The organism is Nocardioides candidus (assembly GCF_041321175.1).
Taxonomy (GTDB): domain Bacteria; phylum Actinomycetota; class Actinomycetes; order Propionibacteriales; family Nocardioidaceae; genus Nocardioides.
Genome location: NZ_JBGGWC010000003.1, coordinates 169966 through 400651, shown reverse-complemented (window position 1 = coordinate 400651; position 230686 = coordinate 169966). Strand labels below are relative to the sequence as shown.

Annotated in this window: 207 protein-coding genes and 1 pseudogene (2 of these 208 running past the window's edge); 121 read left to right on the top strand and 87 right to left on the bottom strand. The window is 68.9% G+C overall.

From position 1 onward, the window contains the following. Both ACAX67_RS16190 and ACAX67_RS16185 read left to right on the top strand, forming a co-directional pair. A protein-coding gene (locus ACAX67_RS16190) for an AAA family ATPase (protein WP_370705093.1) crosses the window boundary here: on the top strand, positions 1-908 show its 3' portion. It extends 1357 nt beyond the left edge of the window; the window shows 908 of its 2265 coding nt (coding positions 1358-2265); its start codon lies off the left edge, out of view; it ends in the stop codon at positions 906-908. Between the two features lie 100 nt (positions 909-1008). Continuing rightward, positions 1009-1368 carry a hypothetical protein gene (locus tag ACAX67_RS16185; protein WP_370704899.1) on the top strand — a complete coding sequence of 120 codons (360 nt, stop codon included), beginning with the start codon at positions 1009-1011 and terminating at the stop codon, positions 1366-1368. Here the strand turns inward: ACAX67_RS16185 and dpdD are convergent. The 12 genes from dpdD to ACAX67_RS16125 form a co-directional block, all read right to left on the bottom strand. Beyond that, positions 1354-3519 carry a protein DpdD gene (dpdD, locus tag ACAX67_RS16180; protein WP_370704898.1) on the bottom strand — a complete coding sequence of 722 codons (2166 nt, stop codon included), beginning with the start codon at positions 3517-3519 and terminating at the stop codon, positions 1354-1356. The genes ACAX67_RS16185 and dpdD overlap by 15 nt on opposite strands. Next, positions 3509-4033: a phospholipase D-like domain-containing protein DpdK gene (dpdK, locus tag ACAX67_RS16175; RefSeq protein ID WP_370704897.1), complete on the bottom strand. Its 525-nt coding sequence runs from the start codon at positions 4031-4033 to the stop codon at positions 3509-3511. Before dpdK ends, dpdD begins: the two co-directional genes overlap by 11 nt. After that, positions 4030-8526 (bottom strand): protein DpdJ, encoded by a 4497-nt coding sequence (gene dpdJ / locus ACAX67_RS16170; RefSeq protein WP_370704896.1) that lies wholly within the window; start codon positions 8524-8526, stop codon positions 4030-4032. The genes dpdK and dpdJ overlap by 4 nt, the downstream gene beginning before the upstream one ends. Beyond that, the gene (locus ACAX67_RS16165) at positions 8523-9233 is read right to left on the bottom strand and encodes a hypothetical protein (RefSeq protein ID WP_370704895.1); all 711 of its coding nucleotides are present in this window, start codon (positions 9231-9233) and stop codon (positions 8523-8525) included. The genes dpdJ and ACAX67_RS16165 overlap by 4 nt, the downstream gene beginning before the upstream one ends. After that, entirely contained in the window at positions 9230-12286 is a 3057-nt protein-coding gene (gene dpdH / locus ACAX67_RS16160; RefSeq protein ID WP_370704894.1) for a protein DpdH, read from the bottom strand. Before dpdH ends, ACAX67_RS16165 begins: the two co-directional genes overlap by 4 nt. After that, positions 12283-13203, bottom strand: coding sequence for a protein DpdG (gene dpdG, locus ACAX67_RS16155; RefSeq protein WP_370704893.1), 921 nt, complete (start codon positions 13201-13203; stop codon positions 12283-12285). The genes dpdH and dpdG overlap by 4 nt, the downstream gene beginning before the upstream one ends. Then, positions 13203-15800 (bottom strand): protein DpdF, encoded by a 2598-nt coding sequence (gene dpdF, locus ACAX67_RS16150; RefSeq protein WP_370704892.1) that lies wholly within the window; start codon positions 15798-15800, stop codon positions 13203-13205. Before dpdF ends, dpdG begins: the two co-directional genes overlap by 1 nt. A 1-nt stretch (position 15801) precedes the next feature. Then, on the bottom strand, positions 15802-19197 hold the full coding sequence (gene dpdE / locus ACAX67_RS16145; RefSeq protein ID WP_370704891.1) for a protein DpdE: 3396 nt from the start codon (positions 19195-19197) through the stop codon (positions 15802-15804). A gap of 129 nt (positions 19198-19326) precedes the next feature. Further along, on the bottom strand, positions 19327-20430 hold the full coding sequence (dbpB, locus tag ACAX67_RS16140; protein ID WP_370704890.1) for a DGQHR domain-containing protein DpdB: 1104 nt from the start codon (positions 20428-20430) through the stop codon (positions 19327-19329). 10 nt (positions 20431-20440) lie between these two features. Continuing rightward, entirely contained in the window at positions 20441-21691 is a 1251-nt protein-coding gene (gene dpdA, locus ACAX67_RS16135; protein ID WP_370704889.1) for a tRNA-guanine transglycosylase DpdA, read from the bottom strand. Continuing rightward, positions 21688-22824: a DGQHR domain-containing protein DpdB gene (dbpB, locus tag ACAX67_RS16130; RefSeq protein ID WP_370704888.1), complete on the bottom strand. Its 1137-nt coding sequence runs from the start codon at positions 22822-22824 to the stop codon at positions 21688-21690. The genes dpdA and dbpB (ACAX67_RS16130) overlap by 4 nt, the downstream gene beginning before the upstream one ends. Then, the gene (locus ACAX67_RS16125; RefSeq protein ID WP_370704887.1) at positions 22821-23690 is read right to left on the bottom strand and encodes a hypothetical protein; all 870 of its coding nucleotides are present in this window, start codon (positions 23688-23690) and stop codon (positions 22821-22823) included. Before ACAX67_RS16125 ends, dbpB (ACAX67_RS16130) begins: the two co-directional genes overlap by 4 nt. A gap of 106 nt (positions 23691-23796) precedes the next feature. Between ACAX67_RS16125 and queC the strand changes: the two genes are divergently transcribed. Genes queC through ACAX67_RS16100 form a run of 5 tightly spaced genes read left to right on the top strand, consistent with a single transcriptional unit; the run spans position 23797 to position 28350 of the window. Further along, positions 23797-24495: a 7-cyano-7-deazaguanine synthase QueC gene (gene queC / locus ACAX67_RS16120; RefSeq protein WP_370704886.1), complete on the top strand. Its 699-nt coding sequence runs from the start codon at positions 23797-23799 to the stop codon at positions 24493-24495. After that, positions 24492-25127, top strand: a complete 636-nt coding sequence (queE, locus tag ACAX67_RS16115) for a 7-carboxy-7-deazaguanine synthase (RefSeq protein ID WP_370704885.1) — start codon at positions 24492-24494, stop codon at positions 25125-25127. Before queC ends, queE begins: the two co-directional genes overlap by 4 nt. Further along, positions 25124-25492 (top strand): 6-carboxytetrahydropterin synthase QueD, encoded by a 369-nt coding sequence (gene queD, locus ACAX67_RS16110; RefSeq protein WP_370704884.1) that lies wholly within the window; start codon positions 25124-25126, stop codon positions 25490-25492. Before queE ends, queD begins: the two co-directional genes overlap by 4 nt. Positions 25493-25496: 4 nt before the next feature. Next, a complete protein-coding gene (locus ACAX67_RS16105) occupies positions 25497-26291 on the top strand; it encodes a GTP cyclohydrolase I FolE2 (RefSeq protein WP_370704883.1) in 795 nt (264 codons plus the stop codon). A 58-nt stretch (positions 26292-26349) separates the two neighbouring features. After that, positions 26350-28350, top strand: a complete 2001-nt coding sequence (locus ACAX67_RS16100; RefSeq protein WP_370704882.1) for an ATP-binding protein — start codon at positions 26350-26352, stop codon at positions 28348-28350. Between the two features lie 840 nt (positions 28351-29190). Here the strand turns inward: ACAX67_RS16100 and ACAX67_RS16095 are convergent. The 3 genes from ACAX67_RS16095 to ACAX67_RS16085 are packed head-to-tail and all read right to left on the bottom strand — an operon-like array spanning position 29191 to position 33976. Beyond that, on the bottom strand, positions 29191-29718 hold the full coding sequence (locus ACAX67_RS16095; RefSeq protein WP_370704881.1) for a hypothetical protein: 528 nt from the start codon (positions 29716-29718) through the stop codon (positions 29191-29193). 35 nt (positions 29719-29753) lie between these two features. Next, on the bottom strand, positions 29754-30929 hold the full coding sequence (locus tag ACAX67_RS16090; protein WP_370704880.1) for a cytochrome P450: 1176 nt from the start codon (positions 30927-30929) through the stop codon (positions 29754-29756). Between the two features lie 32 nt (positions 30930-30961). Further along, the gene (locus ACAX67_RS16085; protein WP_370704879.1) at positions 30962-33976 is read right to left on the bottom strand and encodes an MMPL family transporter; all 3015 of its coding nucleotides are present in this window, start codon (positions 33974-33976) and stop codon (positions 30962-30964) included. A gap of 84 nt (positions 33977-34060) precedes the next feature. Between ACAX67_RS16085 and ACAX67_RS16080 the strand changes: the two genes are divergently transcribed. Both ACAX67_RS16080 and ACAX67_RS16075 read left to right on the top strand, forming a co-directional pair. Beyond that, positions 34061-34666 (top strand): TetR/AcrR family transcriptional regulator, encoded by a 606-nt coding sequence (locus ACAX67_RS16080; RefSeq protein ID WP_370704878.1) that lies wholly within the window; start codon positions 34061-34063, stop codon positions 34664-34666. Then, positions 34663-35163: a PaaI family thioesterase gene (locus ACAX67_RS16075; protein ID WP_370704877.1), complete on the top strand. Its 501-nt coding sequence runs from the start codon at positions 34663-34665 to the stop codon at positions 35161-35163. Before ACAX67_RS16080 ends, ACAX67_RS16075 begins: the two co-directional genes overlap by 4 nt. A 283-nt stretch (positions 35164-35446) precedes the next feature. Here ACAX67_RS16075 and ACAX67_RS16070 read toward each other — a convergent pair whose 3' ends face one another. Then, a complete protein-coding gene (locus ACAX67_RS16070; protein ID WP_370704876.1) occupies positions 35447-35833 on the bottom strand; it encodes a hypothetical protein in 387 nt (128 codons plus the stop codon). Between the two features lie 218 nt (positions 35834-36051). Between ACAX67_RS16070 and ACAX67_RS16065 the strand changes: the two genes are divergently transcribed. Continuing rightward, positions 36052-36312, top strand: coding sequence for a hypothetical protein (locus tag ACAX67_RS16065; protein ID WP_370704875.1), 261 nt, complete (start codon positions 36052-36054; stop codon positions 36310-36312). Positions 36313-37209: 897 nt separating this feature from the next. Here the strand turns inward: ACAX67_RS16065 and ACAX67_RS16060 are convergent. Next, positions 37210-38229, bottom strand: a complete 1020-nt coding sequence (locus ACAX67_RS16060) for a helix-turn-helix domain-containing protein (protein ID WP_370704874.1) — start codon at positions 38227-38229, stop codon at positions 37210-37212. A 107-nt stretch (positions 38230-38336) separates the two neighbouring features. Between ACAX67_RS16060 and ACAX67_RS16055 the strand changes: the two genes are divergently transcribed. The 22 genes and pseudogenes from ACAX67_RS16055 to ACAX67_RS15950 all read left to right on the top strand — a co-directional run bounded on the left by ACAX67_RS16055 (position 38337) and on the right by ACAX67_RS15950 (position 61349). Further along, positions 38337-38657, top strand: a complete 321-nt coding sequence (locus tag ACAX67_RS16055; RefSeq protein WP_370704873.1) for a 2Fe-2S iron-sulfur cluster-binding protein — start codon at positions 38337-38339, stop codon at positions 38655-38657. 20 nt (positions 38658-38677) lie between these two features. After that, positions 38678-40060: pseudogene (locus tag ACAX67_RS16050) on the top strand (cytochrome P450); the annotation flags it as partial. A gap of 14 nt (positions 40061-40074) precedes the next feature. Further along, positions 40075-41277 (top strand): NAD(P)/FAD-dependent oxidoreductase, encoded by a 1203-nt coding sequence (locus ACAX67_RS16045; protein WP_370704871.1) that lies wholly within the window; start codon positions 40075-40077, stop codon positions 41275-41277. Between the two features lie 151 nt (positions 41278-41428). Next, complete coding sequence (locus ACAX67_RS16040) at positions 41429-42088, top strand: TetR/AcrR family transcriptional regulator (RefSeq protein WP_370704870.1); 660 nt, start codon at positions 41429-41431, stop codon at positions 42086-42088. Between the two features lie 565 nt (positions 42089-42653). Continuing rightward, a complete protein-coding gene (locus ACAX67_RS16035; protein ID WP_370704869.1) occupies positions 42654-43439 on the top strand; it encodes an MlaE family ABC transporter permease in 786 nt (261 codons plus the stop codon). 1 nt (position 43440) lies between these two features. Next, positions 43441-44265: an MlaE family ABC transporter permease gene (locus ACAX67_RS16030; protein ID WP_370704868.1), complete on the top strand. Its 825-nt coding sequence runs from the start codon at positions 43441-43443 to the stop codon at positions 44263-44265. Positions 44266-44272: 7 nt separating this feature from the next. Then, complete coding sequence (locus ACAX67_RS16025; RefSeq protein WP_370704867.1) at positions 44273-45466, top strand: MCE family protein; 1194 nt, start codon at positions 44273-44275, stop codon at positions 45464-45466. Further along, complete coding sequence (locus tag ACAX67_RS16020; RefSeq protein ID WP_370704866.1) at positions 45463-46506, top strand: MCE family protein; 1044 nt, start codon at positions 45463-45465, stop codon at positions 46504-46506. The genes ACAX67_RS16025 and ACAX67_RS16020 overlap by 4 nt, the downstream gene beginning before the upstream one ends. Continuing rightward, on the top strand, positions 46503-47495 hold the full coding sequence (locus tag ACAX67_RS16015; RefSeq protein ID WP_370704865.1) for an MCE family protein: 993 nt from the start codon (positions 46503-46505) through the stop codon (positions 47493-47495). The genes ACAX67_RS16020 and ACAX67_RS16015 overlap by 4 nt, the downstream gene beginning before the upstream one ends. Beyond that, positions 47492-48565 (top strand): MCE family protein, encoded by a 1074-nt coding sequence (locus ACAX67_RS16010; protein WP_370704864.1) that lies wholly within the window; start codon positions 47492-47494, stop codon positions 48563-48565. The genes ACAX67_RS16015 and ACAX67_RS16010 overlap by 4 nt, the downstream gene beginning before the upstream one ends. Beyond that, the gene (locus ACAX67_RS16005) at positions 48562-49821 is read left to right on the top strand and encodes an MlaD family protein (protein WP_370704863.1); all 1260 of its coding nucleotides are present in this window, start codon (positions 48562-48564) and stop codon (positions 49819-49821) included. The genes ACAX67_RS16010 and ACAX67_RS16005 overlap by 4 nt, the downstream gene beginning before the upstream one ends. Positions 49822-49829: 8 nt before the next feature. Beyond that, a complete protein-coding gene (locus ACAX67_RS16000; RefSeq protein ID WP_370704862.1) occupies positions 49830-51176 on the top strand; it encodes an MCE family protein in 1347 nt (448 codons plus the stop codon). A gap of 1 nt (position 51177) precedes the next feature. Then, positions 51178-51708 carry an Rv1363c family protein gene (locus tag ACAX67_RS15995; protein ID WP_370704861.1) on the top strand — a complete coding sequence of 177 codons (531 nt, stop codon included), beginning with the start codon at positions 51178-51180 and terminating at the stop codon, positions 51706-51708. Next, positions 51705-52262 (top strand): Rv1363c family protein, encoded by a 558-nt coding sequence (locus tag ACAX67_RS15990; protein ID WP_370704860.1) that lies wholly within the window; start codon positions 51705-51707, stop codon positions 52260-52262. The genes ACAX67_RS15995 and ACAX67_RS15990 overlap by 4 nt, the downstream gene beginning before the upstream one ends. 263 nt (positions 52263-52525) lie before the next feature. Further along, positions 52526-53986, top strand: coding sequence for a cytochrome P450 (locus ACAX67_RS15985; protein WP_370704859.1), 1461 nt, complete (start codon positions 52526-52528; stop codon positions 53984-53986). Continuing rightward, complete coding sequence (locus ACAX67_RS15980) at positions 53983-54708, top strand: transglutaminase-like domain-containing protein (protein ID WP_370704858.1); 726 nt, start codon at positions 53983-53985, stop codon at positions 54706-54708. The genes ACAX67_RS15985 and ACAX67_RS15980 overlap by 4 nt, the downstream gene beginning before the upstream one ends. Further along, positions 54705-56234: an aldehyde dehydrogenase family protein gene (locus ACAX67_RS15975; protein WP_370704857.1), complete on the top strand. Its 1530-nt coding sequence runs from the start codon at positions 54705-54707 to the stop codon at positions 56232-56234. Before ACAX67_RS15980 ends, ACAX67_RS15975 begins: the two co-directional genes overlap by 4 nt. Before the next feature lie 29 nt (positions 56235-56263). Beyond that, positions 56264-57064: an SDR family oxidoreductase gene (locus ACAX67_RS15970; RefSeq protein ID WP_370704856.1), complete on the top strand. Its 801-nt coding sequence runs from the start codon at positions 56264-56266 to the stop codon at positions 57062-57064. A gap of 44 nt (positions 57065-57108) precedes the next feature. Beyond that, positions 57109-58173, top strand: coding sequence for a BtrH N-terminal domain-containing protein (locus ACAX67_RS15965; RefSeq protein ID WP_370704855.1), 1065 nt, complete (start codon positions 57109-57111; stop codon positions 58171-58173). An 80-nt stretch (positions 58174-58253) separates the two neighbouring features. Then, on the top strand, positions 58254-59918 hold the full coding sequence (locus tag ACAX67_RS15960) for a fatty acid--CoA ligase (RefSeq protein WP_370704854.1): 1665 nt from the start codon (positions 58254-58256) through the stop codon (positions 59916-59918). A 14-nt stretch (positions 59919-59932) separates the two neighbouring features. Continuing rightward, on the top strand, positions 59933-60532 hold the full coding sequence (locus tag ACAX67_RS15955; protein WP_370704853.1) for a PaaI family thioesterase: 600 nt from the start codon (positions 59933-59935) through the stop codon (positions 60530-60532). 145 nt (positions 60533-60677) lie between these two features. Further along, positions 60678-61349 (top strand): lysophospholipid acyltransferase family protein, encoded by a 672-nt coding sequence (locus tag ACAX67_RS15950; RefSeq protein WP_370704852.1) that lies wholly within the window; start codon positions 60678-60680, stop codon positions 61347-61349. 311 nt (positions 61350-61660) lie between these two features. Here the strand turns inward: ACAX67_RS15950 and ACAX67_RS15945 are convergent, their stop codons facing one another. After that, entirely contained in the window at positions 61661-62794 is a 1134-nt protein-coding gene (locus ACAX67_RS15945; RefSeq protein WP_370704851.1) for an acyl-CoA dehydrogenase family protein, read from the bottom strand. Between the two features lie 121 nt (positions 62795-62915). Here ACAX67_RS15945 and ACAX67_RS15940 point away from each other — a divergent pair, with 121 nt between their 5' ends. Next, complete coding sequence (locus tag ACAX67_RS15940; protein WP_370704850.1) at positions 62916-63611, top strand: TetR/AcrR family transcriptional regulator; 696 nt, start codon at positions 62916-62918, stop codon at positions 63609-63611. A 245-nt stretch (positions 63612-63856) separates the two neighbouring features. Here the strand turns inward: ACAX67_RS15940 and ACAX67_RS15935 are convergent, their stop codons facing one another. Genes ACAX67_RS15935 through ACAX67_RS15925 form a run of 3 tightly spaced genes read right to left on the bottom strand, consistent with a single transcriptional unit; the run spans position 63857 to position 66656 of the window. Beyond that, positions 63857-64483, bottom strand: coding sequence for an argonaute/piwi family protein (locus ACAX67_RS15935; protein ID WP_370704849.1), 627 nt, complete (start codon positions 64481-64483; stop codon positions 63857-63859). Then, positions 64447-65331, bottom strand: a complete 885-nt coding sequence (locus tag ACAX67_RS15930) for an argonaute/piwi family protein (protein ID WP_370704848.1) — start codon at positions 65329-65331, stop codon at positions 64447-64449. Before ACAX67_RS15930 ends, ACAX67_RS15935 begins: the two co-directional genes overlap by 37 nt. Further along, complete coding sequence (locus ACAX67_RS15925; RefSeq protein WP_370704847.1) at positions 65328-66656, bottom strand: DUF4365 domain-containing protein; 1329 nt, start codon at positions 66654-66656, stop codon at positions 65328-65330. The genes ACAX67_RS15930 and ACAX67_RS15925 overlap by 4 nt, the downstream gene beginning before the upstream one ends. Positions 66657-66945: 289 nt before the next feature. Between ACAX67_RS15925 and ACAX67_RS15920 the strand changes: the two genes are divergently transcribed. From ACAX67_RS15920 to ACAX67_RS15855, 14 genes are all read left to right on the top strand, one after another. Continuing rightward, a complete protein-coding gene (locus ACAX67_RS15920) occupies positions 66946-67386 on the top strand; it encodes a helix-turn-helix domain-containing protein (RefSeq protein WP_370704846.1) in 441 nt (146 codons plus the stop codon). Between the two features lie 327 nt (positions 67387-67713). After that, on the top strand, positions 67714-68394 hold the full coding sequence (locus ACAX67_RS15915; RefSeq protein ID WP_370704845.1) for an SAF domain-containing protein: 681 nt from the start codon (positions 67714-67716) through the stop codon (positions 68392-68394). A gap of 3 nt (positions 68395-68397) precedes the next feature. Then, complete coding sequence (locus tag ACAX67_RS15910; protein WP_370704844.1) at positions 68398-69237, top strand: CpaE/TadZ family protein; 840 nt, start codon at positions 68398-68400, stop codon at positions 69235-69237. Further along, on the top strand, positions 69234-70913 hold the full coding sequence (locus ACAX67_RS15905) for a TadA family conjugal transfer-associated ATPase (RefSeq protein ID WP_370704843.1): 1680 nt from the start codon (positions 69234-69236) through the stop codon (positions 70911-70913). The genes ACAX67_RS15910 and ACAX67_RS15905 overlap by 4 nt, the downstream gene beginning before the upstream one ends. Further along, positions 70910-71842, top strand: coding sequence for a type II secretion system F family protein (locus ACAX67_RS15900; RefSeq protein ID WP_370704842.1), 933 nt, complete (start codon positions 70910-70912; stop codon positions 71840-71842). Before ACAX67_RS15905 ends, ACAX67_RS15900 begins: the two co-directional genes overlap by 4 nt. Beyond that, entirely contained in the window at positions 71839-72750 is a 912-nt protein-coding gene (locus tag ACAX67_RS15895; RefSeq protein WP_370704841.1) for a type II secretion system F family protein, read from the top strand. The genes ACAX67_RS15900 and ACAX67_RS15895 overlap by 4 nt, the downstream gene beginning before the upstream one ends. Positions 72751-72824: 74 nt before the next feature. Then, on the top strand, positions 72825-73028 hold the full coding sequence (locus tag ACAX67_RS15890) for a hypothetical protein (protein ID WP_011755675.1): 204 nt from the start codon (positions 72825-72827) through the stop codon (positions 73026-73028). 6 nt (positions 73029-73034) lie between these two features. After that, positions 73035-73430, top strand: coding sequence for a TadE/TadG family type IV pilus assembly protein (locus ACAX67_RS15885; RefSeq protein ID WP_056680593.1), 396 nt, complete (start codon positions 73035-73037; stop codon positions 73428-73430). Beyond that, a complete protein-coding gene (locus ACAX67_RS15880) occupies positions 73427-73882 on the top strand; it encodes a TadE/TadG family type IV pilus assembly protein (protein WP_370704840.1) in 456 nt (151 codons plus the stop codon). The genes ACAX67_RS15885 and ACAX67_RS15880 overlap by 4 nt, the downstream gene beginning before the upstream one ends. Then, positions 73882-74331 (top strand): TadE/TadG family type IV pilus assembly protein, encoded by a 450-nt coding sequence (locus ACAX67_RS15875; protein ID WP_041547542.1) that lies wholly within the window; start codon positions 73882-73884, stop codon positions 74329-74331. The genes ACAX67_RS15880 and ACAX67_RS15875 overlap by 1 nt, the downstream gene beginning before the upstream one ends. Further along, a complete protein-coding gene (locus ACAX67_RS15870; protein WP_370704839.1) occupies positions 74328-77588 on the top strand; it encodes a LysM peptidoglycan-binding domain-containing protein in 3261 nt (1086 codons plus the stop codon). Before ACAX67_RS15875 ends, ACAX67_RS15870 begins: the two co-directional genes overlap by 4 nt. Before the next feature lie 22 nt (positions 77589-77610). Then, a complete protein-coding gene (locus tag ACAX67_RS15865; RefSeq protein ID WP_370704838.1) occupies positions 77611-77847 on the top strand; it encodes a hypothetical protein in 237 nt (78 codons plus the stop codon). Positions 77848-77882: 35 nt separating this feature from the next. After that, positions 77883-78449, top strand: a complete 567-nt coding sequence (locus ACAX67_RS15860; protein ID WP_370704837.1) for a hypothetical protein — start codon at positions 77883-77885, stop codon at positions 78447-78449. Further along, positions 78443-79339 (top strand): hypothetical protein, encoded by an 897-nt coding sequence (locus tag ACAX67_RS15855; RefSeq protein ID WP_370704836.1) that lies wholly within the window; start codon positions 78443-78445, stop codon positions 79337-79339. The genes ACAX67_RS15860 and ACAX67_RS15855 overlap by 7 nt, the downstream gene beginning before the upstream one ends. Before the next feature lie 370 nt (positions 79340-79709). Here ACAX67_RS15855 and ACAX67_RS15850 read toward each other — a convergent pair whose 3' ends face one another. The 8 genes from ACAX67_RS15850 to ACAX67_RS15815 all read right to left on the bottom strand — a co-directional run bounded on the left by ACAX67_RS15850 (position 79710) and on the right by ACAX67_RS15815 (position 87629). Further along, positions 79710-82541 (bottom strand): NACHT domain-containing protein, encoded by a 2832-nt coding sequence (locus tag ACAX67_RS15850; RefSeq protein WP_370704835.1) that lies wholly within the window; start codon positions 82539-82541, stop codon positions 79710-79712. A gap of 391 nt (positions 82542-82932) precedes the next feature. After that, entirely contained in the window at positions 82933-84414 is a 1482-nt protein-coding gene (locus ACAX67_RS15845) for a HesA/MoeB/ThiF family protein (protein ID WP_370704834.1), read from the bottom strand. Then, positions 84411-84761: a hypothetical protein gene (locus ACAX67_RS15840; RefSeq protein WP_188782358.1), complete on the bottom strand. Its 351-nt coding sequence runs from the start codon at positions 84759-84761 to the stop codon at positions 84411-84413. Before ACAX67_RS15840 ends, ACAX67_RS15845 begins: the two co-directional genes overlap by 4 nt. A gap of 10 nt (positions 84762-84771) precedes the next feature. Next, positions 84772-85011, bottom strand: coding sequence for a hypothetical protein (locus ACAX67_RS15835; RefSeq protein ID WP_300955242.1), 240 nt, complete (start codon positions 85009-85011; stop codon positions 84772-84774). Positions 85012-85100: 89 nt separating this feature from the next. Next, positions 85101-85256, bottom strand: coding sequence for a hypothetical protein (locus tag ACAX67_RS15830; protein WP_300955243.1), 156 nt, complete (start codon positions 85254-85256; stop codon positions 85101-85103). A gap of 83 nt (positions 85257-85339) precedes the next feature. Further along, positions 85340-86284, bottom strand: coding sequence for an ImmA/IrrE family metallo-endopeptidase (locus tag ACAX67_RS15825; RefSeq protein ID WP_370704833.1), 945 nt, complete (start codon positions 86282-86284; stop codon positions 85340-85342). An 83-nt stretch (positions 86285-86367) separates the two neighbouring features. Further along, positions 86368-87036: a hypothetical protein gene (locus ACAX67_RS15820; protein WP_370704832.1), complete on the bottom strand. Its 669-nt coding sequence runs from the start codon at positions 87034-87036 to the stop codon at positions 86368-86370. Next, positions 87033-87629, bottom strand: coding sequence for a sigma-70 family RNA polymerase sigma factor (locus ACAX67_RS15815; protein WP_370704831.1), 597 nt, complete (start codon positions 87627-87629; stop codon positions 87033-87035). The genes ACAX67_RS15820 and ACAX67_RS15815 overlap by 4 nt, the downstream gene beginning before the upstream one ends. Positions 87630-88076: 447 nt before the next feature. On the opposite strand from ACAX67_RS15815, the gene ACAX67_RS15810 reads away from it, so the two are divergent. The 11 genes from ACAX67_RS15810 (at position 88077) to ACAX67_RS15760 (ending at position 101070) form a co-directional block, all read left to right on the top strand. Beyond that, the gene (locus ACAX67_RS15810) at positions 88077-89030 is read left to right on the top strand and encodes a hypothetical protein (protein ID WP_370704830.1); all 954 of its coding nucleotides are present in this window, start codon (positions 88077-88079) and stop codon (positions 89028-89030) included. A 49-nt stretch (positions 89031-89079) separates the two neighbouring features. Next, positions 89080-89313, top strand: coding sequence for a hypothetical protein (locus tag ACAX67_RS15805; RefSeq protein ID WP_370704829.1), 234 nt, complete (start codon positions 89080-89082; stop codon positions 89311-89313). Further along, positions 89310-90164, top strand: coding sequence for a hypothetical protein (locus ACAX67_RS15800; RefSeq protein WP_370704828.1), 855 nt, complete (start codon positions 89310-89312; stop codon positions 90162-90164). The genes ACAX67_RS15805 and ACAX67_RS15800 overlap by 4 nt, the downstream gene beginning before the upstream one ends. Before the next feature lie 39 nt (positions 90165-90203). Continuing rightward, positions 90204-90497, top strand: a complete 294-nt coding sequence (locus tag ACAX67_RS15795; protein WP_011755687.1) for a hypothetical protein — start codon at positions 90204-90206, stop codon at positions 90495-90497. Further along, positions 90497-91363 carry a hypothetical protein gene (locus ACAX67_RS15790; protein WP_370704827.1) on the top strand — a complete coding sequence of 289 codons (867 nt, stop codon included), beginning with the start codon at positions 90497-90499 and terminating at the stop codon, positions 91361-91363. Before ACAX67_RS15795 ends, ACAX67_RS15790 begins: the two co-directional genes overlap by 1 nt. Continuing rightward, positions 91363-92139 carry a hypothetical protein gene (locus tag ACAX67_RS15785; protein WP_370704826.1) on the top strand — a complete coding sequence of 259 codons (777 nt, stop codon included), beginning with the start codon at positions 91363-91365 and terminating at the stop codon, positions 92137-92139. Before ACAX67_RS15790 ends, ACAX67_RS15785 begins: the two co-directional genes overlap by 1 nt. Further along, the gene (locus ACAX67_RS15780; RefSeq protein ID WP_370704825.1) at positions 92136-94106 is read left to right on the top strand and encodes a type IV secretion system protein; all 1971 of its coding nucleotides are present in this window, start codon (positions 92136-92138) and stop codon (positions 94104-94106) included. Before ACAX67_RS15785 ends, ACAX67_RS15780 begins: the two co-directional genes overlap by 4 nt. 74 nt (positions 94107-94180) lie before the next feature. Next, positions 94181-95686, top strand: coding sequence for an SCO6880 family protein (locus tag ACAX67_RS15775; protein ID WP_370704824.1), 1506 nt, complete (start codon positions 94181-94183; stop codon positions 95684-95686). Next, complete coding sequence (locus tag ACAX67_RS15770; RefSeq protein ID WP_370704823.1) at positions 95686-97221, top strand: putative type IV secretion/conjugal transfer ATPase; 1536 nt, start codon at positions 95686-95688, stop codon at positions 97219-97221. Before ACAX67_RS15775 ends, ACAX67_RS15770 begins: the two co-directional genes overlap by 1 nt. 28 nt (positions 97222-97249) lie before the next feature. Next, positions 97250-100390 carry a VldE C-terminal domain-containing protein gene (locus tag ACAX67_RS15765; RefSeq protein ID WP_370704822.1) on the top strand — a complete coding sequence of 1047 codons (3141 nt, stop codon included), beginning with the start codon at positions 97250-97252 and terminating at the stop codon, positions 100388-100390. Between the two features lie 140 nt (positions 100391-100530). Continuing rightward, complete coding sequence (locus tag ACAX67_RS15760; RefSeq protein ID WP_344059192.1) at positions 100531-101070, top strand: hypothetical protein; 540 nt, start codon at positions 100531-100533, stop codon at positions 101068-101070. Positions 101071-101099: 29 nt separating this feature from the next. Here ACAX67_RS15760 and ACAX67_RS15755 read toward each other — a convergent pair whose 3' ends face one another. Then, positions 101100-101282: a hypothetical protein gene (locus ACAX67_RS15755; RefSeq protein WP_370704821.1), complete on the bottom strand. Its 183-nt coding sequence runs from the start codon at positions 101280-101282 to the stop codon at positions 101100-101102. A 65-nt stretch (positions 101283-101347) separates the two neighbouring features. On the opposite strand from ACAX67_RS15755, the gene ACAX67_RS15750 reads away from it, so the two are divergent. The 4 genes from ACAX67_RS15750 to ACAX67_RS15735 all read left to right on the top strand — a co-directional run bounded on the left by ACAX67_RS15750 (position 101348) and on the right by ACAX67_RS15735 (position 104824). Next, positions 101348-102826, top strand: coding sequence for a type IV secretory system conjugative DNA transfer family protein (locus ACAX67_RS15750; RefSeq protein WP_370704820.1), 1479 nt, complete (start codon positions 101348-101350; stop codon positions 102824-102826). After that, positions 102823-103524, top strand: coding sequence for a hypothetical protein (locus ACAX67_RS15745; protein WP_370704819.1), 702 nt, complete (start codon positions 102823-102825; stop codon positions 103522-103524). The genes ACAX67_RS15750 and ACAX67_RS15745 overlap by 4 nt, the downstream gene beginning before the upstream one ends. Positions 103525-103529: 5 nt before the next feature. Continuing rightward, positions 103530-103877 (top strand): hypothetical protein, encoded by a 348-nt coding sequence (locus ACAX67_RS15740; protein ID WP_370704818.1) that lies wholly within the window; start codon positions 103530-103532, stop codon positions 103875-103877. Positions 103878-104170: 293 nt separating this feature from the next. After that, a complete protein-coding gene (locus ACAX67_RS15735; protein WP_370704817.1) occupies positions 104171-104824 on the top strand; it encodes a M48 family metalloprotease in 654 nt (217 codons plus the stop codon). A 466-nt stretch (positions 104825-105290) separates the two neighbouring features. Here ACAX67_RS15735 and mobF read toward each other — a convergent pair whose 3' ends face one another. Then, complete coding sequence (gene mobF, locus ACAX67_RS15730; protein ID WP_370704816.1) at positions 105291-111218, bottom strand: MobF family relaxase; 5928 nt, start codon at positions 111216-111218, stop codon at positions 105291-105293. Between the two features lie 314 nt (positions 111219-111532). Between mobF and ACAX67_RS15725 the strand changes: the two genes are divergently transcribed. Beyond that, positions 111533-111919, top strand: a complete 387-nt coding sequence (locus ACAX67_RS15725) for a hypothetical protein (RefSeq protein ID WP_370704815.1) — start codon at positions 111533-111535, stop codon at positions 111917-111919. Next, entirely contained in the window at positions 111900-112427 is a 528-nt protein-coding gene (locus ACAX67_RS15720) for a hypothetical protein (RefSeq protein WP_370704814.1), read from the top strand. The genes ACAX67_RS15725 and ACAX67_RS15720 overlap by 20 nt, the downstream gene beginning before the upstream one ends. A gap of 61 nt (positions 112428-112488) precedes the next feature. Here the strand turns inward: ACAX67_RS15720 and ACAX67_RS15715 are convergent, their stop codons facing one another. The 6 genes from ACAX67_RS15715 to ACAX67_RS15690 all read right to left on the bottom strand — a co-directional run bounded on the left by ACAX67_RS15715 (position 112489) and on the right by ACAX67_RS15690 (position 116611). Next, positions 112489-112839 (bottom strand): hypothetical protein, encoded by a 351-nt coding sequence (locus tag ACAX67_RS15715; RefSeq protein ID WP_370704813.1) that lies wholly within the window; start codon positions 112837-112839, stop codon positions 112489-112491. Next, positions 112836-113087 carry a hypothetical protein gene (locus ACAX67_RS15710; RefSeq protein ID WP_370704812.1) on the bottom strand — a complete coding sequence of 84 codons (252 nt, stop codon included), beginning with the start codon at positions 113085-113087 and terminating at the stop codon, positions 112836-112838. The genes ACAX67_RS15715 and ACAX67_RS15710 overlap by 4 nt, the downstream gene beginning before the upstream one ends. Further along, on the bottom strand, positions 113084-113380 hold the full coding sequence (locus tag ACAX67_RS15705; RefSeq protein WP_370704811.1) for a hypothetical protein: 297 nt from the start codon (positions 113378-113380) through the stop codon (positions 113084-113086). Before ACAX67_RS15705 ends, ACAX67_RS15710 begins: the two co-directional genes overlap by 4 nt. Continuing rightward, positions 113377-113841, bottom strand: a complete 465-nt coding sequence (locus tag ACAX67_RS15700) for a hypothetical protein (RefSeq protein ID WP_370704810.1) — start codon at positions 113839-113841, stop codon at positions 113377-113379. Before ACAX67_RS15700 ends, ACAX67_RS15705 begins: the two co-directional genes overlap by 4 nt. Before the next feature lie 78 nt (positions 113842-113919). Next, positions 113920-114924, bottom strand: coding sequence for a DUF932 domain-containing protein (locus ACAX67_RS15695; protein WP_370704809.1), 1005 nt, complete (start codon positions 114922-114924; stop codon positions 113920-113922). A 112-nt stretch (positions 114925-115036) separates the two neighbouring features. Further along, complete coding sequence (locus ACAX67_RS15690; RefSeq protein WP_370704808.1) at positions 115037-116611, bottom strand: ParB/RepB/Spo0J family partition protein; 1575 nt, start codon at positions 116609-116611, stop codon at positions 115037-115039. 311 nt (positions 116612-116922) lie between these two features. Between ACAX67_RS15690 and ACAX67_RS15685 the strand changes: the two genes are divergently transcribed. From ACAX67_RS15685 to ACAX67_RS15650, 8 genes are all read left to right on the top strand, one after another. Further along, positions 116923-117378 (top strand): hypothetical protein, encoded by a 456-nt coding sequence (locus ACAX67_RS15685; protein WP_370704807.1) that lies wholly within the window; start codon positions 116923-116925, stop codon positions 117376-117378. Positions 117379-117564: 186 nt separating this feature from the next. Beyond that, complete coding sequence (locus tag ACAX67_RS15680) at positions 117565-117981, top strand: hypothetical protein (protein ID WP_370704806.1); 417 nt, start codon at positions 117565-117567, stop codon at positions 117979-117981. A 125-nt stretch (positions 117982-118106) separates the two neighbouring features. Further along, entirely contained in the window at positions 118107-118496 is a 390-nt protein-coding gene (locus ACAX67_RS15675; RefSeq protein WP_370704805.1) for a single-stranded DNA-binding protein, read from the top strand. Between the two features lie 16 nt (positions 118497-118512). After that, the gene (locus ACAX67_RS15670; RefSeq protein WP_370704804.1) at positions 118513-119541 is read left to right on the top strand and encodes a DUF4192 domain-containing protein; all 1029 of its coding nucleotides are present in this window, start codon (positions 118513-118515) and stop codon (positions 119539-119541) included. 11 nt (positions 119542-119552) lie between these two features. Then, the gene (locus tag ACAX67_RS15665; protein ID WP_370704803.1) at positions 119553-119711 is read left to right on the top strand and encodes a hypothetical protein; all 159 of its coding nucleotides are present in this window, start codon (positions 119553-119555) and stop codon (positions 119709-119711) included. A gap of 328 nt (positions 119712-120039) precedes the next feature. Then, positions 120040-120645, top strand: coding sequence for a DNA methyltransferase family protein (locus tag ACAX67_RS15660; RefSeq protein ID WP_370704802.1), 606 nt, complete (start codon positions 120040-120042; stop codon positions 120643-120645). Beyond that, a complete protein-coding gene (locus ACAX67_RS15655) occupies positions 120642-122225 on the top strand; it encodes an Eco57I restriction-modification methylase domain-containing protein (RefSeq protein ID WP_370704801.1) in 1584 nt (527 codons plus the stop codon). The genes ACAX67_RS15660 and ACAX67_RS15655 overlap by 4 nt, the downstream gene beginning before the upstream one ends. A 3-nt stretch (positions 122226-122228) precedes the next feature. Next, a complete protein-coding gene (locus tag ACAX67_RS15650; RefSeq protein WP_370704800.1) occupies positions 122229-124862 on the top strand; it encodes a hypothetical protein in 2634 nt (877 codons plus the stop codon). 642 nt (positions 124863-125504) lie between these two features. On the opposite strand, the gene ACAX67_RS15645 is transcribed toward ACAX67_RS15650, so the two are convergent. Both ACAX67_RS15645 and ACAX67_RS15640 read right to left on the bottom strand, forming a co-directional pair. Then, positions 125505-127028: a hypothetical protein gene (locus ACAX67_RS15645; protein ID WP_370704799.1), complete on the bottom strand. Its 1524-nt coding sequence runs from the start codon at positions 127026-127028 to the stop codon at positions 125505-125507. Next, positions 127018-127383, bottom strand: coding sequence for a hypothetical protein (locus tag ACAX67_RS15640; RefSeq protein ID WP_370704798.1), 366 nt, complete (start codon positions 127381-127383; stop codon positions 127018-127020). Before ACAX67_RS15640 ends, ACAX67_RS15645 begins: the two co-directional genes overlap by 11 nt. A gap of 231 nt (positions 127384-127614) precedes the next feature. Between ACAX67_RS15640 and ACAX67_RS15635 the strand changes: the two genes are divergently transcribed. After that, on the top strand, positions 127615-128469 hold the full coding sequence (locus ACAX67_RS15635; RefSeq protein ID WP_370704797.1) for a hypothetical protein: 855 nt from the start codon (positions 127615-127617) through the stop codon (positions 128467-128469). A gap of 33 nt (positions 128470-128502) precedes the next feature. Here ACAX67_RS15635 and ACAX67_RS15630 read toward each other — a convergent pair whose 3' ends face one another. The 10 genes from ACAX67_RS15630 to ACAX67_RS15585 form a co-directional block, all read right to left on the bottom strand. Next, on the bottom strand, positions 128503-128679 hold the full coding sequence (locus tag ACAX67_RS15630; RefSeq protein ID WP_370704796.1) for a hypothetical protein: 177 nt from the start codon (positions 128677-128679) through the stop codon (positions 128503-128505). 10 nt (positions 128680-128689) lie between these two features. Further along, positions 128690-128920: a hypothetical protein gene (locus ACAX67_RS15625; RefSeq protein WP_370704795.1), complete on the bottom strand. Its 231-nt coding sequence runs from the start codon at positions 128918-128920 to the stop codon at positions 128690-128692. 117 nt (positions 128921-129037) lie between these two features. Next, positions 129038-129247 (bottom strand): hypothetical protein, encoded by a 210-nt coding sequence (locus tag ACAX67_RS15620; protein ID WP_370704794.1) that lies wholly within the window; start codon positions 129245-129247, stop codon positions 129038-129040. Positions 129248-129503: 256 nt separating this feature from the next. Next, positions 129504-130028, bottom strand: a complete 525-nt coding sequence (locus ACAX67_RS15615) for a thermonuclease family protein (protein WP_370704793.1) — start codon at positions 130026-130028, stop codon at positions 129504-129506. Then, complete coding sequence (locus tag ACAX67_RS15610; protein WP_370704792.1) at positions 130025-130537, bottom strand: helix-turn-helix domain-containing protein; 513 nt, start codon at positions 130535-130537, stop codon at positions 130025-130027. Before ACAX67_RS15610 ends, ACAX67_RS15615 begins: the two co-directional genes overlap by 4 nt. Further along, the gene (locus tag ACAX67_RS15605; protein ID WP_370704791.1) at positions 130534-130965 is read right to left on the bottom strand and encodes a helix-turn-helix domain-containing protein; all 432 of its coding nucleotides are present in this window, start codon (positions 130963-130965) and stop codon (positions 130534-130536) included. The genes ACAX67_RS15610 and ACAX67_RS15605 overlap by 4 nt, the downstream gene beginning before the upstream one ends. A gap of 8 nt (positions 130966-130973) precedes the next feature. Further along, a complete protein-coding gene (locus ACAX67_RS15600) occupies positions 130974-131687 on the bottom strand; it encodes a hypothetical protein (protein ID WP_370704790.1) in 714 nt (237 codons plus the stop codon). Between the two features lie 271 nt (positions 131688-131958). After that, positions 131959-132366 (bottom strand): hypothetical protein, encoded by a 408-nt coding sequence (locus tag ACAX67_RS15595; RefSeq protein ID WP_370704789.1) that lies wholly within the window; start codon positions 132364-132366, stop codon positions 131959-131961. A 464-nt stretch (positions 132367-132830) separates the two neighbouring features. Further along, positions 132831-134120, bottom strand: coding sequence for an ATP-binding protein (locus ACAX67_RS15590; protein WP_370704788.1), 1290 nt, complete (start codon positions 134118-134120; stop codon positions 132831-132833). Between the two features lie 65 nt (positions 134121-134185). Further along, entirely contained in the window at positions 134186-134536 is a 351-nt protein-coding gene (locus tag ACAX67_RS15585) for a hypothetical protein (protein ID WP_370704787.1), read from the bottom strand. A gap of 290 nt (positions 134537-134826) precedes the next feature. On the opposite strand from ACAX67_RS15585, the gene ACAX67_RS15580 reads away from it, so the two are divergent. Together ACAX67_RS15580 and ACAX67_RS15575 are read left to right on the top strand one after the other, a co-directional pair. Next, complete coding sequence (locus ACAX67_RS15580; RefSeq protein WP_370704786.1) at positions 134827-136449, top strand: ATP-dependent nuclease; 1623 nt, start codon at positions 134827-134829, stop codon at positions 136447-136449. Continuing rightward, entirely contained in the window at positions 136449-138104 is a 1656-nt protein-coding gene (locus tag ACAX67_RS15575) for a UvrD-helicase domain-containing protein (RefSeq protein ID WP_370704785.1), read from the top strand. Before ACAX67_RS15580 ends, ACAX67_RS15575 begins: the two co-directional genes overlap by 1 nt. Before the next feature lie 153 nt (positions 138105-138257). Here the strand turns inward: ACAX67_RS15575 and ACAX67_RS15570 are convergent, their stop codons facing one another. The 4 genes from ACAX67_RS15570 to glnA all read right to left on the bottom strand — a co-directional run bounded on the left by ACAX67_RS15570 (position 138258) and on the right by glnA (position 142731). Beyond that, on the bottom strand, positions 138258-139250 hold the full coding sequence (locus tag ACAX67_RS15570; protein WP_370704784.1) for an IS481 family transposase: 993 nt from the start codon (positions 139248-139250) through the stop codon (positions 138258-138260). A 110-nt stretch (positions 139251-139360) separates the two neighbouring features. Next, positions 139361-140494, bottom strand: a complete 1134-nt coding sequence (locus tag ACAX67_RS15565; protein WP_370704783.1) for a site-specific integrase — start codon at positions 140492-140494, stop codon at positions 139361-139363. Positions 140495-140653: 159 nt separating this feature from the next. Further along, complete coding sequence (locus ACAX67_RS15560) at positions 140654-140929, bottom strand: helix-turn-helix transcriptional regulator (RefSeq protein ID WP_229856847.1); 276 nt, start codon at positions 140927-140929, stop codon at positions 140654-140656. 380 nt (positions 140930-141309) lie between these two features. After that, entirely contained in the window at positions 141310-142731 is a 1422-nt protein-coding gene (glnA, locus tag ACAX67_RS15555) for a type I glutamate--ammonia ligase (RefSeq protein WP_370704782.1), read from the bottom strand. A gap of 225 nt (positions 142732-142956) precedes the next feature. On the opposite strand from glnA, the gene ACAX67_RS15550 reads away from it, so the two are divergent. Further along, positions 142957-143418, top strand: a complete 462-nt coding sequence (locus tag ACAX67_RS15550) for an RDD family protein (protein ID WP_370704781.1) — start codon at positions 142957-142959, stop codon at positions 143416-143418. On the opposite strand, the gene ACAX67_RS15545 is transcribed toward ACAX67_RS15550, so the two are convergent. Genes ACAX67_RS15545 through ACAX67_RS15530 form a run of 4 tightly spaced genes read right to left on the bottom strand, consistent with a single transcriptional unit; the run spans position 143419 to position 147071 of the window. Continuing rightward, complete coding sequence (locus ACAX67_RS15545; protein ID WP_370704780.1) at positions 143419-144132, bottom strand: DUF4191 domain-containing protein; 714 nt, start codon at positions 144130-144132, stop codon at positions 143419-143421. Then, complete coding sequence (lipA, locus tag ACAX67_RS15540; RefSeq protein ID WP_370704779.1) at positions 144129-145085, bottom strand: lipoyl synthase; 957 nt, start codon at positions 145083-145085, stop codon at positions 144129-144131. The genes ACAX67_RS15545 and lipA overlap by 4 nt, the downstream gene beginning before the upstream one ends. A 55-nt stretch (positions 145086-145140) precedes the next feature. Beyond that, positions 145141-146130 carry a hypothetical protein gene (locus ACAX67_RS15535; protein ID WP_370704778.1) on the bottom strand — a complete coding sequence of 330 codons (990 nt, stop codon included), beginning with the start codon at positions 146128-146130 and terminating at the stop codon, positions 145141-145143. Further along, positions 146127-147071 (bottom strand): ABC transporter ATP-binding protein, encoded by a 945-nt coding sequence (locus ACAX67_RS15530; protein ID WP_370704777.1) that lies wholly within the window; start codon positions 147069-147071, stop codon positions 146127-146129. The genes ACAX67_RS15535 and ACAX67_RS15530 overlap by 4 nt, the downstream gene beginning before the upstream one ends. A 124-nt stretch (positions 147072-147195) precedes the next feature. Here ACAX67_RS15530 and ACAX67_RS15525 point away from each other — a divergent pair, with 124 nt between their 5' ends. After that, the gene (locus tag ACAX67_RS15525; protein ID WP_370704776.1) at positions 147196-147765 is read left to right on the top strand and encodes a DinB family protein; all 570 of its coding nucleotides are present in this window, start codon (positions 147196-147198) and stop codon (positions 147763-147765) included. Positions 147766-147775: 10 nt separating this feature from the next. On the opposite strand, the gene lipB is transcribed toward ACAX67_RS15525, so the two are convergent. Further along, positions 147776-148510, bottom strand: coding sequence for a lipoyl(octanoyl) transferase LipB (gene lipB / locus ACAX67_RS15520; protein ID WP_370704775.1), 735 nt, complete (start codon positions 148508-148510; stop codon positions 147776-147778). Between the two features lie 70 nt (positions 148511-148580). On the opposite strand from lipB, the gene ACAX67_RS15515 reads away from it, so the two are divergent. After that, entirely contained in the window at positions 148581-149192 is a 612-nt protein-coding gene (locus ACAX67_RS15515) for a hypothetical protein (protein ID WP_370704774.1), read from the top strand. Here ACAX67_RS15515 and ACAX67_RS15510 read toward each other — a convergent pair. Further along, positions 149138-150034 carry a TIGR01777 family oxidoreductase gene (locus ACAX67_RS15510; protein ID WP_370704773.1) on the bottom strand — a complete coding sequence of 299 codons (897 nt, stop codon included), beginning with the start codon at positions 150032-150034 and terminating at the stop codon, positions 149138-149140. The genes ACAX67_RS15515 and ACAX67_RS15510 overlap by 55 nt on opposite strands. Positions 150035-150117: 83 nt before the next feature. On the opposite strand from ACAX67_RS15510, the gene ACAX67_RS15505 reads away from it, so the two are divergent. Together ACAX67_RS15505 and ACAX67_RS15500 are read left to right on the top strand one after the other, a co-directional pair. Further along, positions 150118-151107, top strand: coding sequence for a DUF6263 family protein (locus tag ACAX67_RS15505; RefSeq protein ID WP_370704772.1), 990 nt, complete (start codon positions 150118-150120; stop codon positions 151105-151107). Positions 151108-151120: 13 nt separating this feature from the next. Continuing rightward, positions 151121-152017: a hypothetical protein gene (locus ACAX67_RS15500; RefSeq protein ID WP_370704771.1), complete on the top strand. Its 897-nt coding sequence runs from the start codon at positions 151121-151123 to the stop codon at positions 152015-152017. A 60-nt stretch (positions 152018-152077) separates the two neighbouring features. On the opposite strand, the gene sucB is transcribed toward ACAX67_RS15500, so the two are convergent. Both sucB and lpdA read right to left on the bottom strand, forming a co-directional pair. Next, on the bottom strand, positions 152078-153901 hold the full coding sequence (gene sucB, locus ACAX67_RS15495; RefSeq protein ID WP_370704770.1) for a 2-oxoglutarate dehydrogenase, E2 component, dihydrolipoamide succinyltransferase: 1824 nt from the start codon (positions 153899-153901) through the stop codon (positions 152078-152080). Positions 153902-153938: 37 nt separating this feature from the next. Next, positions 153939-155339, bottom strand: coding sequence for a dihydrolipoyl dehydrogenase (gene lpdA, locus ACAX67_RS15490; protein WP_370704769.1), 1401 nt, complete (start codon positions 155337-155339; stop codon positions 153939-153941). Positions 155340-155550: 211 nt separating this feature from the next. Here lpdA and ACAX67_RS15485 point away from each other — a divergent pair, with 211 nt between their 5' ends. Further along, positions 155551-155907, top strand: a complete 357-nt coding sequence (locus ACAX67_RS15485; protein WP_370704768.1) for a hypothetical protein — start codon at positions 155551-155553, stop codon at positions 155905-155907. 7 nt (positions 155908-155914) lie between these two features. On the opposite strand, the gene ACAX67_RS15480 is transcribed toward ACAX67_RS15485, so the two are convergent. After that, positions 155915-157396, bottom strand: coding sequence for a leucyl aminopeptidase (locus ACAX67_RS15480; RefSeq protein WP_370704767.1), 1482 nt, complete (start codon positions 157394-157396; stop codon positions 155915-155917). Positions 157397-157449: 53 nt separating this feature from the next. Between ACAX67_RS15480 and gcvT the strand changes: the two genes are divergently transcribed. The 6 genes from gcvT (at position 157450) to ACAX67_RS15450 (ending at position 161208) form a co-directional block, all read left to right on the top strand. Then, positions 157450-158553 carry a glycine cleavage system aminomethyltransferase GcvT gene (gene gcvT, locus ACAX67_RS15475; protein ID WP_370704766.1) on the top strand — a complete coding sequence of 368 codons (1104 nt, stop codon included), beginning with the start codon at positions 157450-157452 and terminating at the stop codon, positions 158551-158553. Continuing rightward, the gene (locus ACAX67_RS15470) at positions 158553-158819 is read left to right on the top strand and encodes a hypothetical protein (RefSeq protein WP_370704765.1); all 267 of its coding nucleotides are present in this window, start codon (positions 158553-158555) and stop codon (positions 158817-158819) included. The genes gcvT and ACAX67_RS15470 overlap by 1 nt, the downstream gene beginning before the upstream one ends. A 16-nt stretch (positions 158820-158835) precedes the next feature. Then, on the top strand, positions 158836-159630 hold the full coding sequence (locus tag ACAX67_RS15465) for a thymidylate synthase (RefSeq protein WP_370704764.1): 795 nt from the start codon (positions 158836-158838) through the stop codon (positions 159628-159630). A 112-nt stretch (positions 159631-159742) separates the two neighbouring features. Next, positions 159743-160237, top strand: coding sequence for a dihydrofolate reductase (locus ACAX67_RS15460; RefSeq protein ID WP_370704763.1), 495 nt, complete (start codon positions 159743-159745; stop codon positions 160235-160237). A gap of 91 nt (positions 160238-160328) precedes the next feature. Further along, complete coding sequence (locus ACAX67_RS15455) at positions 160329-160475, top strand: hypothetical protein (protein ID WP_370704762.1); 147 nt, start codon at positions 160329-160331, stop codon at positions 160473-160475. A gap of 133 nt (positions 160476-160608) precedes the next feature. Continuing rightward, positions 160609-161208, top strand: coding sequence for a hypothetical protein (locus tag ACAX67_RS15450; RefSeq protein ID WP_370704761.1), 600 nt, complete (start codon positions 160609-160611; stop codon positions 161206-161208). 25 nt (positions 161209-161233) lie between these two features. Here the strand turns inward: ACAX67_RS15450 and ACAX67_RS15445 are convergent, their stop codons facing one another. Together ACAX67_RS15445 and ACAX67_RS15440 are read right to left on the bottom strand one after the other, a co-directional pair. Next, entirely contained in the window at positions 161234-161587 is a 354-nt protein-coding gene (locus ACAX67_RS15445) for a hypothetical protein (protein WP_370704760.1), read from the bottom strand. 46 nt (positions 161588-161633) lie between these two features. Further along, positions 161634-162974, bottom strand: a complete 1341-nt coding sequence (locus tag ACAX67_RS15440; RefSeq protein ID WP_370704759.1) for a pyridoxal phosphate-dependent decarboxylase family protein — start codon at positions 162972-162974, stop codon at positions 161634-161636. Between the two features lie 55 nt (positions 162975-163029). Between ACAX67_RS15440 and ACAX67_RS15435 the strand changes: the two genes are divergently transcribed. From ACAX67_RS15435 to ACAX67_RS15425, 3 genes are all read left to right on the top strand, one after another. Beyond that, positions 163030-163977, top strand: a complete 948-nt coding sequence (locus ACAX67_RS15435; RefSeq protein ID WP_370704758.1) for an LLM class F420-dependent oxidoreductase — start codon at positions 163030-163032, stop codon at positions 163975-163977. Between the two features lie 188 nt (positions 163978-164165). After that, positions 164166-165056, top strand: a complete 891-nt coding sequence (gene dapA / locus ACAX67_RS15430; protein ID WP_370704757.1) for a 4-hydroxy-tetrahydrodipicolinate synthase — start codon at positions 164166-164168, stop codon at positions 165054-165056. Then, positions 165053-166738: a ribonuclease J gene (locus ACAX67_RS15425; RefSeq protein WP_370704756.1), complete on the top strand. Its 1686-nt coding sequence runs from the start codon at positions 165053-165055 to the stop codon at positions 166736-166738. The genes dapA and ACAX67_RS15425 overlap by 4 nt, the downstream gene beginning before the upstream one ends. Positions 166739-166829: 91 nt before the next feature. Here the strand turns inward: ACAX67_RS15425 and ACAX67_RS15420 are convergent, their stop codons facing one another. Both ACAX67_RS15420 and ACAX67_RS15415 read right to left on the bottom strand, forming a co-directional pair. Then, positions 166830-170033: a M4 family metallopeptidase gene (locus ACAX67_RS15420; protein ID WP_370704755.1), complete on the bottom strand. Its 3204-nt coding sequence runs from the start codon at positions 170031-170033 to the stop codon at positions 166830-166832. A 124-nt stretch (positions 170034-170157) separates the two neighbouring features. Continuing rightward, positions 170158-170568, bottom strand: a complete 411-nt coding sequence (locus ACAX67_RS15415) for a hypothetical protein (RefSeq protein ID WP_370704754.1) — start codon at positions 170566-170568, stop codon at positions 170158-170160. Here ACAX67_RS15415 and ACAX67_RS15410 point away from each other — a divergent pair. From ACAX67_RS15410 to ACAX67_RS15375, 8 genes are all read left to right on the top strand, one after another. Then, positions 170552-172897, top strand: coding sequence for a DNA translocase FtsK (locus ACAX67_RS15410; RefSeq protein ID WP_370704753.1), 2346 nt, complete (start codon positions 170552-170554; stop codon positions 172895-172897). The two genes, ACAX67_RS15415 and ACAX67_RS15410, sit on opposite strands and share 17 nt — an antisense overlap. A 1-nt stretch (position 172898) precedes the next feature. Continuing rightward, positions 172899-174659, top strand: a complete 1761-nt coding sequence (locus ACAX67_RS15405; protein ID WP_370704752.1) for a helix-turn-helix domain-containing protein — start codon at positions 172899-172901, stop codon at positions 174657-174659. A gap of 96 nt (positions 174660-174755) precedes the next feature. Next, the gene (rimO, locus tag ACAX67_RS15400; protein WP_370705092.1) at positions 174756-176135 is read left to right on the top strand and encodes a 30S ribosomal protein S12 methylthiotransferase RimO; all 1380 of its coding nucleotides are present in this window, start codon (positions 174756-174758) and stop codon (positions 176133-176135) included. Then, positions 176132-176788, top strand: a complete 657-nt coding sequence (pgsA, locus tag ACAX67_RS15395; protein ID WP_370704751.1) for a CDP-diacylglycerol--glycerol-3-phosphate 3-phosphatidyltransferase — start codon at positions 176132-176134, stop codon at positions 176786-176788. The genes rimO and pgsA overlap by 4 nt, the downstream gene beginning before the upstream one ends. Positions 176789-177030: 242 nt before the next feature. After that, entirely contained in the window at positions 177031-184734 is a 7704-nt protein-coding gene (locus tag ACAX67_RS15390) for an ExeM/NucH family extracellular endonuclease (protein WP_370704750.1), read from the top strand. Positions 184735-184878: 144 nt separating this feature from the next. Further along, positions 184879-188520, top strand: a complete 3642-nt coding sequence (locus ACAX67_RS15385; protein ID WP_370704749.1) for an ExeM/NucH family extracellular endonuclease — start codon at positions 184879-184881, stop codon at positions 188518-188520. Between the two features lie 78 nt (positions 188521-188598). Next, positions 188599-189078, top strand: a complete 480-nt coding sequence (locus ACAX67_RS15380; protein ID WP_370704748.1) for a CinA family protein — start codon at positions 188599-188601, stop codon at positions 189076-189078. 80 nt (positions 189079-189158) lie between these two features. Beyond that, a complete protein-coding gene (locus ACAX67_RS15375; RefSeq protein ID WP_527891032.1) occupies positions 189159-189461 on the top strand; it encodes a helix-turn-helix domain-containing protein in 303 nt (100 codons plus the stop codon). Between the two features lie 11 nt (positions 189462-189472). On the opposite strand, the gene htpX is transcribed toward ACAX67_RS15375, so the two are convergent. After that, positions 189473-190357 carry a zinc metalloprotease HtpX gene (gene htpX, locus ACAX67_RS15370; protein WP_370704746.1) on the bottom strand — a complete coding sequence of 295 codons (885 nt, stop codon included), beginning with the start codon at positions 190355-190357 and terminating at the stop codon, positions 189473-189475. 117 nt (positions 190358-190474) lie between these two features. Here htpX and ACAX67_RS15365 point away from each other — a divergent pair, with 117 nt between their 5' ends. Then, positions 190475-190888 carry a hypothetical protein gene (locus tag ACAX67_RS15365; protein ID WP_370704745.1) on the top strand — a complete coding sequence of 138 codons (414 nt, stop codon included), beginning with the start codon at positions 190475-190477 and terminating at the stop codon, positions 190886-190888. Positions 190889-190891: 3 nt separating this feature from the next. On the opposite strand, the gene ACAX67_RS15360 is transcribed toward ACAX67_RS15365, so the two are convergent. Both ACAX67_RS15360 and ACAX67_RS15355 read right to left on the bottom strand, forming a co-directional pair. Then, positions 190892-191677, bottom strand: a complete 786-nt coding sequence (locus ACAX67_RS15360; RefSeq protein WP_370704744.1) for an Fpg/Nei family DNA glycosylase — start codon at positions 191675-191677, stop codon at positions 190892-190894. A gap of 9 nt (positions 191678-191686) precedes the next feature. After that, complete coding sequence (locus ACAX67_RS15355; protein ID WP_370704743.1) at positions 191687-196234, bottom strand: ATP-dependent helicase; 4548 nt, start codon at positions 196232-196234, stop codon at positions 191687-191689. 45 nt (positions 196235-196279) lie between these two features. Here ACAX67_RS15355 and ACAX67_RS15350 point away from each other — a divergent pair, with 45 nt between their 5' ends. Continuing rightward, a complete protein-coding gene (locus ACAX67_RS15350) occupies positions 196280-196690 on the top strand; it encodes a VOC family protein (protein ID WP_370704742.1) in 411 nt (136 codons plus the stop codon). Between the two features lie 26 nt (positions 196691-196716). On the opposite strand, the gene ACAX67_RS15345 is transcribed toward ACAX67_RS15350, so the two are convergent. Beyond that, positions 196717-197049 carry a TfoX/Sxy family protein gene (locus ACAX67_RS15345; protein WP_370704741.1) on the bottom strand — a complete coding sequence of 111 codons (333 nt, stop codon included), beginning with the start codon at positions 197047-197049 and terminating at the stop codon, positions 196717-196719. 47 nt (positions 197050-197096) lie between these two features. Between ACAX67_RS15345 and ACAX67_RS15340 the strand changes: the two genes are divergently transcribed. The 5 genes from ACAX67_RS15340 (at position 197097) to ACAX67_RS15320 (ending at position 200868) form a co-directional block, all read left to right on the top strand. Continuing rightward, positions 197097-197741, top strand: coding sequence for a class F sortase (locus ACAX67_RS15340; protein ID WP_370704740.1), 645 nt, complete (start codon positions 197097-197099; stop codon positions 197739-197741). Positions 197742-197956: 215 nt separating this feature from the next. Then, positions 197957-198682, top strand: a complete 726-nt coding sequence (locus tag ACAX67_RS15335) for a hypothetical protein (RefSeq protein WP_370704739.1) — start codon at positions 197957-197959, stop codon at positions 198680-198682. Between the two features lie 5 nt (positions 198683-198687). Next, positions 198688-199431 (top strand): hypothetical protein, encoded by a 744-nt coding sequence (locus tag ACAX67_RS15330; RefSeq protein ID WP_370704738.1) that lies wholly within the window; start codon positions 198688-198690, stop codon positions 199429-199431. A gap of 56 nt (positions 199432-199487) precedes the next feature. Further along, a complete protein-coding gene (locus ACAX67_RS15325) occupies positions 199488-200201 on the top strand; it encodes a hypothetical protein (protein WP_370704737.1) in 714 nt (237 codons plus the stop codon). Positions 200202-200232: 31 nt separating this feature from the next. Beyond that, positions 200233-200868 (top strand): hypothetical protein, encoded by a 636-nt coding sequence (locus ACAX67_RS15320; protein ID WP_370704736.1) that lies wholly within the window; start codon positions 200233-200235, stop codon positions 200866-200868. Here ACAX67_RS15320 and ACAX67_RS15315 read toward each other — a convergent pair. From ACAX67_RS15315 to pdxR, 4 genes are read right to left on the bottom strand one after another with little or no spacing between them, the layout of a single operon-like run. Then, on the bottom strand, positions 200865-201443 hold the full coding sequence (locus ACAX67_RS15315) for a TIGR03086 family metal-binding protein (protein ID WP_370704735.1): 579 nt from the start codon (positions 201441-201443) through the stop codon (positions 200865-200867). The genes ACAX67_RS15320 and ACAX67_RS15315 overlap by 4 nt on opposite strands. Beyond that, positions 201440-201973 carry an SRPBCC family protein gene (locus ACAX67_RS15310; protein WP_370704734.1) on the bottom strand — a complete coding sequence of 178 codons (534 nt, stop codon included), beginning with the start codon at positions 201971-201973 and terminating at the stop codon, positions 201440-201442. Before ACAX67_RS15310 ends, ACAX67_RS15315 begins: the two co-directional genes overlap by 4 nt. Beyond that, positions 201970-202344: an ArsR/SmtB family transcription factor gene (locus ACAX67_RS15305; protein ID WP_370704733.1), complete on the bottom strand. Its 375-nt coding sequence runs from the start codon at positions 202342-202344 to the stop codon at positions 201970-201972. The genes ACAX67_RS15310 and ACAX67_RS15305 overlap by 4 nt, the downstream gene beginning before the upstream one ends. 55 nt (positions 202345-202399) lie before the next feature. After that, positions 202400-203731: a MocR-like pyridoxine biosynthesis transcription factor PdxR gene (pdxR, locus tag ACAX67_RS15300; RefSeq protein ID WP_370704732.1), complete on the bottom strand. Its 1332-nt coding sequence runs from the start codon at positions 203729-203731 to the stop codon at positions 202400-202402. 69 nt (positions 203732-203800) lie between these two features. On the opposite strand from pdxR, the gene ACAX67_RS15295 reads away from it, so the two are divergent. Continuing rightward, on the top strand, positions 203801-204481 hold the full coding sequence (locus tag ACAX67_RS15295; protein WP_370704731.1) for a pyridoxamine 5'-phosphate oxidase family protein: 681 nt from the start codon (positions 203801-203803) through the stop codon (positions 204479-204481). After that, entirely contained in the window at positions 204478-205797 is a 1320-nt protein-coding gene (locus ACAX67_RS15290) for an APC family permease (protein WP_370704730.1), read from the top strand. The genes ACAX67_RS15295 and ACAX67_RS15290 overlap by 4 nt, the downstream gene beginning before the upstream one ends. Here ACAX67_RS15290 and ACAX67_RS15285 read toward each other — a convergent pair. The 3 genes from ACAX67_RS15285 to ACAX67_RS15275 are packed head-to-tail and all read right to left on the bottom strand — an operon-like array spanning position 205746 to position 208338. Beyond that, on the bottom strand, positions 205746-206447 hold the full coding sequence (locus ACAX67_RS15285; RefSeq protein WP_370704729.1) for an NUDIX hydrolase: 702 nt from the start codon (positions 206445-206447) through the stop codon (positions 205746-205748). The genes ACAX67_RS15290 and ACAX67_RS15285 overlap by 52 nt on opposite strands. Beyond that, on the bottom strand, positions 206444-207037 hold the full coding sequence (locus ACAX67_RS15280; RefSeq protein WP_370704728.1) for an isochorismatase family protein: 594 nt from the start codon (positions 207035-207037) through the stop codon (positions 206444-206446). The genes ACAX67_RS15285 and ACAX67_RS15280 overlap by 4 nt, the downstream gene beginning before the upstream one ends. Continuing rightward, on the bottom strand, positions 207034-208338 hold the full coding sequence (locus tag ACAX67_RS15275) for a nicotinate phosphoribosyltransferase (RefSeq protein ID WP_370704727.1): 1305 nt from the start codon (positions 208336-208338) through the stop codon (positions 207034-207036). Before ACAX67_RS15275 ends, ACAX67_RS15280 begins: the two co-directional genes overlap by 4 nt. A gap of 73 nt (positions 208339-208411) precedes the next feature. Here ACAX67_RS15275 and ACAX67_RS15270 point away from each other — a divergent pair, with 73 nt between their 5' ends. Further along, on the top strand, positions 208412-209830 hold the full coding sequence (locus ACAX67_RS15270; RefSeq protein WP_370704726.1) for an HsdM family class I SAM-dependent methyltransferase: 1419 nt from the start codon (positions 208412-208414) through the stop codon (positions 209828-209830). Continuing rightward, the gene (locus ACAX67_RS15265) at positions 209827-210459 is read left to right on the top strand and encodes an SAM-dependent methyltransferase (protein ID WP_370704725.1); all 633 of its coding nucleotides are present in this window, start codon (positions 209827-209829) and stop codon (positions 210457-210459) included. The genes ACAX67_RS15270 and ACAX67_RS15265 overlap by 4 nt, the downstream gene beginning before the upstream one ends. On the opposite strand, the gene ACAX67_RS15260 is transcribed toward ACAX67_RS15265, so the two are convergent. Beyond that, positions 210443-210970, bottom strand: coding sequence for a hypothetical protein (locus tag ACAX67_RS15260; protein ID WP_370704724.1), 528 nt, complete (start codon positions 210968-210970; stop codon positions 210443-210445). The genes ACAX67_RS15265 and ACAX67_RS15260 overlap by 17 nt on opposite strands. A 54-nt stretch (positions 210971-211024) precedes the next feature. On the opposite strand from ACAX67_RS15260, the gene ACAX67_RS15255 reads away from it, so the two are divergent. From ACAX67_RS15255 to ACAX67_RS15240, 4 genes are read left to right on the top strand one after another with little or no spacing between them, the layout of a single operon-like run. Further along, positions 211025-212014: an ATP-binding cassette domain-containing protein gene (locus ACAX67_RS15255; protein ID WP_527891030.1), complete on the top strand. Its 990-nt coding sequence runs from the start codon at positions 211025-211027 to the stop codon at positions 212012-212014. Then, entirely contained in the window at positions 212014-212823 is an 810-nt protein-coding gene (locus ACAX67_RS15250) for an ABC transporter permease (RefSeq protein WP_370704723.1), read from the top strand. Before ACAX67_RS15255 ends, ACAX67_RS15250 begins: the two co-directional genes overlap by 1 nt. Next, positions 212820-213644 (top strand): ABC transporter permease, encoded by an 825-nt coding sequence (locus ACAX67_RS15245; protein WP_370704722.1) that lies wholly within the window; start codon positions 212820-212822, stop codon positions 213642-213644. The genes ACAX67_RS15250 and ACAX67_RS15245 overlap by 4 nt, the downstream gene beginning before the upstream one ends. Before the next feature lie 10 nt (positions 213645-213654). Then, positions 213655-214236: a DM13 domain-containing protein gene (locus tag ACAX67_RS15240; RefSeq protein ID WP_370704721.1), complete on the top strand. Its 582-nt coding sequence runs from the start codon at positions 213655-213657 to the stop codon at positions 214234-214236. Between the two features lie 10 nt (positions 214237-214246). Here ACAX67_RS15240 and ACAX67_RS15235 read toward each other — a convergent pair whose 3' ends face one another. Together ACAX67_RS15235 and ACAX67_RS15230 are read right to left on the bottom strand one after the other, a co-directional pair. After that, on the bottom strand, positions 214247-215779 hold the full coding sequence (locus ACAX67_RS15235; protein WP_370704720.1) for a hypothetical protein: 1533 nt from the start codon (positions 215777-215779) through the stop codon (positions 214247-214249). Between the two features lie 67 nt (positions 215780-215846). Beyond that, on the bottom strand, positions 215847-217325 hold the full coding sequence (locus tag ACAX67_RS15230) for an FAD-binding oxidoreductase (RefSeq protein WP_370704719.1): 1479 nt from the start codon (positions 217323-217325) through the stop codon (positions 215847-215849). A gap of 151 nt (positions 217326-217476) precedes the next feature. Between ACAX67_RS15230 and ACAX67_RS15225 the strand changes: the two genes are divergently transcribed. Then, on the top strand, positions 217477-217671 hold the full coding sequence (locus ACAX67_RS15225) for a hypothetical protein (protein WP_370704718.1): 195 nt from the start codon (positions 217477-217479) through the stop codon (positions 217669-217671). A 130-nt stretch (positions 217672-217801) separates the two neighbouring features. Here the strand turns inward: ACAX67_RS15225 and ACAX67_RS15220 are convergent, their stop codons facing one another. Both ACAX67_RS15220 and ACAX67_RS15215 read right to left on the bottom strand, forming a co-directional pair. Continuing rightward, a complete protein-coding gene (locus ACAX67_RS15220) occupies positions 217802-218461 on the bottom strand; it encodes a PAS and ANTAR domain-containing protein (RefSeq protein WP_370704717.1) in 660 nt (219 codons plus the stop codon). Between the two features lie 64 nt (positions 218462-218525). Beyond that, entirely contained in the window at positions 218526-219557 is a 1032-nt protein-coding gene (locus ACAX67_RS15215) for a response regulator transcription factor (RefSeq protein WP_370704716.1), read from the bottom strand. A gap of 150 nt (positions 219558-219707) precedes the next feature. On the opposite strand from ACAX67_RS15215, the gene ACAX67_RS15210 reads away from it, so the two are divergent. Next, positions 219708-220286, top strand: a complete 579-nt coding sequence (locus ACAX67_RS15210) for a hypothetical protein (RefSeq protein WP_370704715.1) — start codon at positions 219708-219710, stop codon at positions 220284-220286. A 4-nt stretch (positions 220287-220290) separates the two neighbouring features. Here the strand turns inward: ACAX67_RS15210 and ACAX67_RS15205 are convergent, their stop codons facing one another. Genes ACAX67_RS15205 through ACAX67_RS15190 form a run of 4 tightly spaced genes read right to left on the bottom strand, consistent with a single transcriptional unit; the run spans position 220291 to position 222820 of the window. Then, positions 220291-221070, bottom strand: a complete 780-nt coding sequence (locus ACAX67_RS15205) for an HAD family hydrolase (protein WP_370704714.1) — start codon at positions 221068-221070, stop codon at positions 220291-220293. Further along, positions 221064-221228, bottom strand: coding sequence for a hypothetical protein (locus tag ACAX67_RS15200; protein ID WP_370704713.1), 165 nt, complete (start codon positions 221226-221228; stop codon positions 221064-221066). Before ACAX67_RS15200 ends, ACAX67_RS15205 begins: the two co-directional genes overlap by 7 nt. 25 nt (positions 221229-221253) lie before the next feature. Then, positions 221254-222003: an IclR family transcriptional regulator gene (locus tag ACAX67_RS15195; protein WP_370704712.1), complete on the bottom strand. Its 750-nt coding sequence runs from the start codon at positions 222001-222003 to the stop codon at positions 221254-221256. A gap of 4 nt (positions 222004-222007) precedes the next feature. Further along, a complete protein-coding gene (locus tag ACAX67_RS15190) occupies positions 222008-222820 on the bottom strand; it encodes a VOC family protein (RefSeq protein WP_370704711.1) in 813 nt (270 codons plus the stop codon). A 160-nt stretch (positions 222821-222980) separates the two neighbouring features. Between ACAX67_RS15190 and hutH the strand changes: the two genes are divergently transcribed. From hutH to hutI, 5 genes are all read left to right on the top strand, one after another. Beyond that, positions 222981-224531, top strand: coding sequence for a histidine ammonia-lyase (gene hutH, locus ACAX67_RS15185; protein WP_370704710.1), 1551 nt, complete (start codon positions 222981-222983; stop codon positions 224529-224531). Further along, positions 224528-226198 (top strand): urocanate hydratase, encoded by a 1671-nt coding sequence (hutU, locus tag ACAX67_RS15180; protein ID WP_370704709.1) that lies wholly within the window; start codon positions 224528-224530, stop codon positions 226196-226198. Before hutH ends, hutU begins: the two co-directional genes overlap by 4 nt. Beyond that, positions 226198-227367, top strand: coding sequence for an allantoate amidohydrolase (locus tag ACAX67_RS15175; RefSeq protein ID WP_370704708.1), 1170 nt, complete (start codon positions 226198-226200; stop codon positions 227365-227367). The genes hutU and ACAX67_RS15175 overlap by 1 nt, the downstream gene beginning before the upstream one ends. Next, positions 227364-228497 (top strand): formimidoylglutamate deiminase, encoded by a 1134-nt coding sequence (locus ACAX67_RS15170; RefSeq protein WP_370704707.1) that lies wholly within the window; start codon positions 227364-227366, stop codon positions 228495-228497. The genes ACAX67_RS15175 and ACAX67_RS15170 overlap by 4 nt, the downstream gene beginning before the upstream one ends. Positions 228498-228612: 115 nt before the next feature. Continuing rightward, positions 228613-229791, top strand: a complete 1179-nt coding sequence (gene hutI / locus ACAX67_RS15165) for an imidazolonepropionase (RefSeq protein WP_370704706.1) — start codon at positions 228613-228615, stop codon at positions 229789-229791. On the opposite strand, the gene ACAX67_RS15160 is transcribed toward hutI, so the two are convergent. Continuing rightward, positions 229769-230305: a GNAT family N-acetyltransferase gene (locus ACAX67_RS15160; protein WP_370704705.1), complete on the bottom strand. Its 537-nt coding sequence runs from the start codon at positions 230303-230305 to the stop codon at positions 229769-229771. The two genes, hutI and ACAX67_RS15160, sit on opposite strands and share 23 nt — an antisense overlap. Before the next feature lie 84 nt (positions 230306-230389). On the opposite strand from ACAX67_RS15160, the gene ACAX67_RS15155 reads away from it, so the two are divergent. Continuing rightward, positions 230390-230686: the 5' portion of a GNAT family N-acetyltransferase gene (locus ACAX67_RS15155; RefSeq protein ID WP_370704704.1), read on the top strand. 177 nt of this gene lie beyond the right edge of the window; only the first 297 of its 474 coding nucleotides appear in the window; it begins with the start codon at positions 230390-230392; its stop codon lies off the right edge, out of view.

Genomic DNA, 230686 nt, shown 5'->3' with positions numbered 1-230686 from the left:
AGAACCTCTACGTCTCGATGAGCCGCGGTCGAGAGTCCAACAGCGCGTACGTCGCCCTGGATCAGCCCGACGACAGCCACACCACGCCCGAGCCCGACGACGTCACGGCTCGAACGGTCCTGTTTGGAGTCCTCCAGCACAGTGGCGCGAGCCTCGGCGCGCTCCAGACGATGGAAGCCGAATACGCGTTGTACGGCGGCATCGACCGCCTCGCCGCCGAGTTGGAGACGATCGCGGCCGACGCCCAGCACGACCGCTTCGTCGAGTTGTTGGGCCGGTCAGGTCTCTCCGCCGAACAGCACACCGCGGTGGTCACCTCTCCGGCCTTCGGGCCGCTGACTGCGGCGCTTCGACGGGCCGAGGCGTATCAGCACGACCTAGAAGGGCTCGTCCCTCGTGTGGTGAGCCAGCACGGCCTCGGCGACGCCGACGACATCGCCGCCGTACTGCGCTACCGGGTCGACAAGACTGCTGCTGGAGTGCCTCGCGGCTGCCCGCTTCGCCCCCGACTGATCGCCGGCCTCATTCCGGAGCCGCTGGGGGAGATGGCCGCTGACGACCGCCAAGCGATCGATCAGCGGAAGGCTGTGATCGAGGCCCGCGCACGCGCGCTCGTCGAGATCGCTGTCGGTGAAGACGCTCCGTGGATTCGACGCCTGGGAGAGCGTCCGGTGGATCCGGCTCAGCGCGAGCGCTGGTTGCTTGCGGCCGCATCCGTTGCTGCATACCGCGATCGCTACAAGATCGTCAGCGGTCTGCCCCTCGTTGGCAGCACCGCCAACAACGCCCAGCATGCCGACCGTCAACGAGCGCAGGTCGCTCTGCGGGAAGCAGTCGCGCTGTCGACTGTCAGCGGCAGTGAAGCCCGCGCCGTTGGGGTCGACGTCCGGGCCATCTCGGGTCCATAGCCCGACGAGCGCACTCGTTCTCCACAGGAGGCGACCTCAGGGGCCGGCCAGCGTCGATCCCGGCGTACTACGGAATCTGATCCGTCAGAAAGGGCGTCCCATGATCGTGCTTCTTGCCCTCCCCGTCATTGCCGCGGTGGCCCTCGCGCACCGCTGTCTCTTGCTTTACGCGCCGTCGAACGTCCTCATTCGCCGAGCACGAGCGTCGCAGCGGCGGCCCGGGACGGTCGCTGCGGTCCTTGTCGTGGCAGCGGGGGCGCTCGTCGCGATGAAGGTGGTGGCGGACGCGGTGGTGGCTGGCGCGCCCGACTGGTTGAACCTTGTCGTCCTCGTGCTCGCCTGGGACGCGATCAAGATGGGATGGCTCGCAGTGCTGGAAATCGGCACACTGCTGGCGTGCGGCGCTCGCCGGTGTTCCCCTTCCAAGACCCTGCGTAGTCCGGCCTCACCCCTCGGCTAGTTCACGCAGGATTGCGGACGATCCGCGCGAGTTCACTTGAAGGATCGGTCGTCCTCCACGGTGGTCCTTGATGAAGTTGGTGGCCGCATGCTTCGCTGACGCAGCGACCATGACGAACACATCGGCGTTCGAACTGAGCGCTGCGAGTTGCTGACTGCCGTCATGTTCAGAGGTCGTCCGTACGTCGATGCCTGGAATAAGCCGCCTAAGCACTTGGGCTGCGCGGGTAGTCGCGGACGCCGTCAGTGAGTAGAGCACAACGACGGAACCCTCAAGGTGGCGGTAGGGCGCAGCGGGGTCTGCATCGGCAGCGTCGAATTCGAAGTCGTCGGGCAGGGTGGTTGCCAGTTCGTCGGCGACCAATCGAAGTCCCTCAATGTCGGCGAGACTGAGACCAGAGCGCACGGGCCGCAGTACGTCCAATGCGGCGTAGAACAGTCGGGTCTTCGCGTCGAGCGCGACTGCTTGCGGGCTGGCGGTTGCGGCCTGGAGTACATCGACGGTCCAACTGGCAGTGACGGCTGAGGTGCCTACTCGAACGATGTCTTCTGTCCACAGCAGGGAGGCGGCCAGGGTCTCTGGCCCGGGACCGGCAGCGGCCATGTACTCCAGGAGTGCGACCGTCTGCAGGCGGATGCCCGCAGTGTTCTTCTCGCTGACGGCGAAGCCCGCAAGAACCCGCTCACAAAGTTCGCCGCCATCTGGGCCCGCGAACAGCGACGAATGCGATGCCATGAACGCGCCGCCGTGGTCTCCGAGACGAGCCAGGGCCTCTTCGTCGAGCGAGGCGAGGCAGTTGGCGACAGTCGCCCGGTCGAGCGGGGCCCAATCGGCGCAGACGCTGAAATCGACATCCAATCCCACCGCGTCGTTCGCTTGGAGTGCATCGAACCACCCAAGCCATCCAAGGAGTCGGTGCGGGGTCAGGAAGTCCGCGAGCCATTCAAGATCGGCTCGCACAACGATGTCGTGATCGCTGGACTCTGCCTCGAGTCCCGAAGCCTCGACGAAGGCCGCGACTTCACCGGCGAGATGCACGTCCTCGAGTTCCCTAACGCACCCGACCAATAGCGCAGCCGTCGTCGTCGATGGCGGCTCGGCCAGACCCGCGACGATCGCGGCAGCGAACTCTCCTTCCTCGATTAGTCGGTGGAATTCGTTGGGCGGTGTGACGTCTGGCTTCGGCGAAGGGGCTTCAGGAAGCGGCTGAGTTGATTCAGCGCTAGGCGTGATCAGTCGGCGGAGCGTGTCCGCCAATGCCGGCGAGATGGACTGAGCCTCATCAGCCAACCGCTCAAGAGCGCCAGTTGTGGCGCCGTTAAGTCTGGCTAGGACGAACTCGACAACGAGCGCCCGCCGGCTCCCTGCGATGCCTCCTGTCATGAGAGTGCGGAGGCGAGCGGGGATTCGCTCGGCAGCTTCGATCAGTGATGTTTCGTCGCCGGATGCATCGGCTTCTTCTAGGTAGCGCTCGTAGACAGCGAACTGCAGCAGTCGAGTGATCCCGAGTGGGCGCCGCAATTGGAGGACGTGCTCCAAGTCCCGGTCGGCGAAGATCGCGGCGATATCGCCGAGCCCGGCGTGTACGCGCAAGCGCAGGAACGCGAGGTTCGAGTGGTCGAGATCGGCGAAGGCTTCGAGTTCACGCAGGCATGCAAGGGCGATTCGCCGATCCTGAGCACCGATGGCGTGGCCTAGGTCGTCGAGCACCTCCACCGTGGTTCGAGGCGCGTCGAACTCAGAACGGGGACGCTTCCACACCAATTTCGACAGAACGAGGAGTGCATGGCGGACCTCATCGCGAGCCTTCCCGCTGCCGCGCGGCAGCACCTCAAAGCGAAGCGGAGGCACGGCGTCGGCGGCGAGCGCCGTGTCAAACGGATCCAGCGGGTACAGTCGCCCGCGGCTCCTAGGCAAGTCACTGAACGTTGGACCCACCCAGGCATCTAGGAGCGTGAGCAGCTCCTTCTGCTCTCGCTTCGTAGGAGCGAACCCGTACCAGTACAGGTTGCCCTTGGTCGATCTCGGAAGGAACGCGATCTGCCCGCGTCGAATGGCATCTCGCCAGTTCTCGATCGATGCCTCATGTTCTGGCTGCAGGCGGGCCGGCTTGATGTCGTTGCCCGGACCAAAGAATTCGTCATCCTGCATGACCGGCACCTTCGTAGAGAGCGTTGTAAGCGATCCGCGTCTCCGCGATGACGTGGGGGTCGTGCGTCAACGTCACGCCCTCGGCGTTGACAGACTGCCCGAAGTAGGTGAAGTTCATCGAGCCTTGGAGATGGAACCGGTCACCCAGGATGCCCTTGTCGTGCAGCTTGGGATGGATTCGCACCGCCGGCTTGGCGCCGAGGCCACCGACGTTTTCGAGTCGCTGCCGCGCAACGATGTTGCTCTCGACGTCGCGAGTCAGAACGCGGACGTCGCTCCCACGACGGGCCAGCTCGATCAAGACCTCGGTCAGGCGAATCCATCGTGATGGGAGACCCGGCAGCACCGTCTTGAACTGGCCTGCGGTGTTGTCGATTACGTCGATATCGGAGATCCAAGGCGACAGAACCCAGAGTTGCCCGGAAGGCACCAGGAGTTCTGTGACCAGCAGGGTCTGCATGAGGTCATTGAGAATCCGCGTCTGCCCGCGGCCTCCAGTCGTAATCCGTCTCATGCCGACACCTCGGCCAGTTCGAGGGCGACGACGACGTCGCCGTTCGCCCGGTGGTCGACCTCCACGACTCGCGGATAGACATTGAGGTACTCGGTGACTACGGGCTCGACGCTGACGTCCACGAGCAGATCCGCAAGCTCTCCGGCCTGATCGGGAGTGGCTAGGACCTGCGCCGACCCCGTGCGTGCCAGGGCCTGCCGGACTCGTACACGGCAGTCGCTGGTGAGGGGGAGCGGGGGATCGCCCGCTGCAGCGAGGGACCGCAGCACGTCGGGTGCCGCGGGCAGGTTCTCTGCGAATGGATTCCACGCGTTCAGTTGTTCCGCACGGAGCTGCCATCCGCGTGGCCACAGCATGCTCTGGACCGCATCCATTCGCTGGCGCTCCCCGCCTCCACCCGCGAGGACGAGACCAGCATCCAAGTCGGCGCGATCACGCATCAGATACGCCCAGGTGCGAGGCGGGATCTCGACGCCGAGTCTTTGCTCTTCTGCCTTCCACTCGGTCGTCACTGTCGACAACGCCAGGTCCGTTGCTGGGGTCGATCCTGGCCGCAGGACGCGACTCGCAAGCGACGACACCACCGACTGTTCGGCGCCGTAGATGCCCGATTGGCGAAGGCCGTCCCGGATCCGCCCGAGCGCCTCGACGCGCGTTGCCTGATCAGGTGCAGATCGAAAGTCGTTGACGAGGCCGGACCATGTTGCGTCCGTTGTCACAAGGTCGATCACCCGCTGAAGGTGGCTGTCAACGAGTTCGTACGTGCTTGGCTGAGTAGCCCGGAGAAGGAGCCGAAGGAGTCGCCTGGGATCGGGGCGGACGCGTGCTGCGAGAGCTTCGATGAATCCACCACCGCCGATCGAGGATTCGGACAACCAAATCTCGCCGGCCCGCGGCTTGCCGCTCGCGTCGTAGCCCGGCTCGATGTCAACGATGACGCTGTCAGGATCGTGTTCCGGGCAAATCTGTCTGGCCGCAGCGAGCGTCGCGTGGCCAAGCGTCGAAAGCGTCCGCTCGCGGAGCCACCGATTGAATGCGGTGGGCTCTGGAGACCAGTACTGGGGCGCCAGGGCGTCCAGGCGGGACGCGATGGCCGGGTTCTTGAGTGCCTCCTTGAGCCGGGCGCCCATGCGTGACAGCACCGCGGACTCTGACTCGGTCACGCTCGACGCCCTGAACATGGCGTCGAGCGTTTCGTCGAGTTTGACGTCGAACGAGTCGTGGATTGATGCGAACGCCTCCGCGAGGGTGCTCTGGTCACGTACCGCTGTGGTCAGCAGCATGGCCTCGAGGCATTGGTGCAGCCAATCGATTCGGAAGCTGTTCAGGAAGCTAAGCAACTCGTCGTCATTGAGTAGGACGTGCTTGAACCAGGCACTGCGCAGAGCCGGAAGGAGGTCGGCAGGGACGTCGATATCCGCGGGCAGGTCCACTCGGATGCGCAATCCGTCTACGTCGAAGGTGGACCCCATCGCTGCCGGTTGGCCATGAATTGCGAAGCGCGATCGTACACGTTGCTCAGTGCCGTCCTCCAGGTTCAGCGTCGCATCAGCGCTCACCGCAGCACGGTGGACGTTGACGTGAGCGTTCTGAGCATGCAGGAAGAAGCGAGCGTCGGTGATCAGGCGCCCGACAGGGTCACCCGATGGCACGCGGATCACCAGGCCAGGCCCCGTCTCGATGAATTGCGATCGCCATTGCATCGTTGCGTTGGACGAGTCCTTCACTGCTTTCGGGGGGAGTTCGACCAACACCTGATCTGGACGTACCACTGTTGTGGTCGTCGGTGTGCCGTCGATGTCAATGGTGCACGGTTCCTCGACCCCAAACACGGGCAGGAGCGCCGTGAGTTCAAGCACGGGTTCAGCAACGCCGATCGGAACGGGGATCCAGTGGCGGTGCTCGAGATTCCTTGTTGCGAAGCGGCGTGAGACGCGACCCGGTGCGTACTCGCGGAGCATCTGGCCGAGGCCCATCGCCTGGAGTTCCCGGTTGGTCTCTCGATCCAACTGGGGCGGAATGCTCACGAAGGTCTCGGGCAACGCGAGTTCGCTGAAGAGGTTCATCGGGAAGAAGTCGGGCAGGGGATTGCCACCCATGAGGTCGCGAAACTCATGCACTCCGGTGGCATCAGCCACTCCCCAGTTGTGGAGGAGGCGGCGGCGCAATGTCGGGATCGCCTGGAGCAACAGTGGCCTCGGGGGATGCCACAGGACCTCGTTGGCCTCTGCGTCGGACAGGCCCAGTGCGTTCTGCACCCACGTGCGCAGGCTTCGCTGACGATCCGGGTCTCGGAGGGCATCGTTCAAGATCCCAACGGCCTTGAGTTGAGTCTCGCGGCCCGGCTTGGCGAAACTGTCGGCCGGCTTCAGGCCAAGGGCGGTCCAGCCGATGGTCGTTTTTGGGATGCCCTGTTGCCGAAGCTGACTCGTTAGCCAATCGATCATCGCGATAGTGGCTTGCATGCGCAGTACAGCTCGGTTGCGGATCGGCAGGACGAGATCAGGCAGGACGGGATCAAAGAGGGTGTCCCACGACTCGTAGGTCGCGCGGTCGCGGCCGTAGTCGGAGAGCACGACCGCTGTGTACGGCCGCATGGTCCGCTTGCGTCCCGTTCGACCCTTCCGCTGAAGGAAGGCGGCCACTCCGCGAGGTGCCTTGTGCTGAATGACAACACCGACGTCTGGGTCGTCGAAGCCGACTTCGAGTGAGGCTGTCGCAACAATCAACTGGCTGTCGGCGGTAACGCCTGAGTCCTGGGACGTGGTTCGACTAACCCGCAGGCCTTCGCCGACAGTCGCGAACTTGTGGCCGATGACCATGGGCAGATCCCAGAGTTGACCGGCGCGACGCTGTTGCGTGACATCGCCGCCGTTCGATCTGGCGCGCACTGAGGCGAGAGGAGCCTTGAAGGACTTGGGCTTTCCGAATGCGTATCGCTGCCCCTCGGCGTCGAGGAGGTACGAGAAGAGGCGGTTTGTGACATCGAGGTCGTCCGTGAAGACGAAGGCTTTTGTTCCGTAGATCCCGGATGAGATCCGACTCGCCGGTTCATCCTGCGCTCGCGGGAGCAGCATCGATGTCTGGATGGTCGTGGACAGCACGGACGCGCCGCTTGTGGGATCGCTGCGGAGCGCGAGCAGGTACTCCGCGCCCTCGTACTCCAACTCGTCGGCATCGGGCGCAATGCTGGTGACGAGTTCGTCGTCGACCCCGGTCAGGTCAGCCATATGGCGGATCGGGTTCGACAAGGTCGCAGAAAGACCGACGAACGCAATAGGGGCTTGAACGCTGTGATGCCACCGGCGGAGAACCATTGCGGCCTGCGCACCGGTGGTCCCGTCGTAGGTGTGAATCTCATCGAGGAGCATCATCCGAGGCTTCTTGTCGACCGGTACGTCGATGCCCAAAGGCCGTGTGAGATTCAGGTCGGAGAGTCCGCGATTGAGCATCTCGGTCGTCACGAAGAGTAGGTCGGGGGGCGAGTTCTGCATGGACTGACGGGTGAGGACGACCTGGTCCTGTCCAAATGCGCGCCTGCAGGTCGCGCAAACCAGGCGCTCGACCCCCGCATCGATGTCTTCGTTCGGCCAAACGAGCTCGCCCCCGCATTGGCCCACGCCATCACCGGGACAGCGCATCTGAGGCGAAGCCATGCCATGGGGGCGCTTTCCCCAACCCCGGTAGGGGAGCCGTACGTTCTTCGCGTTGGTGGGCGTGCTGCCGTAGAGGGCGCCGATCGTCATCGATCGTCCAGTGGACCGCTTCCACAGATCGTCGAGTCGGCAGGCGTGGGCAAACGCCGTGTCCAGTTGATCCTTCAGCAGTTCGGTTCGGGGATATACGGCTAGCGCGCGCGTCCATGCGGACTGGTCCGTGATACCAGCCAGATAGCTGAACGCAGGAAGGTAGAACGCGTTTGTTTTACCGCTTCCGGTTCCAGCAGCTACGACGGTGGCCGTTGTGGTCTGACTCTGCAACGAGGTCAAGATGTGCCTCGTAGCGCGGGCTTGAAACCCCCCGAGGAGGTCATGCTTGCCCTCGCGTTGAGTCATGACCTCGAGGACGTCGCGATAGGCATCGACGGGGCCGACGACCCCGTCGATGGCAGTGGTCCAAGGCTGATCTCGCTTGGGATAGAAGCGGGGGCGGCGTGCGTACCGGAAGTCGGAGATCAGGTTCGTGCCGGATTGCCAGGTCTGGCCTAGGAACGTCTGCCGGAGCCGCGCCACCAAGCGGATAGTCTCGCCGTTGCGCGTACGCCAACGGGCAGGTGACGAACTCGAGTCGTGGACCAGCAGTGCCTGCGTAGTCATCGCCTCGATGATGTCGTCGGGCCCCAGGTCCCACTCATGACTCGCGGCGAGCTCATCGCTGATCACCTTGCGGAGTTCATCTGTGCTGAAACCACCGTCGACGACGCCCCAACACAACAGTGGATCCTCGAGCGACTCAAGGCAGTCAAGGATTCTGGTCAGCAGGGTCGGATTCATTGCAGCCTCACCTGGAACCGATCGACGATGCCGAGGGCCCTTAGTTTCTCGAGACGCTCTGGCGTAAACCATGTGAGCGGGACCCCAGGTGGTTCCTGAGATCCAACGATGCCCTCAGCGATATCTGGATCTACGACGTCGCCGATCTGTTCGCCGCAGCGGTGGATGGATTCGATGGTGTCACGGTACTTCTGGACCGCGCCGCGGTCCGGAATCTGCCTGCTGGTCACGGCGAGCAGGCGGGCGCGCGCGGTCTCAAGTGCGTCGCGCAACTCTTCCACGTCGACGCCGCCGTGCGCCAGTGCATCAATGAGATCGCTATTGATCGCGGGCGGGGGTTGACTGACATACGTCTGCCACGCGCCGGAGACGACCGCGCGTAGTTCTCTGGTGTACTTCTCCGCCGACCGGACCCGTTCCTTGGCGAGGTCGAGATTCTGATCCATTCCCAGAGTGGGCACCTCGGTTGCCAGCGCACGAAGACCTTCGGCCACCTGGGCCGCATCCTGTTCGCGGCCCGCTGGAAGGTCGATGTCGAGTTGCGCGACCTCACTCAGCGCGACGTTCAGCGCGGGCAGTTCAGCCAACGCCGGTGCGAGGCGTGCACTGAGATCTGCAAACTGTCCTGTCCGGACTTTGACCTGGTGTTCGTCATTGGCGACTTCGGCGTGGGCACGCAGATCCTGGATCGTGCTGCGCAGGGTCATGCGAGTTCCTCTGCTCCGGACGAATCGTCGCTTGTTGGGGGACAGATCGAGTCGGCCATTGCCGTGAGGTCGGCGACCAGTTGGTCACGGGCCTCAGCGTATTCGCGCTGGACATCAGAGGGGCTGCCGTTGCCGAGACTGTGCTCGAGCAGTCGCACGGTTTGACGGGCCATCCTGTGCCAGACACCCACTCGCCGCGCTGACTCATCCCAATCACCATTGAGGACCTGAAGCTTCTCCTCAACACTGAGTTGGCCCCAGCGACTCAGCTGAGCGAAGGTGGCCTCGACCTTTCGCTGGTCGGTAAGCCGGACGGCCTTCGCTGCGGTTTGGAGTTCGGCTGGATTGATCCCGCCCGGCAGCGCGCCCGCCGCAGCTCGCTCGTTCACGAGAACGAGAAGCTCTGAGGCAACGTCTGCGAGGTCGCCACCGAGGTCTGAGAGATCGGGAACGAGGTTCCAAGCTTCTGCGTGCAACGAGTCGATCGACGCGAGGCGCGCCTCGATTGTCGAGACCGAGGATCTGATCAGGTCGGGCGTCTCGGCCGGCCAGGGTGCGCCCGCGACCCCACTTCGGACGACCTTGGCTACCTTGCTGAGGTCCAAGGCAAGGGGCTTGCCAGAGCCTTGGCTGAATGAGGCGTGCCGGAGCAGTCGCTGCTGGAGTTGGCCGCGGCCGACGCGAGTGACGCTGCTGCCGCTCCGAGCACCTTCCACCAAGAAGCTGTGGAGGGTCCGAAGGCCCGGCCGCGACTCGAGATCCGGGCGGTCAGGGACCGGGGCGAACATGGCCCGGATCCGACTAGTGGTGTCCGACTTGAAGGCGTCAGCGATTCCGAGCCCTCGCGCGATGCTGAGGAGTACTTCTACGAGCCGAGCCAATTCGGTGTCGTTGTCGGGGCGCTGCGGAGGGAGCAGTTTGCTGCCCACCCTGGATGCCCATCTATCGATGGCAGTCTCGGTGAGCCTCTGCAGTCGCTCTCCATCCGGTACGTCTGCCCAGTTGTTCTTGTTATTGGCCCACGCGAGTGCGCGAAGAGCTCGCATGTCGTCCGGGTTGGATCGGTCCATCGGCAACACCGCGTCAGCGAGCTTCGCTTGGCTGAACTCGACCATCTTCCCCTCGAAACCTGGCGCTAGGGCCTTGTCGTTCCCCCACAGGCTGTCGCCGCCATATCCGTCCTCGAACGCGAGTCGCTGTCGAACCGCCTGGAAGACGATGTTCCGCAGATCGTTGATCTCGCCTTGCAGGATGTTGCCGGTTGCGAGCCAGCTATCGACAGCCTTGACGAGTTGCGGGTCTGGAGCGACTGGCTGCGGAGTCGGAGTGGCAGTAACCGAAGGCTTGGCGGGCAGCGTCGGACGGGAGTCCGGTTTGGGTGGTCTTGCATCGCCGAGATTGTCGACCGGTGGGACATCAAAGGCGTCATGGATCGTCGGAGGGAGATTCTCCGCGCCCGGCCCCGAGCCCCAAAAACGTACGAGGCGGATGCGACGCTCGGAAAGCTCCTCGTCTCCGGGCGACCGCAGTTTGAACTGGTCTTCGATGTTCGCCAGGCGGTCGCTTGCGCCGCCACGGAAGTCGTTGGCAAAGCCTTCGCTCGGGAATCGACCGTTGTTGATCTCAGCCTGGTCACGATGAAGGACCGGGCGGAGGACACGCGTCAGTACGTTGCGAGCGACGAAGCTGCCGTCGGAGGATTGACTCTTGATTGCACGGTCGAGGGCGGCTTCGTTGAACGGGAAGAGGCCGTAGCCGTCAACCTCGCCGAAGGATGAGTGGCAGGCCGCGTTGACAGGACACTGCTCGCAGGCGTTGGGCACCTCGTCTTCGCTCGCATGTGCTGCGTCGAGCTCCGATGCCCCGACTCGAACAGCGTTGAGGTATCGGCTGGCGAATCCTGTCGGCTGGAAGGCCGCGTGGATTCCGTCGGGTAGGTCGAGGTCGAACACTCGGTACGTCCGCGTATAGACCGTCTCTGGCATCTGGTTGATGAAGTAACCGGTCGTGACGGCCATGACGACGCGCATCGGACAGAGCTTCTGCGCCTCGGTGGAGATGAGCGTGATGGCATCAATGAGGCCACCCTGAATCCCCTGGAAGATCGAGAAGTCTTCGATGAGCACAAGCAGTTCAAGGCCCTGCTTGTCCAACTCGACGCGTACGTCGATAAGGATCTGCTTGAGGTCGTCACCGCCCACGCCGAAGACCTCGCTCACAGATGGACCGAGTTGCTCGTTGATCATCTTGGCGGCGAGTTCACGGAACGAGTGCTCACTCGTGAGTGCCCCAGCGACCTCGCGAGCCGCTTGGCCGGCCCGGTTGACGTCGTCCACAGAGAGATTCAGGTCCTCGGGGGTGAACCCGAAGGCGTCTTCCTTGTCCTCGTCGCCCTTCCCGGACAACTTTTCGCGCACCAGGCGGGCGATTGGCCCGTTCTGGTCAAGCAGTCGGCTCCGAAAGACGTCGTCTCCAAAGAGGGCAGGAAGGCCACCGGCAGAGGCGAGATAGGACCGGAGTTCGATCTCCTCCGGGGATCCATCGGTGCGGTTGCCCCGCGTCTCGATGTTCACCGCAAGGGCGTTGCGCAGCTTCAGTTGCGCAGTCTTTTCATCCGCAGCAGCGTCGACCGCGGTCGCCACCTTGGACCGGAGTTCGTCGGCCCGTTCGCCGCTCGCGTGCTCAAGAATCAGTTCGAGGATCCCGCGCAAGGACATGCGGTGCTTCGGGACGAAGATCAGGCGGGTCGATTCCTTGGTTTCCAGATGAGCTCGTAGCCATCGAACGAGGTGGGACTTGCCGGTACCGGACTTACCGAGGATCGGGATGATCGGTTGGTCCGCCGGCTGCTCCTGGACAGCGCGAAGCAGGGCTTGTTCGTCAACAACGGCGCCACCGCGGGCGCTGTCTACTCGATCCCGCTGTGTGATGGGGATCGTGCTGTGTGTGGCGAGGAAGACGCCGTCCGACGTACTTTCTGCCTCGACAGGGATGATGGCTGAAGCCTCGTGTGCGTCCCAGCAGGCCGCTGGCAGGTTGCCGCGCCAACTCACTTCTTTCCTCCATGGTTCACGATGGCGTGCGTTTGGCGCGCGGCGTCGAAACGGGACAGGCGGATGCCTTGTGCGTCCGGGAGCGTCTCGAATCGGATCCGTCCGCGATCCTCGAGGATGCGCAGTGCCTGTCCGACCGAACTGTCCGCGCAGTCGGCGAGGATGCCTGGGTCGGGATCGGCTCCAAGGAGGGCCACGAGTCCGGACCGCATTGACCCACCATGAAGGACGGGGAGCGTTTGTCCGATGCGCGCCAACAGGTCGTGGATCGGGAGACGTTCGGCGGGCATCGTTCGTAGCGCGTCCTCCACCGCGGCAACCGGCAGTGGAACCACGCCGGTCCGATCCTTCATGACTGACGGGGTCGCCAAGCCGAGCGCGACAATCCAACGCGACGCAGCCACCCAACGCGTGTCATTGACGATGGCCCACGATTCACGATCGGTTGTGCCGAACTGCTCAGACTGGAGTGTCTGCAGATTCTCGGTCCAAGACAGCGGCTGCCCCAACGCGTCCTGTGCCAGCACCCAGGTCAGGGCTCGGTTGAGGTCACGCGCGCCGCTCGTGTGTCCGTCGCCGAGTTGCGTTGCCCAGACATCGCCATCTCGGCCGAGGTCGAATACGCGGGATTGCAGGAGTCGTCGGAACTCCGGAGGGTCGAAAGGCGCCTTCCGAGCGGGAACCTGAGCACCCAGTTGGAGAGTTCCGTCGGGATTCGTCTCGAGCACGTTGATGGCGCGCAAGGAGGAGATCGTGTTCTTCAGTCCGCCAGCGGCCTCGGCGCCGGGGTTCAGCCCATCCGGCTTGAAGGCGGCGATTAGGTCGTCCTCGGTTGGCGAACGTCGTGCGTCGAGGAGGTAGTTCACGATGGCGCGGCCGAGGCCAGGCAATGTGCGTGGCGGGTTAAGTACTGCCATCACAGACTCCTAAGGAAGTACGACAACGTCCAATGCGGGAAGCGAATGCTCTTCACGGGTTGGCCCGGATATTGAGGGTCCGGCGTATCTTCCGGGAGTACGACGATCCGAAGGGAACCCGCCTCTCCAGCAAGCCAACTCAACTGTGGCGGATCGGTCGGATCTAACAGGATCAACGTAGGGATCGGGAACGTTCGGGGTGGGCCCGCAACGATTGGATCGATGGCGACCAGTCCCTCGGGCGCAGTGCGGCCTGCCTGAGCCACAGCCCTCAAGTTGGCCACACTCGCAGATGCCAGGATTCCTCGGACCCCGTGTGTCACTGCTTTCGTGACAAGTTCGGCAAGATGGATTCGGAGGTCTCCCTCGGGATAGGTCACCACGAGCGTCCGGCCCGTTGCGGCCATTGCCGCAAGCGTTGCACTTACCTCGCGCTGGAGCTGGGGGACCGATGCCTCCTGCACGATCGGGCGCGCGGCCCGCAAAGATGGCTCGTGGACGTGCGCGGTGGCGGGACACCCCGAGCACGCGGGCGCCACGACCTGGTGAGCGTGCATCGCGCCAACGTCTTGGTACTCGTACTCCTCGCTCAGGATTGAGCCCCAGCATTCGTCCAGTCGGAACATGCGCTCGATCCGGTCGCGCGAGTCAGATTCTGAATCACGGATTTCCCGTCGAACCCGATCGATCGCGCGCAGGACACTAGCCTCGTCAACATTCGCAATGCCCGCGCGGATGCGCACGGTGGCGAGCTTCACGTATTTGGACCACGCAGCATCGACTCGCTGCTGCCAGTCAGCCTCAGGTTCACCTTCAACGCGCTCCAAGGTGGGCGGGGGAGTGTCGACAATGTCGAGTACCCCGGCCCTCTGCAGCAGGACCAGCGTGTTGCGGTTCCACAGTTGGTTGCTGTCGGAGGCATATGAGAGCCAGGGCGGGACGGTGCTGGTGTCCACGACAAGTTCGCGGCGTGATGGGTCGGCCGAGATGCGCGCCGTACGCATCGCGTCCCATCGACCCCAACTCTTCCTATCGCCAAGAACGGTGGCGTTCTCGATGCTGCGACCCTCCTGGGCATCGGTGGTGCTCGGCAACCAGACCGATACAGCCGCGTGACCGTCGCGGCCTCCGCGGCCAACTTCTTGATAGAAGCGGTCAACTGAGGCCGGCACGCAGGCGTGGATGACAGAACGAACGTCGCTCTGGTCCACACCGAGGCCGAACGCGCTAGTCCCCACGACGACATCGACAGATGTGGGGCCGGTATCACCCGACCATGCCCGCAGGATCTCCAGTCGGTCGTCGGCGCGCACATCTCCATGGAAGACGGCCGTGCGGCCAAATCCCGCGTCCCGCAGTCGATTTGCGAAGACGTCGGCCGACTCCTTCTTGGTCGTATAGACGATCGCCGGTCGTGGAAGGTGATGGAGCGCATCGACCACTCGCTCGAGGCGCGATTCGGGGACGGCAGGAGGGGCAAGCAGGTAACGGATCTCAGTGCGAAGGTAGGTAGAACCTACGAATAGAGAGGTTCCGGATCCGGCGAACAGTTCGTCGTTTAGCAGCAGGCTCTGTCGCGAGAGCGTAGCTGTCAGCAGTTCCACATGGGGCGGCTCTACCCCCTGCGCACGAGCGACCTCTCGCAACTCGGCGACCAGGGATGCGACGACTTGAAACTCGGGTCGGAAACTCAAGCCCCATGTGCGCACGAGGTGTGCCTCGTCGATCACGACATGGCTCAGATCACCCCGGGCAGCCAAGTGCCGAAGAGTCTGCGCCAACCCGGTGACGAGCGCCTCCGGAGAAGTAAAGAGCACCCTTTGGGTGCCCTCGTACAGACGCCCCTTGATCGCCTCCTTCTCAGCAGCGGCACGATCGCCGTAGTAGGCCAACTCTTGAGGAAGGCCCTGGCTCGGAAATCGCTGGTGAAGTTGGCGCTCTTGGTCCAGAGCCAATGCAATGGTTGGCACCACGACGACTGTCACTCCAGTACGGCGGAGTAGTCCGGGCGCGATGCCCACCAGGGATTTCCCTGTCCCGGTGGGTAGCACCACGTGGAGCGTGTCTCCGGCAGGGGCAAGCGCTGCGGTCCGGACGGCACTTGCCTGGCTGCGCGAACGATAGGTCTCGATGCCAGAAATCGCGGACACAGATGGATCTGCCGGCACAGCCATGTCATGCCGGGCAGAGGTGGACACGCGGCCCTTGGGCCCCACGAAAGGGTCAGGACTCGTGCAGGCCAAGTCGATCCAGCGCACGTCGCCACGCAGCCAGTCTGGCGCCCAATCGTGGCCAAGCGTGATGCGGTGCTCGTGCAAGCCGAACTTGGTGACATCGAGGTTCGCTCGAAGAAGCGCCTGCACCGGAACGCCTCGCTCGTCAAGGCGAAGGATCAGGAAACTATTGGACTGACCGGTAGTTCCTCGACGGTGACGCAGTACCTGGCCCAGGAGTGCGGCAACATCACCAGCGATCGCGGCACCCGGCATCTCCGAGAACCACGCATCCACCAGTCGGCGGTGCGGGCCGGTGAGAAGGTCACGGTTGTCGGTAGCACCAGCCAGATGGGCGGCAACTAGGTTCCACTGATCGGTCATGTCAGCTCGTCAGGGATCGACCGGACAGAACAACGATGCCGGTGCTGTCCAGCCGGAGAGATGGTGCCGCCACGGCGGCGGACATAGCTCGGGCGATGACTTCCTCGCGATGGAGTTCTTCCTCCAAGCGTGCGAGTTCGGCTCCTGTCGTGCGCATGGCTCGGAGACGCAGTTGCGACAGACGCGTTGACGAGTCGCGGGTGGCGATCGCGGCAGCGCGCTCGACCGCAGAACGCACTTCCTGGCGACCGCGGACCAACTGCTGCGCAGCTCCTTCTGCGGATCGCCAAGACCGGGCCCAGTTCCCTGCGGAAATGAGTTCGAAGGCCTCCGTGATCCTGACACGGTTTAGCGAGTAGTCGCCGCCGGCACGATCCGGGCCTGGCTTCGTATAGGGGGCGGACACCGCATCGAGGTGCGACTTGGACGTCAACTCCTGCGCGCCGGATGTCATCCATACGCTGACGATCATGGGAGGGAAGATCCCATCGGCTCTCCGCGTCAGCGCACGCTGATCCATGCCTGCACTGAGCGTCACGAGTTCGCCCCGAGGATCGTTTGCGGTCTGCACCTTGAGCGGGTCGGCCTCGACCGCGTAGTCGAACCGATACAGAGGAGTGTCGTCACGGCTCCATTCGGGCAGCCAGCGCCACATGCCAAAGGCTCGGCCACGATCGTCGTGCCAGAGGAAGTCGCTGACGGCATCGACGAACGGGTCCCCAAACCGATACAGGTGAACGTCCTCGCGGGCGAGGGCCACCTCCCGAACAAATGTTCCGACGTGTCCCTTCAACGGCAGGAAGTCACGAACGAGACGCGAGGCAGGGATCAGTGGAATCTGTGCCTGCTTCCCCGGTAGGCGGCCGAGCGCTTCATAACTGCCCAAACCGGTGGCTGGGTTGCCCTTCCGTTCGAACCGAAGGTTTCCAGCGACGCTATTGGCAGCAAGTAGGTCGTCGCTCACCTTCGCGAAAGCTGACGCTTCCGATTCGACGTCTGCGATGCGCGCGTAAACGGAGCGCTCGTCGACGCTGGTCTCGAGACTGTCGAGCGCATCCTGTTCGCGGACGCGCTCGATCTCCGCGGCCAACATCTCTCGCACCCGAGTCACCGCGGAGGCGACGCCGTCGACTCCCAGTTGGAGGAGAGTCCGCCATGCTTCGTCGGTTGCGTCGTCTACGGCTTGCTGAAGACTCGCGACAGAACTGTCGAAGATCCCGAATCCGTCCGACAGGATTCTTTCCCAGGCCATGGCGAAGGTGTTGTCCGCGTGTCCCGAAAGGACATACGACCGCCACTCTCCCGTCCCTTCGGGCGACCACCGGTCACAGCGACCGATCCGCTGCTCAAGACGATTCGCTGAACTCGGAAGCCCCAGATGCACCAGAACGTTGGCGAACTGGAGGTTGCGACCCTCTTCCGCCGATGAGTCTGCGACCAAGACCGCGGCCGTGCGGATTGCTTCGAACGAGCGGACTGCGTGCTCGTTCTCCTCGCTACGTTGGGTTGTCACATGGAGGAAGACCGACTTGTTGCCGAAAACCTCCTTGAGTTCCTCAGCCACTTCGATGGCCAAGCCAGGCGTGGGACAGAAGACGACAGCACGCTCGTGCGACGTCATGAGTTCGCTGAGGGCGTCAGCGAACGGGCGACTGACGGTGGTGCGCCGATCGACGTAGCTCATGTCTTGCTGGATCCGCTTCAACGCTGCGACCTCCTCAGGGCCGACCGCTGTATCGGTGCGATCTGACGCCCACGCCTGAAGCGCGCTCGGATCGAGACTCGCCGCGGCTGCCTCGGCGAACGCGCGTCCGGCGTTGGTCAACTCCTCCGGGTCGCCTTCGGCAGAGGCCAGCGCCTGCTCCCGCCATCTATCGAGAGCCTCTGTGACCTCGTCAGCCGCGACCGATTCCAGCAAAATTGGCTCGGGGGTGCGACGACCGGATACACGGTAGGTGCCCTCCAACGCCGTCGTACGCCGGGTCCGAAGCATTCGTCGGTGGACGCGGTACACCTCGGCAACGTGCGTGCGCAGTGCCTGGATGAGAGATGCAGTCTCGTCTTTGTCCTGTGCGGCCACCGACTCGCGGGCGCGCGCAACCAACTCCCCGACCTCGGCGTCTTCTGGGAACGACGCTTCGACCTCCGACAGGCGCCCCTTCAGGAGAACTCCTGGGAGGTTGGGTTGAAGTCCCAGAAAGACGCGGCCAAGGCTGGCGCGAGCTTCCAGGCGAGATCGCAGTTGCTCGGCCGTTGTATCGGCGTAGACCGCGGGATCAAGCAACTTGAGCATCGCCAGGAAGGCGACCTCGTTGTGCAGGGCTGGTGTCGCAGACAGCATCAACAGGCGCGGACTGGCAAGGGCGATCTCACGAAGCCGCTCAAAGCGGAAGGCGAGGTCGGGATCCGTGCTGACTGACATCCGCGCAAGGTTGTGTGCCTCGTCGACCACGACGAGGTCAGCCGCCTCCCAGATCGACGGGTCGTCATCACGGCTGAAACGGACGTGCGCCCGGGGGAAGTCCTGCACCCGGACCTTCTGGGTCAGCTCCCGCCTCCACTGGTCGAGCAGGAACGGAGGCAAGATCAGTTGGACTCGTAGATCGGGGTGGTCCAGCAGCATCTGGCGGATGATGATTCCAGCCTCGATGGTTTTGCCTAGCCCGACTTCGTCGGCGAGGAGGTAGCGCTGGACGGGGTCCTGCAGAACGCGCCAAGCTGTCTCGACCTGGTGGGCGTGGAGTTCGATGCAGCTGGATAGTACGGCTCGCATGCCGTGAGCCGCCGAGCGCTGCTGAAGGATGCTGCGCAAGTACGGAAGACGCAGTTCCGCGAGCATCGGCGACTCGAGCATGCCGGCTTCCCCGAAGCCGACCGGATCCGCCAAGGGCTTGTTCCAGCGGACGTGTAGTCGCTCCTCAGGGACAAAGCCCTCCCATTCGTGCCCACGGACGTAGATATCGTTGTGCTCGTTCGCCTCGATGATCCGTCCGGACCGCCATCGGTCATCCTTGTCCTGCCAGAAGACTCGAAGCTCGGGAGACAGGGCCAGCCGCGTGAGGCTGGCGCGTGGGACGGCCTCGCGGTAGCGGGCGGATGGTGCAGGCCCAGGCGCATCGAAGTACTCGAGGACGAGGTTGTCGCCCTCTCGCGCCACGAGTTTCCCGGGGCCGAAAGTGTTGGCCGAGGACACGAGCAAGTCGCCACGGCTGAGTGCCTTCGTTCGGCGTCCCGCAGTCGGTGCTGGCGAGGCCTGTGCGGCCGGCTTCTTGCGTGGCTGGCGCGGCTTCGGGGCATTGCCTTCCGCGTCGCGCGATCCGCGGCAGCGCGGGAACTGCGAGCAGCCCCAGAACGCCTGCCCCGCGTTGCGCCCTCGAGAAGCAAACTGCATCACCATCGGAGAACCGCACAGGGGGCATGTCACCCCAGTCGTCATGCCGATCCCCGCTTCGCCCTCACCCCACAGAGGCTAGTAAAGACGTCCGACAGTTCGTGGGTGGTTGGAGCAATCCAACGCTTGAATGTGTCAGCGCAGAGCGCGGAGCAGGTGACTCGTCAGGAGCCTCACGTCGTTCGGCGTGTTCTGGATGCCGTTCCAGCGCCGCGCCTGCTCAGGGCCAAAGTCCCAAGTCCCTGAGGTCCACGCGCAGTGCGTCCGGAGAGCTTCGATCTTCTTCTCGATATTGAGCCCCGGAAGTTCGGCGGCAGGCACGCCATCGGTCAACTGATCCATTACATAACCCATGGCCTGGATGCCAGCGCCGTGCGTGAGTCGCGACTTCGTGGGAGGCAGGTCCCAAGCCTCCGGGAACGTCACAGCTACCACGGTCCAGAAGTAGTTGAGGTGTAACAGCATCTGGTCGACATCGCCAGTGCCGTCGATAGGGTCGCGGTACTGATAGAGCGCGCCGTCGTAGAGGCTGTTCTCGATCATCTTGAGGACACTGTTGTCCTTGATGTAGCCGTTCGCCATCGTCGGGGTGGCGATACGAGTTGCGAACGGCTGACCGTCAGCTCGGCTGCCGAAATTCAGTGCGGAGAGCACGCGCGCGGGCAGTTGCTTCTTGGCATAGGCGGTCGGAAGGTGGCCCTCGGTGTCAGGCAGGAGTTCGTGGATGAGCCCCTTGGGCAGTGGCTTCGTGTTGTTGACGAGGATGAACTGCGAGCGCTGCTCAGCTTCACCGCGCGCAATGAACCCGACGGCCGCCACCGCAAACTCGGCAAGGTCGGCGTCCCGGATCGCCGCGCTGCGCTGCTGACCATCGACCAACCAGGCCGGCTTCTGATCGTCGGGAAGCGACTCATCGACAGGGATCACGAGTTCGCCTGTGGTGACGAAGGCCAGCGCGCTTCGTCCGGCAGTTGCCTCAAAGGTGACTCGCTCATCAAACGCGAGGACGACGGCGTTCGGAAGCATCGCTCCATCAGACTCGAGGTACCTCCGGATCGCCCGGATGTGGCTCAGAACCTCGGGACGCTGGTAGCCCTGAAGCTCCATGTCGTCACGGTGAACGCGACTCACAGTCGTGAACTCGTGGATCCGCTTACCGTCTACCCCGAACGCGAAGATGGCCTGCTCGCCCTGGCGAATCTTGAGGGCGGGGAGTCGGATCTCGTAACGGTCGGCCATGGACGAAACCCTAGGTGTTGGCGTCTGCGAAGTCGGTAATCGCAGTGCGGCTGTGGACAAGTTGCCCCATCTGGTGCCTGAGGACCGAAAGGTTGTGGAATCCCCGCCGCTTGTTCCGCTCCGTACCGCGGAAGATCGCGACCTCCACGCCGTGCTCCCTGCAGATAGAGCAGGGGCAGCGACGCCAGGGCGCGGCTTCCAAGGTCTCGGCGTACGCGTCGAGGTACGACTTCTTGCTCTGGCACACGACTTCGTAGGCCCCCAGTGCGTCCAGGCAGTCTCGACGCCTCGCAGACGTGCCATCGAACGCACGAAGTGCCTTCAGCGCCTCACGCTCAGCAGTGAGTGCATCCTTTTGGCTGACGGCGCCCGCCAGGATCGCCCGCTTCAGAGTGGGGTTGCCGTCGACCTGTGGCACGCGGATTGCCACGTACGCTCGCTCGCTCGTGTGATAGTTCTTTCGGTCGTCCATGAAGGCCTGCCTGAAGGCTGACGTGCTGTCGAAACTCGTGACACCCAGCTCTGAAAATCGGTCCATGGCGGCTATGCGGGTGATCCCGAGCAGGTGGAGTTCGGTGCCGGGCTTGAGGACGGTCGCGATCTGTGTCAGGCAGGCCAGGATCTGGTCAGTCTTCAGGGGCACCATGCCGCCCAGCGCGATGCGCTTGTAGCCCATCTCCTGAAGGGCCCGGACGCTGTCGGCGTAGCTCTTAGGGCTCCAACCTTGTGCGGCGCCGACGGGCTGAACACGACTGTGGCGATCACTCGTGAGCGAGATGAACTCATCGGCCAGACGCAGCGTGAGTTTCCGACGCTCGACCCACTCGGGATCTGCGGTCTTGGGAGTTGCCTCGGGCTCATAACCAAAAATCACGTGGTCTGTGCTCACCCCGGCGTCGAAGTCGCACTCCTCGTAGAAGTCGAGCGTCTCAGCGGCCGTCACAGGCGGGACGGGTTCGTCGATGTAGTTGAACGCGCCGTTGTCGCCAAGCGTCTCGACCCCCGGGGGCAAGCGGAAGAATCGATGGACACCCATCCGGTACAGGCGAGCCCGCTGCGCTCCGGAGTACTTGCCGGCGCCCTTGATCGATCCATCCACGATCGACTTGCTCACGAGGATCCCGTGGTACGGCGCTTCAGCCAACACCTCGTGGGCGTACCTGTCGTCGCGCTGCCGCACGCGGTGGGCCGGATACTCGTCTCGCATGAAGTCGTAGGCCGGACTCACCAGGTCCTGACTGTCGGGAAAGAAGAACCTCACTTCCGCCCCGTCCGCTCGGCGAGGTACGTGCGTACGAGGTAGTTCGACAGAGCGCTGATGTGTCGTGGCGTGTTCTGCAGGTCGTTCCACGCAACGCCGAGGTCTTCCCAGGTGCCGTCTGTCCAGCGGCACTTGGGAGCGATGAGAGCCAACTCTGTTGCCGCCCGCTCGCGGGCTCGGGGGTCGTCGTCTCGTACGTGGGTCATGACGCGGTCCATGAGTCGGCCCATGGCTCGGATTCCGACTCCGTGCATGAGGCGGCTGGCAGTGGGGCTCGCTCCCCAGGCCTCGGGGAAGGTGTCGTGTACGGCGCCCCAGTAGGCGAGGAGGACACGTCGGATGCCCTCGGTGTCCGTGGTTCCGCTTGCGATATTCCGATAGGGGAAGAGGACTCCAGACGGGGACTCGACGGACTCCCTGATCGCCTCAACGAGGCTGTTGTCGGTGACGACGGTGACCTTCTTGTCGTCTGCAGGCGTAGATGCTCGTCGGATGAGCCCGTGGAACGGCGAATCCGCGTCGTGGTTCAGCATGTCAACCAGAGCTGACGGCAATTGCCTCGTCGCCATCCGTGCTGATGGAACCCGGGAAATCTCTGGGAGCAGTTCGGTGACCAGCCCAGTCGGGAGCGGTTGAACAGTGTTGACCCGCAGGAACTGCTCTCGTTGAAGTTCGAGCGAAGCCGCGACGAACCCTGCTACCGGCACCGGAAGGCGGCGGTTCTTGGTTCGAGAGAGTGCGAGGCTTCGCTGTTGCCCATCCACGATCCAAGCTGGCCGCGGTCCATCGCCGTCCGGAGCTATCGGGATCTCCAGCGTCCCGGCAACAGCCAGCCCATCTGTCGTGGTCGGCCCGCGGCTCGACTTGAACTTGACCTCAGGCGGCAACGCGAGGATCAGTCCGTTGGGGAAGATGGGATCCTCCGAGTCCAAGTACTCCTGGATCTGCTTCACGTGCTTCTGTTTCTCTGGACGCTGATATCCGATGAGCTTCCCTGCCTCATCCCGACCGATACGCGCAACGTCCGCGACCAGGTCGACCTCCTCGGCTGCCAACGTGAACAGGTAGAGCGGAGTGTCCTCACTCTGAAGCACCTTGAGTGCCCGGCGTACAAGCCACTTCGGATCCGTCATCGAGCCACCGCCTGCTGAAAGAGAGTCGAGAATCGTCGTTGCTCGCATGCCATGCCCGCCTCGCGAAGAACCTTGAGCGCGCTTGTCTTGGAGATGGTGGGTTGACGCACGCGGAGCTCGCTGACGAAGGCAAGCACCGCAGAGTCAGACATGGGCTTGCGATCGAAGACCTCGTGATGCCGCCTGTCGCGCGCCCAGGTTCGCCACCTGTCCCGAGCCGCACTCGTGAATGGATCCTCCCCGTCGGCCAAACTCAGCCACTGCGTTGCGGAGCGAACGTTGAGGCTGGTGACGGTGCCGCCGAGCGCACGCCGCAATGATCGGTCCGGGGGGACGCGTACGTCATCGCTAATCTCCTTTGACCCGCCAAACACCAGCACGTCACTGGGGGAGGTCGCCTCGAGCATCTGCGGGCCGACAACGCGTGAGTAGGCCTCAGACAGCACCCAGATCGCTCGTGCTCCAGGAGCGACGTCGGCATGGGGGAGTGCGCCCCACCAAGTTTGAGACTCGAGAAAGGATGCGCCGACTGAGTCGGCGTGACCAGGACTGAACGTCGCGGCGTACGCGGGAGCCGGAGTGGAGACGTGCTGAAGCCCAAGCCCTGCCGAAGCCACGAACATCGTTGGTTCGTACCCGAGGCTCGTGGCCTTGATCGCAAGGGCACGAACCTGACTCCACGTTTCGCCGCCGTACAGGTCAACGAGGGGGCGGCGGTCCGTCGCTCGTGCGAGGCTGTCCCGCCATACCCGGGCGCGAGCGCCCACCTGTCCCTTGGGAAGATTGCGGACCATCAACTCGTCATCAGGGGTCGCCGACTTCCTGTCAGTGCAGGTGACGATGATCGTCAGTTTCTGTCGCGACATGGCCTCACATGCTCCGAAACTACGTGTTCGTTTCAGCTACTCTATCGTGTAGTTTCGACAGCACGGGGCAAGAGGCCCGATCGACCGACTGAAGAGGGTGTTGGACATGACGCGGAAGGCCATCGTCCTGCTGAGCGGGGGCCTGGACTCGACCACTGTGCTCGCTATCGCGAAGGACCAGGGTTTCGAGCCATACGCCCTGAGCTTCCGCTATGGACAGCGGCACGAAGTCGAGCTCGCTGCGGCGCAGCGCGTCGCTGAGGCGGCTGGTGTCGCACGACATGTGGTTTGCGACATCGACCTTCGCGTGTTCGGTGGATCTGCGTTGACCGCGGATGTCGATGTGCCTAAGCACGACTCGGCGGACGAGATCGGCGACGACGAGATCCCCATCACCTACGTGCCAGCTCGCAACACCGTGTTCCTCTCGTTCGCGCTGGCCTACGCCGAAGTGGTCGGAGCCACCGACATCTTCATCGGAGTCAACGCCCTCGACTACTCCGGATACCCGGACTGCCGCCCCGAGTTCATCGCCGCTTACGAGCAGATGGCCAACCTTGCTACGCGTGCCGGCGTCGAGGGCAATGCACTCAAGATCCACACGCCGTTGATCAACCTCACCAAGGCTGAGACGGTGGAACTCGGGGCGAAGCTTGGCGTCGACTACTCACTCACGTTGTCCTGCTATGACCCGGACGAGGACGGCCGCTCGTGTGGCCATTGCGACTCCTGCCTCCTGCGTCTCCGCGGCTTTGCGGATGCTGGACTTGCTGATCCGGTCAGGTACCAGGAGGCGACTGCGTGACCTACAAGGTCAAGGAGATCTTCTACACGCTCCAGGGCGAGGGCGCGCACGCTGGACGGCCGGCGGTCTTCTGTCGATTCAGTTCGTGCAACCTCTGGACCGGCCGAGAAGCCGATCGTGAACGAGCGATCTGCAAGTTCTGCGACACCGACTTCGTCGGGACCGATGGAGAGGGCGGCGGCAAGTTCGCTGATGCGGATGCGCTGGCAGACGCCGTGGCAGCGAAGTGGCCAGTGAATGGGGGAGGACGACCGATGGTCGTCTGCACGGGTGGCGAGCCCCTGTTGCAGTTGGACCCTGGGGCCGTCGCGGCGCTCCACGATCGTGGCTTCTACGTCGCCGTCGAGACGAATGGAACGGTTGCACCGCCTCCCGGCATCGACTGGCTCTGTGTCAGCCCCAAGATCGGGTCCGATCTCATCGTTCACAAAGGAAACGAACTCAAGTTCGTTGTCCCGCAGGGCGGAGTCGACCCAACGACGTTCGAACACCTGGACTTCGAGAGCTTCCGCGTGCAGCCGATGGACGGCCCGGACGCGGCCGCGAACACCGAACTGGCCGTGAAGTTCTGTCTTGATCATCCGCTGTGGCAACTGAGTCTGCAGACGCACAAACACCTAGGAATTCCGTGACCTACACAGCCGAGATCTACCGGGAGTTCACCTTTGAGGCAGCTCACCGGCTGCCAAATGTCCCTGATGGGCACAAGTGCGCCCGACTTCACGGACACTCCTATCGTGTCGAGGTCCATGTGGCTGGGCCGGTGGGAGAGAGCACCGGCTGGGTTCAGGACTTCGGCGACCTGAAGGTCGCCTTCAAGCCCCTTGAGGACCAACTCGACCACCACTACCTCAACGACGTAGTGGGTCTTGAGAACCCGACCAGCGAGGTGCTGGCGAAGTGGATCTGGGATCGGTTGAGCGTGGACCTTCCCAACCTCACCGAGGTACGGGTTCGCGAAACCTGCACCTCTGGCTGCATCTACCGCGGGGAGTAGTCAAGTGCCTCTGCCGGACATTCAAGACCAGGTGGACGAGCGGGGAATCGAGCTCGACCGCGTCGGCATTGCCGGGGTGCAGTATCCGGTTCGCTTCAACGACGGCTCGACCAAGCACGCGGGGATTGCCACCTTCGATGTGACCGTGACGCTGCCGGCAGAGCGGCGCGGCACGCACATGAGCCGGATGGTGGAGATCGTCCATGACGAACTCCAGGATCTCGAGCCCGAACGGCTCCCTCAGGCACTCAAGGTCGCGGCAGACCGCCTCGACGTCGACCGGGTCCAGGTCGACGTCGCACTGCCGATGGCGTTCCTGGTCCAGGCTCCGGCGTCTGGGAAGGAAGCGTGGCAGGTCTGTGACGTCGAACTTGCAGCGAGGCATGTCGCCGACCAGACCGAGCTCGCGGTCACCGTCGGCACGGACGTGACGAGCCTCTGCCCATGTAGCAAGGCCATCAGTGACTACGGAGCCCACAATCAGCGCAGTCGGGTCAGTCTCACCACGGTGGGACGAGATGAGGACATCTACCCACTGGACGTCGCCACGGCCTTCGCCATGATCCGCTCGGTGGGATCCAGCCCCGTCTTCCCCCTCATCAAGCGGCCGGACGAGCGGGTCGTCACCATGGAGGCGCACGACCACCCAGCTTTCGTCGAGGACATGGCTCGCGACCTCTCGCACGTCTGCCGTGAGCGCGGTGTCACCCACGCGGTAAGCGTCCGCAACTTCGAGAGCATCCACAGCCACGACGCGGTCGCGAGTCTGACCTGGACGCCTCCAGCGGCCCAAGTCTGAGGGCGTCATCTAGCCGAAATCGGAGTGCACGACCGGCCGTCACTCCTATGGTGTCGGCATGCCCGAACCCGCCTCTGAACTCGTGGACCTTCTCACCGACAGCGCAGAGTCCAGCCACGAAGACCGCCTGTACGAGCTAGCTAACACGATCTCGAACATCGTCAGCAGTTACGACGACCCGTACGACGCGTTCGCGGAACTGGTCCAGAACGGATTGGACGCCGTTGCTGCCCGGGCGGAGTCGGAGGACGATTCCTTCGAACCCCGGCTCCAGGTCGAGGTCGACATCGAGGGCAGGACCTTGGTCGTCCGGGACAATGGCACGGGTATCAGTTGGGCGCACCGGAAGCCGGCAGTCCGCCCGAACTACTCGCTGAAGCGACGGCTGGGCCAGCGCTCTTCTCGCGGCGAGAAGGGCGCTGCCCTCGCATTTCTTCAGTTCGGACACGCCGAGTTTGCGTTGGAGACTCGGAGTCCTGGCGAAGACGGGTGGACGTACCGCGTGCGCAACGGAAGGGCGTGGTTTGAACAGACCGTACGTCTGCTCGAGGACGATCGCCCGTTCGAGGAGAAGAGTTCGGAGTTCCCCCCGTCCGACTTTGAACTGACTGCGGCCGCCGAGGGTGACGGCTTGGAGTGGGGCACGGCGGCGACCGTTGTCTTCGCTGACGACCGCCTCAGGGATCTTCTCGGAGTTGAGGACAAGGCTGCGTTCGCTCGGCTCGAGTACATCCTGCGCACTCGGACGGGGATCGGATTCATGATCCAGGACGGGGATCGAGACGAGCTCTCGGGCTGGCAAGCGCGTCTCCAGGTCGGCGTGAAGTGCGGTGCGAACGATAGGCCGCTCGTCACTGGATTCCTCTACCCGCATGAACTGGCCAAGCGCAACGGTCCTCGCAAAGCGTCGCTCCTGACATCAGCGTCGAAGAACAACGAGATTCTCTATGAGTGGTTCGACCGGAAGTGGATCAAGAAGTATCTGCCCCGGATCGCTGACAACCCGAAGCACATGGCGGTCATCAAGCGCTTCGACGTGTGCGGTTACGTCGCGTACGCGCACATGAACAGTTGGTACGAGGACGTGACCCAGCGGCACCTAGGGCTCCCGGAGGACTCGGACGACAGCGCCCTGGCGGAAGCCCTCATCCAAGTGAACGGCGGCTTCCTCGTTGGCGTTCGCGATTTTCCGACTGGCCGGCGGAAGAGCTTCCTCCACCGATCGGGTGCTGAGCACAAGAGTCGAACTTTCGTCTGTATCAACTTCTCGGGCGACTACAAGCCTGACTACGGGCGCAAGAACTTGTCAGCCGACGCACACGCCTTGGCCCTTGATCTGTGCAAGGAGTTGATTGCGTTCGCTGCCGGCAAGTCCGGGCAGCTTCTGCGGGGAAAGGCTCAGTCCACTCATTCTGCCAAGGACAAGGCTGGTGCGGAGGAGGCGCTGAAGGAGGACGCCAAGAGGTTGAAGGACCGCGGAATCTTGGTGGTCTCCGGGGAGTCGTCGCTCCGTCGCGCGCCGGCCACTGAGACGGAGGTCGTTGCCGAGTTCCTGAAACTTGTCGCGATGGACGCACTTCCAGGCTTCTCCGTCTACGGCCTGCTGGCGCGCGGCATGCTCGACGGCTACTTCGACTACGGACTACCCATCGGCAAGGGCGCCTATGACGTGGAAGACTGTCCGTTGGGGGTTGGTTTTCCAGAAGGCAGGGACGTCCGATACGACGGGCAGTGGATGGAGTTCAAGATCAGCTCGGATGGCTTGACCGACGACTTCAAGCGCAAGGCAGGCGAGCCCGGCAAGAAGTACTTCGGCCTAGTCGACCTGTTGGTATGCGAGTCCGTGGACTCAGCAACCGATGACTATGACGTCCTTGAACTCGACGACGAAAACTACGACCAGCGAAAGTTCTTCGGTGTGACGCACTTGCTACGTACTGCCGGTAACGACGAACACCAGGTGCAAGTCATATGTCTTCGTACCGTCCGGGACGTACTCAAGGAGCAGGGGGTTGACGACATCGAACTGCCGAACGTCGAACCTGTCGAGGAGGACTGAGTTCAGGGTGGCTGACTTTGAACTGATCTGGGCACGGATCAAAGGTTGCGCTGGCGCGGTGTTCCACACCGCCCAGGGATTGCCTTTCACCTATCAGGTTCCGGGCGAGTACCTCGTGGTAAGCCGAGATGGTCGTGACATCAACCGGTCGCTCTCGAAGACGAACTTCAGGCGCGCGACGGAGCAGATGCCGGTAACGGGGCCGGCGGGCCTCGAAGGACGTCAGGGGGCGTCGTACACGTGGGCCATCCTCAGCGATGAAAGGGTCCGCCCCGCGGCCTGGTAGCCCGTCCCGCGACCCGGCGGTGTTGAGGTGAAGTCACGGCGAGTTCGATCTTGACAGGCTTCCGGGCCACGCCGGCGTGGTCTGGACCTGAGGACACACTGGGGCCACACGAGGACGAAAAACGACCCCTGACGCTGGAAGACGTTGGAAGGTGTCTTCGCAGGTCAGGGGCCGTTTTCAGGCACTCAGCCGGTGGGCGTCACCCACGCGGGACTAAATGTCGTAGTACTGACTGACTGACCCATGCTGACCTGCGCAAACGTCGAGAACGGCTGGCGATTTGTACCGGATTTGTAGCAGGCTACCTCGTGATGCGGGCGCCCTGCGACGACGCAGCCTGCCTAGATTGGTCTAGAAGTCTGCCGCTTTCTAGATACCCACAGCGCCGGCGATGCCCAGCTGCGGGGACGTCCGCAGGCGTGGATGCATCGCGATTAATGAGGAGTGTGCGGCCCTGCGCCTGCTCGGTCAACCGCCGGTGCAGCACCGACCCGGCACCGATCCGCCGGCCGAGGGCCGCCGAGATAGAGACCGAAAGACTGGCAGCTCTTTGCTTAACCGATGAGCGTCTCCTTCAACTTGCCGAGCAGGGTTCGTGGCTGCGGGTCACGGGCCGTGCTGTGCTCGACGTGGTTGCGGCGGCGTGCCTCCAGTTCCAGGCGGTGACCGACGCGGGCTGCTGGTTCGTCGTAGCCGCTGGCCAGGCCAGCGGCGAGGGCCATGACCGCCCAGTCGTTGCGAGCGGTCCTGCGGACAGCGTGAGCAACTTCTTCGGTGGGTGGGTTCTGTTCAAGCTCGTCGATGACCATCCGTACGCCCCAGTAGATCCAGTTTGCGTGACGCCATGCCTCGATGACGGCCTCTTCGCGGTCCTCGGGATCATCGACCAGGCCGCGTTCCAGCGACGCAACCAGGCGGGTGTGCCACCGCAGTAGAAGAGCGTTCGCGAGGTCTTCGACGCCGTCGAAGAAGGTGTCGATACCGTCGATGTGGGTGGGGATCCTCCCGTCCTTGCGGGCAAGCATGTCGTCGATGACCGCGTGCAGGACACTTGCGCGGCTCGGCTTCGGTTCGTCCTTCATGTTCTGTGCTCCTTTGCTCACGAGGTGGGGATGCGTCACTGCACGGGTAGCGAGGCGTAGCCGCGAATGGGGCCGGAGTGGAGCCGCTTCGCGGCGGGCATATCTGGATGCCAGGTGAAGGTCCGGTGGTTCAGCAAGGCATGGAGTGCGACCCGTGTCTCCATGCGTGCAAGGGCCGCTCCGAGGCAGAAGTGGAGTCCCCGTCCCAAGGCGACCTGGCGCCCGGGTTGGCGGTCGACCTTGAACTCGTCGGGGCCGGGAAACGCGTGCTCGTCACGGTTGGCGGAGCCGAAGAGGAGCAGTGCCGTTTGCCCGGCGCTGAGTGTCTCGCCGTGGAGGGTGATGTCGCGTGTCAGGGTTCGTGAGAGTCCTTGGACGGGGGAGTCGTAGCGGAGCAGTTCTTCGATGGCCGAGGACAGGACCGCCGTGTCGTTCGCCATTCGCGTCCGGTCCTGGGGACGTTGGGCCAGGATGACGACACTGTTCGCGAGCAGGTTTGTGGTGGTCTCGTGGCCGGCGACCAGGAGGAGCAAGCAGAAGCCCAGCACTTCGTCGTCGGAGAGTCGCTCGCCGCCGACGTCGGCCATGACGAGGTCCGAGATCAGGTCCCTTTTGGGCGCGTTGCGTCGTTCAGCGAGGAAGCCGGCGAAGTACTCGTAGATCGATGCGGCTGCTGCGATGCCGTCGCGGGCGCCGCTGAGCGGGTTCGACTTAACCAGGGTCGAGGACCATGCCCGGAACTGGTCCCGGTCCTCGGCTGGGACGCCCATCATTTCGGCGATCACGATCGCGGGCAACGGTCCGGCGAACTCGGCGACGAAGTCCCACGGTCCTTCGGGAACCTGTTCGAGCAGGTGATCGGTGGTTCGCTTGATCGCGGCCTCCATCAAGGCGATCCGCCTGGGGGTGAAGCCCCGGCTGACCAGGGCGCGCAGCTGGGTATGTCGCGGCGGGTCGGTCATGATCAGCATCGGCAGGAACAGCTCTGACTGGTCGATACCTGGTGGCGAGGGGAAGATCCCCTTGGCCGAGGAGAAGGTCTCTGGGTCTGCGAGGGCGGAAGAGACGTCGTCGTAGCGACTCAGGACCCAGGTGTTCGCGCTCTGAGCCCAGTAGGCCGGGGCTTGGTCGCGCAGCTTCGCGTAGATCGGATATGGGTCCTCGTGGACGTTCGGGTCGAACGGGTCGTAGGCCCCGTTGAACCGGGTCATTGCCGTTTCCTCTCAGCTGGAGCTGTCATCGCTCACGCGGATTCGTTCGTGCTGATCACCGGCGGCCGGGTGGGCCACCAGTTGTGGTTTTCGAGTAACGCGGCGCTGGAGGGGACGACCAGGGTGCGGACGATGAAGGTGTCCAGGAGGAGCCCGGTTGCGACAGCGAACCCGGTTTGGGCCAGGCCATGGACCGAGGAGCCGATCAGGGCGACGAAGGCGCTGGCGAAGATGACGCCGGCTGAGGTGATGACGGGTCCGGTGGCGGTGACGGCGTCAGCTACGTCGCGCCGGGTGAGGGTCAGGCTGCCTTCGCGCATGCGGCTCATCAGCAAGATGTTGTAGTCGGCGCCGACCGCGACCAGGAGGACGAACGCGATGACCGGCACGTTGAACTCGATGTATTGGCCCATCAGGTGCTGCCAGAACAGCGTGGTCAGCCCAAGCGCGGCGGCGCAGGACAAGATCACCGAGGCCAGCAGGTAGAGCGGTGCGAGCAGCGACCTGAGCGTGAGAATCAGGATGAGCAGCACGATGAGGAGAACGAGACCGACCACGAAACGGGTGTCGTGGTCCAGGTAGTCCTGAAGGTCCGCTCCCAGCCCACCGGCACCCGTCGCGAGGACGTCGGCGTCCTCCAGCGTGGTGCCGCGGATGGCTAGTGCAGCGGCATCGCGGGTGACCGCGTAGCGAGCGACACCGTCGACGCTGAGGGGGTCGGTCTCGCCGATGATCTGGATGCGGGCAACCTTGCCGTCGGCGCTGAGGAACGTTGTGCGGGCCAACGCGAAGTCCTTGTTCTTCAGGGCGCTGGCGGGGAGGTAGAAGCCCCCTGCGTCCGCGGAGTTGGCCTGGTCATGGACCTCGGTCAGGTAGGTGCCGGCCTCGTCGAGGCCGTCGGTGAGTTGGGAGGTCTCGGCGGCCAGTTGGTTGATGCCGGGGCCGAGACCGCTGGTGCCGTCGGCGAGATCCTGGATGCCCGCGGTGAGCTGGGCGAGCCTGGTTCGGAAGACCCTCTGCCCGTCTGCGAGCTGACCGCTGCCCCGTTCGGCACGGACGAGCCCCGCGTGAAGTTGGCGGAGCCCGTCGGCGAGGTCGCCTTGTCCGTTCGCGATGCGTAGGGCGGCGTCGGCCGCGTCCTGGAGGCCGCCGAGGAGCTGGTTCTTCTGGGCTTCGACGATCTGCTTCAGACCTTCTCGCGCCTTCTTGCAGACTGGGTCGACCCCGCAAAGGACGTCGTTGGCGAGCGCCTGCTGGATGGCCTCGAGGCCCTGCACTCCCTGGGCCGCCTGGTCGTGAGCGCTTTGGAGTCCGACGGCGAGCTGGAGGGCACCGTTGGCGAGTTCTCGGGCTCCCGAAGCGGCGGTGTCGGTCTTCGTGGCCGCGGTTCCCAACCCGTTGTTGAGCTCGGTTAGGCCGCGGACGAACTGATCGACGCCGCTCACGGCCTGAGCGCTGCCCTCAGCGAGCTGGTTGGCCCCCCGGTCGATCTCGGCGGCCCCGTCGCTGAGCCGGTTCAGCCCGGGCTGGGCACTGGTGAGCTTGCGGTCCGCCTTGTGCAACCTCTTCGCCAGCGTTGCGAGCTGGTTGCTGATCCGTGCCTGGGACAGCGGCCTCCCGGCGGGCTGGGTGATGCTGCGCACCGAGCTGACCCCGGGGACCTTGGCGATGGCGCGGCTCAGCGTGTTGAGGCTGGCCAGGTCCCTCGGGTTGCGCATGTCGTGCTTGGAGGTCACCAGGATGTAGTCGGGCAGCGTCTCGTTGGAGGCGAAGTGCTCGGTGAGCGCGGCGTTTCCGATGTTGCTCGGAGTGGTCGAGGGCTGCGCGGCGCGGGTGTCGAAAGACAGGGTCATCGTGGGCAGGAACGCAGCCAGGATGCCGAGGAACAAGACGCTGCCAGCCAGGACGCGGCCGGGTCGCGCGGCGACTAAGGTGCCGACCCTGCTCCACGGGGAATCGGGGCGGATCGCGGGTGCCGGTCCGATCCTGGCGCCGGTCCAGGCGATGAGGACTGGGGTCAGGGTGAGGCTGGCGGCCAAGGACACCGCGACCGCGATCGCCATCCCAGGGCCGGTCGTGGAGAAGATCCCCAGCTTGGCCGCGATCAGGGTGCTCGCGCCGAGGATGACGGTGGCCGCCGAGGCCACCAGCGCGGTGCCGATGCGGGTGGTTGCGGTCTGAATAGCGTTGCGGACATCTCCGCTGTCGCGGTATTCGTCGCGGAACCGGCTGATCAGGAACACCGAGTAGTCAGTGCCGGCACCGAGCACGATGGCCATCACGAAGGCCGAGGTGTACGAGGACAGTGCGAGGCCGGACTCACCCAGGATGGACAGCACACCTCGGGTGCAGACCAGGGCGACCCCGATAGTGGCGAGCGGTATCAGCACCGTGACCAGGCGCCGGTAGATCAGCACCAAGATGAGCACCAGCAATCCGACACTGATGAACGTGATCGTGTCCGAGGCGTCATTGACCGCTGTCGTCAGATCGGCCACCGTCGCCGGGTCCCCGGTGATGTGAATCTCCGTCCCGGGAGGACCCTGAGCGTCCTCCACGATGCTGCGCAGCAGCGCCACGTCCTCGTTCGACCGGGGCGACCCGACGGGTGCGCTCAGCCCGACCGGGATGTAGGTGGCCTTGCCGTCCTTGCTGGTCAGCGCGGTACGCAACTGCGGTCGCTCGAGGTAGTCCTGGACCTCGACCACCTCATCGGGGTGCGCATCGAGCCCGGCCACAATGCGCCGGTACGTCGCGCCGTCGGCCCTGCTCAACCCGTCGTCATTGACCAGGACGATGAACGCGTAGGCCTTTGCCTCCCCGGTGCCGAAGGCTGAGTCCATCGCCTCCAAACCGCGCACGCTCGGCGCCCCGTCCGGCAGGAACGCGGTCGTCCCGCGCTCGACGACCTGTTCCAGGCTGGGCGGAATCAGCATGAGGCCGGCACTGAGGGCGACCCAGATCGCCACGGTGACCGCAGGGAACTTCAGGGCGAAGCCGGAAAGGCGCGCAACCCCGTTGCGACGGCCGCTCTGACCCAACGCCATTCCATACTCCTAGTCACCGAGATTAAACTCAGAGTACAAACCTGTAGCATGAAACGCTAGACTAACCCGACTCTAGGAGGGTCAATGAGGGAATTGCCGGTCCAGCTCGCGACCAAGCTCTACGGAGCGGCCGAGCTCATTGCCGATCAAGGGTTGGACAACACCAAGATCGACGACATCGCCGAGGCCAGCGGCGTGCCCAAGGCGACGTTGTACTACTACTTCACCGGCAAGGAGGAGATCCTCGCCTTCCTACTCAAGGACCTTCTGATGGCGATCGCAGGGGACGTTGCCGTGGCCGTGAGTGGGGAAGGACCGGCCAGCGAACGCCTGGCCGGTGTCGTCCGCGCTCAACTAGGCGTGATGCTCCGCAACCCTGCCCCCTGCCGGGCCTTGGTCGGCGATCTCGGACGAGCCACCCGCCTACCCGAACTCGCAGCGGCACTCAGCGCAGCCTTCTACGAACCGGTCGAGAAGCTCCTCCGCGAAGGGGCCGAGGATGGCTCCCTGCGTCCGGCCGAAGACCCCATGTCCGAGGCCGTCATGATCTTCGGAACCGTCACCGTCGCCGGTCTGATGGAGGCCATCATGGGCGCCCACCGGGAGATGGAAACCATCGCCAACGGTGTCGCCCGACTCCTCCTGGATGGCTTGTCCCCACGCACAACCGACGCGACTGGCGCTTCATGAGCAGCGAGACCTTCGACTCCCTGTTGGCTGGGTGGGACCAAGTACAGAGCCGCCGTCAACCGGAGGGGACAGTTCTGCCCTCGCACCACGACCAGTGCCTCGGATGCGGGGCCGAGAACCCGCACGGCCATCACCTGGTCGTCACGCGTGACGGACCGAACGCGGTGTCCGCCACCCACACCTTCGATGCCCGTCACGTTGGCGCACCCGGCATCGCCCACGGTGGAGCGGTGGCCACCGTCGTCGATGACGTCTACGGGTTCCTCCTGTACTCCACCGGAGACCTTGCCGTGACCCGCAAGCTCGAGGTCGAGTACCTGCGCCCGGTACTCCTCGACGTCGAGTACACCCTACGAGCGACGCTCGCGGAGCGCGCCGGACGCAAGATCCGCATGGCAGCCACCATCGAAGACAGCACCGGGCTCCTGAGCGCTCGCTCAAGCGCCCTCTTCGTCACCGTGGACATCGAGCACTTCAAGAGCAACGGGCGGTCCTGATGACACGCGCGGAGCGACAGGAGCACGCACGATGGTCGCTGTGGAGTCTCGACTTAGGTGGGTCTGAGGCTCCGCCGGAGCGCCACACCCGCGCCCTCACGCTTCCGTGTGCATCGCGGGTCCGAGATTCGACCAGTGTCCATTTCGCGTCCGGATTGGGTCCGTCCCACTCGGTACTCGACGGGTATCCTGAGACTGGAAGCGAGGGCGAATCCCCCACCACACCGAGCGAATCAGTAGCTTCCGGGCCGAATCCGTAGTAGCCGCGATGGCGTCCAGAGGCCTACGGTTCAATCCTCGTATCGGCTTGGGGTGGGCAGCCGCTGACCGGAGGGTGTGCTGGTTCGACCACGTGGTCGGCCTTGTCAGCCGAGCGCAGCCAGGATGGATCGGATCGAGCGTGACGTTGCACCAGGCGTCCCGGGTGCCCGACGTGTTCTTGCCGAAGTTGCTCGCGGTTCTCCCGTTCGCGGGCATGGAGGCCGACTCCTCGCGTGACCGTCAAACCGATGAGCATCGCCTTGAACTTGTCGAGCACGGTTCGCGGTGGTGGCTCGCGGCCCGTGTTGTGCTCCATGAGGTTGCGCTGTCGCGCTTCGAGCTCGAGACGGTGGCCAACTCGAACCGCTGGTTCATCGAAGGCGCTGGCCAGTCCGGCTGCGAGGGCCATGGCGGCCCCATCGTTGCGGGCCGTCGCGCTGACGGCGTGAGCAATCTCGCCGGTGGGTGGGGCGTCAGCCCCCTCGACGCGGCGCTGGGCGACCCTGCCGAAGCCCCCGGCTCCGGCGCAGAGCCGGGAACCATCCCACCTGCTGGGTCGAACCATTTCAACATCAACCGTCGCCCCGGGCGCCGGGGTCGCATTCGGACGCGGCATCCACTTCTGCCTTGGCGCTTTCCTGGCCCGCCCCCGTTGTCCGGATCGTCCTGCTGGACATGATCGCCGGCGCTGTCGGCGTTGCCGTGGCGAGCGCCGAGGACCGCGGACCGCGGACCCGGCTCGAGGCAGCTGTCGTAGAGCACCTGGGAGTGATGCTCGAGCCTCCGTTCCTGTGTCGGGCACTGGTCGGCGACCTCGGGCGCGCGACTCGGCTGCCTGAGCTGGCGGTGGCCTTGCGGGCTGCGTTCCACGAACCGATCGAGCAGTGATTGGCCGACGCTGTGTCTCACGGGTCGCTGCGCCAGGCCTCCGACCCGGTCGGCGTGGCGTTGAGTGTCTTCGGTGCCATGCCCGTCGCTGGCCTCACAGCGGCGGTGGAGGGGCCATCCGATGATCCATCCGCAGACGCAGTGCGTTTGTCCGCGGCGATCAGCGAACTGATCTTCGACGGCCTAACCACGGGTCCCGTCGCGGTGAGTACGAGCCCGGTGACGGACCGTAACCAGCCTTGATGAGCTCCTCGCACCTGGGTCGAGGAATTCGGCCCGCATGAGGACGGCGCTCAATGTCCGCAGCACCACAGCTACTTCGTCGCCTGCGGAGCCGACAACCCCCATGGCCGCCACCTCGCCTCTCAGCGTGGGGGAGAGGAGGTGAACGTCGCGCTCCTGAGATCGTGCGCGGCGGTGCAGTGGCCATGGTTCTCGTCGATCTTCTCTGGATGCTGCTGTACCTCATTCCGGCGGTGACCGGGAAGCTTGCAGTGAGCTACCACTGACCGGTCATTCTCGGATCAACCTACGATCGCTGCCAGGGTCGTCCAAGCAGAGGGACGCAAGCTATACGGCCGAGCATCCGCGGCTCGATCACGGTGCCGGATGGCAATGCCTTCGTTGGCCCGGCCGCGTTCGCGGCCTCTGCTGCGGCCCCGGTGCCGTTGCCGAGTCTTCCTCCGACGTTGCGGACCTCGCGCTGGATTGGCGAGTACGTCGCGATGCGAGCTCGCCATTGCTCGGCCAGTTGGGGATCGACCCGCTCTGCGCACGGAATGAGTCGTGAGGTGAGCCGGCGTGACCGCTCAGGTTGGTTGCAGGGCGGCTGGCTCGTCCGTTGACGGAAGGTCCCCAAGGCCTCGTGAGGACTAACTTAAAGGTCTCCTGCCGTCCTCAGCCCGGCTGGCGGCGACCCGCCTGGCGAAATGCGCTGGGCGACTGTCCGGTCCAGCGTTTGAAGGCGTGCGAGAAGTTGGTCGTGTCGCTGTAGCCGAGATCCTTGGCGATCTGACTAACCGTCAGGGATTGATCGAGAAGACGGACGATGGCCCGCTCCCGAAGCAGGGACTGCCGCACATCACGAAAGGTGGTGCCCTCATCGTCGAGCCTTCTCTTAAGGGTGCTGGCGGAGACGCCCAACAGCGCCGCGACGTTGTGGCTGGTACCGCATCCGGGGTCCTCCTCGACTAGCCGCCTCACGCTCTCCGTGAAACTGACGGCGCTGGATCGACGTTCGAGGGTGCGGCGAAGCTCTGTGATGGCCAAGCGGTACGCGACCGGGTCGGGAAAGCGACACGGAGTCTGCAGGGTGTCGACGGGGACGTCGATGAACGACGCGTGAGCCTCAAAGACCAGACGTCCGGCGAAGAGGTCGGCGTTTTTCCGCGGGATACGGGGGGCCTTCCACGACAAGTGCAAGCTGACTCCGGGCAGCCCGCCGGTGAGCACGTCGAGCAGCCGGAGGAGTGCCGCGCCACCGTAGGTAATGACCAGACAATCGAGATCGGCATCGCCGGTGTGGCCGGTGAGTCCCACGGTCAGACCGAGTTGACCATGGTGAAAATGGGGACGCAGGGCACTAGAGATGATTGGCAGGAACCGCAGCAGCTCGAATACCTCAGAGACAGATCCTGCGCTGACCAATGGCAGGCTTAGCGGACCGAACGATGTCAGTTGAGCCTGCTCGGCGAAGGCGAGTCCGAGAAGGGTGGCAGTCTCGTGGTCGAGGTCGGGATAGACGTCGCGGAACCAGCGGATCGGCACCTGGCGGTCGCCTTGGACCAGCTCAGGCTCTGAGATCCCCTGACGGCCGATGAGCCGACGGAAGTGAGCGACCGCCTCAGGATCGAGGACATCGCTGTTTAGGAGCTGGATCAAGGCCAGTGGGGGAACTCCCGGCTCGCTGAACCTCACATCGACTCCTGAGCCAAAATCACAACTTCCTGACCCGGGTGACCATAGCCACAAGGGCACGCGATCGCCAAGACTCGAAATACGTTCGAGTTAGGAGTGTTACGCCCATGTCAGCTGTCACCTTCATCTCCCACGACGGCGAGAAACGCGAGGCGCCGCTTGAAGATGGCCGATCCCTCATGCAGGTCGCGGTAGACAACATGATTCCCGGCGTGGACGGCGACTGCGGCGGGGAGGCCGCGTGCGGCACGTGCCATGTCATCGTCGATGACCAGTGGGTCGACACGGTAGGCCGATCGGGACCGGTCGAGGAGGAGATGTTGGCCATGAACCCCGAGCGCGAGCCGACCTCGCGACTCTCGTGCCAGATGGCCGTGAGTGAGGACTGGGACGGCTTGGTCGTCCGTCTGCCCGAGTTCCAGATGTGACTGTCGAGAGGAAGGACCCCATGACCACGCTGAACAACGTGACCGGACGCGCCGCCGAGCGAGCCCAGACCATCGTCCCTATGGAACTGCAGATCCGCGGGGCGCATCTGTACGACAGAGCCCGTCGCTTCGTGACGCGGACCAACGGTCACAAGATCTTCGTCGAGAAGCCGATCCCTCCTGTGGAGGAGGTAGCGCTCGCCGAAATCGACCTGAGCAATCCTTTTCTCTATCGCCAGGGCAGGTGGCAGTCGTACTTCGAGCGGGTTCGCAACGAGGCGCCCGTGCACTTCCAGGCGAACAGTCCCTTCGGTCCCTTCTGGTCCGTCACCCGGCACGCGGACATCATCGCGGTCGACAAGGACCACGAAACCTTCTCGGCCGAGCCGTTCATCATCATCGGCGAGCCTCCTCGGTTCATGGAAGTCGCGATGTTCATCGCCATGGACCCGCCGAGGCATGACCGTCAGCGGGCTGCGGTCCAGGGCGTCGTGGCTCCGAAGAACCTGCGCGAGATGGAGGGGTTGATCCGCACCCGCGTTCGGGAAGTGCTCGACGACCTCCCGGTCGGCGAAACCTTCAACTGGGTCGACCGGGTGTCGATCGAGCTCACCGCCCGGATGCTGGCGACACTGCTGGACTTTCCCTATGAACAGCGACGCAAGCTCGTTGAGTGGTCAGACCTGGCCAGCTCGATGGAGCAGGCCAATGGCGGTCCCTCCGACAACGACGAGGTCTTCCGCGGTTTCGTCGATGCGGCCCGGGGGCTGAGCGCTCTGTGGCGTGACAAGCAGGCGCGGCTCGCGGCGGGGGAGGAGCCCGGCTTCGATCTCATCACGATGTTGCAGAGGAACGAGGACACCAAGGACCTGATTGACCGTCCGATGGAGTTCCTCGGCAATCTAGTTCTACTGATCGTCGGGGGCAATGACACCACGCGTAACTCCATGAGCGGCGGCGTCCTCGCACTCAACCGGTTCCCCGACCAGTTCGAGAAGCTGAAGGCGAACCCCGAGCTTATCCCAAACATGGTCTCGGAGATCATCCGCTGGCAGACGCCTCTGGCGTACATGCGCCGGGTGGCCAAGAAGGACACGATCCTCAACGGACAGTTCATTCGCAAGGGCGACAAACTGGTGATGTGGTACGCCTCGGGCAACCGGGACGAGCGTGTATTCGACCGACCCGACGACCTCATCATCGACCGGAGCAACGCGCGCAATCACATCTCCTTCGGATTCGGTGTCCACCGGTGCATGGGCAACCGTCTGGCCGAGATGCAACTACGGATCCTCTGGGAGGAGCTGCTTCCGCGCTTCGACAAGATCGAGGTCGTCGAGGAACCGGAGTACGTCCAGTCCAACTTCGTGCGTGGGATTAGCACGCTGATGGTCCGGTTGACGGCGAAGACGGACGCGTGACCCGGGGGAGAGCGCTGGTCGTTGGGGCCAGCCACGCCGGCGCCCAGTTGGCGGCCAGCCTCCGCCAGGAGGGATGGAGCGGCGAGGTCGTCGTGATCGGTGACGAGTCGGCACTGCCCTATCAGCGCCCTCCTCTGTCGAAGGGATATCTTGCCGGCACGAGCACCCTGGACGAGCTCGCCATCCGCAGAGCTGAGTTCTATGACAAGCACGAGATCCAGCTACTCAGAGCCACCGTCACGAAGATCGATCGCGCAGCCGGACGCGTCGTCCTGAGCGACGGGGAGACTCTTGCCTACGACGGTCTCGGGCTCTGCACCGGCGGACGGGTTCGCCAACTCTCAGTGCTCGGCGTCGATCTCCCAGGGGTCTTCTACCTGCGCACGTTCGCGGACGTCGAGTCGATACGCGAGGCCGCCCTCCCCGGTCGCCGTGCGGTAATCGTTGGCGGGGGCTACATCGGCTTGGAGACCGCCGCGTCGTTACGAGCCCTCGGTCTGGAGGTGACGGTCTTGGAGGCCGCCGACCGCGTTCTCGCGAGGGTGACAGCGCGCGAGGTCTCCTCGTTCTACGAGCGCGTCCACCGCGACGCCGGAGTCGAGATCCGAACGGGTGCGGTGGTCGAGGCCATGGCCGGTGACCACGTCGTCCGCTCGGTGGTCCTGTCCGACGGCGAGCACGTCCCTGCCGACCTCGTCATCGTCGGTGTGGGGTTGGTCCCCAACACCGAACTTGCCGCCGAGGCGGGGCTGCAGGTCGAGGACGGGGTCGTGATCGACGACCTCGCCCGGACTAGCGATCCGCAGATCGTCGCTGCGGGTGACTGCGCCATCAATCATATGGCTCGGTACGGCCGGCTGGTGCGATTGGAGTCGGTGCCCAGCGCCGGCGAGCAGGCCAAGACGGCAGCGGCCACGCTGTGCGGCAGGGAGCGGCCCATCTCGGCATTGCCCTGGTTTTGGTCCGACCAGTACGACCTCAAACTGCAGATCGCAGGAGTGAACACCGGCTACGACGAGATCGTGCTGAACGGTGATCCAACCCGCGATCGTGACTTCTCCTGCTATTACCTCCAGCACGGGCGCCTGCTCGCGGCGGACTGTGTGAACCGTCCCCGTGACTTCGTGATGGCCAAGCAGATGATCAGCCAGGGCATAGATGTCGAGCGGGCCGAGCTCGAAGCTTCCGTCGGCTCCTGACGCCGGTCGTCCGGTCATGCCGGACACCCGGCCCTCCTGGTGAGGAGCACGGACCGGCGCCGAGTGGCTAATGGATGCTCACCGCGCGGTCGAGTACGGCGAACGAGATGGTCCGAGTGTCGCACTCGCGACAATCGGCTACGATTTGTCTGTGGTCACGCCGTTGAGAGAGTCCTATCGCGCTCACCTGCGTCAGCGCGTGTTGGAGGCTGCGTACGTCGAGACCGTCGAGAAGGGGTGGGACAAGGTCAGGGTCGGACACATCGCCACTTCGATCGGCGCCCCGCGCGCAATGATCTACAAGGAGTTCGGCGACAAGCAGGGCTTGGGGGAAGCTCTGGTCCTCCATGAGGCCGAACGATTCTTGGCGGGAATCAAGAACGTCCTTACTGAGTTTCCTGTGGACGCCGCGGGCGGGATTCAGGCCTCGGTGCGCTACACCCTGGCCGAGGCCGAAAAAAGTCCGTTGCTGCGCGCTGTGTTGGTTTCGCACCGGGATTCGGCGCTCGATTCAGGGACGTTCGACACCCCGAGCGGCATGCTGCCCCTGATCACAACCTCCAAACGACTCCTCGACGTTGCGAGTGACACCTTGGCGACGTGGCTGCACGGGCAGTTCCCTGAGCTTGACAGTGTTGATGTCCAGGACGCGACCGATGCCCTCGTCCGCCTCGCTGTCAGTCATCTCGCGCTGCCTGGTGCCGACGCCGAGACCACCGGGCGACGGATCTCTGAAGTGGCCTTTCGGTATCTGGGACTGCTGAGGACAGACGGTGGAGGCGGCGAACCGGCCGCTCGTCTGGTTCGCTAACCGTAGCTGCGGGGATTGTTCCCCATCCAGGTTCCAACGGGGCCTCGACGTCTTCGGGCGGTGGTAGTCGCGGGACAGTGCGCCTCGTGTCCTTCGGTGCGGACGCTGCTCGACGGCTCGAGCTGTTCGTAGGCGACCCGTCGAACCCCGGATGGTGGGGGATCAAGCCGTTGCCCCGTCACTGATCGGTTTTTGTGAATTCATTGACATTTTTTGATGATCTGTCGCAAACTGTGCAGGCGATCATATCTTGTCATCCAAGCTGATTCGCACCGTTCTCGATTGACTCTGTGGAAGTTCCACCCGATGGCAACCCGCCTTCGTGGGGAGAGGACGTCAGCGCACGGCGCCGCGCACCCGATGGCCCGCTGTGCGGGCAGGTTCGACGGATCGTCGCCCGGTGCCGCCAACCAACAGGCCGCGCGAGGTGCGGTGTCGCTCGGACGGGTTATCGCCGCTCACCCAGCAGAACTGAGGTCCACGTATGAGTACCGCTCCCGAACTCACGCGGAAAGCCCCACCGCGCGGGCCCGGTCCCACGGGTATGTCCCCGGGGTCGCGGACGATGGCGAACGACGCGCTACGCGGCACGCTGCCGTTCATCGCCCTGTCGACCATCGGTGACTTCTACACCTTCGCTGGCAGGGTCGTGAAGACCCTGTGCACGACGCGGTTCCGGTTCCGTGAGTTCATCTCACAGGCCTGGTTCATCACGACCGTCTCGTTCGCGCCCGCGCTGTTGGTGTCGATCCCGTTCTGCGTCGTCATCATCTTCCAGGTCAACCAGTTGCTCATCCAGATCGGCGCCGTGGACCTAGCGGGCGCGGGCGCCGCGGTCGCGGTGGTACGGGAGATCGGACCGATCGTTTCGGTTCTTGTCGTCGCTGGCGCCGGTGCGACAGCGATCTGCGCCGATCTTGGGTCACGCAAGATCAGGGAGGAGATCGACGCGATGATGACTCTGGGGATCGATCCGATCGAACGACTCGTCGTCCCGCGGGTGGCCGCGTCGATGCTGGTCGGCCTGGCGCTCAACGGGATGGTGACTGTGGTCGGTCTCGTCGGCGGCTACTTCTTCTCCGTCGTGCTCCAGGGCGCCACCCCGGGCCTTTATCTCTCCGACCTGACACTGCTGGTGGGGTTGCCCGATTTCCTCGCCTCAGAGGCGAAGGCCGCGATCTTCGGACTACTTGCCGGCCTCACCGCCTGCTATCTCGGTCTCAACGCGAAGGGCGGGCCGAAGGGCGTGGGCGAGGCCGTGAACCAGACCGTGGTGTTCGCATTCATGCTGCTCTTCGCCGCCAACAGCGTCATCAGTGCATTGTTCCTCCAGATCAAGCTGGGAGCCTGAGATGTCCCAGGCCTCGCGACATTTGTTCAACCCGACGAAGTCATTGCGCGACCTCGGCGACCAGCTGCGCTTCCATGGCAATGCCTACGCGCACATGCCTCGGGCGATCAGGCACTACCCGAAGGAGGTCGTCCGGCTTCTCGCCGAGGTCTCCCTCGGCACCGGAGCACTCGCCCTCATCGGCGGGACCGTCCTCGTCATCGGGTTCCTCACCGCCGCCTCCGGCATCGAGGTCGGGCTACAGGCCTACACCTCGTTCGACAACATCGGCGTCTCCACGCTGTCGGGATTCTTCTCGGCGTACTTCAATACCCGCGAGGTTGCCCCGATCATCGCCGGCATCGCGCTCACCGCGACCGTGGGCGCCGGTTTCACCGCCCAGCTCGGCGCAATGCGGGTGAGCGAGGAGATCGACGCGCTCGAGGTGATGGCCGTCCACCCGGTGCCATACCTGGTCACCACCCGGATCATCGCGGGGCTCATTGCGGTCGTTCCGCTCTTCGCCATCGCCCTCATGATGTGCTGGCTGGCGACGTATCTCGTGGTCACGGTCGGGTACGACCAGGCGCCTGGTACCTACATGCACTACTTCGACACCTTCCTCATTCCCAGTGACCTGTTCCTGGCCATGGTCAAGGTGGTGCTGATGGCGCTGGTCATCGTGTCCATCTGCTGCTACCACGGCTTCCGCGCCTCGGGCGGTCCCGCAGGGGTGGGCAAGGCGGTCGGCAAGGCGGTGCGCTCGGCCCTGATCTGCACGATGTTCATCGACCTGATCTTCGCCATCGCTATCTGGGGTGGACCGTCGGTCCACATCGCGGGGTGAGCGCACGATGACCACTTCGCTGGCCAAGCACCCGCACCGGATCGACCGGCAGGTCGTCTACGGCGTGATCTTCCTGGCGCTCATCGTCGGACTGATCGCGGGCACGATCGCCAAGTACCGCGGTGCCTTCGACGACACAGTCGAGGTCACCGTCCAGGCCGACAGGGCGGGCCTGACCCTCTCACCGGGCGCACCGATCAAGCTGCGCGGCGTCGAGATCGGAGCTGTCGAAGACATTGTCACCGACGGCGAGCAGGTCACCATCACCTTGGAGATTGATAGCGACAAGGTCGACCGGGTACCGGCGGACCTCACCGCCCAGATCGTGCCCCCGACAGCATTCGGCGCCAAGTATGTCCAGCTCACGCCGGTGGGGGAAGGCAGCGACGAACGGATCCAGGCGGGAGCGGTGATCCCGGCAGACAGGGTCACCGTCGAAGTTGACGAGGCGTTCGAACACCTCACCCAAGTGCTCGACGCGGCGCCCCCAGCCGAGGTCAACGCTGCACTCACTGCGGTCGCGGGAGCAGTCGACGAGCGCGGCCAACTGATAGGCGACCTGATCTCCCAGACCGACGCCTACCTGCGTACTTTCAACCCATCGCTACGAACGCTGAGCGCCGACCTGCGCGTCGCCGACGACGTCGCCGACGTCTACGAACTTGCCCGTCCTGACCTGGTCGCCACGCTCAGCCAGACCGGCACTGTCTCCCAGACCCTGGTGCGCCAGCAGGCATCCCTACGGGCTCTGGAACGCAGTCTCACCGGCTTCAGCGTCGAGGCCGACACAGTGCTGCGCGACTCCGAGCGGAGCCTGGTCACCAGCCTCGAACTTCTGGGCCCGGTCACCAAGGTGCTCGAGCGCTACTCACCCGAGCTGCCCTGTGTCCTACTGGGCCTGGCTTCGGCCAACCAGCTCGCCGAAGACGCCGTGGGCGGCACGCACCCAGGCATCACCACCATCACGCGCATCATCCCTGGCCGCGCCCCCTACACCTATCAGGAGAACCTTCCGATCGTCGGAGATGACAGAGGTCCACGCTGCTATGGCCTGCCCTACGTGGACGCACAAGAGGCCGAGCAGCAAGTTCCACACTTCCAGACGGGTGCCAACCCTTACACCGGGCCCCAACCCACGCCCGACCAGGCTGTCTTGGACACCCTGCTCGGCCTCATCAACGGAGGGACGCAGCTCCGATGAGCCTCAGCCCGCAGAAGCGCAAAGAGCGTGGCGACCTGATCAAGTTCACCGCGTTCCTGACGATGGCCGCCGTCTTCACGCTCTGGGTCGCCGCCGTTACCGGCGAGATTCGGCCCGGTGACCGCGAGACCTACCATGCGGTCTTCGACGACGTGTCCGGTCTGGCGGTCGGCGACGAGGTGCGGATCGCCGGTGTCGACGTCGGAAAGGTTCGAGAGATCGACGTCCAAGCCGACAACACAGTCCTGGTGACGTTCGACGTTCGCAAGGGTCAACAGTTGACGACGGGGACCCACGCAAACATCCAGTACCGCAACCTGATCGGCGACCGCGTGATCCAGCTGACCCGCGGTGACAAAGGCGGCGACGAGGTACTCACCGTCGGCGGCACCCTGCCGGCGACCCAGACCGCATCGGCCCTCGACCTCGACAACCTGCTCAACGGCTTCAAGCCGCTCTTCGCAGGGCTCAGCCCGACCCAGATCAACGAACTGTCCGGACAACTCATCCAGGTGCTTCAGGGTCAGCAGTCCTCGGTGGCCACGCTGGTCAACCACGTCGCCGCGTTCACCACGACAATCGGTCGTCGCGAGGAGTTGATTGGTGAGGTCATCCGCAACCTCAACAGCGTGCTCGGCACCGTGAACGACCGCAAGAAGACCCTCGGGCTGCTGATCGACCGGCTCGACGCCCTGCTGACCGGCCTCGACAAGCAGGACACCCAAATCCTCGACGCCGCCGCAACAATCGGTACCTTCGCCGACCGGACCTCGACCCTTGTTACCCGGGCTCGTGGCGACCTCCGCGCCGATCTCCAGGGACTAGCCGTCACTGCCCGCGGGGTGAACAAGAACGCCGACACCCTCGAAGCGGTCCTCAACAAGCTCCCGATCCACTACGACAAGCTCCAGAACACCGCGTCGTACGGCAACTTCTTCAACTTCTTCCTCTGTGGCGTCCGGATCCAAACCGGCCTCAACAACGAGCAGTCGATCCTCACGCCGTGGGTCTACTCCGACGCGCCGAGGTGCAAGCAGTGAGCCGGCCGATCACCGCGGACCGCCTCGCGATTCGCGGCATCACCGGCACGCTGATACTGGTGGCGGTGGTGATGGCCGCGATGAACATCAACAAGCTGCCGCTCATCGGCAACAACGACGTCATCAGGGTGGAGTTCACCGAGGCCGGCGGCCTCAAGAGCGGCGATGCCGTCATGATCTCGGGCGCACAGGTCGGCAAGATCCGAGAGGTCGGAATCGACGGCGACCATGTCGTCGCGACGATCGCCCTTACCGACGAGTCAGTCAAGCTCGGCGAACTCACCGAAGCGCGGATCATCACGGTCACGTTGCTCGGTCGGGCCGCGGTGGAGCTCGAGCCACGCGGCACCGGCGAACTCGATGCAGGAGACACCATCCCAGCGGACCGGACCTCCTCGCCGTACAACCTGACCTCGACGCTCAACCAGCTGACCGATACCACCGCAGCCATCGACAAGTCGCAGCTCGCGGCCGCACTCGATCAGGCGGCGTCGACCCTCAACGCCTCCAGCCCAGACCTTGGCCCAGCGCTTGAAGGCATCACGGCGCTCTCACTCGCCATCTCCTCCAACGACGACGAGCTGCGTTCTCTACTCGCCCGAGCCAACGGGGTGACCGACGTGCTCGCCAGCCGCGACGAGCAGATCGCGTCACTGCTCGGGTCAGGTCGCTCCCTCCTCGCCGAGCTTGATGCCCGACAGCGGGTGGTGACCAGCCTCCTCGCGAGCGCGCGAGAACTGTCCGTGCAGTTGAGGCTGTTGTTGAGAGACACCGACGACGTGCTCGCTCCGGCCCTTGACGAACTCGACAGGCTGGTCGACCTGCTCAACAGGAACCGGAGGAACCTCCAGGCCAGCATCACTGGGCTCCTCGGCTACGCAACCGGCTTCAACGAAGCCGTCGCCACCGGACCTTGGTTCGACGCCTACATCCAGAACCTCACCTCGCCGTCCACGTTGGCCCCGATCCTGTCCGGAGTAACCCCATGAGAAGTCTCGTGTCTGGGCGCAGGGTCCTCACCCTGCTGATCCTCGTAACGCTGGTGCTCAGTGTCGTCCTGTGGAACCGCGACTCCAGCCGCACCAGCCTGCACGCCTACTTCGCCAGCGCGGAGGGCCTGAACGTCGGTGATGACGTCAGGGTACTGGGCGTGAGGATCGGCGAGATCACGAATATCGAGAACACCCCACAGGGCGTCTACGTCTCGATGACCATCGACTCGGACCAGCCGATTCCAGCTGACGCCAGCGCCGCGATCGTGTCGCCCAGTCTCGTGAGCGGCCGCTTCGTGCAGTTCGAGCCGGTCTACACCAGCGGCAAGAAACTCGAGGACGGCGCCACCATCTCACTTGAGAACACCGCAGTACCGGTCACCTTCGATGACGTCAAGCAGCAACTGACCGACCTCGCCACCACTCTTGGCCCGAGCGAGAGCAACCCGAACGGCGCCCTGTCCGAGGCGATCACCGCGATCGAAAAGGGCCTGCGGAACGGCAACTCGACCGACCTGCGCCAGGCGATCACCGAGTTGCAGCACGCTGCGACCGCGCTGTCCGATGGCCGCTCCGACCTGTTCACCACGATCAAGAACCTCAACACGTTCACGAAGAGCTTGGCCCTCAATGACGCGGCCCTACGCGGCTTTACTACTGAGCTCGACGATGTCAGTGGCGTCTTGGCGGAGAACCGCACCAACCTCAGCGGGGCCATCCGCGACCTCGCCACCGTGCTGAACTCGGTGGAGCAGTACCTCACCAAGCACCGCGGCCGGATCAAGGAGTCAGCGTCCGACCTCAACGTCCTCGCGGCCACGCTCGCCGACCGTTCCAACGAACTCGCCGGCATCCTCCATGTCGCCCCTTTCCCGATCGTCGGCCTCAGCAACACGGTCCAGAACGAAGCCATTACCGGACGAGCCACACTCAGCGGCCTCGACAACATCGCCCAACTCGTATGCGGAGCCATTCTCGGAGTCGGCGGCACCAGCGAACAGTGCACCACCGCGATCCAACCGCTGCTCGGATTGCTCGGCCTCAGCACGGTCGGGGGCACCGAATGATCACACGCCCCTTCGCGACGCCAATGCGCCGGTTCGCCGTCACGGTCTTGGCCGGCGCGCTGCTCAACTCCGGCTGCGCTGTCCAGCCGAACGACAACACACTGCCCGGCCAGGTCGCCATCGGCTCCGACGGCTACACGGTCAAGGTGCACTTCTCCCAGATCGAGAACCTGGTCCCTAACTCCACTGTCCAGAAGGACAACGTCGTGATCGGCACCGTCGGTCAGATCGACGTCAAGGGCTGGGAAGCCGTGGTAGAGATGCATCTCCTCAAGAGCGTGCAGCTGCCCACCGACGTCATCTTCTCCATTGGCCAGAAGACTCTTCTCGGCGCTCAGTACGTCGAGGTTTCAGTCCCCGACAGCAGCGACCTCGGCGCCAAGAGTGGTAGGACCGAACAGGTCACCCGTGCCTCGGCTCATTCGCCGGACGCGATGCTGGAGGACGGCGACGTCATCGACGTGGACCAGACCGGCACGTACCCGGCGACCGAGCAGGTCCTCGGCGCGGTCGCCCTATTGCTGAACAACGGCGGCCTCTCGCAGATCAGCACCATCACAGGCGAGCTCTCGACCGCGCTCCGGAAGAAGGTCCCGGACGCTCGAGCCCTGGTCCGGCACGCCAACGACCTGCTTGCCGTCCTCGACTCCAACCGGAGCCAAATTGTGGCCGCGTTGCAGTCACTCAACAACCTGGCCAGGGGGCTGCGTGACGACCAGGACTCGATCGCTGCAGCCATCGACCGGATTACGCCGGGCCTCGAGGTGCTCGAGACCGAGCGGACTCGCTTGGTTAGCACGCTGACCCTGGTCGGAAGGGCCGGCGACCGTGCGGTCCGCGTGATCCGTGCCAGCGAGACCGCGCTCCTGGCGAACCTCGACTCACTCGGCCCGATCCTGACCAACATCGGACGGGTCAGCGAGTCCCTCCCCGAGGCGCTCAAGATTGCAGTCACCATTCCATTCCCGGCGATGACGACGACGAACATCCTTGGGGGCGACTACGCCAACCTTTTCGCGACGATCGACCTCGGTGCAACCGCATTCGCCGAGAGCTGGCTCGGCGGCCTTCCTCCAGCTCTGCAGGCCGGTGACCCGATCGAGAACCCCCTCGCTCCGACACCTGACCCAGGGGCAGGCGACGATCTCGGGTCCGCGGATTCGGACGCCAATGACGACGACGGCGCGCCCCCCACCCCGACGCCTACTCAGGAACCGACGCCCGGCTGCCTGCTCACGATCTTGGGACTTTGTTAGGAACGCCGATGCTGCTCACTCCACTCATCAAGCGCCAGCTCCAGATCTTCGCGGTTCTCGCGACGGTCGCGCTCGGGTACGCATTCATCCACTACGCACGGGTTCCCGCAATGCTCGGCATTGGCGTCTACAACATCACGGTCGACTTCGAGGACGCCAGCGGGCTCTACCCCAGGGCCGCCGTCACCTACCGCGGCGTCAATGTCGGCGTGGTCTCCGACCTCGACGTTACCGGCGACGGCGCGGTTGCCACGTTGCGAATCGACAACGGCACGGACATCCCAGCCGGGGTCTCAGCCGAACTGCACAGCACTTCTGCGATCGGCGAGCAGTACATCGACCTAGTCGACCCGGTCGATAGTGAGAGTGGCGGTGGCGGTGGCGAACGCTACTTGGCCGAGGGCGCCGCGATCCCTCAGGACCGTTCCGTGGAAATGCCACAGATCACGCCAGTCCTCGACTCGGTCAACCGTCTGCTGGAATCGGTCCCGAAGGAGAAGACGAAGGCTGTCCTGTCCCAGCTGGATGAGGGCCTCGGAGGCTCGGGGCCCGAGCTTGGCGAGCTCGTCGACTCCTCCGGCAAGCTGCTGACCGAGGCTCAATCGCAGATCGACGCAACGACGTCCCTGATCGCCGCGCTGCAGCCGGTGCTAGAGACCCAGTCGGAATTGGCGCCCGAGACGCAGTCGTACGCCGACGCGCTCAACAACCTAACCCGGGCGTTGGCCAGGAACGACAGCGCCGACATCAAGGCGCTGCTGGAAGAGGCCCCGGCCGGACTCGATGCCGCCACCGCTACCGTCACTGACCTCCAGCCGGTGCTGCCGATGATGTTGGCAAACCTGACCACGAATGCCGAGGTGCTCAACACCTATCTGCCTAACGTCAAGCAAATCCTCGTTCTCTACCCGTCCCTGGTCGCCCGACTCCAAGCGGCAGTGAACCCGCGCGCGGGCAAGGGCGACGTTCAGCTCGACCTACGGGCTGGAGTCAACAACCCCCCGACCTGCCAGACCGGGTACCTGCCGGCAGGAGAGCGCCGTAGTCCGAGAATCACGACCACCCGCGACGTGAATCGGCTCGCGCACTGCGAGATTGCGCCAGACAGCCCGACCGCGGTACGCGGTGCTCGCAACCTGCCCTGCCCGGACTCAGGCGACCGAGGGGCCCTACCAGAGGAGTGCGGCATCACCTTCCGCGGCGGGATCTGGCCCGATTCGAGCGGCACCGTCGCCTACGACATCGCCGTCGGACGCAGCGACGATTCGGCGCCGCGAGATGTGACATCGGGCCAGCAGGCCGACGAGGAGGATCTCTGGAAGATCCTCGTGCTGGCGCCGCTGGAGAGGAGCTGAGATGGGCGAGCGACCGAAACTGTCCCTCGGGCACGGCAAGAAGGGCACTGACGCACCGATCACCCTGCGGGCTGCGGTGGTGGCCGTGATCGTGCTGGCCCTGTTCGGATTCGCGGGCGAACGGGCGCTGTCCTGGCAGGACTCGCGGAACCAGCTCGACGATCAGAAGGCCGCGGCCGCAGCGGCGAGCGCCGAGGTCGAGGGGCTGATCGACATCAGCGGCTCGACGTCTGAGAAGGACATGGCTCGGTTGCTCGACGGCGCAACGGCGGACTTCCGCTCCGAGCTGGAGGGGCAGGCCACTCGCCTGCAGAAGTTGCTGGCCGACAACGAGGTCAAGGCCACCGGCGAAGTGGTCTCGACCGGCATCGTGAAGTTCGCAGACGACAAGGCAACAGTCATCGTCGCCGCCACCGGCACAGTGCAGAACCGAAGTACGAAGGAGGCCGAGCCGCGCAGCTACCGGCTGAAAGTCGACCTGGTCCGAAGCGACGACAAGTGGCTCGTCTCGGGATTGGAGTTCGTGGCGTGAGCACCGACGTCGAGCGGGAGGTCAAGGACATGGAAGAAGAGGAGGCGCGGGAGGGCACTGCGAGCGGGACAGCGCCTGGCGTGGGAGGGAGGATTCGCCTGGCCGCCGTGGGGCTGGTTCTGTTGTCTTCAGTGGCTGCGGTGTTCTTCGGGTTCCAGGCACACCGCGCCGAGGCCGAGGCCAATGCCAGGACCGACGCTCTGGTTGCCGCTCGGGAGCGGGTGCCGAAACTACTCAGCTACGACGCCTCGACACTCGAAACGGATCTCGAGAACGCACGAGCGCAGACGACGGGCGACTTCGCCGCTGACTACGGCGAGATCCTCGACGCGGTCGTGAAACCGCAGGCAAAGGCGAGAAAGATCAGCACCACCGCCATGGTCAGCGCCGCCGGCGTGGTCCGCGGTGACAGCGAGGAGGTCGTCGTCCTCCTCTTCCTTACCCAAACTACGACCTCTGGCAAAGGGGGCACCACCGTCGCCGGCAGTCGGGTCGAGGTAACCATGACGCCGGTCGACGGCGGCTGGAAAATCGCCAGCCTCAAGCCGGTGTGACGCCTACGCCCACGACCTTGGTTGGTCCGGTTCATCGCTCGAGAACGGGGCCGCACCGCCGTCACCTCGATGACCTTGAGAACGTCGAGGCGAGCCGGTGTTGACGCACCGAACCCGACAGGGTCGAGTCAAAAGTGATAAAAATGTTGTTCCGTAGACAAATATAGATTGCGTGTCTACAGTCGTGGTGTGCCGTACTCCTGCCGAGGTGAGCCGCGCTCGCGGCAGCCCCGACGTGGTGCCGGTGACGGAAAGGAGATTCAATGTCGAAGGTCCTCCCCGTGGCTGTGCCCAAGAGGCGCGACCGGCTATCGTCGGTGCTCCTGGCGCCGCTTCCAGCTCGAGTGGACGCGGCCCTGCGTGGGGTCGGTGGTCAGTGGCCAGTCCGCGAGCTCGCCCCCGCCCCCGCAGGTTCCAACCTCAAGCCAGTTCAAGGGACCGTCGGAGTTCCACTCCTCGGTCACACCTTGGACTACATCCGGTTCGGATCGGACTTCACGCGTGCCAGGTATGAGCGACTCGGGCCGGTCTCCTGGATGGGCGCCTTCGGCACGAAGATGGTGGTGGTGGCCGGCCCGGAGGCCACCCAGGAAGCGCTGACCACCAAGGCGAAGTCCCTTTCTCAGGACGGGTGGACCTATCTCATCGATGCGTTCTTCCACCGGGGCCTGATGCTGATGAGTTTCGACGAGCACAAGATGCATCGACGCATCATGCAGGAAGCGTTCACCCGTGACCGGCTCTCCGGATACGTCAACCAGCTCGGGCCGGCCCTGGAGGCCAGCGTCCCCGGGTGGGCCACCGGCAGGTCCACGCGCATCTACCCCCTGCTGAAGAGTCTGACGCTCGACGTAGCAACGGAGGTCTTCATGGCAGGGCGCGGCGGAAGCGAGGACACCGACGCCATCAACGAAGCCTTCGTGGCTACCGTGCGTGCCGCGAGCTCGATCGTGCGTTTCCCGCTTCCAGGCACTCGGTGGCGAGCCGGAATCCGTGGGCGAGCTCTCCTAGAGGCCTACTTTGCGCGGCACCTGCCGGAGGCACGCAGTGGCCAGGGCGGTGATCTCTTTGCGGGCCTGTGTCATGCGCGAACGTCCGAGGGCGAAACCTTCACCGACGAGGACGTCGTCAACCACATGATCTTCTTGATGATGGCGGCCCACGACACCTCAACGATCACCACAGCGGCTGCCGCCTACTTCCTGGCCAAGCATCCGGCGTGGCAGGAGTGGGCTCGGGCTGAGTCCGACCAGCTGGGTGAACGGACCCCGGACATCGACGACCTGGAGTCGCTGACGACTCTTGATCTGGTGATCAAGGAAACGTTGCGCCTGGTGGCACCCGTCCCGATCGTGATGCGCAAGACGATCGAGGACGTCGACATCGCCGGCCACCACGTCCCAGCGGACACCCTCGTGGCGGTGGCACCAGCGGTCAACCACTTCGACCAGTCGTGCTGGGCCGACCCCGACACCTTTGACCCCGCCCGGTTCAACGAGCCGCGGCGCGAAGACCAGAATCACCGCTTCGCGTGGATCCCCTTCGGTGGAGGGGTGCACAAATGCATCGGTCTCCATTTCGGGACACTTGAGGTCAAGGCAATCCTGCACCAGATGCTTCGCAACTACACGTGGACGGTCCCCGGTGACTACGTAGCCAGGTGGGACAACACCTCGCTACCCATCCCTGTGGACGGGCTGCCGATCACCTTGGAGCGCAGATGAGCCAAGCGCAGGCGGCGCCTTTGGGGGCGACCGACTTCCTCGACATCGAGCATGAGTCCGTCCGGGAGTTCACCGCCGCCGCGATTGGGGATGCGAGCTCCGACCGAGACAAGGCGAAACGGCTCTTCGCTGCCGTCCGCGACCGAATCTGGTACGACCCCTACACGGTGTCGGACGACCCCGCCCACTACCGAGCGAGCTTCGTCCTCGAGACCGGGCGTGCCTATTGCGTCCCGAAGGCGGTGCTCTTGACCGCAGTGTGCCGTGCCGCAGGCATCCCGGCGCGACTGGGCTTCGCTGACGTCCGCAATCACCTGCAGACCGAAGCATTGCGAGCGCTCATGGGCGGCACGGACCTGTTCGTCTATCACGGCTACAGCCATCTCTACATCGACGGTCGGTGGTTGAAGGCAACACCCGCGTTCAACACTGAACTGTGTGCGCGGTTCGGCGTACCGCCGGTGGATTTCGACGGCGAACGCGACGCCCTTCTGCACGCCTTCGCCGCCGACGGGTCCCTGCACATGGAGTACGTCCGCGAGCGCGGCGTCTTTGACGACCTGCCCCTGGACGCGATCCTGACTGAGCTTCAGCGGACCTATGGACCGCGCATGCTTGATTCCACTCACGCGATCGCCGACGCCTTCACCGAGGTATCCACCAGCAAGCCCCAGCCCGACGGCATCGCCCGCGGGTCCGACTTACCACTGGAGGCCCCATGAGCACGACGACCACCGCAGGCGCTTTGGACGTGCGCAACCCAGCCGACGGCCGCCTGGTCGCAACCGTTCCCGTGGATGATCCCGAGACCGTGAACCGCATCGCGGCCGACCTCCGCGGCGCTCAGGTCGGGTGGGCCGAAGCCGGCCCTCGGGAACGCGCAAGGTGGTTGCATCGATGGCGGGGCTGGATCCTGGCCCACACCGATGAGCTCACCGACCTGCTGCAAGCCGAGACCGGCAAGGTCCGCCCCGACGCCCTCGTGGAGACGACGGCGTCCTGCGAGTTCATCACCTACTACGCCGACCACGCCGAAAGGTTCCTCGCCGGCGACAAGGTCAGGTCGTCGGGCTTGTTGAGCCTGCCCAAGCGGCTGTCAAAGACCTACCATCCCTACCCGGTGGTCGGACTGATCACGCCGTGGAACTTCCCCATCACCCTCTTCCTCATGGACGCAGCGCCCGCGCTGGCTGCGGGGTGTGCGGTCTTGGCAAAGTCCTCGGAGGAGACGCCACTGACCTGTGCGCGGGTGGTCGAGGGCTGGCACGAGATCGGCGCCCCTCCCGTTCTGGCCCACGTCGTGGGTGCCGGGGAAACGGGTTCGGCGGTGGTGGACGCTGCTGACTTCGTGCAGTTCACCGGTTCGACAGCCACCGGGCGCGCGGTCGCGATCCGCTGTGCCGAGCACTTGAAGCCGGTGAGCTTGGAGCTGGGCGGCAAGGATCCGGCGATTGTGCTGGAGGACGCCGACCTAGCTCGTGCGGTGGAGGGGATCGCGTGGGGCGGTCTGTTCAACGCGGGTCAGGTCTGTATCTCCGTCGAACGGGTGTATGTGGTCTCTGAGATCTACGACGAGTTCGTGGCCCGGCTGACCGAGCGGGTGCAGTCCCTGACCCAGGGTGCGGCGCGAGGAGACGACGTCGGCGCGATGGTCACCTCGCGACAGGTCGACATCGCCGATCGCCACGTCAGCGAGGCGGTGGCGGCCGGTGCGCAGGTCCTGGCCGGCGGGAACCGGAGTGCGGTCGGGAACTACTACGCCCCTACCGTCCTGGTCGACGTCGACCACACGATGACCTGCATGACCGAGGAGACCTTCGGCCCCACAATCCCGGTGATGCGGGTGGCCGACGAAGAAGAGGCCATCCGCCTAGCCAACGACTCGACATACGGCCTGTCCGCGACGGTGTGGACTCGTGACCACACACGCGCGCATCGCATCGCGCGCCGCCTGGACGCGGGTGCGGTCAACATCAACGACGTCTTCAGCAACCTCTTTGCCACGACGCTGCCCCACAGTGGCTGGAAGGCCTCGGGTATCGGTGCCCGGCTCGGCGGTGCCTACGGGCTGCACAAGTACTGCCGGGTCCAGGCGGTGACCGCGCCGCGCATCCCTGTTCTGGCACGAGAACTCACCTGGTACCCGTACACCTCCCGGCGTACGGCCATCGCCGAACGGGTGTTGCGCGCGGCAGCCGGCCGCGGCCTGCGGCAACGCCTCGGCCTGAACAAGGAGAACAGCAAGTGACAACACCCACCTCTAAGACCACGAAGACCGTGGCGATCACCGGCGGAGCCCGCGGCATCGGCTACCAGACCGCGAAGGAACTGATCCGACGAGGCCACCGCGTCGCGATCGGCGACGTCGACGAAGCCCGACTCAAGGAAGCCGCCGACGAGCTCGGAGTCACCGTCTTCACTCGCCTCGACGTTACCGACCCCGACTCCTTCCGGAGCTTCCTTGACATGGTCGAGGAGGACCTCGGTCCGCTCGACGTGCTGATCAACAACGCGGGCATCATGCCGACCGGGCATGCCCACGAAGAAGACGACGTGGTTACGCGGCGGCAGGTCGAGATCAACGTCCTGGGAGTCATCTTCGGGACCAAGCTCGCCCTCCAGCGGATGCTGCCGCGGCGTGCCGGGCACATCATTAACACCGCCTCGTTGGCCGGCGAGCTGCCGGTGCCTGGTCTGGCGACCTACTGCGGCACCAAGTTCGCTGTTATCGGGTTCACCGAGGCAGCCCGCCAGGAGTACCGGAAGTCCGGGGTCCAGCTGTCCACGGTCCGGCCCACGTTCACCAACACTGAGCTCGTGGCGGGGACGGCTGGAGCCAAGGGTCTGCGCAATGCTGAGCCCGAGGAGATTGCTCGCGCCACGGCCGACCTGATCGAGAGCCCGCGTCCGTTCGTGCGCGTCACTCGCCTCGCCGGCGGGATGGTTGCGGCGATGAAGTTCGTCCCCGGACGCCTCGCCGTCGGGCTCGGCTCGGCGCTGGGCACGGACTCCGTGTTCCTTGACGACGTCGACCTGGGGGCGCGTCAGGCCTATCTGGACCGAATCAGAAGCAACTGAAACCGTCCTCGACCCAATCTCCCGAAGATCGCAAAGGAATCTACATGCCCCGTAAGAAGCTGATCCCGGAGTACCCCCACCGGATGGGCGGACATTGCGGGTCAGGCGCAATGCGGGATCTTCTGCACTTTCACGGTCTGGGTTGGGACGGTCCTCCCGACGAGGGCCTGGTCTTCGCCCTCGGCGGTGCCCTGGGGTTGTCCTACCTGCGATCGAGTGACCTCGTTCCACCGCTGTACCTGGTGGGACGAGGCGCCGATTTCGAAGTCGACCTACCCCGCCGGCTCGGCGGGCAGGTCCAGGTACTGGCCACCGACGATCCCGAGGAAGGATGGTCCTGGGTTCGCGACGAGGTCGATGCCGGCCGACCTAGCCTGGTGTGGGGCGACATCGCCGAACTGCCGTACCTGCGGGTCCAGCTGCAGATGAGTCGGCACGACATCGTGGTCATCGGCTACGACGAGCCCAAGGGCATTGCCTTTGTCGTGGACAATGACCGCGCCGAGGTGCAGGAGGTCCCACTCGACGCCCTAGCTCGGGCGCGCTCCTCGACGTCGTTCCCGCAACCGACGCGCCACTGCACGTACCGCATCACCTGGCCACGCTCCCTTCCCGACGTTGCCGGTGTAGCGGCAGCAGCGTTTCGCCAGTCCGCGGACAACATGCGCCAGCCGTCAGGGGCAAGCATCGCCGATCCCACCGCAGCAGGCGGTGCCGAGGGCCTGGCCGCCGCCGCGGAGCTGGCCGCCGACGTCTCGACCTGGGCCGACCTCCCCGAAGACGAACTGGCGACCCTCCTATTCAGCCTTGGCGCCTTCATCGAGAAGGCAGGCACCGGTGGCGGGCTGTTCCGGCGGTTGCTCGCCGACGGCTGCGGGGAGGTCGCACGGCTCACCGGTGACCCTGCCACTGCCGCGCTGGCCGACGTCGCCGCGCAGTGTGCCCAGATGTGGACCGACGTCGCGCGCGCCGCGGTCCGACGCGACGCTGAGGTACGAACCAGAGCCGATGCCGTGGCCTCGGCAGCCAGTCGGCTACCAGGGCTCGAGTTGCGTCTGGCCGAGTCCCTGGAACTCGCCGCAACCTCCTTGACTACCCACGATCACTGACCGCCCGCCGTTGTCCCGGTGCCTGACCATCCCCTCTGGTTCGCTGCCCGACCGGAGGCACTCACGAACAAAGGAATGCCATGCAGAGCACGATGATGAACGTTCCGTTGACGACCACGGCGATCCTGCGCCACGGCTCGAGCGTGCACGGCTACGCGACCGTGCGGACCTTGCAGCCCGACGGGACCATGAAGGTCGGCACGTTCGCTGAGGTCGGACGCCGGGCCGCTCAGTTGGCTAATGCGTTGCGCGGTTGCGGGATCACGAGCGATGAGCGGGTCGCGACGTTCATGTGGAACAACCAAGAACACGTCGAGGCCTACTGCGCGGTGCCCTCGATGGGCGCGGTGCTGCACACCCTCAACCCTCGGCTCACCTCAGAACAGCTCGTCTACATTGGCAACCACGCCCAGGACCAGGTCGTCATCGTCGATGGCAGCCTGGCCCCCCTCCTGGCACCCGTGCTGCCGCAGATCACCAGCATGCACACCGTCGTGGTGACCGGCGACGTGGACCTCGCCCCGCTGCGCCACGACGGGGTCACAGTCGTGGGCTACGAGGAGTTCATCTCCGCTCAGCCCGAGACCTTCGACTGGCCTGAGATCGATGAGCACTCGGCAGCCGCCATGTGTTACACCTCCGGCACCACCGGCAACCCCAAGGGCGTGGCCTACAGCCACCGGTCGACCTACCTGCACTCGATGGCGGCCTGCGCCGCAGACGGACTCCGGGTCACCTCCGATGACCGCATCCTCACCATCGTGCCGATGTTCCACGCCAACGCCTGGGGTCTGGTCTATGCCGCACTCATGGCTGGCGCCGACCTGCTCATGCCCGAGCGGTTCTTGCAGGCCGAACCGCTCGTGCAGCTGATCAGTGCCCAGAAGCCGACGATCGCGGGCGCGGTCCCGACGATCTGGAACGACGTCCTGAACTTCCTGGAGTCAAACCCGGGCCACGACGTCTCTTCCCTCGGCTTGGTCGCCTGCGGTGGCTCCGCGGTGCCCCTGCACCTGATGCAGACCTTCGAGGAGAAGTACGGCGTCCAGATCGTCCAGGCCTGGGGCATGACCGAGACCTCCCCGTTGGCCGCCATCGCACGTCCGCCCGCCACGCTCGAGCCGCGGGAGCGATGGCGGCTGCGCGCCACCCAGGGACGTCCGGTCGCAGGAGTGGAGCTGAGAATCGTCGACGACGCGGGCCACGAGCTGCCGCACGACGGTGAGACGGTCGGTGAGCTGCAGGTGCGCGGGCCCTGGATCACAGGCTCGTACTTCGGTGAGGAGGATGACGGAGAGAAGTTCCAGGACGGCTGGTTACGCACCGGCGACGTCGGTCGGATCGATGACCGAAGCTTCGTCACGCTGACCGACCGAACCAAGGATGTGATCAAGTCCGGCGGGGAATGGATCTCCTCGGTCGAGCTCGAGCTGCTGCTCGCCGGTCACCCCGACGTGCTCGAGGCGTCCGTGATCGGGGTGCCGGACGAGAAGTGGCAGGAGCGTCCACTGGCCGTGATCGTCGTGCGTGACGGTCGGGAGCTCAAGCCTGCTCAGCTGCGCGAGTTCCTCGAGGGCAAGGTCGCCAAGTGGTGGCTCCCGGAGCGCTGGTGCTTCATCTCCGAGGTGCCGAAGACATCGGTCGGGAAGTTCGACAAGAAGCGCTTGCGCTCCCTGCACGCCGACGGCGAACTGGTCGTAATCGAGCTCGATCAAAATCATCTCTCCACTCGGAGATCTGGGTAGGACGGAGCAGAGAAATGACACGCGTGGCGGGAGCTCACGACCCCGGCGATCATCGCGCGAACGACTGCATCGGCGAAGAGGACGCCCAGGACGAGGGGGGAGTGATCTCCCGGTGGACGACGCACCTCGCCGGCCAGGACACGGTGGAGATCGGCCAGAGGCTGCCACCGCACTCCCCGGAGTGCGCCGGGTGTGGGCCAGAGAACCCCGCTGGCCTGCATCTACGTGTGGTGCGCACCGAGACGGGCGTCGAGGCGGTCCACAGCTTCTCCGACGTCCAGGTCGGTGCCCCAGGAATGGCGCACGGGGGCGCCGTCGCCCTCGCCTTCGACGACCTTTTCGGATTCGCCCTCTACACGGTCGGATCGCTCGCCGTCACACGAAGCCTCACTGTCGACTACCAAGCGCCGTTCCGGCTGCACCATCCCTACACATTCCACGCCCACGTCGCCGAACGCGAAGGACGTCGGCTCCTGCTCCATGCTGACGCCTGGGACGACACCGGCCGGAAGACGGGTTCGGCGGTCGCCACCTTCGTCGTGGTCGGGCCCCGACACTTCGTCGCGAGCACCGAGCCAAGCCCTGGCAAGAGCGATTGCCGACCGTCAACGTGACGCCCGATGTCTGCCTGCGGCGCCTCCACCACGCTGGGATTGACCGTTCGCGACGGCGACGTTCAAACGGAAGGTACAAGGTGCACGAACATGTCCGCGCACTTTGTCGGCAGGCAGTTCTGCAGACGCTGTGAGGCCACAGGGAATGCGGTCTCGGTGGGGCGCGGCGTGGTGGGTCGCTTATCTGGTCTGCAAACCGGTGTTGATGGTTGTTCGACGTCGCGACTGGCGGGGACTCGAGCAGATCCCTGCGCGTGGCGGGGTGGTGCTCGCCGTGAACCACGTCTCCCACGTGGACCCGCTGGTGATCGCTGAAATGGTGCTCGCACTCGGCAGAACGCCGGCGTTCTTGGCCAAAAGCAGTCTCTTCGGGGAAGGGATCGTGGGGTGGTGGTTCCGCGCCGCCGGACACGTTGAAGTGAATCGCGACCACGGTACGGACGGCTTCCGCGCGGCTTTGGCGGCGCTTCGCGAGGGTGCACTGCTCGTGGTGTATCCCGAAGGATCGATCACCAAGGATCGTGACGGCCGCCTGATGGAGCTGAAGACCGGCGCGGTGCGGCTCGCGCTCGAGTCGGGAGCTCCGCTCATTCCGGTAGCACAGCGGGGTGCCCAAGAGATCCTGCCGGCCTACAGTCGCCGCCCGCGACTGTTCAGGCGGCCGACGGTCACCATCGACATCGGTCGGCCCCTGAACCTGGACGACCTGAGGCAGCGCGGATCTATGCCAGTCGCGGTCCGAGAGGGTACACGTCGGCTGGCCGAGACTCTGGCGGACATGGTGGACGGGCTGGTCGGCGAGCGGGGCGGGGATTAACCCGCTCGCATCGGTGTCCCGGGAACGGGCGCCCGTCTCGATCAGCGGCCTACCGGTCGAGACAGCGATGACCTTGGTGCGTCGACCAGGGCCCGCGATGCGCGGTGCCTCGGCCCATGCTCGCTGCCCCTCAGCGACGCCCCGGAGGCAAGTCAGAGTTCGGCCGGGTACAGGGGCCCAGGACCGACGTCAAGGGACTGTCAGGTGTCCAACAGGGGTGGGTGCGCTGGCGCTGAGGCCCGGACGCGGGACCGTTTCAGGTCTCGTCAAGATTGGGCCCGAGCGGTGCTCGTCGCTAGTCGCACCTCAGATCAGTGGGGCTGCGGCAGAGAGCGGGCGATGATTTCTTTCATGATCTCGGTGGTGCCGGCGTAGATCTGGCTGATCCGCAGGTCGGTCCAGGCGCGGGCGATGGGGTACTCCTCCATGTAGCCGTAGCCGCCGTGGAGCTGCAGGCACGTGTCGGCGACCTGCTGTGCGCGCTCGGAAGACCAGTACTTCGCCATCGCTGCGGTCGGGATGTCGAGTTCGCCCTTGACGTGCAGGTCAACGCACTCGTCTATGAAAGCGCGGGTTACGCGGGCCTCGGTGGCCACCTCGGCGAGCTTGAACTTGGTGTTTTGGAATCCGAAGATCGGTCGGCCGAACGCCTCGCGAGACAGCGTGTACTCGTGGGTGATGTCGAGCATCAGGTCCATCGACGCCGCGCAGCTGATGGCGACGATGAGGCGCTCCTGCGGGAGTTGCATCATCAGCTGGATGAAGCCCTGACCTTCTTCTGTGCCGAGCAGGTTGCTGGCGGGAACGCGTACGTCGTCGAAGAAGAGCTCGCAGGTGTCTTGGCCCTTGAGGCCGATCTTGTCCAGGACCCGGCCACGGCGGAAGCCCTCCGAGCTGGTCGGCACGACGATTAGTGAGACGCCGGTCGCCGCCTCCGCTGGGTTGGTTTTGCAGGCAAGCAAGACCATGTCGGCGTGGTAGCCGTTGGTGATGAAAGTCTTGGCCCCATTGATGACGTATTCGTCGCCTTCTCGGATCGCCTTGGTCTTGATGCCCTGCAGATCCGACCCGGTGCCGGGCTCGGTCATCGCAATGGCGGTCACGACCTCGCCGGACGCCATCTTGGGGAGCCACTCGTGCTTCTGCTCCTCGGTTCCGTAGTGCAGCAGATAGTGGGCGACGATGCCGCTGTGCAGCGAGGCGCCCCAACTGCTGTCGCCGATTCGGGCCTGCTCCTCGATGAGGATCGCTTCGTGGAAGAAGTTTCCGCCGCCACCGCCGTACTCCTCGGGGATGGAGGCGCAGAGCAGACCGACCTCGCCGGCACGGGTCCAGAGTTCGCGATCGACACGCTTGTTGGCGATGAAACGCTCGGTGTTGGGCTTGATCTCTTTCTCGCAGAAGGTGCGGGCGAGATCGCGGAAGTCGTCGAGATCCTGAGTCATCCAGGGTGAACGGCGGCTGGGCATGAGTCCTCCGAGGGTGCGTGGGGTGGCGGGTACAACATGTACCACCCTACGGGTACGATGCGTACCCGCGCCAGCCCCGTGGGCTAGATTGCACCATGTGGATCTCGCGAAGTGGGTGGACACGGCCGTCGTACGCCGGTCGACGGCGCATGAGTCCCACCGTGCGCCACGACGCGAGCAAATCGTGGTTGCCGCGGCTGCCGCGATCGAGGAGTGCGGCGCTGGGGTAGGCACGGCCCAGATCGCTGATCGGGCGGGTGTGGCGCGACCCCATGTCTACCGCCACTTCGACAGTAAGGACGACCTCGAGAGCGAGGTGCTGCGATTCGCCGCCACCCAGCTCATCGAGGCCGTTCGTCCCGCGATGCGGCAGAGCGGTACAGCGCCGGTGATTATCGAGGGTGTGATCGCGGCCGCCGTGGGGTGGGCTGAGGAGCACCCGAACCTCTACCGGTTCATGGCTGCCCGTCAACAGACCAAGGCAACTCATCGGGCTCGGCTGGGGCGCACGCGATTCCTGGGGGAGGTTGTGGTCGCCGCATCGGCGTACTTGCGCACCTCTGAAGCCCAGGTCGACCCCCCTGACGGCGTCATGGCGGGGCTGATGGGCATGGTCGACGCCGGCATCATCTGGTGGCTCGACCACCACGACGAATCTCGGGATGAGGTCGTCACCCGGATCGCCCACCAAGTCTGGTTGGTCATGGGTGACCTCGCCCAGGGCCTGGGGCTCGCGATCGACGACGACAGTGTCCTGACCGTCCATGACGACCGACGGTCAGAATGGACATGACCCTTGGAGTTTGGTGTCCGGTTGTCTGTGTACGCATAGGCAATGCCGTCTCGTGCCCTCACATTGAGCGAAGATGCGCCGACCCACCCCGCCCAGGCTGCGAGGGTGTGGGTGAGCTCGCGGAGGGCGGCGCGCACTTCGCTGGCGGCTCGGAGCGGCACCTCTCGATGCTTGGCCGTCTTGTGCTGGCCGATGCGATCCGAAGAAGCGACGAGGTCAAACCCAGCTACACGCACCGAGCCGAGTCACATGTAGTAGGCGTATCGCGGCGCCGGGCGTTCGTTCGGGCCGAGGTGCTTCAGGATCCGGCCGATCGAGTCAGCTGTGCGCAGCGTGATGGGCACACGTCCGTCGAGTTGGGTGGCGTTCCAGTTCATCTTGGAGAGCGCGAGCAGCTCAGTCGCGATCTCGGCCGCACTCGACTGCACGTCGACAAGGCGGAAGGGGAGTGCCGAGGGCACGTACATTCCTGGGTACGTCCGGTAGAACGGGACGCTCCCACGGGTATAGAGCACGTGCCGGGCGTCGGTGAGCGACAGGAGCGTGCCCCGCAGGGTCGTCTGCTCACCTTGCCGAAAAAGTCGGGCCGAGTCCTCGCGCGGGATCCAGACGAGTTCGAGCATCGCCAGGCGCTCCGCCTCCGCGGCGGCGTGGAAGCCCTCTAACTCGTCAGGCGTGAACGAAGAGGTCTTGTGCAGCATGACCCGCGCGGGTGCCGTCTTGTGTTCGGTGCGGTACCGGGCCAGCGACTGCTCCAGTAGGTCCTTGGCGTCGTCACCGGTGAGGTGTGGCTGTCGGTCGTCCTTCGATTGAGTGGCCTGCGCGCCGCGCACGATCACGCCGTCGCCGCGCTCGTTGAAGACCTGCGCCACGCTCGTTGAAGACCTGCGCCACGCTCGTTGAAGACCTGCGCCACGCTCGTCTGCAGTGTTTCGTTGTCGGTGCTTCGGTAGAAGGCGACGCCGACGTAACAGGTCGTGAGGTCCTGGACGTGGCGGGTCATCCGCCATGGCACGCCGCCGGCCTTGTAGTACAGCGCCGTGTGCAGGTTCCAGGCCTTGGTCGCCTCGTCCTGCTGGCGTCGCCTATCGCGGCCCTTTGGCTTGTAGGTCGGGTCCCAGGTCTCGCGTCGAATAATCTGGATGGGACGACTACCGCTCAGCGAGCGTGCCTTCAGCAGCTCGTGGAAGTCGAAGCCGATAGACGCAGCCTTTGGTTGCTCCCACGGTCGGTCAGGATCGGTCTTCGGCTCCTCGCGTTCCGGCAGATCGTCGGGACGGCAGACGATGATCACGTCGCAGTTGGGTTCCTCATCGAGCGTTCTCAGCTCGGCCTCGTACAGTTCGACGCCCTTCTGCACAGCCTGCAGCGGACTCAGCGTTGCGATGTTCTCCAGGGCTCGTTTGTCGAGCGTGCGCTCCAGCCGCCCGTTCCAGATGATCGTCGAGCGGAAGCCGACGCTGGTATGGAACCCAGGAAACGGCAAGTAGAGGTGCGAGAGCGGGCTTTCTTTGGGTGCAATTGGTTCGCGGCAGCGGTCGAGCCATGCCTTGACCCCGTCGATGGCCTCCTTGGTGCCGACGATGCCGATCTGGATCGTCCGGACCCCCGTAGTGCTCAGGTCGGCCGGACCGTAGTTGTTGATGCCGCTACGTGGGTCGATGTGGCGGCTGCCGTTGCCGAATTCCAGGTCCGGTTCTTCGATGAACGTGAGTTTCATGCCGTCTCCGCCAACTCCCCGTCAGCCAGAGGATCGGTCGGGTCCGACGTCTCCGCTCCGCGCTTCCATTTCGCCTCGTCGATGCCGCGGTCGGTGTCGAAGGTGACGAGTTTGCCGAAGTCGAGGATGCGCTCGCGTTGGCTGAACAAGCTGTCCTGGCCGCCCTCGCGACCGGCGAGGATGGCGGCCCACATGCGGGTCTCTCCGAGCACTGCGGGGTTACGTTCGAGCCGCTTGATGCCGCTCAGATACTGGGCTGTGAACCGCGACTCGCGGTAGCCATCGATCGAGTAGTAATAGTCGGGCGTCAGAGCGCAGAACCACTCGTCGTCGAGGTTGAGGAACTGCCACTTGAGGCCGGCGTGCTTGTAGTAGCTGACCTGCGATGGGTTGGTCTTCTTGGCGTACGGCTTGAAGACGGAGCGCCAAGGGGTGGCGCTGGTGTTCCAGCTCCGTGGCGACAGATCGTCGGTGGCGCGGAAGTAGAGCATGTGGCGCTTGCCGTGGAAGGCGCAGTCGTCGCGGAGGTCTTGCCGGAAGGCGTTGTTAAGTAAGCGCACCAGTACTCGCTCGCTGTCCGGGCTGCCGTCGAGCAGTTCGCCGGTGGCCTCGATCGTCGGGTCACTGTTCACCGCGCCCGCCAGCGCGGTGTCCTCGACGGGACTCCACGTCAGCAGCCGACCGCCGAAGAGGGTGAAGTCGTCTCGGATGTCGAGTCTGCTCTCGCGCTGTAGGTCGTAGACCTTCCGGGGGAGTGTGACCGCGGCGTCGTACGCCCAGAACACCTCGGGCATCGACACAGGCAGCAGGTTCGACTCCAACGTTTCATCACGCAGATCAGCGACGGGCGTGTGCGCGCGGCCGTGAGGATCCGCAACCGCGAACAACCGGTCCGAGACATCCCGTTCAAGGGACATGGTGATCTTGTTGAAGTCCACACGTCCGCTGGCGCGACGGGCGGGATCCGCGAAGTAGGACTGGATGTGCACCCACCAGGCTTCACCCCGCTTGGGGTGTGAGCAGACCAGCAGGACGGGCATCGAAGACTTCATCCAGTAGTCCAGGTCGCGCTCGTCGCAGTCGTAGTGGAACCGGTTGGCGGTCTCACCAGGGAAGTCGTTATCGCTGGCTTTGCTCTGCACCTGGAGGTGGCAGTTGCTGACTTCACCCGTCACAGGGTCGCGCAACTCGATCGTGCCATCGATCCCGGCGTCGACTGTGCGCTCGTGCCAGACGTGATCCATGGCGCTGACCCGCTGGTGGATAAGGGCAATACCAGCATCGCCGATGTGCGCGCTGCGACTGACCTGCTTACCGCTTCCCACCGGTCACCTCGCTTCTGCCGAGGAATCTGGAGCGCCCCGGCTCTTTGAGGGTACGAGTCACCTCCGACAGACCGAGGCAGGCGCGGTTCAGAGGCCGGTGCTACCTGCGGGCGTCCGGATATGAAGTGGCCCGCCCACGCCCACCGAGCGCGCACAGGCGGAACGCCCTATGGAATCAGCGGACGTGTCGCAGCGCCTCCTGCCCATCGGGGCTATCACGTAGGTCGCTCAATGATGAGGAGATTCGCGGCGGCAGGTCCCCGCATGCTGCGACTAGTGTCTGTCAGCGATGGTTTCCGGAATCGACCCCTCAGCGCTGCGCGCCGCTCGCGAGAAGGCGGGCCTGACCCAGCATGAGCTGGCGCGTCTCGTTGGTGCCGCCGGTGGGGAGCGCATATCTCGCTGGGAGCTGGGCGCATCGGTTCCTCGGCCGGATTTCTTGGTCAAGCTTGCTAGAGCCCTCGACATCCCGACCGTTCGTCTAATTCACATTGAGGGCGAGGTTCCTGATCTCAGAGCACTGCGTTTGAAGGCCGGGCTGACGGTGCCCGAGTTAGCTGCGGCCGTCAACGTGGCTGTGCCGACCTACTACGCCTGGGAGCAAGGCCGTTGGACCCGACTCCCAGCAGCCAGGCAGCTTGAGAGTCTCGCGCGTGGGTTGGGGGAGACAGTTGACGTCGTCGCCGCGGCCTTCCAGGAAACCCGGCAGCAGCGTCTTCGGCGCGGGTAGGTTTAGCGCCGTAGACGGGGGCGCGCCTGGCGCCGAGTTGACCGTAATCCACAGGGAGATATTCCTCCGGAAAAGTCCGCATGATTTGTGGTCCCATTGACCTGGATGTTCGGTGCGTGCGAGCGCTCAGTCCCATCGGGGGGATTGGGCCACGCAACCACTTCCGGTCAGGACTCGGGCGATGACATCTCGGAATCGGTCAGCTGTGGATAACGATTCTCCTGATAGAGATGCACTAGTGTTTTTCTATCGAGTCGGGCTCGCGATGACCGCTCCCGGCACGTCTTGACACGTAGGTGATCGAGACAAGAGAGGACTCGGGGATCCATGTCGATGAACACTGCTCAACAAGCACGGGACGAGGTTGGCGCCTGTATCAAGGCACCTCCCGACCACAATCATTTCCCACGGCTGAGGCGCCGTCGCAGGCGTTGGGTTCTGGCACTCTGCGCGGCTCTTGTCGCTGCCGGCGGCCTGGGGACCGCGTTCGCGTTCACCTCGGTTAACGACACCCAAGAGGTCCTGGTCGTCAGCAACGACATCAAGCGTGGCGAGACCATCGAGGCCGGCGACCTCGCCGTCGTGCGGGTCAGCGTCGACCCGGCGTTGACCCCGGTCCCCGGCAGCCAGAAGGCCGAGCTCGAGGGCAGCCGTGCTGCCGTCGACCTGTGGGCCGGCACTCTGCTCACCGCGCAGGCAGTCACCGACAACCTGGTGCCGGGGGAGGGAGAGTCCCTGGTTGGCATCAGCCTTACTCCCGCGCAGATGCCGTCAGAGCCGCTCTACGGCGGCGACTTCGTCCGGATCGTCACCACGCCCGGCGACCAGGGCGAGATCACCGACAGGGAGCCGGTCACCATCGAGGCCACCGTCGTTGGTGTTAACCGGGTCGAGGAGACGGGGGAGACCGTCGTCGACGTCGCGGTGCCCGAAGCCGAGGCGGCCGAACTGGCTGCCCGGGCTGCCACCGGACGGGTCGCACTCGTCCTGGACGCCCGGGAGCGCTGAGGCATGGCGGTGATCGTCCTGGCCTCCGCGAGCGGTTCGCCCGGCGTGTCCACCACGGCGCTCGGGCTAACCCTCAACTGGCACCGACCCGTGCTCCTGGTCGACGCAGACCCGACCGGATCCTCCTCGGTCTTCGCCGGCTACTTCCAGGGCGCCCAGGAGCCGACCGGCGGCCTGATCAACCTCGCTCTCTCCCTGCGCGAGGGAACGCTGGCGGACGCGCTGCCCCGGGAGACGCTGCTGCTGGACCCCGAGGCGCCGGCCGAGCGGTCTGCTTGGTTCCTACCCGGCATCCGGGCCCACGAGCAGGCCCCCAGCTTGCTGCCCCTGTGGGAACCGCTCACCGAGCAACTGCGCGCCCTCGACCGCAACGGCCAGGACGTCATCGTCGACGCCGGACGACTCGGCCTCGCCGGCTGGCCCCAGCCGCTGATCGCTGCCTCCGACCTGACCCTGCTCGTCACCCGCAGCTCTCTGCCGGCCCTGGCCGGTGCCACCAGCTGGGCCAAGACCCTGCGGGCACAGTTCGCCGCGGTCGGTGGGCTCTCCCGTCTCGGGGGACTCCTCGTCGACGAGGAGCGACGCTGGCCCTCGCTTCCCACCGGCGCCCGAGTCCGGCCCTACACCGCACGCCACATCGCCAAGGCCCTCCAGATCCCCGTGGTCGCCTCCGTGGACTGGGAGCCCGAGGTGGCCGAGGTCTACTCCCACGGCGCCCGCAAGCCACGCAAGTTCGAGTCCTCCGGATTGCGGCGCGGCTACCGGGGCAGCACCGCCGCAATCCGGTCCATCCTCGGCGCCAACCAGGCCGCCCTCGCTCCCACGAACGGAGGCCACGCATGAGCACCAACGGACACCACCCGGAGACCAACGGCCGCGACCCGCTGCGCGCAGACGAGTGGCTTGAGGCCCGCCATGCCGCGAACCGTGAGCAGACCTCGCCGTTCGCCCGAGGAGGCGGTTCCAACGGCACCCCGCCGCTCCCGCCGGTCGTCGAGGCCGACGACCCGACCTCGCTGCCGATCTTCGCCGGCGCCTGGACCAGCGAAGGCGAGGGCCAGCTGCCTGGCCGCGCCCGCTCGGAGTTCAGCCTGCGCCCGCTTGTGGCGCCCGCACCGGACGAGCACCAAGACACCCGCGGCACGGATGGCGAGGTCGAGCTGGACTGGGAGCTGATCGCGCAATACCGCGCTGAGATCTCGTCGCGACTGACCGCCCGGCTCGACAAGGAAGGTGGTCGGGTCACCGAGCAGGACCGCGAGCAGATGGGCCTCGACGTCATCGAGGAGCTCATCAAATCCGAGGCCGAGACGTTGGTCTCGACCGGCCGTCCGCCGTGGACGAAGGACCACGAGAAGGCACTCAAGTCCGCCCTCCACGCCGCCCTGTTCGGGCTCGGCCGCCTGCAGCCCCTGGTCGAGCGCGAGGACGTCGAGAACATCATCGTCATCGCCCGCGGCCCGGTCTGCTCGGTGTGGCTCGAGCTGGTCGACGGCACCCTTGTGGAGGCCGCCCCGATCGCCGACTCCGAGGACGAGCTGCGCGAGTTCCTCTCCGACCTAGGCGCACGGCAGAACCGGCCCTTCACCGAGGCCCGGCCGCACCTGGACCTCCGGCTGCCCGGGGGAGCGCGGCTCGCGGCCGGCTCCTGGGTGATGGCCTACACCTCCGTCGTGATCCGTCGCCACAGCATGCGCGAGGTGTCGATGGACGAGATGGTCTACGACCGCAAGGCGTGCAGCGCGGTCCTGGCCGACTTCGTCGCAACCTGCGTGCGCGCGGGCAAGAGCATCGTCGTCTCCGGGGTCCAAGGCAGCGGCAAGACCACTTGGGTCCGGGCCCTGTGCTCGTGCATCCCGCCCTGGGAGATGATCGGCACCTTCGAGACCGAGTTCGAACTGCACCTGCACGAGCTCGTCGACCGCCACAAGATCGTCCACGCGTGGGAGCACCGCCCCGGATCCGGCGAGGTCGGCATCGACGGCCGCCAGGCCGGTGAGTTCAGCCTCGAGGAGGCCATCCACCACTCCTTCCGGTTCAACCTCGCCCGCCAGATCGTCGGTGAGGTCCGCGGCCCGGAGGTCTGGAACATGCTCAAGGCCATGGAGTCCGGGCCGGGCTCGATCAGCACCACCCACGCCCGCAGTGCCGAGCACACGATCGAGAAGCTCGTCTCCTGCGCCATGGAGAAAGGCCCCCAGGTCACCCGCGAGCTGGCAATCAGCAAGCTGGCCGCCGCGATCGACATCGTGATGTACCTGCGCTCGGAGGTTGTCGCCAATCCCGACGGCACCTTCCGCAAGCAGCGCTGGGTCGAGGATGTCCTGGTCGTCCAGCCCAGCATCGACGCCGCCAGGGGATACGCCACCACCCCGATCTTCGCCCCTAACCAGCTCGGCCAGGCCGTCGCGACCGGCAAGCTCGACAACTTCCTCGCCCAGGAGCTGGCGCGGCATGGGTTCGACCTCGAGGCGTACAAGGCCGAGTCCCAGGCCAACCCGGGGGTGGCCACCTCATGAGCACTGCGTTCCTGCCCGCCGTCTTCGGGGCGCTCATCGTCATCGGTCTGATCGGGATGGTCTACGCGCTAATCCCCGCGCCGCCCGCGCCGCCGCGGCCCGCCCGGACCGTCACCCCGTTCGGGCGGCTGGGGAACTGGTTCGGCCGGCTCGACCGGCGCACCCGGATGCTGATGGTCGGCGGTGCCGTGGCTGGCCTCCTGGTCGCGCTGGTGACCGGCTGGGTGATCGCGATCGTGCTCGTCCCGGCCGGGATCGTCGGTATCCCGCTGTTGCTGACGCCCCCGCCGGCGGCCGCGAGCATCGAGAAGCTCGAGGCGCTCGAGGAGTGGACGCGGTCCCTGTCGGGCAAGCTGACCGCCGGCCAGTCCCTGCGCTCGGCGCTCATTAAGTCCCTGCAGTCCGCGCCGGCGCCGATCGAGCGCGAGGTCGGACTGATGGTCTCCCGGTTGTGGAACAACACCGCCAGCACCGAGGACGTGCTGCGCGCCTTCGCCGAGGACCTCAACGACTCCACTGGCGACGTCGTCGCCAGCCAGCTGATCCTTGCCGCCAGCGGCCGCGGCCAGGCCGGACTGTCGAAGGCCTTGGACGCCCTCGCTGAGACCGTCGCCTCCGACGTGCGCGCTCGCCGCCAGATTGCCGCCGACCAGGCCAAGCCCCGCACCACGGCCCGCACCGTCACCGTGATCACCCTCGGTGTGCTGGGCATGCTCGCCTTCACCGGGGACTACATCGAGCCCTACGGGTCCCCGCTGGGCCAGGTCATCCTCGCCGTCCTGCTCTCGGCCTACGTGGCCACGCTGCTGTGGATGCGCCGGATGGCTGGCGCCAAGCCGCTCCCGCGGTTCCTCGACCTCCAGGCCCGCAACGCCCACCGCGCCGCCCAGCGCACGGCACCGGGCGAGAAGGAAGGAGCGCTCGCATGACCGGCCTGCAGATCGCGCTCGCCAGCGGCACCCTCATCGGACTGGCCCTCGCCCTGCTCGTATGGCGCCTCGCGCCCTCCGACCCCGACCTGGTCGACGCGCTGGACCGTCTCTCACCTGACCACGTCGTGCCCCGCCGCAACACTCCCGGCCTCGACGTCGACACCGGCGCCGGCTCGGCGGTCGATCGGATCGGCTTGTGGGCGATGAAGAACCTGCCCGGCGGCGCCTGGGCCCACACGCCTCGCCAGGACCTGGCCATCCTGCAGATCAGCGAGACCCGGTTCCACGGCGAGAAGGTCGTCTGGGCACTGCTCGGCCTGATCATGCCGCCGCTGCTGGCCGCCTTCTTCACTCTGATCGGCCTTCCGCTGCCGTTCGCCATTCCGACGCTCGGCTCGCTGGCCCTGGCAGCCCTGTTCTGGTTCATGCCCAACTACAACGCCGCCGACGACGCCAAGAAGGCCCGCATCGAGTTCAGCCGCGCCCTGGGCGCCTACATCGACATGGTGGCCACCGGCGTCCGCGACGGATCCAGCGGCCAGCAGGCGCTGCGCTCGGCAGCCGAGGTCGGCGACAAGTGGGTCTTCAAGCGGATCGAGAGCGAGCTGCGCCGCGCCCGCTACATGACCCGCGCACCCTGGGACTCCCTGCACGGTCTCGCCGACGAGCTCGCCGTCCCCGAGCTCGATGACCTCGCCGACATCATGCAGCAGTCCGGCCAGGACGGAGCCCAGATCTACAACAACCTCCGGGCCCGCGCCGCCGCACTCCGGTCGGCGATGCTCAGCGCCGAGGTCGGCAAGGCCAACGCCACCTCCGAGCGCATGTACATCCCAGCCAGCCTGCTCGGCATCGTCTTCATGGCGATCCTCGTCACCCCCTCCCTGCTCCGTTTCACCACCTGACCGACCTAACACCGACCCCAAAGAATCAGGGTCACCCAGACCGCAAACCGAACAACCAGGAAGGAAGAACCCCGATGTTGAAGCTCTTCATCGCCCTCCAGATGGCGGCGCTGACCTCGCTCGCCTCCCTCGAGGACCGCGTCACCCGGCAGCGCGACGAGCGCGGCTCCGTCACGATCGAGCAGGTCCTGTGGGCCGGCGCCGTGATCGTCATCGTCGGCATCGTCGTCGCGGCCATCAAGTTCTTCGTGACCAGCGAGTCCGCCAAGATCAAGTAGGCCGCCATGTTCGCCAGCCTCCACCGCCGCAGCCGGGACGAGCGCGGGTCGGTGACCATCCAGATGGTCTTCCTGATGCCCGCGCTGTTCCTGCTGATGTTCCTCGGCCTCCAAGGCGCCCTTTACTACCACGCGAAGCAGGTAGCGCTCGCGGCCGCGCAGGAGGGCGCCCGTGAGGCAGGCAGCGAGACCGGCACCCGCGACGCCGGTGTTGCCACGGCGAACACGTTCCTCCACGACGCCGGAGGCTCCGACGTGATGACCTCCACCAGCGTCTCCGGATCACGGACCACGACCACCGCCACGATCACCGTCACGGGCAAGTCCATGAGCGTCATCCCCGGCTGGCACGTGACCGTCACCCAGAGCGCCAGCGTCCCGGTCGAGAGGCTCACCGAATGACCAGGCAGAGGCGGACCAGCGCACGCCGCCGGCGCCGGGACGAGCGCGGGTCGGTGGCCATCGAGGCCGCGATCGGCGTCCCGGCCTTCGGCCTGTTCGTGGCGATGATCATCCTCGGCGGCCGCGTGGAGATCGCCAAGCAGTCCGTGGACGCAGCCGCCTACGAGGCGGCACGAGCGGCCTCCATCGAGCGGACCCAGAGCGAGGCCATCACCTCCGGCAAGTCCGCGGCCACCAGCAGCCTGCACGACCAGGGCCTGCAGTGCACGACCACCAACATCACGATCAACGCTGCGGCCTTCAACGCCCCGCTGGGAACCACCGCCCAGGTCACCGCCACCGTGACCTGCAAGGTCGACGTGGCGGACCTGAGCATCCCCGGCCTGCCCGGCACCCGGACGATCACCGCCACCGCCAGCAGCCCCGTCGACGCCTACCGGGAGCGCCGATGATGACCGCCCGCATCCGCAGTCTCACGACGCGGCGCTCGCGTGATGAGCGCGGCTCCATCAGCGTCTGGTTCGCCACCGCAGCACTGGCGATGATCATCCTCGTCGGGATGGCCGTCGACCTCGGCGGCAAGGTCCACACCCAGCAGCAAGCCCGCAGCGCTGCCGCCCAGGCCGCCCGCACCGGCGCCCAGGAGGTTCAGGGCTCGACCGCAGTCCGCGGCGAGGACCTCCGCGTCGACCTCACCGCCGCCAAGACGGCCGCCATGGACTATCTCCGCGCCGCCGGCGTGGAGGGAACCGTCCGTGTCGTCGACGGCGACACCCTGATCGTCACCACCACCGACACATACACCAGCAAGTTCCTCGGGATCATCGGCCTGGACACGATGCAGGTCACCGGGGAGGCGTCCGCGCGGCTCATCCGCGCCGAAGGAGGCATCGAGAGATGACCACGCCCACCCATCCCACCCTGGGCCAGCGGCTCACCGGCCTCGCAGCCTTGGTCGCCGTACTCGGCATCGTCCTCGGGCTGCCCGCACTATTCCTCGCGATCAGTGCCAGCCCAATCCCGGGCCACGTCCCAACCCTGGACGGCATCAAGAATGCGCTCATGGCGCCCGACGACGGCACCCTCGTCCTCGGCCTGTTCAAGGTGATCGGCTGGGTCGCGTGGGCCTTCATGGCGCTGAGCCTGGTCGTGGAGGCCATCGCACGGCTCCGCAAGGTCCAGGCGCCCCGGCTGCCGGGCCTGGGCCGGCCGCAGGCTGCAGCACGCGGCCTCATCGGCCTCGCCGCTCTGCTGTTCATCGCCGCGCCCATCGCCGCCCAGACAGCCACGATCACCACGGCCGCCGCGGCGCCGGTGACGGTGGGACATGTCAACACCGGTGCCGCCGACCAGGCACCCGCCCAGCAGGACGTCAAGGTCGAGACGAAGCAGGAGCGCCAGCGCAAGACCGTCGACCACGCTGTGAAGCCGGGGGAGAGCCTGTGGTCGATCGCCGAGGACCACTTCGGCGACGGTGCCCGCTACAAGGAGCTCGTCGAACTCAACCGCGACCTCCTCGGCGCGCAGCCGAGCTTCCTCGAGCCCGGTTGGGTACTCAAACTGCCCGCGGTCAACGGCGGGGCACCGGCGCACGACTACACGGTGCACGCCACTGACACCCTCAGCGAGATCGCCCAAGAGCAGCTCGGCGACGCCGACCGCTGGCCCGAGATCTACCAGGCCTCCACCGGCATCACCCAGCCCGGCGGGGCCCAGCTGACCGACCCCGACGTCATCGACGTCGGCTGGAAGCTCAACATCCCCGGCGCCGAGCAGGGGGGCAGTCACGACGACACCCGGCACCAGCAGCCGCGCGACGTCGAGCCCGAGACGCCCGCCAGCCCCGAGGACCAGCGGCCCGTCGACCCGCCGGCCGAGGAGGAGCCGCCGGTCGCCCACGAGCCTGAGGTGCCCGAGGTACCCGAGACGGCCGTGCCCGACGCGCCGCCCCAAGCCGAGGAGCCGGCGGCGCCGGCCGCCGACGTCGACCAGGTCGACGACGCTGACGACTCGATCCTCGACGCGCCGTGGGTCCTCGCCGGTCTGACCGGCGGGGGCGTCCTGCTGTCCGGGGCGCTGCTCATGGCCCTGCGGTCCCGCCGCCGCGCCGGCTACCGGAACCGGACGCCCGGCCGCGCGATCGCCGCGCCGCCTCCGGAGCTCGCGCCGGTCGAGATGACCCTGAACGCCACCGGTGCCGCGGCCGCGGCGACCGTGGAGTTCGCGGACGAGGCGCTGCGCCGCCTCGCGGCCGCCGTCGGCGCGCAGGGCACCATGATGCCGCCGCTCGCCGCCGTGGAGCTCGGGCACGGCAAGCTGACCCTGCACCTGAGCGCGCCGGCCGCCGTCCCGGCGCCCTGGGTGGGCAGCCCGGACCAGACCCACTGGCACGTCAGCACGGACACCGCCGTCGACGAGCTCGGCCCCGACACAGGGAACGTCGAGCCGCCCTACCCGCTTCTGGCCACCATCGGCATGAGCGACACCGGCGAGACGTGGCTGCTCAACTGCGAGGAGCTGTCCACCCTCACCATCAGCGGCGACCCGACCTACGGCCGGGACTTCGCCCGCCACCTCGCCGCGCAGCTGGCCGTCAACCCGTGGTCGCGCCGCGTGCAGGTCGACTGCATAGGCGTGGCTGAGGAAGCCGTCGCCATGGACGAGCGGATCAGCTACTACCCGACCGGAGCAGCCGGGTCACCCGCGACCGCGGAAGCCCTCGCGGCCGCCGTCACCACGGTCGACCGGGCGAAGCGACACGACACCGACGCGTCCACGGCGCGCACCGGCAGCGTCGACGACGACACCTGGCCCGCCCGGATGCTGTTGCTCGACGCGGCGGCCGGAGACCCCGAGGACCTTGAGCAGCTGCTGCAGCTGGTCACCAACCACGTCGGGCAGTCCGCCACCTCCATCGTCGTCGCCGGCGGACGCCCCAATACACCGGGCGCCGTCCTGCACATGACGAACACCGGCCGCGTCGTCCTCGAGCACGCCGGCCTCAACCTCATCGCCGTCGGCCTCACCAGCGACGAAGCCCGCGGCTGCGCCCTGGTCTACGCACAGAGCGAGGTCGCCGAGGACGTCCCCGTGCCGGTCGACGAGACCGTCACCGACGGCTGGGAGGCCTACACCGACCAGTCCGGGGCACTGCGCCGCGAGTACACCCTGCCGCGCAACACCCCCGCGGACACCGTCGACGAGCCGCTGTCCTCCCTCCTGGAGGGCGACGACGAGGACTACATCCGTCAGAGCGCGATCGTGCAGGAGGACCTCGAGACGCTGGCGCCGAAGGTGCCCGAGCACGTCCGAGCCGAGGTCGAGCAGAGCGACCCCACTCTCGACCAGGACATCGCCGACTGGTTCTCGACCGACTGCGACCGTCCACGGCTCAGCCTGCTCGGTCCGGTCACCGCGCGCACCCACGGCAAGGCCCTGGCCAAGCGCAAGCCCTACTTCACCGAGCTCCTCGCGTACTTGGCCCTGCACCGCAAGCACGGAGCCACCCGCGAGGAGATCGGCGAGGCATTCGGGATCACCCCCGGCAAGGTGCGCGATTACACCAACACCGTCCGCGAATGGCTGGGCACCAACCCCACAAGTGGAGAGCCCCACCTGCCCCACGCCGACAAGGCCCCTGCCACCAAGCTCCGCGGCGTCAACGTCTACCAGGTCGACGACGGCCTCCTGGTCGACCTTCACCTCTTCCTCCGACTGCGCAAGCGCGGGCAGGCCCGGGGCGGCGCGGAAGGCGTCGCCGACCTCTGCACCGCGCTCGAGCTGGTCGGCGAGGCGAAGCCGTTCAGCCAGCTGCGTGAAGGGGGATGGTCTTGGCTCGTCAACGAGCCCGACCGCGTCGACCTCATGGCTTCAGGCTGGATCGCCGACGTCGCCCTCATCGTCGTCACCGAGGCTCTCGCCGCAGGCGATCTGGTCAAGGCCCGCTCCGCCGCCTACGTCGCCAACCGGGCCGACCCTGACGGCGAGAGCACCCGCCTGTGCCTGGCCCACGTCATGAAGGTCGAGGGCGACCAGCTCGAGGCCGACCGGATCCTCCGCGAGGAGATCTGCAACCGGTCCGACGACGTCGACGCCCCCATGGAACTGTCGGAGCGCACGAAGACCGTCATCAGTACCCACGGCTGGCTCGCGAGCTGACTCGGGAAGGGAGCACCAGCACATGACCACCTTCAACCAGGAGCTCACCGGCCGCTACGTCGCGGCCGGCGGCGACCGCCCCGACCTCGACGCCCGACGCGTCGCCAGAGCCGTCTTCGTCCGCGACACCGTCCGCACCCTCTACGACGCCGACAAGCGATTCGGCATCGACCCCGCCGACAACGGCTCGCTGGCCGAGCTCGTCGACGCCGCCGAAGAACACCTCGAGCACATCGCCACCGACGTCAGCCAGCGATAAGTCATGGCGCCGCCCAACACAGGAGGAGACACCGCATGAGGAAGCACCACTCCGCACTCGGGGGAGTGGCCCTCGCCCTCGCCCTCACCCTCACGGGCTGCTCGGACGACGGCACCGACCCCGAGGCCGAGGACAGCCCGACCGCTACGCCGAGCTCGAGCCCGACGAGCACTGCGCCGACGCCGCAGACCCCCGAGGAGAAGGCGGCGGCCCAGCTGGCGATGTACCTCGAGGTACGCGACCTCGCTTACCGGAAGCGGGACATCAACTTCAAGGCGCTCAACCCGGTCGCGACCGGTGAGGAGTTTCTGCAGTTGCAGCACACCGTCGCGAGCATGATGAATGAAAACGTCACGGTGACCGGGGAGTACGCACACACTCTCGACGAGCCGCGGAATCGCGGGACCTCGATTCTGATCATCGACTGCGAGGACCGCACCAAGGTCACCTGGAAGAACGACGGGGCGATCCGGCAACCGGACTTCACGGACCCCAACGGAGACCCGCTCCGCAACCCCGCCCCGGTTGAGTACACGCTCGTCAAGGACAAGGGTGCTTGGAAGGTCTCCGACTCGGACCTGCTTTGGGACCAGCCATGCTGAGGAGACTCATTGCCCTCTTGGTGGCGTTGGCAGGGTCGCTCGTCATCGTGTTCGTCACCGCCTCCGCCGCGAGCGCTGACTGCACAGCGGACCCGGTGACCGGCGAAGTTGTCTGTGACGACGAGGATGGCGGCAACGATGGCGGTGACGGCGGTGACACCGGTGGCTCGTCGACTTGCTCGACCTCGGACGGTAGGGAGATCCCGTGCACTGGCCCCGGCGGGTCGGTATGGAGCAGCAGCCATCAGTGCTGGGTCGGCGACGTCTGGGATCCGGGTGGGGAGGGCCCACTGCCGCCCCCTGGACAGACCAATGAGGATGGTGCGTGGCACATCTGCTACTGGCCGCCCCCAGGCTCCTCATGGGATCCGGTCTGGATCCAGAACGGCACGGTCACGATCGACCCGGTGGTTCTCGCCACTCGCGCGATCGCGTCGATGGACCTGGATCCGATCAGGATCGGCATCGTTCCCGAGCCTGGCCCCAACCGGGTTGGACTCGTTGGTCTGCCGGTGTGGATGTGGGTCGACAGCCCGACCGATGACACGTTCGGACCGATCACCGCGTCCGCCAGCGAAGGGCCGGTCTCGGTCAGCGCCACCGCCAGCGTCTCCAGCATCGTGTGGAACATGGGCGACGGCACCAAGGTGACCTGCACCGGCAAGGGGACGCCGTACGCCGATCACTACGGCAAGCAGGACTCCCCGACCTGCGGGCACCGCTACGCGAAGATGTCGACCGACCAGCCCGAGGGTGCGTACCAGGTCACCGCGGCCAGTCACTGGGTGGTCGAGTGGACCGGTGGCGGGCAGTCCGGAACCATCGAGTTCGACCTGGCCACAGAGCCCCTCCCGATCCGCATCGGGGAGGCCCAGGTGCTGACCCAGTGACCCTGTACTAGCCGACCGACCACCGACACAGGTCCCCGTCCTCACAGCAGCAAGAGGACCTGTGTCGTTCGCTGCCCGAGCGCGCCCCGAGGCACCGGGCCCGCCGAGCGGAGCTGCTCGTGCTGCCGCTGCTGGACGTGAAAGAGCCCCAGGCGTCTCGGGTCACCTGGGGCTCGTGAGAAGTAGAGCATGGGGTGGCTCGCCTGCGCTGATGAATAGAAGATCGCGCGGACCTAGACGCTCGCCGTCGGGGTGCCAGGTGGCCCGTCACGTGACCTGGGTGCCGCCCTCCTGGCGGTCTGGGGTCCGCCGATCTGCGAGCTCGCCCTCGACACAGCGTGGCCTGACGGCCGCGTGGTCCGGCAGGGAGTCAGGCGAGGATGCAGTCGGCGAGTGGGGCGCGGAAGCGCTGCGAGAGCACGGATCTGAGTTGGAGGAACAGTGACACGTCGCCGGGGAGCACGTGAGCGACAGCTGCGCTCAGTACTGCTGCCGCCTCGGGGATGTTCAGGCAGGCGATGAGGTCGGCTTCGTGCTGCTCGACGAAGACCTCGTCCTTGATTGCCTTCATCGCGGCGGCAGCGCCACGGATGACAGGGTCGAGAGCGGCGGGGTGGGGGCTGGTGTCGAGCTCGTCGTCGAAGGCGGTCCAGTCCACGCCCGGCGGACAGGGGTGGGGAGTGCTGGCCAGCTGGTTCAGGACCAAGCCGAGTCCCAGTGTGCGCTCGTTGACCTGCAGATCGTGCTCGATGGCGGACACCATCTCGGCCGCGCTGGCGACCGTCAGACGGTTTGCGGTGGCTGTGAGGCCCTCACGCATCATTCGCGCTACTGCGTCTCGTTGTTCGGCACCACTGTCGGCGTAGCGCAGAAGGATGCGTAGCGACCGGTCCAGGTTGAACGCAGAGGGCGCATCCAGTACGTGGAGCCCGTGAGCCAAGATGCGGCGGCTCCAGTTCGGCCATGCGCGCGCCATACCGTCGTCGAGGACGTCGAGAGCTACCTCGGGGCCGATCGGTAGATGCGACCCGAATCGTTCGGGAGCTTCCTGGTCGACCGTCTCGATGAGCTCGACCACGGCCTGGTGTTCGTGGGCGCGAGGTTCCGCGAACATCTTTCCTGTCGCGAACAACCAGGTGTTGCGCCAATGTGGGCTGGGGGCCAGGAGACGTAGCCGGTTGATCAGGGTCTCAAGGGGCGCGTCGCTGATTCGCCGGGCCGCCATGAGTTCTTGGAGTGAACGCACGTCGAAACCGAAGCCGTCGTTCCGGGGCGCGATCAGGACCAGTCGCTGTGTCGCAGACCTAATGATCGAGTCCAGGACGTCGGAGTGGTGCCCGTCGGGCTTGAACTCGGCGTCGTTGAGGATGTGCCAGACGATTTCGCGCAGCTCCGGCTCTGTTAGGACGGCCGTGGAGTGGTCGGCCGTCTCGCTGCGCTGTTGAAGCACGAAGCCGGCGCGCTCGTGAAGCTGGTGGATGAACGGCTCGTACTTGGTCAGGAGCGTGCGGACCATCGTCGGTTTGTTGCGCTCTCGTCGTACGACGGTGTCGTAATAGCTCCAGAACAGGCTATACCGGTCTGGTGCGATGGTCCCGGCGCCGTCGACGATGATCGAGAGGATGAGGACCTGCAGCGGCGTCCGCAGCAGTTTGACGAGGTTCTCATCCTGCGCAGCGTTCCGAAGGGCCGTGACGACCTTGCCGATCCGCTCCTCGTCGCCGCTAAGGCGTACTTGGGCGGCCTTAGTTCCAAAGGCGACGGCCTCAGCGGGTGTCAGGTCGTCGAGTCCGACGGTTTCGAACGACGTCGGGTCGATGTTTTCGGTGTAGCCAACCGGGCGGGTCGTGATGACGGCAAGTAGGTCGCATCGGTCCCCCTCTGCGTTGTTGACGAACTCCACGACGCGCTCGATCACCGTGCGCCGCGTCTCTGGCTCGGTGACCTCGTCCAGGCCATCGAATACGACTAGCCAGGGCCAAGCGCGCAGCCAGGAGGTCAGCGTGGCGGGAGTGACGGTGCCATGGTTCGACTTCTTGCTGATGTGTTCGGCCACGTATCGCATCAGCGATTCGTCGAGCTTGTGGCCTCGTTCCTCCGCGTAGTCGGCGAGGTCGATGCGCAGCGGCCAGCGCCGGTGCCGCGGGAGTTGGTGCCCCAGCCTCCGCAGCACGTCCTCGGTCCCGGTGATCACGGTGTCGTGGTTGGCCGCTAGTGCCGTGGAGCCTTTGAGCGCTGCAACCCGGTATGCCTGCACGATCAGCTTGGAGATCGTGGTCTTCCCGTTGCCCGGCTGGCCGGTGAGGACGATGTGGCGCGGCCCGTCCACAGCTGTGATGTCTCGGGCTAGGAGGTTGTCTCCCCGCTCGAAGACATGCCGCAGCACGGTGCTCCTGTGGCCTCCGCCCGGGAAGGTCACGGGGAGATCGATGGCGACCTCGTGCACCGGGATGCCGCGGTTTTCGCGGTCACCGGCGTCGTCGAAGTACACCAGCCCGTCGGAGAGGAGTTCGGTGCGTGCCTGGTCGAGCAGAACCGGTTCGCTGTCCTTAACGGCGATGTTGCCCGTGAGCTCAGAGATGAAGGTGAAGACGTCGCTGGCAGTCAAGAAGGCGTCGAACCGGCGGCGCACGCCGTCCTGCGTGCTCAACAGAGCATCGAGCTGGTTGCCGTCCCAGAATCGGATCGTCTTGATGTGCGCGATCCGCTTGCGCCGCTGGACCCTATCGAGAATTGCATCCTGATCGTCGATGTCGCGGCTGGGGTCGTTGAGCCTGTCGCGGTAGGCCCTGATGTTCTTGCGGATGGCGTCGTGGCCGCCCGCGTTCTGAACGGGCGTGAGTGCGACGTTGGTGATGAAGACGAGCTGATCGGGCAGGGGATCGCGCGGGTCCTTCTTATCCCACTCAGCCCAGGCGTCGAGTTCCTTCTTGACCTCTCCCCACAACCACGAGGCATTGGTGGTCTCCGAGTCGGAGATCTTTTCGTGGTGCTTGACCTGGAAGACGGTGTAACCGCTGAAGGTGTCTGCTGAGGACTCGAGTGCTGAGGCGAACTTCAGGTTGCCCTCGAAGTACAGATCGCGGCCGCCGTCCTTGCCAGCGCCCATGACCTGGACACCTGGGCCGAACTCGGCGATCGCCAGCGCAGCGGCCATCGACTGAAAGGCACCGGGGCTCAACAACTGCAGCTGGTGCTTCACGGACGACTCCACTGTTCGACGGACGGCTCAAGGTAGCAACGCGCAGCGACACGGCGTGGTCGAACCGCGCGGTCACCCGTCCGCCTGTCACCAGGGCGCTGCCGCGGAGCGAATCCCTACCGGTTCGGTGTTGTGGAGGTAGGTGCGTCGCGGTTGGAAATGTTCGGCGCATCTCGACAAACAGGTGTCGAGATGCAGCGAAGATTGACCGACGTTCCGGTCCGATCGTTGATGAAGTGAGTGCCATCCAGGGTGGCCGTCAAAGTAGGTGCGCCGATCTGCGGCCTTATCAGCATCAGCGCACAGATCGTCCCGTCGGCCCCCGAGGAGGTTGTCGAGGAGGTCCCAGCGCGGCAGGACACGGAGCGCCCGCCGTCCCCGTCGTCGGCCTCTAGCGGCGACTCGTCCACCTGATCAACGCGACGACGTAGCGCGCTACCAGGCCGACCACCGCCCTGACCGCCATCGACCCGTTGGTGGGGGCGTCGGCGACGGTCTGCGCCAAGGGGATCCGCTGGTCCCCGTGGGCCACGAGCTTCTCGTAGACGCAGGCGGGGCTGGTGGTGGTCTGAACGTGCTCGAGTCGGTGGGTGGTCAGGCTGAAGCGGAGCGGTCCGGGCTCGCCGAACTTCGACGGTGCCACCACGAGCGAGACGAACAGTGCCAGCTGCGAGGCCATGACCGAGGCCGACAGCATCGCCACGTTCTGCTTCCCGGGCACGGGCTGGCCGGACCTCTCGATGTAGGTCGGGTCATCGAACAACCCGAGTCGGTCTCGGGCGACTTGCGCGGGATCGAGCTGGCCGTTGCACTGCAGGCAGGGACGGCCGGGTCGGACGATGTGGGTGCGGACTGTGGCGTTACGCATCTGCCCGGTCTCGAAGGTGTCGATCCCGATCCCGCCGTCGATGACCGGGATCAGGTCGGTGTACGCGATCTGGTTGAGGACGGCCCTGGGCCATGGCCGGTCGACGCAGGAGAAGATCACGTCGTAGTCCAGAACCGTGCTCTGGCCCCGGGTGCTGGTGACGTCGAGCTGGTGGCGGCCGAACTCGAAGGAGGCGGCGGTCGCCGCGCTGCGGCACGCTCGCTCGGCGACGTCGACCTTGGGGACCCGGAGCCGGGCGTCACGGCGGGTCGCGGCGACCAGGCGGTCGCGGTTCACCTCCTTGACGACGTCGAAGTCCATCACCGCGACCTTCTCGATCCCGGTCGCGGCCAGCCGGATAGCCACGTCTATACCCACGCTGCCGGCACCGACCACCAGGACACGCAGACGCGCCATGTCGGCCTGCGGGCGCTCGCCCCATGCCGAGACGGTGCGCAGCTGGCTGGGCATCGGGGCTGGGACCGGGACCAACCGGTCGTTCCAGCTGACCTCGAGCCGTGCGCCCAGGACCCGGACACTCTCGGCGTCGACGTGGTCCACGGCGCTTCCGGCGGCACTCCAGCGGCGGGCCGACCACGTGTGGTCCTTGCCGGCGAGGGTTACTCCGACCAACGGCTGGCCGGTGACCTGCTCGACCAGTTGGGCATAGGACGCCTCGGCGTCGGCGTCGAGGTCGCTGAGCTCCTGCCAACCGCGGCCGCCTGGGTGGGAGTGGAGGATCACCACGCCCAGACCGAGGTTGCGGGCTTGGCGTGCGACTCGCAGGACGTACCGGCCGGTGACGCTGGCGTTGCCGTGGACCTTCCGCTCTCCCTCGAGGGGAAGGCACGCGTCGCGGAGCAGCGCCGTGTCGCGCTCGGCACCCGTGGAAGGTGCGTACATGGCCAGGCAGAGGTCCTCTTCGCCGTCGGAGCGGAGCAGGTGCCGCGTCAGGGTCTCGTCGAATGCCTTGGTCATCGCGACCGAGAAACGCCGCGGGGTCATGCGGTAGCTCCGGCGATCACGCTGCGCACGTGGGAGAGCCAGGCCATGCCGTGGTTGATCTCCTGCGCCCAGCCCTTGATGTCGCGGGAGTGACCGACCCAGCCGGGGTGAGGCGAGGCCCCGGTGTTCGACGCCGGGATGGTGACGTCGGCTGGGAGGTGCACCCAGTGGGGCGGGGTCGCTGGCCACAGCTGCGCCTCGGACTCGGCCACGCCGCTCTCGACCGGCTGGCCGGCGCGGGCACCGTGGGTGGGAGTGAGGGTGTAGGTGAGTAAACCGTGACGGAGCACGGGTGCTGCGCCGAGCGCTTCCAGGCACCTCACCATGGCGTCGATTCCATGCTCCATCCCGGCCTCCTCAGGCCACCGGGGCGCTGGCGCGCACCGTGACGAAGTCGTCGCCGTCCTGGACGATGACCTGCTGGTCGTCCTTGAACGCCTCACCATCGCCGTGCAGCTTGGCCAGGTCGTACATCGCCGGGTCCAGGCCCGCGAGGGTGAGGATGGCGCCGGCGGTCTGGTGCTTCTCGCTCACCGTGAACTCGACGTTATCGACGGTGAAGGTGATGGTTTGGGGCGGCTTCTTGTCGTTGGTCATGACTGTTCTCCTCGCTGACTTGCTCGTGGTTGATTGCTCGTACGCATGGGTGATGTCGTAGGGCACGGTGGTGCGGGGGTGAGGCTGGTCTACTTCTCGTTGCGGACGCCCTTGTGCTGCTGCGGGCTGCCGTTGAGGATCCGGCCAGTCTTCGAGTCCCGCTTGAACCAGGTGCCCTTGACCTTGAACTCGCTGCGTCCCTTGACCGCGCCGACGCGGTGGCCCTTGCCGGTGTTCTTCGCCATCTGTGGTGTCGTCTCCTGCCCGAGAGCCGTCGGGGCGGTCCCGGCGTCCTCTCAGCAGGTAGTCGAGGCGGAGGCGAAGCCTGTTAGCGGCACTCCTCGCACAGGCCGTTGACGAGCAGGTTCGGGCGGAACATCAAGAAACAGCCGCCAGCACACATGATCAGCTCGTCCTGCTGGCGCTCGCAGCGACACTTTCCACACTCCGGGCAGTGCGCCTCGTCGCAGGTCGGGCACGGGTATCCACGGACCTTCTGAGTCTGCCCGCAGCAGTGGATCTCGCGTTCTGGCCGCTGATCGAACTCACGCGCCATGTTGGGGTGGAACCTTTCGGCGCCCCACAGGTCAGTGTCGGCGAGCACGGCGATCCACCGTCCGCGGACCTCGACGGCGTCGAGGTAGATGTCGGCCCGCTCGCCCCACGGCATCGCCCAGAAGCTGCGCCTCCGGATGGATCCGCCCGCGCGAACGTGGTGGAGCGGGTGGCCAGCCGGGACGTCCTGTCCGGGCCACGGGTAGACCTTGGGCCAGCCCCGTTCCGGGTCTGGGCGGATGCTCGCGTAGGCCACGACTGCCGGATCCGGGGGGCCGGGGTGTTCGACGATCACCACGGCGCCGAGCCCTGGCAGTCGCGCGGCGAGGGCGATCGCACACGCGGGGATGCTGGCGTTGCTGTGCTCATAGAGGTCGAGGACGTGCCGGGCCTGCACGGGCCCGGCCTGGACGACCTGGTCGATGGACGACTGGGTCAACAGCAGCCGTTGGGCGATGCCGTCGCAGACCGTCTCGAGCTCCTGGTTCGGGTCAGGCTGCTCGAAGAGCCAGTCGTAGACCGGCGGGGTCTGGGTCACCAGCCAGTGGCCCAGTTCGTGGGCCAGGGTGAAGTTCTCCCGGCGGCTGTAGGGAGTGGGCGCAAAGAGAATCACCCGGTCCTGGAGGAAGGAGACGCCGTCGCAGGCCCCGCCATCACCGCGTCGCTGCGCGAGGTGCGGGGCCTGCTGGACCTTCAGGTCAAGTCCGTCGCGGAGCACCGTGATCGGGTCGGCGGCGAATCCGACCCGAACTTGCGGCGTGAGAACCGCGAGGGCGGCCTCGACGCACTCCTCGATCGTTCTCATTGGCCCTGGTTCGCCTCCAGGGCGCGGACGAGCTCCTCCACCGACGCCAGCATCTGCTCCTTGTCGGGCTCGTCTCCACGGTGAACCGTGGCCAGCATCCGTGACCGCAGGGCCGATACCGCCATGGTTGGGGACATCCGTTGGATCTGCGCGAACCGCTGGGCGAGGTCACGAAAGCGTGGTGTTGCTGCGACATCCTCGGCCACCGCGCGGAGCGTGTTTGGCTTCGGCTCAGCCTTTGCAACCAGACGATCAGGGTCGATGCGCACCTCTTCGGCGATCGCCTTGATCAGCGCCGGGGGAACGTCCGGCGCGGCACGTGTTTGCCACCGGAACACGTCGGCGGTGTCCACCTGCCACCCGCGTGCACTCAGTCGGGCCGCCAACGCCGTGGGCTTGACGCTGCTTGCCTTGCAGGCGCGCACGAGAGCGGCGGCGTCGAGCTGGAAGCCGGGGTCCGGCACCACGCCCAGCATCGCGGCGACGGGATCCTCCTCCAGGGGAGGGGCGGTGTGTGCTGCCTCCCACACCAGGTCGCCGGCATCGAGCAGCGCCCGGATCTGCTCGCGCTGGTCGCCGTCGAGTCGCATGAGCATCTGCTCGCGCCGCGGGCCAGGTGGTTCTTCCAGCAGTTGCTCCAGCAGTCGGTCGGTCTCTTCGTTCATAGGTCCACCTCCTTCGCCCCCAAGATCTTGATCAATTCCTTCCTCGCCTTCGCCGAGATCTGCCTGACCCGGGAGCTGGACACCCCGAGCTCGTCGGCGACCTCCTGGGAGGACCGCTCCAGCCCCGCGCACTGCCACAGAACGTGGGCCGCCTGGTGGTCCCATGCCTCCAGTTCGACCAGCGCATCCTGCACGGTCTGCACCCTGTGGTGACGTCCGATCAGCTCAACGACACCGGAAGCGGGGTCGTCTTCGACCTGGTCGCCGCCGTGCCGCTCGTCCTCGAGGGGGGTGGCCTCGTCGATCACGAGCTGTTCGTGACGGTGCGCGGCCGACTTCCACAGGTCCCGGATCTTGTTCTGGACCGCTCGGACCAAGAACGCCTCCCAGTTGCGCACCTCCTGGCGTGGTGGGTTCTTGACCATCGACATCATCACCTCACCGATCACGTCCTCGGCCCGGTTGTGCCGATCGGTGCGCAGCATGCCGAAGGCGACGCGGTACATGGTTTCGCGGTGCTCCAGGTACACCGCAGCGAGGTCCGGGCCGACACTGGGCGCCTCGGCCTTTGATGCCTGTTGTTGTGGTTCCATTCTCAACCCCTCGAGGGCCCTCGGATCTCGAATGCTAGTTCTGGCAGGTAGTCGAGGCCGGCACTTCGCCTGGTAACGCCAGGCACGTCGTACGCGTGACCCCCCCGGGCGTTGGGCGGCGTTGGGCAACCCGGGGGCTGTCGTTCGACGCAATGCCCCGAACTTGCTGGTCCGCGTGTCGCGAATGTCGGCCGCGTTAAGTCCAGCGGCCCAGTGCTCTTTGAACAAGATTCGAGTTGTTCAACGTTCGCTGCATCTCGACAACAGGCCTCGCGCCACCCTGGTCAAGAAGTTTCTGCAACTTTCGGGGGGACGCCCTCTGACCTGCGGAAACGCGCGTCCCCCCTCTGTGTCCCCCTCCAAATCAGGGGTTTGGGGGACGGATGCGGGGACGCCCGCTCGCGACCTTTCTGCCGTGCACAGCCACGGACGAAAGGAGCGAGTGCGATGAGTGTGGGTGACCAGCTCGGCCTCGACGACAACAGCGAACTGCTCGACCAGGCCCGCCAGAAGTGGCCGGCCTGGGTGGCCGCGGATCCACGGCTTGGAGTCGTCGAGGAGTTCGAGGACCTCCGGGCCTGGCTGCCCTCGGTGGGCAGCGCAGCCTCTGACGAGGTCCTCTTGGCGCTGGCCATGCTGGCGGCTCCCGATGGCGGCGACGACATCGCCGCTGCGGCCGCGCTCGCCAAGTGCCTACTGCCCGGCGCGTGTCGGCTGGCCGGCTGGCTGAGCACCCTCCCTCCCCGCGAGGTCTTTCGCGACAGCCAGCCCGTCGCGGCAGGCTCCTGGTCGGCCGTCGAGCGGATCGACGAGCTCGTGGCCTCCCAGCTGTGGATCGAGGTCCGGACCTTCAAGTGGCGCCGGCTGCGCAAGGTTGCCGCGAACATCCTGATCAACACCCGCGTCGGCGTCCTCCGCGAGGTCGGTGACTTCTTCTACGTCTCCCGGGCCGACCGCACGTGGGCGAACACCACCCTCGTGGAGTCCTTCTCGTCCGGCGACTTGGCCGACGGCGACGCAGGAGCGTGGAGCGCCGCCGCGATGCCGACCGAACGGGTTGCCGGCGCCCTGTTCCACCGTCCCGAGATCCTCGCCGACGCCGGTCCCGAGCAGGAGGAGCCGTCGGCTACCGAGGAGCTCCTCGAGCTGTTGGCGTGGGCCTGCGAGAACCAGGTGATCAGCCCGGCCGACCGGTACCTGCTGCTGTGCCTGGTCGACGAGGCCGACCGAGTCGAGACCCGCAACCTCGCTCGCGGCTACGGCGGCCTGCTCAGCAACGAGGTGTCCAGCCGGGTCGCGCCGCGGGTCGGGGTGTCCGAGGCAACCGTCCGTCGCCACGGCTCGCGCAGCATGCGCGCCCTCGCCGCGGCCGTCCCGAGGAAGTTCGGCCATGACGAATGACCGCAATCGTGATCGCTCCCACCGCCCCACGACACATAGGCGACTGGAGGTGGTGAAGCCCATGACAAACACCCAGGACGACGGCGAGTGCCGGACGCCGGAGAAGATCGCCGAGCTGTTCGCGATCGCCGGTCGCGAGATCGAGGCGATCGAGCAGCTCACCGGCTGCGTCGCCCAACTGCACGAAGTCCAGGCCGCCAAGGCAGAGCTGGCAAGCCTGACACCGGCTGAGGTCCGTGCCGCGCTCAAGTTCCGCCGCGGCGGTATCGGGGAGGCCAAGTGAGCACCCAGACCTCGAGCCGCCCGGTCGGCGTCGACGAGCTCAAGCGAGCCTGGGACGCCGTGAACGCCGGCGAGTTCCGCGCCGGCGCCGGCGCCGGCACCGGCAAGGGACCCCGCGGCCGCGGCACCGCCGCCGCGGGAGGCTGGTCGCCAGCCGTGGGGGAGCACACCATCGCCGTGTTCGGATGCGCCGGGTCGGTGGGAGCCAGCACCATCGCCCTGGCAGCCGGCCTGGCCGCCGCCGCCCCGGTCAGGGTGATCGAGTGCTGCTCGGTCACCGCCTCTGGTCTCGCCGCGGCAAGTACCGCCGAGCTCGGCCTTCACCCGACCGACTGGCGTCAGGGCAAGCGCGACCACGTCCTGCTCGAGCGGGCCAGCGAGGTCCTCGCCGGCGTCGACGAGATCCCGCTGCCGATCGACGCAGAGAACGAGACCCAGCTGACGATCCTCGACGTCGGCTGGGAAGCCGGTCAGCTGCTGGCCACCGACTGCTGGCTCGCCGAGGCCGTCCGCACCGCCGACCAGATCGTCCTGGTCACCACCGCCACCGTCTCCGGGATGCGCCGCGCCTCGGTCGCGCTCGAGCTGCTGGCTAACCACTGGCAGCCCGAGCAGATCGCCCTCGCCGTGCGTGGGCCGCGCCGCACGAAGTGGCCCCGGGGCCTCGAGCACGCCGGCGGCCCCGCCGTACGTCGCGTCCTGGTCGCGGACCGGTGCGTGGAGATCCCCGAGGACCGCGAGCTAGCGGTCAACGGCCTGGACTCCCGGCCCGTCCCGGCCCCCCTCATCTCGGCAGCCCGTCAGCTGCTCGAGCCCGCCCACCTGCTCACCGACACCAGCGAAAGCGCCTGACCCGCACCGGGTCAGCAAACCCAGAAAGGAAGTCCACCCATGGACGTCATGACCGCTCTCCTCCCGATGGCCGCCCAGGTCTGCCCGAAGGCGCCGCCGGGTGCCGTCGGACCCACCAACGAGATCACCAGCTACGTGCTTTGGGGCGTCATCGTCCTGTTTGGCCTCGGCATCGTGATCGCCATCGGCGCGATCATCGCCGGCCGCGTGTTCTCCCTGCCGCACGCCTCCAAGGTCGGGGTGATCTCGGTGGTGGTCGTGTTCGCCTGCGCGATCGCCTACCTGGTCCTGCCCGGCATGCTCAACGGGATCCTCGGCAAGGGCTGCATCTGATGCGGCGCGCAGCCACGAAGAAGGCCGAAGGCGCCACGGAGTGGGGCCGGCGCCGCCTGCTCGGAATCCTGGTCGCCGCCGTCGTCGTGGCTGTGCTCCTGCTCGGTGGCCTCGCCTACGCGGTCTACCTGGCCGTCGCCGGGATCGGCGAGGAAGCCAGCGCCAACACCGACGTCGCCACCGGCGAGACCGATCGGTCGACGGTGGCCCAAGGTGCCGTGCACCGCGACGAGGTAGCGGCCGAGCCGATGCTGGCGGTTCCCGAGAGCGCCGCCTTCCCGGCCGAGACCACCAGCGCCAAGGCGCCCGTCATCAAGGTCCCGGCTGGCAACGGTGTGAACGGACCGGCGTTCGTGATGACCGGGTTCCCGCACACCCCCGAGGGCGCGATCGGCCAGCTCGCGCAGGTCGACCTCGCGGTGCTGCAGTCGATGAGCCTGACCACGGCGGCGGAGGTCTACAACGCCTGGGCCCTGCCCGGCGGGGTCCGCGCCGAGGAGTGGTGGATCACCGCCAGCGTCCGGGCCTTCTTGACCAGCACGGGAATGGGCGAGGTCAAGGACCCCAGCTCCTGGGTCTCCCTCGAGCCGGCCGCCGCGCTCGTGAAGGGCACCGACGGGCCCGACTGGACCACCGTCTGCGTCCTGATGAAGGTCACTGCCTCCTACAAGCAGGAAGGCCAAATCGCCTTCGCCCACTGCGAGCGCATGCAGTGGGTCGGCGGCCGCTGGATGGTCGCCCCCGGCGCCCCGCCCGCACCCGCCCCCGCGACCTGGCCCGGCACGCAGCTGGCCCACGAGGCCGGCTGGCGCACCTGGTCGACCGACGACACCACTGACCCTGACCACATCGAAGGGGACCACTGATGAAGAACCTGACGACCGGCAACGACGACTCGCGGGCAACCCTGGTGCGCATCGGCATCCTGGTGGCGATCGCCTGCGTGGTGGCCACCGTCGTCTGGCTCGGTGCTCGCACCCGGGCCGACGACGACTCCGGCGGCCCCGACGCCACCGGCGGGGGCAACTCGAGCCAGACGGTCGAGAACGCATCGGTCGAGCAGGTCGCACCGGACACCGCGCCGGTCGACGGCGTCGTGATCCCGATCGGCGACGACCAGGTCGACGGCTACCCGACCGGATTTCCGGCCACCGACCTGGGCGCCGTGGCGCTGCAGGTCGAGCTGGCCAAGGCACAGCTCGGGTTCGACTACGACCAGGCCGTCACCGTCGCCCGCCTCTACGCCAACCCCGAGGACAAGGCCGTCTTCGAGGAGCGCTCCCGCGCCGCGGTCGCGCTGCGCCGCCAGCAGGCCGGCGTCGCGAAGGAGGGCGACGTGCCCGCCCCCGCGTCGTACGCCGTCACCCCGGTCGCCTACACCCTCGAGGAGCTCGACACCGGCTACTACGCGGTGAACCTGCTCAGCTACGTCACCCTCACCACAGCCGGCGGCCAGGTTAAGGACAGCCTCTACGCCGGCACCCAGCTGATGCGGTGGCTCGACGGTGACTGGCGACTGGTCCAGGGCAGCGAAGCGGACATCGAGCACCTGGTCTCGGAGGGCCAGCCGCAGGCGGTGGCGCCCGGCACCCCCGAGTTCGAGAAGGCCGGCTGGATCCGGATCAACGGAGCTCCCCAGTGAGCACCGTCATCACCGCCGTGCGCGGGGCGAGCCGACTCGGCATCGCCGCCCTGGCGCTCCTGGTGCTCACCACGGTCCTCGGTGCTGCCTCAACCCTCCAGCCTCCCGCCGCAGCGGCCGGCGAGCCGGCCGCCAGCACGACGCACCTCGCTCCAGTCGCCCCGGTGGCGACCAGCGGCACTTGGCCGGCCCGCAAGCTCAAGATGGGCTGCCCGGGGCCCGACGCCCTGTGCGATCTCGGCGGCGACGCCGTCGACTGCGCCAAGGACCCGATCGATTGCGGCAAGGACGCCGCCGGCGATGTGAAGGACGGTGCCGGCGACCTTCTCGACGGCGCGGGAGATCTTCTCCCCGACGGCTGCGGGATCCTCGACGCGATCTGCGGCAACATCGGCGGACTGCCCGGGCTTCCGGGCGTCCCTGGGCTGCCCGGGATTCCCGGTCTGCCGAACGTCGGTGACCTCTTCGGCGGCGGCATCCCCGGGCTGGCCGACATCCCCAACCCGTTCGAGGCCATCGGCGACGTCATCGCCAAGGCCGCGGCCGACGCCTGGACCGCGGCCATGCTCGCGATCTGGAACTCCGGCCTGTTCGTGCTGCGCATCGTGCTCACGTTCAGTGAGCTGTTCTTGACTCCGGACCTGAGCGCCGACGGCCCGGGCAAGGACGTCTACGCCTTCACCCTGTGGCTGGCGCTGGCCCTGGTGGTCATCTTGGCGATGATCCAGCTCGGCGCCGCGGCCTTCAAGCGCGAGGGCAAGAGCCTCGCCCGGGCCTTCATCGGGTCCGGCCAGTTCGTCTTGGTGTGCGCCTGCTGGTTCGGGTACTGCGTCATGATCATCGCGGCCTGCGGGGCGCTGACCAAGGCGCTGATGAAGTCGCTGCTCAAGGTGCAGACCTGGCCCGACTGGGACCCGCTCGGCGGACTCGGCATCGACGACATCACCGACGCCGGCGTGGCCACCGCTCTTGCCTTCCTCGGAATCCTCCTGTGGCTGGCCGCCATCGGGCACGTCCTGGTCTACCTGGCACGTGCGGCGTCCCTGCTGGTGCTCACCGCCACCGGGCCGCTCGCGGCCGCCGGCCTGGTCTCGGAGTTCACCCGCTCCTGGTTTTGGAAGTCGCTGCGCTGGTTCCACGCCGCGGCGTTCACCCCGGTGCTGATGGTGATGGTGCTGGGCATCGGCGTGCAGTTCGCCAACGGAGTCGCCGCTCACCTGGCCGAGGACACCGCCAAGGCGTTCGGCACCGCGCTGCCGGCCGTGATGACGATCCTGATCAGCGTCGTTGCCCCGCTGTCCCTGTTCAAGCTCCTGGCCTTCGTCGACCCCGGCACCCCCAGTGGCGCGTCGTTCCGCCAGGGCATGGCCATCCAGGGCGGCCTCCAGGGCCTGCTCAGCGGCGGCGGCGCAGGTGGCGGCTCGTCGGCTGCGTCGAGCACCGACGCCAACGGCCGCTCCTCGGGCGAGCAGAGCGCCGAAGCCTCGACCGGCGACCGGTTTAGCAAGTCGACCCAGGGCGCCCTAGGCAGCTTCGGCCCGGTCGGCCAGGCCCTGTCGACCGGCATGGGCTGGATCAACTCCGCCGGCGCGAAGGCGACCTCGCTGATGTCGGACGAGTCCAACCAGGCCGGTGTCGGCCAGAGCATCTACGGCCCCGACTTCAGCGGCCTGGGTGGACGGCAGTCCGGTGGCCAGCCCGGCGGCCAGGGCGGGACCCACCCCGGGTCGCAGAACGGCGACCAGAGCGACGAGGACTCGTCGATGCCGACCCCGCCCACGCCTCCTGCGCCGCCCACCCCGCCGACGCTGCCGACCGGCGGCGAACTCGGCGGCGGACCCGGCGGCCAGGGCGGCGGAGGAGCTGACGCCGCTCCCAAGACCCCGGCCGCCGGCGGCGGGGGAGCAGCAGGAGGTGCCGGCGGCGCCGGCGCGGCAGCTGGCGGCATCACACCGGTGGCGGTGTAACCGATGCGCCGACCGCCCCACCTCGAGCGCCGATCGACACCCACCGACCTCACTGGCCAGAAGGGAAGCCGACGATGACCACCTACGCCGACTACCAGCGCGACCGCATCGGCTGGTTCTTCGGCCTCTCCGGAGGCCAGCTGATGTTCCTGGCGCTGGCCAGCCTGCCGGCGTTCTGGGCAATCAGCCGCGGAGCGTGGTTCTCCGCGTTTCTGTTCGCCCTGGTCTGGGTGTTCCTGCTGGCCATCACCGTGATCCCGGTGCGCGGCCGCTCGGCCACCGGCTGGGTGTTCGCCTCGACGATGTACGCCGTCGGCGGCCTGTTCGGCTGGACCTCGTTCCGTGCCAAGGCCACCCAAGGCCGCGGCGACGACGTCGACACCCCGGACCTGCCCGGGGTCCTCCAGGGCGTCCAGATCCACGACGGCCCGCCGCACGGCTCGCAGCTGCAGCGCGTAGCGATCATCGAGGACCACGCCATGAAGACCTGGGCGGTCACGGCCTCGATCGTGCACCCCGGCATCGGCATGAAGGACACCGAAGAGCGCGCCCGCTACGGCGAGGCCCTGGCCGGGCTGCTCGACGTCGCCGGTCGCACAGAGAAGGTCGACGAGATCCTCTTCATGGTGCGCACCGTCCCCGAGGACGGCGCCGAGCGCGACCTGTGGGTCCACCGCCACCGCCGCCCCAACGCCCCGGAGCTGTCGGAGGTCGTCAACAGCGACCTGGCCCACGGCCTCACCCAGGCATCGGTGCGCACCGAGCAGTTCGTGACGATCCTGGTCCCGGAGACGCGGATCGCGAGGTCGGCCAGAGAGTCCGGGGGCGGCTTCGAGGGCCGCTGCCGCGAGCTCTACCTGCTCATGGCCGAGATCGAGGCCCAGCTGCGCGGCCCGATGGGGATGACGACGGTGCGCTGGCTCACCAGCCCCGAGCTCGCGCTGGCCTGCCGGACCGGATTCGCCCCCGGCGACCGCGCCGGCATCGTCGAGGCCCTCTCGCTGCGGGAGAAGGACCCAAGCGTCAACGCCGACGTCCCGTGGGCGATGGCCGGCCCCTCGGGTGCCGACGCCGCAGTGCGGCACTACAGCCACGACGCCTGGAACTCGGTCAGCTCCACCATCAAGCTGCCGACCCGCGGCGTCGCGATGGGTGCCCTGGCACCGATCCTCACCCCCAGCGAGTTCGGTGAGCGGCGATCGTTCGTCGTCGCGTACCCGATCGTTTCCCAGACCAAGGCCGACCGGCAGTCCGGCAACGCCGAGTGGGCCGCCGACCTGGCCGAGGGGATGAACGAGAAGCTCGGCCGCAAGACCCGCGCCAAGCAGCGCGACGAAGCCCACAAGGCCCGCGGCCTGGACGCCAAGCTGGCCCGCGGCAACTCGCTGACCCGGCCCTACGGCGTGTGCACGGTCACCGTCCCAAAGTCGATGCGGATCACCGAGTTCGGGCGCCGCCTGGACGCCTCGGTCCGACGCGCCGGGTTCGCACCGCTGCGCCTCGACCTCGCCCAGGACGTCGGGTTCGCCGCGTCCACCATCCCCCTCGGCACGAGCCTGACCCGGAGCGGAGACGCCTGATGACCACCACCCGCCGGAACCGCCGTGGCGGCCGCGACATGGCTGCCCTTCTCTCCGACTTCGGGCACGACCTGCCCACGATCCCCACGCTCGCCCCGGAGGCCAAGGAGCCCCGGCTCTTCCGCTACGCGCCGCGCCGCGGTGCCACCCGCCGCGGCCGAGGCTGGGCCGCCGCCACCGCCCCGGCGATGGCCTGGCGGATGACCAGCGACCAGGCCCCGGTGTTCTGGCCCTTCGTCTCCGCTCCCGCCCTGCCCCCGACGGGCGCCCAGATGGGCGTCGACCAGCTCTCCGGCGGCAGCTTCTACTGCGACCCGTTCGGTTGGGTGCTGCGCGACGACGTACCTGCGACCAACCCCAACATCTTCCAGTTCGCCAAGCCGGGAAGTGGCAAGTCCGGCACCACCAAGGCGTTCTGCACCCGGATGATGCCGTTCGGCTACCGCACCCTGGTCACTGGCGACGTCAAGGACGAGTACGAGTCGCTGTGCCGCGCGCTCGGTGTCGAACCCTTCGTCATCGCCCCCGGCTTCTGGGCCCGGGTCAACCCGCTGTCCATGGGGCCGCTCGGCGACGGGTGGGAGAAGCTCTCGGGCGAGGAGGCGCAGCGCCGCGCCACGATCATCTTCAAGCGGTGGCTCGTCCTGGTCCGAGGCCTGGTCGGCAGCATGAAGATCGACGACGAGCGCCGGGTGCCGTTCGGCCCCGACGAGAGCGACGTCGTGCGCAACGCGCTGGCGATCCTCACCGGCTACGCCGCCGGCAACAGCGTCCTGCAGGAGACGACCATCCCGCGGCTGTGGGACCTGCTGCGCAACCCCACCGAGGAGCTCGTCCGGGCCTGCGAGTACGCGAACACCCGCCAGTTCCTCGACGAGACCCGGCTGCTGCGCAACGCGCTCGGCGAGCTGGTCACCGGCACCCTCGCCGGCCTCTTCGACGACTTCACCAACATCGAGGTCGACTGGCGGGCCCCGATCCAATCGTTCAGCCTCTCCCGGCTCGACGGCCTGGGCGATGAGGCCGTGGGCATCGCGCTGCTGTGCATGAACTCCTGGGGGCGTGGTCTGCGGGAGATCGCCGAGCCAGGCGACCTGCGCATCGTGGTGCGCGACGAGGTCTGGAAGCAGATGCGCCTCGGAACCGCCGCAGTGGCGAGCTTCGACGCCGACCTGCGCCTCTCACGCGGCATGGCCGGCAAGGGCGGCGACATCCAGTTCTGCAACCTCCACAAGCCCTCCGACCTGCTCTCGGTCGGCGACGCCGACTCCCAGGCCGCGATGATCGCCAAGGACCTCCTCGAGCTGGCCGACATCAAGATCCTCGGTGCCCAGAAGCCCCGTGTCGCCCGCGAGCTCGACTCCATGCTCGGGCTCGGCCCGATCGCCCAGGACCTCGTCTCCGGGTGGGCCATGCAGGACAAGGGCCGCGCCCTGTGGTGCATCGGCGACGCCACCTACAAGGTCCAAACGGTGCTCCACCCGCTGGAGAAGAAGCTCTACTACACCAACGAGGCCATCGAATCCGCCGCCTGAGCGCGCGCGACCTCGGGACTGACCTGTCATGAAGAAGCTGCTGCTCGCGGGACTGCCCGTCCTGATCATCTTCATGGGGCTGCCGTTCCTCGTGACGCTGATGGTGGTGATGACGACCACCGCGGCCGCCGAGTGCCGCACCCAGAGCAGCCAAGGCACCGTGCCTACCGAGCTCGGTGACCTCGGAGCCATCGACGGCCCGGTGGGCGGCCCGGTCAACGGCAAGATCACCATGGCGCAGGCCAACATCCCGCGCCGCTCCGGCCTCGACGGGTTCCGGGCCTCCATGCCCAAGGTCCTGTCCCAGAACCCCGAGTTCGTCACACTCAACGAGGCCAGCGGCTGGAGCCTGGAGCAGATCGAAGCCGCCACGCCGGGCTACTCGGCCTTCCGGGTGGCAGCCCCGGCCGGCACCGGCACCGAGCAGGCCATGGGCAACGTCGTGCTCTGGAAGAGCTCGACCTGGACGAAGGTCAACGGCGGCCGGGTCCAGCTCGTCGACGACGACAAGACATTCTACGACGGGCGTCCGGTCACGTGGGGCCGCTTCGCGACATGGGTGATGCTGCGCCGCGCCGACGGCTCCGTGGTCTCGGTGGTCTCCACCCACCACATGACCAACCCGCACCGTTGGCCGAAGCAGCACGGCAACCCGCCGCTGACCCGGCCCCAGCAGTACGGCGCCGGAATGGACATCCTGCTGCAGCTGCGCAACTCGCTGGCCGCCCACGGTCCGGTGCTGATCGGCGGCGACATGAACACCCAGGCCTCCTACACCGACATCCCCTGGACGGCGGCCGCGAAGATGAAGGCCGCCGGCTACGGATGGCACAACCACGGCGTCGACTTCATCTTCTTCCCGCACCACCAGGGCGCCCGTCTCGAGCAGGGCTGGGACGGCACGATGGTGTCGGATCACCACTGGCTCTCGGCTCGCATCGCGATGAACGGAGCCGGCCCGGAGAGCGCGCCTGAGACCACCACCACGACCGACGGGATCGTGCCCGCGGCGACCACCGCCCGGACGTCCGCCGAGCCGCCGGCCGGCGACGTGCTCGCCCAGCTGATGCGGCTGCGGTTCGCGTCCAACTACCCGACCATGACCGCCGAGCAGGCCCGCAACGCGATCACCATCGCCCAGGTCGCCCGCGACCTCGAGATTCCCCGCTACGGGCTGCAGATCGCGATCGCCGCCGCGATCCAGGAGTCCAAGCTGGTCAACCTCACCGGAGGTGACCGCGACTCCGGCGGCCTGTTCCAGCAGCGCCCCTCGGCCGGCTGGGGAAGCCGGGCCGAGATCACCAACCCCGTCCTCGCGGCCCGCGCGTTCTTCGGCCAGGCCCAGCACACCGGCAACCCCGGCCTCCTCGACATCCCCGGCTGGCAGAACATGCCGCTCACCCAGGCCGTGCAGGCCGTCCAGGACTCGGGCTACCCCGACGCCTACGCCCAGTGGGAGGACGTCGCCGGCGACATCACCGATCTGCTCGGCGGCGACCTGCCGGACCTGCCCGACGACGGCTCCACCACGAACGTCGCCAACTGCCAGGGCGAGACCGTCAACCCCATCACCGTCGGCACCCTCAACCTGCTCGGCGCCGGCCACACCGACAAGCCGGGGGAGCGGCCCGGGTACGACACCTGGGACAAGCGACTGCCCGGCGCCATGCGCACGATCGAGAACGCTGGCGTCACGATCGCCGGCCTCCAGGAGGTGCATGGCCCGCAGGCTCAGGCGCTGGAGAACCAGTACGCGGCCAAGTGGGGGATCTACCCGGCCAGCGGGAAGGCACAGAACCGGGTGATCTGGGACCGCAACGAGTGGGAGCAGACCGACGGGCGCCTCGTCGACATCCCGTACTTCGGCGGCAAGGACGTCGGCATGCCCCTGGTGCAGCTGACCTCGACGACCACCGGGCAGGTGATCTGGGTCTGGAGCATCCACAACCCGGCCAACACTCAAGGAAACGCCGCCGGGCACCGCCAGGAGGCGCTGCGCCGCCAGCTGGCCACGATGACCGAGCTCGCCGGCACCGGCACCCCTGCGGTGATCCTGGGCGACTTCAACGACGGCAAGGACGGCAACAACTCCTCGCACTGCGCACTGACCCCTGAGCTGAGCAACGCCTTCGGCGGCTCTGCCGACCCCTGCAAGAAGCCCAAGCAGGACGCGCCGATCGACCACGTCTACGGCGCGAACCTCACCTGGGCCAGCGCCGCGGTCGACACCAGCACCCAGGCCAGCAAGATCGCTGACCACCCGCTGGTGACCGCCACCACCGCCAGCAGCAGCGCTGGGTGCGCAGTCGACTCCGACACCGCGAAGGCCAAGTACAACCTCGGCCCGGTCAAGCCGCAGCTGACCCAGCTGGTCAACATCCTCGGCCCCATGTTCGACATCAAGACCGTCGGCGGCTACCGCGAGAGCGCCACCGACCCCAACGGCCACCCGGCCGGGCTCGCGGCCGACTTCATGGTGCCACTCAGCGCGGCGGCCCGCGCGCAGGGCGACCGTCTCGCCGCCTACGCCAAGGCCAATGCCCAGAAGCTCGGCATCGACTACATCATCTGGTACCAGCGGATCTGGTCGGTCGCCCGCGCAGGCGAGGGCTGGCGGCCGATGGAGGATCGGGGGAGCGCTACCGAGAACCACCTCGACCATGTTCACATCAACGTCAAGCCCGGCGCCTCCGTCCAGCCGGTCGGCCTCGAGGGCGCCTCCTGCGACGAGGTCGTCTATCCGGTGCGCGCGCAGTACGTCGGAACCGACAACCACAACTGGCACGAGACCGGCGCGTACTGGTCCAAGTGGCACACCGGCACCGACTTCTCCGCACCCTGCGGAACCACCGTCTACGCCGCCCACGCCGGCACCATCGAGATCGACACCACCCAGCGTTCCTGGGCTGGGCCGCAGCTGGTCAAGGTCACCACCGGCGCCGGGTCCCTGACCACGTGGTACGCCCACATGGCGACCGTCAGCGTCAGCCGCGGCCAGACCGTCGCAGCCGGCGAGCCGATCGGCCAGATCGGCAAGGAGGGCAACGTCTCCGGCTGCCACCTCCACTTCGAGGTCCACCTCAAGAACGGCTTCATCTACGGCCCCGACAACGTCGATCCCTCGGCTTGGCTCGCAGAGAACGCATCACGCCCGAGCCGCGCCGTGTGATCGCACCGGAGCACTGACGGCACATAGGTGACCAGCGAGGCCCAACGACCCACGACCGCCTGGAGGTGGCGAGACCGATGCAGCGTGAGCGACGACGAGACCCCTACCCGTGGACCTGGGAGATCCCCGTAGCGGTGGCCTTGGCGACCCTGTTCGTCAGTGTCATCGGCATCCAGCTCGGACGATCAGTCGCCAATCTGCTCGCCGGCGCCGGATGGACATGGCCCGACGCCAACGCCGGCGCGTTCCCCTCACCCATCGGCACCGCCTTCTGGACCAGCCTTCCTGGCGTCCTCGGCGGACACGCCGACGCCGGGCTGCCGAGCCCCACGTCCGACGGTCTGGCTGGTAGCGGCCTGGTCTGGGTCAGCCTCGCCCTGGCCGAGGTCGCGCTGCTCACCGCGACCATCTGGCTCGGCGCGCGGGCCTACCAGCGCTGGGGCCCGGGCCGCATGCGAGGCATGGCGACCGCAGCCGAGGCCGAGAAGCTGCTCGGCGTCACCCGGCTCCGCAAGGTCGCCGGCATCGTCCGCCCGGACCTCTACGGCAAGCACGCCGCCGCGACACCGGCACCGGTCCAGCGCACCGCCGGCGACCTCACCGAACAACCCGGCCCGCAGCTGGGCCACGGCCTCAGCCCGTGGCTCCTGGACGGCCGCCGAACGAAGGAAGACCGATGAGCAACGAGACCCCACTGCACGGGAACCCGTCACTTCGCACCTGCGGCCGCCGTCGGAGCGGCATCAGCTGTCGCCGCCGCGGACACCGGCCGGTCCTCGTCGAGCGCCACTACTACGTGGCTGCCGGCCAGGTGGAACTCCTCTGCGAGGCGCGCGACCTGCTGTCCGACGCCTCTTTCCCGCTCCTCGGTCGCCGAGCAGAAGAACGCCACGGCCGTGCGGTGATCTGCCGTCGCTGCCTCGCCCCGAGCGGGGACACCGTTCTCGAGGTGGCGCGATGAAGCTGAGGTTCGACCCCTGGGACGTGGGCTGGCGCATCGGTGATGCCCACGAGCCGCGAGGCGGCGAGCTGTGGGTGCCGTGGGACCGCACCGCCGGCGTAATCGGCCCGCAGGGATCCGGCAAGACCCTCGACCTGCTCACCCCTGCGCTGCTCGGCGCTCCGGGTGCCGCCCTGGTGACACTGACGAAGGTCGAGGACCTGCTGCTCAGCCTCACCGAGCGTTCCCGCGACGACCGGCCCTGCGTGGTGCTCGACCCCTTCGGACTGGCCGAGGGCGTCGTCGACGAGCTGATCTGGGACCCGATCGCCGGCTGCGTGGACCCCAAGGTCGCCGAGCGGCGCGCCAAGGCTTTCACCGCCGGCACCGTCAAGGGCGCGATCACCGGCGGCACCGGCGACGATGCTGCGCGGTTCTACGCCGCCGAGTCCGCGAAGGTGCTGCAGGGCTACTTCCACGCCGCGGCGCTGACCGGTAGGACGCTCGAGGACGTGCTGCAGTGGGTCGCCAACCCCACCGCAGCCACCCAGCCGATGGAGATCTTGCGGCGGCACCCGCACGCTGAGCCGTTCTGGCACGGCCTCCTGCACGGTGCGCTGAACGGTGACGACCGCACCGCCGGCAACACCGTCACCACGGTGCAGCAGGCGGTCTCGCTGTTCTTCCAGGCCGACATCCGCCGCCGCTGCATTCCCAGCCCCGGACGTCCCGCCACCGACCTCGCCGACGTGATCCGTCGACGCGGCACCATCTACCTGCTCGGCCGCGAAGACCCCTACGCCTCGGCCAGCCCGCTGATGACCGCCGTGGCCGAGCACGTCTTGGACACCGGCCTGCTGCTGGCCAACAGCTCCCCGTGGGGCGGCCGGCTGTGCCCGCCCCTGGTCTCGGTGCTCGACGAGCTGCCGTCGACCGCGCCGCTTCCGACCCTCCGTACCCGAATGGCCAACGAGCGCGCCCTGGGGCTGTCGTTCATTTGGGCCGCCCAGACTCGGCCCCAGCTGACCAGCATCTTCGGTGAGCACGAGGCCCGAGCACTGCTCGGCCTCACCAACGCCCTGGTGATGTTCGGCGGCTCCAAGGACGTCGCCTTCAACCAGGAGATCTCCGACCTCCTCGGAACGGTCCGCATCGGGCGGGTCACCCACTCCACCGGCGGAGCCAGTGGCGGTGGGCGCAGCTTCTCCGGCGACGACATCCCGATCATGCGGCCCGAGGAGGTCCGGCAACTGCCCGAACGCCAAGCTCTGGTCGTCGCCGAGAACGGCAAGCCGATCATCGCCAAGCTGCACCGCTGCGTCGAAGGCAAGGCAGGGGAACGCCTGCTGGCCGACCAGCGGGCGCTGCGCGAGCGCCTCACCATCGACCGGCGCATGGTCATCACCCCCGAGGCCCGAGCCACCGCGGCGCTCGTCGAGGCACGCCGTCTCGGCTTCGTCGACGACGAGACCGACCACGCAAGGAGTGAACTGTGACCACCGAGCAGCAGACCCGCCGGACGGCACCCACGCTGATGGTCTTCCCGTTCCCCGTCCCCGGGGACCACGTCCGGCTCGCCTACCGCGAGCTCCACATCGCCATCAACGGCACCGAGGAGGAGAAGAAGGCCCTCGGCAACCACGGGCTGCTGTCGCGGCCCTGGGAGCCGGCAACCTGCCTGGACCCCGAGCTGCGTCACGACCTGTGGGAGTGGCTCGAGGACGTCGTGATCTGGCTCAACCGCGAGTACACCTGGGACGTCTCCGGGCTCATCCCCAGCTGCTGGCCTCTGCACCCGCACCTGGTCCACGAGATCGCCGTCCTTGCCGACCAGCGCCGGCGGGCCGGCCTGGCGATGACCAGCGACGCGCTCGAGGAGTGGCACCGCTACTGCCTTCCGGCGTTCACCGACCGGATGCGCAACAGGCTGCGCACCCACTGCGACGACGAGCACAAGAGCTGGCCGGCCAAGCCGCGCCACAGCGAGCACCTGGCAGACGGCAGCCGACAGCGCCGCGAGAACACGTTTGCCCAAGACATCGACGCTCTGCCCGTCAACCGGCGGGCACACGAAAAGTCGCCGGACGGTCCACCGCGGCTCGGCCTCGTCGACCTCGACACCGGCGAGATCCACGACGACGAGCTGGGCGGCGCTCAGCCGCGCACCCGCACCGAGAAGGGACCCCGCGAGTGATGCATATGAACGAACGCTCCGAGGCCATCCGCCGAGCCCAGCGCGCCCTCAAGGCTCTCGGCGAGCACCCGCGCTCAAGCAAGAAGGAGCTCGGCCACGCGCGCGAACACGTCAACGCCTGCTACTCCCACGGCTCGGGTGAGGACGTGTGGAACGCCGTTGCACAGGTCGAGGCGATGGCCGATCGCCGCTACGGCGTACCGAGCACAGAGGAGCAGCGTCAGATGGTCGGGGCGACCGAGGACCTCGAGGAGCCTGCGACAGCCGCCCGCGGCCGAGTGGCCGAGGACCGCGCAATCCCGTCGACGTCGACGACCCCAGGCGTGGAGCTCGCGCCCGCTGCATCGCCATGAAGTGGGCACGACGGGCTCAAGACGGCGTCAGAACGCCGCTGAGAGAACGGAAACCCTGCCAGCGGGTAGTCACACACCGCTTCGTTGTGGGAGAGCCATTCTGAGCGTTCTCGCCCCGTTGACCACCCAGGCGTAGAACTGATGCTGGATCAGCTGACCTCAGCGCTCCTCATCGTGGTGGCTATCGCCTACCTCGGCGGAGCCGTTCTGTTGATCGTGGCGCTTGCCAAGGTCCTGCTCGCCTGGTCGGTCAGCTGGCGCACCAGTGGGCAAACCAGCCCCCGGTCGAAGTCATGCTGCAGCAGCGGGCCGCCGCGGCGATGGCCGCGGTCGCCGCAGTCGCGAACGTCCCGCCTCCGGCAACCGACGTCGTTGCGATCCTGGGCGCCCCGGTCGCCGGGGAAGCCGATGCGACCGCGGGCGATGGTGGTCTCGCGGTGACCCGCTTCCGGGCTGGTCGTCCCCCCACCGTGGTGTTCGCGCGGGCCGCGCTCACCGGCCTCAGCGTCGGCGCGGTGCAGAGCCTGGCCGCCCACGAGCTCGGCCACGTCATCCGCCGCGAGCGCAGTTCGGCGGCGGCGCGGTACTCGTGGCTGGTCGGTTACCTACTCCTCGTTTTGGCAGGCGCTGGTCTCACTGCAGCTGCTCTTGTGGCCTCGCCCCAGCTGGCCGGCCCCTCGTTGCTGGCCACGATGAGTGCGACCGTGGCGTTTCTCGGTCTCCGCTTCACCTTCGACCGGCGCGAGGAGGCTGCCGCCGATCTCTTCGCCATCGACCTGACTCGCGACCTGGACGCAGCCGCGGAGCTGATGCGGTTCTACGAGAAAAGCCTGGCGTGGCCGACGCCCGACGGCGGCCCCGCGTGGTCGCGGCTGGAGCGGCGGTGGTTCGCAACCCACCCCGAGCCGCAGGCGCGGCTCGCAGCCATGCGCCGTCGCCTTAGGTGACTTCTCGAACGCGGCGGCGAAACACCTCTGGTAGCAGCCGGGCCGACCTCGTTGGCCCGTTCAGCGGCTGGCAGCCGACGTAGTCCATCCGGTCGGCTGCGGCCTGGGTAGACCCTGGCTTCTTCGCTGCGTGAGGATGACGATCGTGACTCCAACCGATCTGGGACCAGTTTGGCGGCAGCACAATTGCTCACGTAAGCACAGGACCTTTCTGACGATGGCGAAGTGCATCTGGAACGACGCTCCGTGGGTCTCCGGCGAAGGAGCTATCGCGTTGGTGGCGTGCAGACCTTCTGGGCCTGTCAGGTACCGGCACGGAGCCGTGTCCCTGCACCAGACGGCTGATAGTGCATTGGAGGCCAAGACGTTGATCGACGAGACCGGCTGCGGAGGCCGCTGTCACCGCGACCACAGGCTCGTGCAGCTGGTCTTACCGTGACGCCAGCCTGCGGGCTTCCGGAGCGGGTCAGCGGCGAGGGGTACCGCGGCCGGGCGGCCGCGGACGGTTCACGTCCTGCCGATCTCGTGCCACGCCCGGCGACTGGGTCGGCGCCGGGGTGCCTTCGCCGGTGTCGATCGGGATCTCGAGGCGGGACACGATCCGGTAGCGCAGGTCACGCGCAGGGCTGTCGCCCAGGGGCTTCTCAGCGACCAGGCCGCGCGTGGCGGCGCCGACGTCGTGACCCTGCTCGTGGGCCTGCTGCAGCATCGCGGCGGTGGCCGGCCAGTCGCCCTGCTCGAGCAGCCGCGGGTCGAGCTCGCGAGCCAAGGTGGCCCACCGCTCGGCCGGGGTCTTCTCGGCCGCGGCCGAGAGCCGTGCGCGAACCTCGCTGCTCTTGTGGAGCTCGGCCAGTGCCGCCTTCCGCGGGTCGGCATCCCAGGTCTTGATCGCGTCGCGCAGGTCCCGCCGCGCCTGCAACTGGGAGAACTGCAGCCGGGCCCGGACCTGGTTGACGCCCGGCTCCCAGGCGCGGCTGGGACGTGCCGAGATGACCCGCATGGCGGCCAGATGTGCCTGCTCCGGGGCGAGGTTGTCCAGCCGCTCGGTGAGCAACTGGTCACCGAGCGAGCGGAAGGCGGGCTGGCCGCTGGCCACCGCGGCAGTGAGCGCGGCGGGCCCGCGCTGGGCGAGCAGGTCGGCGGGGTCGAGGCCGTCGGGGAACCGCGCGAAGCCGGGGTCGAGGCCGTGCGGGGTGAGCATCCAGAAGTCCCGCTCGGCCGCGACCTGGCCAGCGAGGTCGGCGTCGGTGGCCACGATCGGGTCGCGGCCGACGGCAGCCAGCTGGGCGGCCTGCTCATCGGTCAGCGACGTGCCGAGCGGCGCTACGCCGAGGTAGAGGCCGTGGCTGGCGATCGTGACCGCCACGGCGTCCATCGGGCCCTCGACGATCACTGGGACCGCACCCTCGGCGAGCAGTTCGTCGACGACACCGAATAGCTGGGCGCCCTTGTGGAAGAGCGGGGTGTCGGCTGTGTTGAGGTACTTCGGGCCGCCCTTGTCGGCGTCGGTGAGGTCGGGCCGGCGGCGGCCGACGAAGCCGAGCACTTCGCCCTGGTGGATCACCGGGAACATCACGCGGTCGCGGAACCGGTCGATGAGGCGACCGGTGCTGGCCTCGGTGGCGACGCCGGTGGCCACCATCTCGGCGTCACTGACACCGCCGCCGCGCAGGTGGTCGACCAGGTTGGTCCACCCGGCTGGCGCCTGACCGGGACGGAACCGCTCGTCGCCGGCGAGGTCGATGCCGAACCGTCCGGTGAGGTAGTCGCGGCCCCACGAGTCGGTGAACCGGGCCTCGAAGAAGGCCTGTGCCATGTCGTTGATCTCGAGCATGCGCTCCCGCGTGACGGGGGAGGACTGCCACTCCTCGGCCCGCTGGTACATGACCCGGAGGTCGGCGTCGGTGGGCTCCAGTCGGCTGCCGCCGAGGTCGCGGATGTAGGCGGCCAGAGTCAGGTCGGGCTCGACGAACTGGTCCTCGTCGACGTCGACCAGGTCGCCGGCGTCGACGTCGACCAGGGCCTCGGCGGGCGCGTCGACCAGGTGCTCGTCGTACGGGCCGCGGTCCTCGGCGAGCGGCCAGTCGGCCCAGTCGGTGTCGGTGGCGTGGTCGACGAGCGTCGCCGGGTCCGGCTCGATCCCGTCCCACAGGTCTGCCGGCGGCTCGTCGAAGTGGTACTCGTGCGCGTGCTCGTCGGGAGCGGTCTCCAGCGCGATGGAGGTCCGCCAGACCAGCGCCTGGCACTCGTCGACGCCCTCCCAGCCGTCGCTCGGCATCGCCCGGCCGGCACCCAGCAAGGCCTCGACCTGCCAGCCGCGCTGCACGCCGTGGTCCACGTTCGACACCAGCGCGGGCCACCAGGTGCTGGCCTGGATGCTCGCGGCGCGCTCGGGACCGAGCAGATCCGCGAGTCGCGGAGTCCACTCGGTGGTGACGCTCTCACCGTGGGAACCGTCGCCGATCTGGGAGGCCACGGCCGGGGTGAGCTGACGGGCCATGCGCCACCACACGGCCGCCGCGGCGTGCTCGTCGGGCAGCGGCCCGGCCGGGTGGTCGGCCGCGGTGGCGGTGCGCAGCAGCTCGTGGGCGGTGACGCCCGCGCGGGACATCGCGGCCAGCCGCTCGGCGAGCAGCGGGGTGAACTCGTCGTCGCGGACCTGCGGGGCCAGCGAGTAGAGCAGCTGGCGCCATTCCTTGAGCGCCGGCGTGTGGTCGCCGGTGACGGCGCGGTTGAGCCGTCGCTGCCAGGTCGCGGAGGCCCTCTGCAGCTGCGGTGCACCGGTCGGTCGCCGGTCGTCGACCGGGACCTGGATGGCGGCCCGCCAGACCTCGACGTTGGCGACCGTGGCGGCCTCGGGCCGCAGGCCGTTCTGGGCCCATGCCGGCAGCGCGGCATGGTCGGTCGCCCGCGCGCGGACCTGCTCGGCGAGGTCGGTGACCAGGTGCGCGCGCTGAGCGAGGTAGGCGCCCCAGTGCGGATCGTCGGCCAGCCGGGGCGGCACCGCAGGCATCCACGGCAGCGGGCCGGCGCCAGCGTTGCGCAGCCCCGAGGCGTCCAGGCGCCAGTCGAGGACTGCGGCGCGGTCGTGCGCGCTCTCCAGCTCCCGGTCGCCGGCGGCACCCCGGAGCGCGTCGACCGGGTTCTCACCTGCCGCACCGAGCAGCAGCAGGTGCGCCCGCAGGGTCGGCCAGGCGGCCTCCTCCGAGAGGCCGGGGACGAGTGTCTCGACCGCGTTGTCCAGGGCGTCGACCACGTTGACCGGGGTGCCGTCGGCGCCGGCGATCGTGTCGTGGCGCAGCAGGTCCTCGGCCGCGACGTAGAGACTGTCGAGGTAGCGCTGGGAGGCCTCGCCGAGCCGGGTGGCCGGGTCGGCCTGCTCGCGCAGCAGGCTGGTCGCGGACCGCTGGGTGTCGTCGCGCGCCAGCATCGACTCGAGGATGTCGGTCGGCGTGAGCGGCCGGACCAGCGTCGGGTGGATCACCGAGTGCGGGTCGCCGTCGCCGACGACCTCGAGGTAGAAGTGGTTGGCGTCCGCGCCGCGGGTCATCATCGTGTAGAGCTGCTGGCGCGACTCGCTGCCGGTGGCCAGGCCGTGCATCGTGTCGGCGGTGACGCCCTGGGCGGTGTGCACGGTGCACGCGTAGCCGAGCTCGGTGGACCGTGCGACGTAGTCAGCGGGCAGCCGCACGGTGCGGCCGTGCTGGGTGTGCTGGACCGTGAGCTCGCCGCCGTCGTGGATCTCCAGCACGTGCCAGCGGTCGCCGTTCTTGACCCAGTCGGTGGCCGAGGTCCGCAGGCGACGGTCGTTCTCGCGGGTGATGATCAGCTCGCCGACCGAGGCCTCGTTGCCGTCGGCGAGCCGGCAAACCGGGCCAGTGGCGGCGACGTCGGCCGGGTCGATCCCCTCGAGCCGGTGGGCGCGGGCCTGCTGGTTCAGCTCGCTGACTAGGTCGCGGGTCGGGGCGAGCATGATCGAGTCCAGACCCTCGGCGCGGTCGGCCTGCCAGGCCGCGAAGACGTCCTCGGTCATGGTGGCCAGGTCGCCGACGTGGACCCGGTCGCGGTCGAGGTAGAAGCCGAGCGACTCGGGCTTGCCCTCGCGCAGCGCGAGCGAGGCGGCGCCCTCGGCGGGGTCCTTGAACCGGACGAGCTCGGTCAGCTGCAGTGCTCCATGGGTGGCGCGGATGTCGCGCAGCACGCCGCCGGCGCCGATCGCGGAGAGCTGCTGGTCGTCGCCGATCAGGCGGACGCTGCCGCCGCGCTCGAGGATGTAGGACACCGCCGTGTCCAGCGAGAGGGTGTCGGCCATGCCCGCCTCGTCGATGACCACGAGGGTGGAGGAGTCGATGCCGGCGACCCAGGCGGGCATCGCGGCTCCGGTCTCGCGGGCCTGCTCGAGGGAGTGGGTCAGCTTGGCCAGGGTGTCGGTCTGGGTGTCGATCTGGGAGCGCAGGGCGTCGGCGGCCGCCGCTGAGGGAGCCAAGCCGATGATGGTGCCGCCGCCGTCCGTCCAGGCGCTGGCCAGGGCGCGCATCGCGGTGGTCTTGCCGGATCCGGCGGGCGCGATCGCCAGCTGGAGCCGGGCGCCGGAGGTGGCCATCTCGCGGACCAGCGTGGCCTGTCCGGCGTTCAGGGTGATGCCGTTGGCGGTCGACTCGAGCAGCGCCAGGTCGACCGAGGATGCCTCGACGGCGTACCCGTCGTGGCGGCCGGCGGCGTCGACCAGGCGCTGCTCGGCGGCCAGGACCTTGCCCGAGGTGAACAGCTCGGCGCCGCTCTGGGTGTAGACCGAGGCCCCGTCCGCGCGCCGCAGCTCGGACGGTTCGCTGATGGTGTCCCACGGGCGGGCCATGCTCACCGAGCGGCCGTCGAGGACCTCGCTGACGAGCAGGTCGACGACCTGGGTGACCTGGTTGGTGGGCACGTTGGCGCCTCGGACCTGCCGCTGGGCTTCGGCGTAGACGTGCCAGTACTGCCAGGTGCTGCGGCCTCCCTCCATCGTCGCCACGATCCGGTCGGTGGTCTTGGCGAACCACGCCGAGTCGGCTAGCGACCGCGCTGCGCCCTTCGGGTTCAGTGCGCCGTGGACCATCTGCTTGACCCGCTGCGGGGTGCCCAGCACCTCGATGGCCTCACGGCTCCAGGTCTCGCGCTGCTCGGCCAGCGAGCGCGGCTCGTGCTTGGCCTCGCGGGTCTCCAGCGTCGCCTGCTGGGACAGCTGGATCGTCTCCACCGGTGTGGGAGGCCGCCCGTGGGTGGCCTGGAACGCGGCCGCGAGGACCTTGCGGCGGTCCTCGACGTTGGCGCGGCGCTTGGAGAAGCGGCGGTTCAGCTCGGGGTCGACGCCGACGATCTCGCGCACCGGCCGCTTGCGGGCGTCCTCGTTGGGCCGCTCCTCGAACCGCACGCCGAGGGCGTCGACCAGGTGCCGCTCGAGCGCGGTGTTGTAGGTCTCCGAGGCCGAGACGACCGCCTTGTGCAGCGGCCGGCCGTCGATGGCCAGCCACTTGCCGTCGAGGGTCTGGACCTTGTTCGCCACCGCGACGTGGGTGTGCAGATCGGGGTCGCCGGCGCGGGAGTCGCGGTGGGTGAACGCGGTGGCGACCAGGCCGCGGACGTCGACCTGGCGCACGCCGTCGGTGGCCCGGCGGGTGAACAGGGCCTTGGACTCGATGAAGCCTAGGGCGTCCTTGATCGCCGCCTGGTGGGCCCGCTCGATCACTGCGGCGGTCTTCGGATCGGCGATCGCCCATAGCACCGAGACGCTTTTGACCGGGGAGAAGGTCAGGTCGTAGCCGGCCACCGCGTTGGTCTTCGGCCGGGAGTGCTTGGCGATCGCGGCGGCCAGCTCGCGTGCGTCGGCGGGTTCGCGGCCGTGCTCAGCACGGAAGAACTCGGTGCCGACCTCGGTGCGGACCTTGGCCCGGTCGGCCGCGGGGACCGGCCAGTCACCCGGCAGGCCGGCGGCCTCGTTGAGGGCCGCGATGCGCTTGGCGACCTCGATCCGGAACGGGCTGATGTCGTTCTCGTAGACCTTGTACGGCGTGCCGAGCTGGCGGGCCGTCTTGTAGTCCGCGTCAGTCGGCCGGTCGACGCCACCCCCGTCGGCTGGGCGGCCGATGCGCAGGTCCAGGTCCTTGGTCTGCTGGGTGGCCAGCGGGTGGTGACCGGAGCCGAACAGGCTCTGCATGTGGTCGGCGGTGACGATGTCGCCGGCGTCGAGTCCCTCGAGTCCCTCCATGCCGGAGCCGAGCCACACCCCGGGGGTCTCGCCCTTCTCGGTGTAGTAGCTCGCCAGTCCGGTGTGGCCCTTGTCGGTGGCGTCCATCGCTGCGACCTGGCGGGTCAGGTAGTCGTACCCCGACCCCGCCGTCAGCTTGTGGAGGCTCATCGTCACGGTCACCTACGTGCGCGCGGGCGGGCTGTGCGATCACTTCCGGCCAGATTTCTGGTGTGTTCTTTCTATTCGGCAGACCGAGAATGCAAGAGGTGTGTGGCACGTGGGAGGTCGCGGAAATCTGGGGGGACGCTGAGGGGCGTGGGTGACGGCTCGGGCGTCGGGTTCGGACTGGCTGAGGTGGGCGGGGCTGGCTGGGGTCGAGATTGGCGGATTCGGAAGGTTTCTTGGCCGGTGGTGATCGCACGGGGATCGGGATTTGTCGTAGGTGACTGTTCAGAGTCCATGTCGACACGAGTGAGGACCGGATGAGTCAGCAGACGATCAAGCAGCAGGCGCGGCGTACGGCGCGGGAGATGGCCGGGAAGCGGCGCAAGGAGCGCGAGGAGCGCGAGCGCCGGGTGATCGACCTGGCCGAACAGGTCATGGTCGCGATCGGTGAGCGCGACGCGGCGGTGGCCGAGACCGAGAAGCGCGCTGGGGATGCGCTGCGGGAGTTGACCGAGGTCGAGGGGCTGTCACTGAGCGAGGCGGTCGAGTGGTGCGGCGAGACGATCACCGTGCGGGAGGCGACGCGGCTGCGGCGACTGGCCGCACCGGACGGCAGCGCGGAGGCTGAGGGCGGCGCTGCCGTCGAGCGGGAGCCCGACGCGGCGGCTGGGAACGGGGGAGCGGGTGCCGGTTCGGCGGCTTGATGACGCCGGCCTCGCGGCGGTCGCGGCGGCGCTGGCGGACCCGGCAGTGATCACGCGCTACCGGGCGAAGGTCGCCACGGTGCCCGGCAGTGAGTGCCTGTGGTGGACCGGGGCCGTGGCTGGCCGGTCCGAGCGCGAGCGCACCGACGGCGGTGGCCATGGCCGGTTCTGGTACGCGCCGGGGCGGGTGATAATCGCCCACCGGTTCGCGTACGCGGTCATGCACGGCGTGGACGCCCTCGCGGAGGCGCGGCTGCTCGGGCACCGCTGTCACAACCCTCTGTGCCAGCGGATCGCACCGGAACACGTCGTGGTCTCGACGGCACGCAAGAACCGGCAGGAGTGGGCTGTCCAGCGGCGACTGCTCTACAGCCCGCTGGCCGACCCGCGTGGGCCGCGTCGGCGGGCGCGAGAACTGCGAGACCTGGCGCGTGAGGACCCGCAGCTCGTAGCCGACGACCTCGCGCGGCTCCAGGAGTTGCTGCGCGAGCAACTGACCCTGTGGTGACCAGTCAGACGCAGAAGGCCGCCCGCGCCGTCGAGGGTGCGGGCGGCCTTGCGGTTGTTGGTCAGGCTGGCTCGCCGTCGAGGAGGCGACCGAGCGTCTCCCACAGGTCGAGGTAGCCGTCCGCATCCTCGGGCGACTGCTCGCCCCACTTGGCGTGAAGAGCGCGGATGCGGTCGAGCCGGTCGAGCCGGTCGAGCAGCGCGATGCGCGCGGCGGCCATGGACTCCACGTCGGCGGCGTGGCCGGTGGTCTTGAGGCCGAGCCGGTGATCGTGGCCGGTGTAGTAGGCCACGAGGATGTTGTCCGGGATCAGGGCGTCGGTGGCGGTGGCGCGGATCTTGTCACCTGCCGGAGTCCACGGGCCGGGGGTGGCGCGCTCCTCCAGGGCGCGGAGCGTGGCGTCGTCGCTCATGTTGGCTGGTCCTCCCGCGCGGTCGCGACGGCGAGGTCGAGCCGCCCGGATGCGGCGGTTGCCACGGCGGTGATCCGGGCGGCCAGCGCCCGCAGCTCGGCGGGCGTGCCCTGGATCGCTACCAGGTCGTCACCGGCCAGCGTCAGGACCGGCTGGCGGTGCTCACCGGCGCCCACCCAGTCCTCGCCGGGGGTGAACACCTGGACGCTGGTCTCGCGGGCTGCCAGCCACTCGATGTGCGCGCTCACGGGCTCACCTCGGCGGGTGCGGTGCCGATGAGGCGGCGGAACGCCGCCACGTCGGACTCCATGGTGAGCAGACGCCGGTGCTGATCGTCGGCTTGTGCGGCGACCTCGGTCAGCACCTCCCGCAGGCCGTCGAGGAAGGCGACAACGTCGCGGGCGCTGAGGTCTCCGCGTGGCGGGATCGGCACTCGAAGGTCAGCCGCGTAGGGAACTGCGTTCATGGCTACGCGGATGGCGCGCTGGTCGTCCGCGCTGATCATGGTGCCGGTCGGGTCCGGCTGGGTCTGCTCGGTCATGACTGCTCCTGTTCGGTGGTGCGGTGGGCGTACTCGGCGTGCAGGGCGTCCAGAGCCATAGCGACGCTGGACAGGGCGGCGTCCAGGTGGGCGCGGGCGGTCTCGGGGGTCCAGCGGCGTACGTCGCGCAGCCGGTGCTCGATGACGATCAGGTCGCAGGCCGTCTCGCTGAGGGTGTGCTGGTCCTTGGCGGCGCTGGCCTCGACGTCGGCGGCTGCGGCGGTCGGGGTGTTGTCTCGCTTCGCGATGGTGACGAACTGGTTGAGCGGCAGGGTGCGACCGCCGAGGACCAGGGCTGCGATGTGGACCTTGCGTCCCGCGCGGCCGGGCTCATCCACGGTCACGGTGGTGATAGGGAACGCAACGCCGGTGTCGGGGTCGACCAGCGTGTCGGTGGGCCGGAGTTCCCATGCGCGGACCTGTTCGGTGGCGAGGTCGGTGTGGGTGGTCGTGTTGGACATGGCTCCTCCTTCGGTTGGGCCGGTGGCGGGCCCGGACTCGGGGTCTCAGCCCGCCACCGGAGGAACTTGGCGTGACGGTCAGGCCGGGGCGAGCGCGGTCCAGGCGCGGCGCTTGATCCGGTCGGGGTCATCGCTGGTGAGAACCCGCGTGGCGCGGGCGGCGTGCTCGTCGCCCTTGGTGCGGACCGGGGCGTAGTGGTCGACGTACTCGGCCACGGCCTGGTAGCCGGCCCACGCGGTGTCGCGGATGCCTGCCTGCGTCTCGGCGTCGGAGAACAGCCAGTGCAGCCGGGAGCGGCGACGGCGCTCGGTCTCGCGGACTCGCTTGGTCGCGTTGCCTTCGGTCTTGCCGAACGTGGCGTCGATCAGGGCGTCGAACGCGGCGTCGGTCATGGTCTGCTGGATCAGCCGCTCGGCCTCGACCTGGAACGCGTCAACGTAGGTGAACGTCAGCCCGAGCGTGTCGCGGGCGGCCTGCACGGCGGCCTTGGCGTTGCGGGTGTGCCGGATCGAGAACGACGACTCGTGGTTGCGCAGGGCCGCGCTCTGGGTGTTCGCGCACACGACGCGAACCGGGGTGACGAGGATGCGGAACGCGCTGGACCCGTCGTGGCTGTTGAGCGCGGCGATGTTGAGGTCGACGCGGTCGGTGCCGCCGACCGTGAGCGAGTCCGGCAGCTGCATCGTGATGAACACCTGCCGACCGCCGCGCAGCGACCCGGCGGTGTCGAAGATCGCGCCCGACTCGTCGGCCAGCAGGTTCAGGAACTCGGCGTGGTCCTCGTTCTGCAGCGGGGTGTAGCCGCCGCCGACGACGCCGAGCGCCTCGGGTGCCCCGGTGAACGGGTTGGTCCGCACCGTGGCGAAGCCAGGGACCTCGATCGCGGTGACGCCGCCCTCGCTGACCTCGGCAGTGGTGAGCGGCAACTTGCGGACGTCCCAGCCACCCAGGTCGCCGAGCCTCATGGCCTCCTCGGCGGTGAACGCGCGGTCGCGGACGGTAGTGCCCAGGCGGTGCCAGGCGTCCTTGCGGGCGAAGACGGCTGCGGCCTGCGTGCCGTGGGTCTCGATCTCGTGTGACATGTCGGGGTCCTCCCGGGTAGCGGATCAAACGAACTGAGTTCATTCTATGGTTTCTATTCCACTGAGGGCGGTTCTCCACAGGGAGAACCGCCCTCGGGGGGAGGGGAGCCGATCAGGCGGCGCTGTCGCTGGCCTCGGCGTCGTCGCTGTCGTCCTCGGTGCTCGACTGCGGCTCCTCGCCGAGCAGGATCCGCTCGACCTCGCTGGGCTGGTAGCCCCACTCCACGAGCGCGCCGAGCACGCGGGCGTCCCACGCGGTCGGGTTGCGCCACGAGTGCTTGCCGGTCGTGGCCTCCCACGCCGCGACGACGGCGGCGAGCGTGGTCATGGTCGGAGCCTTCGGCGTGCTCGCCTTGGTGGCGATCTTGTGGCACTCGTCGTGGCCAGCGCCGTAGTAGCCGGTCGGGACGTCGATCCTGAGCAGCGTGAAGAGCATCGGGTGCCGGTGGTCCATGGCCTTGCTCAGCGAGTGGTGGCCGGTGACGACGGCCTCGCAGATCAGGGCCTCGGCACCCTTCGGGGCGGTCTTGCGGGCAACGAGCGTCGCCAGCCACTCCCGGCGCACCGTCTCCGCGCTCGCCCACGCCTTGTTGTTGGCGATCACGCGGCGGCGCTTCTCTCGCCGGGCCTCGGCCTCCTCCTCGCTCTCGCCCTCGTCCCCGCTGTCAGTGGTGGTGCTGCCGGACCCGCCGCCGCGACGACGCAGGCCGGAGGAGTCGAGGTCGGTGACGACCCAGACCGGCACGTACTGCTGGTAGGGCTCGGCGGGCTCGTAGTCCTCGGCCTCGTCGTCGGTGCCGTCCTGGCTCTCCTCGTCGTACTCGTCCTCGGGGTAGACCCACTCCTTGACGACGTGGACGCGAGCGCCGGGAACGTTGGGCCACTCCTCCTCGGGCAGCGGCTCGTCCTCGGCGGTGACCAGCCACTCGATGCGCAGCACCTCGTCGGCCTCCGCGACCTCCTCGGCGCTCAGCGCCGGCAGGCCCTCGGCGCGCAACCGCTCGACCTCGGCGGCGTCGGCCTCGCGCTCGGCTGCCTCGTCGCGCAGCCGCTGGGCCTCGTGTGCGAGCGAGCGCCGCCACTGCTTGGTGTTCTCCAGGCGCTGGACGGCGTCGGGGTCGTGCTCGAACTCGGCGAAGATCGCGGCCTCCTCCAACGTCAGGTCACCGGAGTCGAGCCGGTTGCGGGTCTGGTCGGCCTTGGTGACGGCCAGGGCGGCGTTCACGGTCGGGCGGTCGATGCTGGTGCGCTTGGCGATCTGTGCGGCGCTCACGCCGAGCAGGGCCAGCTGCTCCACGCCTGCGACGATCTCGGCCTCGCGCATCCCGGCGCGGTGGATGTTCTCGACCATCTGGTCACCGATCCGGTCGGCGTCGTCGGGCTGGGGCACGACGCGGGCCGGGATCAGGCCGGTGGGGGTGCCGACCTCGGCAGCGGTGACGGTGCGGCGCTGGCCGCGCAGCAGGACGTGCTGGCCGTCCTCGTTGCGGTAGACCGTGACGGCTTCCAGCACGCCGCGCTCCTTGATCGACTTGCGGAACTCCTTGTGGTCGGGGCGCAGGTCGGTGCGGACGTTGGTGCCGATGATGATGTCGGCGGGGTCGAGGTGCGCGAACTCCTCGGCCTGGACGGCGGTGGTGGCCTCGTCGTCGGCGGTGTCGGCGGGGGTCTGGATGGTGTCGGTCATGCTGCGGTCCTCCGTGCGTAGAATAGAAAGAACTGACAGGACTAAGTCTCCCAGCGGGGACCGACGTCTACCGGGCCACAGGGCGGACCTGTGGAAAGGTGGGCACCCGGTGAGGGTGGGTATAACCCCGCGTCACCGGGGCGCGGACTCCGCTGCGGCGGCGCGGCGCAGCTGCACCTCGTAGCTGGCTGGAACGGAAGGAATCGAGCGAGGGTGAGAACGGCTGCGCAGGGCCCCGACCGGGAATGCAGCGGCGTTGGTGTTAGCCGCTGCAGCTCGACGCCGGCGGCCGAGACCAGGGGAGTGGCCAGGTGAGGAGCCAGACCACGACCCCGGTCGGGATCTACTGGAAGCCCGGCGTGTGGGATCTCGCCCGCTCGGCCTACGTCGCCGACCTGGACACCGCCGCCGACTCGCCCGGCTCGTTCGTCGGCTGGCTCGCCCAGGCGCTCGAGCTGCACGCCCGGCGCTCACCACAGCAGCGGGCCGAGCTCGCTGCCGCGGGCGAGAACCATCCCGCCCTGGTCAGCGTGACCCGCAAGAGCTTCAACAAGAAGCACGACCTGCCGGCCTCGACCATCGAGGCGGTCGAAGACGCACTCGTGGCCGACCGCCAGGAGCTCGGCCGGATGCTCGCCCGCTCCGCGTTCACCCAGGAGGCGGTGATCGCCGCGGCCGAGGACGCCCGCCGGCGGCTGGGCCGCGACCTGCCTCCGCCCCCGCAGAAGCTCAGCAACCGGCCGCCGCGGCGCCGAACGGCCCGGTAGGTCAGCCGGGCGCCGGCAAGGGTTGCGTCGGTGCCGTCGCCTAGCGTGCTTCTCAGCGACCCGATCCGGTACCCGAGAGCCGGTCGGGGCGCTTCTTTGCGCCCTCGTTGATCGCCCCGGACTCCTTCGCGGACCTAGGTGACCGCGGGGCCAGGCCTGCGTCCCGCCCCAACCGAGGAGGAACGCATGTCCAGCTCACCCCGCCGCGATCGCTGCGGCGCATCTGTCAGGGCCGTCCTGGCTACCCTCGCTGCCGTCCTTGCCTCCGCACTGTGCCTGGCCCATGCCACACCCGCGGCCGCGGCCGAGCCGGTCGAGGACATGGGTTGCCGGATGGTCATCTGGGCCTCCGACAGTGTCTTCGACACCTCCTACGCCCTCGACGGCATGCGGCACACCTTCCGCGGCTGCCTGGTCAAGCGCGGCTCGTCGACGAAGTCCTCCCGAGCGCTCAAGAACCGGCGGTGGCGGCTGAACAACCACCTGGCCAGCTCGGAGTGCAGGGTTGGCGACTACCACCTCTCCGGCGTCAGGCGGACCACCTACAAGGGGATCCGCGTCGTCGTCTTCAAGTACCGCTTCGACTACCTCGTGCCCTGCTGAGCAACCCCGCGCGAGCACGAGCGGATCCGAACAAGTTCGGCCGAAGTGATCGCTGCCGGACCCCGATGGGACCTAGGTGACTGCGGGACCGATCCGAACGTCTCGCAGTCACCTAGGAGGAAGTCATGTGCACCACCGTCACCTTCGCCGGCAACCTGGCTGAGGCTCCCGAGCTGCTCTACACCCGCGAGAACAAGCCGTTCGTCAGCTGCCGGGTCCTGGTCAACCGGCGCGTGCAGAACGACGAGGGGGAGTGGGTCAACGACGAGCCCACCGCCCACAACGTGCAGATCTTCGGCTCGGCCGCCACGCACGTGCACGACAGCTGCGGTTCCGGCGACCCGATCTTCGTCCACGGCCTCGAGCGCGCCGCGAGCTGGCCGGACAAGGAGACCGGGGAGAAGCGCACCAAGGACGTCGTGGTCGTCGACAACCGCTTCGGCGAGGTCGGCGTCTCGCTCAAGTACGTCTCCGCGCGCATCGAGCGCGCCGCCCGCCCCGCCCAGGCCAGCTGACCGCGCGGAGGTTCCAATGGATCTCGTCGTACAGTCCCCGGACGAGCTGCTCGCCGCAGTGCCGCACGTCCTCGGTTTCAAGCCCGAGGAGTCGATCGTCCTCGTACCCTTCCGGCCGGGCCTGCCCATCACCCGCGTCGACCTGCCGAAGACGGCCGCCGACCGCGAGGAGGTCTGGGACGCCCTCAGCGGCCCCTACGCCCGCCACGCCCGACCCGGCTCGCGCCTGGCGATCCTCTGCTTCACCGAGGACCGCCGCAGCGCCGAGCTGGCCAGCCAGCATCTGTCCAACCACCTCGACACCGTGGGCATCACCACCCACATCCGGCTGTGGGCCGACGGCGAGCGGTGGCGCGAGTTCAACACCGGCCAGACCGGGTTGCAGACGCCAGCGACCGCCGAGCGGATCGCGGCCGCGACCGTGCTGACCGGCGCCGCCCAGCCGGCCGCCAGCCGGGCCTCACTGGCCGCGTCCATCGTCGGTGACCGTGAACCGATCGCCCAGCTGATCCCCGCGGCCCGAGCCGCGGCCGCGGGCAGCACTCCCGCCGTCGAGCGGGACTGGGCACTGGACCGGCTCGAGCAGTTCCACACCGACGGCAACCGGATCTCCGACGTCGACGGCGCACGGATGCTCGTCGCGCTGGAGACGATCAGCACCCGCGACGCGCTGTGGGAAGACATGAGCAGGGAGAACTACACCTCCCACATGGCCCTCTGGAACGACCTCACCCGACGCGCCCCCGACGAGGTCCGCGCGGCGCCGGCCTCCATGCTCGGCTTCGCCAGCTGGCTGCACGGCGATGGCGCCAAGGCCTGGTGCGCCCTCGACCAGGTGCCCGCCGACCGGCCCTACTCCATGGCCGCCATCGTCGCCTCGGCCCTGCAGAACGGCATCCACCCCCGCGAGTGGGACCGGTACCAGACCCAGATGCGCGAGATCGCGGCCGAGTTGGACGAGTCCTTCGTCCCCAGGCCAGCCGGCCACCAGCGCGACATTCCGGGCACACAGCACGGCACCGACCGCCCGGCCCCGAGCCGCTGAGGAGGACCCCGATGAAACACGACAACGACACCCCGGTTCAGCAGCAGAGCGCCACCGAACGACAGCTCCGCAGCCTGGTCATACCCGAGCCCGCGGCCTACGCCCCTGACAAGCGCCTGGACGTCATCCACGAACCCGACCTCGACCTCCTGTGGGGAGGCCAGGAATGACCACGCAGGACGACGTCGACGCCGCGGCGCCGGACCGGCTCGCGCGTCAAACTAAGCAGCGTCATCGAACCCGGGGCCTTCGCGTCACCGGCCAAGCCTGGGTGGTGGGGCCCCTCAGAAGGGCGATGTGTCCTGCGCCTATCCTCGAGACCGCTGGTCTCTTGCGGCTCACCGGCTAGCCGAGCCGAAAATGTCGGTCGTTGCCGCCATGATGAGCAGGGTTGGGCATGAGAGAGGCGGCGCGGTGGTATCGGCTGGGTCTGGGCGACTTCTGGGGATCCTGCGCCCGCAGATCAAGACCCGAGCTCGGGTCCGCAGCCTGGCCGAGGTGTACACCCACGAGCGTGAGGTCCAAGCCATGCTCGACATGGTCTCGGACATGTTCCCGAGTGCGGAGGCGCCGGGGAACCATGATCGGACGTTCTTAGAGCCTGCATGCGGTTCCGGCAACTTTCTCGAAGAGATCCTGCATCGAAAGCTGTCGACGGTCACCACCCGTCGCTACGGTCGCGGTGAGAAGTATGAGCACCGGGTGCTCCGGTGTCTGGCCTCGATCTACGGCGTGGACATCGACTACGAGAATGTCATGGAGTCTCGCGATCGCCTGCGGGCGGCGATCGCCTCTCACCTCGACCGGGACATGAACACCGTGGCCCCGACCGAGGGGCTGGCACTAGCGGTCGAGGCCATCCTGGAGTCCAACATTGTCGTAGGCGACTCGCTCAACGAGCCGCACAAGGTCCCCTTGGTTCACTACCGGCCCACGAAAGTTGGGTTTTTCCTGCGCGAGTGGACTTACCTGGAGGAAGGTGAAGACCCGGGGCAGCCAGACCTGTTCGGGATCCGCGAGATCGAGCGTCGACGCGACCGCGAGCCGATCCACTACAGCCTGCTGACACAGCACCCGGACCCGTATCCCGGAGTACTGCCATGACGACTGCCATGACCACTGATCCTGCCGTGCCGGAGACTCGCGACGATGGGCCTCCCAGTCGGCCAGAACGTGACATCCTCGACTGCCTCGCGCAGCTGTCGAACTCCAACGTGCCCACGCCGCCCGTCCTCGCCGAGCAGATGCTGAACCTGCTGCCCGCGGAGGTGTGGGCACGGCCGGACTATGTGTGGGTAGACCCGTTCTCGAAGTCGGGGATCTTCCTGCGCGAGGCGGCCTCTCGGTTGCTGGACGGCCTGGAAGACTGGGAGCCGGACTTCGAGAAGCGCCGCGAGCACATCTTCCGCAACATGCTCTACGGCTGCGCCACCATCGAGATCACCGGGGAGGTTTCTCGGCGCTCCCTGTACTACAGCCGAGACGCAGCCGGACCGGAGTCCGTGCTCAGGTTCGACGACTCGGCGGGAAACGTTCCCTTCGTCCCCGCCAAGCACGACTACGGCCCAGGCGGTCGCCGCAAGCGGTGCAGGACTTGCGGCGCCTCGAAGAAGAAGGTCGAGCGCGGTGACTCGCGGGAGAATTATGCCTACGCCTTCATCCACGGCGCTTACCCGACGGAGGAGATGAAAGACATGAAGTTTGACGTCATCGTCGGAAATCCGCCTTACCACCTCGAAGACGGCGGCCATAACAACTCCGCGACGCCGGTCTTCCACAAGTTCGTGGAGAAGGCTATCGAGATGAACCCGCGCTACCTGGTGATGATCACTCCGTCGCGCTGGTTCAACGGCGGCAAGGGGCTGAACGGGTTCCGTGGCCGGATGCTCCAGGACCGTCACATCAGACGACTGGTCGACTACCCGAAGTTGTACGACGCGTTCCCTGGGGTGAAGATCCGCGGCGGTGTCTCCTACTTCTTGTGGGACCGTGACCACGACGGGGACTGCACTGTGCAGACCATGTGGGACGGCGAGCCGATGTACGAGCCGATGACCCGCGACCTGGGCGAATGGGACGTGCTGGTGCGGTGGAACCGTGCTGTCTCGGCGTTGCGGAAAGTGCGTGACTATCGGGTCAAGGGCAAGCCAGAGCCGACCTGGGCTGCCCGCGTGTCACCGATGAAGCCGTTTGGGTTTCGCACCTACTTCCACGGACGGGCAACCAGGCGTGGCATCAAGGATCCGGTGAAGTTGTACGGCTCCAAGAAGATCACCTGGATCGACCGTTCGGAGATCCTCGTCAACAACGCGTGGGTCGATGACTGGAAGTTGCTGATGTCCCGCGTCCAAGGCACCAGTGCCGCCATCGAACGCCAGTTCCTCCCGCGCCCGATCATCGCTGGCCCCGGCGAGGCATGCACCGAAACCTATGTGGTCGCTGGCAGGTTCGCGACCAGGCAGGAGGCCGAGTACGCGGCCAGCTACCTGCGGACCCGGTTCGCCCGGTTCCTAGTCTCGGCACGGAAGGCCACCCACGACTCCGCCCGCGACGTCTACGCCTTCATCCCGCAGGTTTCGCTCGACCGGGTGTGGACCGACGCCGATCTGTACGAGCGCTACGGACTGAGCGAGGCCGAGATCGAGTTCATCGAGTCCCACATTTGCGAACTGGCCGCGGAGTAGCCCGTGACGGTTGAGGACCTGCCCGCCGACATGGTCGATGAGGGGCTGCTGGTCGATGACGTCGAAGAGAACGTCGCCACCAGCCCAAGCACGCCGCGCCGGATCTACGCGTACACCCACATCGGTTACAGAGACATTCCTTGGGAGCGGGAGACGCCGGCTGGCACCGTCAGTGGAGTCGGTCGAATCAAGGTCGGCACCACCACCCGCCCCACGATGGTTCGGATCCGGGAGCAACTGATCACCTCCTTCCCCAACCTCGAAGGCGTCGAGGTCCTCCTCGACGAAGAGGCAAAGCGGGAGAACGGCACCTACTTCGGCGACGCGCCGGTGCACCGAGCCCTGAAAGACGCGGGCGTCCGCCGGTACGCAGGGGAGTGGTTCGAGGCCACGCTAGATGAGGTCAAGGCGTCGATCGTCGCCGTCCGGCACGGCCAGGCACTGATGCCGGGCAGGACACTTGACTTTCCGATGCGGCCCGAACAAGACCAGGCGGTCGCTGTGACCGCTGGCTACCTGACCGCGAACGCCAAGAGCAAGACCGGACGCGCGACACGGTTCTTGTGGAACGCCAAGATGCGGTTCGGCAAGACCTTCTCCACCTATGAGCTGGCGCGCGAGATGGGCTGGCAGAGGGTCCTCGTGCTGACCTACAAGCCCGCCGTTCACTCCCAGTGGCGCGACGACCTGACCATCCATGTCAACTTCGACGGCTGGCACTTTGTCGACCGCGATGCCGACGCCGAGACGATGTCCGCGCTGGCCGCAGGTGACGAGCCGCTGGTCTGGTTCGCGTCTTTCCAAGATGTCATGGGTCGCACCGACGAGGGCACGGTCAAAGACCGCAACCAGGTGCTGTACGACATCGCCTGGGACTGCATCGTCCTCGACGAGTACCACTTCGGCGCATGGCGCGAGAGCAGCCGAGAACTCTACGACCCCGTCGAGAGGGCACTCGCCGAGATCGAGGAACCGCGGGACGGGGTCACCGAGGCCGACCTCGGGCTGCGTTCGGACAACTACCTGTACCTCTCAGGCACTCCCTTCCGGGCTCTGAGCGACGGCGAATTTCCCCCCGAGGCGGTCTACTCCTGGACCTACACTGACGAGCAGGCCGCGAAGGCTGGCTACGACGGCCCTGACCCCAGCCCGTACGCCGATCTCCCCACCATGGAGATGTACGCCTACCAGATCTCCGACCAGACCGCCGGTCTCGCTACCGAGGTCGGCGCCGACGCGTTCAGTCTCTCGGAGTACTTCCGCGCCACCAAGGTCAAGCGTGGTGCCCGCGCCGACGCACCCGGCGCGTACGAGTTCGAGAACCCCACCCAGGTCTCGGAGTTCGTTGAGATGCTGCGTGGCAAGTTGGTCGGGAACATCAAGACCCTCCTACGGGGTAGCAAGGATGTCCGCTGGCCGTATGAGGACGCCACCCTCAAGAAGGCCGCCAAGCACTCGGTCTGGTATCTGCCCGACGTCGCCGCCTGCTACGCCATGCGCGACATGCTGGCCGATCACCACATCTTCTCCGAGTACGAGATCGTCGTGGTCGCCGGAACGACCTCTCCGACCGGTGCCGCCGCGAAGCCACTGGTCACCAACGCAATCGCTCATGCCGTCCAGGATCGCAAGGCTGGGACTATCACGCTGACCTGCGGGAAGTTGATGACCGGGGTGACGATCAAGGAGTGGGGCGCGATCTTCATGCTCCGCTCCCTGCAGGCCCCCGAGTCCTACTTCCAGGCTGCGTTCCGGGTCCAGTCACCATGGTCCAGCAGGGAGACCGGCGACAAGCTCGTCGTCCACAAGCCAACCTCCTACATCTTCGAGTTCGACCCGAACCGCGCCCTGGGGTTGGTCGCTGATTACGCGCTGCGCATGGCCGCCACCGGCCCCGAAGGCGAGACCCGCACGACCGTCTTCGGCAAGCTGCTGCGCTACCTGCCGATCTTCCGTCTCGAAGGCGGAACCATGGCGCCGCTCGACGCCGACGAAGTCCTCGACATCGCCACCTTCGGCGTGGGCGCCAAGGCACTCGCCCGGCGCTGGAACGACGCTGCTCTGGTCTCGGTCAACGAGTTCACCATGAAGGCGCTCCTCGACCACCCGGACCTGGTGGACGCTCTCTCGCAGACCGAGGACTTCACCAATCTGGCCCAGTCGGCATCCAAGATCGTCACCGCCACCGACGTCCTCAAGAACGCCCGCCGTGAGAAGAGAGACCTCGACCCCGACGAGAAGAAGGAGGTCGACGAGGCCGCCAAACTGCGCAAGAAGGTCCGCGAGGCACTCCAGAAGTTCTGTGCGAAGGTGCCGGTCTTCATGTACGTCACCGACTACCGCGAAGAGTCTCTGGTCGACATCATCACCGCAATCGACTCCGACCTCTTCACCCGTGTCACCGGTCTCACCGTCGAGGACTTCCAACTCCTTAACCGGCTCGGCGTCTTCAACGCCGACCGTCTCGACTCCGCGATCTACCAGTTCAAGAAATTGGAAGAGAAATCGCTCCACTACGCCGATGGAGAATCCGCCGCTGTTGCTCGTCGGAGGATCGGGCTGTGGGGTCGCACCATTGAGGACGACGGCGAACCAGCCATTGGGGATGACGAGGCGCGCGTCCCCGCAAGCCCATAGCCCGGCCCAGCCGTCGCCGGCTCCCGCGTGGGCGCGTTCGGTGATGGCGCTCGCCGAAATTTCCCAGGGGCGCTCGGCAGAACTGGGGAGCTTCAGCTGAGCGCCATCAACGCAGTTCGTCCCGCAGGGCATGTCGATGTGCTCTGGGACAATCAGAAGGTCTCATAACGGTGCCGACTCGAAGTCGATGCGAGGCTCGGAAGCGCGCCACTGACCCAGCGCGCGTTGAGCCAGCTGGTCCTCCAGACGGCTGGTCGGCTGCCGGCGGCAGTAGGCGATCTCCATCGGATCCTCTTCTCAGATTCCGTGCGTGTCGGCGCCGGTTGATCACGGAGCGTCGGGGCGAAGAGGGGTCAATTTTCGACCGGCGTTGACAGTGCGCAGATCGGATGGTCCCTCGTTCCCGGCGAGGGGAGCCGGAGGACGTTGAGGCTTCGCCGGGAGGCCAACGCGGGTTTCTAGTCTCCGTGGATCGACGAGGGCAGCGGTTGTGTGGGAGCTCATGTGGCGATACTCGAGCTTGCTGCCCTTGCGCAGCGGGCAGAATATCGGGCTTCCAGTTGCCACCTATGAGGCGTAGCCATGAGCGGGACTCTGTCCTGTGGACGGCGCCGTCCTGTGCCGCAACACTCCAATCTGACCTTATCGAGAGGGACCGGAAGGCCGCGTGCCGAACATCGCGTGAGGCTCTCGAACCTCATGACCCATGCACCAACCCGAACCAACAGGCAACGTTCCTCCCCCCAGACCGTGCAGCGCCGCGACCGCGGAAGCGGCGATCGCGGCAGCACTCGTGGCACTACTGGCTGCACGGATCGCCTCCGAGACTGGCGCCGGGACAGGGACCATTCGTTCGGCGAGGATATCGGCGGGGGAGACCCAGACGACGTCGCGGCCGGAGGCCGGCGCCGTTGCCAGGCCGGCCTCGACGTCGTTGTGCGCCCGGCGGGACAGGGCCCGGGCCGGCCCGATGAGGTTGGGTGCGTCGGCCTTCTCGGCGACGACCACCGCGAGCTCGGAGCCGCCCTCGATCGCGCGCAGCGTGGCGGGCACGGCTTGGGGGAGCGCTGGGCGTATGGCGATGACCTCTGGGGTAGCGAGGACGGTCTTGTCGTGGGTGATCTGGCGATACGCGGCGCGAACCTCCGCGGCCGCGCGAGCTAGCGGCTCCTCGAGGCGGGCTCCTGGGGGAGCGAGGTCGCCCCAGCGGCTGGCTAGATTGCTCCAGGACCGCCCTGCCTCGGCGATGGCGGGGATCAGGCGGTCGGAACACGCGAGCACACCCGCAGTTGCGGCGGCGTCGACGAGGACCATGCTCGCGCCGGCGATGAGCCCCTGGGTGCGGGTGATCAGCAGGACGTTGGACGGTTCGAGATCCCGGGCCAGCGCGCGGTGGGTCTGGATGTCCCAGTTGGCTAGTGCTTGCGCCAGCCGACTGGGGTCGTCGACGGGTCGCATCGCCTCGCCTGCGAGGGCTTGGGTGAATCGGTCGGTCAGGTAGCTGCGGGCGGTGTTCTCGCAGGCGGACATCCGGTCGACCCAGACGCCGGTGGGTGCGATCGCGTAGGGGGAGTGGTGCTGTGCCAGGTGGATTTGGCGTCCGGCGCTGCGGGCGTCGTTGACGCGGTCGCGGCCGTGCTCATGGAGTGCGACGTTGACGGCGTGGGCGGTGAGGTAGAGGCCGTGCATGATCCGGGTGCGTGCTGCCTCGAGGTCGCGGTGAGCGGCGGGCTGCTCGTGGGGGATCTCGGCGCCGTAGCGGCGAACCAGGGCCGCGGCGTTGAGGAAGGTCTGGGTCATCTGGTCGATGCGGGGGCTGGTCGGACCTTGACCTGGCCACGCCGTGCGGCCGGAGAGGCTGGTCTCGATGGTGGCGGCCTGGGCGGAGAGGCTGGTGATAGGCCGGTCGCGCTCGTCGACGCCAGGACGTCGACCGGGCAGCGATACCCACAGGTCCTCGGCGGCCGCAACCATCGTCGGCCAGCTGCGCAGCAGGGTGCCGGCAGCGTCGCCGTCGACGTCCATGAGGAGCTGACGTGCGAGGTAGTCGACGTCGAAGAGCATCTCGCCGACGCTGCGCACGTCGCGCGAGGTCATCGGGATCTGGTTGACGTCGAAGAGCGCCTCGTCGATGTCGGCGTACGCCAGGCGTATGTCAGTAGCCAAGGCCGCGGGCTTCCCGGATGAGGTCGCACAGGTCGAGGACCAGCTGGGAGCCGTGCACCAGGTCGGGCCGGTGCAGCGGCAGGGGACGGGTCAGCTCCTCGGCCTTGGTGAGCAGCTGCAGCGGCGTGCGCTCCTCGAGCTCCTCGTCCGCGTCGACGTCGGGCAGCACGTAGTCGTCGGGCAGCAGGGCACTGGCCTGGGAGTGCGCGAGATAGACGCCGAGGCCGAGGTCGTGCAGCGGCGAGTCGGCGGTAGCCCGGTCGGCGTCGCTCCATACCTGGTTGGCGGCCTGGTGCAGCAGGAGGGCGATCGAGCCGAGGCGGTCCCAAGTGCCGTCAGCGTTGAGGGTGTCCACGGGTGTTCCTTTCGGTTGGAGGTCGGTCTGGCCCATGAACCCACGTCCGGGTCGGTCCTCGCTGCGCTGAGCGGGGGCTGTGGATAACTCGGGGTCGTGTCGGTGGCTGGGCACAAACTGGTCTCGTTCGCCGATGTCGTTCGGCGGTTGCCGGACGATCACCGCGAGCAAAGTCAAGAGATTCGCACTAGTGCTGACAAATGGAGGAGGGTCGTGATGATGAGGTTCCCGATGACCGTGCTGAGGGTGGTGACGCTGGCGCCGGCGCTGCTGGTGAGCTTCGTCCTCACCGTGGTGGTGTGCGCCCTGCTCCCGCCGGTCCTTGGCCTGGTGGCGTTCCTGGCCGCAGCTGGTCTTCTCGTTGCGCTGGCGATCGGCCAGCTCGAGGTGCCGGCGATCGCGGCGCTGACCAGGTCGCGGCCCGCGACCGCAGCTGAGCTCCAGGTGATGGCGCCCGTGCTCGCCGAGCTGGGCGGCCGCGGCGTCGACGTCGGCGCGCTGTTCGTACGCCGGCGTCAGGGGCCGAGCACCCCGGTGGCGGTGGCAATCACGGATCGCGCCGTAGCGGTCAGCCCCGGACTGGTCGACGCCACCTACCGCGGGGGAGTGACCGTTGCGGAGGCGGCGGCCGCGATGGCTCATGCTGTCGGCCGGCATCGAGCGGTCCGGCCGCGGCTGGAGCTCGCTGTGCTGGCGGCGACGGCGCCGTGGCGGCTGGTGGTCGCGATGTTCCGAGGCGTGGGCAGGGCCTTCGCCTGGCTTCCGTTCATGCGGTTGGCGTGGACGCTGCGGGGTGTCGTCGGGGTGATCTGCATCGTGCAGTCGGTCGCTGAGGGCCGGGCGGCGCCGGGGATCTTGGGCGGCGCGGTGATCGCCCTGACCTACCTGGTGCCGGCGGCCGGCCGGCGGATCGAGGCACGCTCGGAGGCCGCGGACGACGAGCTGGTGGTCTCCCTCGGCCTGGGTGCCGTGCTGGCTGGTCTGCTTCGGCGTCATGGGCATCCGATGACGCTCGAGCGGCTGCAGCGCCTGGAGACGGTCGTTGAGCAGCCTGAGCGGCCGCGGCTGCACCTGGTGCACGGCTGACGAACGCTCTCGTGCCGCTACAGGTCCGCGGGGCTACTCGTCGTCCTGGAAGCCGGACGTGGAGTGGTGTACGCAGCCGCGGCCGTTGCCCTGGTGCGGCTTGTGGTTCATGCACGGCAGCGACCCCAGCTTGTGGGAGCAGTCGACCCAGCGGACCGTCGTGCGGCCGGGGCTGTGGCTGGTGTCCGCTGATGCGAGTGCGGTAGCCATCGCGACCCTCCTAGCGGCGCGGGCCGCGGCGGCGGCCGAGCTGGGGTCGCTGGTAGGCGGCCGTGTCGGTGTGGTCGTGCTGGCGGCCGGATCGGTGGACCTGCGCGATCTCGGCGTCGGGGGAGGGGCCGGTGTCGGCGGCCGCGGCCAGGGCGGCGGCCTCCTCGGTGGCCCTGATCTCCTCGGCGCGCTGCCGGGCCTCTTCCTCGAGCGCGGCTTCCTCGCGAGCGTCGTCACTCATGTGAACTCCCATGGATCCCGTGGACCGGCACCGGCTGCGCCAGTCCTTGGTCTCCTAAGTGCGACCCGGGGGTGGGAGCGATCACTTCGGCTGATCCGTGTTTGCGCTCCGGGCCGCTCAGGCCGGCTGCGCAAGCAGCGTGGCGCCGAGCAGCTGCGCGGTGTGCTCGAGGAAGGCCAGGGATCCGTTGGCGCCCGGCCTGTCGCAGCACGGGTGGGTGTCGAAGCCCGCGTCGACGACGATGCGGTGCAGCTGGCCACCGCAGGCACGACATCGCCGGCCGGCGTGGGTGGGGCAGTGGTCGACCGCCACGGCGCAGGCAGGCACGCCGCGGGCGGCGGTGAGCTCACCTGGTGGTCACGGTCCCAGTCGCGTCGCTGACGCAGCAGCGCGGCGGTCTGTTGCCACAGCCCTTGCTCGAGGTGCGCCGACGCCGTACGACCGAGCGCCTGGTCGGCCGCGGCCTTGAGCAGCTGCTCACCGCCGTCGAGGACTCGTTCGTCGACACCACGGGCGTAGCACCACCGGGCCAGCGTCTTCGCGGCCATCGTCAGCTGCTCGTCCACGACCTGTCTCCTGGCTCTCAGCATGTGCCCCAAAGGCCGCGCTCAGCGCCCTGGGCATCGTCGGCGGCCGCGGAGTACGACTCTTCGCGGGCGAGCGCCTGGCCGGCTTCGTAGCGGCGGGCGGCACCGCCGGCCAGGAGCTCGCGGGCAACGTCGCGGCCGTCGTGGTCGACGTAGCGCAGCAGCCTGTCGTAGCGGTCGCGGTTGGGCTGGGCGGTGTCGGTGACGAGCTCGACGGTGCTGCCGACCGGCGCGATCTCCTCGAGCAGGTCGGTTGCCTGGTCGGCGTAGCACTCGGCCGGTTCCGGTGGGTGGGCGACTTCGGGGGCGTCGATGCCGAGCAGGCGTACTCGGCCGAGCTGGCGGCCGCCGTGGGTCTCGACGCGGATCGTGTCGCCGTCGACGACCGCAGTCACACGCACCTGGGTGGTCGTGCCCTCGGCGGGGTCGTGGCCTGTCTGGGCTCCGGGCAAGGCGGCCTTGATGCCGCCGGCGGTCAGCGCGACGATCGCGGCTGCGGCCAGGCCGATCAGGGCCTTCACCTGGCGACCCTCAGCTGCGCACGCTCACCGGCACTAGGGATCGCACGCTGCTGCTCGCGCAGCCCGGGGGAGCGGTAGCCGCTCTCGGGGACCTGCTCGTCGAGGTCGACCAGGCCCGCGTGTGTGCTGGCGGGCTGCCCGGGGAGATCTGCGGCGATCTTCGCGGCCAGGTCCCGCAGCGGCGGGGTCTTCTTCTCGATGCGCCGGGTCGCCTGCAGCACCGTGGTGTGGTCGCGGTCGAAGTGGCGGGCGATCGCGGGCAGGCTGTGGCCGTGCTGGCGGGCGGCGGTCATGGCCACCGCACGGGCATCCGCGGCGACCCGGCTCCGGTCGGCACCCAGGAGGACCTCGGGTGTGGTGTTGAAGGCCGCGGCGGCCGCCACCACGGCGAGCTCGACCGGGCCATCGGGCTGGAACGTCGAGGCCGGCGGCTGCTGGTGGAGGCTGACCACGTTCTCCTCGCCTCGGGGGAGGCGGGCGGTGTAGCGGCTGTTGACGTGCTCGCTCACCCGGGCCGCGGCGTCGGCCAGCCGGGCCGTTCGGCGGTGCGGCGGACGGCATGGATCACCGAGCCGTGGTCCTTATTGAAGTGCTCGGCGATCGCCGGCAGGGACAGGCCGGTCTCGCGGGCGGCGGTCATGGCCACCGCGCGGGCATCGCTGATCGGTCGGCTGCGCTCGGCGCTGAGGATCGCTTCCGGGGTGGTGCCGAACATCGGCGCTGCGGCGTTGATGGCCAGCTCGCACACCCCGGCGGGCCCGGTTGTCGACGCCACAGGCATGCTCTGGTCGACCTGGACGATCAGCACCGTCACCAGGGATCGCAGCTGCTCGGCATCGAGCGGTGCGATCAGGTCGGCGACCTGGTCGTGCTGGCCGCGGCCGGCCGCGTCGAGGATGAGGCCCGCCAGCTGGCGGCCGCCCTGGTCGAGGTCCATGACTCCCCCTACCGACTCGGGGACCTGGTCGTCGGGAGCGATGCGCTCGGGACCGGGTCCCGGCTCTGCTCGGCCATCCGACGGCGGGCGTTGTCGGTGATCTCGCTGGCGATCCCGGCCGACTCCCGGGCGCTGGCCGCGGCGTGGTCGACGACGTTGCCGAGCAGGCGCACGTCCTCGTCGGCGCGGCCGAGTTCCTTGCCGGCGGTCGCGATGCTTCGCTCCAGGCTGACCGGCTCCAGCAGGCCCAGGGCAGTGACGTCCCGGCTGGCCCGGTGCGCGGTCTCGACGTGCTGGGCGGCCAGCTGGGCGACGGGCTTGGCCAGGGCCACCATCTCGCCTACGACCGCGATACGCGGCTTGAGTTGGGCGACCTCGCTGGCGATGACGGGATCGGAGGTGTCGGCCAGGTCGAGGAGGTTGCGGGCATCGGTGACCGACTGCGAGGCGCGGTTGAGGTGCACGAACAGGTCGCGGGTGAGGTCGGGCATGTCGTTGCACCGCGTGTGCAGCCGTCCCAGGTGCTCGCCGGCGGCCTCGAGGTAGAAGGAGCCGCGCTCGGACAGCTTGGCCTTGGCCGAGTCGAGCTCGGCGTCGTCGAGCACGCGGAGAGCGGAGCCGATCGTCTCCTGGAGTTCCTCCACGACCCAGCGGGCCCTGCTCACGGCCTGCTCGGCCTCGAAGACTGCGTCGGCGGCGCTCAGGGTGGTGTCGGTGGTCATGCCGACTCACCGCCTTCGGTTTCGGGCGGGGGAGCGGTGGGGGGCGGCAGAAGTTCGCGGAGTCGATCGAGCGCAGCTAGGGCCTGCTCGAGATGTGCGCGCACGTCCTGAACCGGGTCACGGTCGGCCGCGGCGGACGGGGAATCGGTGGGCGTGCTCACGGGCAGCTCCTAGGTGGACCGGGGTCATCTCTCAGTCACCAAAGGAAGGTCGACCCGTCGGGGCGATCACCCGACGCGAAGAATTCTCAGGGCGGTGTCGGCGGACCGGGTCAGGGTTGGTCCCAGGGCATCGACTCCTGGCCGTCGTCGTCGCCCTGGCCGGTAATGTGCGCGGTGGCGTTCCGCGCGGCGTTGAGGTGCTTGTGCAGGTCGACCGCGAGACCGCGGGCCTCCTCCAGGTGGAGGCGGGCGACGCCGATCGCCATCGCCGGGTCCGACTCGTCGGTCATCGCATCCATGTTGAGCACCTGGTGAGCCAGGGCCTGCTCGAGGGTGCTGGACAGCTGGGAGAACGTCTGGGGGGAGCGCGGCCGCGAGGTCGGCGAACTCCGCCAGCTGGTCGGAGTTTCGGACGGGATCTGGTCCCGTTCCCACATCGTGGCGCGGTTGAAGCCGTAGACATTCTGGCGGGCCGCCGTCGCATGCCCGCTCGCTTCGAGCTGGTCGTTGTCGTCCACCAGGTGGCCTTCCTGCCGAGAGGTTGGTCTTGAGTCTCACGGATCTCGCCGGCGTACGCACGCCCGCCGGCGGGGGCTGTGGATAAGCCGCAGGGGTTCTCACCGAGGTCCCGGGGCGGAAGACTGAGCGGCCATGGATGACCACGCGGCCTTGTCGCACGGCGGGTAGCGCTCGCCGGCGCGGTCTCATTCAACGCTCCGGCCGACGTCGAGACATACCGGAGGCTCACCGCGGCGGTGGAAGTGCATCGCCCACACCTCGCCGCAGCTCGAGGACGGCGACGTCGACGAACTGCTCGACGGCCTGGCCGACGTCGCCCCACCGACTCCACTGGGACAAGGCGTTGCCGAACTGGAGGCAGTCCTGCGCCGTCAGGCTCGCCGCCAGCTGGCGACCATTGGGATCCGCGGGGGAGAGGCGTCCACGGGCAGCTGTGCTCCTCCACGACGTTGAGCGGAAACATCTAGCGACGCGGGCTGCCGCGGTCGGTGTCGGAAGCTGGCGGGAGCTCACGTCGGCGGCGGCCGGCGCCGAGTCGACGGGATGCCTGCTCGGGCTCCGAGGAGGCACCGACGGCCACAGCCTCGCGGATGTAGCGGTCGAAGCCCGGCATCGTGAAACGAACCTCGCCGCGGCCGGCAGGTTCGATGATCCCCTTGTCGATCAGGCGCTCTCGGGGAACGCCCAGGGCCTGCGTCGGTCGGCCGAGTTGTGCGGCGATTTCCGCCCGGGTCACTGTCGGCGTACCCGCCTGGGCCATCACGGCCATGATCTGCCTCTCCAGTTCGGTCGCGGCCGCCCACCGAGCGGCGTACATGGATGTCAGCTGGTCATCGGCCAGCGGCAGGCCGGCGTGGACCTGGTCGATGTCGAGCACGTCGCCAAGGGCTGAGGGCCGGGCCGCCTCCCACGTTGCATGAGCGAGGACCTGGAGCAGATAAGGGAAGCCTTGGGCTTCGGCTGCGACCACCTGCAGCGCCGCGGTCGTCCACGTGACACCCAGTTCGGCCGCAGGTTCTGCGACGGCGGCGGCCGCAGCGGCGGGCTCAAGCCGGGGGAGAGTCAAGAAGGTGCTGCGCTCACCGAATGTGGCGGCGTTGACCAGGACCCCTGGCGTCGACGGCAGACCGGCGCCGATGACGGCGAAGGGGTTGTCCTCGCGTCGTCCGGCGAGATTCTGCATCGTGTTGAGCAGGACCGCTGAGTCATCGCGGGTCGCTGCGTGCAGCTCGTCGACGAAGACCACGAGGCCGGCGCCGCCTCGGCTTCGGATCTGGGCGCCGGTCTCGTGCAGGAGATCCTCGAGGGCCGAGATCTGGGCGCCTCGCTGGTGCGCCCTCGGGTCGGAGCGGTCGGCGGCCGCCGTGGCGCTCACCTTCACGACGCTGGACAGGCCAAACTCGACACCGATGCTGTCCAAGCGCAGGCGCCAACTTCCCCTGTCGCTTCGGGGGAGGAAGTCCGCGGTCTCGATCGCTTTGCCGACACGGCTCACCAGGTCGGGCAGGAACGGCGCGTTGCGGCGGCAGGCCACCCACGCGGTGATGAATCCGTGGGCCTCGGCGTCGCGCTGAGCGTCGCGCAGCAGAGACGTCTTTCCGACCCCGCGCGGGCCTAGGAACACTAGAAGAGGGCCGCCCATCTCGCCATAGGTGCCGATCCGGCCCAGGTAGCCTCTGATCCTGTCCTGCTGCAGTTCCCTGCCGGCCAGGACCCGCGGAGGTTCGCCCGGGGCGTAGGGGTTGGGCAGCATCAGATCCTCCGATACATTCTGTTACACAGCGGCCTTGTGTAACGATGTGTATGCCGTCGGTCGGGTCAGCGGCCGGCGTCGAAGCCGCGTCTCGCCGCAGGACCAGCTGCCCCGGGAGCATGCGTTCCGAGTCGGCGGCGGGCCGCCTCGTCGGGACTCTCAGCTAACGGACCAATCTCTGGGACGTTGAGGTCCACGGGGCCGTCCAGCACCGCCTGCCTAGCCGCTGCGCTCAGGGACTCGGCCAGGGTCTCGATGTTGGCCGACAGCACGTGGTCGAGGATTTCGGCGATGCTCCCCGCGGAGCCGTCGAACTGGTCAACTAACTCGGCGGCTAAGCGATCGAGGACACGGTTGCCCTGGGCGGTGAAAGCGACGAGGCCGGGGGCCGGCTGCTCGGCGGGGGAAGTGCTCATCAAGTCCTCCTTGGTTAGTCACCTAAGTGAGCATGGGACCTGGGAACGATCAGAGTCGGGCGAGGCAAATGGTGGCGGACCGCGGTTCAGCGGTTCGTCAATTAGGGCTCGGGATCCGTTGAACCGGCCAGCGCGGCCCGCGATGGCAGTGCTCACCTCCATCGTTACCCGCGGGATCGGAGGTTTCCCCTGAACCTATCGGCCCTCGCGGATATGGTCGTGCGAGTGGCGCTTCCTCTGGCTCGGGGCACGCCGAACTGTTCGCGTCGGAGGGAACACACACGTAGCTCATGAGACTGAGTCGGATCGAGATCGCGAACCACAGCCGGATCAAGGACCTCCAGGTCGACGTACGGGGGCACGCAGTCATCGTTGGTGCCAACGACGTAGGCAAGACGTCACTGCTGCGTCTGCTCAATATGCTGCTCGGCAGCACGACGGCTCAGCTGTACCAACATGCCAGCGTTGCCGATCTCGACGATGCGACCGCCGAGTTGGTTGTCGACACTCATTTCGCGGAGTTCACTGACCCGGAAAGAGCCCTCTTTCCCCGGGAGATCAGCATCGACCCTGGGGACCAGTCGGAGTCGTTGCGTGTCCAGCTCGTCATCGCAGCTGACCCTGACGACGACCAAGCCATCACCGTGCGTCGATGGTTCCCTGAGGCAGGCCATGACCGGATGCCGTCCCGCGAGCAACTCGCGGCCTTCGGCTGGCGCTACCTTCCCGCGACGCGCGGCACATCGGCCTCGTCGATCGATGGTCCCAACTCTGCCCTTCAGGCGCTGCTCAAGGCGATCGATCTCGGCGCAGAGAAGTCGGTGCTGACTGGCCTGCTAGACAACTTCAACAGCGAACTTGGCTCAAGTACCACGATCACGGGACTGCGTGGCGACGTGGCTGCCCACCTCTCGAAGGCCATGCCTCGAGAGATTGCGGAGGACGACCTCTCGGTTCGCACCGCCGCCGATCCGGCCGACGGTGTGCTGGGCAGCGTCTCAATGTTTTTTGAGCGTGACGGGGAACATGTGCCGATCAGCGAGCAATCAGACGGCCTGCGGCAGCTCATGTCTATGACGCTGTTTGACCTGGCTGAAGGCACTGCCAATGTCGTTGCGATCGACGAGCCCGAGCTGCACCTCCATCCATCAAGTCAACGAACCCTGGCTGAACTGTTCAGCGACGCGGGCAATCAGAAGATCCTGGCCACGCACTCGCCATACATCGTGCAGCGGTTCGAGCCGTCTCAAATCATCGCAGTCAGCCCCGACGGGGTCTGCAACCAACTGGCCGCTGACAAGCTCACCGCGATCGAGAAGCTCCGGGCCAACTGGTGGTCGCCCCGACTACTCGAAGTTCTTACCGCCCGCTTTGCGCTCATCGTCGAGGGATCATCCGATCGCGTCCTCGTCGAGGCGGTGGCCCGACTCATGGGGGTAGGTCTCGACCGACTCGGCGCTGTCGTGTTCGACCTGGACGGCGCCATGAAGTTCCCGCATGTCTACAAGCTCATCGGCAAGTCAGGTTTTCGCGTGCCCATTCTCGGGTTGGTCGATGACGCAGAGAAGGGGAGCTGGCTGGGGCAGATCGGTGGCAAGCCGTCGGACGTTGTTGGCACGACCGTGTTCGTCTCGGACCCGGACCTTGAGGCCGAGTACTGCGCAGCCCTGACAGGTCCGGGCGTCGGACGGGCACTCATCGCGGCTGGCTACTGCAAGGAAGCTGCCATCCTTTCGACCGCCGGCGTGGCCGCCATGGACGACGTCACCGCTGAGTCGATGGCGGCGTACTGCCGCAAGGACAAGGTGGCAGCGGCAGTTGCTATCGCATCGCAGCTCGACCTGGCTACCGCCACGAAGATCACCAGCGTCCACGACATGATCACGCGACTCCAGGTGATCGGCACCGCCTGATGACCGAGGAGACCGACCCGCAACGCCTCGCGGCCGGCAGTGAAGAGCCAAACCTGTTGGTCGTCGCGCCGCCCGGCTGCGGGAAGACTGAACTGCTGGCTCTTCGAGCCGTCGAACTGATTCCGCGTCTCGCACCGAACCAGCGGATTCTGGCACTGACGTTCACGAATCGGGCGAAGGCTAACCTTGGCGACCGCCTGCAGGGGCTACTGGGGCGTGAACGTTTCCGGCGCTACGTCGCCGTGCACAACTTTCACGGTCACGCTGCCGAACTGGTGCTAGCCCACGGCCGGACCCTCGGACTGCCCGTCGCTGAACTCAAGATGCCGACAACCAAGACGCTCCGAAAGGCCCTGGAAGCGATCTCCACCGACACCGCCTCGCAGCGGTCGGCCACTGAGGTCCTTGCTGTCACGAAGCGACAGCCCCTGAGCGACGAGGAGATTCTCGCGATGCTCAGCGGGCCGGGCAACGAACTCGCCAGACAAGTCGAGCTGGACCGAATCCTCGCAAACGAGCTGCATTACGAGGATCTTCTTCGGCATGCGCAGCGCCTGCTCCTCGTTGACAAGGTCGCCAACCTATATCGACAGCACTACGGTGCCGTGCTCGTAGACGAGTTCCAAGACCTCTCACCTCAGCAGTTGGCCATTGCATTGGCGACCTGCACGACCTCGCGCACCTTCGTGGGCGACCCACTTCAGGGCATCTACTCCTGGGCTGGTGCTGAGCCCGCCAAGGTGGAGGCCGAACTTCGAGAGATCTGCGGCGATCCGATTCCACTCACGGTCTCGTACCGCTCGTCGCCGGCCGTCCTAGCCATGTTGAACGGCGTCTCCGGTCGGCTTGGGGGAGGTGAACTGCAGGCCGCGAGTCCCGAGAACTGGCCCGGCGGTGGTGCCGCGTCTGTATTCAAGCTGCCCTCGACCACCGATGAGGCCTCGTTCATCGCTGCAATCAGCGAACAGATCGTGAAGGCAGACCCGACCGCATCGGTGGGCGTCATCGCTCGGTCTGGATGGAGACGTGGCGAGATCGATCAGGCCTTCGCTGGCATGGCAGATGTCCCGTGCCGTAGGTGGGATCTTGCCATCGAGGACCCTGCAATCCTCGATCGCCTCCGGGCGGCCGTGGCTGGGATGCCCAAGGGGATCTCGTTCGAGGACGCACTCGCGCGGGTGATAGCGACGACCGACCCCAGCGATGTCGACACCCTCGAGCAGGTGCAAGACGCATTCGAACAACTCGAGGCGGTCGGCGCGGCGGGCGTCCGGTCCGCTCTGCAGCAGTTCCGACTCCGCCAGGATGATGCACCGATCGAACCGGGCGTTCATCTCTTGAACGCGCACACCGGCAAGGGACAACAGTTCGACTGGGTGTTCATCCCGGGTCTGGAGGAGCGCCACCTGCCTGATCGGCGCTCCAGCAGCGGCGCGGCTTTGGCCGAGGAGGAGCGCGTGCTACTCGTAATGCTCTCTCGGGCAAAGCATGGCGTCGTGGTGACGTACGCACAGACGCTATCCGGGATGTACGGGCCCTATGCCTCCAAGCCGAGCCGATGGCTGTCCGGGCTCGCAGCTACCGCGACCATGAACTGGGAGCAGTTGGAGGCTCATCTGAATGAGCTCTATCCCAAGCAGGAAGCTGCCAAGTGAACTTCACCCGCAGGAACGTCGAGGCACTGGGGAGCCCGGTTTGCGGCAATGTCGGATCGGTCGATTCCGTGCCCGGCGAAGGGCCGCCTTCCGGCCGCGGTCAGGACATCGCTGCGTCGGTCCAGCCAAGTTGTCTTGCCGGACTGGCGCCCGCTAGCTGTGATGCCCAGCCAGGTTGTCCAACCGGGTGATGGGTGGGAGACCGAGGGCTGAGTGGGGCCGGTGGTTGTACTGGTGTAGCCAGCCTGCCAGAGCGGCGCGTCGGGCGTTCTCGGAGTTGTAGAGCTTCTCGTAGGCCCAGCCGTCGTTCAGGGTGCGGTGGAGTCTTTCGATCTTGCCGTTGGTTTGGGGCCGGCGGGGCCGGGTGCGCTTGTGGGTGATGCCTAGGTCGGCGCAGGTGTCGCGCCATAGGTAGGAGACGTAGGGCGAGCCGTTGTCGGAGAGCACTCGCTCGACGGTGACTCCGCGTTCGGCGAACCACGCGACAGCGCGGTAGAGCACACCGACCGCGGTCACTGCGGTCTCGTCGTCGTGGCATTCGGCGTAGGCGACGCGGGAGTGGTCGTCGATCACGGTGTGCACGAAGCAGGTCCCGATCCTCGGATGCCGGTCGGCGGTGGTGAGACCAGTGCGGTTCCGGGTCGCTTGCCGGTTGCGCTCACCTTGTTCTACTCCCACGAACCGCCAGCCGCCGCCGTCGGGAATGTTGCCCAGCTTCTTCACATCGACGTGGATCAACTCACCGGGGCGCTCCCATTCGTAGCGGCGGGCAGGCTCCCCGGTGACCCGGTCGATGTGGGAGAGACGGTTGAGCCGGCAGCGGGTCAACACCGCGTGCACGGTCGAGGCCGGCATCCCGAGCTTCGCAGCGATCGGGACTGGCCCGAGGCGTTGCTTCCAGCGCAGGTGCACGATCTTGCGCATCACCGGCTGCGGGGTCTTGGCGTGCTGGGTGTGCCGGGCCGAAGTCCGGTCGACCATCCCTGCTGGCCCTTCGTCCCGGTAGCGCTGGGACCACTTCGCTGCGGTGCGCCAGGAGACATTGAAGAACTCAGCCGCTCGAGATGGCGGCCAGCCGTCATCGACGATCAGCCGCGCCAGGCGCAGTCGGTGTTTCGGGGTCAGTGCCGCGTTAGCGTGGGCCATGAAGGCCTCCTCGTGGGTGAAGTCCTAGACAGCTCCACTCCACATCCGGGAGGCCTTCACCTATCTACGGCTCGCCGTACCCGATCGCACAACGTGCCTGGGCATCACAGCTAGCTGCGGCACGGTTGCTCGAGTTCTCTGGAGGCTCCTTCTCCTGCGTGGCGCCCGGCTGCAAAGGCCGCATCCACTGCTGCACGGGTTCGCTCGGTGCTGCTGGGCATGAGATGGGTATAGGTGCGCAAAGTGAAGCCGGGGTCGCTGTGGCCGAGGTACTCGGACACGGCGCGAATCGATTCGCCGGCGTCTAGGAGCACGGAGGCGTACCAGTGGCGTAGGGCGTGCATGCCGTTGTCACGGGATTGCTCGATGCCCACATGGGCTTGGCCGGGCTTCCAGAGCCGTGTGTTGAAGTAGTTTCGGTTGAGGGCAGAGCGCTCGCGTGTGGTGAGTATGAGTCCTGCGCTCGATTTGGAGTTCGCCTGGGGAGTTCCCCACGGGAGCGTGACGCTACGTCGCGGGTAGGTCGCGAGGTGGCTACTGAGTTCCGTTGCGACGCTCTCGGGCAGGGGGACGGTGCGGGTCTTCTCGCCCTTCGGCAGGCCAAAGACGAGGCGGTTACCTCCGAACACCTTGACTTGTCGCCTGACCTCGACGACCCCGCGGAGGAAGTCGATGTCCTCGACCGCGAGCCCGAATGCCTCGCCTTGGCGTAGTCCCAGCCCCGAACCTAACGTGACTGCGATCCTGTATTGGGGCGGAAGCGCGTCGTGCATGGAGGAGACCCATTCTGACGGCCAAGGCACCACCTTGCGACGCGAAGTTGCTGGCCTTGTCACTGAACTGGCCTTGCATGGATTCTTGGCAATCATGTCGTCGTCGACCGCAGCCGAGAAGATCGCAGACACGTTGGAGAAGATGACGCGCCGGTAGGTCTCGGCCATCTCCATCGAACGCAGGAGCTTCTGAATCGTCGACGGCTTAATCTGTCGTAGTTCGAGGTGTCCCAGCGTCGGGAACACGTGGAGCCTGAGTCGCAACTCAGTCGCCTCATAGGTCAGTGGACTGAAGGTCCGGCTGTCGAGCCACCCCTCGGCATAGGCCCGAAACGAGATCCTGCCGGCGTCGACATCAAGGTAGGTTCCACGGAGCTTGTCCGCCTCAACCGTGTTGCGGAATGCGACCGCCTCGGCTTTGCGTCTGAAGGTCTTGCGGCGCTGCCGCCCCTCGGGATCTCGATAGTTCACAACGTAACGAGGGCTCCCGTCGTCCGCTGGCCTACCGGGACTAATGCTGGCCATGGCTGTCCTTGGCAGAGTCCGACCGGGTGACCAGCAAGGCTGACGCACATCTGCGGCGTGGTGGCGCTAGAACCGATTCCGGCTGAGGCTGATGGCCTCTCGGTGTCACTGATTCTCCTCGAGTTGCACCGTCCAATTGATCACGGTTGCTGCCCGCCAGCGCAGGTGCTTTCCGACACGGAAGCCGGCCGGGCCGTAGCCCGTCGTCCGCCAGGAGTAGATGGTCTGCTTGGTCACGCCAAGGTAGGACGCGACATCGTCGATGTCCCACAGCTCTTCGGCGTCGACCAGCCTGGGTGCCCGGCTGCCGCGGCCTCCGCGCCGCCGCGGCCCAAAGATTCCCGGTTCCATAGCCGGCACGTTCGAGTTCGTTGCCATCATCAAGCCCCTCCTCGCGGCGTTGACGGACATTTGGTCTACGGGCACCTATGTCCGACGGCCGCATGGGAGCGATCACGTCGGAGGAAACGATGTGACAGCAAGATGACTCGGGCATCGCGGCGGTGGTCGCCGAACTGTGCGATGCCAGGCTGGTGGCTCGGGCAACCGACCCGGGCCGCGACCTACCCGAAGAGGCCCCTGAGGACCGCGTGGCAGGAGATAGCGCTACCCAAATTTGTACCGGATTTGTAACAGACGAGCGGCTACCAACAGCAAACGCCGCCGAACGACCAAAAGGTCGCTCGGCGGCGTTTATGCAGGTCAGCGGCTGTTCTTTGCGGTCGTTCGGCGTCGCTGAATGACCGCAGCCGGAGGCCCGGTTAGATGTCGTAGTAGAGCTCGAACTCGTGCGGGTGCGGGCGCAGCTGCACGGGGGCGATCTCGTTCTCGCGCTTGTAGCTGATCCACGTGTCGATCAGGTCGGGCGTGAAGACGTTGCCCACCGTCAGGAACTCGTGGTCGGCCTCGAGGGCGTCGAGCACGGCACCGAGCGAGGTCGGGACCTGGGCGATCTCGGCCATCTCGTCCGGCGGGAGCTCGTAGATGTCCTTGTCGATCGGCGCGGCCGGCTCGGTCTTGTTCTGGATGCCGTCGAGACCGGCGAGCATCAGGGCCGAGAAGGCGAGGTAGGGGTTCGCCGACGGGTCGGGGAAGCGGGTCTCGATGCGCTTGGCCTTCGGGTTGGTGCCCGTGATCGGGATCCGCACCGAGGCCGAACGGTTGCGCGAGGAGTAGACCAGCGAGATCGGCGCCTCGTAGCCGGGGACCAAGCGGTGGTAGGAGTTCACCGTCGGGTTGGTGAAGGCGAGCAGCGCCGGGGCGTGCTGCAGGATGCCGCCGATGTACCAGCGGGCCATGTCGGACAGGCCGCCGTAGCCGGTCTCGTCGTAGAACAGCGGCTCGCCGCCCTTCCACAGCGACTGGTGCACGTGCATGCCCGAGCCGTTGTCGCCGAAGATCGGCTTCGGCATGAAGGTGACCGACTTCTCCTGCTGCCAGGCCGTGTTCTTGATGAGGTACTTGAACTTCATCACGTCGTCCGCGGCCTTGAGCAGCGTGTCGAAGCGGTAGTTGATCTCCGCCTGGCCGGCGGTGCCGACCTCGTGGTGCGCGCGCTCGACCTGGAGGCCGCAGAGCTCGAGGTTCTTGACCATGTCGGCGCGCAGGTCGCTGTAGTGGTCGTAGGGCTCGACAGGGAAGTAGCCGCCCTTCAGGCGGGTCTTGTACCCCTTGTTGCCCTCCTCCTCCTTGCCCGAGTTCCACCAGCCCTCGACGGAGTCGATGTGGTAGTAGCCCTCGTTGACGCCGGTGGAGTAACGGACGTTGTCGAAGATGTAGAACTCGGCCTCGGGGGCGAAGAACGCCGTGTCCGCGATGCCGGTCGTGTTGAGGTAGGCCAGCGCCTTCTTCGCGATGTTGCGCGGGTCGCGGCTGTAGGGCTCACCGGTGATCGGGTCGTGGATGAAGAAGTTCAGGTTGAGCGTCTTCGACTTCCGGAAGGGGTCGACGTACGCCGTCGTCGGGTCCGGGAAGAGCGACATGTCGGACTCGTTGATGGCCTGGAAGCCGCGGATCGACGAGCCGTCGAAGCCGAGACCGTCGTCGAAGACCGACTGGTCGAACGACGAGACCGGCACGGTGAAGTGCTGCATGACACCCGGCAGGTCGACGAAGCGGACGTCGACCATCTCGACGCCCTCGTCCGCGATGAACTTGAGCAGCTCTTCGCTGTTGCTGAACATTCGTTCCTCCTCGGCCGACCTGAGGTCGACCCGTTTGGGAATCCGGTCTTCCGGAATGAGGGTCTAACGCGGCATCGTACCTACGCGACGCTGCGCGACGACCGCCTGTCCAGGAACCTACGGAGGGGCGATTTCTCAGCCATGACCAGATTGTTTCCGGGATGTAACAGGTTCGCGGGAGAGCTGAGATCGACCGTTCGCGGCCCGGTCACTAGGGTGGCGGCGATGTCTGGACCAACTGTCGGCCGACCGGCCCCCGCCCCGGGCGAAGTGCCCTTCCCGACCGCCTCCTGGGCGCGCCGGGTCCTTGCCCTGATCGTCGACTGGACCGCCTCGACGGGCCTCGTGCTGCTGCTGGTCGGCACGGACAAGTACGGCGAGACCGGTTCGCCGGCGCAGGCGATCACCCTCGGCGTCTACATCGTCGAGGCAGCCGTCTTCACCTGGCTGTTCGGCGGATCGCTCGGCAAGCTCGTGACCGGTCTGCGCGTCGTACCGGCGAAGGGCTACGGCCGGCTGTCCAACCTGGTCCCGCTGCTGCTGCGACAGGTCCTGATCGCGCTGGTCATCCCGCCGCTGGTCTTCCGCAACGACGGCCGCGGGGTCCACGACCTCGTCGCCGGCACCGCGACCGTGACCATGGACACCTATCGGATGCTGCGCACCACGGGTGTGCCGCGGCGCTGATCAGCGTCCGCGGAGGTTGCCGCGCATGCCCTTCATGCTCGTCGGCACCGGACCGCGGGGGAGCGGCACCTTCGGGCGCTGCGCGTCGAGCGCCTTGAGGCGCTGCAGCAGGTCGGTCTGCTCGGCGGGCTTCACCTGGCGCCCGAGCTTCTGCACGTGACGCACCAGCTTGGGCAGCGGCACCTGGCCGTCGCCGCTGCCGACCAGCACCTCGTGCACCGGGAAGTCGGCGGCGACCCGCTCGTGCTTCTTGCGCTCGCTGTTCATCAGCTGGCGCAACCGGTTGGGGTTGCCCTCGCCGACGAGCACGATGCCCGGAGGGCCGACGACGCGGTGCACCATGTCCTGCTGCTTGGTGAACCCGACGACCTCCTCGACCTGCCAGCCGCGGCGCAGCATGCTGAGCGCGCGGGCGCCGGCCCCGAGCTGGCCCTCCATGCGTGTGTACGCCGCCTTCTGGGCCTTCCGGCTGAAGACGATCATCATGCCGAGCAGTCCCAGCAGCACGCCGCCGATCACGGCGATGACGGTCAGGAAGACGCTGTCGCCGGGCAGCTTCCAGAAGATGAAGAAGCCGATGCCGCCGAAGACCAGGAACGCCGCGAGCATCCACCAGCCGATCGAGCGGTCGACCTCCCTGGTCATCCGGAAGGTCTCGATGATCTGCCGGCGCCGGCTCATGGTCGACGGGTCAAGCGGGGTGCTGCTGCTCATGCGTGGCTGTCCTGCATCTCTGTCTGCGACTGACGGGATTCGACCGCCTGACGGTACAGCCGACCGGCGCGGTACGACGAACGGACCAGCGGTCCTGAGAGCACGCCGGAGAACCCGAGCTCCACGGCCTCGGCCTGCAGCTCGACGAACTCCTCCGGCTTCACCCAGCGCTCGACCGGGTGGTGCCGCACGGACGGGCGCAGGTACTGCGTGATCGTGAGCAGCTCGCAGCCCGCGTCGTGCAGGTCGGCCATCGCCTGGCTGACCTCCTCGCGGGTCTCGCCCATGCCGAGGATGAGGTTGGACTTGGTGACCAGGCCGAAAGCACGCGCCTGGGTGATCACGTCGAGCGAGCGGTCGTAGCGGAAGGCCGGCCGGATCCGCTTGAAGATCCGCGGCACGGTCTCGACGTTGTGGGCGAGCACCTCGGGACGCGACTCGAAGACCTCGGTCAGCAGGTCGGGCCGGCCGTTGAAGTCGGGGATCAGGTTCTCGACGCCGGTCTCGGGGTTGAGCTCGTGGATGGCGCGCACGGTCTCGGCGTAGAGCCAGGCCCCGCCGTCCTCGAGGTCGTCGCGGGCGACGCCGGTGATCGTGGCGTAGCGCAGACCCATCTTCTGGACCGACTCGGCGACCCGACGCGGCTCGTCACGGTCGAGGGGCTGCGGCTTGCCGGTGTCGATCTGGCAGAAGTCGCAGCGCCGCGTGCACTGGTCACCGCCGATGAGGAACGTCGCCTCGCGGTCCTCCCAGCACTCGAAGATGTTGGGACAGCCGGCCTCCTGGCAGACCGTGTGCAGACCCTCGGACTTCACCAGGCTCTGGAGGGCGGTGTACTCCGGCCCCATCTTGGCCTTGGTCTTGATCCACGAGGGCTTCCGCTCGATCGGGGTCTCCGCGTTGCGGACCTCGAGACGGAGCAGCTTTCGACCTTCCGGAGTGGGCGCAGACACGTCGGCAAGAGTACTCCGCAGGTGTCCGGAGCCTCGCTTCGCCGACACCGTCCGACTACGGCACGTCGCGGCGCTGGAACGACGCCAGCGACGCGCCCGCGAACAGCACCAGACCGACGCCCAGGAACCACAGCGCGCGACCGATCGGGAGGATCTTCTCGACCTGGCAGGAGCCGTCCTGGATGCCACCGCCCGGGCAGGGTGCGTCGACGTAGTAGCTCGCCCCGTCGAGGATGATCGCGTAGACGTTGAGGCCGGGGTTCCACACCGAGTCGATGCCGATGACGGCGAGCACGACGCCGCCGGCCACGCTGGCCGCCAGGAGTACGCCGAGCGCTCCCACCGTGCTGCGGAACAGCATCGTGAGCGCGTATCCCGCCAGCGCCGCGGCACCCGCGACGCCAGCACCGCGCCACCCGCTCTGCAGGCAGTCGAGGAGCAGCCCATGACCCAGGGAGATGTCCCGGGAGTGCGCGGCGAGCGCGAGCACGCCCCAGTAGGCCGTGATGACGAGGGCACTGAACGCGGCTGCGAGCACGGTCACCACGCCGGCCTTCGCGCCCCACACGCGGGGGCGACGGGGCTCGAACAGCAGCTGGTTGCTCACCGAGCCGCTGGCCCAGTCGTGGCCGGCGAAGGTGGTGCCGGCGAGCATCATCAGGATCGCCAGCACGATCACCACGGCGACTCCCGAGCCCTCCTCGCGCTCGGAGGCCAGGTCGAGCCGCTCCCAGTAGGCGAACCACTCCGGCTGGGGGAGGATCATCTCCTCGCAGGCGGCCTCGACGTCGTCGGGGACCGGCCGGCCCAGGTTGCTCTCGGGATGGGCGATGCACTGGCGCAGGTTCCGCTGGATGTAGGGCTGCTTGGCCTCCGCGTCGGCCTGTGCCTGGGCCGAGGCCAGCTCGTCGGGCGCCGGAGGCCGGGTCTCGAGGATCCTGGCGACGCCGATGACCACCGGGATCGCGACCGCCAGCGCCAGGATGACGAGCACGGCACGACGGCTCAGGAAGCGGATCAGCTCGACTCGGAGCAGCCGGTTCATGCGACCGCCTCCTCGTCGTCACCGGCGTGTCCGAGCTGGTCGGCCTCGGTGAGCTCGAGGAAGTAGGACTCCAGGTCGGCCCGGAGCGGGGCGAGCTCGGTCAGCCAGATCCCGGCCTCCCCGAGGATCCGCGTCACGTCGGCAGGTGCGTCGGTCTCGACGTGGAGCCGGTCGTCGATGACCGTCGCCGTAACCCCGGCCCGGCCGAGCAGCGGGACCGCGGCCGCGGGGTCGGGGACCGCCACCCGGTAGGAGCGTCCGCCACCGAGCAGCTCGTCGACGGTGCCCGACGCGAGGAGCCGCCCGTTGCCGATGATGGTCGCCGACGTACAGACCTGTTGCACCTCGGCGAGGATGTGCGAGCTCAGCAGCACGGTCACCCCGGACTCACCGAGGTCGCGGATGGTCTCGCGGATCTCCCGGATGCCGGCGGGGTCGAGGCCGTTGGTCGGCTCGTCGAGGATCAGCAGGTCCGGCTCCTTCAGCAAAGTGGCGGCGATCGCGAGGCGCTGCTTCATGCCGAGGGAGTAGGACTTGTAGCGGTCCTTCTCACGGCCGTCGAGCCGCACCGTCTCGATCGCGCTCTCCACGCGCTCGGCCGGGACTCCGATCGCACCCGCCAGCAGCCGCAGGTTGCGGCGGCCGCTGAAGTTCGGGGAGAACTTGGGCGACTCCACGACCGCGCCCACCCGCCCGATCACCTGGGGCAGCCGCTTCGGCACGGGCTCCCCGAAGAGGCGCATCGTGCCGCTGCTGGGGCGCGCCAGCCCGAGGAGCATCCGGATCGTCGTGGTCTTGCCGGAACCGTTCGGCCCCAGGAAGCCGTGCACGCCTCCGGCCGGCACCGCGAGGTCGAGGCCGTGGACGGCCACCCGACGCCCGCCCCGGACACCCCGGAACTCCTTGCGCAGCCCTGCCGTCTCGATGACGAGGTCGCCCACCCGAAATCCTCCCCCTGCCCCATGTCCCACGCGGTCTCGAAGAACCAGACGATCCGATCACGACTTTGGTTGGGTCGGGTGCCGGACACGCCGCCGTGGGGGTGGCGGATGGTCAACTGGCGGCATGGACACCAAGGAAGCCCTCGTCGACTACCTCGCCGGGCAGCGCCGCGTGCTGCTCCAGAAGCTCGACGGTCTCTCGGAGCGCGACCTGCGGATGCCCCGCACCCCCACCGGCACCAACCTGATCGGCATCGTCAAGCACTGCGCCAACGTCGAGTACGGCTACTTCGGGCCGACCTTCGGCCGCGAGATCGAGGATCCGAGCGGACTGGTCTCCGACGAGGTCTGGGAGGCCGACCCACAGGCCGACTGGTACGCGACCGAGGACGAGACCAGCGCCGACGTGGTCGCGCTCTACCGGCGGGTCCAGGCCTTCTGCGACGAGACGATCACGGCGCTGTCGCTCGACGCCCCCGGTCGGGTGCCGTGGTGGGGCGCCGGCGGCGACGTCACGCTGGGCCACGTGCTGATCCACGTCATCCAGGACCTCGCGCGGCACGCCGGCCACGCCGACATCCTGCGCGAGGGCATCGACGGGTCGGTCGGCTTCATGTCGACGGGCGACAACCTGCCCGAGATCGACTATCCGGCGTACGTCGCCAGGCTGACCGCCCTGGCGGAGCGTTCCTGACGCATGCGGCTCAGGACGAGGTCGGGGTGAGGAGCTCGATCCGCGGCATCTTGCCGGGGTCGGGACGTGGCTCGTAGTCGGGAGTGGCGTCGTAGGGCTGCCAGGCGAGGAGCTCGCTGAGGTGGCGGCGTACGGAAGGGATCACCTCGGCGACCGTGACGTCACGGCCGAGCTCGCGGCTCAGGGAGGTGACGCCGGCGTCGTCGATGCCGCAGGGCACGAAGCGGTCGTACCAGGAGAGGTCGACGTCGCAGTTGAGCGCGAAGCCGTGCATCGCCACGTTGTGCCGGACGCGGATGCCGAGCGCGGCGATCTTGCGCTCGGGCCCACGGGCGTCGGCCTTCAGCCAGACGCCCGTGCGGCCGGGCACGCGCGCGCTGGTCACGCCGAAGTCGCGGCACACGGCGATGATCGCCTCCTCCACCCGCCGGACGTAGTCGACGACCTTGACGTGGTCGGGCAGCCGCACGATCGGGTAGCCGACCAGCTGGCCCGGTCCGTGGAAGGTGATCAGCCCGCCGCGGTCGGTCTCGACGACCTGGGCGCCGCCCGGGTCGGCCGGCCGGTGGTGGGGTTGGGTGCGGCGACCGGCCGTGAAGACCGGCGGGTGCTCCAGGAGCAGGACCGTCTCCGGGACGGTGCCGTCGACGACCCCGGCGTGCAGCTCGCGCTGCAGGTCCCAGGCCTCGACGTAGTCGATCGCGTCGGCGCCCAGGCCGACCTCCCGGAAGTCCAGATCGGTCACCTCTCGAGGATACGCGGCGGCCTGTGGAGGAGCGGATGCACTGCGCGGCGCCCGCGGGTAGGACTGGGGCGTGCCCGTCGACCCGCTCCCGACCCGTCACCTGCGCGTGACGGCCGCCGTAGCGTGCGCCGTCGGGATCGCCGTGCTGGCCGTGCTCGTCACCGGGCTGCTGCGCACCCACGAGGGCTCCGCGGAGGAGGCAGACCCGCCGCCACCGGCGTCGTCATCGCACCGGCTGCCACACGTCAGCCTCACCGAGGCCGCGGCCTCGGTCGCGGTGCTGCGCGACTGGGACCGGGCCCGGTCGAGGGCGTGGGCGCGTGGTGACGTCCAGGCGCTCCGGCGCCTCTACCTCACGGGTGCCGTGGCGGGGGAGCGGGACGCGGCGATGCTCCGCGCCTGGGTCGACCGCGGCCTCCGCGTGCGGGGGATGTCGATGCAGGTCGCCGCGGTGGAGCTGTGCGCCCGCACCGACCGGCGGATCGTGCTGCTGGTGACCGATCGGCTCGCCGGCGCTGTCGCGGTGCCGCGCGGCGGCGGCAGTCCCCGCGGCCTCCCGCAGGACGGTTGGACCACGAGACGGCTGGCGTTCCGCCGTACTCCTGGAGGGTGGGTGCTCGCCGCTGCCTACGACAGACCGCTGGCGAGCACGGCGGCCACGTCGGGATCGACGAACTCGTAGCCGAGGTCGAGGAGCGCCTGGGGCCGGGTGTTCAGCGAGCCGAGCACCTCGGAGGAGACCCGGCCGGCGGCGGCCTTGATGAGGGGGGACGGTACGGCGGCGAACGCCGGCCGGTGCACCGCGTGGGCCAGCGCCCGGGTGAACTCCGCGTTGGTCGGCGTCTCGACGCAGCAGAGGTTGAAGGGACCGGCCGCGGTCGGGTGCTCGCAGAGGTACGCCGCCGCGCCCACCCAGTCGCGCAGCGAGATCATCGGCATGTGTTGCCGGCCGTTGCCGAGCCTGCCTCCGAGGCCGGCCTTGAACAGCAGCCGCAGTTGTTGCAAGGGCGCGCTCGAGCGGTCCATGACCGGCGTGGTGCGGAGGAAGGCGACGCGGACACCGGCGTCGACGGCGGGCCGGGCGGCCGCCTGCCAGTCGCGGCAGACCTCGGTCATCAGCGTGTGGCCGCGGCTGTCGGCGTCCTCGGTGAGCACGGCGGAGCCGTGGTCGCCGTACCAGGCGATGGCGTTGCCGGCGACGAGGTACGGCGGGTCGGCGGCCGCAGCCACCGTCTCGGCGAGCAGCGCCGTCGTGCGGACCCGGGAGTCGTGCAACGACTGGGCCCACTTGCCGGAGTGGGGGTTGCCCAGCGTCGGCGAGCCGGCCAGGTTGACCACGACATCGGCCCCCGCGACCAGCTCACGGTCGACCTCGCCGGCGTAGGGATCCCACGGGGACTCGTTGGCGAGCGAGGTCGACCGCCGGACCAGGGAGGTCACCCGGTGGCCGCGACCCTCGAGCTCGGCCTTCAGGTGCGAGCCGAGGAAACCCGAGCTGCCTGCCATCACGATCGACTTCGCCATGGTTCCCACCCTGCCACGGCGGTCGATGTGAGAGCCTGTGGGCCGCCCGGACGACCGGGCTCGCATCGGGGAGGCCCTGGATCGTGAACAGTAGGACCGGAGTGCGGCTGCGTGCCGCCGGGATCGCAGCCCTGTGCGCACTGGCGCTGGCGGCCTGCAACGACAAGTCCGACGACCCCAAGGCCGACGCGGACCCGACGTCGGCCGCGACGTCCGACGCCACGAGCGCACCGTCCGAAGCCTCGTCGAGCACGACCTCCGCGACGACCGACGACGGGTCCGACGGCACTGCCGGCGAGAGCGGCGTGGAGGTCCTCGACCACGGCTCGGGCGACCAGCAGGTGCTCGCCCTGCACCTCACCGAGGGAGCGCGCGCGACCACGTCGATCGAGATGACGATGACCATGAGCTCCAAGGGTCTGGACCTGCCGACGATCCCGCTGACCATGACGATGTCGAGCGAGGTCCTCGAGGTCGGCGACGACCGTTCGACGGTGCGGGCGACCTACGACTCCGTCGAGGTCGGCGACGGCGTGGCCCCGGACCTCCGGGCCTCCCTCGAGCCGGAGTTCGCGATCCTCAAGGGCATCGCGATCACCTTCGACTACGCCCCGAGCGGCACCCTCCTCGACACCCGCGTCGCCCTGCCGGACGACGCCCCGCCGTCGGCGCAGCAGCTGGTCGACCAGATCTCCAACAGCCTCAGCGGCGTCGGGATGACCTTCCCGTCCGAGCCGGTGGGTGTGGGCGCCTCGTGGCGCAGTGAGTCGACGGTCGGCTCGGTCGCGGTGAACATCGACCAGACGACGACGTACACCTTGGAGGAGTTCGACGGCGAGAACTACCGCGTGAGCATCGAGGGCTCGGGCGAGGTGCAGCCGGGCTCGACCGGGGCGGCCACCGTCACCGCGGGGTCGGTCACCACCACGGGCGAGATCGAGGGATCGCTCGACCAGGTCGTCCCCCTGCACGGCACCACCCGCGCCAGCACCGACATGGTCATCGAGGCGTCCGGGCAGAAGGTCCGCACGACCACCGACATCGACATGACGATCACCACGACCGAGAACTGAGCAGGTTTCGGCCATGCGGCGGATCCGGATGCTGGTCCCGCTCGGCGCCGTCGTCGTCTGCTCGCTCGCGCTGAGCTCGTGCGACGACGAGGAAGGATCGGCGAAGGACGGGCGTCCCGGGGCGAGCGCCTCCGCCGGCGACCACGACGACTTCCTCGCCCGGACCGTGGACCGCGGCGCGGGCAGACGCCAGGTCCTCGCCTTCGAGGTGACCGCCGGGGACCGGTCGACCACGACGTACGACATCACCGTCGACGTGGCGATCGACGACCACCCGTCGGTAGCCGTCCCGCTCACCGTGGTGCAGACCACCGAGGTCCTCGACGTCGGCGACCTGCTCAGCACGGTGCGGACCAAGATCGAGTCGGTCGAGGTCGACCAGGGCCGGACGACGCCCGAGGTCGCGCGCAGTCTGGAGTCGCAGTTCTCCCCGGCGGAGGGCGCCGTCATCACCCGGCGGCTCACCCCCAGCGGCGAGCCGCTCGACATGGACTACCCCTCCGAACGGCCGGCGATGATGGAGGGTCTCCGGGCGCTCAACTCCATCCCGGGCCTGCCGATGCAGACCGAGCAGCTGTTCTTCCCGGCCGAGGCTGTCGGCGTCGGGGCCAAGTGGCGGGTCGTCTTCAGCAAGGAGTCGAGTGCGCGTCCCGCGGACACGGTCGTCACCTACCGGCTCGAGGAGCTCGACGGCGACGACTTCCGGATCAGCTACCGGATGACCGGCGACTACCCGCCGGACGTCTACGGATCCTTCGACGGCTCGGGCGACATCCGCGGTTCGTTCGCCTCCTTCGCGCCCACCTCGCTGGTGGGCGACTCCAAGGGCGAGGACAAGGAGGAGGTCGACGGCTCCTCCGTCCACGTCACCTCGCAGGCCCACTTCGAGGTGACGACCACCAGCAGGTGATCCGACGACGACGGCGGCCGTCCCGATCGGGACGGCCGCCGTCGTCGTGGTGCGTCGGGGTCAGACCTCGAACTGGGCAGCCTCCAGGCGCGCCTTGACGTCCTGCAGGAAGCGACCGGCGTCGGCGCCGTCGACCAGGCGGTGGTCGTAGGTCAGCGCGAGGTAGACCATGTGGCGGATCGCGATGGTCTCGCCGAGGTCGGGGTCGTCCATGACGACCGCGCGCTTGACGACGGTGCCCGGACCGAGGATCGCGACCTGCGGCTGGTTGATGATCGGCGTGTCCCAGAGGGCGCCGACGCTGCCGAGGTTCGTGATCGTGAAGGTGCCGCCCGACAGCTCGTCGGGACCGATCTTGTTGGACCGCGTGCGGCCCGCGATGTCGGCGATCTTCTTGGCCAGGCCCGAGATCGACAGGTCGCCCGCCTCCTTGACCACCGGGGTCAGCAGGCCCTTCTCGGTGTCGACGGCGAACGCGATGTTCTCGCGGTCGTGGTAGGTGATCTCGCCCTTCTCCATGTCGAGCGTCGCGTTGAGCGCCGGGTGCTGCTTGAGCGCGTCGATCGACGCCTTGGCGAAGAACGGGAGGTACGACAGCTTCACGCCCTCACGCGCGAGGAAGTCGGCCTTCGTCGCCTCGCGCAGTCGCGCGATGTTGGTGACGTCGACCTCGACGACCTGGGTGAGCTGCGCGGAGATCTGCACCGACTCGACCATCCGCTGCGCGATGATCTTGCGCAGCCGGCTGACGGGCACGGTCTGGCCACGCAGCGACGAGGGCGTCGTGCTCGAGGCGGCGGCGGGCGTCGAGGCCGCCGGGGCGGCGGCAGCCGGAGCGGCCGGGGCCTCAGCGGGCTTCTGGGCGGCGGCCGCGTCGAGGACGTCCTGCTTGCGGATCCGGCCTCCGACGCCGGAGCCCTTCACCGACGCCAGGTCGACGCTGTGCTGGGCTGCGAGCTTGCGGACGAGCGGGGTCACGTAGCCGGGGCCGTCGCCACCGCCCTGGGCGGGCGCGGGGCTCTCCTGCTTCGGAGCCTCTTCCTTGGGAGCCTCCTGCTTCGGAGCCTCCTCCTTGGGCGCCTCTTCCTTCGGGGCCTCTTCCTTCGGGGCCTCTTCCTTCGGGGCCTCTTCCTTGGGAGCCTCCGGCTCGGGCTCCTGCTTCGGCTCCTCCTTGGGCGGCTCCGGCTCGGACCCGCCCTCCGAGGGGGAACCCGAACCGATGATCGCGAGCTCGGCGCCGACCTCGACGGTCTCGTCCTCCTCGGCCTTGATCTCCAGCAGCGTGCCGGCGACGGGGGAGGGGATCTCGGTGTCGACCTTGTCGGTGCTGACCTCGAGGAGCGGCTCGTCGACGGCGACCTCGTCGCCGACCTTCTTCAGCCAGCGGGTGACCGTGCCCTCGGTGACGGACTCGCCCAGCGCGGGGAGGGTCACCGGCGTGCTCTCGCCGCCACCCGAACCACCCGAACCACCTGATCCACCGGAGGCCGCGGGCTCCTCGGCGGGCGGCTCGGGTGCCGACTCCTCCTCGGCGGGAGCGGGCTCCTGCTCCTGCTCGTCGCTCTGCTGCTCGGGCTCGGGCTCGGACTCGGACTCGGACTCGTCCGAGGATTCCTCGCCACCGGAGGAGTCGCCGCCGCCCTCACCCTCGTCGCCGACGATCGCGAGGATCGCGCCGACCTCGACCGTGTCGTCCTCGTTTGCCTTGATCTCCAGCAGCGTGCCGGCGACCGGTGAGGGGATCTCGGTGTCGACCTTGTCCGTGCTCACCTCGAGCAACGGCTCGTCGACGGCGACGCTGTCGCCCACCTGCTTGAGCCAGCGGGTGACGGTGCCTTCGGTGACGGACTCGCCGAGTGCGGGAAGAGTGACTTCGGTCGCCATGAAATCCTCGAGTTCGATTCGGTGTTCGTTGCGTGGGTCAGCTGTGCGTGTGCAGGGGCTTGCCGGCCAGGGCGAGGAACGCCTCGCCGAGGGCCTCGTTCTGGGTCGGGTGCGCGTGGACCATCGGCGCGACGTCGTCGGGGTGGGCCTCCCAGCCGTAGACCAGCTGGGCCTCGCCGATCAGCTCGCCGACGCGCTCGCCCACGAGGTGGACGCCGACGACCGGGCCGTCGACCTGCCGCACCAGCTTCACGAAGCCCTGGGTGCGCAGGATCTGGGACTTCCCGTTGCCGGCGAGGTCGTAGGTCAGGGTGGCCACCGCGTCGCCGTACTGCTCCTTGGCCTGGGCCTCGGTGAGGCCGACCGAGGCGACCTCCGGGCGGGAGTAGGTGACCCGGGGGATGCCGGACTCGTCGATCGCGCGCGGTGCGAGGCCGGCGATCTCCTCGGCGACGAAGATGCCCTGCTGGAAGCCGCGGTGGGCGAGCTGCAGACCGGGCACGATGTCGCCGACGGCGTAGACGCCCTCGACGCCGGTGCGGCAGCGCTCGTCGGTGGTGACGTAGCCGCGGTCGAGGGCGACGCCCTGCTCCTCGTAGCCCAGGCCCTCGGTGCGCGGCACCCGCCCCACGGCCACGAGGAGTACGTCGGCGCGGAGCTCGCTCTCGTCGGAGAGCGTCACGACGACGCCGTCGCCGGTGGTCGTGACCTTGGTGACCGACGTGCCGGTCCTCGCGGTGATGCCGCGGCGGCGGAAGGCCCGTTCGAGCGCGGCGGACGACGCCTCGTCCTCCGGCGGCAGCAGGCGGGGGAGAGCCTCGACGATCGTGACGTCGGCGCCGAAGGAGCGCCACACACTGGCGAACTCGCAGCCGATGACCCCGCCGCCGAGCACGATCGCGGTCTGCGGCACCCGGTCGAGCCGCAGCGCGTCGTCGGAGGTCAGCACCCGGGTGCCGTCGACCTCGATGCCCGGCAGGAGTCGCGGCGCGGAGCCCGTGGCGAGCACGACACTGCGGCCCGTCAGCGTGACCTGGCCGTCCTCGGTGTCGACGGTGACCTGGCGGGGACCGGTCAGGGCGCCGCGCCCCTCCACGACCCGGATGCCGCGGCTCTTGATGAGCCCGGTCAGGCCCTTGAAGAGGCGGCTCACCACGCCGTCGGCGTACTTCAGCACGCCCCCGGCGTCGACCCCGTCGAGCTTGGCCAGGACGCCGAACGTCTCTGCCTCGCGGGTGGAGTCGGCGATCTCGGCGGCGTGCAGCAGCGCCTTCGTCGGGATGCAGCCCACGTGGAGGCAGGTGCCTCCGAGCTTGCCCTGCTCGACGAGCGCGACGCTCAGTCCGAGCTGGGCGGCGCGGAGGGCACAGGCGTAGCCGCCGGACCCCGCGCCCAGGATCAGAACGTCGACCTCGTCGTCGCGCCCGGCCTCGGTCACCGCTTGTCCTTCCGGTCTGAGATCTGGGTCTCTCGGGTGAGGCGCCCATCCTTGCACCACGGGTCCAGCCAAGCGCAACGGCCCGCGTACTCGCGAGTAGTCACGCGACACGTCCTGGCCGGGTTCGTCGGGATGCTGCGACGGGAGGCTGGGTGGATGTAGCAGACTTGTCCCCATGGGCGTGTTCGACCGGTTCCGGAGGGGACCGAAGATGAGCGGGCCGGCGCGTGACGCCGCCCGCACCGGGTCGACGCGCGTGCGCGCCTCCGACAAGGTCGACGAGGCGCACCTCTTCGAGTGGGTGGGCGAGCGACGCGGTGTCGAGGGGTTCGTCGAGCCGCGGACGGCCGTCAGCGAGGTGACCCTCCTGCTGGTCGCCCACGACGGGGAGTGGACCCGGCGCAGGGTGCCGAGCGTGAAGTGGGCCCACGACTTCTGCAACAAGCACCAGGTCCCGTCCTACGACGCCGCCGTGGTCGGCGTGCCGCAGCGGATGCGCGACTACAACTCCCGCGTCCGCAAGGCCCAGAAGGCCGCGGACTACGAGCGCTACAAGCCCCGCGACTGACCCGAGGTCAGGCGAGCGCGCGCGCCAGCTCGACCAGCGTGGCCACGCCGTAGCCGGTCGCGCCCGAGGTCCAGTGGCCGGTCGGGCCACCCTTGTTGAAGGCAGGGCCGGCGATGTCCAGGTGGGCCCACGGCAGCCCGCCGGTGAACTCCCGCAGGAACGCGCTCGCGAAGAGCGCGCCGCCCCAGCGGATGCCGTCGTACTGCGCCAGGTCGGCGACCTTCGAGCTCCGGATCCGTTCGCCCATGTGCTCCGGGATCGGCATCGGCCAGGCCTCCTCGCCGGCGGCGTCGGCGGCGGCAAGCACCATCGCGACGGTGGCCTCGTCGCCGACCACGCCGCACATCCGGTCGCCCAGCGCCATCGTCATGTGCGCGGTGAGCGTGGCCACGTCGACGACCAAGTCGGGCGCGTCCTCGACCGCACGCCCGAGCGCGTCGGCCAGCACGAGCCGGCCCTCGGCATCGGTGTTGGTGACCTCGACGGTCGTGCCGTCGTACGTCGTCAGGACGTCGCCGGGCCGCATCGCCGAGTCGCCGACCATGTTCTCCGCGAGGGCGGCGTAGGCGGAGACGCGGACGGGGAGCCCGAGCCGGGCCACGGTGAGGACGGCCTGCACGACGGCGGCCGCGCCCGCCATGTCCTCCTTCATGGTCGGCATGCTCGCGGCGGGCTTGATCCAGAGACCGCCGGAGTCGAAGGTGATGCCCTTGCCGACCAGCGCCAGGTGGGTCGTCGCCCCCTCGGGGTGGTAGTCGAGCTCGACCAGGCGCGGCGGCGCGGCCGACCCCTGGCCCACGGCCAGGATCCCGCCGCAGCCGAGCTTCCTCAGCGCCTTCTCGTCGTGCACCTCGACGCTCACGCTGCCGACGTCGCCCGCCGCTGCGACGATCTCGTCGGCGAACGCGGCCGGCGTGAGGTCGGCCGGCGGCGTGTTGGTCCAGTCGCGGGCGACCGCGACGGCGTCGGCGACGAGCTGGGCGTCGTCGAAGGCGGCGACCGCCTCCTTGCGCCGCGCGGCCGGTGACAGCACCACGATCTCGGCGGGCGCGCTGGGGGAGCCGCCGCTCTTGTAGCGGGTGAATCCGTAGCCGCCGAGCCGGTAGCCCTCGAGCACCGAGCGGACCAGCTCGGGGCTGTCCGCCGGCAGCGCGAGCGCGACCGAGGCGGCGTTGGTCACCGCCCGCGCCGCGGCGCCGGCGGCCCGTCGTACGGCGGGCGGGTCGGTCTCCGCGCCGAGCCCCACCAGGACCAGCAGCGGTGACCCGATCGCACCGTTCGTGGGGACCTTGGCGACCTCGCCGGCCCTGCCGGTGAGCCCCAGCGTGGCGAGGAGCGGCGCGAGCCGGCGGCCGTAGGCGGCGGCGACGTCCTCGCCGCCCGCGGCCAGTGCCGGACCCCGCTTGCCCGTGCCCGGCACCACGCCGACGACCACGGCCTCGGCCCGGGTCTTGGCGGGGCTGGCGGTGCGGAGGGCGTAGGAGGTCATAGGCCGGAGACTAGACGCAGCCACCCGGTCCGACGCTGGGTAGGGTTTGCGGCATGCACGCCACTCTTTCGCGCTCTCCTCTGCACGACCGGCACGAGGCGCTCGGCGCGAAGTTCGCGGAGTTCGGCGGCTGGGAGATGCCGCTGCAGTACTCGGGCATTGTCGAGGAGCACAACGCCGTCCGCTCTGCCGTGGGCGTCTTCGACGTCAGCCACCTCGGCAAGATCACCGTGCGCGGCGCCGGCGCCGCCGACTTCGTCAACGCGACGCTGAGCAACGACCTGGGCCGCATCGGGCCCGGCAAGGCGCAGTACACGCTCTGTCTCGATGCCGAGACGGGCGGCATCGTCGACGACATCTTCAGCTACTTCCACGACCACGACCACGTGCTGCTGGTGCCCAACGCGGCCAACAACGGCGAGGTCTTCGACCGGCTCGTCGCTGCGGCGCCCGAGGGGGTCGAGGTCGTCAACCACCACGCCGACTTCGCCGTGCTGGCGGTGCAGGGCAGGAAGTCCGACGACGTCCTCGCGGCGATGGGCCTCCCCGTCGGTCACGACTACCTCACCTTCGTCGAGACGAACTACGACGGCAGACCGGTCGTGGTCTGCCGCACGGGCTACACCGGGGAGCGCGGCTACGAGCTGATCGCCCCGAGCGACGTCGCCCCGCAGATCTGGGACGCGATCATGGCCGCCGGCGCCGAGCACGGCATCCTGCCGTGCGGCCTGGGCGCCCGCGACACGCTGCGCACCGAGATGGGCTACCCGCTGCACGGCCAGGACATCGGCCCCTCCGTCACTCCCAACGAGGCGCGCCTGGGATGGGCGGTCGGCTGGAAGAAGCCGGAATTCTGGGGGCGCGACGTCGTACTCGCGGAGAGGGAGCGGGGCGCCCGGCGCAAGCTCGTCGGGCTCAAGGCCACCGGCCGCGCCATCCCGCGGCCCCACATGTCCGTCTCGCTCACCCCCGACGTGATGCTGGGTGAGGTCACCTCGGGCACGTTCTCGCCGAGCCTGAAGCAGGGCATCGGCATGGCGCTCGTCTCGACGGTCGTCGCCGACGACGCCGAGGTGGGCGTCGACGTCCGTGGTCGCCGCGAGGTCTTCCAGGTCGTCAAGCCACCCTTCGTCGACACCTCCGTCCGGGAGTCGTGATGAACCTGCCCGAGCAGCCCGGCGTCTTCCGCCAGCCCACGCCGTCCGAACGACCGTGGTGGTGGCGCCTCGAGGACGCCGCCGGTGCCGAGGCCGACCTCGGCTCCGCCGATGACGAGTACGGCGACCAGCGGTTCAGCAGCCAGGCCGACGCCGAGTCCTGGATCGGTGAGACCTGGGAGGGCCTCAAGGAGATCGGCGTCGCGCAGGTGACGCTCTTCGAGCTCGACAGGCTCGTCTACGGTCCCATGTCGCTGAGCGCCTGACGGCTAGTCTGACCTCGTGCAGGCCTACCTCGACCTCGTCCAGCGGGTCCTCGACGAGGGCGTCGAGAAGGGCGACCGCACCGGCACGGGCACGCTGAGCGTGTTCGGGCACCAGATGCGGTTCGACCTGACCCAGGGGTTCCCCCTGATGACGACGAAGAAGATCCACACCCGGTCCGTCTTCGGCGAGCTCCTGTGGTTCCTCCGCGGCGACACCAACGTGAAGTGGTTGCAGGACCACGGCATCACGATCTGGGACGAGTGGGCCGACGCCGACGGCGACCTCGGGCCGGTCTACGGGGCCCAGTGGCGGTCGTGGCCGGCACCGGACGGGCGCCACATCGACCAGCTGGCGCAGGTGATCGAGGAGATCCGCAGCAACCCCGACAGCCGGCGCCACATCGTCTCGGCCTGGAACCCCGCCGACATCCCGCAGATGGCGCTCGCACCCTGCCACGCGTTCTTCCAGTTCTACGTCGCCGACGGAAGGTTGAGCTGCCAGCTCTACCAGCGCTCCGCCGACGTCTTCCTCGGCGTGCCGTTCAACATCGCGTCCTACGCGCTGCTGACCCACATGGTCGCGCAGGTCACCGGCCTCGAGGTCGGCGACTTCGTGCACACCCTGGGCGACGCCCACCTCTACTCCAACCACCTCGAGCAGGCGAGGCTCCAGCTGACCCGCGAGCCGCGCCCGCTGCCGACGTTGCGGCTCAACCCCGAGGTCACCGAGATCGACGGGTTCGAGCTCGACGACATCGCGGTCGAGGGCTACGACCCGCACCCGGGCATCAAAGCCCCGATCGCCGTATGACGCCTGGAGGCGCCGCCGCAGCATCCTGCGGACTCGGAGTCGTGTGCCTCACGCCGACTCTGAGCTCGGTCTCAGGCACACGACCGCGGGTGGGCCGGCTGGGAGGCGCCGGATGACCCCCGCCGGCAAGACGGTCACCATGGTCGCCGCGGTGGCGGAGAACGGCGTCATCGGTCTCGCCGGCAAGATCCCGTGGCACCTGCCCGAGGACTTCGCCCACTTCAAGGCGACCACGTCGGGCCACATCCTGATCCTCGGCCGCACGACGCACGAAGGCATCGGCAGGCCGCTGCCCGACCGCACGACGATCGTGCTGACCCGCGATCCCGAGTGGCACGCCGAGGGTGTCCTGGTCCGTCCCGACATCCTCGGAGCACTCGAGCTGGCCGACACCCTCGACGGCGAGGTGATGATCGGTGGGGGAGCGGCGGTCTACGACGCAGCGATGCCGTACGCCGACGTGCAGATCATCAGCGAGGTGCACGCCGCGCCGGAGGGCGACACCCACTACCCGGCGTACAAGCCCGAGAAGTGGCGCGAGACCGCCCGCGAGCGGCGCGAAGGCTTCGACATCGTCACCCTGGAGCGGGTCTTCGCCTGCGGCTGACGCGGAGCGTGACCTCGTACGACGGCGTCCCGACCCCGCGGACGGGCGCGCCAACCTCGTCAGCCTGACGCCCCGCGGGACGCGACAGACCGTGGTGTGCTTCCCCGGCTTCGACGCCGCGATCACGGCGTTCCACGAGGCGCTCCTCGAGGAGGGACTGACCCCGGACGAGCTGCAGAAGTCCCTGGAGACGGTGAGCCGGGCGATGGCCATCGCATCGGATCGCTTCCCGAGGTGAGCCGGAGACGACGAGGGTCCCCGCCGAGTAAAGGAACTCTTCCGTTTTGCGGACACGGGGGCCCGGACGCCTCCATGGTGGGAGCGCTCCCTCGCCCTGTCGTCCAGGGCTCCGCAGACGAAAGGACCCCTCCATGCCCGACCGCGCCCCCCGCCGCCTCGGCGGTCACCTCCGCCGCCACAGCGTCGCCTACGTCGCCCTGATCGGGATGGTCGCCCTGTCGCCCGTGCCCAGCATGGCGGCCGGGCTGGTGACCAGCGACCAGATCGCGAACGGTGCGGTCACCCGGCCCAAGCTCGCCGCGGACAGCGTCGACGGTGCGAAGGTGGTGAACGAGAGCCTGACAGGCGCCGACATCAAGAACGGCACGATCAACCCGGTCGAGCTCGCCGACGCGGCCAAGGGCGCGAAGGTGATCAGCTACGACCTGGGCGACCACAACTTCGCGCTCGACCCCACGCTCGTCGTGCAGCTCCCCGGCACGTGGAGCCCCGCCGCCGTGGCCGCGAGCACGTGGTCGGCGACCCTGCTCTACACCGACGGCTACGAGAACGGCTACGGCCGCTACTTCGTGGTGCCGGGTGCCGGCATCGGCGGCGCGAGGAGCGAGTACAGCGTGGACGTCGACACGGACGGACGCGTCAGCATCGAGCTCAGCAGCGGCTCCGGGGAGTACTACAGCGCCGTCCACCTCTACCGGACGACCGCCACCTCGGCCCAGTCCGCGCCGTAGGCCGGGGGAGAGGGCGGCCGACTGCTCAGTCGATGCACTGGCTCCACGCACCGGCGCGCCAACCGCCGGAGTCCGTCCGCCAGACGTCGACCTGCACCCGCCTCTGCCCCTGGGGGCCGAGCAGGTCGACGACCCGCACGGCATCCTCGTCGCCCGCACCGACGTCGTCGCCGCGCACCTGGGTCCGGACCGAGGCGACCCGGCCCCAGGTGGTCGTGCGTCGCATCGCTCTCTGCAGGCCGCTCCACGTGGGCGCGGTCGCGACCACGTCGTAGTGGCTCTCGCAGTCGCCGCCGCTGCTGGTGCCCGTGGAGTCCGAGCAGGAGGTGAGGCTCGCGCAGGCGACGGCCGCGACGACCGGCCCGACTGATCGCATCATGTCCGATGGGACGCGGCCTGCTCCGGACAGGTTCCGATCACCCACCTCACCGCCGGGCGAGCTCGATGATCACGTCGGCGACCTCGGCCGCGTCGTCCGGGGACGTGCGCCACGAGGAGACGCTGATCCGCATCGCCGGCGCGCCCTGCCACTGGGTCGCCCCGCACCAGATCCGGCCGTCGCCCTGGACGGCGGCGACGAGCGCGTCGGTCGCGGCGGCGTCGTCGAGGCGCACGAGCACCTGGTTGAGCACGACGTCGTTGACGACGGCGATCCCGGCGGCGCGCAGCCGGTCCGCGATGCCGCGGGCGGTGTCGCAGGAGCGCTGGACCAGCTCGGCGACGCCCGTGCGGCCGAGGGCGCGCAGCACCGCCCAGACCTCGACCTGTCGGGCCCGTTGCGAGGACTGCGGTGTGTGGTGCATCGCCTCGAAAGCGTCGTCCCCGGGCAGGTAGCCCGCCACGGCGGTGAACGTACGACGCAGCGCGGCCGGCTCCCGCACGAAGGCGATCCCGCAGTCGTAGGTGACGTTGAGCCACTTGTGCCCGTCGGTGGCCCACGAGTCGGCACGGTCGAGGCCGGCCACCAGGTCCGCGCGGGACGGGTCGGCCATCGCCCACAACCCGAACGCGGCATCGACGTGCACCCACGCCTCGCGCGCAGCCGCCCACTCCGCGATCTCCGCGAACGGGTCGAAGGCTCCGCTGTTGACCTCGCCCGCCTGGGCGCACACGAGCACCGGTCCGGTGACCTCCGGCAGCCGGTCGGCACGCATCCGCCCCTGGTCGTCGGCGGGCACGACGTGCACCCGGTCGCGTCCCAGACCGACCAGGCCGAGCGACTTCGAGACGGTCGAGTGGCGATGGGCGCCGACCACCACGGTCAGGGGAGGAGCACCGAACAGGCCGTCCGCCTGGACGTCCCAGCCTGCCCTCGCCAGAAGGGCGTCGCGGGCCGCGGCGAGGCAAGTGGCGTTGGCGACGGTGGCACCGGTCGTGAAGACGACGCCGGTCGGGTCCGGCAGGCCGAGGAGCTCGACGAGCCAGCGCCGGGTGACGTCGTGCAGCCGCGCCGCGACGGGCGACATGACCGGCAGCGCGGCGTTCTGGTCCCACGCGTCGGCGAGCCACGACGCACCGAGTGCAGCGGGATGGGTGCCGCCCGTGACGAACCCGAAGTAGCGGCTGCCCGTGCTCGCCACGGTCGCCGGCGACCCGGCCGCATCGAGGAGCCGCAGCGTGTCGGCCACGCCGGCGCCGTCCACGGGCAGCGGCTCGTCGAAGGCGGCGAGACCGGCGAGGGCGTCGGCACCGGGGAGGACGGGGCGGTCCTCGATCGCGCCGACGTAGGCGAGCGCCGCGTCCAAGGCATCGCGGAGGGGGTCCATGCGCCAGTCCTACCACCGTCGGCGGTCGCTGGGCGCGGCCTGACAGGCTGAGCGCATGGCCGTGGAGCTGCGTGTGTTCACCGAACCCCAGGAGGGGGCGTCGTACGACGACCTCCTGGCCGTCGCCCGGACCGCCGAGGACCTCGGCTTCGGGGCCTTCTTCCGCTCCGACCACTACCGCGCGATCGGACCGGGTGATGGGCGCCCGGGCCCGACCGACTCGTGGGTGACCCTCGCCGCGCTGGCGCGGGACACGACCCGCATCCGGCTCGGCACGATGGTGACGAGTGCGACGTTCCGGCTGCCGGGCGTGCTCGCGATCCAGGTCGCGCAGGTCGACGAGATGAGCAGCGGTCGCGTCGAGCTGGGGATCGGGGCGGGCTGGTTCGAGCGCGAGCACGCCGCCTACGGCATCCCGTTCCCGAGCACGAAGGAACGCTTCGAGCGCCTCGCGGAGCAGCTCGAGATCCTCACCGGCCTCTGGTCGACGCCGGCGGGGGAGAGCTACGACTTCGCCGGCCGGCACTACCGGCTCAGCGACTCCCCGGCGCTGCCCAAGCCCGAGCAGACCGGCGGGCACGCGGGCGGCCCGCCAATCATCATCGGCGGGCGGGGCAAGCGGCAGACGCCCGCGCTGGCGGCGCGCTACGCCGACGAGTTCAACCTGCCGTTCGTCGACGAGGGGGCGACCGCCGAGCAGTTCGCCCGGGTCCGTGCGGCGTGCGAGGAGGTGGGCCGCGACCCCGACACGCTCGTCTGGTCCAACGCGCTCACGATCTGCGTCGGTCGCGACGAGGCGGAGGTACGCCGGCGGGCAGCCGCCATCGGACGCGACGTCGACGACCTGCGGACCCACGCCCTGGGCGGCACCGTGCAGGAGGTCGTGGACAAGATCGGCCGCTACGCCGATCTCGGCGCCCAGCGGATCTACCTCCAGACCATGGACCTCGCCGACCTCGAGCACCTGCACCTGGTCGCCGACGAGGTCATGCCCCACGTCTGAGGTCTCGTGAGGGTCGCTGCGCGACCTCCTCGACCGGCGGTAGCGCCGGCGGGGGTCCGCGGTGGTCTCGTGACGGTCGCTGCGCGACCTCCTCGACCAGCGGAAGCGCCGGCGGCGGCGAGCACGATCACGACGCCGTCGGGGGTCCACGGCGGCGGAGCCCCCGCGTGTGGCGATAGCCTGGTGCCATGAGCTCCGCCCCCTTCGGCACCGTGCTGACCGCCATGTGCACCCCGTTCCACGAGGACGGCTCCGTCGACCTCGACGGCGTGCAGCGCGTCGCCCGCCACCTCGTCGACCACGGTCACGACGGCCTCGTCGTCTCCGGCACCACCGGCGAGTCGCCCACGACCACCAAGGAGGAGGACGGCGAGATCCTCGCCGCCGTCAAGGACGCGGTGGGCGACCGGGCCAAGCTCGTCGCCGGCGTGGGCACCAACGACACCAACACCTCGCTCTGGCTGGCGCAGCAGGCTGCCAAGGTCGGCGCCGACGGGGTGCTCCTGGTGACGCCCTACTACAACAAGCCCGGCCAGCGCGGGATCCTCCACCACTTCCGCCAGGTGGTCGAGGCGGCAGAGCTCCCGGTGATGCTCTACGACGTTCCCGGCCGCACCGGCAGCACCATCGCGATGGAGAGCTACGCGGAGATGGCCTCGTGGGAGCCGGTGGTCGCGGTCAAGGACGCGGTCGGAGACGTGGTCCGCGGGGTGCGCATCAGGGAGCTCGGCTATGCCGTCTACTCCGGCGACGACCACGCCAACCTGGCCTGGCTCGCCCACGGTGCCGTCGGCTTCGTGTCGGTGGCGGGCCACGTCGTGGGTGACCGGCTGCGTGCGATGTACGACGCCTACCACCAGGGCGACCCGGCGGCGGCCCTCGACATCTTCACCGGCATGCTGCCGGCGCTCGACGCGATCATGGGCGTCCCGAACTACGGAGCGACGGCCGCCAAGGCCGCCCTCGAGCTGATCGGGGTGCTCGACAACCGCCGGGTGCGCTCGCCCCTGATCGCGCTCGACGATGCGGAGGTCGCCGACCTCCGCACAGGTCTCGAAGCGGCAGGAGTGCTTTCTTGAGTCACCCGCACCCGGAGCTCGGGACCCCTCCGGAGCTGCCCGCCGGCGGCCTGCGCGTGATCCCGCTCGGCGGGCTCGGCGAGGTCGGCCGCAACATGACGGTCTTCGAGTACGACGGCCGCCTGCTCATCGTCGACTGCGGCGTGCTCTTCCCCGACGAGCACCACCCCGGCGTCGACCTGATCCTCCCCGACTTCTCGCCGATCCGCGGCCGCCTGGCCGACGTCGAGGCGCTGGTGCTGACGCACGGGCACGAGGACCACATCGGCGCGACGCCGTACCTCCTGCGCGAGCGCGGCGACATCCCGCTCGTCGGGTCGGAGCTGACGCTGGCTCTGGTCAACGGCAAGATCCGCGAGCACCGCCTCAAGCAGACCTCCTTCCACACGGTGAAGGAGGGCGACCGGATCAGCTTCGGTCCCTTCGACCTGGAGTTCGTGGCGGTCAACCACTCGATCCCCGACGCACTGGCCGTCGCGATCCGCACGGGCGCCGGCCTGGTGCTGCACACCGGCGACTTCAAGATGGACCAGCTGCCGCTCGACGGCCGGATCACCGACCTGCGGGCGTTCGCCCGGCTGGGGGAGGAGGGTGTCGACCTCTTCCTCACCGACTCCACCAACGCCGAGGTGCCGGGCTTCACGACCGCGGAGAAGCGGATCACCCCCGTCCTCGACACCGTCTTCCGCGAGTCCGAGCAGCGCATCATCGTGGCCTGCTTCGCCTCCCACGTGCACCGCGTGCAGCAGATCCTCGACACGGCGGTGAAGCACGACCGCAAGGTCGCCTACGTCGGCCGCTCGATGGTGCGCAACATGGCCGTCGCCCGCGACCTCGGCTACCTGACCGTCCCGCCGGGCGTGATGGTCGACGCCAAGCAGCTCGCCGAGCTGCCGCCCGAGCGGCAGGTGCTCATCTCCACCGGTTCGCAGGGTGAGCCGATGAGCGCGCTGGCCCGCATCGCCAACCGCAGCCACAACTTCGTGCACCTCGAGGCCGGCGACACCGTCGTGCTCGCCTCCAGCCTGATCCCCGGCAACGAGAACGCCGTCTACCGCGTGATCAACGGCCTGTCCCGCTGGGGCGCCCGCGTCGTGCACAAGGGCAATGCGCTGGTGCACGTCAGCGGCCACGCCAGTGCCGGCGAGCTGCTCTACTGCTACAACATCGTCCGCCCGCGCAACGTGCTGCCCGTGCACGGCGAGATCCGGCACATGCTGGCCAACGGCGCGCTCGCCAAGGAGACCGGCGTCGAGAACGTCGTCTACGCCGAGGACGGCGTCGTTGTCGACATGGTCGACGGCGTCGCGAAGGTCGCCGGCAAGGTGGCTGTCGGCTACGTGTTCGTCGACGGTCAGTCGATCGGCGACGTGACCGAGGCTGAGCTCAAGGACCGTCGGATCCTCGGCGAGGAGGGCTTCATCTCGGTGATCGTGGTCGTCGACTCCGTCTCCGGGAAGGTCTCCGCCGGCCCCGAGATCCACGCCCGCGGCCACGCCTGGGCCGACACCATGTTCGACGACATCAAGCAGCCCATCGTCGATGCGGTCAACGGCATGCTCAGCGAGGGCAACGCCGACACCTACCAGCTCCAGCAGACCGTGCGCCGCACGATCGGCCGCTGGGTGAGCAGCACCCACAAGCGCCGCCCGATGATCATCCCGGTGGTCGTCGAGGCCTGAGGGCCTCGAGACCGACCAGGGCCCGGACGACGCAACAGCCCCCGCCCTCCTTGCGGAGAGCGGGGGCTGCTGCGTCGGTGGTGCTGGTCGATCAGCGCCTGGCGACGGTGATCGTGTAGGTGGTCCTGCTCTTCAGGAAGTCCTCCGCACCCAGGTACTTCGCGACCAGGTCGTGAGTACCGACGCCGAAGATCCGCCTCACGGTGATCTTGGCGACGCCATGGGAGTTGAGGTCGTCCATGCCGAGCTTGGTCCTGCCGAACTTCAGCACGACGTCGCCGGACGGGGTGCCGCCGTCGGAGGTGACCTTGACCTTCACCACGAACGGGTTGCCCTTGACGACCGGGTCCGGGGTGACCTTGACGACCTTGGTCTGCGTCGCGGCCGGGGCCGGCTTGCAGTCCTGGACCTTCACGTTGTCGATGTACCAGCCCTCGACGCCGTTGCAGCCGTCACGACCCAGGTCGAACCGGAAGTTGACGGTGTCACCCGCCGACGCCACCTGGCTCAGGTCGATGATCGAGGTGCCCCACGACCCGCCGACCTGACCGCCGTCGGTGCCGGTCCAGGCGTCCTGACCCTCCATCGGGTTGGTGTTGCCACCCGCGGCGGTCTCCAGCTGGTTGCCCGGGGCGTTGTAGATGTACGCCGTGTTGGGCACCTGCTCGAAGTCACCGCCGTTGACGCTGACCTTCACGTTGCCTCCGTCGAAGAGCGCCTCGGTCGCCACGTAGTGGTCGAACGAGAGACGGGGCGACTCGCCACCGGGCACCGTGATGTCCGGGGTGATGAGGCCGTTGCGGCTGGAGATGTCGTCCGCACCACCGCTGCAGTCACCGGTGGAGAGGGGGTCCGGACCGAAAGCGGTGGTGCCGCTGTGGTTCGGGGCCGACGTGGACGTCTCCCACGCGTAGCCGTGACCCGCGGGGAAGGTGAGCTCCTCGTCCTGGGTCCACCCGTCGAGGCCGGACTCGAAGTCCTCCGACCACTCGGTCTTGGTGACCTTGTCGGCGCCGCAGTCGAGCTTCGGTGCGCCCTTCTGGAGGATCGGCTGGAAGGCACACTCCTCCGACGGGTCGAGCCGGAGCTCGGTCTCGTTGATCGCCGCCTTCACGCGACCGCAGTCGGCCGGGGTGAGCCCGCCCTTGAGGATCTGCGGTGCCACGACCCCACCGTCGGAGCCGTCCGGGTCGGACGGGTTGCCGAGGGTGACCCGCTCCAGGTCGACGCCCTGGAGGTCCTCGCAGGAGGCCAGCAGGCCGTCCGCCAGGTCGGGGAAGTACGACGTCGGCGTCAGGTAGTTGGTCTGGGTCTGCCAGAACAGCCACGCCGCCTTGTCGAGCCCGATCGCGGTGACCTTGCCGGGGAGACCGTCGACCAGGATGGCGTAGGTGCGGTTAACGACACCGGAGTTGGTGTGGACGCCGCCATGGTCGTCATCGGTGCACTGGTACTCCTCGTCGGACACCTTGCCCGGGTCGCCGTAGCAGTTCGGGTTCCACATGTCGCGGATCGCGCCACCGAAGGCCGGGTCGTTCTCGCCCGACAGCCACCGGTAGGTGTCGTCGGCCGGACCGGGCACCGCGGCGATGTGGAACGAGACCGGCCCACCGGCGGTCTTGAACTTCGCGCCGTCCTCGTTGCTGACCATCACGCCGTAGATGTCGGAGTCGCCCGACATCGAGATCGGCGGGCGGCCGGCGACGCTGTCGCCGACGACGATGCCCAGGGCACCGGCGTCCTTGGCGTTGGCGGTCTTCTGGACGAACGTGCAGAGGCCGCGGTCGACGTACACCCACTGGCCGGCGATGTCGGCAGCGTTGTCGAACGGCGAGCAACCGTCGGTGGTCGTGCCACCGTCGCTGTCGTCGTCGGTGCCGACGATCGCGGTGCCGTCGACACCCGCCTGCGTGATGACCGGGCCGAAGGAGGCCGGGGCCGCGACGCACGGGCCGGCGACGCTGGCCGGAGCGGTGATCTGCATGGTGACCGGGTGCCGGGTGAACTCCGAGCACTGACCCTCGGTGCGCTTGATGATGTCGCCGGGGGTCTCGCCCTTGTCGTTGAACCGGTGGTTGAGCATGTCGCCGGTCTCGCCCCAGATGTCGGAGTAGGCCTCGTTCATCGCGCCGGCCTGCCACTGGTAGACCAGCCCGGAGGTGGACTCCGTGTAGGCGTGGCCCCACTCGTGGATCACTGTGTCGTCACTGCTCACACCGGAGCAGTAGTTGGTGGTGACGCCGTTCCAGTTGGCGTTGGGGCAGTCGATGGTCGGGTCGTTGTTGACCGTGATCATCCGGCTGCCGTGGTCGTCCCACGCGTTGTAGCCGAACGTGTTGCGGAACATCCAGTACGCCTCGCCGGTGCCGAGGACCTCGTTCTGCTGGTCCTGGTCGAGGCCGTCGGGGAAGTCCGCACCCTCGGTCCAGACGTGGTCGTAGTTGACGAAGTCGTCACCCGGGTCGTCCGGGGTGCCGTTGTCGTCGACGTAGGCCTCGTAGAGGTCGCGGTCGAGCGCGTCGTCCATCATCGACCACCGGTTGAGGTACTTCCCGGTCTGGGCGTCGAGGATGATCATGTCGCGCACGTCGTGCTTGTTCCACACCTCGAGGACCCACGCGAGCTTGGGCGCCCCGGGGATGCCGCGGGTGGAGCCCATCCGGTAGACCATCAGCGACTGCGAGCGGACCTTGACGCCCTTGACGTACGTCGTCCGGCCGTCCGCGCTCCGGTCCGTCCGGTGCCGCGACATCCGGAGCGCGGCAGCGGCTGCCTGCTCCTTGCTGACCCGCGGCGTGGTGGAGAGGTTGCCGATCGGGCTGGCGAAGCCGTTGACGGACGTCAGGTCGCCTTCCCGGTCGACGTGCGCGTTGATCTCGGCGCCGAAGACCGGCAGGCCCTGGTAGGACTGCTTGAAGGTGATCGCCCAGCCGGCCTTGTTGGCGTAGACGCTGGACTCCCGCAGCTCGCCGGTGCGGGCGCCGAAGGCGGTCCCGAAGCGGGCGAGGTAGCGCGTCGCCTTGTCGATGGCGCCCTGCCGGCCCTCAGCCGCGACCCCGGGGAGCAGGTCGGGGTTGTCACCGGTGGCGCGAGCGAAACCGACCTTCCCCGTTGCCGGGTTCGCGCGCAGGGACAGGCCGCCGGACGCGGTGTCCCGCATCTGGCTGACGACGGACGGGTCGGGCTTGGCCGCCACGGGTGCGGCCGAGGCGCTCAGCGCCGGTGGTGCCGCGAAGCCGGCGGCAATGAGGGCGAGGCCGAGCGCTGTGGCGCGGCCCCGGTTGAGATTTTTCACCGAGGATCCCTTCGAACGTACGAATTTCCGGGAGCGGTGCGCGTCAGAGCCGCACCATTCGGCACCCTAGGAGTGCGTCCGGTGCGGGTCTAGCCCCCAAAACGCAGTGATGGGCGTCACACGCTCAGCGCGGACCCACATTCGTCTCTCCCTGTCGTGATTGCTGAGAACAGAGGGGTGTTTGGGGCTGCGACACGCTCGCGTGATCCATGTGGCGGATGTGACGTTTGAGTAGGGTCAACAGCATGGCGACCCGTACGTCTTCCCCGACGCGGTCGCGCAGCCGGAGCACGTCCACCAGCCGCAGCAGCGGAAGCCGGACCAGCACCAGCTCGCGATCACGGAGTACAGCGAAGAAGCCGACCACCAGGAGCAGGACCGCGAAGAAGAGCAGCGCGTCCCGCCGGCCGGCTCCGCGCGCCGTGCGCAGCGGGCCGGGCCCGGTGTCGAAGGGCTTCTCCGCGCTCGCCCGCGCCTTGGTCGCGATCTGGCTAGGCATCGCCCACGGTGTCGGAGCCGTGGTGCGCCACGTCATCGGCGGCGCCAAGGAGATCGAGCCCGAGCAGCGTCGCGACGGCCTGGGTCTGCTGCTCGTGGGCCTGTCGTTCGTGGTCGCGGCCGCGGTCTGGTTCGAGGTCCCCGGCGGCGTCATGGACTTCGCCCGCGCGGCCGTCGCCGGCACCGTCGGCAAGGTCGGCTGGTTCGTGCCGCTCCTCGTCCTGCTCGCCGCGTGGCGGGTCATGCGCGACCCGGTCACCAACGGCCCGGCCGGACGGCAGGTGATCGGCTGGACCGCCTTCTCCTTCGGCCTCCTCGGCATCGTGCACATCGCCAACGGCAGCCCGGAGCCGGTCGCCGGCGACACCACGGTGCTGCGCGACGGCGGCGGCGCGATCGGCTACGTCGTCTCCGCGCTCCTCCTCGACCTGCTCCGGTCGGCGGCGCTCGTCGTGCCCCTGCTCCTGCTGCTCTGCTTCTTCGGCATCCTCATCATCACGGCCACGCCGCTCTACCGCGTGCCCGACCGGATGCGCGACCTCAACGACATGCTGCTCGGCCGCCACGCCCACGAGGAGGACGACGGCGGCGAACCGACGCAGCCGATCAAGGTGCGCCGCGGACGCGGCAGCGCCGACGACGACATCGACCCGCTCATGGGCGACCCGGCCTACGACACCCCGTTGCTCGCCGAGCCGACCAAGAAGCGCCGGGGTCGCAAGACGCCCGCCGCCGTCGAGGAGTCGATGGAGCTGCGCGAGCCCATCGACATCCCGCTCACCGACGACGACGAGGCCGTGCCGGTGGCCGCGGTCGCGGCGCAGGACGAGACCGGCGACCTCGAGCCGCCGCCGCACGCCCAGCTGCCCGTCCGCGTGGAGCAGCTCGCGCTGTCCGGCGACATCGCCTACTCCCTGCCGACCAGCGACGCGCTCAAGCCCGGATCGCCGCACCGCGCGCGGTCCAAGGCCAGCGACGAGGTCGTCAGCAAGCTCACGCAGGTGCTGGAGGAGTTCGGCATCGACGCCCAGGTCACCGGCTACACGCGGGGTCCGACGGTCACCCGCTACGAGATCGAGCTCGGCACCGGCGTGAAGGTCGAGAAGATCCTCGGCGTCGCGCGCAACATCTCCTACGCCGTCGGCTCCGAGGACGTGCGCATCCTCAGCCCGATCCCCGGCAAGTCCGCGGTCGGCGTCGAGATCCCCAACGTGGACAAGGAGATCGTCTCCCTCGGCGACGTGCTGCGGTCCAACGCGGCGCGCAACGACCACCACCCGATGGTCGCCGGGCTCGGCAAGGACGTCGAGGGCGGCTTCGTCGTGGCCAACATGGCGAAGATGCCGCACCTGCTCGTCGCCGGCGCGACCGGCTCGGGCAAGTCGAGCTTCATCAACTCCCTCATCACCTCGATCCTGATGCGGGCCACGCCCGACGAGGTGCGGATGATCATGGTCGACCCCAAGCGGGTCGAGCTGAACAACTACGAGGGCGTGCCTCACCTGATCACGCCGATCATCACCAACCCCAAGAAGGCCGCCGAGGCGCTTGCGTGGGTCTGTCGCGAGATGGACATGCGCTACGACGACCTGGCCAACTTCGGCTTCCGTCACATCGACGACTTCAACAAGGCCGTGCGGGCGGGCAAGGTCGAGGTGCCGCCGGGCAGCGAGCGGGTGCTGTCGCCGTACCCCTACCTGCTGGTGATCGTCGACGAGCTCGCCGACCTGATGATGGTCGCGCCGCGCGACGTCGAGGACTCCGTCGTCCGCATCACCCAGCTCGCGCGGGCCGCCGGCATCCACCTGGTGCTCGCGACCCAGCGTCCGTCGGTCGACGTCGTGACCGGCCTGATCAAGGCCAACGTGCCCTCCCGGCTGGCGTTCGCGACGTCGTCGCTCGCCGACAGCCGGGTCATCCTCGACCAGCCGGGCGCGGAGAAGCTGGTCGGTCAGGGCGACGGCCTCTTCCTCCCGATGGGCGCCTCGAAGCCGATACGGGTCCAGGGGAGCTGGGTCACCGAGGCCGAGATCCACCAGGTCGTCAAGCACTGCAAGACCCAGCTCGAGCCGACCTACCGCGAGGACGTCACCGTCGCGCAGAGCAGCAACAAGGTCCTCGACGACGACATCGGCGACGACATGGACCTCGTGGTCCAGGCGATCGAGCTCGTCGTCTCCACGCAGTTCGGGTCGACCTCGATGCTGCAGCGCAAGCTCCGCGTCGGCTTCGCCAAGGCCGGGCGGCTGATGGACATCCTCGAGAGTCGCGGCGTCGTCGGTCCCAGCGAGGGCTCGAAGGCCCGCGACGTGCTGGTGAAGCCGGACGAGCTCGACTCCGTGATCGCGACCATCCAAGGGGAGTGACATGACCGACCAGATCTTCGACGCCGACCTCATGGACGTGTCCGACGACGACACCACCACCGCCGAGGGGACCCGGCAGGACGAGCACGCAGAGCAGGCGGGCCAGGTGGAGGTACGACGCAACGTCGTCCTCTCCGGCATCGTGGGCGGCTTCTCGGCCCTGCTGATGATCGCCTTCGCCCTGCGCGCGTTCGGCGACGGCGGACCGCTCGACTGGGCGCTCTTCGCCGTCCTCGGCGCGATCACCGTGCTGCACCTGGCGGCGGTCGCCGACGGGCGGGCACCGCTGCTCGTGGCCGACCAGCACGGCGTACGCCTCCGCGAGGGTGCTGAGTGGCAGGGCATCGCGTGGGAGGACATCGAGTGCCTCGAGCACCTGCCGCGCCGCCTGCCCCTCCACGACGGCCACCTGCTCGTGGTGGGCGACAGCGGTCAGCAGCTGATCGTGCCGCTCACCCTGGCCACCCGTGTCGTCGGCATCGACCCGAGCGCCGTCAGCGACGGCATCGCCGAGCTGGCCGACGGACGTGCCGACGTGGTCGAGGTCGTGGCGGGGATCGACGACGAGGTCGAGGAGCTCGACGCGCCCGCCGACGTCAGCGAGCACGCCGTCCTCGACGGTGCCGCGGACCTCGAGCCGGCGACGCGGCCCGTGGAGCAGCTCGCCATGTCGCCCGAGGACACGGTCACGATCACCCGCCGCGGGATCGCGGCGGAGGTGGAGAAGCGGCTCCGCTTCCCCGACGGCCCTCCGGCCGGCGCGGACGACACCGACAGCACGGAGAACACCGAGACCATCGACGCGGTCGACGGCGACGAGGCCGACGAGCGCCCGCACGCTCCGCGCTCGCCGGCTCCCGCACCCGGCCGCCCGGTGATGGGCGCGGCGCGGGTGGAGGTCCAGCGCGACGGCTTCCGCTCCGGCAGCACGGGCTCGCACCCGACGATCGGCGCCAACGCGCTGCGGGTCGAGCCGACGGCGGACGCCGACGAGCAGCCCGAGGTCGAGCACACGCTGACGGTCGTGCTCGACGACCTCGCGGTGCAGCCGGCCGCCGAGCCGGTGATCGGCCCGGAGCTGCGCAAGGCGCGCGAGAACCTGCGCCTCAACGTCGACCAGCTCTCCGACCGCACGCGGATCCGCCCCCACGTCATCGAGGCGATCGAGGTCGACGACTTCGGCCCCTGCGGCGGCGACTTCTACGCCCGCGGCCACCTGCGCACCCTGGCGCGGGTCCTGGGGGTCGACGCCGCGCCGCTGATCGCCCTCTACGACGAGGAGTACGCCGACGCTCCCGTCGACCCGCGTCGGGTCTTCGAGTCCGAGCTGGCCACGGGCGTGGGCGGGTCGATCCGCGGCACCAAGGGTGGCCGCAACTGGTCGGCCCTGCTCGCCGCGGTGATGGCCGCGGTCCTGCTGTGGTCGGTCGCCCGGCTTGTGATGGACGGACCGGTGGAGCTCGGCAAGGTGCCGGTGCTCAACCAGAGCGGCAGCCACACGCAGGGCTCGAGCAAGGTGCCCGCGGTGCCCGTGACGCTGACCGCGACGTCGGGTGGGGCGAAGCTCCTGGTCCGCGACGGGTCGGGCAAGGAGATCTTCAAGGGCGACCTGCCCTACGGGCAGACGACCAAGCTGAAGGTCTCCCCGCCGGTCCGCATCTGGAGCTCCGACGGCTCCGTCACGGCCAAGGTCGACTGCAAGGCCGCCGCCCCGCTGGGCGAGACCGGCGTCGAGGTCACCAAGACGCTCGCGGGCTGCTGAGCGCCGCCCCGTCGTTTCGCCCGGGGGAGGGGCGAGCCGCCATACTGACGGGTAGTCATGACCAGTCCTGAGAGTGCCACCGCCGACCCCGCGCCGCTGTCCGTCGCGATGCTCACCCTCGGGTGCGCGCGCAACGACGTCGACTCCGAGGAGCTGGCCGGACGCCTCGCCGCCGACGGTTTCACGCTGGTCGAGGACCCCGAGCTCGCCGACACCGTCGTGGTGAACACGTGCGGGTTCGTCGAGGCGGCCAAGAAGGACTCGATCGACACCCTGCTGGCCGCCGCCGACCTCAAGGAGAGCGGGCGGGCGAGGGCGGTCGTCGCGGTGGGCTGCCTCGCGGAGCGGTACGGCGAGCAGCTCGCCGACTCGCTCCCCGAGGCCGACGCCGTGCTCGGCTTCGACAGCTACACCGACATCGCCGGCCGGCTGCGGTCCATCGTCGCGGGGGAGCGTCCGCACGCCCACACCCCGCAGGACCGCCGCAAGCTGCTGCCCATCAGCCCGGCCGAGCGGCCCGCCTCGGGTCCCGCCACCCTGGAGGCCCGCGCCCGCCTCGACTCCGGCCCGATGGCCGCGCTCAAGCTGGCCAGCGGCTGCGACCGGCGCTGCACGTTCTGCGCGATCCCGATGTTCCGGGGCTCCTTCGTGAGCCGCCGGCCCTCCGACGTGCTCACCGAGGCTCAGTGGCTCGCGACCCAGGGCGTGCGCGAGCTGTTCCTCGTCTCGGAGAACTCCACCTCCTACGGCAAGGACCTCGGCGACCTCCGGCTGCTCGAGACCCTGCTGCCCGAGCTGGCGGGCATCGACGGCATCGAGCGCGTGCGGGTCTCCTACCTGCAGCCCGCCGAGACCCGTCCCGGACTGATCGAGGCGATCGCGACGACGCCCGGTGTGGCGCCGTACTTCGACCTCTCCTTCCAGCACGCGAGCAACGCGGTGCTGCGGCGGATGCGGCGCTTCGGCGACCCGGAGAGCTTCCTCGACCTGCTCGACCGGGTGCGCGCGCTCGCGCCCGAGGCGGGCGTGCGGTCCAACGTGATCGTCGGCTTCCCGGGCGAGACCGAGGACGACTTCCAGATCCTCTGCGACTTCCTCACCGAGGCCCGCCTCGACGTGACCGGTGTCTTCGGCTACTCCGACGAGGACGGCACCGAGGCCGAGGGCTTCGGCGACAAGCACGACGACGACGAGGTCCGTGCGCGGGTCGCGCACATGACCGACCTCGTCACGGCGCTCAACGGCGAGCGCGCCGAGGAGCGCATCGGCGAGACCGTCGACGTGCTGGTCGAGGAGCTCGACACCGAGCTCGCCGGACACGTCGAGGGACGCGCGGCCCACCAGGGCCCCGAGGTCGACGGCAGCACGCTGGTGCGGGGCTGCCCGGAGGCGCGCGTCGGCGACTTCGTGCGCGCGGTGGTGATCGGGAGCGACGGGGTCGACCTCGTGGCCGAGGCGACAGGGGAGAAGCGATGAGCACCGAAGGTACGGCGGCACCGCCCGCGCAGCCGGCGGACGCCGGGAAGCCGAGCAACTGGAACCTGCCCAACGCCCTCACCACGGCCCGCATCGTGGCGGTGCCCTTCTACGGCTGGGCACTGCTCACCCAGGGCGGCGACTCCATCACCTGGCGCACCATCGCCTGGGCGATCTTCTTCGTCGCGATGGTGACCGACAAGATCGACGGCGACATCGCGCGCAAGCGCAACCTGGTCACCAACTTCGGCAAGATCGCCGACCCCATCGCCGACAAGGCGATCACGGGGATGGCGTTCGTCGGGCTCGCGATCATCATGGACACCTGGTGGATGTGGACGATCGCGATCATCGTGCTGGTCCGCGAGTGGGCGGTGACCCTGCTCCGGCTCTCGGTCCTCAAGGCCGTCGTCATCGCCGCGTCGCAGAGCGGCAAGGCCAAGACCATGGCCCAGGCGCTGGCCCTCGGGTTCCTGACCCTCCCGCTCCTCGAGGTGCACGGCTGGCTCGACGTGCCCGGCAAGGTCGTGTACGCCGGCGCGCTCGTCCTGCTCGCCCTCGCGTTCGTGCTGACGCTGTGGTCGGGCTACGAGTTCTTCCGCGACGTCTGGAAGCAGCGTCACGACATCCGTCGCAAGGCCGCCGCGGCCTGATCGGCTCGCCTGACGGGAGATCTTCCTGTCGGAGGGATGGTCTAGACCACTCCGGGTGAAATTTCTGTTTCGTCGAGAAATAGTTGCCCCAAGTTCTCGCAAAACCGTGCACGGCTCTCTCAGGTTCGTCTTAGGGTCAGGATCCTTCCCCCAGGTTCCTCGGTCGTTGCTCGCGCCCGATGGTCTTGACCCTGCTTTGCCCTGTGTCGCCCTCGTTGTCACGCCCTTACGAAAGTGCACTCATGCCTTCAGTACGTCAGGCCCTGGTGGGAGCTCTCGGCTCCGCCCTGGCCATCGCAGGTCTCTCCATCGCTCTCCCGACGCCGGCCCAGGCCAACCCCGGCGCTACCGCCCTCGTGATCAACGAGGTGTACGGCGGCGGAGGCTCCACGAGCGCGTCGGCGGCTTACAAGTCGGACTTCGTCGAGCTCTACAACCCGACGAATGGTCCGCTGTCTCTGAACGGTTTGAGCCTGCAGTACCGCAGCGCCACGTACTCCACGGGCCCTGTCTCCTCCGTGCTCGCGCTTCCGAACGTCGACGTGGCGAAGAAGTCGCACTACCTCGTCCAAGTGAGCAGCCCGACCAACTGCAGTCCGAGCTGCGGTGGAGCAGACCTCACGGCCCCTGACTTCTCCGGCACGACGCTCAACATGGCGGCCGGGGCTGGACAGGTCATGCTCGTCCAAGGCACGACCGGCGTCACGACCGTGAGCACGAGCATGCAGAGCGTCGCCAACGTCATCGACTTCGTCGGGTACGGAACGACTGCGACGTCCTACGAGACTGCGCGCACCAATGTCGCGACGGACAACACCAAGTCCACTCAGCGCAGCGTGCTCGGAGTCGACACCGACAACAACGGCGCAGACTTCGCCGCGCCCGCCACTCCGACGCCGCAGAACATGGCCTCCGACAACGCGGCCCCCGGCCTGGCGGTCACGAACCCCGGCGCCAAGTCCGGCGTGCGTGACGAGGCGATCGCGTCCTTCACCATGACCGCCACCGGTGGCAGCGGCACGATCACCAACTGGTCGGCGACCGGCCTGCCGAACGGCGTGACCATCAACGCCACCTCGGGTCTCGTCAGCGGCACGCCGAGCGCGACCTGCAGCTGCTCTGTCACGGTCACCGCGACCGATTCCGCCTCGGCGACCGCGAGCACCACCTTCACCTTCACTGTCGTCGCCCCGGTCCCGGCGACCCCGATCTCGGACGTCCAGGGCACCGGCGACCGCTCGCCGTTCGCGCCTGCCACGGGCACCGGCGCCGGTGACACCAAGACCATCGAGGGCATCGTCACCGCGCTCTACCGCACCGGTGGCTTCAACGGCATGTACGTCCAGACCGCCGGCACCGGCGGCGCCTCGGACGCAACCCCCGACGCCTCGGACGCGATCTTCGTCTTCGGCGGATCCAACCTCGTCAACATCCCGAACAACATCGCGATCGGCGACTCCGTGCGTGTGACCGGCGCCGTGAGCGAGTTCGCCGGAACCACCGAGCTCACGCCGCCCAACAGCGCCAGCGTGATCGAGATGGGCTCCCCGCTCGCCGCCGTGACCGGGCTCCAGATCGCCTACCCGACGACCGAGGCCGGCCGTGAGGCGCAGGAGGGCATGCTCCTCGCGCCGACCGACACCTGGACCATCGCCGACGTCTACTCGATCAACGTCTACGGCGAGATCACCCTGGCGACCGGCGACCACCCGCTCAAGCAGCCGACCGAGTACGTCGACCGCAGCGACACTGCGGGCATCCAGGCGATCATGGACGACAACAAGGCTCGCGCCGTCGTCCTCAACGACGCCGCCACCACCAACTTCCAGCAGAACCAGACCAACAAGGCCATCCCGCTGCCCTGGCTCACCGCCGCGAACGGTCAGCCGGTCACGAACGCCCCGCGCGTCGGTGCGCACGCCACGCTGCAGGCGCCCGTGATCCTCGAGTACCGCAACGGTCTCTGGAACTTCGAGCCCCGGCAGCAGGTCACCGGCGATTCGACCAACCCCGGATCGAATGTCATCTCCTTCGCCGACGACCGGACCGACAACCTGACGCCGCGCGACGTGGGCGGCGACATCACGCTCGCCACGTTCAACGTGCAGAACTACTTCCTGATGACCGGTGAGGAGTACGCCGACTCCGACAACCTCGTGGACCCGCCGCAGGACTTCCGCTGCACCTACTACACCGACCGGCAGAGCAACCGCATCGGCGACAACTCCTGCGGTGTGCAGCTCCTCGACGACCCCGACACCACGAAGGACGAGTCGAACGACAACAGCGGGTCCGGCCCGCGCGGTGCGGCGACCACGATCAGCCGCCAGCGCCAGGAGGCCAAGATCGTCACGGCGATCAACTCCATGGACGCCAGCATCGTCGCGCTGGAGGAGGTCGAGAACTCGATCAAGCTCCCCGCCGGCACCAACCGTGACGCGGCGCTGGCCCACATCGTCGACCTGCTCAACACCGCCGCAGGCTCCACCAAGTGGAAGTACGTCAAGAGCCCGGGTGAGGCGACCACCGCGTCGGCGATCGCCGAGCAGGACGTGATCCGGCCGGCGTTCATCTACCAGCCCGCGCTCGTCCAGCCCGTCGGCAAGTCGAACATCCTCTTCGGCACCAACGAGTTCGCGAACGCCCGCGAGCCGCTGGCCCAGGCCTTCAAGGCCACGGGCGCGCCGAACAGCGACGCGTTCGCCGTCATCGGCAACCACTTCAAGTCCAAGGGCGACAGCGGTGCCCAGCCGGCCGACGGTGACAACACCAACGACGCCTACGTCGGTGCGTTCAACGGCGACCGCACCCGCCAGGCCACCCGCTTGGTGCAGTTCGCCAATGACTTCGCCGCGGCGCACGACACCGACAAGATCTTCATGCTGGGCGACTTCAACGCCTACTCGCACGAGGACCCGGTCAACGTCATCAAGAACGCTGGGTTCCACCTGCTCGAGAGCGACCAGCCGGACGACAACTCCTACGCGTTCAGCACCCTCATGGGCTCCCTCGACCACGTGTTCGCCAACGACGCCGCTCAGGCCATGGTGACCGGCACCGACGTCTGGGAGATCAACGCCAACGAGGCGATCGCCTACAACTACAGCCGCTACAACTACAACGCCACCGACTTCTGGCAGCCGAACCTGCCGTTCGCGACGTCGGACCACAACCCCGAGGTCATCGGCATCGACGTGCCGGACTTCACGCCGACCACGACGAAGCAGGTGCAGATCGTCAGCACCAACGACTTCCACGGCCGGATCCTCCCCGACGGCGGCAACGCCGCCGGTGCGGCGCCGTTCTCGTCGGCGGTCAACGACCTTCGCAGCCAGTACCCGAACACGATCTTCGCGGCGGCCGGTGACCTCATCGGCGCCTCGACGTTCGAGTCGTTCGTCCAGCACGACGAGCCGACGATCGACGCCTTCAACGCGATGGGCCTCGACGTCTCCTCGGCGGGCAACCACGAGTTCGACCAGGGCTACGAGGACTTCGTGGGCCGGGTCCAGGACCGTGCGGACTGGCAGTACATCGCCGCCAACGTGCACAAGGACGGCGACGACCGGCTGGCCCCGACGTGGACCAAGACCATCGACGGCGTCAAGGTCGGCTTCGTCGGTGCGGTCACCGAGGACCTGCCGACGCTGGTCAACCCGGCACTCATGACCGGGGTCACCGTCACCGACATCGTCGACGCGACGAACGCCGCGGCGGCCGACCTCAAGGCCGACGGCGCCGACATCGTCGTGCTCCTCGTCCACGAGGGCTCGCCGTCGACCGACTGCTCGTCGAGCGCGTTCACCGACCCGGCGACGGTCTGGGGCAACATCGTCCAGAACACCTCCTCGCAGGTCGACGCGATCGTCTCCGGTCACACGCACCTGGCCTACAACTGCCGCTTCCCGGTCGCCGACTGGGCCGGTCACGCGGTGACCAAGCGTCCGGTCGTCTCGGCCGGTCAGTACGGCACCAACCTCAACCAGCTGGTGTTCAACTTCGACACCGGCTCGGGCGACCTGCTCGGGATCGACCAGGACATCGTCGCGACCGCCGGTGTCGGCTACGCGCCGGACCCGGCCGTCCAGCCGATCGTCGACGCCGCCGTCACCTACGCCAACAACGTGGGCAACAACGTGCTCGGCCAGACCACCGGCGCGATCAACCGGGCGGTCTACAACCCGCCGGGTGCGCCCGGCACCGAGAACCGCGGTGGTGAGTCGACGCTCGGCAACGAGGTCGCCGAGATCCAGCGGTGGGCGACCCAGCTGCCGGCCCAGAACGTGGAGGCCGACATCGCCTTCATGAACCCGGGCGGCCTGCGCAAGAACCTGGTCGTCACCGCCAACGGCAACGGCACGTTCGACGTCAAGTACCGCGACGCCGCCAACGTGCAGCCGTTCGCCAACACGCTGGTGAACATGGACCTCACCGGTGCGCAGATCAAGACCGTGCTCGAGGAGCAGTGGCAGCGCACGCCCACGGGCAACGTGCCGTCGCGTCCGTTCCTGCGGCTCGGCGTCTCGAAGGGGTTCACCTACACCTACACGACCGCGCCCGAGACCGTGTCGATCCCGCCGGCCGCGCCGGTGACGACGACCCGGGGCACGATCACCGGGATGTGGCTGAACGGCGTCCCGATCGACCCGGCGGCGACGTACTCCGTCACGGTCAACTCGTTCCTGTCCACCGGCGGTGACAACTTCCACGAGCTCGCCCACGGCAGCAACGTGGTCGACACCGGCAAGGTCGACCTGCAGGCGATGGTCGACTACCTGGGGGCCCCGGCGCACACGCCGGAGCCGGTCGACTACAGCCAGCGTGCGGTCGAGGTCGAGTTCCCGGCAGCCGCCCCGGCGTCGTACTCGCCCGGAGACACCGTGGCCTTCGACATCTCCTCGTGGAGCATGTCGAACGCGGGCGACACCAAGGACACCGACGTCGTCGTCAAGCTGGGCGCCGACACCGTCGGCACCTTCCCGCTGAACAACACGGTGGGCAACAAGCCCTACGACAACACGGGCACCGCGTCGGTCAGCGTCACGCTGCCGGCCGGCACCCACAAGGGCAAGCAGGAGCTGACCCTGGTCGGTGCGCAGACGGGGACCTCGATCCCGGTCGGCATCACCGTCACGCGTCCGACCACGGACATCCAGATCATCGGCACCAACGACTTCCACGGTCGCCTGCTGCCCGACGGTCTGGCTTCCAACCAGGACTGCAACACGGCCGGCGTCGGCTGCCCGGGGGCCCTGCTCTCCGGTGCGGTGAAGTCGCTTCGGGCGCAGAACCCCAACACGGTGTTCGCGGCGGCAGGTGACCTCATCGGCGCCTCGACCTTCGAGTCCTTCATCCAGAAGGACAAGCCGACGATCGACGCGCTCAACGAGGCGGGCCTCGAGGTCTCCTCGGTCGGCAACCACGAGTTCGACCAGGGCTACCTGGACCTCGTCGACCGGGTGATGAAGCCCTACGACGCGACGACGAACCCGTACGGCGGCGCCAACTGGGAGTACCTCGCGGCGAACGTCGACGAGCCGTCGGGTCGCGACGACCTGGCTCCCTCGTGGACCAAGACGATGAACGGCATCAAGGTCGGCTTCGTCGGTGCGGTCACCGAGGAGCTCCCGTCGCTGGTCTCCCCGGCCGGCCTCGAGGGCGTCACCGTCACCGACATCGTCAACGCGACCAACGCGGCGGCGGCCGACCTCAAGGCCGACGGTGCCGACGTCGTGGTGATGCTGGTCCACGAGGGCTCGCCGACCACGAACTGTGCGTCGACGGCCTTCACCGACCCGGCCACGACCTGGGGCAACATCACCCAGAACGTGTCCTCCGACGTCGACGCGATCGTGTCGGGCCACACGCACCTCGCCTACAACTGCTCCTACCCGGTGCAGGACTGGGTCGACGCGGGTCGTTCGGTCACCGAGCGCCCTGTCGTCTCGGCTGGTCAGTACGGCCAGAACATCGACAAGCTGGTGTTCACCGTCGACAACGGCACCGGTGAGGTCGTCGCCAAGACCCAGTCGCTCGTCGCGCTGACCGAGGCGAACTTCACCGAGGACCCCGCGGTCGTCACGATCACCCACCAGGCGAAGGCCCAGGCGGACGTGCTCGGCGCGCAGGTGCTCGGCCAGATCCAGGCTCCGCTCAACCGGGCGAAGCTGTCGAACGGCACCACGGAGAACCGCGGTGGCGAGTCGACGCTGGGCAACCAGGTGGCCGAGGTGCAGCGTTGGGCCACCCGCAACCCGGAGTCGGGCTCGGCGGAGATCGCGTTCATGAACCCCGGCGGTCTGCGCCAGGACATGGCGGGCACCGTCAACGGCGGCGCGCGCGACGTGACCTACAAGCAGGCCGCGGTGGTCCAGCCCTTCGCCAACACCCTGGTGAACATGGACCTGACGGGTGCGCAGATCAAGACGGCGCTCGAGCAGCAGTGGCAGCGTGACTCCGGTGGCAACGTGCCCACCCGGCCGTTCCTGCGGCTGGGCGTGTCGAAGGGCTTCACGTACACCTACGTGGAGACCCCCGTCACGGTGAACGGCACGGCCACCTTCCAGGGTCAGGTCACGGGCATGTGGCTCAACGGCGAGCCGATCGACCCGGCGGCGACGTACTCGGTCACGGTCAACGCGTTCCTGGCCTCGGGCGGCGACAACTTCCGTGAGTTCAACAACGGGACGCACAAGGCCGACACCGGCAAGGTGGACCTGCAGGCGATGGTCGACTACCTCGGCGCGAACGCCCCGTCGGGCTCGCCGCTGGCGATCGACTACAGCCAGCGTGCGGTCGAGGTGCACAACGTGGCCAGCCACTACGACCTCGGCAGCAACGTCGCGTTCGACGTGAGCTCGTGGACGATGTCGACGGCTGACGACGTGAAGGACAGCGAGATCACGGTGAAGCTCGGCAGCGACGTGCTCGGCACGGCGACGCTGGACAACACCATCGGCACCGCCATCTACGACCAGTACGGCACGGCCCACGTGGACGTCCCGCTGCCGGCGGGCACGGTCGCCGGGGTCTACGACCTCACGCTGGTGGGCGCCAACACGCACACCGAGGTGACCGTCCCGATCGAGGTCCACCGGGCCGCGACGACGGTCGACGCTCAGGACGCCCAGCAGGTCTACGGCAAGGCGGCCACCATGCAGGTGGACGTCACGGCTCCGGGCGTCGTCCCGACGGGTGGGGTCACGCTCCGCTCGGAGGGCGTGCTGCTCGGCTCCGGCTCGCTGGTCAACGGCTCGGTGTTCGCACCGATCGCCGCGAAGAAGCTCGGGATCGGCACCCACACGGTGACGGTCAGCTACCCGGGCGACGGCTCCGTCAAGCCAGGCACCGACACCGCCACGCTCACGGTGGTCAAGGCGACGCCGGCGATCGTCAGGAGCCGCACGGTGATCGAGTACGGCGACGCGGCCAGCGTGCCCGTCCGGGTGACCGCACCCGGCCTGGTGCCCGGTGGCACGGTGACGCTGTCGGTCAACGGCAACGAGATCGGCACCGGCACGCTGGTGAACGGCGCGGTCAACGTGTCCGTGGCGGCGAAGAGCCTGCCGGCGCAGGGAGCGGCCTACCAGGTCGACGTCAGCTACTCCGGTGACGAGTTCATCGACAGCGCGTCCGGCACGGTCGTCCTGGTGGTCTCGAAGGCGACCTCGACGGTCACCGGGGAGAACGTCGCCATGGCCCTCGGCGGCATCGGGCACATGGACGTGGGGGTCACCACCGCCACCGGCGTGGTCCCGACCGGCAAGGTGGTCCTGACCTACAACGGCACCACCATCGGGGCGGCGACGCTCACCGACGGTGCCGCCACGGTCACCATCCAGCGCAACAAGCTGGCGCCCAGCGGGACCTACGACGTCGTCGTGAAGTACAACGGCGACGGCTCGGTCAAGCAGGACACCGACACCGTGCAGGTGACGGTCAACTAGTAAGCGAGGCGAGGCCGGTCCGCACTGCGGGCCGGCCTCTCTCGCACCATCTGCGCGAAACGCGGATTTCACTCGCGCGGCAGCACTGAAAGTCAACGTTCAACAACTCCGGCCGCTCCCGGCCGTCCCCCGGAAGGTGTGCACATGCGTCCTGCTCGTCCCTTGGCGGCCGGAGTCCTCGGACTCGGGCTGACCCTGTCCGGCCTGGCGCTCGGCTTCGCGCCCGTGCCGGCACAAGCCAACCCGGCCGGCACCGGCCTGGTGATCAGCGAGGTCTACACCGCCGGGGGATCCGCCGGCGCGACGTACCACGACAAGTTCGTCGAGGTGTACAACCCGACGGCCGGGTCCATCACCTTCACCGGCTCGGTGCAGTACAGGTCCGCGACCGGCACGAGCACGGCGTCCGGCGTGGCCGTGATGAACAACGTGACGATCCCGTCGCACCACTTCTTCCTGGTCAAGGGCGGCTCGAACGGCTCTGACGGAGCAGCGCTCCCGACGCCGGACGTGACGTCGACCAACGTGAGCCCCGGCAACGCCGGCGGCACCGTGTTCATCTCGACCAAGACCGTCGCGACGACGCCGACCGATGCGTCCGTCGTCGACAAGGTCGGCTGGGGCACGAGCAACTCGCCCGAGGGCAGCGCCGCCAACGGCAACGGCCTGACGCTCAGCCTCCAGCGCAGCGCGAGCGGGGCCGACACCGACCACAACAACACCGACTTCAGCCCGGCCTCCCCGACGCCGGAGAACTCGACCTCCACGGGTGGCGGGGGCGGCGGCGAGCTCGCCGGCGTCAACGAGCCCAACGCGACCGCCATCGTCGACGTCGCCATGACGGACGTGGTCCTCGAGGCCACGGGCGGCACGGCGCCGTACTCCTGGACGACGAGCAGCACCCTGCCCGCCGGGGTCTCGCTGTCGTCCGGCGGCGTCGTCGGCGGCACCCCGACCGAGCTCGGCACCTTCCCGATCACGGCGACGGTGACCGACGACGCGGCCGCGACCGCCGACGTGACCTTCACCCTCACGGTCAAGGAGGCCGACGCACCGACGTCGATCGCCGAGATCCAGGGCAACGGCAGCGCGTCGCCGATGGTGGGCGACACGGTCACCACCGAGGGCGTCGTCACGGCGACCTACCCGACCGGCGGCTTCAACGGGTTCTACATCCAGACCCCCGGTGCGGACACGACGCCGGGCGCCTCGGACGGCGTGTTCGTCTACAGCGGCGGCCCGTTCGACGAGAGCACCCTGGACATCGGCGACTCGGTCTCGGTGACCGGCACCGTCGCGGAGTTCAGCACGCTCACCGAGATCAACATGACGTCGGTGTCGGCGATCGCCGACCTCGGCGACGTCGTGCCCAACACGGTCGTCCCGGGCACCGACTGCGCGCTCCCGGGCACCGGATGCCCCTCGCTCGCGGCGATCGACGCCGCGAAGGAGGAGGTCGAGGGCGAGGTCTTCCAGCCGACTGACGCCTACACGCTGACCGACGTCTACGACGGCGGGCCCTACGTGCCGGGCACCGCCACCAACTTCAACAACGTCGGTGAGCTCGGCATGGCCGGTGGCTCCGACCTCCCGCTGATCGCCCCGACCGAGATCATCGACGCCCAGGACACCACGGCGATCGCCCGGCGGACCGCGTGGAACAACGCCCACCGGGTGATCCTCGACGACGGCTCCAGCACGACGTACTGGAACACCGCCAACAACGCCACCGGCAAGGACACCCCGATGCCGTGGTACACCCCGACCAACCAGGTGCGGGTGGGCGCCGCCGTCACCTTCGAGCAGCCCGTGGTCCTCGACTACCGGTTCGGCTGGAAGCTGCAGCCGGTGCACCAGGTCACCGACGACGGTGCCGACCTGGTGTCGTTCGAGCAGAACCGGCCGACCCAGCCGGCCGACGTGGGCGGCGACATCAAGCTCGCCACGTTCAACGTGCTCAACTACTTCCCGAAGCTCGGCGTCGACTACGGCGGCTGCAGCTCCTACAAGGACCGGGCGAACAACCCGATCGCAGTGAACAGCTGCCCCGGTCTCGGGCCGCGGGGTGCGTGGAACCAGGCGAACTTCCTGCGTCAGCAGGCCAAGATCGTGAACGCGATCAACACCATGGACGCCGACGTGGTCTCGGTCGAGGAGATCGAGAACAGCCTCGTCGTCGAGAACCACAGCCGTGACGAGGCGCTCGCCATCCTGGTGACCGCCCTCAACGACGCGGCCGGTGCCGGCACGTGGGACTACGTCCGCTCGCCGGCCTCCGCATCGACGGCGACCAACAAGGCCTACCAGGACGTGATCCGCACGGGCTTCATCTACAAGCCGGCCTCGGTCGAGCTGGTGGGCGCTGCCGACATGCTGTTCGGCACGGCTGAGTTCGACAACGCCCGCGAGCCGTTCGCCCAGGCCTTCAAGGCCGTGGGTGCCGGCGACGCCGACGCGTTCGCCGTCATCGCCAACCACTTCAAGTCGAAGGGGTCCGGCACTGACGACGGCACCGGTCAGGGCAACTCGAACCCGTCGCGCATCGCGCAGGCGGAGAGGCTCTCGATCTACGCCGACGACTTCGCCGCCGCGCGCGGCGTCGACGCGGTCTTCCTCACCGGCGACTTCAACGCCTACTCGCAGGAGGACCCGATGCAGGTCCTCTACGACAGCGGCTACGAGGGCCTGTCGGGCGAGGACGAGTGGTCCTACAGCTTCGACGGCCAGTCGGGCTCGCTCGACCACGTGCTCGCCAACGCCGCGGCCGTGGACCTGGTGACCGGCGCCGACATCTGGGAGGCCAACGCCAACGAGACGGTGTTCAACCTCTACAGCCGCTACAACTACAACGCCACCAACCTCTACAGCACGGCGCCGTTCGGTGCCTCGGACCACAACCCCGAGGTCATCGGCATCGGCGGCTCGGACACGGCGGTCACCACCGTGACCGGCACCGACGTGCAGCAGGTCTACGGCAAGCCCGGCACGATGCAGGTCACGGTGACCTCCGACGGCGGGACCGTGCCGGCCGGCTACGTGTCGCTCAAGTCCGGCGGCGTCGCGCTCGGCTCGGGCGTGCTCTCCGGGGGCGTCGCCACCGCGAGCATCGCGGCGAAGAAGCTCGCCGTCGGCACGCACCAGGTGACGATCAGCTACGCCGGTGACGGCACCGCCTCGGCGGCCACCGGCACCGCGACCGTCACCGTCGTCAAGGCGACGCCGGCGATCGTCCGCAGCCGCACGACGATGGAGTACGGCGACGCCGCCTCCGTCCCGGTGAAGGTGACCGCCCCCGGCGTCGTGCCCTCGGGCACGGTGACCCTGTCGGTCGCGGGCAACCAGATCGGCACCGGCACGCTGGTCAACGGCGCGGTCGACGTGGACGTGGCGGCGCTCGCGCTGCCGGCGCAGGCAGCGGCCTACCAGGTGACCGTCGGCTACTCCGGTGACGGATCGGTCGCCGCCGCCAACGGCACGGTCGTCCTGGTCGTCGCGAAGGCGACCCCGACGGTCACCGGCACCGACACCACGATGAAGGTCGGTGGGATCGGCCACACCGACGTGACGGTCACGACCGGCACGGGCGTCACGCCGACGGGCAAGGTGGTGTTGCTCTACAACGGCGCCACCATCGGAGCCGCGACGCTGAGCGAGGGTCAGGCCACCGTCACGATCCTGCGGAACAAGCTGCCGACGGCGGGGACCTACGACGTCACCGTGAAGTACAACGGCGACGGCTCGGTCAAGCAGGGCACCGACGCCATCCAGGTGACGGTCAACCCGTAGCAGTACCCAGGAAGGGGCCGGTCCGCAGTGCGGGCCGGCCCCCTTCTGCGTCCTTGGGCGACGTCCTAGCATCTGCGCATGACCGCCCCCGAGGACATCGTCGCAAGGCTCACCGAGGTCGAGGAGACCGTGGCAGCCGCCGAGTCGATCACCGGCGGCCGCCTCTCCGCGCGGCTCACCGACGGCCCCGGCTCGTCGAAGGTCTTCCTCGGGGGCGTGGTGAGCTATGCGACCGAGGTGAAGGTCAAGGTCCTCGGCGTGCCGCAGTCGGTGATCGACGAGCACGGCGTGATCTCCGGTGCCTGCGCCGCGGCCATGGCCGAGGGGGTGCGGGAGCTGCTCGGCTCGACCTACGGGGTGAGCACGACCGGGGTCGCCGGTCCCGACACCCAGGAGGGCCAGCCCGTCGGCACGGTCTTCGTGGGCGTGGCCGGACCGGCCGGCACCGAGGTCGAGGAGCTCTCGCTCGACGGCGATCGCACCGAGATCCAGATGGCGACGGTCGGGGAGGCGATGTCGGCGCTGGGAGCCATGATGGACGTCGTCGAGGGCCGCTGACGTCCGGACGGCCGGTCGCGAAGCGGAACATCCGGGCCTCGGGTAGCGTTGGCCCCAGACCGGACGAGAGATGAGAGGAGTTGGGCATGGCGCTGTTCCGTCGGATGCTCGGTGACGTGTTGCGCGAGCGCCGCTCCGAGCTCGGCCTGACCCTCCGCGAGGTCTCCGGCGTCGCCCGGGTCAGTCTCGGCTACATCTCCGAGATCGAGCGCGGCCAGAAGGAGGCCTCGTCCGAGCTGCTCGCCTCCCTGTGCGACGCGCTCGAGGTGCCCCTGTCGCAGGTGCTGCGCGACGTGGCCGACGCGGTCGCCGTCGAAGAGGGCGCTCTCATCCCGATCGGCCAGCTGCCGACGTCCGACCAGGTCGTCGCCTCCGCCGCTTGACCGACAGCCCGTCAGCGCTGCTGGTGGGCGGCCGCCTCGAGGCGGGCGATGCGCTCCGCCATCGGCGGGTGCGTCGCGAAGAGCCGGGTCACGTCCTGGGCGCGGAACGGGTTGGCGATCATCAGGTGGCTGGCGTTCTGCAGCGGCTGCGTCGGCGGCAACGGCGCCACCTGGGTGCCGCGCTCGAGCTTGCGCAGCGCCGACGCCAGTGCCAGCGGGTCGCCCGTCAGGCGAGCGCCGTCCTCGTCGGCGTCGTACTCCCTCGTCCTGCTGATCGCCATCTGGATCACCATCGCGGCGAACGGCGCCAGCAGTGCCATCGCGATCATGGCGAGCGGGTTGGGACGGTCCTCGTCGTCGCCGCCGCCGAAGATCGAGGTGAAGGCGAGGAACTGGCCGATGGAGCTGATCACGCCGGCGACGGCCGCCGCGACCGACGAGGTGAGGATGTCGCGGTTGTAGACGTGCATGAGCTCGTGGCCGAGCACGCCGCGCAGCTCGCGCTCGTCGAGCAGCCCGAGGATGCCCTCGGTGCAGCACACGGCGGCGTGCTGGGGGTTGCGCCCGGTCGCGAACGCGTTGGGCGCGGCGGTCGGTGACACGTAGAGCGACGGCATCGGCTGGCCGGCCCGTTCGGAGAGCTCGCGCACGATGCGGTGCATCGCGGGCTGCTGCTGCTCGGTGACCGGGTAGGCGTGCATCGCCCGGATCGCGAGCTTGTCGGAGTTCCAGTAGCCGTAGGCCGTCGTGCCGACGCCGATGAGCGCGAAGATCCAGATGAAGGCCGCGTTGCCGGTGGCCGCCGAGATGGAGCCGCCCACGACGAGGAGCAGCGCGATGATGGCGCCGAACAGCGCCGTGGTCTTCAGTCCGTTGAAATGCCGGTGCACACCCATGTCAACGCGGTACCCGGCCCGGCCGTTCCCCTGCACGACGTGTTCAGGGTCATCTCAGGGGTGGATCTGAGGTCGCGTACTCAGGTGCTCGCGCCCCGCCTCACCGAGGCTGGTCGCATGACCGAGAAGACGGACCGCACGGCGAGGGAGGAGCTCGCGGCGTTGCTCGAGGCGATGCTGATCGCGGGGATCGTGGGCCTGTTCTTCGTGTTCCCCTGGTACTGCTTCGGCACCTACTTCTGCATCGAGGACTGCCACGGTCCGGCGCCGGAGGAGATCCACACGTACCGCGTCCTCGTCGGCGTGCTCGTCGTGAACATCGTGGCCCTCGGGGCGACCAGGTGGTCCCGCAGGAAGCCGGTCATCTGGGGCTGGCCCACCGTCGCGATCGCCGCCACGGTGGGTTCGGCGATCTTCTTCCAGGTGCCCGAGGTGAACTGGGCCGACGTGCTGCGACCGGACCCTCCTGCGCCGCAGAACACCCACTACGTGCCGTGCTACTCCGGCTCCCACGACTGCCCGGGTGGCTGAGGGCTAGCGGGGCTGGCAGGAGGGGCACCAGTACGTCGTGCGCTCCCGCCCCGGGCCGCCGACCTCTCCGGCGAGGACCGGCGTGCCGCAACGCAGGCAGGACTGGCGCTGACGGCGGTAGACCCAGACGGTGCCGCGGCGGTCGCCCGCGGTCGACGGGCGGCCGTAGTAGACCCCGTTGCGCAGCAGATGGTGGGCGCGCTTGAGCAGGCGTGCGGGGTCCTTGACCGCGCTGACGGGCGCCAGCGGGTGGAGGCCCTGGAGGAAGCAGGTCTCGGCGAGGTAGATGGTGCCGATGCCGGCGACCACGGTCTGGTCGAGGAGGGCCTCGCCGAGGGGACGGTCGGGGTCGGCGAGGAGCCTGCGCACGCCCTCGTCGAGGTCGAAGTCCTCGTCCATCAGGTCGGGCCCCAGGTGCCCGATCACGCCCGCCTCGTCGGCCGTCGGGAAGAGCTCGACCAGCCCGAGCGCGAAGCCGACCGCCTCGCGCCCGTCGGTCTTCAGCACGACGCGCGCCTCGTGGGCCGGGCGGGACCAGCGCTGGCCGCGTTCGTAGACCCGCCAGACGCCCTCCATCTTCAGGTGCGTGTGGAGCGTGAGCGGGGTGCCGTCGTGGTCGAGGCGGGTCAGCAGGTGCTTGCCGTGCGTGCCGGTGCCGAGCACCGTCGCGCCGGAGAGGTCGACGGTCGCGAGTGACGGCCAGCGGAAGTCGGACCTGGTCAGCACCCGGCCCTTGAGCCCTCGGTCGAGCCGCCGGGCCGTCAGGTAGACGGCATCACCCTCGGGCACCGGGCGACCTCAGCCGCGGATCCGCAGGCCGCGCGGCGTCGCCACGAAGCCCGCCGCGTCGAGCGCTGCTCGGAGGTTGCTCGGACCGCCACCGAGCAGCGGGGCGCCATCGGCCTTCTCGACGGTGAGCCGACCGAGCGTGCCCCGGCGCACGGCGGCGGACAGCGCCTCGGCGGCCGGGCCCAGCTGCTCGGGCTCGTCGCTCCACGTCAGCAGGGTGCGGCCGCCACGCTCGACGTAGAGGACCAGCGCTCCATCGACGAGCACGACGATCGCGCCCGCCTTGCGCCCGGGCCGGTGGCCGCTCTCGCCCTCTCCCGCGGTGGCGGAGGCGGGCCACGACAGGGCCGCACCGAACGGGTTGGCGGGGTCGGTCGCAGCCAGGGCGATCGCGACCGGCTTGTCGTGCTCGGAGACGTGCGCGAAGGTGCGCAGCCGGTCGACGGAGCCCGCGGTGCCGAACTGGGCGGCTCCCAGGCCCTCCACGAAGTAGCCGCGCCGGCAGCGGCCGGTCTCCTCGAAGGCCGAGAGCACGCGGTAGACGGCGGCGAAGCCGCCCGGCACCCGTTCGCTCACCACGGCACCACGCGTCACCACGCCGTGCCGGTCGAGGAGCCGCTCGGCGGTGGCGTGGGCGCGCCGGGTGGGGTCGGTGTCGATGGGGGGCAGCAGCGCCCAACGGCCCGCGGTCTCGGGCGGACCCGACCGTGCGACCCGGCCGGGGCGCGGCGCGGCCCGGCGGCTGCGATGGGCGGCTCGGCCGGAGCTGGTGAGCGCCCGGACCGGCGCGAGCGTGTCGTTGCTGATGCGCCCGGCCCACACGAGCTCCCAGAGCGCCGCGCTCAGCTTGGCGTCGTCGAGGCTGCCGACGGCGTCGCTGAGCTGGCGGAAGAACCACGCGCCGCCCGGGGCCAGCGCCGTGAGCACCTGGCGCTGCAGCTCGTCGTCGACCTCGCCCTGGAGGTCCGGCAGCGTCAGTGGCGCCTGGTCGGCCAGGTGCAGCGAGACCCAGCCGTCGCTGCCGGGCAGCGCGCCGTGGCCGGCCCAGACCACCTCGCCGGTGGCCGTGAGCTCGTCGAGGTAGGCCGGCTCGTAGTCGCGCACCCGGGACGCGAGCACGAGCGGCTCGAGCGCGGACGCCGGCACGGGTGCACCGGCCAGCTGCTCCACGGCACGCAGCACCCCGTCGATGCCGCGCAGCCCGCGACCCGACGGCGTCACCTGCTGCCAGGCGGCCGAGAAGCGTGCGAGCGCCACCGGGTCGACCGGCTCGATCTCGTGACGCAGCTTGGCCAGCGACCGGCGCCGCAGCCGGCGCAGCACCTCCGCGTCGCACCACTCGTCGCCGACGCCCGTCGGCCGGAACTCGCCGGTGAGCACGCGGCCCTGCGCCTCCAGCCGCTGCAGCGTGTGACGCACGACGGCGATGCCGAGCCCGAGCCGCTCGGCCACCTGGAGGTCGGTGAACGGGCCGTGGGTGCGCGCGTAGCGGGCCACGAGGTCGGCGAGCGGGTCGTCGACCGGTTCGGTGAACGTCGCGGGCGTGCCGGGCGGCACCGGCACCCCGAGGCCGTCACGGAGGCGGGCGACGTCCTCGACGACGGCCCACGCGTCGCCGTACGCCATCCGCACCGGGACCACCCGTCGCGTCGCGGTCAGGTCGGCCAGCCAGTCGGCGACCGGTGCGTCGTCGACGGCTCGCGCGGCCGCCTCCGCGATGGTCAGCGGACCGAGGAGGCGCAGCAGGTCGGACATGCCCTCGGCGTCGCGGGCGCGGCGGTCGGGCGCGACCCGCTGCAGCTCGGCCTCGACCTCGGCGAGCACGTCGGGGTCGAGCAGCTCGCGCAGCTCGGCGCGCCCGAGCAGCTCGGCGAGCAGGCCCTGGTCGAGGGTGAGCGCGGCCGCCCGCCGCTCGGCGATGGGGGAGTCGCCCTCGTAGACGAACTGCGCGACGTAGCCGAACAGCAACGTCCGGGCGTACGGCGACGGCTGCGTGGTCTCGATGTCGGTGACCGTGACCTCGCGGCGCTCCACCCGCGAGAGCAGGGCCTTGAGGCTGGGGAGGTCGTAGACGTCGTTGAGCACCTCCCGCACGGTCTCGAGCACGATCGGGAAGGACGGGTAGCGGGTGGCGACCTCGAGCAGCGCGGCGGCACGTTGCCGTTGCTGCCACAGCGGGCTGCGGCGCCCGGGGTCGCGGCGCGGGAGGAGCAGCGCGCGCCCGGCGCACTCCCGGAACCGGCTCGCGAACAGCGCGGACCCCCCGACCTCCCGGGTGACGATCTCGTCGATCTCGTCGGGCTCGAAGACCACGAGGTCGGCCGACGGGGGCTCGGCGTCGGTGTCGGGGATGCGGATCACGATGCCGTCGTCGGACGCGATCGCCTGGCTGCCCTGTCCGGCCAGCCCGTAGCGCTCGCGCAGCCGCGCGTTGATCGCCAGCGACCAGGGGGCGTGGACCGCCGTGCCGTAGGGGGAGTGCAGGACCAGCCGCCAGTCGCCGAGCTCGTCGCGGAACCGCTCGATGAGCAGGGTCGTGTCGCTGGGCACCAGCCGCGTGGCTTCGACCTGCTCGCGCACGTAGGTGACGAGGTTGGTGACGGCGTTGTCGTCGAGCCCCTCGGCCGCGGCCCGCGCCCGGGCCTGGTCGTCGGGCAGCACGGACAGCTCGCGGGTGAACGCCCCGACCGCGGCGCCGAGCTCGGCGGGTCGCCCGAGCGTGTCGCCCTTCCAGAACGGCAGCCGCCCGGGCACGCCCGGCGCGGGGGAGACGAGCACCCGGTCGTGGGTGATGTCCTCGATGCGCCAGCTGGTGGCGCCGAGTGCGAAGACGTCGCCGACCCGGCTCTCGTAGACCATCTCCTCGTCGAGCTCGCCGACGCGCCGGCCGGTGCCCTCGCCGACGAGGAACACGCCGTAGAGCCCCCGGTCGGGGATGGTCCCGCCGCTGGTCACGGCCAGGCGCTGCGCGCCGGGACGACCGGCGATCGTGCCGGTGACCCGGTCCCAGGTGATCCGCGGCCGGAGCTCGGCGAACTCGTCGCTGGGATAGCGGCCCGCGAGCAGGTCGAGCGTCGCCTCGTAGGCGGAGCGCGGCAGGCCGGCGTAGGGCGCCGCGCGCCGGATGGTGTCGAAGAGCTCGTCGACGTCCCACTCGTCCATCGCGGTCACCGCGATGACCTGCTGCGCGAGCACGTCGAGCGGGTTGGCCGGCACGCGCAGCGCCTCGATGCCCCCGGTGCGCATCCGCGCAACCGAGACCGCGGCGGGCACGAGGTCGCCGCGGTGCTGGGGGAAGAACACGCCCTTCGACGTCTCGCCGACCTGGTGGCCCGCGCGACCCACCCGCTGCAGCGCGCTGGCCACGCTCGGCGGAGAGGAGATCTGCAGGACCTGGTCGACCGCGCCCATGTCGATGCCGAGCTCGAGGCTGCTGGTCGCCACGACGGCCGGCAGCCGGCCGGCCTTGAGGTCGTCCTCGATCTGCGCGCGCTGCTCCTTCGACACGGAGCCGTGGTGGGCCTTCGCGAGCAGGTTGGCCGACCCGGCCGAGAGTCCCGCCTGCGCCATGACCTGCGCGGGTGGGACCACCCCGTCGGTGCTCTCGCCAGTGGCGATCTCGTTGAGCCGGGCGGTGAGCCGCTCGGCGGTGCGCCGCGAGTTGGCGAAGACGATCGTGGAGCGGTGCTCGCGGATGAGGTCGGCGACGCGCTCCTCGACATGGGGCCAGATGCTCGCCCGGCGGCGGGAGACCGACTCGCCGAGGTCGTCGTACTCCTCCACCTCCGCGCGCCCGGCGTCGGGCTCGGTCATGTCCTCGACGGGGACGACGACCCGCAGGTCCCACTCCTTGTGCGCCGGCGGCGCGACGATCTGCACGGGTGCGCGCCCGCCGAGGAACCGCGCGACCTCCTCGGGCGGCCGGACCGTCGCCGAGAGCCCGATCCGCTGCGCGGGCTGGGGGAGCAGCACGTCGAGCCGCTCGAGCGTGAGCGCGAGGTGGGCGCCGCGCTTGGTGCCGGCCACGGCGTGGACCTCGTCGATGATCACGGTGTCGATGCCCGCGAGGGACTCGCGCGCCCGGCTGGTGAGCATCAGGAACAGCGACTCCGGCGTGGTGATGAGGATGTCGGGCGGTCGCGTGGTGAGCGTGCGGCGCTCGTTGGCCGGGGTGTCTCCGGATCGGATGCCGACCCGGAGGTCGGGCAGCTTCGCGCCGACCGAGAGCCGCTCGGCCGTCTGCCGGATGCCCGCGAGCGGGGCGCGCAGGTTGCGCTCCACGTCGACCGCGAGCGCCTTGAGCGGCGAGATGTAGAGGACCCGGGTGCGCTTGGTCCTGTCGTCGGGGACGGGTGTGGTCAGCAGCCGGTCGATCGAGGCGAGGAACGCGCTGAGCGTCTTGCCCGACCCCGTGGGTGCGATCACCAGGGTGTGGTGGCCTCCCGAGATCGACTCCCACGCGCCCGCCTGCGCAGGCGTGGGCTCGGCGAACGCGGCCCGGAACCAGGTCCGGGTCGGCTCGCTGAATCCGCTCAGCGGATCGGGGTACTTCGCCACCTGAACATCCTTGCGCACGCCACCGACATGGAAGACGTTGAAGGCATGGACTACCCCCGCCTGCTCCAGACCGCCATCGACACGACCGACTGCCGCGGACTCGCCGAGTTCTACCGGGAGCTGCTGGGGGTGGAGTACCGCAAGGGCGACGAGCCGCCGACCGACGGCTCGCCCGACGACAAGGAGTGGCTGGTGCTCGTCGCCGGCAACGGTCGCCGGCTGCTGGCCTTCCAGCAGGTCGAGCGTCTCGAGCCGACGACCTGGCCGGAGCACGACGTGCCGATGCAGATGCACGTCGACATGACCGTCGCCGACGTGGAGGAGCTGCAGTGGAACAAGGCCCGCGCTGAGCTGCTCGGCGCGAAGCTGCTCCTCGACCGGTCCGACGACGAGGACGAGCCGCTCTTCGTGCTTGCTGACCCTTCGGGCCACCCGTTCTGCATCTTCGTGCGCTGAGACCTCCGGGCGAGGTCGTCCGGTCGCTACTTGGCGGGCAGCGAGCCGGCGTACGACGCTCCGCGCTCCACCCATTCCTCGAGCGCCTCGTCGGTGGCGACGTCGGCGGTGCCGACCCGCAGCCACCCGGACATCGTGCGGCCGCGCATCTCCATCGGCTCGGCCGCGGTGGTGGCGATCAGGTGCTCGCCCTCGGCAGGGTCGACCCGCACCATGATCCCGCCCTGGCCGCTCGCGGCGATCGCCATGTTGCCGCCGACCATGAACCCGAGGCCGCCGAACATCTTCTTCTCGCTGAGCTGGGGCGCCCCCTCCAGGAGGGCCCGGATGCGGTCGGCCAGCGCTTCGTCGTACGCCATGTCGGGAGCGTACGGCGGACCGGCGACATCTCGGCCACAATGGCTCCGTGCGCCGCCGCTCCACGCTGGTCACGTCCGCGACGCTGGTCGTCGTGGCCGTTGCCTGCGCGCTCGCGTGGTGGCTGCTCCGGTCGAACCCGGCGGCTCCCGAGGCCGCGCCGGCCCCGACCCCGACGGCCACCAGCTCGACTGTCGACGCTCCCACCCTCGCGCCGCTGCCGGGCCCGTGCGACCGGCCGGCCGCGCACCCGTTCACGCCGCTGCAGATCAGCATCAAGGGCGTCGTCGACGACGCCGCCGTCTACGGGGTGCCGCGCGACAGCCGCGGCGTCACGGGCGTGCTCCCGGAGAGCGACAAGGCCGACTTCGCCTGGGACCTCGGCGGCATCCGGCCGGGCAGCAAGCGCGGCAACGTGCTGCTCAACACCCACACCTGGCCCGACGGCTCGGCCCTCGGCAACGCCCTGCTCGACGGCCTCGACAAGGGCGACGAGATCCTGCTGAACGGCGGCGCCGACACGCTCTGCTACCGGGTGACCAAGCGCATCGAGGTGCTCGCGAGCGACGGCTACCCGCCCTACTACCGCGAGGACGGGCCGCCGCGGGTCGCGATCATCGTGTGCTCCGGCACCCGGACCGGGCCGGGGCAGTGGACGCACCGCACGATCTGGTTCGCGCGGCCGGTGCGCTGACCACCGCCGATCGACCTGTCCCTCCTGCACGTCGGCGACCTTCCGCCGCGTCCGGCCCGTTCCTGCGTGAAGAGGTCGCGCGCGGACGTACCAAAGCCCCGTTTCCGGCAGAGGGCGACGCTCAGCCGGGACCGGATCGGGGACTTAGGTACGTCCGTCGGCGCGTCGGTTCCTAGGCGGCGTGACCCGGCGCGGTCGGTCGGAGTTGAACCGACATGGTCCGCTCCCGCCCCATCGGCGTGCTCGCCGTCCTGGGGCTGGTTGCCGCGCTCGGTGCGCTGGCGCCCACGCCACGCGCTGTGGCGGCCCAAGCCCAGACGGTCCAGTTCACGACGACAGCACCGTCGGGCGTGGACTGGTACACCAGTCGGAACAACCTGTACGACTTCCAGTACATCGTCAGGGCGACCGCCAGCTCGGGACTTCCGGTGAGCTTCTCGATCGCTCCGGCGTCCGCAGACGTGTGCACGATCACCCAGGTCTTCTCCAACGACTCCAGCTTCGGCTCGGGAGCCGCGATCCGTTTCGACGGAGGAGGCACCTGCGCCGTGCTGGCCGATCAGGCGGGCAACGAGGACTTCCTTCCGGCGCAGCGGGCCATCCAGTCGTTCAAGATCGAGCGGGTCGAGACCCGGATGGAGCACGCGCAGGCCAGGCGTGGCCTGCCCGGCCAGCGACCCGCCAGGTTCTCCGCCAGGCTCCTGACCTGGCAGTTCATCAGCAGCTTCTGGGGCGCGATGCTGCCCTTCAGCGGTCAGCGCGTGACGTTCTCCGTCGCCGGGCGGCCGGTCTGCACCGGCACGACCGGTTCCGACGGCATCGCCACCTGCCAGGGCACGCTGCTGCGCTCGGAGCTGACCAGGCTGCGGTTCACCGCGACCTATGCCGGCACGAGCGACTACCAATCCGTCTCCGGGAGCGCGTACTTCGCCTTAGGGTGAATTCCATGCTCCCTCATCGTCTGCTCGGCATCCTCGGTGCTCTCGGACTGACGGCCGCGTTGGGCTCTGTGGCGGCGGCACCGGCCGACGCCCGTGGCCACGATCCCTCGGCGGTTGCCGACCAGCACCAGTCCCTCGACTTCACCAGCACCGCGCCGTCGGGGGAGGACTGGATCACCGGTCTGAACTGCTGCTTCCCGCAGTACGTCGCGTCCGCGACCGCGAGCTCGGGTCTCCCCGTGGAGTACTCGATCGCTCCGGAGTCAGCACACGTGTGCTGGATCCGGCAGGTCTACACCGACGACCCGTTGTTCGGGTCGGGCGCGGGGATCAACTTCATGGGCGCCGGCACCTGCACCGTGCTCGCCGACCAGCCGGGCAACGACCAGTACCTGCCCGCTCCGCAAGCCGTCCAGTCGTTCCAGGTCGAGAAGGTCCAGACGTTCATGGACCGGGTGCGCGGCAAGCAGGGACTGCCCGGTCACCCGGCCTGGTTCACGGCCCGGCTGGAGACCTGGGACTTCATCGCCAGCAACTGGCTGTCGGTCGTGCCCTTCATCGGCCAGCCGGTCACGTTCAAGGTCGCCGGCCGGCCGGTCTGCACGGGGACGACCGACTCCAACGGCATCGCCACCTGCCGAGGCGCCCTCCTCGACAGCGAGCTGCCGACGAAGCGGTTCATCGCGGTCTACTCCGGCAACCGCGACTACGCACGGACCTACAAGAGCGCGCTCTTCACCGTGAGGTGATCGGCGCTCGGGCGCCCGCCCGCGTCACCTCGGCCCGCCGGGAGCGTTGAGCATGCGTGGTCCGCTCCCGCCGCATCGGCGCGCTCACCGTCCTCGGGCTGGTTGCCGCGCTCGGAACCGTGGCGCCGTCGTCCGCGACCGCCGCCCAGAGCCAGACGATCACGTTCACCAACTCCGTGCAGTCGGGAGCGGACTGGTACCGGGGAGACTCGATCCTCGGCTTCGAGTACTCCGCGGAGGCCGAGGCCAGCTCGGGCCTCCAGGTGGTGTACTCGATCGCGCCCGAGTCGGCGGGGGTCTGCTCGATCAGCACGCATCCGCTCTTCCCGAGCGACGGCACGTGGGCACCGATCAGCTTCGACCATGCCGGCACCTGCACGATCTGGGCCGACCAGCCCGGCGACGCCGACTACCTGCCGGCACCACGGGCCACGCAGACCTTCCAGATCGAGAAGGTCCCCACGTGGATCGACCAGGTGAAGGCGAAGCGCGGGCTACCCGGGCATGCGGCGCGGTTCTCGGCGCGACTGAAGACCTGGCGGTTCGTCAGCAGCATGTGGATCGGGGTGGAGCCCTTCGACGGCGAGCCGGTCACCTTCTCGGTGGCAGGGAGGCCGGTCTGCACGGGCACGACCGGCGCCGACGGCATCGCCACCTGCCAGGGGCCGCTGCTCCGCTCGGAGCTGTCGAGGCTCCGGTTCACTGCGACCTACGCCGGCACGAACGACTACAAGTCCGTCTCCGGGAGCGCCTTCTTCATCCTGGGCTGATTCCTGGCGCCTGCTGAGGCAGGATCGGGCCATGGACCTGGAGACGCCCGAGGAGTACTACGCACGGATCGCCGCCGCCACCGACGACGAGGGCCGGCTGGCGGTCGCGGTCGAGGAGATGCCCGGCTGGGACATCTACCCCTACGAGCTCGACTCCCTGCGCATCAAGCCGCTCCAGCCGCTGGCCGACGCGGAACCGGCGCGACGAGGTGAGGACGCCGCCGACTGCTGGTGCACGGACGCCGACGCGCAGCTGCCGGTGGCCGGGATCGCGTGGCGCAACGAGCGGTGGCGGCTGGTCGTCGGCAACGACACCAAGGTTCCGGTGTTCCTGATCCTCGAACCGCTCGTCCACTGCGACCTGTCGACCGTGCCCGACGAGATCGCGGGGGAGATGGGGCAGCTGGTCGTCAAGGTGTCGGCGGCCGTCGAGGAGCTCCCGAGCGTCGCGCGCACCCAGCTCTACCGCTTCGGCGACGGCGGCGCGCACCTCCACCTGATGTTCTTCGGCCGGCCGGCGCGGGTCCTCCAGCTGCGCGGGTCACCGCTCCTGGACTGGGAGGAGAACCTGCCGGTCGTGCCCGTGGACGTGCACCGCGCCAACGCCGACCACGTCGGGCGTCGCCTGGTCGAGGCGGTGGGCGGCGAGGGGCCGAGCTGGCTCTAGGTCGCCGGCCGCCAGGCGGGGTCGCGCCCGATGAACCCGACGAGCCTGTCCTGCCAGGAGGCGTCGTCGGGGACGGGCACCCGGGCGCCGTACTGCCCGCTCTCGCGCAGCATCTGGTCCATCGGCTCCATGCCGGTGAGCATCGCGCGGCAGCGGTCCTCGTCGAGACGGACGTCCTGACCGGTCGCGCGGCCGAGGTCCCAGGAGTGCATGAAGACGTCGTTGGTGTAGAACTGCGCGACCGCCCGGGGGAGCGGCATCGCGGGGAGCCGCGGGTGGGCGAAGGCGACGTCCGCGCTGGCCGGGTCGTCGAGCACCGCCTGCACGGCCGCGGCGTGGTGCTCCCACGCACCGAGCGGGTCGTCGTCCACCGAGGGGCCGGGCGCGAGCCGGAGGTCGCTGCCGTCGGCGAGGAAGGCGGGGAACCACTCCACGAGGTGGCGTACGACGTCGCGCGCCCGCCAGTCGTCGACGGGGGAGCGGGCGTCCCACTGGTCCGGGGCGACGTTGCGCGCGGTCTCGGTGAAGGTCGCGGCGATGGCGCGGTGCTCGCCGGCCGGGTCGTCGGGGATCACGCGTCGGCTCCTTGGTCTCGTGACGGTCGCTGCGCGACCTCCTCGACCAACGACGTCAGGAGGGAGTCGAGGGCGGCGTACCCCTCGTTGACGCCGACCTCCATGCCGCTGGCCATCATCCCGGCCTGCGCCTCCATCGAGTCGACGACCGAGACGATCTCCAGGCGGGTGCGGCCGTCGCCGAGGTCGTGCAGCTCGAGCGTGTCGAGGCTGACCGCCTCCGGCATCTCGTCGAAGCCGAACGTCTGGACGATCTTGCGACCCTCCCAGACGCGGTGCACCGAGCCGTAGAAGTGCGCGACCTCCTCGCCGTCGCGGAGCGCGGTGTAGCGGTACTCGCCGCCGGTGCGCATGTCCCACTTCTCGATGCGGCACTCCATGCTCGCCGGTCCGAGCCACTGCGCGATCAGGTCGGGTTCGACGTGCGCGCGGTAGACCAGCTCGACGGGGGCGTCGAACTCCCGCACGATCCGGACCTTGGGGAGGTCCGGATCGGCCTCGATCTGCGTGCCCTGCGTTGCCGTGCTCATCCTGCTCCCTCTGCCTGGTTCCGGTCGTCGGTCCTGTCCTGCATCCGGTCCAGGAGCGCGTCCAGTCGCCGGTAGCGCTCCTCCGCCTGGGTGCGGTAGCGCTCGATCCACTTCGTCATCAGGTCGAAGACCTCCGCCTCCAGGTGCACCGGTCGCCGCTGGGCGTCCTTGCTGCGCCGCACGAGGCCCGCCTCCTCCAGCACGTTGATGTGCTTGGAGACGGCCTGCAGCGAGACGTCGTAGGGCCGGGCCAGCTCGCCGACCGCGACGCCCTCGGCCTCGCCCGCCGCCAGCCGCGCCACGATGTCGCGCCGGGTGGGGTCGGCCAGAGCGGCGAAGACCCGCGAGAGGCGGTCCTCGTGTTCAACCATGCGGTTGAGTAGATCATCCGCCGCGGGGGTTGTCAACCAGGGAGTTGAACACGCCTCACCCCTCCAGCCCGCGGCGGATCGCGGCGAGGGCGCGATCGAGCTCGGCGTCGGTGACGCCGCCGAAGCCGACCACGAGGCCGCTGATCCGGGCGGATCGGCAGTAGCTGGCGAGGGGAGCGACGTCGAAGCCGGCGACCCGGGCGGCCTCGCGGGCCTTGTGTACGGCGGCAGGCGGCATCAGCCAGGTGGAGTACATCCCCGCCGCGGGACTCGCGGGGGTGCCGTGGGGCGCGAGCGTCTCGGCGACGCGGGGGGCCCGGTCGGCGTACACGCGGCGCGCGGTGCGGACCACCTTGTCGACCCAGCCCTCGCGCAGGAGGGTGAGGAGGGCGTGCTGCGTCGGCCACGAGGGCATGTCGTAGGTCTGCTCGCGCAGGGCGACCAGCGGGGCGAGCAGTCCGGGCGGCGGCACCATCCAGCCGATCCGCAGGCCGGGGCCGACGGACTTCGACGCGGTGCCGAGGTAGGCGACGTGGCTGCGCTCGAGCGCGGCCAGGGCCGGGATCGGCGCGACGTCGTAGCGGAACTCGGAGTCGTAGTCGTCCTCGACCACGACGGCACCGCGGGCCCGGGCCGCCTCGAGGAGTGCGAGTCGGTCGGGCGCGGGCATCACGTGGCCGAGCGGGTGCTGGTGGGCGGGGGTCACGTAGGCCGCGCCGAGCCGGTCCATCCGGATCGGCTCACCCGGCGTCAGGTCGACGACGTCGCGACCCGCCGCGCGCACGGTCTCGTACGCCGCCCGGTAGCCCGGGTCGTCGACGCCGACCGCGCCGGCGGGCAGGTGGGGGAGCAGCTGGCGCAGGCCGTCGGTCGTGCCGGAGGTCAGCAGCACCTCGTCGGGGTCGACGGCGAGGCCGCGGGTGCGGGCCAGCCGGTCGGCGATCGCCGACCGGAGGGCGGGGATGCCGCGCGGATCCGGGTAGCCCCGCGGTGCCGAGGCCGCGGAGACCTCGCGCCAGGCGCGCCGCCACCCCGCTGCGTGGCGCGGGTCGATCCACGGCGAGCCCAGGTCGAGGCCGATCAGCTCGGGCTCGGCGGTGGGCCGCGGCCGGCCGCCGCCCGTGACCGTGCGCGGGCCGCCGCCCGAGGCGACGAACGTGCCGGCGCCCCGCTGCGCCGTCACCCAGCCCTCTGCGAGGAGCTGGTCGTAGGCCTGCTCGGTGACCGACCTCGCCACGCCGAGGTCGGCCGCGAGCGCCCGGGTGCTGGGCAGCCGGTCGCCGGGCTCGAGGGTGCCGGCGAGGACGAGGTCGCGGACCTGGGTGGAGAGCTGCACGCCGAGAGGATCGGGGTGGTCGCGGTCGAGCCGGACGGGGAGGGTGCGCATCGAGTGGCCTGTCGATCTGGTCGATCATTGGCCCGTGACCACGGGCCAATACAGGAGCAGGCTAGTCCCATGAGCGTGCTGTCGCCCACCCTTCGCACCACCGTCACCCGCGAGACCCACCGCGCCGTCGCCGAGCGCGGCCGGATGCTCGCTCTCCTCGGCGATGCCCTCGTCGCCCACGTCGGCGCCGTCGTCACCCGCGACGGAGCCAGCCACCCGGTCGTGCTGCCGATGGCCTATGCCGTCGACCCGGACGGTCCGGACGCCGACGGCACGCTCTACCTGCACGGCTCCACCGGAGCGGGCTGGCTGCGGACGGCCATCACGACCGACGTCTGCGTCACCGTCACCGAGCTCGACGGGCTGGTCGCGTCGCGGTGCGCCTTCGGCCACTCGATGAACTACCGCTCGGCGGTCGTCATCGGCCGCGCCCGGCTCGTCGACGACGCGCGCGAGCGGCAGCACGCGCTCGACCTGATCGTCGACCACATGATCCCGGGCCGCGCGGCCACCCTGCGCGCCTCCACCCGCAAGGAGCTGGCCGCGACCGCCGTGCTCGCCCTTCCGTTGCGCGAGGCCTCGATGAAGGAGCGCACCGGAGGGCCGGTCGACGAGGACGACGACGTCGCGACCGGTGTCTGGGGCGGCCACATCCCGCTGCGCCGGGTCGCGCTGCGTCCGGTGAGCGGCCCCGACTCGCACCAGGACGTGCCCGCCGACGTGCTGTCCCGCGCCGAGGACCTCGCGTGACCACCTCGCCCGAGTCCACGGGCGGCTCGGTCTCCGTCGTCCAGGGCACCGCGCTGACCCTCGCGGCGGTCCTCGGCACCGGCGTGATCTCGCTGCCGGCGCTCGCGATCGAGGCGGCCGGACCGGCGTCCCTCGTCGCCTGGGCGGCCCTGCTCCTCATCTCGGTGCCGCTCGCCGCCACGTTCGCGGCGCTGGGCGCCCGGCACCCCGACGGGGGCGGCGTCGCCACCTACGCCCGGCTCGCCTTCGGTGAGAGGGTCTCGACGATGGTGGGCTGGGGCTTCTTCCTCGCGATCCCGATCGGCGCCCCGGTGGCGGCGGGCTTCGCGGCGTCGTACGTCGCCGACGCGGTGGGCGGCGGACGCAGCACCGAGGTCGTGGTGACCGCCGCCGTCATCTGCGTGGTCGCGGTGATGAACTGGTTCGGCATCCAGGTCTCCGCCGGGGTGCAGCTGGCGATCGCCGGCGCCATCGCGACACTGCTGCTCGTGGTGATCGTGGTCTCCGTGCCGCGCGTCGACCCCGGCCACTTCTCGCCGTTCCTGACGCACGGCTGGTCGGGGGTCGGGTCGGCCGCCGCCGTGCTGGTGTGGGCCTTCGCGGGCTGGGAGATCGTCAGCTCGCTGTCGGCGGAGTACCGCGACCCTGCGCGCGACATCGGCCGCGCGACCTCGACGACGCTCGGCATCGTGACCGTGCTCTACCTCGGCATCGCGTTCGTGACCGTCGGCGTGCTCGGTCACGCGACCGGGCGCGCGCCGCTGGCCGACCTGCTCGCCGGCGCCTTCGGCGAGTGGGCGCGACCGCTGACGACCGTCATCGCCGTGCTGCTGACGGTGGGCGCGATCAACTCCTACTTCGCCGGCGCCTCGCGGCTCGGCGCCGCCCTCGCCATCACCGGCGCGATGCCGCGCTGGCTCGGGTCCGACATCGGCGACGGCCGTCGTACGCCCCGGCACGCGTTGTCGGTCGTCGTCGGGCTCGGGCTCCTCGTCACGATCGGCGAGGCCGCACTCGGGAGGCCGACGGACGCCACCCTGCTCGTGACCACCGGGACCTTCGCCCTCGTCTACGTGGTGGGGACGGCCGCGGCCGTCCGGCTGCTGCCCGGGGGCTGGCCGCGGGTCGCCGCGGTCGTGTCGGTGGCGGCGTCGATCGTGCTCGTCGTGCTCACCGGGTGGGCGGTTCTGCTGCCGATCGCGACCGGGCTGGCGGGGTTGCTGTGGACCACGCGTCGGCGGCGCGGGCCGGGCTCGCCGGACCCTCAGCCGCGCACCATCGGCGGCGACACCACCGTCGCGGGACCGCTCCTGTAGAGCAGGGCCCGCCGGCCGCCGGCGCCGGTCGGCGAGCCATGGGCGTCGGTCGGCACGACGAACCCGTCGGTGCCGAGCACCTTGCGCCGGAAGTTGCCGAGGTCGGGCGGGGAGCCCCACACGGCCGCGTAGACCCGCCGCAGCTCGGGCAGCGTGAACGGCTCGGCGACGAACTCGGTGGCCAGGGTCGTGTACTCCAGCTTGGCCCGCACGCGCTCGCGCGCGTCGACGAGGATCTGCCGGTGGTCGAAGGCCAGCTCGGGTGCCTCGTCGCCGCCGGACAGCAGGTCGTCGACGACCCACCAGCGCGCGTCGGCGGCGTCGGTGCCGGCCTGCGGCTCCGGCAGGTCGGGGGCGAGCGCCACGTGCGCGACCGACACGACCCGCATCCGCGGGTCGCGGTCGGGGGCGGAGTAGGTGCGCAGCTGCTCGAGGTAGCCGGACAGCTCCTCGACGCCGGTCTCCTCGCGCAGCTCGCGCCAGGCCGCCTGCTCGGCATCCTCGTCGGGCTCGACGAACCCGCCGGGGAGCGCCCACGAGCCGGCGAACGGTTCCTCACCGCGTTCGACCAGCAGCACCGACAGAGCGCCGTCGCGGATCGTGAAGATCGCCAGGTCGACGGCCACGGCGAACGGCGGGTGCTCGCTCACAGCGCCACCCCCGCCGCAGCCATCTCCTCGAGCGCGGCCGCGCTCGTCGCCGGCGCCACGCCGGCGTGCAGGCCCTCCAGCAGCCGTACGGCGAAGCCCTCCCGCCGCGCGTCCAGCGCGGTCGCGCGCACACAGTGGTCGGTGGCGATGCCGGTCACGTCGACGTCGGTCACGCCGGCGGCGCGCAGCACGTCGGCGAGCATCGCACCGTCGTCGGTGGTGCCCTCGAAGGCGGAGTACGCCGGCACGCCCTGTCCCTTGCGGACGTGATGCGTCACGGCATCGGTCACGAGCTCCGGCGCGTAGTCGGAGCCGGCGTCGTCGGAGACGCAGTGCGCCGGCCACGTGTCGACGTAGTCCGGCTGCTCGCCCGGGGCGGCGAAGTGGCCGCTGTTGGTGCCGTGGGCGTGGTGCCAGTCGCGCGAGGCCGCGATCACGTCGTAGTCGCCCGCGTGGGCTGCGAGGTGCTCGCTGATCCGGCTGGCGACGTCGCGCCCCCCGGCCACGGCGAGCGAGCCGCCCTCGACGAAGTCGTTCTGCACGTCCACCACGATCAGTGCCCGGTGGGTAGGGGCGGATGCGTTGCTCATGCTGTCTCCTCCTGGTTCCAGGGTGTGACGTTCAGGTAGGGCGCACCGGCGGCGACCGAGTGCGCCTCGGGCGGCAGGGAGCGCAGGGCTGCCGCGGTGGCGGCCCGGATCTCCTCGATGCCCGGTGCGTGGACGATCGCTCCGGCGCGGATGGCGGGGACCTGCGCGCGTTGCGCACCGGCTGGGGCTGGGGCGCCCTCGACGGTGAAGCCCTCGCGGACGAGCAGCCCGTCGTCGTACTGCCGCCAGGCGGTCTTTTGCCCGCCGACGGAGACCTTGTCCTTCGACTTCTTCGAGACCGGGCGCAGGGGACCGCCGGCCTCGTCGCCGACCGCGACCAGCTTGTAGACCATGCTCGCGGTCGGGTGGCCCGAGCCGGTCGCGACCCTCGTGCCGACGCCGTAGCCGTCGATCGGCGCGTCGGCGAGCGCGGTGATGACGAACTCGTCGAGGTCGCTCGTGGCCACGATCCGGGTCTCGTGCGCCCCGAGCTCGTCGAGGAGGGTGCGGGCCTTGGCGGCCTCGTCGGCGAGGTCGCCGGAGTCGATCCGCACGGCGCCGAGCGCGGGACCGGCGACGCGCACGGCGGTGCGGATGCCCTCGGCGATGTCGTAGGTGTCGACCAGCAGGGTGGTCCCGGGACCGAGTGCGTCGACCTGGCTGCGGAACGCCGCCTCCTCGCTCTCGTGGGCGAGCGTGAACGCGTGCGCCGCCGTGCCGACGGTCGGGATCCCGTAGAGCCGGCCCGCCGCGAGGTTGCTCGTCGAGGCGAAGCCGGAGAGGTAGGCCGCCCGTGCGGTGGCGACCGCTGCCTGCTCATGGGTGCGCCGTCCTCCCATCTCGATGAGCGGGCGACCGCCCGCTGCGCTCACCATGCGCGCAGCCGCCGACGCAATCGCGGTGTCGTGGTTGAGCACGCTCAGCACCAGCGTCTCCAGCACCACGCACTCGCCGAGCGTGCCGCGCACCGTGAGCACCGGGCTGCCGGGGAAGTAGAGGTCGCCCTCGGGGTAGGCGTCGACGTCGCCGCCGAAGCGGAAGTCCCGGAGGTAGGCGGCCGTCTGCTCACCGACGACCCCCTGCTCCTCCAGCCAGCCGATCTCCTCGGCGTCGAAGGTGAACGCCTCGATGAGGGGGAGGAGGCGACCCAGGCCGGCCAGGACGCCGTACCTCCGGCCCTCCGGCAGGCGCCGGGCGAACACCTCGAAGACGGCGCTGTGACCGGCCGAGCCGTCGCGCACCCACGAGTCGAGCATGGTCAGCTCGTAGCGGTCGGTCAGTAGTCCGGTGCGAAGGGTCACGATGACGCTCCTTGTTGTAGTCAAGTTGACTATAACACGACAGGGGTCCTGCTCGCCCTCTACCCTTTCGCCCGTGGACGAACGCGAGCGGACCGAAGCGCTCGCGACTGAGTACGAGGAGCACCTCGCCCGTGACCGCCGCGAGCAGCGACGCGCGCAGGGCGCGTTCTACACACCGCCCGAGCTCGTCGACTGGATCCTCGATCGCGCACTGACGGGCCGCGCGCAGCGCATCCTCGACCCGGCCTGCGGCACCGGTCACTTCCTGGTGGCAGCCGCACGTCGACTCGGCGACGTCCGCGTGGTCCACGGCTCCGACCTCGACCCCGAGGCCGTCCGGATCGCCCGGCTCCGGCTCCACGCCGAGGACCCGGCCGTGCCGATGGCCGAGATCGAGCGACGCATCCGTGTCGAGGACGGGCTCACCGCGTGGGAGGGCGAGCGCTTCGACGCGGTCGTCGGCAACCCGCCGTTCCTCGGCCAGCTCAGGTCGCGCACGGCCGGCCAGCGCGGCGGCCTGGCCGCCTACACCGACACCAGCGCCGCCTTCCTGCACCGCTCGCTCGGCCTCGTCCGCCGGGGCGGCGTGGTCGCACTCGTGCAGCCGCTGTCGGTGCTCGGCGCGCGCGACGCCGGCCCGGTCCGCGAGGAGGCGTCCCGTCTGGGCGCGGTGACCGACCTGTGGGTCTCCCCGAAGCCGGTCTTCCGCGGCACGACGGTGCTGACCTGCGTGCCGGTGGTGCGCATCGGTGCGGCGGGCGGGCCTGCGCCCGGGGGCTGGGGACGGCTCGCCGCGCCCTCGTTCGACATCCCCTCGGTCGACCTGTCCGACCGCCACGGCACGATCGGCGACCTCGCCGCCTGCACGGCCGACTTCCGCGACCAGTACTACGGCCTGGTGCCGCACGTGAGCGACGGCGGCGACGGCGTGCCCCTCGTCACCAGCGGCCTGATCGAACCCGGCTCCAACGAGTGGGGGCGGCGGCCGACCCGCTTCGCGCGCCAGCAGTACGACGCCCCGGTGGTCGACGTCCGGGCGCTGGCCGCGCGCGATCCCAAGCTCGGGGCCTGGGCCGCGGGCCGGCTCGTCCCGAAGGTGCTGGTGGCCGGACAGGGGCGGGTGATCGAGGCGGTGGTGGACGAACGCGGTGAGTGGCTGCCGTCCGTCCCGGTGCTCTCGGTCGTCCCGCGCGACCCCGACGACCTGTGGCGCGTCCTCGCGGTGCTGCTCGCGCCGCCGGTGGTGGCCGACGCCGCCGCCCGCTACGTCGGCACCGGACTGACGCCCGGCTCGGTCAAGGTGAGCGCCCGCCAGCTCGCCGCCCTCCCGCTCCCCGGGGACCGCACCGCCTGGGACGACGGCGCTGCCGCCGCAAGGTCCGGCGACCTCGCCCTCGCCGCCGAGACGATGACCACCGCGTACGCCGGCGACGCCGCTGTCCTGAGGTGGTGGCTGGACCGCGCGGGGATCGCCCTGGGGTCGCCGACGTGAGCGGCACCGACTGGTCGGAGTGGCACGACGCGTACGAGCGCGCCGGGTCCACGCTCGACGAGCGTCTGGACACCGTGCGTGCGCAGGTCCGCCGCCACCTGGAGGCGACCGTCCCCGTCCCCGTGCGGATGGTCAGCCTGTGCGCCGGGGACGGCCGGGACGTCCTCGGCGTGCTGGCCGGTCGCGACGACGCGGACCGGGTGTCCGGGCTGCTCGTCGAGCTCGACCCCGGGCTCGCCGAACGGGCCCGCGCGGCCGCCGCCGCGCTGCCCGCCCGGATCGAGGTGCGACGGGCCGACGCCGCGCTGAGCGACCTCTACGTCGACGCGGCTCCCGCCGACCTCGTCCTCCTGTGCGGCATCTTCGGCAACATCGGTGACGACGACGTCCGCGTCACGATCGACGCGGCGCGGCAGCTGTGCGCCACCGGTGCCGAGGTGATCTGGACCCGCCACCGCGGCGAGCCGGACCTGACCCCGTCGATCCGGCGCTGGTTCGGCGAGGCCGGGTTCGAGGAGGTCGCGTTCGTCGCGCCCGAGCAGGCCCAGTGGTCGGTCGGCGTCCACCGGCTGACGGCCGACCCGGTCGCGCTGGAGACCGGGCGCAGGTGGTTCACCTTCTTCCGGTGACCTGCAGCGCCTCCAGCACCCCGACGAGGGGTGCCGGAGCCCGGTCGGGCTCGAGCGCGGCGGCGAGCAGGCCGGCGTACTTCTCCTTGCGTCCGCTCGTCGTGCCCCAGAACCTCCGCAGCACCAGCTCCTCGGGGCGGTCGCGGTGGAAGGGCTGGTTGCAGAGGATCTCCCAGGCGGCCAGGTCGCCGGCGGCCGCGACGACGTCGAGGGCACCCGCGATGCCGAGCGCGCGCACCAGCTCGTCCTCGAGGTCGGCGACGCAGGCGAAGCGCGGCAGGTCGCGGCCGAGGTGGGCCAGCGTGCGCTCGACGTACGGCGTCTCGCCCGCGTCGTGCAGGAGCACCACCCGTCGGTCGGGCGCAATGCCCGCCAGGTGGTGGCGCAGGTTGGTGATGCCGCCCATCGCGACGACCTCGGCACCGGACAGGTCGCGACCGCTGCGAGCGGCCACCGTGAGGAGGGCGGTGCGATCGCTCTCGCCCTCGACGAGGGCGACGGGTCCGGACATGCTGCGACGTTAATCGAGCGCGACCTGCTGGCGCGCGCTCTTAAGATCGGCCGGGTGAGCGACACCGCGTCCGGGACCACGACCAGTACCGAGGGACCACCGTCGACCGACGCGATGATCCTCGCGCGCGGCCTGCGCAAGAGCTTCGAGCAGAGCTCGGGCGCCACCTTCGAGGCCGTGAAGGGCGTCGACCTGGAGGTGCGGCGCGGCGAGGCGTTCGGCTTCCTCGGTCCCAACGGCGCCGGGAAGTCCTCGACGATGCGCATGATCGCCGCCGTCTCGCCGGTGAGTGGCGGCGAGCTGCGGATCCTCGGCATGGACCCGGCCGTCGACGGCCCGGCGATCCGGGGGCGCCTCGGCGTCTGCCCGCAGGAGGACAACCTCGACGTCGAGCTGAACGTCCGGGACAACCTCTACATCTACGGGCGCTATTTCGGCCTGCCCAAGCAGGTCGTGCGCGACCGGGTCGAGGAGCTGCTGGAGTTCGCGAAGCTGACCGAGAAGGCGCGGGCGAAGGTCGACGAGCTCTCCGGCGGCATGAAGCGCCGGCTCACGATCGCGCGTTCGCTGATCAACCGCCCCGACCTGCTGCTGCTCGACGAGCCCACGACCGGTCTCGACCCGCAGGCGCGGCACCTGCTGTGGGACCAGCTGTTCCGGCTCAAGCAGGCGGGCGTCACCCTGGTGATCACCACGCACTACATGGACGAGGCCGAGCAGCTGTGCGACCGCCTCGTCGTGATGGACAAGGGCGTCATCGTCGCCGAGGGTGCGCCGCGCGACCTGATCCGGGAGCACTCGACGCGCGAGGTGGCCGAGCTGCGGTTCGGCGTCGGCGAGCACGCCGCCCTCGCCGAGCAGCTGGGCGACCTGGGGGAGCGGGTCGAGGTGCTGCCCGACCGGCTGCTGGTGTACGCCCACGACGGCGAGGAGGTGCTGGCCCGCACCCACGAGCGCGGCCTGCAGCCGATCGCGAGCCTGGTGCGCCGCTCCACGCTGGAAGACGTGTTCCTCCGCCTCACCGGCCGGACGCTGGTCGACTGATGGCGAGCGCCCTGCCCCGGCCGCACGACCTGCCGTTCCTCGAGGGAGTACGACGCCAGGCCGACTACTGGGCGATCCTGTGGGCCCGCACCTGGCGCGGCGTGGTCGCCTCGTCGTTCCTCTCGCCCTTCCTCTACGTGCTCGCCATGGGCGTGCTGCTCGGGGGCTTCGTCGAGGCGGACCCCGACCAGCTGGAGGGGGCGACCTCCTACCTCGCCTTCGTCGTGCCCGGCCTCATCGCCGCCCACGCCATGCAGACCGCGGTGTCGGAGACGACCTACCCGGTGATGGGCATGATCAAGTGGCAGCGCACCTACGAGTCGATGCTGGCCACGCCGTTGCAGGCACGCCACGTGGTGGGCGCCCACCTCGGTTCCGTCGCGCTGCACCTCGCGGCGACCTGCGGCCTCTACACGCTGGTCATGGCGCCGTTCGGCGTGTTCGAGTCCTGGTGGGGGCCGTTCCTCGCCTTCGCGTCGCAGGTGCTGACCGGCATGGCGTTCGCGACGCTCGTCTACGCGTTCACGACCCGGCTCTACTCCGAGGAGGGCTTCGGCGTCCTCTTCCGGCTCGGCGTCTTCCCGCTCTTCCTCTTCTCCGGGGCGTTCTTCCCGGTGAGCAACCTGGGCGGCGGGGCATGGGTCGCGCGGCTGACCCCGCTGTGGCACGGCGTCAACCTCTCCCGGATGTTCGCGCTCGACAACGTCACCTGGTGGCTGGCCGGCGTCAACGTCGCCGTGCTCGTCGCGGTGCTGCTGCTCGGCTGGCGCTGGGCCGTGTCCGGGCTGGCGAAGCGGATGCTGTCGTGAGGACACCCCCGGCGAGTGCGCTGCTCGCCTCCGACACCACCGGCGTCACGCCGCTCACCCCGAGCGCCGCCACCCGGCTGCTCGTCCTGCGCAACTACACGGTCTACCGCGCCGCGTGGAAGCTCTTCCTGAGCGGCTTCCTGGAGCCGGTCTTCTACCTGCTCTCGATCGGCATCGGCGTCGGCGCCCTGGTCAACGGCTTCGAGGTGGGCGGCAAGGAGGTCTCCTACGCGACCTTCGTCGCGCCGGGGATGCTCGCCGCGTCGGCCTTCAACGGAGCACTGCTCGACTCGACCTTCAACGTCTTCTTCAAGCTGAAGTACGTCAAGCTCTACGACCAGATGCTCGCCACCCCGCTCTCGACCGGCGACATCGCGCGCGGGGAGATCGCCTGGGGGCAGCTGCGCGGGTCGACCTACGCCGCGATGTTCCTGCTCGTCATGCTCTGCATGGGCCTGATCGAGTCGTGGTGGGCGGTGCTGGCACTGCCGGCGGTGCTGCTCATCGGCTTCGCGTTCAGCGCGGTGTGCATGGCGGCGACGACCTGGATGCGCAACTTCCAGGACTTCGACAAGATCACGCTCGTCCAGCTGCCGCTCTTCCTCTTCTCCGCGACGTTCTTCCCGGTCGACACCTTCGACGGGCCGGTGCGCTGGGTCGTCGAGTGCACCCCGCTCTACCGCGGGGTCGTGCTGTGCCGCGAGCTCACCACCGGGACCGTCTCGATCGAGTCCGCGATCTCGGTCGTCTACCTTCTGGTGATGGGGCTGGCGGGCCTGGCCGTCGTACGACGCCGGCTCGACGCCCTGCTGTTGACCTGAGGAGACCCCCATGACGCGCACGAGGGCGACGCTGCTGGCCGTCGGTGTGGTGCTGGTCGTCGTCGTGGCGGTCGGACTGCTGGTCTTCCAGCCCTGGCTGCTCGTCGTCGACGACACGGTCGACGAGGCCGACGAGGTGGGCCAGGTCGTCGGCACGGCCTCCGGCGGACTGTCCCAGACGGCCTTCCCGACGCCGGCGTCCCCGTCGACCTCGGCGCCCGCCGACCCGCAGCGCGTCGAGCTCGCCGCGGCCGACTTCATCGATGCCGAGCACGAGACGTCGGGCCGGGCGATCCTCTACCTGCGCGACGACGGCTCCCGCTACCTGCGCCTGGAGGACCTCGACACCTCCAACGGCCCCGACCTCCACGTGTGGATCACCGACCAGCCCAGCGGTGGCGACTGCGGCGGCTGCTTCGGCTCGTGGATGAGCTACGACGACGGCCGCTACGTCGAGCTGGGCGGCCTCAAGGGCAACCAGGGCAGCCAGAACTACGAGATCCCCGCGGGCGTGGAGCTGGCCGCGATGCGGTCGGTCGTCATCTGGTGCGACCGGTTCAACGTCGCGTTCGGGACCGCCGACCTCACCTAGCCCGTCGTGCTCACTCGCTCGTCACGAGCTCGGCGGCAAGCTCGCGCGTCCTCGGCTGAGGGTCCGTCCGGGCCAGGTCGGCGACCAGCCGGCGCGCATCCTCCGGCCAGGTGTCGCGCGGCCACTTCCCGAGTGCCGTCAGTGCCATGTTGCGGTTGCGCACCACCGGGCTCCGCAGCCCCGTGGTGATCAGCTCGGCCCCCACGCCGGGATGGTCGCCGAGCGCCTGCAACGACCAGTCGAGAGCGGAGTGCGCGCGCCACTCGGGCCCGAGGCCGAGCGCGGTCCCAGGCCCGGTCGCGATCTCGCCGAGCGGGAGGAGGTCGCGCGCCAGTGCCGCCAGCTCGACGGCGCGGGTCGGATCGGCCTGCTGCCACGCGGCGAACCAGTCGCTCCCGAGCGGGTCGGCACGCACCCGCTCCAGGTGCGTCCGGTAGGTGTCGATCCCCAGCGCCCGAGCGGCCTGGTCCGCGCGCCAGAACTCGCCCGGCCGGTCGGACGCGAGTGCGAGGATCACGCGCTCGCGCCAGTGCTGGCGGCCGAGGATCTCCGCGCACCGCTGCTCGAACGCCTCCCGGCGGCTGGCGGTCCAGCCCCGTGCGCCGAGGTCGTCCCAGTCCGCATCACTCGCGAGGAAGTCGCGGATGGCGACGACCGCGTGGAAGTCGACCAACGTCTCCGCCCGGCGCGAGAGGTGACCGAGGTAGGCCGCCACCGCGTCGGCCCCGTCGGCGTAGTCGTGCATGTCCTCGGCGGGCCCGCCCATGACCAGCGCCTCCATGATCTCGCCGGCGGCGGTGAGCAGGTCGCGGTCGGGCTCGGGGACGCTCAGCGCCTCGAGCAGGCCGCCGGTGGTGGCCGCGATGTAGGCGAGGTACTCGTACATGACCGAGTTGCGGAAGCCGGTCCGCAGGACCCACGAACGGATCGCGGGGTCCGTGGTGCCGCGGAGCCGCTCCACGCAGTGGATCCGGCCCCACCCGTCGACGGCGGCGGCCAGCGCCCACAGCTCGCTGTCCGGGTGCTCGAGCCCGTTGGTCATCGCCACGGCGGCGTACAGCGTGAACTCGTCGTGCGCGCCGAGGACCCGTACGACGTCGACGTCCTGCCCGAGCCCGGTGATTCCGAGCAGGGCGATGCCGACCTTGACCGCTGAGCGGTCGGCCGCCGTCGTCGCGAGCCAGCGGCCCACCTCGTGCAGGGCGGCGGGGTCGGGCCGGGCGTCGGCCAGCCTCTCGATCGCCGCGTCGAGGTAGGACAGGGCGTTGTCGGCGGTCACGGCCGCGTGGACGGCGCGCAGTCGCGACCGGGTCGGGCGTCGGCACGCCTTGAGGAGGGCGGTGACCACGACCTGCGCCTGCTGGTCCCCGTCGCCGGCACCGGCGTGGTGACCGAGGACGCCGTCCATCGCCCCTGGCGCCCACCGCACCTCGTCGTCGGTGGCGGCGCGCTCGTCCGGCAGGACGAGGGAGGGGTCCTCCAGGCGGCCCACCTCGTCGAGGCGGCCACGCAGGTGCTCGTAGATCGAGGGCCGCGTGGTCATGACGGCACGATGTCACGCGACAGTGCCGGCGTCCTCCCGAATTCCGCAGCCGGCCCGACGGGCGCCGTCACTGCGGCTGGGTGAGGAGCCCGTCGGGGTCGTAGCTGCTGCGGACCTCCTGGAGCCGGCCCCAGTTGTCGCCGAAGTAGGCGTCACCCGGGTCGGCGAGCGAGGGATCGGCGTAGTTGACGTAGGCGTGCTCGCCCCAGGTCGGCGTCATGTGCCGGCGCAGCCGCTCGACGTACGACCGGGCCGGCGCCGGACCTCCGGAGGTGTAGGTCGCGGTGTACTGCACCGTCGCCCGTGCCTCGCGGTGGACGAAGGCCGTCTCGGTGGGGGCGAGGTCGCCGACGTGCCCGCCGAGCGCGTCGATCGAGAACCCCGCCTCCTGCAGGGTCCCCGGCGTCGTGGCGACCGCGGCGACGAGGTCGCCGAGGGCGCCGGACGCGGGCGGCGCGTAGGCGACGTGGGAGGTCGCGGCGAACGCCTCGCGCGCACCCGTGCCCGCATAGGCCTGCATCGCGGACAGGTAGTCGCGGGTGTGGTCGTAGCGCGCGGTCGGCCCGGTCGCCAGGATCGGCGCGAGCACCGCGTCGAAGCCGGAGGCCGGCCCCACCCAGGTCACCGTCGCCCCGAGGGTCGGGCCGTCCGGGTGGGCGGCGCCGGCGAGCAGCTTGATCGTCGACCACGCGCGTGCGTCGGCGCTCCCCATCCACGCGAACCAGGCCGGGACCACCGTCGGGGCCTGTGCGGCGGGCCAGGTCAGGTAGGTCGACACGATCGTCGGTGCGACGACGGTCGAGAAGGTCATCGACGTGACGACGGCCGTGTGCCCGCCGCCGCCACCGCGCAGTGCCCAGTACAGGTCGTCGTGGTCGTCCGGCGACGCGGTGACGACCTCACCCGAGGGGAGCACGGCCTGCGCGGCGACCAGGTGGTCGCAGGTGAGCCCGTAGGCGCGCGTGAGCACGCCGACCCCGCCGCCCAACGTCAGGCCGCCCACCCCGACGGTGGGGCAGGACCCGCCCGGGACCGCTCGCCCGCGGCCGGCCACGCCGGCGTACACGTCCGCCAGGTGGCGGCCCGGTCCCATCGTCACGTCGGTGCCCGTCCACCCGATCCCCGAGAGGCGTCGGCAGTCGACGACGAGCCGGCGGTCGCCCGCCGACCAGCCGGGATAGCTGTGACCGCCCGACCGCAGCGCCAGCGGCACCCCGTGGTCGGCCGCGAACCGCAGCACGGTCGCGACGTCCTGCGCGGACGCCACCTCGGCCAGGGCGAGCGGACGGGCACTGTCGAAGCGCGGGTTGGGGGTCACCCGCAACGAGGAGTACGACGGCGAGGCGGGTCGCACGAGGTCGCCCTCCAACGCGCGGGCCAGGGCCTGCCAGGGCACGCCCGTGGGGGTCGCCGGTGTCGGGCTGCTGGGGACGGCAGCACCGCTCGGAGCGCCGCTGCCCGGCCGGCCGGCCGGCTCCGACGAGCACGCCGTGAGGGCGCCGGCCGATCCGGCGGCGAGCAGGGTGCGGCGACTCAGAGCTGTCACAGGACGAGTGTGCCGCGTTTGCAATCGGCCGGGATCGGCGTACTGTCGAGGGTCCAGGTCGTCGACCGGTCATGGCACCCCGATCCCGGCAAGTAGCCGCACTCCTGCGGCACAGCACGAGCCGCACACGGCTCATTGAGGTTCGGGATCAATGAGGAACGACGATGCCTCGTCAGGCACCCCGCAGGTCAGGCCCACCACCCTCGACGATGTCGAGGAGACGTCCGGCGCCGTGAAACAGTGGCGCCGGCGTGGCGACGTCTGGGAGGGCCTGGTCAGCCAGGAGATCGACGGGGTCGTCGTGACCTCGTGGGTGCCGGCCCTGGTGCTGACACCCAACGACTGAGCGGCGTCTCTGCCGGAGGTTCCGGGGCGGCCCCGCCAGCACTTGTGCTGAACCGACGGGACCTGACCGAAACCCGGACCGGTCCGAGATCTCCGGCTGGTTGGGAACTACCCGGCTCCGGACCCCGCAGTCAGGTCGACGGCCGATCGGTGGTCTGGTTGTCCTCACCGGAGGACCACCGGCTGGTGAGGTCGTAGAGCAGGTTGTCGAAGGGCTGCTGCAGACCCTTGCCGACGACGAGGGTGCTCTGCGTGGCCTCCATCAGCCGGCTCGCGAGGTCGCGGAGCTTGACGTTGTGGTTCTTCGACCACCACTGCAGCATCGTGAACGCCGCTTCGGGACTGAGACCGTAGACCACCATCAGGGCGCCCTTGGCCTGCTCGATCGTGCTGCGCGACTCCGACGAGGCCTGGATCGACTTCGAGGCCTCCTTGCGCACCTCGTCCTCGAAGATGGTCGTGAGGTCGAGGAAGTAGCCCTCGATCGTCTCGACGTCGCTGTTGCGGGGGTAGCAGCAGCCGGTGAGGAGGACCTGGCGCTCGCTGCCGTCGGCCCGGATGGCGCGGTAGGAGACGGCGAACGACCCACCGTCGCGCGCGGCGCGGTCGAGCACGGCCTTCACGTGCTCGACGTCGTCCACGTGCTTGCTCGTCCGGACCAGCTCCTCGGTCGGGTCGACCGAGCCCGGCTCGCGACCGTGGATGCGGTAGACGTCGTCGTCCCACTCCCACGACTCGTCCTTCAGGTGGTAGGCGAAACGCCCCTTCGGGGGCGGCAGACCGGCAAGCACGTCGAAATAATGGCGGATCGGACCCAGCCCGGCGACGGACTTCCCGGAATTCGACCGATGTCCGTCAGGCGCCGCCGTCGGGGCGCGGCCGGGTCCCGGCTCTCGCGAGCACCGCGAGCACCCGTCGGTTCGTCGTCTCGTCGGCCGGCAGCCGCAGCTTGGTGAAGATCGAGCTCACGATCGGCTCGACGGTCTTGATGCTGAGGTGCAGCCGCTCGGAGATCGCCTTGTTCGAGAGTCCTTGGGCGATGAGGTCGAGGACCTCGTTCTCCCGGGGGGACAGGCCGGCCAGGCCTCCTGTCGCGCGGGTCTCCTCGACGACGCGCTCGAGGCTGAGCCGCACCATGACCCACCCCGCTGCGAGGGGCACGAGCGTGGTGGCGAGGAGTCCCGGCCGCGGGGAGTGGAAGGCGACCAGCCCGACGAGGAGCGCGCCTGCCGCGAGGCCGACCGCACCGACGAGCACGGCGAGCTGCTGGCGCAGGATCCCGTTGGCGGACCGCCAGCGGGCCACGACGCCGGCCACCCAGATGAGCTGGAAGACGGCGTACGCCGGGTGGGCGACGACGTCCCACGCGGCGCGCGCCATCGACAGACCCCCGAGGTCGAGGGGGTGTGGTGTGGTGACGCCGGCGGCGTCGTACTCCACGGGCCAGAGGGCCGACAGCAGCGAGCACGCCACCGCCACCGTCATGATCGCGTACGCCGTCAGCCGCCACCCGCGCGAGAGGAACCGGCCCTCGGGGAAGCACAGCACCGCCCAGGTGGTCAGCGCGAGGATGGTCGCGATCGGCCAGACGCCGAACCAGCCCCACCACCTGTCGGCGTCGCCGGCTGCGTCGTGGGCGACCTGGCGGCCGAGGAAGAGGACGCCCTCGAGCACGCCGACGGCGGCGAGGAGCAGGGCCTCGGGGTGGCGCGGTCGGAGCAGGAGGGTCCAGGCGGCGACCCCGCCGAAGGCGAGCGCGAGCAGTCCGTTGTGGAGGTTGGCGAGCCAGAGCCCGTGGGCGAAGCCCGCCGAGACCAGCGCGACGACCACCCCGAGCGCGACGAGCGGGACGAGCAGGTCCGAGGGGCGCGGCTGCTCCGTGGTCACCGGCCCATGGTGGCCCAGACCACGCCGGTGAGGCGTACAGGGTTATCCCTGGAATGTCGCCGGGGAGCACTTCCGAGGGTTTCCCCCGGAGCGCGACCGCCCCGGTCGATCGCAGCCTGAGCTCTCCACCACCGACCGAGAGGGCCCGCCATGACCGACGTCACCCACCACCTCGCCCCCGACCTCGGGACGACCGCTCCCGCGATCTCCGCACCCACCCGGCGACTGCTGGACGCCTCCCTCGTGCTGGCCCCGGCCGTCTACCTCGCCGTCGACTGCAGCTATGCGGTCCGGGGCTGGGACGACGGCACGACCGCCGCGCTCCACATCGTCGCGGCAGCGCTGTACGGCCTGGCCGCCGTGAAGCTGGTCAGCCTGGTCCGGGGGTGGCCGCAGGCGATCCTGCTCGTCGTCGCGCTGCTCGGAGTGGTGGGGAACGCCGGCGTCGGCGAGAACACCCTCCACGTCTCCCTCGGCGGCAACGACCTCTTCGACGCCGACGGGCGCGCGAACCTGTTCAAGACGATGGGCTTCTTCTTCCCGCTGACCTTCCTGGTGGCGGCGGTCGCGCTGCGGCGCCGGGCTGCGACCTGGTGGCCCCCGCTGCTGGTCCTGGGCGCGGTGCTCTTCCCCGCTGCCCACGTCGCGAACATTTCGTGGCTCGCGATCGTCGACGGGGTCGTGATGCTCGCCGCCCTGGGCAGCTGTCGCCAGGCGTTGCGGGCCTGAGCGGTCAGCCGAGCAGGCGCTCCACCACCTGGGCGACGCCGTCCTCGGCGCACGGGGGAGCGAGGTGGTCAGCCGCTGCGACGACGTCGGGGTGAGCCCCGGCCATGGCGTACGACGTCCCGGCCCAGGCGAGCATCGGGATGTCGTTGGGCATGTCTCCGAAGGCCACCACGTCGTCGGCGACGATGCCCAGCCGGGCGCAGAGCTCGACCAGGGCGCTGGCCTTGGTGACGCCCGCTGCGCTGATCTCGACCAGGCCGCCGACCGACCACGTCGCCGTGGCCGCGGTCCCGACCGCCGCGATGGTGGCGGCGCGGAGGTCGTCGTCGTCCATCCCCGGGTGGCGCACGAGGAGCTTGAGCGCGGGCACGTCCCAGATCTCCTCGAGCGGGCCGACGGGCGAGCCCTCCGGCACCCGGTACTGCTCGACGAACTCCGGGTCGCGGCGGATGCCGTCGAGGCACTCGATGGCGTACGTCGCCCCCGGCACCGTCCTCGTGATCGCCTCGGTCACGGCGAGCCCCACCTCCGGGTCGAGGCCGTGCACCGCGATCGGCTCGCGGGCGTGGGCGTCGTAGACGACCGCGCCGTTGGAGACGATCGCGAGGCCGTGGCGCCCGACGTGGGGCCAGAAGTCCTCCATCCAGCGCAGCGGCCGCGCGGTGACGAAGACGATCGGTATGCCGGCGCAGTCCGCCCGCTCGAGCACCTCCGCCGTGCGAGCGGACGGCGCGACCCGGTCGTGGGGGACCAGCGTGCCGTCGAGGTCGGTCGCGATCAGCACCCGGCGCTCTTGAGGTGCCGGGCGATCGCGTCGACGGCCTGGGCCAGCTCGGTGATCGCCCGGCTGGTCGAGGGGTCCTCGATGGCTTGGGCCTCGCTGGTCGCCCGCTGGACGGCTTCGTGGAGGCTCGCGACGAGCGCGGTGAGGTCGGTGGTCATGGCCGATTCTCTCCCGGCGGCGACGTCAGCGCCCGCCCAGGCGCCGGCTGAGGAGGGCGGCCGTGCCGGAGGCGGCGTCCGCGACCGAGGCGGCGTCGGCCTCGCCGGCCGGGTAGGTGACCGCGACACCGGCGACCGGGTGCCCGTTGTGGTCGAGCACGGCCGCCGCGACGCTAGCGAGCCCGGGCGTGACCTCGCCGTCCTCGCGGGCGTGACCACGGCGGCGGGTGTCGGCCAGGACCGACCGGAGCGCGGTCAGCGACTGCGGGCCGACGCCGGTGCGGTCGACGAACGCCGCGCGGTCCGGGTAGAGCGCCCGCACCTGGGCGGCGGGCAGCTGCGCCAGGATGGCGCGACCGCTCGCCGTCAGGTGCGCGGGCAGCCGGACGCCCACGTCGGTCACCAGCGGCGGCCGGCCGGGGGCGCGCTCCTCCAGGACGTAGAGCACGTCGCGCCCGTGCAGCACGGCCAGGTGCGCCGACTGCCCGACCTGGTCGACCAGCGCGGCCAGCGGGCGCCGGGCGATCCGCTGCAGGGGCGCCTGGCGGGCATAGCCGGAGCCGACCTCGAAGGCGGCGACGCCGACGCCGTACCTCCGCTCCTCGGGGAGGTGCACCACGAAGCCCTCCTCCACCATGGCGGTGAGGAGGTGGTACGCCGAGGACCGCGGGATCCCGACCGCCGCCGTCACCCGTTCGAGCGGCACGGGCTCGGGCTGCGCAGCCAGGAACCGCAGCACCCGCAGCGCGCGGGTGGCGGAGGGGACCTGTCCCATGACGTCAGTCTGTCGTGGACGCCTCTTCCTGTGCCTCGGACAGGCCGATGACGCCGAAGACCTCGCCCTGGGCGCCCTCCACGACAGCCATGCGGCCGAACGGGGAGTCACCGAGCTCGGCCCGCACGGAGCCGCCGAGCTCCTGGACCTTCGCCACGGTGGCGTCGCACGAGTCGACCGCGAACCAGGCCAGCCAGACGGACGGCACGCCCTCGGGCAGCATGGCCGCGGTGCCCATGCCGCCCACGCCGTCGTCCTCGCCGGGGCGCTTGAAGACCAGGTAGGTGAAGTCGTCGCTGGACATGTCGTCGAACTCGTAGCCGAACACCTCGGCGTAGAACGCCCTGCCGCTGTCGAGGTCGCGGGAGTGCAGCTCGTTCCAGGCGAGCGCGCCGGGCTCGTTGTAGACGCCCGCACCGATGTGGTTGCCGGCCTCCCACACGCCGAAGGTCGAGCCGTCGGTTGCGGTGCCGAAGAACATCCGTCCGTGCTTGCCCATCGCGGTCTCGACGTCGAACGGCTCCATGTGCAGCGAGCCACCGGCGTCGGTGACCGCCCTCGCCGTCGCGTCGGCGTCGTCGGTCGCGATGTAGGTCGCCCAGTTGCTGGGCATCTCGGGCACCGGCTTCGGGCCGATGCCGGCGACCGGACGGTCGTCCTTGGTCGCGATCGCGTAGCCGCCGGCGTCCTCGGCCGGAGGGTCCACCCGCCAGCCGAAGAGCTCGCTGTAGAACCGCGCCGCGGCCGTGCTGTCGTCGGCGCTCAGGTCGACCCAGTTGGGGGTGCCGGTGGGCCAGGCTTCGTCTCGGGTGGGCATCGCAGTCTCCTCGGTCGGTGGGGTGGGAGCCATGGTGGCGCCGACCTCCGACATCGGGCCGCCGTCCTGGGGCGCGCACCGCCCCAATTGTCTCGTATACGAGACAAGAGTGTGTCCGAGACCCTGGTCGACCGCCTGTCGGGAGGCGTTGGATGAGGGCATGGGAGACACCAAGGTCGAGGTCGGCACGGGACCCGTCTCGTTCGCAGACGTCATCGCGGTCGCGCGTGGGGGAGCGGGGGTGCGACTTTCGGAGGAAGCGCTCGCCGCGGTCGACCGGGCACGCACGGTGGTGGAGGAGCTCGCCGCGTCGCCCACGCCGGCGTACGGCGTGTCCACCGGCTTCGGCGCCCTCGCCACCCGCCACATCGCGCCGGAGCTCCGCACCCAGCTGCAACGCTCGCTCGTGCGCTCGCACGCGGCCGGCTCGGGCCCGGAGGTCGAGCGCGAGGTGGTGCGCGCACTGATGCTGCTGCGCCTCTCCACGCTGGCCACCGGTCACACCGGGGTACGACGGCAGACGGCCCAGCTGATGGCCGACCTGCTCAGCCACGGCATCACGCCGGTGGTGCGGGAGTACGGCTCGCTCGGCTGCTCCGGTGACCTCGCCCCGCTGTCCCACTGCGCGCTCGCCCTGATGGGCGAGGGCGAGGTCCGCGACGCGGCCGGCACCCTGATGCCGGCTGCCGAGGCGCTCGCCGCCGCGGGGCTCGAGCCGGTCGAGCTCGCGGAGAAGGAGGGCCTCGCGCTCATCAACGGCACCGACGGCATGCTCGGGATGCTCGTCCTGGCGATCACCGACCTGCTCCGCCTGCTCCGGACCGCCGACATCGCCGCGGCGATGTCGGTCGAGGGCCAGCTCGGCACCGACCGGGTCTTCGCGCCGGAGCTCCAGGCGATCCGCCCGCACCCCGGCCAGGCCGACTCGGCCGCCAACCTCACGGCCTTGCTCGCCGACTCCGGCGTGGTCGCCTCGCACCGCGGCCCCGACTGCAACCGGGTCCAGGACGCCTACTCGCTGCGCTGCTCGCCCCAGGTGCACGGCGCCGCTCGCGACACCGTCGGGTGGGCCGCCACCGTCGCCGAGCGCGAGCTCGCGAGCGCTGTCGACAACCCGGTGGTCCTCCCCGAGGAGCGTCGCCTGGAGAGCAACGGCAACTTCCACGGCGCGCCCGTCGCCTACGTGCTCGACTTCCTGGCGATCGTCGCGGCCGACGTCGCGTCGATCAGCGAGCGCCGCACCGACCGCTTCCTCGACAAGGCGCGCAACCACGGCCTGCCGCCGTTCCTGGCCGACGACCCCGGCGTCGACAGCGGCCACATGATCGCGCAGTACACCCAGGCCGCCATCGTGTCGGAGATGAAGCGGCTCGCGGTCCCGGCCAGCGTCGACTCGATCCCGTCGAGCGCGATGCAGGAGGACCACGTCTCCATGGGCTGGTCGGCGGCCCGCAAGCTGCGCCGGTCCGTCGACGGGCTGACCCGCGTCGTCGCCGTCGAGGTCCTCACCGCGGCCCGGGCGCTGGACCTGCGAGCGCCGCTCACTCCGTCGCCGGCCACCGCCGCCGTCGTACGACTCCTCCGCGAGGCCGGCATCGCCGGCCCCGGACCCGACCGCCACCTCTCACCCGAGATCGAGACCGCCGTCTCGCTCGTCCACTCCGGTGCGGTGCTCGATGCCGCCCGGTCCGTGATCGGAGACCTGCTGTGACCGACCCGACGACCAACCCCCGCCTGCCGATCCACGCCGCCACCGGCACCGAGCTCTCGGCGAAGTCGTGGCAGACCGAGGCTCCGCTGCGGATGCTGATGAACAACCTCGACCCCGAGGTCGCCGAGCGGCCCGAGGACCTCGTGGTCTACGGCGGCACCGGCAAGGCGGCGCGCAGCTGGGAGGCCTACGACGCCCTTGTCCGCACGCTGCGCGACCTCGAGCCCGACGAGACCATGCTCGTGCAGAGCGGCAAGCCCGTCGGCGTGATGCGCACCCACGAGTGGGCGCCGCGTGTCCTCATCGCCAACTCCAACCTGGTCGGCGACTGGGCCAACTGGGAGGAGTTCCGGCGCCTGGAGGAGCTCGGGCTCACGATGTACGGCCAGATGACCGCCGGCTCGTGGATCTACATCGGCACCCAGGGCATCCTTCAGGGCACGTTCGAGACCTTCGCGGCCGTCGCCGACAAGCGGTACGGCGGCACGCTCGCCGGCACCATCACCCTGACCGCCGGCCTCGGCGGGATGGGCGGCGCGCAGCCGCTGGCCGTCACGATGAACGACGGCGTCGCGATCTGCGTCGACGTCGACCAGTCGCGGATCACCCGCCGCATCGAGCACCGCTACCTCGACGTGCAGGCCGACTCGCTGGAGCATGCCCTGGAGCTCGCCGTCGCGGCGCGCGACGAGCGGCGCGGCCTGTCCATCGGCCTGCTCGGCAACGCGGCGGAGATCTTCCCGCGGCTGCTGGAGCTGAAGGCGCCGATCGACATCGTGACCGACCAGACCTCGGCGCACGACCCGCTGTCCTACCTGCCGGTCGGGGTGCCCTTCGAGGAGTGGCACGAGCGCGCCGAGCGCGACCCCGACGGCTTCACGAAGGAGGCGCAGGCCTCGATGGCCGCGCACGTGCGGGCGATGGTGGAGTTCCAGGACGCCGGCGCCGAGGTCTTCGACTACGGCAACTCCATCCGCGACGAGGCGCGCAAGGGCGGCTACGACCGGGCCTTCGAGTTCCCGGGCTTCGTGCCGGCGTACATCCGGCCGCTGTTCTGCGAGGGCAAGGGGCCCTTCCGCTGGGCCGCGCTCTCCGGCGACCCCGCCGACATCGAGGCGACGGACCGCGCGATCCTCGAGCTCTTCCCCGACAACGAGCGGCTCCGCAAGTGGATCACCATGGCGCAGGAGCGCGTCCACTACCAGGGCCTGCCGGCGCGCATCTGCTGGCTCGGCTACGGCGAACGCCACCTGGCCGGGCTGAGGTTCAACGAGATGGTGGCCTCGGGCGAGCTCAAGGCACCGGTCGTGATCGGTCGCGACCACCTCGACTGCGGGTCGGTCGCGTCGCCCTACCGCGAGACCGAGGCGATGCTCGACGGCTCCGACGCCATCGCCGACTGGGCGCTGCTCAACGCGCTGGTCAACACCGCGTCGGGCGCGACCTGGGTGTCGATCCACCACGGGGGTGGGGTCGGGATGGGACGCTCGATCCATGCCGGACAGGTCTGTGCCGCCGACGGCACCGAGCTCGCAGCGCAGAAGATCGAGCGGGTGCTCACCAACGACCCGGGGATGGGCGTGATCCGCCACGTCGACGCGGGCTACGACCGCGCCGCCGAGGTCGCTCGCGAGCGTGGGGTCCGGATCCCCGTGCAGGAGGGCTGATGTCCTTCGAGGACATGTGGCGCGAGCTCGCGCCCATCGGCCGCTCGGCGACGTCCGGCGGCTACTTCCGGCAGCCGTGGGCCAGCGCCGAGATGGAGCTCCGCGCGTGGTTCCGCGAGGCCGCCGCCGCGCGCGACCTGGTGGTCGAGGAGGACCCCTTCGGCAACCTCGTCGCCTGGTGGGGGGATCCGGAGGGGGGTGACGCGGTGCTCACCGGCAGCCACCTCGACAGCGTCCTCGACGGCGGTGCGTACGACGGCCCGCTCGGTGTCGTGTCCGCGCTGGCCGCGATCGACGTGATGCGCGAGCGCGGCGTCGCCCCGCAACGCGCGCTGGGCGTCGGCGTGTTCGTCGAGGAGGAGGGCTCGCGCTTCGGACGGGCCTGCCTCGGCTCGCGGCTGGCGGTGGGCGCGGCCGCATGGGACGACGTGCGCGACCTGACCGACCGCTCCGGCGTCGCCCTCGGCGACTGCGTCGAGGGCGGGGCGCCGACCCCCTGGCTGGACCGGGTGGGCCGCTACGTCGAGCTCCACGTCGAGCAGGGCCGAGGGCTGGTCGACCTCGACGCGCCGGTCGGTGTGGCGAGCGGGATCTGGCCGCACGGCCGGTGGCGCTACGACATCGGCGGCCGCGCCGACCACGCGGGCACCACCCGCATGGAGGACCGGGTCGACCCGATGCTCACCTACGCGATGACCGCCCTGGCGGCAAACAAGCAGGCCCGCCTCTCCGGCCAGCGGGCCACCTTCGGCCGCATCGAGGTCGCGCCCAACGGCACCAACGCGGTGCCCTCGCGGGTGACTGCGTGGCTCGATGCCCGCGCCGAGTCCGACGACGCCCTCGTGAGCCTGGTCGAGGCGATCCAGAAGCAGGCCGCCGAGCGCGCCGGCCGCGACGGCACCGACCTCACGGTGACGGCCGAGTCGGTGACCGCCGCGGTGGCCTTCGACTCCGGGCTGTCGGCCGAGGTGGGTCACGACCTCCCGGTGCTCCCGACCCAGGCCGGGCACGACGCCGGCGTGCTCCAGGCGGCAGGGATCCCGTCGGCCATGCTCTTCGTGCGCAACCCGACGGGCGTCTCCCACTCGCCCGACGAGACCGCCGAGACCGCTGACTGCGTGGCCGGTGTCGAGGCGCTCGCCGGGGTGCTGACGGGGCTGGTCGTGTGACGGTCCTCCAGATCCCCTCGATGGCCAACGCGCACTCGCACGCCTTCCACCGGGCGCTGCGCGGCCGCACGCAGCACGGCACGGGGAGCTTCTGGACCTGGCGCGAGCAGATGTACGACCTGGCGGGCCGGCTCACGCCCGACCTCTACTTCGAGCTGGCCCGGGCGGTCTACGCGGAGATGGTGGCGGGCGGGATCGGTGCCGTGGGGGAGTTCCACTACCTGCACCACCAGGCCGACGGCACGCCCTACACCGACCCCAACGAGATGGGGCGCGCGCTCCTCGCCGCCGCCGACGAGGCCGGGATCGCGATCCGCCTGCTCGACACCTGCTACCTCACCTCGGGCATCGGGCAGCCGCCCGAGGGCGTGCAGCGGCGGTTCAGCGACGGGTCGGCCGACGCCTGGGCCGAGCGCGTCGCCGCCTTCGACGATCCGCGCGTCGGCGCCGCGATCCACTCCGTGCGCGCGGTCCCGCGCGACCAGATGGGCACCGTAGCCGCCCTCGGCGGCCCGGTGCACGTGCACCTGTCCGAGCAGCCGGCGGAGAACGACGCCTGCCGGGCGGCGTACGGCATGACGCCCACGGCGCTCCTCGCCGAGGAGGGCGTCCTGGGCCCGCGCACCACGCTGGTCCACGCGACGCACCTGACCGACGCCGACGTGCGGCTCATCGGCGACAGCGGGTCGCTCGTGTGCCTCTGCCCGACCACGGAGCGCGACCTCGCCGACGGTCTCGGGCGCGGCAGCGACCTGCACGCGGCCGGTGCCCGGCTCAACCTCGGCTCCGACAGCCACGCCGTCGTCGACCTCTTCGAGGAGATGCGCGGCGTGGAGATGCACGACCGGCTGCGCACGGGCGTCCGTGGCCACTGGTCGGCCGAGGCGCTGCTCGACTGCGCCACCGACCACGGCTTCGCGTCCCTCGGGCTCGAGCAGTCGGGCGTCGTGACGATCGACCCCTCGAGCCCCCGGACCGCCGGTGCCGGCGGCGACGTGCACGCCGCCGTGTTCGCCGCCACCTCGGCCGACGTGACCTCGGTCGTGATCGACGGCCGCGAGGTCTTCGACGGCGACCACGCGCGCGTCGGCCGCGAGCTCGAGGCGGCGATCGGGAAGGTGTGGGCATGAGGGTCGGGGCTCGCGGCGCGGCATCGGGGTCGTGTGCCTGTGGCCGACCTCTGGGGCGTCCTGGGACACACGACTCCGCTTCGGGCGGCCGCGCGCGACGGCAGGAGCGATCCGCATGAGCATCCTGATCACGAACATCGGTGAGCTGGTGACCAACGACCCGGCGGCCGACGACCTGCTGGGCATCCGCCACGACGCGGCGCTCGTGCTCGACGAGGGCCGCGTGGCATGGGTGGGCGACGCGGCCGACGCGCCCGCGGCCGACACCTACGTCGATGCGCGCGGTCGCGCGGTGCTCCCCGGGTTCGTCGACACCCACAGCCACCTCGTCTTCGCCGGCGACCGGGCCGAGGAGTTCCGCGCGCGGATGGCGGGCGAGCCGTACGCCGCCGGTGGGATCCGCACGACCGTCGCCGCCACCCGCGCCGCCTCCGACGAGGCGCTCGCAGCCAACGTCGCGCGACTGGTCGCGGAGATGCAGGCGCAGGGCACCACGACCGTCGAGGTGAAGTCGGGCTACGGCCTGAGCGTCGCCGACGAGGCGCGCTCGCTCGAGGTGGCGTCCCGCTTCACCGAGGAGACCACCTTCCTCGGCGCGCACGTCGTGCCGGAGGAGTACGCCGGCGATCCCGCCGGGTACGTCGAGCTGGTCACCGGCCCGATGCTCGCGGCGGCCGCGCCGCACGCACGGTGGATCGACGTGTTCTGCGAGCGGGGCGCCTTCGACGCCGACCAGGCGCGCGCCGTGCTGGAGGCAGGGGCCGCAGCCGGGTTGCGCGGCCGTCTCCACGCCAACCAGCTCGGTCCGGGCCCGGGGGTCGCGCTCGCCGCCGAGCTCGGCCTCACCGCCGTCGACCACTGCACCTACCTCACCGACGCCGACGTCGACGCCCTGCGCGACAGCGGCACCGTGGCGACGCTCCTGCCCGGGGTGGAGTTCTCGACCCGTCAGCCCTACCCCGACGCCCGCCGGCTCCTCGACGCGGGCGTGCAGGTGGCGCTCGCGAGCGACTGCAACCCCGGCTCCTGCTACACGAGCTCGATCCCGTTCTGTGTGGCGCTCGCGGTCCGCGAGATGGGCATGACCCCGGCCGAGGCCCTCCGTGCCGTGACTTCTGGGGGAGCCGCGGCACTGGGCCGGACCGACGTCGGGAGCCTCGTCATCGGCGGGCGGGGCGACGTCGTGCTCCTGGAGGCGGCGAGTCACGTCCACCTCGCCTACCGGCCGGGGGTCCCGATCGTCAGCCGGGTGTGGGTAGCCGGCGCCGAGGTCAGCGCGGCTCGGCCGGGCTGAGGTCGGGCGGGGCCAGCTCGAGCTCCATGATCGCGACGTCGACCCAGGTGCCGAGCTTGAAGCCGATCCGCTTGAGCAGGCCGACGCGCTCGAAGCCGTAGCGCGCGTGCAGCGCGTTCGACGCGTCGTTGGGCTGGGCGATCCGCGCGGTCGCCACGTGGAGGCCGCGGTCGCGGAGACGGGGGAGCAGGACGTCGTACAACCCGGTGCCGAGCCCGCCGCGACGCGCGTCGGGGTCGAGGTAGACGCTGACCTCCGTCGCCCACCGGTAGGCGGCGCGCTCGGCGAAGGTGGTGCCGTAGGCGAAGCCGACCACGCGGCCGTCCTGCTCGGCGACCAGCCAGGCGTGCCGCTCCTGGCAGCCGGCGATGCGGACGGCCATCGCCTCGACGGTCGGCGGCTCCAGCTCGAACGTCGCCCACGAGGTGTCGACGTAGTGCCCGTAGATCGCCGCGCACGCCGCAGCGTCGCCGCCCGTCGCGTCACGGATCAAGAGGTCTTCCACGCGGCCCATCCTGCTTCATACCGGGTGTGAGAAGGCCCACGACGGGGGGTCTCGACTGGAGACCTGGTCTCGATTTCCGTAACGTCGAAGGCGATGAGGCCAGTTGATAACAGTGTTATCCGACCGATCAGGACCGACGATCTCGACACGATCGTCGACATCAACCAGAGCGCCCTGGAGGGCGTCGGCACGCTGGACTACGAGTCCGCGGCTCTGCTGGTGAAGAAGTCCGACCAGGCGGTCGTGCTCGATGTCGACGGTGACGTGGCGGGCTTCGTGATCACCCTGCCGATGGGCACCGACTACGACTCGAGCCGCTACGAGTGGTTCGAGGACCGCCTCGAGGACTTCGTCTACCTCGATCGGATCGTCGTCGCCGACACGCACCGC

Coding starts and splice junctions, on each gene's coding strand:
- ACAX67_RS15875 (WP_041547542.1), top strand. CDS start 73,882: ATGACCGCCCGCATCCGCAGTCTCACGACGCGGCGCTCGCGTGATGAG.
- ACAX67_RS15995 (WP_370704861.1), top strand. CDS start 51,178: ATGGGCGAGCGACCGAAACTGTCCCTCGGGCACGGCAAGAAGGGCACT.
- ACAX67_RS16035 (WP_370704869.1), top strand. CDS start 42,654: ATGGCGAACGACGCGCTACGCGGCACGCTGCCGTTCATCGCCCTGTCG.
- gcvT (WP_370704766.1), top strand. CDS start 157,450: ATGCACGCCACTCTTTCGCGCTCTCCTCTGCACGACCGGCACGAGGCG.
- ACAX67_RS15480 (WP_370704767.1), bottom strand. CDS start 157,396: ATGACCTCCTACGCCCTCCGCACCGCCAGCCCCGCCAAGACCCGGGCC.
- ACAX67_RS16095 (WP_370704881.1), bottom strand. CDS start 29,718: ATGAAGGACGAACCGAAGCCGAGCCGCGCAAGTGTCCTGCACGCGGTC.
- ACAX67_RS15350 (WP_370704742.1), top strand. CDS start 196,280: ATGGACTACCCCCGCCTGCTCCAGACCGCCATCGACACGACCGACTGC.
- ACAX67_RS15725 (WP_370704815.1), top strand. CDS start 111,533: ATGAGTCAGCAGACGATCAAGCAGCAGGCGCGGCGTACGGCGCGGGAG.
- ACAX67_RS15440 (WP_370704759.1), bottom strand. CDS start 162,974: ATGGACCCCCTCCGCGATGCCTTGGACGCGGCGCTCGCCTACGTCGGC.
- ACAX67_RS15790 (WP_370704827.1), top strand. CDS start 90,497: ATGCGGCGCGCAGCCACGAAGAAGGCCGAAGGCGCCACGGAGTGGGGC.
- dbpB (WP_370704890.1), bottom strand. CDS start 20,430: ATGGCCGACCGTTACGAGATCCGACTCCCCGCCCTCAAGATTCGCCAG.
- pgsA (WP_370704751.1), top strand. CDS start 176,132: ATGAGCACCGAAGGTACGGCGGCACCGCCCGCGCAGCCGGCGGACGCC.
- ACAX67_RS15915 (WP_370704845.1), top strand. CDS start 67,714: ATGTCGATGAACACTGCTCAACAAGCACGGGACGAGGTTGGCGCCTGT.
- ACAX67_RS15305 (WP_370704733.1), bottom strand. CDS start 202,344: ATGGTTGAACACGAGGACCGCCTCTCGCGGGTCTTCGCCGCTCTGGCC.
- ACAX67_RS15955 (WP_370704853.1), top strand. CDS start 59,933: ATGACACGCGTGGCGGGAGCTCACGACCCCGGCGATCATCGCGCGAAC.
- ACAX67_RS15435 (WP_370704758.1), top strand. CDS start 163,030: ATGGCCGTGGAGCTGCGTGTGTTCACCGAACCCCAGGAGGGGGCGTCG.
- ACAX67_RS15885 (WP_056680593.1), top strand. CDS start 73,035: ATGTTCGCCAGCCTCCACCGCCGCAGCCGGGACGAGCGCGGGTCGGTG.
- ACAX67_RS15635 (WP_370704797.1), top strand. CDS start 127,615: ATGACCGTGCTGAGGGTGGTGACGCTGGCGCCGGCGCTGCTGGTGAGC.
- ACAX67_RS15405 (WP_370704752.1), top strand. CDS start 172,899: ATGACCGACCAGATCTTCGACGCCGACCTCATGGACGTGTCCGACGAC.
- ACAX67_RS15225 (WP_370704718.1), top strand. CDS start 217,477: ATGAGGAACGACGATGCCTCGTCAGGCACCCCGCAGGTCAGGCCCACC.
- ACAX67_RS15835 (WP_300955242.1), bottom strand. CDS start 85,011: ATGACCAACGACAAGAAGCCGCCCCAAACCATCACCTTCACCGTCGAT.
- ACAX67_RS15390 (WP_370704750.1), top strand. CDS start 177,031: ATGCCTTCAGTACGTCAGGCCCTGGTGGGAGCTCTCGGCTCCGCCCTG.
- ACAX67_RS16085 (WP_370704879.1), bottom strand. CDS start 33,976: ATGGCGTTGGGTCAGAGCGGCCGTCGCAACGGGGTTGCGCGCCTTTCC.
- ACAX67_RS15845 (WP_370704834.1), bottom strand. CDS start 84,414: ATGACCCCGCGGCGTTTCTCGGTCGCGATGACCAAGGCATTCGACGAG.
- ACAX67_RS15950 (WP_370704852.1), top strand. CDS start 60,678: ATGCGGTCTCGGTGGGGCGCGGCGTGGTGGGTCGCTTATCTGGTCTGC.
- ACAX67_RS15590 (WP_370704788.1), bottom strand. CDS start 134,120: ATGCTGCCCAACCCCTACGCCCCGGGCGAACCTCCGCGGGTCCTGGCC.
- ACAX67_RS16025 (WP_370704867.1), top strand. CDS start 44,273: ATGACCACTTCGCTGGCCAAGCACCCGCACCGGATCGACCGGCAGGTC.
- dpdJ (WP_370704896.1), bottom strand. CDS start 8,526: ATGAATCCGACCCTGCTGACCAGAATCCTTGACTGCCTTGAGTCGCTC.
- ACAX67_RS15675 (WP_370704805.1), top strand. CDS start 118,107: ATGTGCACCACCGTCACCTTCGCCGGCAACCTGGCTGAGGCTCCCGAG.
- pdxR (WP_370704732.1), bottom strand. CDS start 203,731: ATGCGCACCCTCCCCGTCCGGCTCGACCGCGACCACCCCGATCCTCTC.
- ACAX67_RS15775 (WP_370704824.1), top strand. CDS start 94,181: ATGACCACCTACGCCGACTACCAGCGCGACCGCATCGGCTGGTTCTTC.
- ACAX67_RS15960 (WP_370704854.1), top strand. CDS start 58,254: ATGCAGAGCACGATGATGAACGTTCCGTTGACGACCACGGCGATCCTG.
- ACAX67_RS16005 (WP_370704863.1), top strand. CDS start 48,562: ATGATCACACGCCCCTTCGCGACGCCAATGCGCCGGTTCGCCGTCACG.
- ACAX67_RS15820 (WP_370704832.1), bottom strand. CDS start 87,036: ATGAACGAAGAGACCGACCGACTGCTGGAGCAACTGCTGGAAGAACCA.
- ACAX67_RS16030 (WP_370704868.1), top strand. CDS start 43,441: ATGTCCCAGGCCTCGCGACATTTGTTCAACCCGACGAAGTCATTGCGC.
- ACAX67_RS15860 (WP_370704837.1), top strand. CDS start 77,883: ATGAGGAAGCACCACTCCGCACTCGGGGGAGTGGCCCTCGCCCTCGCC.
- ACAX67_RS15570 (WP_370704784.1), bottom strand. CDS start 139,250: ATGGCCCACGCTAACGCGGCACTGACCCCGAAACACCGACTGCGCCTG.
- ACAX67_RS15385 (WP_370704749.1), top strand. CDS start 184,879: ATGCGTCCTGCTCGTCCCTTGGCGGCCGGAGTCCTCGGACTCGGGCTG.
- ACAX67_RS15770 (WP_370704823.1), top strand. CDS start 95,686: ATGACCACCACCCGCCGGAACCGCCGTGGCGGCCGCGACATGGCTGCC.
- ACAX67_RS15210 (WP_370704715.1), top strand. CDS start 219,708: ATGACCGACGTCACCCACCACCTCGCCCCCGACCTCGGGACGACCGCT.
- dbpB (WP_370704888.1), bottom strand. CDS start 22,824: ATGACGGATCCGAAGTGGCTTGTACGCCGGGCACTCAAGGTGCTTCAG.
- ACAX67_RS16070 (WP_370704876.1), bottom strand. CDS start 35,833: ATGGCCCTCGCAGCCGGACTGGCCAGCGCCTTCGATGAACCAGCGGTT.
- ACAX67_RS16100 (WP_370704882.1), top strand. CDS start 26,350: ATGCCCGAACCCGCCTCTGAACTCGTGGACCTTCTCACCGACAGCGCA.
- ACAX67_RS16075 (WP_370704877.1), top strand. CDS start 34,663: ATGAGCAGCGAGACCTTCGACTCCCTGTTGGCTGGGTGGGACCAAGTA.
- ACAX67_RS16125 (WP_370704887.1), bottom strand. CDS start 23,690: ATGTCGCGACAGAAACTGACGATCATCGTCACCTGCACTGACAGGAAG.
- ACAX67_RS15470 (WP_370704765.1), top strand. CDS start 158,553: ATGAACCTGCCCGAGCAGCCCGGCGTCTTCCGCCAGCCCACGCCGTCC.
- ACAX67_RS15330 (WP_370704738.1), top strand. CDS start 198,688: ATGCTCCCTCATCGTCTGCTCGGCATCCTCGGTGCTCTCGGACTGACG.
- ACAX67_RS15700 (WP_370704810.1), bottom strand. CDS start 113,841: ATGTCCAACACGACCACCCACACCGACCTCGCCACCGAACAGGTCCGC.
- ACAX67_RS15815 (WP_370704831.1), bottom strand. CDS start 87,629: ATGGAACCACAACAACAGGCATCAAAGGCCGAGGCGCCCAGTGTCGGC.
- ACAX67_RS16090 (WP_370704880.1), bottom strand. CDS start 30,929: ATGACCCGGTTCAACGGGGCCTACGACCCGTTCGACCCGAACGTCCAC.
- ACAX67_RS15310 (WP_370704734.1), bottom strand. CDS start 201,973: ATGAGCACGGCAACGCAGGGCACGCAGATCGAGGCCGATCCGGACCTC.
- ACAX67_RS15890 (WP_011755675.1), top strand. CDS start 72,825: ATGTTGAAGCTCTTCATCGCCCTCCAGATGGCGGCGCTGACCTCGCTC.
- ACAX67_RS15705 (WP_370704811.1), bottom strand. CDS start 113,380: ATGACCGAGCAGACCCAGCCGGACCCGACCGGCACCATGATCAGCGCG.
- ACAX67_RS15830 (WP_300955243.1), bottom strand. CDS start 85,256: ATGGCGAAGAACACCGGCAAGGGCCACCGCGTCGGCGCGGTCAAGGGA.
- ACAX67_RS15260 (WP_370704724.1), bottom strand. CDS start 210,970: ATGTCCGGACCCGTCGCCCTCGTCGAGGGCGAGAGCGATCGCACCGCC.
- glnA (WP_370704782.1), bottom strand. CDS start 142,731: ATGTTCAGCAACAGCGAAGAGCTGCTCAAGTTCATCGCGGACGAGGGC.
- ACAX67_RS15665 (WP_370704803.1), top strand. CDS start 119,553: ATGAAACACGACAACGACACCCCGGTTCAGCAGCAGAGCGCCACCGAA.
- ACAX67_RS15695 (WP_370704809.1), bottom strand. CDS start 114,924: ATGTCACACGAGATCGAGACCCACGGCACGCAGGCCGCAGCCGTCTTC.
- htpX (WP_370704746.1), bottom strand. CDS start 190,357: ATGGGTGTGCACCGGCATTTCAACGGACTGAAGACCACGGCGCTGTTC.
- ACAX67_RS15575 (WP_370704785.1), top strand. CDS start 136,449: ATGACCGAGGAGACCGACCCGCAACGCCTCGCGGCCGGCAGTGAAGAG.
- ACAX67_RS15880 (WP_370704840.1), top strand. CDS start 73,427: ATGACCAGGCAGAGGCGGACCAGCGCACGCCGCCGGCGCCGGGACGAG.
- ACAX67_RS15980 (WP_370704858.1), top strand. CDS start 53,983: ATGAGCCAAGCGCAGGCGGCGCCTTTGGGGGCGACCGACTTCCTCGAC.
- ACAX67_RS15250 (WP_370704723.1), top strand. CDS start 212,014: ATGGCGAGCGCCCTGCCCCGGCCGCACGACCTGCCGTTCCTCGAGGGA.
- ACAX67_RS15810 (WP_370704830.1), top strand. CDS start 88,077: ATGAGTGTGGGTGACCAGCTCGGCCTCGACGACAACAGCGAACTGCTC.
- ACAX67_RS15190 (WP_370704711.1), bottom strand. CDS start 222,820: ATGCCCACCCGAGACGAAGCCTGGCCCACCGGCACCCCCAACTGGGTC.
- ACAX67_RS16055 (WP_370704873.1), top strand. CDS start 38,337: ATGTCAGCTGTCACCTTCATCTCCCACGACGGCGAGAAACGCGAGGCG.
- ACAX67_RS15655 (WP_370704801.1), top strand. CDS start 120,642: ATGACGACTGCCATGACCACTGATCCTGCCGTGCCGGAGACTCGCGAC.
- ACAX67_RS15690 (WP_370704808.1), bottom strand. CDS start 116,611: ATGACCGACACCATCCAGACCCCCGCCGACACCGCCGACGACGAGGCC.
- hutH (WP_370704710.1), top strand. CDS start 222,981: ATGGGAGACACCAAGGTCGAGGTCGGCACGGGACCCGTCTCGTTCGCA.
- ACAX67_RS15910 (WP_370704844.1), top strand. CDS start 68,398: ATGGCGGTGATCGTCCTGGCCTCCGCGAGCGGTTCGCCCGGCGTGTCC.
- ACAX67_RS15535 (WP_370704778.1), bottom strand. CDS start 146,130: ATGAACCGGCTGCTCCGAGTCGAGCTGATCCGCTTCCTGAGCCGTCGT.
- ACAX67_RS15510 (WP_370704773.1), bottom strand. CDS start 150,034: ATGGCGAAGTCGATCGTGATGGCAGGCAGCTCGGGTTTCCTCGGCTCG.
- ACAX67_RS15580 (WP_370704786.1), top strand. CDS start 134,827: ATGAGACTGAGTCGGATCGAGATCGCGAACCACAGCCGGATCAAGGAC.
- ACAX67_RS15415 (WP_370704754.1), bottom strand. CDS start 170,568: ATGACGTGGCGCACCACGGCTCCGACACCGTGGGCGATGCCTAGCCAG.
- ACAX67_RS15975 (WP_370704857.1), top strand. CDS start 54,705: ATGAGCACGACGACCACCGCAGGCGCTTTGGACGTGCGCAACCCAGCC.
- ACAX67_RS15320 (WP_370704736.1), top strand. CDS start 200,233: ATGGACCTGGAGACGCCCGAGGAGTACTACGCACGGATCGCCGCCGCC.
- ACAX67_RS15500 (WP_370704771.1), top strand. CDS start 151,121: ATGCGGCGGATCCGGATGCTGGTCCCGCTCGGCGCCGTCGTCGTCTGC.
- dpdK (WP_370704897.1), bottom strand. CDS start 4,033: ATGAGACGGATTACGACTGGAGGCCGCGGGCAGACGCGGATTCTCAAT.
- queC (WP_370704886.1), top strand. CDS start 23,797: ATGACGCGGAAGGCCATCGTCCTGCTGAGCGGGGGCCTGGACTCGACC.
- ACAX67_RS15200 (WP_370704713.1), bottom strand. CDS start 221,228: ATGACCACCGACCTCACCGCGCTCGTCGCGAGCCTCCACGAAGCCGTC.
- ACAX67_RS15605 (WP_370704791.1), bottom strand. CDS start 130,965: ATGGACCTCGACCAGGGCGGCCGCCAGCTGGCGGGCCTCATCCTCGAC.
- mobF (WP_370704816.1), bottom strand. CDS start 111,218: ATGAGCCTCCACAAGCTGACGGCGGGGTCGGGGTACGACTACCTGACC.
- ACAX67_RS15445 (WP_370704760.1), bottom strand. CDS start 161,587: ATGATGCGATCAGTCGGGCCGGTCGTCGCGGCCGTCGCCTGCGCGAGC.
- ACAX67_RS15240 (WP_370704721.1), top strand. CDS start 213,655: ATGACGCGCACGAGGGCGACGCTGCTGGCCGTCGGTGTGGTGCTGGTC.
- ACAX67_RS15735 (WP_370704817.1), top strand. CDS start 104,171: ATGCTGCAGCAGCGGGCCGCCGCGGCGATGGCCGCGGTCGCCGCAGTC.
- ACAX67_RS15335 (WP_370704739.1), top strand. CDS start 197,957: ATGGTCCGCTCCCGCCCCATCGGCGTGCTCGCCGTCCTGGGGCTGGTT.
- ACAX67_RS15365 (WP_370704745.1), top strand. CDS start 190,475: ATGACCGAGAAGACGGACCGCACGGCGAGGGAGGAGCTCGCGGCGTTG.
- ACAX67_RS15855 (WP_370704836.1), top strand. CDS start 78,443: ATGCTGAGGAGACTCATTGCCCTCTTGGTGGCGTTGGCAGGGTCGCTC.
- ACAX67_RS15175 (WP_370704708.1), top strand. CDS start 226,198: ATGTCCTTCGAGGACATGTGGCGCGAGCTCGCGCCCATCGGCCGCTCG.
- ACAX67_RS15965 (WP_370704855.1), top strand. CDS start 57,109: ATGCCCCGTAAGAAGCTGATCCCGGAGTACCCCCACCGGATGGGCGGA.
- ACAX67_RS15450 (WP_370704761.1), top strand. CDS start 160,609: ATGCCCGACCGCGCCCCCCGCCGCCTCGGCGGTCACCTCCGCCGCCAC.
- ACAX67_RS15160 (WP_370704705.1), bottom strand. CDS start 230,305: ATGGGCCGCGTGGAAGACCTCTTGATCCGTGACGCGACGGGCGGCGAC.
- ACAX67_RS15785 (WP_370704826.1), top strand. CDS start 91,363: ATGAAGAACCTGACGACCGGCAACGACGACTCGCGGGCAACCCTGGTG.
- ACAX67_RS15920 (WP_370704846.1), top strand. CDS start 66,946: ATGGTTTCCGGAATCGACCCCTCAGCGCTGCGCGCCGCTCGCGAGAAG.
- dapA (WP_370704757.1), top strand. CDS start 164,166: ATGAGCTCCGCCCCCTTCGGCACCGTGCTGACCGCCATGTGCACCCCG.
- ACAX67_RS15295 (WP_370704731.1), top strand. CDS start 203,801: ATGAGCGTGCTGTCGCCCACCCTTCGCACCACCGTCACCCGCGAGACC.
- ACAX67_RS15930 (WP_370704848.1), bottom strand. CDS start 65,331: ATGAAACTCACGTTCATCGAAGAACCGGACCTGGAATTCGGCAACGGC.
- ACAX67_RS15630 (WP_370704796.1), bottom strand. CDS start 128,679: ATGGCTACCGCACTCGCATCAGCGGACACCAGCCACAGCCCCGGCCGC.
- ACAX67_RS15895 (WP_370704841.1), top strand. CDS start 71,839: ATGACCGGCCTGCAGATCGCGCTCGCCAGCGGCACCCTCATCGGACTG.
- hutI (WP_370704706.1), top strand. CDS start 228,613: ATGAGCATCCTGATCACGAACATCGGTGAGCTGGTGACCAACGACCCG.
- ACAX67_RS15865 (WP_370704838.1), top strand. CDS start 77,611: ATGACCACCTTCAACCAGGAGCTCACCGGCCGCTACGTCGCGGCCGGC.
- ACAX67_RS15550 (WP_370704781.1), top strand. CDS start 142,957: ATGTCTGGACCAACTGTCGGCCGACCGGCCCCCGCCCCGGGCGAAGTG.
- ACAX67_RS15750 (WP_370704820.1), top strand. CDS start 101,348: ATGAAGCTGAGGTTCGACCCCTGGGACGTGGGCTGGCGCATCGGTGAT.
- ACAX67_RS16010 (WP_370704864.1), top strand. CDS start 47,492: ATGAGAAGTCTCGTGTCTGGGCGCAGGGTCCTCACCCTGCTGATCCTC.
- ACAX67_RS15945 (WP_370704851.1), bottom strand. CDS start 62,794: ATGACTCAGGATCTCGACGACTTCCGCGATCTCGCCCGCACCTTCTGC.
- ACAX67_RS15485 (WP_370704768.1), top strand. CDS start 155,551: ATGAGCGGGCCGGCGCGTGACGCCGCCCGCACCGGGTCGACGCGCGTG.
- ACAX67_RS15280 (WP_370704728.1), bottom strand. CDS start 207,037: ATGAGCAACGCATCCGCCCCTACCCACCGGGCACTGATCGTGGTGGAC.
- ACAX67_RS15235 (WP_370704720.1), bottom strand. CDS start 215,779: ATGACCACGCGGCCCTCGATCTACGAGCACCTGCGTGGCCGCCTCGAC.
- ACAX67_RS16000 (WP_370704862.1), top strand. CDS start 49,830: ATGCTGCTCACTCCACTCATCAAGCGCCAGCTCCAGATCTTCGCGGTT.
- ACAX67_RS15525 (WP_370704776.1), top strand. CDS start 147,196: ATGGACACCAAGGAAGCCCTCGTCGACTACCTCGCCGGGCAGCGCCGC.
- ACAX67_RS15840 (WP_188782358.1), bottom strand. CDS start 84,761: ATGGAGCATGGAATCGACGCCATGGTGAGGTGCCTGGAAGCGCTCGGC.
- ACAX67_RS16080 (WP_370704878.1), top strand. CDS start 34,061: ATGAGGGAATTGCCGGTCCAGCTCGCGACCAAGCTCTACGGAGCGGCC.
- ACAX67_RS15870 (WP_370704839.1), top strand. CDS start 74,328: ATGACCACGCCCACCCATCCCACCCTGGGCCAGCGGCTCACCGGCCTC.
- ACAX67_RS15900 (WP_370704842.1), top strand. CDS start 70,910: ATGAGCACTGCGTTCCTGCCCGCCGTCTTCGGGGCGCTCATCGTCATC.
- ACAX67_RS16185 (WP_370704899.1), top strand. CDS start 1,009: ATGATCGTGCTTCTTGCCCTCCCCGTCATTGCCGCGGTGGCCCTCGCG.
- ACAX67_RS15625 (WP_370704795.1), bottom strand. CDS start 128,920: ATGAGTGACGACGCTCGCGAGGAAGCCGCGCTCGAGGAAGAGGCCCGG.
- sucB (WP_370704770.1), bottom strand. CDS start 153,901: ATGGCGACCGAAGTCACTCTTCCCGCACTCGGCGAGTCCGTCACCGAA.
- ACAX67_RS15985 (WP_370704859.1), top strand. CDS start 52,526: ATGTCGAAGGTCCTCCCCGTGGCTGTGCCCAAGAGGCGCGACCGGCTA.
- ACAX67_RS15345 (WP_370704741.1), bottom strand. CDS start 197,049: ATGGCGTACGACGAAGCGCTGGCCGACCGCATCCGGGCCCTCCTGGAG.
- ACAX67_RS15905 (WP_370704843.1), top strand. CDS start 69,234: ATGAGCACCAACGGACACCACCCGGAGACCAACGGCCGCGACCCGCTG.
- dpdD (WP_370704898.1), bottom strand. CDS start 3,519: ATGCAGGATGACGAATTCTTTGGTCCGGGCAACGACATCAAGCCGGCC.
- ACAX67_RS15380 (WP_370704748.1), top strand. CDS start 188,599: ATGACCGCCCCCGAGGACATCGTCGCAAGGCTCACCGAGGTCGAGGAG.
- ACAX67_RS15670 (WP_370704804.1), top strand. CDS start 118,513: ATGGATCTCGTCGTACAGTCCCCGGACGAGCTGCTCGCCGCAGTGCCG.
- ACAX67_RS16020 (WP_370704866.1), top strand. CDS start 45,463: ATGAGCCTCAGCCCGCAGAAGCGCAAAGAGCGTGGCGACCTGATCAAG.
- ACAX67_RS15545 (WP_370704780.1), bottom strand. CDS start 144,132: ATGAGCAGCAGCACCCCGCTTGACCCGTCGACCATGAGCCGGCGCCGG.
- ACAX67_RS15600 (WP_370704790.1), bottom strand. CDS start 131,687: ATGACCACCGACACCACCCTGAGCGCCGCCGACGCAGTCTTCGAGGCC.
- ACAX67_RS15680 (WP_370704806.1), top strand. CDS start 117,565: ATGTCCAGCTCACCCCGCCGCGATCGCTGCGGCGCATCTGTCAGGGCC.
- dpdG (WP_370704893.1), bottom strand. CDS start 13,203: ATGGCAGTACTTAACCCGCCACGCACATTGCCTGGCCTCGGCCGCGCC.
- ACAX67_RS15715 (WP_370704813.1), bottom strand. CDS start 112,839: ATGAGCGACGACGCCACGCTCCGCGCCCTGGAGGAGCGCGCCACCCCC.
- ACAX67_RS15740 (WP_370704818.1), top strand. CDS start 103,530: ATGAACGAACGCTCCGAGGCCATCCGCCGAGCCCAGCGCGCCCTCAAG.
- ACAX67_RS15460 (WP_370704763.1), top strand. CDS start 159,743: ATGACCCCCGCCGGCAAGACGGTCACCATGGTCGCCGCGGTGGCGGAG.
- ACAX67_RS15795 (WP_011755687.1), top strand. CDS start 90,204: ATGGACGTCATGACCGCTCTCCTCCCGATGGCCGCCCAGGTCTGCCCG.
- dpdE (WP_370704891.1), bottom strand. CDS start 19,197: ATGGTGATGCAGTTTGCTTCTCGAGGGCGCAACGCGGGGCAGGCGTTC.
- dpdF (WP_370704892.1), bottom strand. CDS start 15,800: ATGACCGATCAGTGGAACCTAGTTGCCGCCCATCTGGCTGGTGCTACC.
- ACAX67_RS16165 (WP_370704895.1), bottom strand. CDS start 9,233: ATGACCCTGCGCAGCACGATCCAGGATCTGCGTGCCCACGCCGAAGTC.
- ACAX67_RS15765 (WP_370704822.1), top strand. CDS start 97,250: ATGAAGAAGCTGCTGCTCGCGGGACTGCCCGTCCTGATCATCTTCATG.
- ACAX67_RS15560 (WP_229856847.1), bottom strand. CDS start 140,929: ATGATGGCAACGAACTCGAACGTGCCGGCTATGGAACCGGGAATCTTT.
- ACAX67_RS15585 (WP_370704787.1), bottom strand. CDS start 134,536: ATGAGCACTTCCCCCGCCGAGCAGCCGGCCCCCGGCCTCGTCGCTTTC.
- ACAX67_RS15195 (WP_370704712.1), bottom strand. CDS start 222,003: ATGGGACAGGTCCCCTCCGCCACCCGCGCGCTGCGGGTGCTGCGGTTC.